Raw genomic sequence first — 207,622 nt, forward strand, 5'->3', positions numbered from 1 at the left:
CTTTTTTTAATACTTTTCAGATAACTAAGGTTCCCCCTCCTATATCAAGCTCCCCCGCCTCCTTGCTGCCTTGTAAAATTACGTCGTTACCATCCAATCAACACAGCAACTATGTATCTGCCTGCTTACCAGGTTTGAGTCGGAGTACTATATCGGTTCCCAACATCACGTTTCCAGCATTTGCACTGAACGGCGATTTTACAGCCATCTTTGCCCTTGAAAATTACTTTACGTATAGCGAAGTGCCTAAAAATAAACGTAATGATGAAATCGGTAAATATCACAAAATGACAACAGATGTTATATTATACTTTGGTTGAAGTTAAACAAAGGAGATGCTTATGATGAATCAAGAACCAAATCAGCAATTAGGTGAGATTATTGAGGAGTTCATACATTCATACATGGCAGAAAACAATAACATTCGATCTCAAAAAGTAATCAACATTGCAGATGAGGATACAATAGCTCATTTAAGGGAAATTGGCTTTCCCAAAAAAGGAAGACCCGTAAAAGAGGTTGTCGATGAAATGAGGAAAAACGTCTATCCTCATCAAGCCTTCATGCAACACCCTCGTTTTTTCGCAATGGTTCCTAGCCCCGTGTCTGTTTACTCTTGGTTAGGAGATATCATGACCTGTGCTTATAATACCCACGCCGGAAGCTGGATGCAGAGTTCGAGCGCAAGCCTTTTAGAGGGAGAAGTGATCCGGTGGATGTGTGACCAAGCAGGATATCCAGATACTGCCGGGGGTTTATTTCTGTCGGGCGGATCGCTGTCAAATTTGACCGCGTTAGCGGCTGCCCGCAATGCAAGGCTATCCGAGCAGGAATATGCCATTGGAACTGCTTATGTTTCAGATCAAACTCATTCATCGGTCGCCAAAGGGCTACGCATCCTCGGATTCCGTAGTGATCAAATCAGGAAGGTTCCAAGTGATAAAAATTTTCGTATGGATGTTTCAGCCTTAGAGAAAAAAATAATGGATGATCAGGCGGCTGGCATGAAACCTTTTGCGGTCATTGCCACGGCAGGCACAACCAATACAGGAAGCATTGACCCGCTAAACAAAATTGCTGACCTATGTGAAAAACATAGTATTTGGTTACACGTGGATGGAGCTTACGGTGCGTCGATTTTGGCTTCTTCGAAATATAAGTCTCTTTTGAGCGGGATATCGCGTTCAGATAGTATCACCTGGGATGCACACAAATGGCTAATGCAGACCTATTCCTGTAGCGTGGTTTTAGCCAAAGATAAGCAGCAACTCAAAAACTGCTTCAGCACACGCCCAGAATATTTGAAGGATGCCGAGACTGATGAAGAACATATTAATTATTGGGATTTGGGTCCAGAGTTAACCCGGCCTGCTCGAAGTTTGAAACTATGGGTGACACTGCAAGCTTTGGGGACTGATGCTGTCGGTGAAGCCATAGAGCATGGAGTTCAACTCGCAGAATGGGCTGAAGATGAAATCAAAAAACATAATCATTGGGAAATTGTATGCCCCGCGCAATTAGCGATTGTTAATTTTCGATATGCACCACCTGGGCTATCCGACCAGGAATTAGATTCACTCAATAAAAGGATCTCCCAAGAAATGGTGACGAACGGGTACGCCACAGTGCTTACGACACAACTCAATGGAAAAACGGTTCTCAGAATCTGCGCAATTCACCCGGACACTAGGGAAGATGAGATAAGAAATACAGTTCAGCTTTTATCGAATATAGCAAGATCATTGAATGAGAAAAAAGTTTTTTTGTGATGTTCAATTGTGAAAATGAAGTGCTACACTTTCTGTAAATAGATAAAAATGCTCAGCATTACGAAAATAAGAGGGGCACGCCGCCCCTCTTTACTGTCTTCCCATACATCTTCCAAATTATTTGCCATTGTGCAATGCAGTAACAATGAACATCACTCAATTCTAAAACGTACGCACTCCACGACCTAATGTGATGATAATGATGCCATATTTTCCGCCAACTATTTGGCATCCGAATTTCTATTACATCATTTCAGCAGATAGTCACTTTTAATACATTTTACCAAAAAACTGATCGCATCTATTTTTCACTAAAGCTTTTGGCCCATTCAGCAACCCTACGACTGCTTTCTTCTTCTGACAAATCCTCGATCCTGGTCATAATAGACCATCTTACTCCACAGGGATCCAATATACTTGCGAATCGATCACCTGAAACAAAGTTTGTAACGGGTTCCCTTACTTTCGCTCCTCTTGCTACCGCATTTTCAATGACCTGATCCACATTCATTACGTAAATTCCGAAAGAATAACACGCATTTCCTTCATCTGGCGGCAAGACCAATTGATATGTCGGATTCGCTGCTCCCAGTTGCAAAAAACCATTTCCAAAATCTAATTCCGCATGAACAATGATTTTATTGCCATTCTCATCAGGAAATTCAGTAATATCCTTAACCCTCGCATTGAAAACCGCTTTATAAAACTCTATTGCTTCGGAAGGATTCTTCACGGTAATAAACGGGGTAATAGATGTAAAGCCGTTGGGTACTCCCTTCTTTGTATATTTACCTGACACTCCCACATATTCTCTGCTTTCAGTCATTTTAACTCCTCCTTTAAATGATCGTAACAGTTCAGTTTTATGCTTATACCTTCATTGGATGGAATCCATCAATTCATAGTAATGTTTGGAAGCACGTGTCTTATTAAGACTATACCAGGCTTCTAATGTTTTAGAAGAAAACACACCCAGAGCTTTCAACACGTGTACGGAGAATTCCAACGGAGCCATTCCAGATGCAGTGATTAGTTTTCCATCCGTTACAGCAGACTCCATTTTGTAATACTTTTCGCCCGTATAGGTGGGACAGATCATTTTAAGGTATCCCAGATCATTGCTTGTATGCGAACGTAAATTCAGCAGTCCTGCCTGGGCAAGTCCCATGGTAGCACCACAAATCGCTGCAACCCATATACCTTCTTCTAAACACCTCTCAGCGCTTTTTAAGATCGGTTGGTGAATGGTTTCTGTCCATGTATTTCCACCGGGTAAAATCAATAAATCCGTGCTTTCAATACTGCACTCATCCAGTTTGATGTCAGGCAGGATTTTCAATCCACCCATGGTAGTGACAGGAGTCTTCTCCATTCCCACGGTAACTATTTTGGATGGGACCAGCCCCTTTTTATAATATCTCCCCGAGTTCAGTTCGGCAGTTAAGTAACCGACCTCCCAGTCTGCCATAGTGTCAAATACATAAAGATATACCGTACTATTCATTCACAGGTTCTCCTTATTTTATAATTTATCAAGTGATACCAACCTCGGTAACCCGTGATTATCCCCATTATAAAAAAGCTTCACTGACATCTGCTGTCAGTGAAGCTTTTAGCGCTGATAATATTCTACTAACTCCGACGCAACAGCAACTAGTTTTTCCTTCAAGCTCTGTGGTTCGATGACTTGAATGGATTTCCCATAGGGTAGGAGTAAATAAGGGACATATGTATGAAGTGATTTTTCCTCAAGCAAAAAGATGGCTTGGTTAGCGGTTCGTTCTTTCAGATGATGCCCCAAAAACCAATGCAGACATAAGTCATCCAATGCCTCTGACTTGCCTTCGATCATTAAAGAAATTAAACCGTCCTTGCCCACTAAATTAGGTAACAGATTTTGCATAAAAAATTCACGAGCCGAAAAAGCCTCAGGACGCTTAAATAGGCTTGGAGTGCGTTTGATCTGTAAAATCCGTTCTGCCCGAAAGCTACGGATCTCATTTCTTAGGTGACAAAATGCAACAGTATACCATTTGTTGTTCCAGTAAACCATTCCATAGGGGTCTATCACTCTATTCTTGGGTTGTTCTTCATGGCTCGTGCGATAATCCATTTCGACAGAGAATTGGTTGGCTACAGCCTGCTCCAATTCTGCCAATATCGGCTGAAGAGAAGGATCTCCTATGCGATTTATCACTTCAAATCCGGCTAAATGACGGCTAAGTATACTTTCTTGCTCTTGATTCGAATACATTTTCAATTTTGAGGTCGCACTGCTTAATGCCTCACTTAAAGGAGATCCAGCTTCTTTTGCAAAAACAGCAGCATGAAGGAGTGCCTTTTTTTCCTCCATATCAAATAGTAAGGGTGCTCTAATAAAATTATTCAGCAAGCTATACCCGCCATGATGACCCGTGTCGGATATTATTGGTACTCCACTGGCACATAGAGCGTCAATATACCGATAAACTGTCCTTATATTTATTTCTAACTTTTCGGATATTTGTTTTGCCGTCATTTTTACACCCGAATTCAGCATCCATAGAATGGCCAGCATATTATCGTTTTTTGGCATAACCTAAACCCTCCTCTCTCATTAAAAGCTGATCTTTTATAGATAACTCTTTGTACTCTTCTTACCACCTATTATATGCTTTTTTCCATCTTATACTTCCCTCTCATATCTTCTAATTCCAGATTTACACATAGTAAATACCATAATGAATGGGTCATTCTGTAAACTAACTCTCTCTTTTAACCGATAAATACATATGCTGGATTTATAATTCCTCTTTTTAAACACAACTACAGAAGGAGACACCTATGGAAAATATCGTGACATACGGTCATATCGAAATCATGCCTTATGAGTTCGTCCGCCTTCATGAACTTAAAATCTTGAAAACAGTCAATGACCATGCCCGAATGATCTGTACAGGCATCATCTCAGAGAAAAAGCGAGAGCTGTATGTACGTGCTTCGGATGAAGAAACCCAGGTCAAAGCTTTTGTTACGGACAAAAATGGCAATCGGCAGCCTCTTTTTCGAGGCATTGCCTTGGATGTGGAGGAAAAAGTCGTTCACGGGGTCCATTACCTAACCGTCGAAGCCATCTCTCATACCTACGAGTTAGATATTAAACGCCATCAACGCTCTTTCCAAAATCCCAAGCTCACCTATACGGGTTTGATTGAAAGTATTGTATCGGACTACTCCAAAGCAGAAGCGATGGATGTTGTGTCCCATAAGAAGCCCATTGGTACCTTTATCATGCAATATGATGAAACCGATTGGCAATTTCTGAAACGGATGGCTTCCCACTTCTACTCTCCGCTCATTCCTGCAGTGGGCTATGGAGTGCCAAAGTTTTATTTTGGCCTACCTATGGGACTCAGTAAAGGAGAAATTAAATCTACGAATTATAAAGTCACCAAACGGGTCGCGGAGTTTCAAACCGCCTCAGAGAACCATATCCCTGGCGTGCGTGATGCGGATTTTATCCAATATGAGGTCGAGACGGAGAAATTGCTGGAGCCTGGCTACGAAGTGACCTTTCAAGGTCATAAGCTGATCGTAGCTGAAGTGCTAACAGAGATGAAGGACGGAGTACTGACCCATACCGCCAAGCTGTCACCACGAAGCGGCTTACGTCCGATTAAAGACTACAATCGCTCCATTATCGGCGCTTCTATTCAAGGCAAGGTACTGAGCGTTCGTCGGGACAAAGTACGTGCCCAGCTCGATATGGACGATCAGCAAGATCCAAACACGGATTACTGGTTTCCCTACTCTACCATTTATGCCTCTGCGGATAACACGGGCTGGTATTGTATGCCTGAGGAGGGGGACAGCATCCGCATCTATTTCCCCAGTTATAAGGAAGAAGAAGGGTACGCGATCAGCTCGGTTAAAAGAGAACCACAACCTTCCGGGGGAAAATCTACTGCTGCTTCTGGACATGGCCCAGCCTCTGTTTCGTCTGCTGGATCAAAGTCTTCTTCGGCACTGTCTGCGGCAGCTCCTGCGCCAGATCGAATGGCTGATCCTGCCATTAAGACGCTGCGAACCAAATACGGCAAAGAAATCATGCTCGCCCCAGATCAAATCGTTATTTCTGGCAATGGCATGTCCATTGTCATTAACGATAAAACAGGCATTGATATTGTAAGCGGAAAAAATGTGAGTATTAGCGCGGCTTCGGATATTGTTATGAGTTCCGGTAACATCCAGCTTTCCGCCGGAAAAATTGAGCTGTCTGGTAAAGGCAACACGATCACGTTGGATGACAAAACCACCTTCTCTGGCACGGAAATTAAGATGAACTAACGGAAGGTGAGAACTAGCAGATGAATAAACAAGCGGCATTACACCATTTTAAAGAGCATCATTTTACACCTTTGCTGGACATTCAGTTGGACAGGCTGGAAGCCATATTTCACCGCTACCAAGCTCAATTGATCTCCGACTTCAAAGAATCGTTCAGGGATTTGTGTATACACATTTTGAACATGCAGCAACAAGGTCAAAAAGAACCCATTGGATATATTCACTATTCGTTCTTACGCACTCAGATGCTGGAGCAATCCTACCTGTATATGGTCGAAGCTTATTCTGCTGAATGGTACGAAGATGATTCCGATTGCAAGTTAACCTATGACGCATCATGGGCTTATGGACCGATGAGTACCATGTTGGAAGCCTTGGAGCAGGAACGAAAAATATATATGGGGACAATCACTTCAGTGGACGTTGAACGATTGATGTTGGAATCCGCTCCTTTGTTTCACCAGTTTGTGAACTCCCTCCTGCGCTTAGGCATGGCAGAAGTGGTTCAAATGCCTGAGTATCTCGCTATTCATAAAGCTGATCGTGTAGTCATCCGAACGGGCGAATACAAGGATATCAGCGAGAATCTATACGTCGAAGATCAGGAAGCACTTCTTGCAGATCATGTGAGAGAGCAATTGATTCACTCCAGTGAAGAAGAACCCTTTGTTTACGAAAATCTAAAGCGGCTCTCTCTTCCCCATCTTCAGCTGATGCAAAAAGATTTGCGTTATAACGATTTTAGCCTTAGTGACTTACGGGAAAGCCAGTTCCATACCTGTATATTAATCGGGAGCAGCTGGCAAGGAGCAAATATAGAAGGAGCTAGCTTTCAGGGATGCTTACTGACCGACGCGGATTTTAGATATAGCGATTTGAGAGATGCTAACTTCAGTAATGCCAGCGGACAACCTTATCGAGAACATGGAGTTCGGGTGCCAGGTCTATGTGGCCTTCATTTTGAACATGCCATCCTGGATGGGGCAGATTTTACGGATGTACATTCGTTTGAACATGCGTATTTTGAGGGGGCTTCGATGCAAGGAACCCTCGTCCCGCAAAAGTACTACCAGCATTGGAAACTAAGCGAAGCACAGCTTCAATCTATTGTGTGGACGGAGTAAGGAGGAATGTGTATGCGCCATTATTATGTGCTGGTCGATGATCATCGTATATCCCGAAACATTGAACCGATGAATTTAAATCTTTTTAAAACGCCATTTGTTGGCATGCCTCCGGCTCAGGTTTTAGATGTTCATGCGACAGAAGATGCGGAGTATACGGACTGGCTACCATTTTTAACCTCACAACCGCTATTTTCCGATCCTATGAAACGGATTCTAGAATTATACAATACACAAGCTCGTTTTAAGCAGGTGTATATCGTGAACCGGGAACCTAGCCGTCAGGAATTATATTGGATTTGTTCCGTCCCCTCTGTGGATGGCATTTCAGAGCAGACTGAATTTTATGCGCACGACCAAACTCTAAAACGACTTGTTCTAGATAGCCATAAGGTGAATGGACACCATTTTTTCCGATTGTCCAATGTGAGGGAACCTTATTTCATCGTTAGCTTAGAGGCTGCTGAAAGCTTGCTTCGGCGGAGTTTGAGTGGTTTTCGGCTACAGAAGCTAGAACTCTTATAAGGAGGTTCAATCTTGACGGAGCATTGGGATGAATTTTTTTTAAAACTGCATCATCAGCAAATATTGAAAGAGCAATTAAGTACAGCGGAAAACGATGAAAGCTGGATGATGATATCTATTGAAGAAGCGATAGAGGGAATTTTAAAAGGCTCACTAACGCTGACGAATGATCAGGAAATTCGGTTTCAAACCCTTCCTGTCTTTGAAAATCAAGTCACCATTTCCCTGCCTGACTCTCTTGCTCCAGAAGTTCGAACTGGACAGACAGTAGATCCATCGAGAAGCTTCGTCGTTCAGGACAAGCTGGGCGGAATCCTGTTCGGTCTGCACCAAAGCGGGCAAGAACTGGACCCTACGCAAATAGAAGTCTATCAACAACAGATGATTGAGCAAACCAGTCGCGCACAACCAAGTATGAAGCTTGTAGATGAAAAGATTCTTTCTATTCAAGATACCATCATTGGCTGCTATGAAGCTATTTTTCTAGTTTCCCCCTCTCCCTATTATCAGATTGTCTTTGTGCGTTCCTGGCGTGGCAAGGCTATGATCGGGAGTTGCCAATTTAAGCTGGAGGATGGTCCCCTCTGGGTTCCGTTAACCTATGCCATGCTGCATACTGCGACATGGTCGGAGCTTTCTTGAATCTATACCTTTTATCCAAGGAGGTACTTATATGTTTTTACCTATACTTATTAAAGCTTTGGCCCAAGGTGCACTCAGCGGAGAACATTCCTATGTGGTGAGAGGAGCCAAGCTACAGTGCAGTCAAGGTACAGACCCTGGTGTGCTTAATATGATGTACAGCCATGGTGTCTTCATTAAAGATAAACCCGTTCTGAACGTGGACGATGCCATTTGTGGAGCCAATATTAGCAAAATCAATGCTTTTGGTCTGTGTAAATTGAAGCATGGTCTTCCTTGCGAACCTGAGATTGCGTTTGGGTCCAAGTGGACCGGTGGGAAAGAAGACGTATTGATCGAGGGGGCACCCGCCCTACTCAACAATTCGACCTTAATGTGTAGCTGCCAAGATGTTCTGACTAATACGTTCAATTTCATGATAGACCCCAGTGATGATGGTACCCTCTCTTCTGCGATAGGACCTAGTGGTGGGGGCATCATCTCGATCATCGATGACGGGCAAGACAGTTGACTTTATCAAGCAAGGAGATTCAGGAATGAACATCGTAGCAAAAGACCGTTTTACCTATCAGCATCTACATGTTACCTGGCCCTATGGCAAGCTGCGTCTTCGTAATGTCCATATGAGTCACGAGCTCGGAGAACATGCCAGACTGAAGATCACGGGCGTCTTGGAAGGCAACCGGGCAGACACGATCATTGCCAAAGCGAGCAGCGACGACGCAGTTGAGCTATGGTATTCCGATGCCAAAGATCAGAAGCATCCATTATTCATAGGACAACTATACTGCGTAGATGTGGAGCACACGCACCAGGAAATCGTGGTAACTCTCGACGTCATTTCTCACAGCTTCAAATTGGATACGCAGCTCAAAAATCGTTCCTTTCAACATATCAATCAAAAATTTGTGGAGATTGTAGATGCAGTGCTGGCCGATTATAAAGGTTCAGATAAGATTGATGAAGCTTTTGAGAAAAAAGCGACAGGCCAGTTTATCATGCAGTATCAGGAGACGGATTGGACTTTTTTAAAACGGTTGGCTTCACATGTGGGAGCCCTGCTCGTCCCCAATATCGTTTCACACCATGCACAAATTTGGATCGGAATCCCGCAAGCCAGGCAGCATATTCATTTGAAAGAGGTTCCTTTTTCGTTACAACGCAAGATTGCTCCCTATCTGGATCAGGAGGCGAACGGCTGGAGATCTGCCAACATCGGAGATTACACCCGTTATACCTTTGAGTGGGATCAAATGCTGCAATTAGGAGATGAAGTTGAACGCAATCACGAAACTTACGTCATCACCAAACGTGAGGGTCAATTGATTCGTGGCTTGATGACTTGGTCGTATGAATGCGCCCTGACTGGGGGCTTGAAGGTCCCCAAAATCTATAATCGAACAATCATTGGCGCGGCTATTGAAGGAAAAATACTGGAGGTCAGCCGGAATCAGGTTCGATTGCATTTGGATATGGACGATCAGCAGAATCCTAAGGATGCCCAGTGGTTTCCCTATTCTGCAGAAGGGAATCAGGTGTGGTATCTGATTCCGGAAAAGGGTGCGCAGGTGAAGTTGTATTTTCCAAGCGCTGACGAGGACGATGCGATGGTTATACAATCGGTCCGAACGAAACCATCTAGTGTTGCTGTCCCTTCATCTCACGCAGCTCAAGGTACCGTGATCGAATCACCAGCAGAACGCCACCAGCGTAAAACTTCTGATCCCGGAATCAAATCCTTTGCAAATCCCCAAGGAAAAGAAATTTCCTTAGGGAACTCCGAGCTGGTGATGAGTGCACAGGAAGGATCACTATACATCTCCATGAATACCCATAACGGTGTCAGCCTGAACAGCACCCAACGTGTACAAATTCAAGCCGCAGGTAGTCTTAGTCTTTCGGCAGGTAGCATTCTTCTGCAAGGAACCAACGGCTTACATTTGAATACAACAACGGATACGCTTGATTTGGAGCAGGAAGTTAACAGCGTGAGTTCGGAAATCCAGCTTAAAGCTTCCCTCCATCAATATTACCCAGAACCGATCTTGTCTGACTTTGAGAAGCAAGTCGCTGAAAAGGGAATTCAGGGCGTAATGGGAGCACGCGCCAAGGAAAACGTAGGCGCCACCCTCAAGGGAGAATGGGATGCGGGTTTGGAGTTTGCAAAAGGCATGTGGAATTCGTTTGTCGACATAGCGGATCTTGTAACAGTTCCTCTTGCTTTTCGTTTTATCTTGCCAGAAGGAATCTTGAGACGTAATGAAACTTTCGAAGGTATTCAGCATGGCTTAGAACTGGGCGCTGAGAAAGGTATCAAGTATGTGGAAGTTGTTAAAAATTCGTCCAGTGTAGGACAGGGATTTAAAGACGTTGGGAAAGAAGTAAAAAAAGATGCTAACTTTATATGGGACGGCATCACAGAACCTTTCGTAAAAAAATTAGATAACTTCTTCCCCAACCCCTATACCGATACCAAACAGGAAAGTTATGATGCAGGATATGATAGTATAAAAGCCGCGGAACGTGCAGCAGACATTTATACAGTTCTTAAAGGCGGCGCAAAGTTATTTAAAAATCTTGGAAAGCTGGGTAAAGAAGAAGTCTCCTTATCTAAAGGGGCCAAGGAAACTGGAGAAAAGAATACTGGAAAAGGTGGCGCGCCGGGATTATTCGGAGATACAGCAAAAGCTGAATCTGCCCTTGCCAAGGCTGGAGATGGAAAATTCAAAACGAATGCCATTCGTTTCCCTAATAATTTTGAATCCTTAGGTAGTTACTTGCAAAGTGTAGCTAGAAAGATGAATATTCGTATTACTAAAAGGTCACCCATCTTCGCAACTGTTGGAGATCATTATCGGTTTCATGATTCTGGTCATGATATCCCACATTCTAAAGGTTCTGGTGCAAAAATTTCGCCTGAGAGACAAAAACAGATTGATGCGTTAGAATCAGGAGAGTACACGGGTAAGAGTTCTAAAAGGTTAGGCGAAAAGAGATTACCTAATGAGGTAATCAATAGGTTATATGAAAAAACTCAAAATATAAGAAATGATCTTAACGAAGAAATAGAAATAATAAGAAATTCGAACGAATACAAAAGTCTCTCAAAAACCCAGAGAGATAAACTTGATAGGAAACTGAGAAAATTAAGTAGCGGAAATGTAGCAGTAGCAGATACGAGCATTCCCGGTATTAAAAAAGATTTTCAAGCACACAGTCAGATTCATTCCTCTGAAAGTGTGGGGAGTAATATTGGAGATTTTAGTTATACCAAAGCAGAGAAAACATTCGAGACCTATGTTGATGATGAGTTTCCACGACTCAATGACACAGAGGCTAAGATTCTTGAAGATATTGCTTCCCAGATAAAAGACCCTAATGTCAAGGGTCAAGTAGATTTATTTACAGAACTAGATGCCTGCCAAAGTTGTACAAACTTAATTATGGAATTCAGACGGAAGTTTCCAAATATTCAGTTAAATGTTTATTCTAAAAATATGAAATGAGGACTGATAATATGAACTTGACAAGTTATGAATCAATAAAGAATTCTGTAGTGCTAGACTTCGAAGAATATATTGAAGAAGGTTTAAGTGTAGCACAGGTTTCGGCGAAAACTCTGGAAGAAGATTGGACATTTGTAAACAGTAGTCTGTTCACTAAAACATTATATTTTGTTTCTATTGCGATAGAAAGCCTGAAACACAACGAAATTGCTGATTTTATATATTTAAAACTGGATTATTTTCTGAAAAATACCAAATTTGAGGAGAATGTAGATAACAATGACGTTGAACAACTGTTACAAGATATTCAAATTTGTAAAAAGCTGATTGATAAAAAAGAGTATAAAGTCAGGGAAACAAGTGATTCTACTAAAGCAAGAGTAAAATACATCTTAGACTTAAAAGTTGATTAACATTAGGTTGGTACTCTTATTTTGGGAACCTACTGCCGAAATATCATTAAACCAATAGCTCTTATAACCCATGTAAAAACTCTATAAAGATTTCTTCAATTGATTGTATGCACATTAAATGTTTGAATTTCATCATCCAAATAAACATCGAACAGGTTAATTATGGTCAGACACTACCATTATTGACCTGTTCTAAACTATAACCTATTTCCTAATAATTAAATTTATGATGTAACCCTAAAGTTTTCTTAGTAAAGAATATATTTTAAAAGATAGGTCAACTTCTCACTACATAAAGCAACGAATCACCTTTCTCTCCATAAGAGTTACCATATAACAAACTCAACTCATGAAGGGGAAAATTCATATAATCCTTATGTTACAGAAGCTTTCGAAGTAACTGGAAATGACTTATTAAAAAGGGGACACATTGATCAATTTCATTTGATACCCAGTAATACTTAATAAATTCTTAAAGGCTTATTCCACTTAATATTATTAGGAGGAATAAGCCTTTATTTTGTTCAAGATCAGCAACTAATAACTAGCCCTCCAACCGCCACAAACTAAACTCACAAAAAAATGCCCCCTAGCATTCACCGGACAAACCAAGAGGCTTGTTCCAATGTCTACACTAGGGGGCGCTCTTCTAATCAGGGGAATTTGCTTTACCCTTTAACCGACCCGGCTGCGATTCCTTCCACAATCCGGTCACTCATAATGAGGAACACGAGCAAAATGGGCAAAATGCTGATCATCAACGTGGCTCCGATCGCTCCCCAATCGGTCGTATATTGTCCGATAAAGTTCTGAACGCCGACGGTCAGTGTTTTATTTTCGTCGGAGCTGATGAACGTATTCACGAAAATAAACTCATTCCAGTTGTAGATCATATTAATAATAGACGTCGTTGCCATGACGGGGGTGGTCATGGGCAGCACAATCCGGAAGAACATCCGGTTGACGGAGCAGCCGTCCATAACGGCCGCTTCTTCCACTTCACGGGGCAGGGCGTAATAAAATCCCAGCAAGATCATCATCGTTGTTGGCAGATTAAAAGCGACATACGACAGGATGATGGATACTGAAGTATCTGTTAGATGCAGTTTGAGAAACATACTGAACAACGGGATCAAGGTGGAATGGACCGGAATCATGAGTCCGACCATAAAGAGCCCGAGGACCAGTTGGCTTCCTTTCCAACGCATCCGTGTAATGGCAAACGTTACAAAACTGGCGAGCAGCACGGTCAGCGCCACGGATATAACCGTAATCCATACACTATTGAAGAAATACCGCCCGATATTGCCACTGGTCCACACATTCATATAGTTTTCCCAATGCGGCTGAGACGGGAACGCGAACGGTGGAAGGTTAAACACTTCCTGATTATTTTTAAGCGAGAAAAGCATCAGCCATACCAATGGTAAAAGCTGCGTCACCGCCAAGATGATCAACAGTATATACAAAGCGGCATAACCGACCCGAGTTAACAGTTTGCCGCGGGTAGCGACTCCAAGCGGATAGTTGGCGGCTGCCTGGGTTTTCATATCCGTTCCTCCCTCTTCCTGTCCTTTGTTACCCATGATCTAATTTCATGAATGTCCTATGAATACTGGATGGTATCACTAGTAGCGGTCACCTTACGAATCACCCACGTAGCAATCAGGCAGATGAGCAGCAGGGCAAAGGCTGTAGCGCTGCCATATCCGAAATCGAAGCTGCGGAACGCCTGGTGGTACATGTACGAAGCCATCACTTCACTGGCTCCGTTTGGCCCACCGTCCGTCATGACGTAGATCAGGTCAAAATATTTGAGCGAGCCGACAATGGACAATATGATCGTCACGTTAATTACCTCGCGCAGCAGAGGCAATTTGATACGAGTCGCAATCTGCCAGGCACTGGCTCCGTCGATCCGTGCAGCTTCCATCAGCGTTTCGGGAATGTTTTTCAGCCCGGCATAATAGATCAGGATATAAAAGCCTGCATATTGCCAAATAATCGGAATGAATAAGGCAAGCAGCACCAGAGACGGATTAGCCAACCACTCGGGCGGATTGTGAACTCCGACCGATGCCAGCAGAGAATTCAGCACTCCGTTGGTCGGGTGATACATTTTGAGCCACAATTGAGCGATTGCTACAGAGGACAGCAGCATGGGAATTAAATAAATTTTCCGCAGCAGATTCGCTCCCTTGATTTTTCCTGACAGAATCATCGCAACGACCAGATAACCGATCAGACTGATGCCTGAAAACAAGGCCAGCAGCAGCGAATGCCAAGCACTTTGCCAGAATGCCGCGTCTGTGAACAAATGTTGATAGTTATCCAGCCCTACGAAAGTCATAGGGCCGATTCCATTCCACTGATTCAGGCCGTAATAGCCGGTCAGTACGATGGGCACATAAATCACGGCAAATAACAGCAGCAGGGAAGGCAACACATAGAGAGCAATGACGAGCTTATTGGACATGACCTTTTCCACGGTCAGACCTCCTTAGGTGGTCAATTTCAATTTCCTTTCTCGATGGCAGCCTTATGCTGGTCGGCAAATTGTTGCGGTGTCACCGCTTTACCAAACAACGCCTGAATCATATTCAAATGTACCTGCGCTGCATTCGGCTTCATTTGTACATCAGCGAACAATGTAATGTTGCTGGCTTGGTTCAGCCCATTCAGGAGATCGACATACAGCTTGGGCAATTTTTCTTTGGAGGTGTCCACTTTCGTCGCTGGAATAACGCCCGCCTGTGTGACCGATTGCTCTCCCCATTTTTCTACGAAGTATTCCACGAACGCTTTGGCTTCTTCTTTTACTTTGGAATTTTCCGAAACGAACAAACCTACTCCCGGACCTCCTACCCAACTGTTCTCGTTGCCCTTGCCGCCTGCAACCATCGGGAATTTAAAGAAGCCGACTTGATCTTTAAACGCTTGCGGGATTTCGGGATTAGTCGTAAAATTCGGCAACTCCCAAGTAGCCATCAAATACATCGCCGCTTTGTCGTTCATAAACTCGGATTTTCCTTCATCATTGGACAAGCCGTTAAATCCTTTGTTAAAGGCGTTCATATCCACCAGCGTCTGAATTTCGGAGGCCGCCTGAATTAAACCAGGGTCATCGAATGATCCTGAGCCGTCAATTGCTTTTTTCAGCGTTTCGCTACCTGCTATACGGTCTGCCAGATACATGTACCAAAGCGAACCCGTCCAGCGGTCTTTATTGCCCAATGCAATCGGTGCAACTCCATGATCTACAAGTGTTTTCACCACCTGCTTAAATTCATCAAATGTCGCAGGTACCTTCAAGTTGTATTTTTGGAATATGGCTTTATTGTAATAAATGGGTGTTATGTTCAATTCGATCGGAAGCGCATACGTTTTACCATCCAGCGCATAGGCATCGGTCGTTCCCGGTACGAATTTGTCCTTCAGCTTGGAACCTTGCAGCAGGTCATCCATCGGCGTAAATAATCCACCTTTAACGTAAGGCTCCATGAAACCGGCGGCCCAAGTGATGCCGATATCTGGCAATTCGTTGGAAGCTGACAGCACTTTGAGTTTGTTTTTGTATTGTTCATTTTCCAGCACTTCCTGCTGAATGACGACATTCGGATGATCCTTTTGGTATTGATCTATAATCTGAGTTACAAGCTTGCTTTGCTGTGCCGAGCTTCCCTCTGGCCATAAGTGCATCATTTTGAGAGTAACCTTGCCCCCAGCTCCACTGGAACCGCCTTGCCCATCCTTACCAACACCACAACCGGACAGCACTAGCATGAATGACAGCAGCAGGGTCAACCCAGCAACCCATTTTCGATGTGAGCGCTTACGAACTGAATACTCGTTGGACATCGTTAGACCTCCGTTATTGTAATTATATTTTTTGTAACCGTTATCATTTGTAAGTTTAGCACTCTATTTCTGCTTCCAACAGGGTACGCTCATTGGGTATAATTCCACTTTTATTGGGTTGTGAGCAGCCTATATGTCAGTCGATATTCTCTGGTCCTTTACGCATCTGCTGTCTATAGCGGCTGGGACTTACCCCCTCGGTCGCTTTGAATACTTTAATAAAATATTTATCTGTCCGGTAGCCTGAGCGCTCACCGATTTGGGCAATCGTCAACTGGGTATGCAGCAGCAGCTCCTTAGCCCGTTGTATCCGTATCCTGTGCAGATATTCGCTGAAGGACAAACCACTTTGCTCCTTAAATAAAACACTAAAATAGCTGGCATTCAGGTGTGAATGCGCTGCAGTCTGCGCCATCGTAATGGGTTCGTGAAGATGCTCTGCCATAAAGGTGAAGGCTCGCCGTACCGGATCGCTAAGCGTAGTCGCTTGGAGGTCAAGCTCTAGCAGAACAGGGTCAGCCAGCTTGTCCAGCTTCTTATACCGCTGCCGTTCCTCTTCCAGTTGAAGTGCTTCATTTACCGCATTCAGCAGCTCCTGCTTATCAATCGGCTTGAGCAAATAATTAACGGCTCCGAGACGAAGCGCCTGCTGGACATAATCAAACTCCGCATATCCCGAGATCACAATGATCGCCGGGCGATGTGAATCCCGTTCCAGAGAACGGATTAAGTCCAGCCCGCTGAATTCCGGCAACCGGACATCTGTAATCAGCAGATGCACCTTCTCCGCTTGCAGCATATGTAATGCCTCCAGGCCATTCCCCGATGTCATAATCCGGTATTTCCCGGCGGTCCACTGCTCCAGTGTCTGATGTATCCCCTGACGTGTTCTTTGTTCATCGTCCACAATAACAATGGTCTTGGATGAAAAACTCATTCCTACCGCCCCCCGTATTCATCAGGAATTTCAAAAGCGACCACCGTTCCTTCCTGCACAGCACTGTAGATCAGCACGCCGTCCGTTGGATAAGATGCACTGTCATAATAGAGAGCAAGCCTGCGCTGCACATTAACCAGTCCCATACCGGTTCCCTTGCTCTGACAGGCAGATCCCTCGATCAACGCTGTACGCACAGCTGCAAGTTCCTCCTGTGTCATTCCAGGTCCGTTATCTACAACCTCGATCCTAGTCCAACCCAACCTCGCCGAAGGAGTGATTCGAATTTCAACACGGCCATTGCCGATGCGATTTTCGACACCGTGTAAAATTGCATTTTCTAGAATGGGCTGGATCAGCAGCTTAGGAAGTGGAATTCTTGCTGCCCCTGGTGGCATATGAATTTGCCAGCTCAGACGTTCGCCCAGACGCATCTCCATCAGTTCCAGATAACGACGGGCTTGTGCTATTTCTTCCCCAAGTGTCACCCAAGAGTCATGGTGAGCCGGTTCGATCACATAACGAAACAGCCGCGACATGGACACCATCAGCCCGGCAAGCTCCTCCTCTCCTTTTTCTTGCAGCGACCAATTGAATGCATCTAGCGTATTAAAAAGAAAATGCGGGTTGATCTGCGCTTGCAGTGCTTTAAGCTCGGTCTGACTTTGTAAAGCCTCCTTCTCGCAAATGACATGGATCAATTCATTGATATCGACAATCATCGTGTTGTACTCTGCATTTAATTCCCGTAGTTCAACCGCTGCTGCCGGTTCTGGATTCAGGGCCAATGCCCCTTCCCGTGAACGACGCATGGCCTGAATCAATTGACCTATCGGTCTGGTAATCAATGTTGACAGCATAAAAGACATGAACAGGAACAATACGGCACCAAGAGACGCCGAAATAATAAGTGTCGTCCGTAAAACCGTAATTCCGTCTGTGACGACGCTAACCGGAATCAGAATCAGCAGTGACCAGCCGGTCCGTTCCGATTGCTGAACTGCCTTCACATACTCGCGCTCTCCAATATGAACCGTCTGTGTCTTGCTGTGCAATACATCTAACAAATTAGTCTGATTCATAGGCTCACCCGATAGCAGCTCGCCTCCACGATCTACAAGCAGCATGGTTTCATTTGCTTCTTCATTGGTCGCTGACGTACCATTTAGCCCAAAATAACTTCGGTCCATGCGGGTAATCAGATATCCTCCGCGTGAAAACCAGCGATCCACCAGGCTCACCTGCCGAATCGCCAGCAGCGACTGGGGGTTTTCAGGATCTATGCCGATCCAGACCAGCCTGCCTTTCATCTCATTTGCTTCCCGAATGTCCGCCTGTCCGATACGGTCCTCCAGACTGCCTTCTCTAATTGGAAACAACATCTTCCCTTCGGCGGTATACAGCTCCAGCGAGCCGACGCTCGGCATATAAGCCTGATAGCTATGCATCACTTGCAGTAGCGATTGACGCTGTCCGAAAGTCACCTTGCCTCCATTGCGCTCTTCCAGCAAAATATGCTGAACAGATGGATGATTCGCCACTTGTTCTGTCAGGCTGTCCATCTGGCCGATTAATGCATCCAGTCTGCCACTTGCTTGTACTGCGGTCTGACCAATATGCCGCTCGGCGCTGTCTTTTAACAGGTCAGAGACATTGAGGTAAATGAACGCCCCCGCCACACTCATCATAATGAGCATCACCAATATAAAGCCGATAAAAATCTGATTACGCAATGTGTTTAATGGTTGGAACCTTGAACGCATAAGCCTTCTCCCCCTGAATCATTGCAGAAAAGTTGATAATGATAGCGCTTTCTATTTTCTATTCTAGCGCATCGTTCCCCTTTGTTGGCATCTTTTTAGCAGAGATTAATGAAAACGACCAGCACTCTTTGGAATCACTACGTTTGATAATAACACGTAATAACGATGTATATTAAAAAAGCCTTAACAAAGATAACACCTTATCCTTGTTAAGACTTCGTTTGCATAACCAATAATAATTCTCAGCATTACATTCAATGACAGGGTTCAGACATTATCTTGTGGATAACGAAGCCCATTTTTGCTCCAGCCACTGATCAAATTCAGCACCCTTGTCGCCTTCATATGCGTCATAAATATCAACTCTCATCTTATGCAGCTTCTCGCGAAAATCGTTATAGGTATGGTCGGCTGGCAGGCTTTTTTTAATCCGCACCAGAATCTTCGTCAACCCCTTAACAAGCTCACCCTCTTTGCGCACAGGCGGCTGTACGTTTTCTCCCCATTCCTGAAGCTTGTGGTAAGCGGCTTCCTGAACAGCATATACCATATCATTATTCATTCGGTGCGTCAGCAAGTCAATCGTCTGCTGGTTCTTCCATGCACCCAGATCATTCACCGCAGCTAGACGCGCTTTCCAATCGGAGGTTCGGTTTGCAGCCACCTTAAGCTGCTCATATACTTCTGCAAATTCCTGCTGAGTTTCGTTGTTTTCCAAAATAATCTCATCCTTTTCTAAAAATCACTACACTGCTGTTTATCACGATTGCCGTTTGTTAAATATAACATACTTGCAGGTCTTCTACTAAAAAAGATCATTATGAAGTGTATTGGAGCTGCAGCCAATAATACGAACAAAAAAGAACCCAAGGCTCCGCCTCAGGCTCACTGGTGCAGATTAACAACTGAAAACCTGCGTTGGTACAGTTTTTTTATATTCGGCATGCTCGATAATATCTATTTTAGTAAGAAAATTTATAGAAAATCGGCACGTGCTGGTGTAAATGCATCTAGCAAAATTCCGTCATCCTCCAGCGGGATACAGCCATGAAGAGTGTCGGATGGAAAATGGATGCTGTCTCCTTCTTTAACAGTCTGCACTTCCTTGGTTTGCCCATTATCGATCATGAACTTAAAGCTTCCCTTCAAAACATAAGTGACTTGTTCATGGGCATGCTTATGCAACAGGATCTCCCCAGTTTGGGCTTTAGCAAACATCACTTTGACATACATAAGCTGGTCACTGTGGGCCAGCACTTTCCGGGTCGTATTACTGTCTACTGTATCCATTTGAATATCTTGGTCATTAAAAAACATGAATCATTCCTCCTTATTTAGAACCCAATTTATTTAGATGAGTTATTTTAAAGATTCATAAATCGATTTAGTTTAAAACCAGCGGAAAATAAGCCAAAGTAATCCGGATAGGGTTGTAAAGTCGGGATCGGCGAATGTCACTCCGTCGGCACCCAAAAAAGAAAAGAACGGCAAGGTGAGAGCCGGCAGCAGACAGAGCAAGAATCCATTAAGACAACTGGAAATGACTGCCCCTCTAAAACCACCGCTGGAATTGCCAAATATCGCGGCTGCACCGCCAGCGAGAAAACAGGCCATGATCCCCGGTACAATAACAGGCAGTCCGATAAGCGGGAAAACAAAAACGCAGGCCACACCTGTGAAAAAGCTGACCAAGAAGCCTACCAACGCGGAATTGGGTGATTTGTCGAACAGTACCAGAACATCCACCCCAGGAACTGCTCCAGGTGCGAACACTTGGGAGAACCCCTTGAAAGCGGGTACAATTTCAGTCGTGAACAGCTTAACACCTGCTTTTGCGATATACAAGCCAGCAGCAAAAGTGGCTGATTGTTCGAGGATAAAGACGAGGTATTCTTTGCCGTTAGATAATTTGCTGACATATTCAGAACCAGCAACCAGTCCAGATACCAACAAAAGCACCAGCATCGTCAAGGTTGTTGCCACATTGGGATCACGCAAAAAACTGATGCGGTCATTTATTTTTACATTTTCGGTGTCATGTTCACGATTGCCCAAAACTTTTCCTAGATAGGTACCGAGAATGTAAGAAGTCATGGAAGCATGAGCAATTGTATATTCATCCGATTTAATAATATTTTTGCTGGCATTCCGGAGCAGGTAAGGAAACACCGCCATGTAGCTCCCAATGACCAAAGAACCAACGATGATTGTAGTCAGCGAACTGAGACCCAGACCTTTCATAACGGCTGTAGCGGCAAAGCTCATGAACAGAATCAAGTGAAGAGACAAATAAATGTACTTGAACTTGGTCAGGCGCGCAAGCACGATGTTAAGGATCATGGAAAAGAGTAAAATGAGTGCAGCATCCGCCCCGATCTGATCAATGGTCAGTGCCATGATAGCTTCATTACTTGGTACGACACCTTTAAGGTTGAACGCAAAAGAAAATATTTGGCTGAAGTTTGTGAGCACGCCTCCTAAAATTCCGCCGCCGACCTTGATCATGGTGAAGCCCATGAAAGAAAGGGTGGTTCCCGTTATGATCTCGGATACTTTCTTCCTCTGGAATACGAGACCGAGTAATGTCACAATCGCAATAATGATGGATGGCTCCCTGATAATGCTCATAAACATTTCCATAGTGATCTCCGACCTTCTTTTATCATATTTTTCATTCTTACTAAATCGATTTAGTAATGCTTGAAAAAAATTTCCCTTCCGGGAATGTAAAAAGAAGTAGAACTGCCTTTTGTGAATTTTAGTACAAGTTAAATCATAAATTTCCGTTTAGGGTTCACTCCTCCCCTCTTTTAAGTTACAGTCATCACTACACTCAGCAACATACATACATGAAAGGGTATTCATGACTCGAATCATAAGATCATTATAGCTCTTTATTTTCTTTTTACAATAGAATCCATAAAAACGTTTTCAAAAAGAAAAAATACTTATTCCAACTATTCAGTTTAACTTTTGGACAGATTCTCTGTGGTTAATGACCGGATTCAAACGGATGATTTCTGAAGGCTGCTCCTGCTCTTTTTGATCGATTTTATCGAGCAGTAGCCTCGCACTTCTTTTCCCCATTTCAAAACTCGGCTGGGAAACGGTAGTGATCGGCGGATTATAAAAAGATGCAAAGGATACATCATCTATCCCAATCAAGGAAAAATCGTTGGGTATGGTCAGATGATTATTTTTGGCATAGATCAGCACCTGCTCCAAAATCATGTCATTCGTAGCAAGGATTGCGGTAGGCGGGTTCTCCATATGAAATAGTTGTCTAATAAGATCAGGCATTTCATCCAGCCTGCCGCTTTTGATATAGTTTTCATGCACGGATATATCATATTTGCCGAGTGTATTCCTATAGCCGGACAGCCGCTCACTTCGTGTAGTAATCGCTTTTTTGCCTAGAGGGAACGTGATGATGCCAATGTTTTTGTGACCATGCTCAATCAGCGCTTCAATCGCAAGCTCGCTAGCTTTTTCATTATTCAACAGCACCGTGTCTACGCTGATTTCATCGATTTTTCGGTCCACAAACACGAACGGATAGCCACTTTTGACAAGGGAAACATATAATTTTTTGTTCTCTTCTGTAGGAAAAATAATAAGTCCATCCACTTGCCGAGCAATCATCGACTGGACGTACTTTTTCTCTTTGAGGGAATTATCATCGGTATTGCAGACAATGACCTGGACATTTTCCAGTTGGCATTCATCTTCAATCGCGCGCACAATCTCTGTTGTAAATCTCGACAAAATAGTTGAAGAAATAACCCCCACAATAAAAGTCTTCTTTTGCTTGAGACTGCGCGCCACCTCATTGGGAATATAACTGAGCTCCTCAATCGCTTGCTCAATCTTCTTCTTGGTGCTTTCACTCATATAGTTGTATCTTTTATTCAGAAACTGCGAAACTGTGCTCTTCGACACCCCTGCACGTTCTGCGACTTCTTTCATCGTTGTTACCATGATTCCCCCCCTTTCTATATTTGCGTATTAGGCATGTGCTCATTTTCACTATATCTGTACTCTGCAACCTGTATGTAATGTGAATTTCCTTTATTATATACCTTCTTTTACAGGAGGAAAATATAATAAATATGAGTTGAAACGTGCCTTCACCCCATACCCCTACCCCATAAATGCTGGACTCCTAACCTAAATATACCTTGTTGCAAATCTAATAATTTCGAACAAAATCTTAAAAATATACAAATTTTATGAACTTGTCTGATGGAAGATTTGAACATAAAATGAAAATGTAATCGGTTACAATATCATTTATATAAAGGAGGAAGCAAGAATCATGAAGAAAAAAGGGTTCAAAAAAACATTTTTCGTCATTGCCTCCCTCGTCATGGGCCTCACACTGTATGGGTACACTCCACCTTCGGCAGATGCAGCCAGCGTGAAAGGATATTATCACACCCAAGGAAACAAGATTGTAGATGAATCCGGGAAAGAGGCCGCATTTAACGGTCTGAACTGGTTCGGTCTGGAAACCCCTAATTACACCTTGCATGGACTGTGGAGCCGCTCAATGGACGACATGCTGGATCAGGTGAAAAAGGAAGGCTATAATCTCATCCGTCTGCCTTACAGCAATCAGTTATTTGATTCCAGCTCCCGTGCTGACAGTATTGATTACTACAAAAATCCTGATCTGGTCGGATTGACTCCGATTCAAATTATGGACAAGCTGATCGAAAAAGCTGGACAACGCGGTATTCAGATTATCCTTGACCGTCACCGCCCAGGCTCAGGTGGACAATCCGAGCTATGGTATACCTCTCAGTATCCTGAGTCCCGCTGGATCAGCGACTGGAAGATGTTAGCTGAACGTTATAAAAACAATCCTACCGTCATCGGTGCAGATTTACACAACGAGCCACACGGTCAGGCAAGCTGGGGAACAGGCGATGTCTCCACAGACTGGCGTCTCGCGGCGCAGCGTGCAGGGAATGCCATTCTGTCCGTGAATCCAAATTGGCTGATTCTCGTAGAAGGTGTGGACCATAATGTACAAGGCAACAACAGCCAATATTGGTGGGGCGGCAACCTGACAGGTGTGGCTAATTATCGTACTGGACGTGCCGAACCGTGTCGTATATTCACCACATGACTATGGTCCTGGTGTGTCTTCGCAGCCATGGTTCAACGACTCGACCTTCCCGTCCAACCTGCCAGCAATCTGGGATCAAACCTGGGGCTACATCAGTAAGCAAAACATAGCTCCAGTGCTGGTTGGTGAATTCGGCGGTCGCAATGTCGATTCGTCTTCCCCTGAGGGTAAATGGCAAAATGCACTCGTAGACTATATTGGTGCCAACAACCTGTACTTTACGTATTGGTCCCTGAATCCGAATAGCGGCGACACAGGCGGTCTGCTGCTGGATGACTGGGTTACCTGGAATCGTCCAAAGCAGGATATGCTGAGCCGGATTATGAAGCCTGTTGTTTTCGTAGCGGAGCAAGCGAAAGCAGCAGCCGAATAGGCACAGGACTTCAATCCGATTATTAAAAAAGCCGATTTTTCCTCCTTCAGTCCAGCTTGTGCTGGGACTACGAAAAGGTGGAGAAACGGCTTTTTTTATTTTCCAGTTTTACACCTTGTAAATTCCCCATTGAATGGGTCATATTGTAAACTAAATCTCTCTTTTAACCGATAAATACATATGTTGGACGTGAAAATTTGTTATTGTCGGCAGTTTAGTATCCGCTCTTGGGCTTGACTCCATAGATTCCCGGCTGCCGATGGCTTTTGTGTTCATTGTGTCGGAGTTATTATCCCTATGCATTCTTGGGGCCCTGCCGGTCTAGCGATCGGATTTATTTTAATCGTTGCATCGATATTTATATAACGTTGATTGCAAAACATGAGCTATTCCAAACACCACAATGCGAGCTAGTTGCTCCACTGTGGTGTTTTTCCTTATGTAGAGCGATTATGATCAGATACTCCCCTGGTTTATTTGTGATAAAGCTTTTCTCACAAGCTGATCAGCTTGTCGAGTGGTCTCAGGTAAGCGATATTGTGGACAAAGCTTTAATATCCAGTTGCAGGCCGTTTCTAATGAAATACGATGCCCTACAGATACAAACAAAGGTTTAATGTTGTCCTGGGTTCTTAACGCCCCGCCGATAATCTCCTCATGATCCATTAATAACGAACATGCCCCTCGTTCTCGAGATGGCTCTTCGAATTCACCCCATAGCCTCGTTTTACCACATCCAATTGTAGGAATATCAAATATAACACCTAAATGACTGGCTAATCCGAATCGTCTAGGATGGGCAATTCCTTGTCCATCGCAGACCACCAGCTGGGGAGAGGTCTTGATTTGCTTCAATGCTTTTACTATAGGCGGCAGCTCCCTGAATGAAAACAATCCGGGGATGTAGGGAAAATGGACAGCATCTTCAACCACTATGGATTCCACTACTTGTAATGAGCTAGCATCTAAAATCACGATGGCCGCAACTAAGAGATCACTTTGTTCACTGTATGCCACGTCTACCCCAGCAACATATTGAATTTCAGGGAATCGATCTTCTTTTGTAACTTTTAAAGATAACTCCTGCTGTAATTTCACCGCTTCTTTTTCATCTAGATCCCATTCATGATTTATGATTGGTTCCATTTTTCTGTGCCTCATTTCTATCCTCTTAGAATGTAATTTTCCGAATGTCCTCTATATGTTAATGGATCAGCGTGTTTGCTATTGAGATGGCGAAAACCTAGCTCATGCTTCGTCCTAGCTGCTCAACCTTGCTCAGCCATTCGTTACGCTGTTGCTCTGTCCTCTTATTCATAAGATCAATGGTCGTAGAACGCACTGGCTTGACACCGCATAAATGTAGTGTGGAATCCTTCATCATCCGATGCCCAGGCTGTCCCTGGAAAAATCGATAGTACCAGTGCGGACCGTCCATCGTTGTAATGAGGCGGGCTGTTCTTCCTTTTAGAAGCTTGTCAGGCAGGGGTTTTCCTTTTTGATACTTAAACGCAAACCCCGGCATAAAGGTACGGTCAATGAATCCTTTCATTAATGCAGGCAAGCTGCCCCACCAGATTGGAAAGACAAAAACGAGATGTTCTGCCCATTTAATCGACTCCTGTGCTTGGATCAAATCAGGTTCCAACGGCAATTTATTACGATATCCACCTAATAGATTTGGATTAAAGTCCAACGCGGATAGCTGCAACAAACGAACCTCTGCTCCTGCAGCCTTCGCTCCTTTTACATAGGATTGAGCCAGCGCTTCACCATAACTGCCAGCGACCGGATTCCCTTGAATCACCAATATTTTTTTAGACATATAAGCCACTTCCTACCTTCATATTATGACTTTAGTTAGAAAACACTAACTTTATATTTAAAAAGAAAAGGTCATTACTGACCTTTACTTAATAAAGCAGTTAAACGTTGTTTGACCTCTGCTGCCAATGGAGCCAGTTGCTGTGGAAGTTCCCCTTCCAGGCTGGACACGGACAAGCGTGTAATGGCTCCAATGATGAGCACACCGGATAGCTGAACATCCTGCTTCGGCAGTTCACCTTGTTGAATCCCCTGTTCGATGAATTCAGTCAACGCCTCCAGCGGCTGACGCACATTCTGGCTATGGCTTGCTTCAACATACAGCTCATGATGCTGTGATAGTAAAAGCAATCCATACTGGTCCTCATCATGCATATTCAGCACTTCATCCACCAGTTGATGGAAACGACTGACGAAGCTACCATTCTGCTTGCGATAAAAGTCAATTAAGGTGGTATAGCTATTGCAATACTGCCCGAATACCTCCAAGGCCATCGCGTCTTTACTCTTAAAATGCTTATAAATCGCGGCATCTGTCACACCGGCAGCCTCTGCAATTTCTTTGACCGAAATCCCATCAATTCCTTTGGTTGCAAATAAGCACATCGCTGCCTGCAGAATATCCTTCTTTTTACTGTCTACATGTGTTTTCTTATTCATAGGATTATAGTAAGTGATTGCTAACCAAATTGCAAATCATATTTATACAGTTTCAACCTGTCTGTATGCTTGAATTTAAAATCCATCGTAATAAACCTAAAATACCATGTTTTTATAAGTGAATGGTCATGAATACGTTAAATGATACGTGTATCGCCTCATTTTATTCCTATAAAATACATATGTAACCGAATAAAAACGGGCGTTCTGAACCGTAAATAAAGAGGACGGAAAAGCAACCGATTGGCATACGCTGCATTACGGCGCTCGGGCGCTAGGACAAGTGGGGCTAATCATGCTTGAAGTGCATGCAGTCACCCAGCAGGGAAAAGATTCAGGCAGCCTTGGCATATGGAGCGACGAGCACATTTCCCCGCTGCAAAAAGTGGTGCAAGCCATTCATGACCAAGGCTCTAAAGTCGGTCTCCAGCTTTGGCATGTCGGACGCAAGGGCTCGTTGCCTCAAGAAACAGCTGTATCCGCCTCTGGTTTGCCTCACCGCGAACGGGCGACCTCCGCACTGTCTTTAGAAGAAATCCATAATCTTGTGCTTGCCTTCAGAGATGCCGCTGTACAGGCTTCGCAAGCTGGAATAGATGTCATTGAATTTCGTCAGACTGCTGGTATAGCTACCGCAGCCGTAGGCTTGATTACTCACGGTACTCAAGCCAAGGAAATTTTGCGTAATGGTCGGGCGGATCTGGTTGCGGTAGGCCGGGAACTGCTGCGTAATCCATTCTGGCCCAGACAGGCAGCCGAACAACTCGGTGTTCGTATTGAAGGACCTGCACCCTATAACCATTTTTGGTTTTAAAATAATGCCCATCACTTGAAGTATTTATCGCGAGCGATGTCATGCACTGTATCGCACACTAAATTGAACAATTTCCACAATAATAGGTGTGCCGGAGGAAATTGTCTCCCCTTCGCCGAGGTGAATCGTCAGCGATGAAGGTGTCAAGCTGAACAACGTTCTTTCTTGTAACATTCCGTTAATATACAGATTAGCATAACTATTGCTTCCGACATGAAACCTCTGAGAAGCTCCTTGCACACCATCTACAGAAAATTGATCCGCCATAATCGTGACTGAAGATTCAATCGGATCAGGAGTAAAATAAAAATACCGCTCAGCCATAGGGACAATTTCAATATTGGAGATGTCAGGTGCCGGACCGGTTGGACCCGTTATACCTTGGGCTCCAGTAGGACCGGTTACGCCCTGTGCTCCGGTAGGACCGGGTGCACCTGTTGCGCCTGCACTACCTTGAGCTCCAGTTGGACCGGGCACTCCCGGTGCTCCCTGTGTTCCTGCAGGGCCCTGTATTCCTGGTACTCCTGGCACTCCCGGCACTCCTGGCACTCCTGGCGTTCCTGGCACCCCGGCTTCACCTGGAAGACCTGCTGAACAGGGCATACCTTGCTTTCCTGTATGCTCCATCCTCTTCCGTTTAGCAGGAGTATTTCTGAAGCGACGTTGTATAATAATTAGCTTTGGATGCTTTTGGGCATGCAACCCCGTTTTTGTTTTACCTTTGAATGGATACCTAGGCTTACACTTTTTTCGTTTGTTGATCTTGCAATGTACTGTTCTCTTTCCTTGCCTTCTTAGTGATGCATCACGTCTCCTCATACCAGCCGTACACACCTCCTCCTCTCATGCTTATGTATTGTATGCACATCTCCCATTAGGGTCTTAGGCATTTGTAATATGCAGATTCCAAGTATTCGCTTTCATTTTTTGTGCAGTAAAATAGGGCCTTCTCCATTTACCCTATTATTAATAGAAAGGTTCATATGCCGTTTCCGAATAGGTTGAAAAATCATTTATTGATTAAGAGCCAGCGAATGGCTCATACCACATACCAGTAAAGAAAGGAGATGAGAACTATGCCAATCATAAAACCTGTATTTACAGCAGTAGCCACGGCTCCAGTGTCAACGGGGGGTGCTATAACCACGACCATAACCCCAGCAACTACCCGTTTTTTTGCAACCATTACAGCCGGGATGATCGGAGCAACAGAAACAACTGTTCCTGCTGCCAGCTTCGTAGATGACGCCGATGCTCCCGTGGTTGCTTTACCGGCATTAACAGCCACAGATTCTTCTAATTATTATATTAACGGAGTCATTCAGCAGAGCTCCTTATTCACCCTCTCCACAGCAAGTCTGGTCATTGCCTCCGTAGATATTACACCAGGTGTCCCGGTTGTTATAGAAATAGCAGATTTTAGCGGTACAACCTCTACTATCACCACTCAACCTACCATCTCAGCCCCTACTGTAACGATTATCACATAAGGCGTTTCAATGATTTTGAACCAAGCCGGACTGAATGGTCATTCACGCTGTACACTACCCCGTATATGCTAGAAAAAGACCGATTCAGATGTCGATATCTGAGTCGGTCTTTTAAGCTCAAGATTAAGGCAAAATAGCAAAGGAGCGCACCGGAAAACCGGGTGAATCCTGAATGCTCGGAACGATATTATAAATGATTGCGCCCGTCGGAGGCAGCTTGTCCAAATTTGTCAGCACCTCAACTTGATATCGATCCTGCTCCAATATGTAATATTCCCCTACCAGTTTGCCCGCTTTTCGATAAGCTACAGAGGAGTCCGTATCCAGTGTTTCATGTCCGATAGCAGCAACATTCCGTTCTTCTACCAAAAAGCGCAGCGCATCCAGCGACCAGCCTGGGCAGTGTGCATCTCCGGCATTGTCCTTGTTCGAGAAGGCATCTGGATTAGGCCAGCGCTTGCTCCAATCACTGCGAAAGGCGGCAAAGGACTGTTCGGCAATACGTCCGTGCTCTTTTTCAAAATCCAGAATATCCGCGACCGTAAGCTCATAGTCGGAATTGGCTGCAACGGCTGCTGAACGGTCAATGACAACCAGCGGTAAAACCAGTTCCTTCAACGAAAGCTCATGTAAATAACGTTTCCCCTTCACAAAATGAACGGGAGCGTCAATATGAGTTCCATACTGCCCTGGAAAGCAGTATTGTTTTACAAAAAAGCCATCGTCGTGGGTAAACAAGGTATCCACCTGAACGTTATCGAAAACCGGAAAATGGGGAATTTCAGGATAAAAGGCATGGGACAAGTCCACCCACTCTTTTTGCTTCAACAACTTCAATACATTTGCTAAATCCTCTGCCATGATGCCGATTCCTCCTCAGCTTTATTACAAGCATTGTACCTGAGGATACTACAAAAATCCATAATTCTCCTGTCATTTTTCATCACTTTTTGACTTGGAATCGTTAACATTATCAGAAAAACTATTTTATCTTTATTCACTGAAATAACTCCATATAATCATATATACAATTCCCATTTCCTATGATTGTTAACGTTTTCATTTATATGTATGCATTTTGATTGGAAAAAGAAGGTCTCTATTGAATTATTTAAAAATTCGACAAAAATTTTAGTATGTAACTTTTATTATATTAACAAATACTGGTACACAAAGTATGATAGAACATGTAGAAACTACAGGAGCACCCGGGACTCCCTCGTTCGTCTACTCCATTTATCCAATATACGGAGGTATTTTATGAAAAAGAGATGTTCACTCGGAATCGCAGCCGTGTTATTGTTCGCTACTCTGGCTCCTATGGGTGCACCTGCTCATGCAGCAAGCGATATTGGCAAGGAGACACTTGGCAGCAAAGACGGTTGGGCCGCCTTTTCTACAGGCACGACAGGTGGAGCTACTGCTACTTCCTCCAATACTTTCACCGTAACGAACCGCAAACAACTTGTCGATGCGTTAGGCAAAAGCAGCAACACTACACCTAAAATTATTTATGTCAAAGGTACAATCAATGCCAATGTCGATGACAATAATAAAGCGCTAGGATTGAACGATTACAAAGACCCTAAGTATGATTTCAATGCGTATCTCAAGGCGTATGATCCGTCTACATGGGGTAAAAAGGTTCCTTCTGGTACATTGGAAGACGCACGTAAGGCATCACAGAAGAATCAAGCTAGTCGTATCGTTATTGAAATCCCATCCAATACAACGATTGTCGGTCTGGGCAACAATGCTATCATTAATGGTGCAAACTTCCAACTGAAAAAGGGTACAGACAACGTCATTATCCGTAATATTGAGTTTCAGGATGCCTACGATTATTTCCCGCAGTGGGACCCAACTGACGGCAGTACAGGCAACTGGAATTCAGAATATGACAGCATTACCATTAACGGAGCTACGCATGTATGGGTGGATCACAATACGTTCAATGACGGGGCTCACCCCGATAGCGGAAACGGCACCTTCTACGGTCAAGAATACCAACATCATGATGGACTGCTCGATGTGATTAACCAGGGTGATCTGGTTACCGTTTCATACAATCACTTTTACGATCATGACAAAACATCCATTATCGGCAACAGCGACAGCAAAACAGCAGATGAAGGGGCTTTACGTGTAACCCTGCATCACAATTATTATGAGAATACAGTACAACGCACACCGCGCGTACGTTATGGACAAGTCCATCTCTATAACAATTACTATACAGGTGATGTAAAACGCTCTGAATACCCTACGCTGTATATATGGGGCGCAGGCAAATCCTCCAAAATCTTTGCTGAAAACAATGTCATTGACGTTGCGGGACTATCCGCAGCCAAAATTGTGACTGTTTTTGGTGGGACTGCCTTGTCAGATACTGGCACACTTCTGAATGGACAGGCCGTAAACGCAGGCTCCAGCGCGGGTTTTAGCTCCTCTGTAGGCTGGAAGCCATCCTTGAACGATAAAATTTCCCCATCCGCCAGCGTGAAGGCAGAGGTCACTTCCCAAGCCGGTTCCGGCAAGCTGTAAGCGCTACCGTATAATACAAATCACCACAAACTCATGCAACCTGTGGTGTTACACCAAAAAGGCTGTTCCTCCGTAATATTATTCCATACGGAGGAACAGCCTTTTTTTTATTTATCATCTGTTTATTTATAAATTATATATTGCTTTAACTGCCGTATTGTTCAACTAAAACCGGCTTTTCAAATGCGTTATCCAGCTTGCGAAGTTTAGCCTTCACCGCTTCTGGTGGCTCAACTGCAGGTGCATCTGGATGAAGCAACCATGATTTCACAAAGTGTGTATCAGACAATTGATAGAGCGGAGGCTCTTTCTCAAAGTCAATTTTCATGGCATAAGAACTGCGGGCTGCAAATGCATCCCCTACAGGTGGGTGAAGCAGATCCGGTGGTGTTCCCGGGATGGCAGCCAGCTTCTGACCATGGCTGTCCAAACTAGGCATGGAAGCAAGGAGTCCCCATGTATATGGATGTTTTGGGTTATAGAAAATTTCATTAACCGTACCTGTTTCCACGATTTGCCCTGCATACATAACAGCAACGCGATCGGCCATTTTCGCCACAACACCGAGGTCATGAGTAATAAAGATGATAGAAGTATCAATCTTTTTCTGAAGATCCTTCATCAGTTCCAAAATTTGAGCTTGAATCGTTACGTCCAGCGCAGTCGTCGGCTCATCGGCAATCAGAAGTTTCGGATTAGCAGCCAATGCCATCGCAATGACGACACGTTGACGCATACCGCCACTAAATTCATGCGGATATTGGTTAAAACGCTGTTCAGGATGCGGAATACCTACCAGATTCAGCAACTCAATACCCCGCTTGCGAGCAGCGTCCTTGGATATCTTTTCATGCTTGAAAAGCACTTCCGTGATCTGCTTACCGACTTTCATCGTCGGGTTAAGTGAAGTCATTGGGTCCTGAGAAATCAGGCCAATTTCCTTACCACGAATTTTTTGCATCTGCTTTTCCGTTTTATTAATCAGCTCTTGTCCGTCAAACATAATTTGACCCTTTTGATAAATACCTGGAGGGGTCGGGATCAGCTTCATAACAGCTTGTGAGGTTACGCTTTTGCCTGAGCCGGATTCACCGACAATCGCCAGCGTCTCTCCTTTATTGACATGAAAGTTTACGCCACGAATGGCCTGCACTAGTCCCTGACGGGTCTTGAAAGATATCGTTAAGTCCTTCACTTCCAAAAGGCGGTTCATCTCATCACTCTTTCATTTATTATTCATCACTATTATTGACCACTATCTAAAAAAACGACGTTCATGAGTCAAGGTATATACGAATAATTTTACTCATTTTAGTACCTGCCAGTCAAGCAATATCTAAAATATCACCAAAAACCTTTCATGGTATGTCATGTTAGTGGTATATATAAGCGAAAAAATGATTATTTTTAACCATTTTTGCCTCATTTATAACATGTGTTGAATGTAACTGAAGCGTGCACCACCTAATGGCGATCGTGTACAAAGTAGTTCTCCATTCAGTCGGGAGGCTATTTGACGGCAGATGGCCAATCCTAGTCCCGTGACGCCATTTGATCCTGTATAGAATCTTCCAAACACCTCGGCTGCTTCAGACTCGGTTAGTCCTCTCCCATCATCATCTACATGCATAACCCACACAACCTCCGCCGTTGTCCCCGTCTCCAAATGAATGACAACCTCCGTTGAGGTGTGTCGAACTGCATTTTGCAGCAAATTCAATATCATGCGAAATAATTGCTCAGCCGGAACGGCCACATGCAGACCCTCTCCCTCCACTCGAAGCGAGATAGAGCGTTCACTGGCCATCGGCATCAATAGATGAACAGCGTCCTCCGCCATACTTCTCAGATCAATCAGAGAGACAGGCCATTCCTCATTCAGCGCCTCCAGCCTCGATAGCTGAAGCAACTTTTCCACCATATCAATTAATCGCTGGGATTGCACTTTAATAATGCTCAGTCCCTCGTCCTGGGATACCACTTGATCCTGAATAGCATATACATAACCTTGAATGGACATTAACGGAGTCCTTAGCTCGTGTGATACATTTTGCAGAAATTCAATCTGGCTGTGGTGGTGGTGCTGAATGCGGGCCGACATGGAATGAAAGGTGCCTATCAGTTCGCCAATTTCGCTTTTGTCCGCCTGCGGAAAATCACTATCCTGTGGCTGATTCGGCTCATAGTTGCCTACCGCCTCTTTCAATCGTTTGAGTGGACGCACCAGACGTGAAACAATCATCAGACCAATAACGAGAATCACCAGAAAACTCGCTACGATCGATAGTAACGTAGTTCTCATTAACGGTACATAGAGGGCTCTCAAAGAAGATAAGGGTGAGTATACAAAGATGCGGAAAGGTTGTCCGGGCAGTTCTTCATTCGTAAACAACACCTTTTTACCTTGAAGCACCGCAACGCCTTCATGTGTAGTAACCAGATCGTGGGCAGACGGATGAACCGATGCAAAAAATCCTTGGCGGGTCAAAAGCAAATGCTCGATCTTTTTGCCTTCCATCCCAGAGACGCTGGAGTCGATGATGCGGTTATCCGTGCTTAAAATAAAGTAATCGGCAGATAAAAGCACACCCTTGATAACATAGTTAAATTCGGCATTATCCAGTCGATCAAAGCCTCCGTCACTCATAATGTGGACGGCTTTGCGTGCCTGCTCATGAAGCTTGGATTTGGCCTGATTCACCAGAATGTCATCGATGAGCCTAATAAATAAGACCACCGTAATACAGACAGTAATCAGCATGGCAATGGACAGGGACAGCAGAATTTTGGCTCTCATCGTACGCATGGCTACATCTCCTGAACCGTTGCTTTATATCCAAATCCCCATACCGTGTTAATGACAAGCGTAGAGTGGTACTCTGCCAACTTTTTGCGAATACGTTTGACCAGATCATCTACGACTCTCACATCACCTATAAAGTCATAGCTCCACACCTGCTGAATCAAATGCTCTCTACCAAAAGGCCGTTCCAGATGATTCGCAAGAAACAGCAACAGGTCGAATTCACGTGAGGTCAAATTTAACGTTTGTCCGTCTACTGTAACTTTACGAAAGTCAGCAAAAATGCACAGATTGCCTGCATGGCAAAGATTTGTGCTCTCTGCTGCTTGCTTGTCATCGGATGCAGACGTGCCCGCCTTGCTCAGTCTCAGCATCGCTTTGACCCTTCCCACCAGCTCTCTTGGATTAAAGGGCTTGGTCAAAAAATCACTGCATCCCAATTCCAGCCCGTGGATACGGTCACTTTCCTCTCCGCGCGCGGAGATCATAATGATCGGCATTTCTGTAAACTCACGAAGCTGAGTCAATAGAGAAAGCCCGTCAATGCCCGGCATCATAATATCAAGCACGAGGCAATCTGGACGGTTTGTTCGGATATGCTCTACCAATGTTTTCCCACTGGAAAAGGAAGTTACCTCGTAGGACTCTTTTTTCAAATATTCAGATATTAATTGCAAAATGAACACATCGTCATCCACTACTACTATTTTTGTCATGGCCTTAACCCCTTGCCGTTGTTCTGGATGCTAGCATCCTTTCTTTAAGCTTAACAGAAGCCCAGCAGAATAGACAAAAGACGGGTATACCGTTCCCGGTCCCGTCTTTTCTTATCATGAATCGCTGCTGTATATGCCAGGTGAACTGAAAGCTAACTACACTTCTACCTTATTTTCTACCTTATTTTCTACCTTATTTCTTAGTTGTTACTACTTTAGCTGCTGCCTTTGGAGCAGTTTTGGCTGGGACTGCTTTTTTTACTGGAACTTTATGGGTTACTTTTTTAGCTACGACATGTTGTGCACGAGTTTTATGTGCTGCTACCTTGTGTTGAACAACGTTATGTTTTTTCACATGATGTTTAACTGTGCGGTGTTTTGCTTTCACTGCTTTTGCTTTGTGGCTTGCCACTTTTTTCGCAATGGCTTTTTTGGCAGGAGCTTTTTTTGCTTTGGTTGTTGCTTTATGAGCTGTTGCAGCTTTTTTAACAGGTGCTTTCACCACAGGTGTTTTCGTTGCAGGCGCTTTTGACGGTGCTTTGCTAGCAGGAGTCGTAACCGCAGGAGTTTTGATGGCTGGTGCAGGGGTGGCTGGAGTTGTGGTTGCTGTAGCGGCGAATGCGCTGCTTGCTCCTCCCAGTACGCTTACTACGGTCAATACGGCTGCTGCATTTTTAGTCCATTTTTTCATGATTGAATCACCTCTCCTTTAAAGTATCTTTAGCTTATCAGGAGAATTCGGGATAATTGTGGAGCAAATATGTGAAAAGTATATGAAAAAGCGTGCAGCTCTGTATCTGGAAAATACATGAGTCTGCACGCTATAAGTGTTGCAACCATCATCTCCACTAACCGATGGCAATCCAGGAAATAATACCGTAGTTATGCGCGGTTTCACTCCACTTGGTTACAACGATCACCGCTCCATTAGTCGTTTGGGATTTCAGTGTTGCATGAAAGAGAGGATGGTTCGTCATCGCTACCAACGTGTAGTCCGGGTTCACAAATGGCTCCCCAAATACAATGGTTACTTCCGTCTCTCCTTCGCTTCCTTTTAAAAGAAACGGCGCTCTGCCAAACTGCTGTAATGCAGGCTGGTTCGCACAAGTACGAACCGGGGTGATGCTCAAATGCTCCGGTGTCACTGCATTCAGTTCCAGCTCACGTGAGCCAACGGAACCTTCTGCCAGATGATGACCTTCGATGCTCTGCTCTGCCACATGATGACTTTGTACCGCAGCAGCCTGTAGATGCTCTGGACCTACAGCTTCTGGGCTTAGCACCTCACTGTTGACGACCTGATCCTGCAGATGGCCGCGGGATATACTGTTTGCCTGAAGTTTGTCGCCACTGATCCCTTCCTCCGGTAAAATCCCCGAGAGATGAATATCTGTGGATAATTGATCCAGTGTCACCGAGCCGGGCTTTATGTGGTGCGAATCAATGACTTCCTTTGCAATATGCTGACCTTCAATTGCCTCCTCAGCCACATGGCGGGACTCCACCGTTCCATCTGCGAGTTTGCCGGACGTCACTGCTCCATCCTGTATAGCTTGCTCTGACACCGCCTGCCAGCCGATATGCTGTGACTGAATAGCTCCTGCTTGCAAATGCTCAGATTGAACAGAATCCGGTGAAATGTGACGGGACTGCACAGCCCCCTCTGCCAGTGCTGACTCTTGAATCGCCCCATCGGACAAATGCTGGGAGTGCACGGCATGCTCTGTCAAATGTACGGAGCTTACGCTAGCTTCCGCCAGATTCGAAGCACGCACCGCGCGAAGCGCAAGCTTCTCAGCGTTCACGCTACCTGCCTGGAGCGCGTGAACAGATACACTCCCTGGCGCAATATGCTGGATCGTCACTGCCGAAGGCTGCAAGTGGGCTGAGGTGATAGATTCCGGCGCCAGATGGCTCGACTGGATGGTCTCTTCTGCCAAATGATGGGCTTGCACGGCTTCGTCCGTAATGTGCCATGGCTGGACGGAATGTGGAGATATTTTGGCAGCTGTCACAACCTCATCTGCCAGTTTGTCGGATGTAACGGACTCATCCTGTAAGGCATCGGTCGATATCGACTGGGATGCCAGATGCTCGCCCTGAATGGTTCCAGTGTGCAGATGGTGTGACTGGATCGATTCCGGGGCAATATGCACGGACTTCACTGCACCTTTTGCCAGCGCTGTATCCTGGACTGCGCCAGTTGCCAAATGCAGGGTGTGTACCGACTGTGCGGACAAATGCGAAGGACCCACGCTGCCTTCCGCAAGATTCGCCCCTTGTACCGAGTGGACCGCCAACTTCTCCGAGGTGACGCTTTCCGCTTGTAGCGCACGACTAGACACACTATCCGAGGCCAGATGGCTCGCAAGCACAGTCGAAGACTGCAAGTGGGCTGAGGTGACGGACTCTGGCGCCAGATGGCTCGACTGAACGATCTCTTCTGCCAAATGATTAGCTTGCACGGCTTCATCCGTAATGTGCCATGGCTGGACGGAATGTGGAGATATTTTGGCAGCTGTCACGACCTCATCTGCCAATTTATCAGACGTAACGGACTCATCCTGTAAGGCATCGGTTGATATCGACTGAGATGCCAGATGCTCTCCCCGAATGGTTCCAGTAAGCAGATGGTGCGACTGGACCGTTTCCGGGGCGATGTGTACCGACTTCACTGCCCCCTCGGCTAGCGCTGTATCCTGTACTGCACCGTCTGCCAGATGCAGGGTGTGTACCGAATGTGCAGACAGATGTGACGGGCCGACGCTGCCTTCCGCAAGATTCGTTCCTTGCACCGAGTAGGCTGCCAGCTTCTCTGAGGTGACGCTTTCCGCTTGTAGCGCACGACTAGACACACTATCCGGAGCCAGATGGCTCGCAAGCACCGCCGAAGACTGCAAGTGGGCTGAGGTAACAGATTCCGGTGACAGATGGCTCGACTGGATGGTCTCTTGTGCCAAATGATTGGCTTGCACGGCTTCGTCCGCAATGTGCCACGGCTGTACCGAGTGAGCCGACAGCTTGGCGGCAGTCACACCCTCATCCGCCAATTTATCAGACGTAACGGCTTGATCCTGTAAGGCATCGGTCGATATCGACTGGGATGCCAGATGCTCGCTCTGAATGGTTCCAGTTTGCAGATGATGCGGCTGGATCGATTCCGGGACAATGTGTACCGACTTCACTGCCCCCTCGGCTAGCGCTGTATCCTGGACTGCGCCGACTGCCAAATGCTGAGTTTGTACCGACTGTGCGGACAAATGCGAAGGACCGACGCTATCTTCCGCAAGATTCGTCCCTTGCACCGAGCGTGCTGCCAGCTTTTCCGAAGTGACGCTTTCCGCTTGTAGCGCAAGGCCAGATACACTTTCTGGTGCCAAATGGCTCGCAAGTATCACCGAAGACTGTAAGTGAGCTGAGGTGACAGATTCCGACGCCAGATGGCTCGACTGAACAGCCTCTTCTGCCAAATGATTAGCTTGCACCGCTTCATCTGTAATGTGCCACGGCTGTATGGAGTGAGCCGACAGCTTGGCGGCAGTCACACCCTCATCCGCCAATTTATCAGACGTAACGGACTCATCCTGTAAAATATCAGTCGATATCGACTGGGATGCCAGATGCTCGCCCTGAATGCTTCCAGTGTGCAAATGGTGCGACTGGATCGATTCTGGAGCGATATGCACAGATTTCACTGCTCCCTCTGCCAACGCTCTATCCTGTACCGCTCCGGCTACCAGATGCCGGCTGTGTACGGACTGTGCCGACAAATGTGACGGGCCGATGCTGCCTTCCGCAAGATTCGTCCCTTGTACCGAGCGCGCTGCCAGCTTTTCCGAGGTGACGCTTTCCGCCTGTAGTGCACGACCGGATACACTATCTGGCGCCAAATGGCTCGTAAGCACTGAGGAAGCCTGCAAATGGCGAGAGGTAACGGATTCCGAGGCCAGATGGCTTGACTGGATGGCTTCTGTCGCCAAATGATTTCCTTGCACCGCTTCATCTGTAATGTGCCACGGCTGTACCGAGTTGACCGACAACTTGGCGGCAGTCACACCCTCATCCGCCAATTTATCAGACGTAACGGACTCATCCTGCAAAGCATCGGTCGATATGGCCTGGGATGCGATATGCTCGCCCTGAATGCTTCCAGTGTGCAGGTGATGCGGCTGGATGGACCCCGCGGTAATGTGTACCGACTTCACTGCTCCCTTTGCCAGCGTTGTATCCTGTACTGCACCTGTTGCCAGGTGCCGGGCGTGTACCGACTGTGCAGACAAATGTGACGGGCCGACGCTGTCTTCCGCAAGATTCGTTCCTTGCACTGAGTGGGCTGCCAACTTATCCGAGGTGACGCTTTCCGCTTGTAGCGCACGACCGGACACACTATCCGGGGCCAGATGGCTCGTGAGCACTGACGAAGACTGCAAGTGGGCTGAGGTTACACTTTCCGGCGCTAGATGGTTCGACTGGATGGACTCTTCTGCCAAATGATTTCCTTGCACCGCTTCGTCTGTAATGTGCCACGACTGTACCGAGTGGGCCGACAGTTTGGCGGCAGTCACACTCTCATCCGCCAATTTATCAGATGTCACAGACTCATCTTGTAAAGCATCGGTCGATATGGCCTGGGATGCAATATGCTCGCCCTGAATGATTTCAGTATGCAGATGGTGTGGTTGGATCGATTCCGGGGCAATGTGCACGGACTTCACCGCTCCCTCTGCCAGCACTCTATCCTGTACCGCTCCAGCTGCCAAATGCCGCGTGTGTACGGACTGCACAGATAGATGTGAAGGGCCGATACTGCCTTCTGCAAGGTTCATTCCTTGTACCGAGCGGGCTGCCAGTTTTTCCGAGGTTACACTTTCCGCTTGTAGTGCACGACCGGACACACTATCCGGAGCCAAATGTCTCGTTAGCACCGAGGAGGCCTGTAGGTGCACCGAGGTGACCGCTCCAGATGCCAGATGGGTCGAGTCCACAACCGCCACGGCCAAGTGGTTGCTTTGTACAGCTTCATCCATAATATGCCCGGACTGCACTGCATGGGCTGACAACTTGGTAGAGGTTACACTTTCCTCTGATAGTTTGGCAGAGGTAACCGCTTCATCCTGTATGGCTTGAGTCGCTATAGCTTGCAATGCAATATGTTCTCCCTGAATGATCCCGCTTTGCAAGTGCTCGGATTGGATGGATTCTGCTGCAAGATGCTCAGACTTCACAGCATTCTGGGCTAATATCGTGTCCTCTACTGCTCCTGCGGCCAAATGTCTGGTGTGTACGGCCTGTGCAGCCAAATGTCCGGGTCCCACGCTGTTTTCCGCCAGGTTGGAAGCCTGCACAGCCCGAGCCGCTAACTTCTCGGAAGTGACGCTTTCCGACTGAAGGGCATGGCCGGACACACTATCCGGGGCGAGATGTTTGGTTTGGATCGAAGCAGACTGCAAATGGTTGGAGGTGACGGATTCCGGAGCAAGATGATTCGCCTCCACTGCCTCAACAGCCAGATGGTTGCTTAGCACCGCTTTATCTGTAATATGCCATGGCTGCACAGAACGAGCAGACAGCTTGGAGGAAGTGACACTGCCCTCAGCTAACTTAGGTGCAGTAATTGCCAAATCATTAATTTTATCCGTAGCCACACTTTCCGGCGATAGTTTCAACGAAGTAACGGCATGATCCTGCAAATGGTGGGAGTATACCGCACCGCTGGCCAAATGCGCGGTTTGAACAGCGCCTTCGCCTAGTATGTCTGCGGTAACGGACTGTTCTTGCAACGCCGCGGTTCCGACACTATCTTCCCCAAGATGCTTGCTCTGTACAGAGCTCTGGGCCAAATGAGTTGAGTCCACCGCTTGAGCCTGTAACGCCTTTCCGCCCACACTATTGTCGGCAAGGTGGTTTTCACGGATGACTCCCGTTGCAATGTGTACGTGGGTAACGGCTTGAGACGCAATTTTATTTCCGGTTACCGCCCCTGTGCTAATTTTAGTTTCTATAACCGCCTCGTCAGCGATTTTGTCAGACTTAATAGCGCTCGAAGCAATGTGATTTTCCTTGATAGCCTGATTCGCCACATGGTGATCCAGAACTGCACCCTTCCCTATTTTCTCGCTTGTCACAGCCCCGGAATGCAAATGTTGCTCCGTAACCGCCTCTGATGCGATATGATCCTTCCGAATAATTTCGGATTGAAGATGCACGGAAGAAACTGCCTCTGGAGAAATTTGGGGTCCTTGTATGGCTGCTGTTGCAATATGTCTGGTAAGTACCGCCTCATCGGCAATTTTGTGTGGGAGAATGCTCTGATCCGATATTTTGGATGAAGTGACGGATTGATCGACAATTTGCAATGAGCCTACAGACTGATCTGCCAGTTTATTGGACTGAATACTCCGATCCGCGATATGCCGTGCTGTCACTTGGCCCGTTCCAAGCTGCTCTTCCCCGATGGAGCCGGGACTGAGATGCTTTCTTTCAATCGCTCCTGCCTGAATGTGCGTACTGGTGACTGCCTCAGACTCCAGATGACGTCCGCTGACAACGCCTTCCTCCAATTGTTCTCGGCCTACAATACCGTTGGATAGCTGCTTGCGATTAATCGAACCCGGAGCTAGATGCCGGGCAAGAACGGCATGCTCGGTCAGGTGTGCGCTCTCAATGCTGCCTGCCTGGATTTTAGCTCCATCCACAGCCCCATCCCGCAGTTTGGAGGTGGTCACAGACTGATCACCCAGCTTGGAGCTATCAACAGCTTCATTCGCCAAATTGTTCGATTGAATCGTACCGCTGCGAATTTTATCTGAGGTGACCGACTGATCTTGAAGCATATCTGAAGACACGATCCATTGCTTGAAGTGACGACTCTCAATCGAGCCATTGGCAATATGATCGCCGCTAATAATTTTATCCGCCAGCTTTTCTGGAGTGATGCTGCCATCCCGAAGTTTTTCACCACTAATAGAGCGATCCTGCAATTTACTGCCTGCCACTGATGCGTCCGACAGATGCTCGACCGTAATGGAGTCGGGAGCAATCTTCGAAGCAGTCACAGCACCGTCAGCTATTTTAATGGTATGAACAGCATAATCTGCTAAAGATTCCGTTTGAATACTCTCTTGTTTCAGCTTGCTGGAATCTATGGAAGCAGGAGCGATCTTCTCACCCGTCACAGCGAGATCACTCAAATCGTCTGTATAGATGAAAGCATTGTTTACATGTGGAGCCTTCTTATTGTTCAAAATTTCTTCCACATCAATTGGATCTGGTTCTGGTTCTGGTTCTGGCTCTGGTTCAGGTTCCGGTTCTGGATCTAGTTCTAGCTCTGGTTCTAGCTCTGGCAGTGGAGGTTCTTCCATCAAAGCTGGAGTCTCCTCTACATCTGCAACCTCAATCTCTTTCTCTTGCAGAGCCTCGACTTCAGGCTCGACAACTGTCTGTATCTCCGACTCCTCTGTAGTTGGGGGAGGCGGAGAAGCAACTTGATGAAGTCTTGCTTCTGTCTCCCTCTCCGCAGGCAGTGGCTTTGAGCGTTGTATCATACTTAACTCATTCATATCCGGGTCAATTACACGATAGAGCGGCTTTTTGTTTCTGTTGGTTTTGCGGCTCTTGTTCTTCAAGCAGCTCTCTCCCTTCTCATGTTTATCGTTACAGCATCATATGCAGACTCTTAGGCACTTGCCACCCTGTACAGGGATACACTTTTGGGTAAAAAGGATACTTACTGAAATCCACGTTTGAAAAAAAATTGTTAAAAGTTAAAATAGTAAGGGTGAAGATTGCTACAAGAAGAGAGGAATTACAATAACATGATTATCAAACCAAGAACACGTGGCTTTATCTGCACCACTGCTCATCCGGTGGGCTGTGCCCAACATGTTCAGGAGCAAATTGACTATGTACTAGCCCGTCCTGCTATCCACGGACCTCGTAATGTGCTTGTGATCGGGGCATCTGCCGGATATGGGTTGGCTTCTCGAATTACGGCCGCTTTCGGTGCGCGTGCCAATACAATTGGTGTATATCGTCCTAGCAATGCTACGGCTACACGCACAGCATCAGCAGGCTGGTACAATTCTGCTGCATTTGAAAAAGCCGCTCAGGAAGCTGGGCTTAAATCTTTAAGCGTGACAGGAGACGCCTTCTCGGATGAAGTCAAAGCCAAAACGGTGGAAGCCATTCGTGAAGAACTGGGACAAGTCGATCTGGTGGTTTACAGTGTTGCTTCAGGTCGCCGTACCCATCCCCGCACAGGCGAAACGTCTAATTCCGTGCTCAAACCTATTGGTGAGCCCTATACGAATAAGACCGTTAACTTTCACACCGGTGAAGTCAGCAGCGTGACGCTCGAACCGGCTACAGAAGAAGAAGTACAGGGGACTGTAGAGGTTATGGGTGGTGAGGATTGGAAATTGTGGATTGACGCTTTGCGTACAGGCGATGTACTCGCTGATAACGCCACTACCTTCTCTTTTTCGTATATCGGTTCAGATATTACCCAAGCCATCTACAGAGAAGGCAGTATCGGAAGCGCAAAAGATCATCTGGAGGCGACAGCACGCCAACTGAACGACCAGCTGAAAACCACAGGTGGACGCGCCTTCGTCGCAGTCACCAAAGGACTCGTTACCCAATCCAGCTCAGCCATCCCTGTCGTTCCTCTGTATATTTCCGCTTTGTATAAGGTGATGAAGGAGAAAGGGCTGCATGAGGGGTGCATAGAGCAGAGCTACCGCCTATTTGCCGAGCGTCTGTACGCCCCAGAAACTGCTGTAGATGAAGAGGGTCGTATTCGCATTGATGATTGGGAATTGCGCGAGGATGTGCAGGCAGAAGTTGCGAACATATGGGAGGAACTGACGACCCAAAATATCTATGAATTATCCGATCTTGAAGGATATCGTCGCGAATTTTTCCAGCTGTTCGGCTTTGTATTCGAAGGTGTAGACTATGATGCTGATATTGATCCCATTGTAAATATTCCTAACGTGCGCTAAGCCTTTTAGTGCCGCCATTCTGTTAGAAAAATATAAAAAAAGCTGTCTCTGGCAGAAGAACATTTCATTCTGCATAGGGACAGCTTTTGTTTTTTAATTAAAAGGAACACTTGTGTCTGTTTTGATCTACAACATGGCGCAAACATTGCAATTTTAAAATTGTTTTGATATTGTACAAGTAGGCATAGCAAAATCCCTCTTCTTACCAAGAGGGTACACACAGCTGGACAAGTCCTACCTTGACTGACTGTGATTGTATTTGCTCAGCCCATCACATTCCTATAAGGAGGTGAACAATATGGCAAAAGACGTTCTGTGCGAAGTCAACTCATGCACGTACTGGGCTCAGGATAATAAATGTAGCGCAAGCTCCATTTATATCGTAAGCAACAAGCCTGCGAACACTCACACGTCCGAAGAAACAGACTGCAAAACCTTTGAAGCAAAGTAGACCTTAGTTTTCAAGCCAAACCATAGCTTTATCATGAAGGAGCCCCTGCCAGGGTTCCTTCTTTCTTATGATTCTAACAAGAATGATAATTATTATCAAGTTCTTTTTGAGCTATATTATAGAAAATACTACCCGCTCCTATACATTCACTTCCTTGAAGTTTTTCGACTTCGCTTAAGACAAAAAAAGAAGCGTCACCCTGAACGAGTCGCTTCTTGTGCTTGACCTTTTGTAATTGTTCCTGCTTGGTCGGCTTCATTCGCGTGTGCTGTGAAATCTCGCCATAATGATCATTCGTTTTGCGGCTCTGTGCCGCGCAATAGATCCCGGCGCGTTTCGCCTTGCTTAACTCTTTTTGTGTTTGAGTACGTGCCATACAGCTTCACTCTCCTTGATTGGACTCCCTCTATCATAACATCCAATAGGCAAATCGTGAATGGTTAGTCTGACTCAAGCATTCTTTAATTCATTAAATGTCTGAAAAAATATCCGAGTCGCCACTGGAAGCCGCCACAACAAAAACAATAACCAAGAAAATGATAATCAATGCATAAATTAGTGTGCCGATAATACTACATACCAGTCCAGCAATAGCCATGCCTCTGCCTTGCTCACCATGACGATTAATTTCCTTCAGGGAAAGACTGGACAAAATAATACCTACAATTCCGATGATCAACCCAAGATAGGGAATGACAACAGATAAAATCCCGAGCACCATCGACGCAACAGCTTTACTATTTGTAGGTGGAACTACTGGGGGCTGGTTAAATGGGGCGTTATAATCGTTCGGCTCCTGAAAGGGATCGGAAGATCGAGGCTCCTTGTACAAGTCACTCATCTGTTTAATTCAACTCCAATAATTATAATAACAATATATAAGTTCTAGGGTACCACAATCTTACAAATCAGGACAGTACTTATTTCAATTTTTTAAATTAGAACGTTGAAAAGTAGCAGCATAGCATCTTAGCACTTTTTGAGATAACCGGGCATACAGTATTGTACCTATTACAGATAAATTGCGCTCCATGAGAGCATCCTGCCAAGGAGGACGGAGCTATGTTATATCGTGGAACATCCCGCAGAAAGGGCTCGCCTCACCAACGTTTACATGCAGAGACACTTCGGAAAATATCCGCCGCCATGCTGCCATTTTACAAAGCTATTGCAACCCGACGTGCTTTTGCCGTCCAATGGTCACGAGCTGTCGTTCAGGGTAATTTGGATCGGATGAAATCCCTTCTCTGCTCAGTAGCGCCATTTGCCGCCAAGCAAGGCTTAGGCACGAATGGGATCGGCTACTTTGTTTCCTTTTTAGCTCAGCCACCAATGCTTTATTATACGAACGGTACGACGATTCCACCCGGGATGGTGCAGTTTACATTTGAACCGAAGGTTCATCGCGCCATTGCCAAAGCCGTTTTTCCGCTGTATCGCGAATTGGCACGCAATGAATGCTTTGCTTCTGCCTTAGCCAAAGCGATCAACAGGCAAGACCAGCGTGCAGTTCAAGTAATGATCCGTAGTTTAATTCCATCCTCTGCGCTAAAATCTGTAGACATTGAGGATAATGGATTTGCATTGCTCTTTAAGTATCCCTTTAGTAAATATCCCTATCGCAATCTACTCTTTCAGGAGTTCACTTAAAAAGGTCCCTACAAGCGTACTTGCTTAAGTTCTTCAATGAGCTCTTTTCCCATTTGTATAGCCATGTCTGTCAACATTCGGATTTCGTCCTTGGTTGCATGATCCAAATGCGTCCCGCAGCAAATGGCGAAGTTACCCGCAAACTCTTTACGCAAGCGAACTGCAATTTCTTCAGTAATATAAAATTCCTTGTGGTTTTGCAATTGCACGGTTTGAATCGGCTCAAGCCTAGCCCCTGCTGTAATCGTCCCCAAGTGAGGCTGATCACCGCCTGATATGAGCACAACGATATCTTCTCCCATAAAATAGGCATCGAGTACAAGACGGATACGTCCGCTTTCTTTTTCCAAATGAATCATATGATCCTCTCCTGCTAAAAAATATTATTGTGAAACGATTCACTTTATAGAGTACTATTCATTGTATCGCTTCCTAAACTGTTAGACAAATTAAAAAAGGCCCACAGCAGCCTCTATTAACAGTGGCTTGCTGTGGGCCTGCATTGCATTCTAAAAAATCTTCTATCCCCTGCTCTTACTTGCTGTTAACGGATCGTGATGGTGTGCACTGCCTTACCGTTTGCGCCGTCATTATCCGTCACTGTTAGCTCCACAGTATACGTTCCGGCTGTGGTGAATTTATGCTTCACCTTTGAACCAACCGCCGTATCGCCATCACCAAAATTCCAACTGTAGCTGACGATCTCACCATCTGCATCACGGGAGGCTTTGGCGTTAAATTGTACATTTTTGTTCTTCTTGGCTGAGTCATTCGCCTGGATAATAGCTACCGGCTTTTCATTCGATGTAGGTGGATTCGGACCAGGGCCCTCTCCTCCACTATGGGTTACATACAATCTTCCCGGCGCCTCCGTTTCCACTTCATTCCCCGCTGCATCCCTTACCCGGATCACGATGACTCCGCCTTCCAGGTTCAGAGAAGATGAAGTGAGATAAATACCTTCATAGTGACCTGATGAAGTTTCATTTAATGGAATTTCATTACGGGCCAAAGTGGACAGGTTAAAGGGCAACTCCACATGGAAGGATGCCTCCAAACCGGATGCACTGTCAAAAGATACCCGTACCGGCTGTCCTGGAGTGATACGTACATCCTCAGCAGGACTAATATTTTCAAGTTTCGGCAGCGCTGTATCGACATACACCGAGCGTGTAACACTCGTTTCGTTTTCGGCAAGATCTTTGGCCGTTACCGTAATTTGGGTTTCACCTTCGTTGATAAGCAAACGTTTGTTAAAGCTGCCGTCGCTTCCGAATTCAGCAGGCTCGCCGTTAATCGTCAATTCACTGAGGAACTCGTCATACACCGTACCGGTTACACTGACCACACCTGCGTTCGTACGTGCTCCCTCACCAGGCGAAGTCAGGATCAGACCCGGTTTAGTCTGATCGAGCGTTACAACCATCGGCTCGGAACGATCCGTTACTTTGCCGTATACCGCCGCTTGAACACTTAGCGGATTAGCACCTGGCTGAAGATCGACCGCCAAACTGAACTGACGATCCTTCACTTTCGTTGTGCCAGCCAATTCTTTGCCGTTAAAGAGCTGAATATCAGCCCCTTCTGCCGGAGAAGTTCCTGTTACGGTAATCGTATCCTCCTGCGTATACGTTGCCTTCGTAGGAGTTGTAATCGTTGGAGCGTTGACCGGATATCTGACGATCGCCCGGATCATGTAGTTCCCTTCCTCTTCAGGGGATTGGCTCCATGTGCCGCTTACACCTTGCCAGCTACGAAGCGCATTGGGGCTGTTTTCATCTGTAGCAAGGCCCGGCGACTGTGTGCCTACCGCAGACTGTGTATATACAATATAGAAATCGCCTTGAACCGTCACCGGCTCTGGAAGCTGTACCGTCGTCCATTGTGTCTCATCCCGTACAGCTGTTCCGTCGAATGGACCAGCCAATAGACGTCCAGGTGCTCCTGCTGCACCGGAGGCGTCATAGACAGAATATTGGAATGCTGTTCCTCCCGGATTCGGGAAAGCAGAGTTCCAGAACAACAGTGATGCTCCTGTCACCTGTGCCACTTCCGACTCAGGTGTCATTCTCACTGCCCATGAATTGCCTGCCGCGTTAAAGGCTCTGGCATTTTCTCCTGTACCGTCATCATAGGCGATGCCTCCTTGAAAACCGATGAAAGGCTTCAACGTGATATTCGCTTCTACACTGCCGTTTGGAGGAGCCGTAACAGAAATACTGTCACTATAGTAATTTTCGGCTGCGATGGACAATGTGTATGTTCCTTCCAGCACGTCCAGCGTAAATTCTCCAGCCTCATTCGTCTCTACAGGAGCAATACGTGCATCCTCCAGCACCAATACTTTCGCTTTTTGGATCGGTTCACCAGATTGCTTGTCGGTGATGACCCCGTGAATCGTACCGTGTGGGACAGCCTGGAGACTAAAGTTTGCTCTGATGACTTTGTTATTTTCAATCGTAACTGCTTTCGTCTGAGGCACGTAACCGTAGGCTTCGGCCTTCAGCGTATAGTCACCCGCTACATGAGTGAAGCTGTATTTGCCCGTGGTTGGGTCTGTTTTCACCGAACGTCCGGTTTCCAGTACCGTAACCGTAGCACTAGCTGGAAGACTGTCGAGACCGACACGTCCACGATCCACTGATGCTTCTGCCGGCTTCACTTTTTCCTGAAATTCACTCTTTTCAGTGCTTGTAATTTTGTACAGTGGGAATTGTTCTTCTGCTTTTTCCAGCTTGATATTGGACTCAGGTACGATATCCTTGGTCACTGTCGAAGCTGGAACACCTAGCACACGGAAATCGTCAATATACCAGCCATTCTTGTTCACACTGTTATCCGATTTCAAGCGGAAGCGAACTTGAATCTCATTGCCGGTATAGCTGTCCAGATTGTAATAAACAGGTGCCCATTTTTTACCACTTGTATTATGCGAGAACTTACCCAGCTCACTCCACGTGTCGCCATTGTTTTTGGACACTTCTACATATCCGTAATCATAGCCGCCTTCAATTTCAAACCAGTGGTTGAAGGTCAGTGTTGCGTTGCGTATACCACTCAAATTAATTTTTGGAGAAACCAGTGAAAAATCAGCACCGTTCTCATAGTTGCTATCGAGATCGGTGGCCCACACATTCGGTTTGGACACTGCGCTTTCCGGTCCTACTTCCTTAGGAATGCCGCGTTCCCACTCATCCTTGGTCCCGGAATGAGTCCAACCATTGTCTGAACTGCCATCAAAATGATCGCTATACAGCGTATCCGGCACGTCCACTCTTAGTGAAGCCTCGTTCGACTTGACACCTTCGTTACCGCTATAATCCTCGGCCGCCACTGCATAATGATAGGTCGCACCACCGACAGTGATCGTATCCGTGTAGGTCAGCCCAGAGGTTGTACCGATGGAAGTATAATTTTTACCGGACTGGGTTGAACGATACACCTTGTACTGCTTCACATCTTCATCAGAGGAAGCACCCCAGGCGAGTGTAACGTTGCCCACAGTATCTGCTTCAGCAGTCAAATGACCAGGGGCAGCAGGTGCAACGCTGTCTGGTTCCTGAATGGAGAGATCGTCAATATACCAGCCATCTTTCACGATTGTATTGTCACTAGTAAAGTTGAACAGGAGGTATACCTTTTGACCCGCAAACGCTCGCAAATCAAGATATTGTGTTTTCCAGCCATTGCTGGTTCCAGTAAACGATAATACCTGCTCAAACGCATTCTGATTGTTTGTGGTCGCTACATACACTTTGCCGAAATCAGAATTGTTTTCAAGATCGTACCAATGCTTGAAGCTGACCAGTGCCCCTTTGGAACTCTCAGTCAGATCAATTGGAGGGGCCACAAAATAACTGTTGGAGTTGGTCTGGTATTGGCCTTCGAGATTGGTCGCGATGACCTTTGTACCCGAATGTGCGCCTTTAGGGCCGCTTGTCGGGGTTCCCCATTTCCAAACACTACCCTGACCCCCGATATTAATACCGGCAATGTCTTTTTCAAAGTCTTGTGTGTAGCCTGGTTTAACACCTTTGGAGACATTCACCTTATATACTTCCGTTTCAAAACCATTATTACCGAAATCATTTACACGGATATAGTATTCCAAACCTTTGCTATCCACCAAAAAGGTCGGAATGGACGCTTGATATGTACCATCTTTGCTGTCTCCAGAGGTCCGCTCCATCGGAATGTATACATAGTTTGACGAACCCGCTGTTTTGGCAAAGGCCTCAACGGCTGTTACGCCGACATCGTCCGTTACATGAGCAGTCAAAGGGATATCAATACCCTCAAATGCAGCTGCAGGCGGTGTATGCTCAAGAACAGGCGCTTCCAGATCGTCGCCACCCGTTACGACTTTACCGGATACAGAGCCCAGACCCTGCATGACAGACCCGACTGCATCAAGCGCATTAATGACGCCATGTCCATATCCATTGTTTGGCGAAGTAGGATATGTACTATCTGTCCGAGGGGTAGCTGTGTTTTCCAGAATTTCCTCCAGCTGATCCACGGTAAGAGAATGATTCGCTTGCAGCAATAAAGCAGCAAGACCCGCAACATGAGGACCCGCCATGGAAGTACCGTTATATCCACCTTTATAACCGCCACCGGCTACAGATGATCGGATATTTACTCCCGGTGCGGAGACTTCGGGCTTGATCTCACCGTAAGGTGAGGGTCCCAGCAATGAAAAGCTTCCCAGTTTATCATTGATATCGGTTGCCCCCGTGGCAAAGGATTCTGGGTAGTTGGCCGGATTGGCTACCGATCCAGGTCCGCCCGGATTGGAGAGGGAGGTATTCCCTGCGGAGAATTCGGGGAAGATTTGAGCATCCCGCCAGGCCTGAACTACAGGCCGGAACCATTCATCAAGACCCGGTCCGCCTCCCCACGAGTTGTTCACTACGTCTGGAGCAAGCTCGGGATGAAGATTACCTTGGGCATCTTTTGGCGCAAGCAGCCATTGACCACCGTCCAGTATAATCGCATCCGTCGTTTCCGGATTAAAAATCCGCACCGCAATCCACTTCGCACCAGGGGCAACGCCCACTCGGTTCGTTCCATTTTCCTCGGAGCCAACCATCGTGCCCATCGTATGCGTACCATGGGAATCGTCTTCCTGATCGACCGGAAGCGCCGCATGACTATGCGGATCATACCAGCTCAATTCTGGATTCACGACATTGCCTGCCGCATCCAGACCACGCCATTTGCGATGCAGGGCCGGATGCGTGTAGTCAACGCCTGTATCGAGGTTGGCGACCACGATTCCGGTTCCGTCGATTCCTTTTTCCCACACTTGTGGTGCGTTAATATGGGATATGTTCCATTCCACTGTGGACGGGTCCACAGCGTTCTTGCCTGTATTACCGGGCAATGCCGATGTTTTGCCATCGCCCTTTTCCGGTTCTACAGCTTTCTGGGCTGTGTCAGACTTTGCCGTTCCTGCTGTTGCTGCCGTTGCGGTTCCAGCCGCTTTGGTGCCTGTGTCCTCTGGCTGCTTATCAACCGTTACCTTTTGCAGATAACGTGTTTCATTCGGTACAATTTTATCGACCTCAGGCAGCTTCGAGATATGATCCAGCACCTCCTTGGTGCTCGTGACAGCCAAAGCATTGACTATAAAATAGCTTTTATATTCCTTTACTCCGCCGCTCTCCGATTCCTTATCCAAATAACTTTCAAGCCCGTATTGGGTTCTGGAAGCCGTTTCACGTAGAGAGCTGATCACATGGCTGCGCACAGCCATTTTGGCAGCGGAAGGTGTTATTTTCTCAAGTGAAGCCTTTTGAAGAGCATTTTTGGAAACCTTGTTCGTATCTACCTGTTCTTTTAATTTGACCAAATAGGTAACATAGTTGTTCTCCTCAAACTGTTTGGTCAGCTTCGCGGATACCTTCGCGGTCGTGACCTTGTGCGAGGCTGATTTCAGCTCCAGCTTGGAGCCATCCGGGGTGTTTTTCGCCAAAGCGGGTTGAACAAATGAAAAAGCCATAAGCAAAGAGAGTCCAATAGATAACGGTTTCTTGAAACGTCTAGGTTTAATCAATTACTTCTCCACTCCTTTTACTAGGTTTAATGATTCTGGAATAACCTGTACAAGAGTCAGACCTCATGCCTTGCACATCAAACACGCGGGTTGCGCAATACGATGTGTTAGCCACCACCTCCTTCATAGATTATAGAGAGGCTCAAAAAGATATTTGGCTGTTCATAGATGGCAGTACTTCATAGGTGAGTTTACAATCCCAATAGAGAAGCGATGAAATTCAGTAGATACCTAGGAGAAAAAGCAGAAGCATTTCGAAGGAAAAAAACATGTTATATCATTACATTTTATATTAAAAATTGATATAAAATCATATATTATGGATAGTATAAAGTTATCAAAACAGATATACAAGTCATTTTTTTGCAATTTTCTTGAAATTCTATGACTTTTATATTCATTTATGTAGGAAAACCCCTTTTTAGCAGCTACGCCTTAGTGCAACACACGGTTAGCAGGTGCATGCATCCTTGTACGAGCCGCCCAAAGGGATTTTCGGGGATCTTTCTTAAACCTGTATGATTATGATTATTTTTAGTTAAGTACGGAGTTCACCGCAGCAAGCGCATCGATCAGACCATTTCCATAGCCGTTGTTGGGTGAAGTCGGATACTGACTGTCTGTCAGCGGTGTTGCGGTTTTCGAAATAACATCCTCCAATTGATCCACAGTTAATGATGGTTTAGCCTGAAGCAGCAATGCCGCTAATCCAGCCGTATGCGGACCTGCCATAGAGGTACCGTTCCAGCCTCCCTCATAAACTCCTCCCGGTACAGAGGAACGAATGTTTACACCAGGAGCCGAAATTTCTGGCTTCACTTCGCCATAAGGAGAAGGACCACGCAACGAGAAGCTTGCCAGCTTGTTATTGATATCCGTGGCTCCTGTGGCATAGGCTTCTGGCAAGTTAGCCGGATTGGCCACAGACCCAGGTCCGCCGGGATTCGATAGTGTTGTATTGCCTGCGGAGAACTCAGGGAAAATTTGTGCTGCTCTCCACGCCTTGGTCACTGGGCGATACCATTCGTCCAGGCCAGGTCCACCGCCCCAAGAATTATTCACCACATCCGGTGCAAGCTCAGGGTGCTTTTTGCCGTTTTTATCTACAGGTGCAAGAATCCACTGCCCACCATCTAGCAAGATGGAATCTGTGGTATCTGGATTGAATACTCGTACGGCAATCCACTTGGCCCCTGGAGCAACACCGATTTGATTCGTACCGTTGCTGTCTGAGCCAACGCTTGTCCCCATCGTATGTGTACCATGTCCATGGGAATCTGTTGGCAGCGATGCTCCATTAACCGCATCATACCAGCTCAGCTCTGGATTGACGACTTGACCGGAAGCATTCAACCCGCGCCATTTTCTTTTCAATGCCGGGTGAGTATATTCAACACCTGTATCCAAATTAGCAACGACAATGCCTTTGCCATCAATACCTTTGGCCCACACCTGTGGAGCTTTAATCTTAGAAATATTCCACTCCACACGACTTGGCGTTACTGCATCTTTATACACGGATTCTTGCACCTATTTTTGTGCATTTTCTTCCGTCACAGCCGGGTCAACAGCAGTTTGATCTGCCACTGCTTGGCCTGCTGTTGATTGCTCCCCTATCGGCTGGGTATCCTTATCGATTTCTACCTTTTGCAGTTCGCGCTTTTCATCTGGTAAAATTTTGTCGATCTCAGGTAGGGTGGCGAGATTATCCATGACCTCTTTGGTACTGGTTACCGCAAATGCGTTTACGATAAATTAACTCTTGTATTTTTTTACGTTTCCGTTATTGACTTCCTTCTTTAAGTATTCTTCCACGGATTGTTGAGTTTTTTCTGCGGTATCCATGAGAGAGTTTACAACCGTTGTACGTACAGATAGCTTAGCAGCAGCGGGGGAAATCTGCTCGGCAGAAGCCTTCTGAAAAGCGTGCTTGGCAACAGACTCCGTGTCTACTTGATCTTTTAATTTAACCAGATAGGTGACATACTCGCTGGCGCTGAATTGCTGGTTCAGCTTGGCTGAAACCTTGGCGGAAATCGACGATGCTCCTGCTGAGGAGGTTGTGCTGGAATCTGCATACACCGGAGAAATCAGAGAAAAAGCAAGAATAGCGGTAAAACCGACCGACAGTGTCTTTTTGATATTTTTCGACTTAATCAATACTTTTCATCTCCCTTTACTTGGTTTTTTTGATTCTCAAAGACAACCTTCCGATAGCAGCGTCAAAAGCTCACAAATAGCCTCTGGTACTCACCTCCTTTAAAAATATAGATTCTGGGGTGAAATCCATAGGTCATATTCTAGGGTGAATAACCTTTGGTGCAGACCGCAAGGAACGACATTCAATTCAGAACTGTGGACAAGTCTGGAAGAAAGTAAGTGAAAAAAATGAAGAAAAGGGTAGGGTAAGATACTAGAAGTGATCGAGGAGGTTGATAAGCATATTATTAAAATACAATTTAAAACAAAAGAATAAATCATTTGGTATCTTTTGAATCTAGTATAGTGTCATAAAAACAGATATTCAAGCATTTTTTTGAATTTTATTCCTTTTTTTCTTGAATAAGTGAAAAACCTCTTCTATAATTCGCAACCAAATGCACCGAGAAAACTCGCATTTGTTTCGAAAATAAAAGAGGTTTTTCGGCATTCAGCAGCATAAGTAGAAGAGCGCTATCTGCCGCTATTTACAGGTATGGGAACCGAAACGGCTCCTTCTGGAAAGGAAGATTTGGTTTCCTGGGTTCTGCGACACAGGCTCGTACATTCTCTAAAAGCCATTTGCCTGCACCCCTTGCACCGATCCTGATCCACCATTGAAAGAGCTGCCGTAAGGGCCTCTCCTGTATGTTCGAAAAAATGATTTTGTCCGATCATGTCGTAGCATCCGGTTTTCCGCAGTAACTCCAGCGGTTGGGGCTGGAGTCCGGACACAAGCACTGTCCCACCAGACTTCCGGTACTTGTGAATTAATGCGGTAAAGTTAGCTTCTCCCGTCATATCCATAAAAGGGACCTTTCCCATTCGCAATAACAAAATCCCTTGCAGGTGGCCAGTCTGTCCCCCTACACCTGAGTTCTCCAACGTCGAAGCTGCACCAAAAAATAAGGGGCCTTCCACATTGTAAATAGCCACCTGCGGACAATCGTGCTGCTCTGTAACCATATGTGCGCCTACTTTTTCATGCTTCACAGAAGGGTCAGGTAGCACCTTATCGACTGAAAGTGTACTGCTCATACGTTTGACGAACAATACAACTGCCAGAATCAGACCTACCTCCACAGCCGTTGTCAACGTCGTAAAGACCGTCAGCAAAAAGGTGACGACCAGCACAATAGAATCCGCTGTCCGTGTTTTGAGAATGTGCGCAAAATGCTTGCGCTCACTCATATTCCAGGCGACTACCATCAATACCGGTGCCATACTAGCCAACGGAATATTAGATGCATAAGGTGCAAAAAGCACCAGAATGAGGAGCACCACGATCCCATGCACAATACCTGACATAGGAGAAACCGCGTTGTTGCGGATATTGGTGGCCGTACGGGCAATGGCACCTGTCGCAGGAATGCCGCCAAACAGTGGTGTCAGCAAATTAGCAATCCCTTGTCCAACCAATTCGCGATTGCTGTTATGCCGGGTTCCCGTCATCCCGTCAGCTACTACCGCTGAAAGCAGCGATTCAATAGCCCCCAACATTGCTATAACAAGTGCTGGCGGCAACAGCTTCACGATCAATTCCCACGTCATCACAGGAATATGCAGCTCAGGCAATGATGCCGGAATTGCGCCATAAGCAGAGCCAATCGTAGCCACCTGCCCTGGAAAAAGCAAAGCTGCCACCAACGTTGACAAGAGCAGGCCGACCAGTGATCCAGGTATCTTGGGCCATTTTTTAGGCACTAGAATAAGCGCAGCAAGACAGATACAAGCTGTCAGGATACTATACACATTGAGTGAAGGAAGTCGATGGACGAGCTCTGCCATCGAAGGCAGAAAAGTTTCATGTCGCTCTACCCCACGCAAACCGAGAAAGTTAGCAATCTGACCACTGAAGATCGTCACGGCAATCCCGGCTGTAAAGCCAATGGTTACGGGCTTGGGAATGAACTTGATCAATGCCCCCAGCCTTAAAACACCCATTAAAATGAGTATGATGCCTGCCATAAACCCTGCTATAAGCAAATTCTCATAGCCGTATTGCATGACAATAGCCAGCAAAATTGGAATAAACGCACCTGTAGGTCCTCCGATCTGAAATTTGGACCCACCCAGCAGTGAAATCAAAATCCCCGCTACAATGGTTGTGTACAGACCATATTCCGGCTTTACCCCCGATGCAATGGCGAACGCCATACCGAGCGGGATGGCCACAATCGCTACAATGCTTCCAGAAATTAGATCCTTTCGTAAAGCCCCTGCGTTATAGCCTTCGAACCTTCCTATCCACTTCATTCCTGTAACCCTTCTTTTCTGTAGTAGCATTACTTCTCGTTACGTATTCCTTCCAGCAACGAGATAGCTTCGACTAAATGATTGTCAAAAATCTGCCGCGCCACCGCTAGCAGCTCCGTTAAGAGCGGATCACGTAGTGAATACACGACCGTTGTGCCTTCCTTGAAGCTGTTCACCAAATTTTTAGCCCGTAAGACAGCCAGTTGCTGCGATACGGCAGAACCTTCGGAACCGAGCGCAGTCTGCAGCTCGTTCACATTCCGTTCCCCTTCACTCAGCACCTCCAAAATGCGGATGCGCAGAGGGTGAGCCAATGCTTTGAAAAAGTCAGCCTTAAACTTCTGGAGATCTCCTTCCATGCCTGCGCCGTCCTCCTCACAGATTGTTTTCATAACAATCAACAATATCTGAATATTTGAATATTCAGTACAATAACAGTTTTGGGTCAATTGAACTATGATGTTACTCACACTTCACCATGCGTATAGTCACATTTTTCCACACTTTTATCTTTCAGGGTTGACAGCTTCCACAGGTTTCCATTAACATAACAATTAACTTTAAGAAAAGGGGGCCGACAGACATGACCAAGCTTTACACGATAATGACAATCAGTCAGCATGATACAATCACATATTCGAAATTTCGTCTCATCGGCCCCGTTCGGGCGACATGATGGGTATGTCACGCTGTCTGACGGCGTGATGAACCAGGCTTTTTTATTTTTATATGCTATTGAAAGAACGTTATTTATGTTTTTATGATGTACTGTATGATGTACTGATCATAAAATGTAATGACACTTTCGGTGCACGAAGCCGTAGACGACAAGTCTGCGGCTTTTTTGTTTTTTTCGAATCTTTTTATAGGATGTTATAAATTTACATGAAGAAGGGAACCACCCATTTATTATGAATATACAACCTACGACCAACTCATCTTTTCATGAAGGACCATACAGCCACCTGATGAAGCTTCCGGCAGGGGATCTGACCGTGTACGCTTCGCAGCAACTCTTCTCCTCACTGGATTACAAAGTGTTCGAGATGGCTAATAACAATTTACAGATTCCAGGTATCCGCTATATGGGATATACACCAGATGTACATGTAGGCGTCGGAACCTGCATCGGTACAACTGCGGTATGGGGAATGGAAGACGGCTATGTATCTCCCTCCATCGTTGGCAGCGATATTGGCTGCGGCATGCGCGTACACCTGACCAATCTGCACAAGGATGCTTTGAAGGAAATCAAGCTGCGCCGCAAGCTGGTTAAGACAATCGACAAATACTTGCCGATGGAAGCCCACCAACGTGGACATTATTCGGATATACGACTGGAGCATATTGTACGTAAGGGTTTGCATGGCTTACCTAATAAATATATCCCAGATAGCTACACTCCTAAGAAATCTACCTCACTGACTCATGTAGAGCACAGTAAGTTCTCCTTTGACGAGGAAGTGCTGAATCTCGTCGAAGACCGTACTTGGCACCGGGCTCATCGACAGCTCGGCACGTTGGGTGGAGGCAATCATTTTGTCGAAATTCAGGCGATTGAAATTGCTGAAGAAAATAGAGAAATCGCTGAAGCTTGGGGGATGTTCGACGGTCAGGTGGCTGTGATGATTCATTCCGGATCACGTGCTTGGGGTGGAGCAGTCAGCCAGTCTAGTTCATCTGCCATCGCCAAAGCGATGAGCCGTCTCGGTCTCGGCACCTCCGACCCGAGACTCGTATTCGCACCGCTGGATCATCCCGAGGCAGCACATTATGTGGATATGATGTATTCAGCGCTGAATTATGCTGTGGTGAACCGACATCTGATTGCATACTCCGTGCGAGAAGCCTTACGTGATGTCTTTGGTACAAAGTGCGAGTTGCGTACGCTGTACGATCTGATGCACAATTATGCTTGGAGTGAGTCCCATCCAGATCACGGCAGCGTGTTTGTGCATCGTAAGGGTGCGACGCGCGCGCTTCCAGCAGGACACCCTGACAATCCGCGGCCTTATCAGGCGACAGGGCATCCGGCCCTGATCCCCGGCTCAATGGGGACTGCCTCTTATATTATGGTAGGTTTACCGGGCGGTCAGGATAACTTTCACTCCATTTGTCATGGAGCGGGCCGTATTCGCTCGCGTTCTGCGACCAAGCGGCTTGTAAGTGTAGACGATTTTGCAGGTGCCCTGGGTGTAGGGACAGACGACGAAATTGTGGTCAACCAGGCATCTCTGGAAAGTATTATCGACGAATCTCCACAAGCCTACAAAAATGTAGATGATATTATTGAAAGTGTTACCGGGGCAGGACTCGCAGCCGTTGTAGCCAAATGTAGACCGCTGGCCGCCCTGAAAGGAGCAAAATAATGTTGAGTATAGACATCCCAGCTATTTATGAATTTGACGAACGAACAGATGGACGCATTACCGGTTATGCCGCTTATGCCCGTCTGATCGACGGTATTAGTGAAGCACTCTATAACCGCTATGGCGTAAAATACGAGCTGTATGCCAGTGATGATCCCAATATTGAATATTGGGATCTGCTGGAGGAGGATATTCGTTCAGGCAGCCCTGATTTGGAGCATGTGGCACGGGTCTTCGATCGTTTGGAGGAACGCACCATTCAATATGACGATGACGGGCCAACGCCTGAATATGGTGTGCATCTGTCGATGCGTAATAATGTATTTGCCTATCCCAAGTGGGGGATCGCACTGGCACGAGTTCCCTTTTTCCGTGAAAATGGCGTATACAATGAAGATTACGTATTTGCCATAGGCGATCAGGAGCTGCAAAGCTTCCTCGCAGGCGTACGCGGTCGTGAACGCAAGCAAAATATGAAGCGTGTCACTGTCTTTACCGATACAAGCCGTGGACTCTCTCGGCAAGCAGAACCGATAACCCGCGCCATTACACGGGATGACGTGATTTTGAAGGCGGAAATCAAGCGGGATATCTTCCGATCACTTGATCAGTTTTTTGAAGCAGATCGTACCTTCTATCAGACTTATAACATTCCTTACAAGCGTGGGATTCTGCTATACGGCCATCCGGGCAACGGTAAAACAACTCTTGTGAAATCAATTGCCAGCAGTGTACCGGGTCCGGCTGCTTACTGGCAAATTACAGAATATACAACCAGCGAATCGGTCAAAGAGGTGTTCGAGGCAGCTACTCGCCTGGCTCCGATGGTGCTGGTCATTGAGGACATTGATTCTATGCCTCAGGAGGTTCGTTCCTTTTTCCTGAATACGCTCGACGGCGCTACATCCAAGGAGGGCATCTTCCTGATCGGAACGACCAATTATCCCGAGAAAATCGATCCGGGTCTGATGAACCGGGCGGGCCGCTTCGATCGAGCTTATGAAATCAGTTTGCCTGATGAAGCGCTGCGACTGGCGTATCTTAAACTGCGTAACTTCCTTGTTTTTGCAGGTGAGACAGGTACACAGAAGGCGGCAGCGATGACGGACGGCTTCTCCCTGGCTCAGCTCGGAGAACTATATGTCAGTACGGCTCTGGAATGGCATGAGCAAGGAAAAGCCGATATTGAGCTGATTATTAAAGGCATGCGAGGCGAGCTTGATAAAAGCCGCAAGCAGGACTGGCTAAAAAATGTCTCCGAGGGAAGAGTTGGGTTTTTCTAATCCATCCTTTTATTGCCTCATTATGAAATTTATGTTACGATGATAAACAATAAAGTACCGAAAGGGTGACCTTAAGCCAATGATCTACTAATCCTATTTTCAAAGAAAAAACGTAATCTTACGAATTTTCTGGATAGGATTAGTGTAGGCTTTTGGGTATTAACGATAAGAGCATTGCTTCTTTGACGGGAGCAGTGTATCTTCTTGTTCGTATGTCTGCCTCCTATCCAGAACTAATGGATAAGGAGGTTTTTTTGTATGAAAAGAATACTCGTAATTCTCATGATTAATATATTCATTGTGATGGTCGGCGTTGGTTTGATTACCCCTATTCTTCCGGAATTGATCATTGAATTTGGTGCCAGTGGGCGAACCATCGGTTTATTGGTAGCAGCCTATGGCATAACGCAATTCTTGCTCTCTCCCATAACTGGACAGCTGTCTGATCGATATGGGAGAAAAGTTTTTATCGTCGTAGGTGTTATTATTTTTGCTGTAGCTAAATTTATGTTTGCTATTGGGGATGAGCTGTGGATGCTGTACACCTCAAGACTTCTGGAAGGAGTTGCAGCAGCCCTGATTATTCCACCCATGCTGGCATATGTAGCTGATATTACAACAACCGAAGAACGTGCCAAAGGAAATAGCTTGCTAGCGGCAGCGATGTCATTTGGATTTGTCATTGGTCCAGGACTTGGCGGCCTTCTTGCAGGATATGGAACGAGAGTGCCGCTGTATACAGCAACAGGTACAGCTATGATTGCAGTTATTTTTTCAATCGTTTATTTACCTGAAAGCTTATCGAAAGAACAAATGAAGGCAGCACGGGCAACCATTCATCATCAAAGAGAGTCTATTTTCAAACAGTATGCAAGATCATTAAATTCAAAATATGCGATGTTCTTTGTCATTGTCCTGGTGATGACTTTTGGACTCGCTAACTTTGAATCCGTTCTTGGCTTATATGTAACGGATCGCTTCCAATTCTCACCGCAACATATTTCAATCCTTCTAACGGCAGGTGCTGTGATCGGTGTCGGTATGCAGGCATTAGTTGTTGCTAAAATGATCAAGCAGTTTGGTGAAAAAAGGTTGATCAAAGGCTCGCTTCTCTCCACCTCTGCTGCTTATATTTTATTTCTCTTCGCCAAAGACTTTTGGAGTATCTTTCTTGTGACTTCCCTTATTTTCTTTGCCACAGCTATGCTTCGTCCAGCTCTTAATACACAATTGTCGAAGATGGCAGGCAATGAGCAAGGATATGTAGCTGGTATGAACAATGCCTATATGAGTGTGGGGAATATTTTGGGTCCTACTCTAGCGGGATTTTTATTTGATGCGAATATGTTCGCTCCATTCCTAACAGGCTGTTGTATTCTTTTGATTACCTTTCTGATTACATTAAAAATTAAAGTGAAATAAAAGAGGACTGCTGATGGATAAAAGGCAGCTACTGGCCTTGGCGTTATTTTTAACCCCCGGCTGTAGCTGCCTTTCTGTTCAGTTTATTCCGTTTCCCCACTCAGTCGATTCAAAAACTGGATGGCCCGTGGACTGGTCGGCTGCTCCAGCACCTGATGTGGCGTACCCTGTTCAATGATTACGCCCTGATCCATCAGGATTACATGATCCGCAACCTCTGCCGCAAATTTCATTTCATGGGTGACAATAACCATCGTCATTCCTTCGGCAGCCAATTGCTTTATAACCTTGAGCACCTCACCTACCAACTCGGGATCAAGAGCAGAGGTGGGCTCGTCGAACAAAAGCACCTCAGGTTCGACCGCCATTGCCCGGGCAATACCGACCCGTTGTTGCTGTCCTCCCGACAATTGATGCGGATAGGATTCCGCTTTATCAGCCAATCCCACCTTCTTCAGCAGCTCCAATGCACGTTTGCGCGCTTCGTCCTTGCTTTTTTTCTGAACCGTGACTTGCCCCTCCATCACATTTTGTATCGCAGTCATATGCGGGAAGAGGTTGTAGGATTGAAATACCATCCCTGTCCGCTTACGCAGCGCCAAAATGTTTTCTTGTCGAGGCTTCGTTCCTTTCGCAAAATTCAGGGCAATATCACCTACCTGAATTTCTCCCTGATCGGGAACTTCCAGCAAATTCAAGCAGCGTAAAAGCGTTGTTTTACCAGAACCGGAAGGACCGATAATCACAAGCACTTTCCCCTTATCGAGCGTCACGTCAATCCCCTTAAGCACTTCCAGCGAGCCGAACGACTTGTGTATATTCCGAATTTGGATCACCGGTACAATCTCCTTTATCTAATGGAAAAACGGCTGAGACGCTTTTCCAAATCATTTTGCAGCACAGTCAATATCGTGCTAAATAGCAGGTAAATAACTCCAGCCTCGGTATATACTAATAGCGGTTCGTAGGTGGTAGCTACAATCTGATTAGCCGTTCTGAACATTTCCACATAGGTGATGGTGGCAGCCAGTGAGGTATCCTTTACCAAGCTGATGAATGAGTTGGCAAGCGGGGGTACGGATACACGGGAAGCTTGAGGAAGCACGATCCGCCGCAGCACTTGCCAGCGTGTCATCCCCAAGGAATATCCCGCCTCCCATTGACCCTCTTGAATGGAAATAATAGCGGCACGCATAATTTCAGAGCTATAGGCCCCCACGCTAAGCGTAAAGCCGATCACTGAAGCAATAAACGGGTCCAGTGTAATACCAACAGAAGGTAAACCGTAGAAAATAATATACAATTGCACCAGCAATGGAGTTCCTCGAATCACCCATACATAGAAGCCGAAGATCAGCTTGAGTATTCTCCATTTGGACAACCGGGCGAGTGCAGTGATTAGCGCCAGCACAAGTCCCAGAGCAAATGAGATCAGTGTGAGCGGAATCGTAAAAGAAACCCCTGCTTTTAGCAGAGGCAATAATGAATCCATAATAATTTGTATTTGGCGATCATCCATTGTACAGACATCCTTTATTATTTGGACACATCGGCTCCAAAATATTTTTCAGAAATTTTCAGATACGTACCGTCAGCCTTCATATCAGCCAACGCTTTGTTGACTTCCTTGATCAAATCTTCGCTACCTTTATTAAATACTGCTGCGCTGTGTGAAGCATCCGAAGATTCGTCCACCTTTTTGATTGGAGCATCAGGCTTTTGCTTTTTCAGATCCAGATAGGATAATCCGTCGTTGACGGTCGCATCTACCCGTTTGGAAGTGAGGAGGTCAATAGCTTGGTTGAATCCTTCGGTTGCTACAATTTCCGCCCCGTTGCTTTTTGCGATTTGAGTCAGGTTGCTAGTCAGGGATTGCCCTGCCTTTTTACCTTTTAAATCAGCAAATTTTTGGATGTCCGTATTATCATCACTCACGATCAGAACCGCCTTGGAGACAATATATGGATCGGAGAAATCATATTTTTGCTTACGCTCATCTGTAATGGACACTTCATTGAATACTGCGTCAAACCGCTTGGAGTTCAAGCCTGCAAATATTCCGTCCCATTGTGTCTCGATAAATTCCGGTTGCACACCCAGCCGCTTACTTACTTCGGTTGCAATATCGACGTCAAAGCCTGTTAATTTGCCAGCAGCATCATGGTACGTAAACGGAGCATAGGTACCTTCCGTACCAATTTTCAGCTTGCCACTCGCTTTTACAGATTCAAGGGTAGCTGCAGCCGTTGTATCTGCTTTTCCATTATTAGAACCGTTCCCTCCGGTAGATGCATCATTCGTGCTAGCGCCTTTATCATTGTTGCCGCAAGCCGAAACCAGCAATGCCATCACGATGAGTACAATCGGTAAAAAACTAAATTTTTTCATGTTATCCACACTCTTTCCCTTTTTCTTGATAACCTAGCACAGGCTGGTCATTGAATAGTACATCATTCATTTTCGCACGTCAATGCTTTTATCCAATAATCCCTATCCAAAAGGTAAGTTATATTTTTTTATCATCTAATGCTATTCTAGGTTGACTCCATCATAGGCTGGCTATTCATCTTCACTCCCCTCGCAGCAACTTTTTGTGTACCATTACATAAGAGATTTCGTATAATAGGTTTTAATATACAGATTAGAAATATTTACCGGAGTGTGATCATGGATACCCAAAATACAACTTTATCCCCTGAAGGAAGGCACTCGGCCTGGGCTACCTTTACTTCACCTTTAAAACAATCCAAAGCGTTCACCCTCTTATGGCTTGGACATTGGATCGCGATGTTAGGAAGCTCCGTCACGACAGTCATTTTGCCACTGGTTATCTATTCTCTGACAGGCTCGACCACCATCATGGGATTGGCGATGACGGTTTATATGCTGCCAAATGTACTTATTCTTCCTTTTGCAGGAATGATCGTGGACAGAATTGACCGAATTCGCCTCCTTCTGTTCACGAATGTCGCCCGCTTTGGTCTGATGTTCGTTGCTTCGGTGCTGATGTTTACGGACGGGATGAAGTTGCCGTTCCTATTCGTTGGCCTTGCGTTGTACGGATTGATGGATGGTATCTTTAATCCGGCTTATTCAGCCTTACGTGCACAAGTGTTTACACCGGACATCCGCAATGCTGCCAATGCGCTAAGTCAAATCAGCATACAAGCTGTTCGTCTACTCGGTCCTCCGCTAGGAGGCTTTATTGTATCCTTTTCCTCTCCCGGTGTCGGCTTTGGACTGGATTCTATCGCTTACCTGGTATCATTTGCCTGTTTTTGGATGCTAAGTGCTCATTTGGCCTCCATCATCGGCAAACGTCAGACCGGTTCAGAACAGGAAGATCAGGGTGGACAACATTTTCTCAAGGATTTTATAGCAGGTTTTGCTATTCTTAAAAGCCATCCTTGGCTATGGATTACGATACTCGCCTTTTCTTTCATTAATATCTGTTATTCAGGTATTATCGCTGTGCTCATCCCATGGCTGTTCAAGGTGCATCATGGCTATAATCCAGTCGTATACGGCATCGCAATGGCAAGTAGTGGCATTGGTGCCATGTTGGGAGCCTTTGTGTATGGATCACGCAAGCATTGGAAACACCGCGGTCTGCTCGCTTACTTAGGAGCTTTTGTCAGCGGTCTTGCCTTACTGCTGTTGTCCATAGTCACCTGGATGCCAGGATTGATTATGAGCATGATGCTCGAAGGATTTGGTATTATGATTTTTGCGATCATCTGGGAGACAAGCCTGCAGGAATTAGTTCCCGCTGAATCCTTTGGACGTGTAGCCAGTCTGGATTTGATGTTTTCCTTCGCACTGCTTCCTGTCGGCTATCTGGCCGTAGGTGCCGTGGCGGACAAGCTTGGCGGTATCCTCACCATTGGTATGTTTGCAACCATCGGCATGTGTATCGTGCTGGGCGTGCTAATTGTTCCTCATATCAGACGATTTCAATAGAAACTATGTAACTTTATCTCAAAAAAAAGCTGCTCCCACAGGTTCATTTGTGATCCTTGCGGAAGCAGCTTTTTTCCATTTTTAACTCGCGCCCCATCGGGACGGGTCTATTCAATAATTCGTAAAGTTAGCCTCTGCTCCGTCCAACGGAACGGAAGATCAAGCTCACAATCACGACTAGCACAATCGCACCAATTAATGCAGGAACGATGTAGAACGATCCGATTTCAGGACCCCAGTCTCCCAGAATCAAGCTACCCAACCATCCACCGATAAAACCAGCGATGATGTTACCAATCACACCACCCGGAACATCACGACCTGCGATAATTCCTGCCAACCAACCAATAATACCACCAACAATCAATGCCCATAACCAACTCATTTTGCGTCACCTCGTTTTAGTTTTTATCGTTGTGTTCTATTATTAACCACTCGAACTCCTTTTGAACACACAGAGACCAAATGGTTAATATTACCACTCAATGGTACGCTGATTTGGGGGCTTGATACCATCCTACGTGCCTCCCAGATTATTTATGCTCTTTGTGTGAAAAGTGTGTCTCCTATCCGTTTATCCTTGTATTCCTGCTTTTTTTGTGCCATCCTCACATTATGGCTTCACTGAAGTCACTTCATGCATAGGTTACAAAAATAACAGATTATTAAGGAGTGACCCCCTCTGGAGTGTCGAGTAGGATGTGCTGCATGTTGCATTGCCATTACGATTTCTTCCCCTATTCCCGGCATGCCAGACGGAAAACCCGCTGGTGTTCCTTGCCCTCAACTCACGCCTGATTACCGCTGCCAATTATTTGGAAAACCTGAGCGTCCTGCTGTATGCAGTGGCTTTCATGCGGATAAGGATACATGCGGAGACACTAATGAAAGAGCATTTGAACTGCTGAGCGAGCTGGAGAAATCCACTTTACCGAGTAATGCCTAAGAGAACTCATTCTATATGAAGGAGAATTTTTGATTATGAATGTTATTGAAAAAAGAATTGCCGAATTGAAGCAGTACGTTCCCGATCTTACCACCCCTAAAGATATGAATTTATTTTGGGACAAAACACTGAAAGAAGTTCACGCCAAACCTGTACGTGCATTCAAAACGCCCGTAGAAACACCGTATCCTCATATGATGGCCTATCGGGTCACTTTTGAGGGGATCGATGATACGCCTCTGCATGCCTGGTATGTACGTCCCCGATTTGCAGGAGATCAGAAGCTGCCATGCATCGTTCTGTTTCATGGCTACACAGGCGGAAAGGGCTATCCTGAAGATTATTCATCTTGGCTAATGCTTGGTTTTGCTGTATTGGCGGTAGATGTTCGTGGTCAGGGAGGAGAAACGGGGGACCGTCGGAATGACCCTCACGGAACCGTTAAAGGCTGGGTCACGAAAGGAATATTGGACAAGGATACCTGCTACTACAAAACGATAACAACCGATGCCCTTAGAGCCGTAGACTGGGCGGCGGAGCAAGCCGACGTCGATTCGGCTAAAATCGCAATCAGTGGCGCCAGCCAGGGCGGTGGACTTGCATTAATGGTGGCTGCGCTCAGCGATAAAGTTGCTACGACGGTAGCGGATATTCCCAATATGTGTCATATGGATTTTGGCATGATGAATTCTACCAGTTCACTGACAGAAGCTGCCGAATTCGCAAACCGCTTCCCCGAGCATTTGGAGCAGGTACTACATACATTGAGTTATTTTGACGTGATGAATCTAGCTCATCGCATTGGTATCCCTGTCATGGTATCTGTAGGGTTGAAGGATACAGTGTGTATGCCAGAGACGATTTTCGCTGCTTACAACCGCATTGAATCACCAAAGACGATTGAAATTTATCCATTCACGGGACATTGGGTTGAAGGTTTCCACAGACGCAAGACGGCTGAATTTTTAGTTCAAACCTTAGCATTACATTGAGTTAACGGTTTCCTCCGGTGCATAAAAAAAGAACACCACGCATCCATCTGCGTAATGTTCTTTCTACTGCATCGGAGCCAATCTCGCTTCCATAGACAAGCTCCTCGACAGTTCACAGCGAAGCACCTCTCCTGTAAAGTTTACGATGCAGTTCTCTGTTCTGCTGTCGAATCCCCTGTCCATTTTCGCACCCAAACAAAATCCATAATCATTAGACCAAACGGAATGAAGGATGCAAACATAATGAAAAGAGGCCGCCGTAAAGGCCAATGCAGTGCGGTTTTTCCATAGATTAAAGCGACGAGGAGCAACAGAAAGCTCACCCGGTATATGTTACCAATCACCATAACCGCCTGGGTCATGCCCGCAGCTTGCAGCGGCTGGTGGGTGAATAGTATCGCCAAATACGCTATGGCTTGAATCCAGAGCATGAGCCGGACACGCCCTAAAGGTGTTCTTAACACAAATGTAATCCCCTCTCCATGAGCAGAGATGTTCTCTCATCCCTTATGCATCCTTTATTATAACGAAAAGATGCCCAAACTCCAACCTATCCAGTTTTGAATTTTGACCAAATGGGTTGTGTTTGATACAGTTGTGTAAGAGGTGATTGTAAAATGCTTAAACTGGGTATACTGGACCAGTCTCATATTCCTGAAGGCGGTTCTGCTCAAGATGCATTGTCTAATACAACAGATTTAGCGCGTGAAGCTGATCAACTGGGGTACAGCCGTTATTGGGTATCCGAGCATCATGCGTCCAAAACACTAGCACACTCCAGTCCCGAGGTATTGATTGCCCATTTGGCTGCTCACACATCGCGGATTCGTGTGGGTTCAGGCGGCATTATGCTGCCACACTATAGCGCCTATAAAGTAGCTGAAAACTTCCGGTTACTGGAGGCGCTCCACCCTGGACGCATTGACTTGGGAATAGGACGTGCTCCAGGCGGCTTGCCGCTGGCTACTCGCGCATTGCAGGAAGGGAAATACCAAGCTGTCGAACAATATCCACAGCAGATTCTAGATTTAATCGACTATTTCCATGATTCGGTGCCTGACAATCATCGGTTTGCTGGCCTTCATGCCTCCCCGATGATATCAACCGTTCCTGAATTATGGTTGCTTGGCTCCAGCGGGGAGAGCGCCAGATTGGCCGCGATGATGGGTGCCTCCTACGCCTTTGCCCAATTTTTCGGTACTCCGGGCGGCGTAGAAGCTACCGCGCGTTACCACGAGCAATTCATGCCTTCGATTTTAGGAGATAAGCCTCACTCCATGGCGGCAGTTACGGTAGCCTGCGCTGAAACTGAAGAGGAAGCTGAGCAGCTGGCATCCAGTGCTAGTTTGTATTTCCTTTTACTCATGCAGGGTAAAGAAATGAATTCTCTTCCATCGGTGAAAACAGCCATGTCCTATCCCTATACAGAATTTGATCGTGAACGGCTGCGCCAATCTGCAGCATGGCGAGTTGTTGGTACTCCTGAGCAGTGCAAGGAACAGCTGCTAAGACTGGCTGAGCAGTATCGTACCGATGAATTACTGGTCGTTTCTTCCATTCATGACTTCAATAAACGTGTTCAGTCCTACCGTCTGCTGGCCAAAGCTTTTAATTTGGTATAAACACAGATGAACAGAGGCTCATTTTCATTAACATTAAAACCCCCGCCTGCCTATAAAGGCAACAGCGGGGGTTTGTTGTAATATAGATACCACAAAAGTCGAATGTCATATGGTACTTTAGTAGTATATCCATCGGAACTGAAGTATAAGTTGTTTACTTCTAAAGTTCCATCATCCATATACCAAAGGCGCATAAGCTATACTTCATTTCTTCAAAAGAGTGCAACCAAAAGTCCCATCTCTTTACTCACTCCAGCCAAGTTTGTCATGGCTGAATTTCTAGGGTTCTATACCCCATACCAGCTTACCTTGCTGATATACGGTGCCATGGTCCCAGTCTGCGAATGCTGTTTGGGTAGCACCATAGGAGTAATCGTTGGTCTCATCAAAGTTGCTCCAATTTGCAGCATGAATACGGGATTGAATTTCCCCGGTTTCGCCGCCGGGCTGAATCGTTCCTGCTCCATCTGTGAAAGAAATTTCTACATATTTATCTGCCTTGACCTTCGGCTTTGGCAATGTTACAAAAGTTGCTTTTACCTTTTCGTTGCCAATCTTGGCCCAGTCTACAAAAAACTGCTGAGCTTGTTTGCTCTCATCTGTATAATAGTAGCGAATTTTCAGATCACTCAGCTTCACAGCTGTTTTACCCGTATTTTTGATATTAAATTGAGGTCGGATCGCATTATCCTTGGCATTCGTATCATCGGTGCGATATTGAAGCATGATCCCTTCATTATTACCGCCTGGTGTACTTCCACTGTGATCGTTACCATTGTTTCCACCGCTATTTCCACCATCGTTACTACCGCCATTGTTGCCGTTTCCGCCGGTATTTCCGCCGTTGCTTCCTCCTCCACCATAACTGCTGGAGCCTTCCAGAATTGCCTGTTTTACGAATTTGCCGGAAGCTGTTAATTGTGAATCAGGCCATCCACCCTTGCGATCGGCACCAGGCAACAGCGCAGCCGAGGTCTCATTTTTGTCAGCAAGCGACCAATTGGCCCAACTGATTTTACGGCTAGCCAGAAAGTCAGTCCATACTTTGGATTCATTCAGGAAAGGGCCACCGTTACCCGAAGCGTCGCTTGTCCCCCACTCGGTAGCAAAAATGCCTACACCCTTGCTCAGTGCATAATCAACCCGATCGCGCAAATATTGTCCATGTGTTCCCGCATAGAAATGCACGGTATACATTGTATTTTTGTCTGGAAGTGGATGGTCTGCTGCATCATGTACATCCTGACTCCAGGTACCTGTTCCTACAATAATAATATTATCCGGGTCCTTAGCTCGAATAACCTGAGATACCTCGGATGCATAAGGTCGAATTTGATTGTTCCAGTTCACATTCCCATTCGGCTCATTAGCAAGTTCATAGATTACGTTAGGCAAATGACCATACTTAGTGGAAAATTCATTAAAGAAAGCTTTGGCTTCATTTTTATGAATGTTCGGATCGCCATCTGAGAGAATGTGCCAGTCAATAATGACGTACAGACCCAATTTCTGTGCTGCCTCAATGGCTTCCTTCACTTTATTTTTCAATGAAGGATTGGCAATATAACCGTTTTCTTCAGTGTATAACGCAACTCGAAACACGGAAATGCCCCAATCGTCCCGCAACCATTTCATAGTGTCCTGATTCACCAGATCTCCAAACCATTGGACGCCATGAGAACTAATGCCCTTGAGCTGTACAGGCTGTCCATTTTTATCCACCAGTTTACCGCTCTTTACTGAAAGTTGTCCGTAACGTTCCACAGGGGTCGTCCCGGCCGCCTCTGCTGTTGACGCATTCCAGTTAAACCCATTCGTTAACGTTAATAGCAACACTGCTGTTAGCAGTACTGCTACTCTTTTTGCGATCCTTGGCAGGATCCATTGCCTGTTCATCATTTACACATTCCTTCCTTTTAATAAAGTAGATGAGACTTATCAGTACGTTGTTCTCCGCTTTTTCGCCCCTTCCTTCATACAATAAAAGGATCAGGTCCAACATTCGATGTCACTTACCTGTATATGGATGTTACTACTATTATAGTTAGTTACATGTTACATTTCGACTTTATGCTAGAAAATGAATAAGAAGTCACGGTTTTGGGATATGTACCCCTTAGTTGGCTACTGTAGAGTACTGAAGGGACAAAAGTCTCATTTAGCTATTGAAAAATTTGGCCAATTTTGGCTGGTTAACAGGTTAAAAAGAGTCTCAATTGCAACTCTTTAACTTAAAAAAAGACTGCTTCCCGATGCCTAGGCTCGGTACAGCAGTCTTATCATGATCTTGTATATGATCGGATAATGTTAACAATATCGTCTTAACGTATGATGTCCTTATTACTCCTTAGCGGCAGCTTGAGGTTCTTGGGTTGCCTGATCTTCGTTCATATCGCCGCCATCCGTCGCTTGATCTGTCAGTACAGTCTCAGATGAGTTACCCATTACCTTGTCTATAAGTTGTAGCCAAGGTTCTTCACTGCCTCCACAACTCTCAATATCACCGAGCAGGGACTCTAGCGTGGTTCCTTCTTCTGGCAAATCAATAACTAAACTGTCTTCGTCAACTTGGATGGTGCAGCAGGTTTTCATTGTAAATCCCTCGCTTAATTCTTATTTGAGCATGCAAGTATGCTTGCTCAGATGGGATGAACTCCCACGGATCCAGGGATAAGCCTTTTGAATCCGTCTGAAATTATAAACCTAATGCATCCCAAATGCAATGAACAAACCTTGAATTTTTAAGAATTAGCGAATTAGTTCAAACATTCAGCAAGCTCCGTAAAAATCACTCCAAGCGCATAAGCCCCCGCGTCTGGATAACCAAGGCTTCTCTCTCCGACCGCTCCGGCACGTCCCATACGCGCCACGATGTTTTCTGTCTTTTTGGCCCCTAGGACAGCGGCTTGAGCACCTCGCACAAAGGCTTCCTTCACGTCAACATTTGATTTCGCGCTCTCTACCCAGCTATCCGCACATGGCACTAATGCATCAATAAGCGTTTTATCACCCACGACGGCTCCTCTACCGAAAGAACGTTCACCTGTCGATTGTATGCCTTGCACCGCAGCCTGCATCATATCTGCGAATTCGGCAATGGTCAGTTCGCTTCGTTCACCCGCAGATCGTGCTGCCGCGCGAAATGCTGAGCCCCAGATCGGACCCGAAGCCCCACCGCAGTATTCCATGATGACGAGCGAGCATGAATGGAGAAAGCTTCCCATCGTCAAGGAATCTTGGTTTAGGATGTCGCTCCATTCCCGTTTCAGCTGACGGAACCCCTTGGCAACACTCATGCCAAAGTCGCCATCGCCTGCATGAGAATCAAGATCGCAAAAAGGCACCTCATTCTTGATGATAACCTCACTCATTTTGTCAACCAGGTATATCAGATTGTTCAACGTAATCTTGTTATCCTCAATAACTGCAAAAGCAGGGGCAGTTTCCACCTCGAAAGATACTTGCCGATTTTCGTCTGCTACAGTTGATAGGTCTGTGAACACGACTTGATCAGCAGGTCCAGACACCTTGAACGCAGGCGTGTTGCTTTCATGGGAAAGTAAGGTTTGCAGTTCGTCGTCCAGCTTCATGATTGAAACTGAGATGCCCGCCATATCGATACTTGTCATATAATTGTTGACGAAAGATCGATTGATCTTGATTCCCTTCGCTGCTAGTTCGCGAGTGACCGCATAATTGAAAAGATACAGTTCTTGCAGAGGCGTACCGCCAAAACCATTGATCAGCAGTGCAATTTCTCCGCTGAATCCGTTTTCGATCTGCATGTCTCGAAGGAGGTCGGTTACCATTCTGCGTGCCAACGTATCCGCATCTGTCAGCTTCTCGCGTCTGATTCCAGGCTCGCCGTGAATGCCAACGCCGTATTCGATTTCATCAGGCCCGAGCTCAAACGTTGGCGAGCCCTTCGCCGGCACGGTGCACGACGTCAATGCAAATCCGATACTGCGTACATTCGCAGCGGCTTTCTCAGCCACTGCTTTGACTTCTGCCAAACTACGCCCCTCTTCTGCCGCTGCACCCGCGATCTTATGCACAAGTACCGTGCCCGCTACACCGCGCCGTCCGACTGTATATAGACTGTCTTCTACAGCGATGTCGTCTTCGACCTTTACGTAGTCCACTTCCAAACCATCTTCAGCAGCCAGATGAGCGCCGTTTCTAAAGTTCATGATATCGCCGCTGTAGTTTTTGATAATCAGCAGTGTGCCTTTTTTCCCAGCTGTTGCTCGGATGGCCTGATACACTTGAATTTGCGAAGGAGAGGCAAAAACATCACCGCAGACCGCCGCATCGAGCATCCCCTTACCGACAAAGCCGGCGTGAGCGGGCTCGTGTCCGCTGCCACCACCGCTGATGAGCGTTACTTTCTCCGTGTTCAGTTCCTTTTTCTTGAGCACTTTATATTTTGGTAGAAATTCCAACTCGGGATGCGCGAGCGCGATACCACTGCACATCTCAAGAACCAAATTTTCCGTACGGTTGATGACCTTTTTCATGCTATTTTACCTCCGCTTTGTACTGGCTGCCGATCCGGTCGGCCGCAGCAATTGCCGCTGCAACCTGCTCTACCGTGATCGGAAACGGCATGGCATGAATCGATTCCTCCTCAATGCAGGCTTTAGCAGCTACTTCCATGAGTTCTTCCTGGCTGATATGATCGACACCGATATCGGCCAAGCAGACCGGCAAACCGATGGTTAAACAGAAATCCAGTACCTGATGTAATTCTTCCGTCGGTGCGTTTTCGAGCACCAGCTGTGCGATCGTACCGAACGCGACTTTTTCTCCATGGTAATAGTGATGCGTGCCTTCCAGAATGGTGAGTCCATCATGAATCGCATGGGCCGCAGCAAGTCCGCCGCTTTCGAAGCCAAGACCTGAGAGTAAAATATTAGTTTCAATGATATTTTCGAGTGCTTGTGTAACATGATTTTCATCGCATGCCGCTTTTGCTTTGGCACCGTCTTTTAAGAGCATTTCATAGCATAACGTTGCAAGTGCCAACGCCGCATTCGTACCTACGGCTGGCGCACACTGTCCCTCGCGTACTCCATTAGGCAGTCCAGCGTTGACCCTGGAGTAAGAGCGAGAGGTCGCACGGGCTTCAAAGTATGTCGACAGTGCATCACCCATACCTGATACGAGGAATCGGGTTGGTGCATTGGCAATTACAGTGGTGTCGACTAATACGACACTCGGGCTTTGTTTAAAATAGGCGTAATCGTCGAATGCGCCTTCTGGAGTATAAAGAACGGCCGAGTGACTTGTCGGCGCATCCGTCGCAGCAATCGTAGGACAGATGATAAGCGCTTCCCCTTGTGCCACACATTTCGCCGCGTCAATCGCTTTGCCGCCGCCGAGACCAACGATGCAATCACATCCATTCGCAGTGGCGATTTCTTGGAGTCTAGACACTTCTTGTCTGGAGCACTCACCCATAAAACCGCTTTCAATAAAGGTTACGTTATACTTTTCCGTAGTGGAATCAAGCTTATCTTTCACCCGCTCCACATCGGCTGGATGCGCGATCAGTAAAGCAGATTTGCCAAAGGTACTCACATAGTAACCCAAATTCAACAATTCGTTTTCACCTTGTACATATTTGCTTGGGCTGATAAAAGCTTTTCTCATCTATAATTCCTCCCTTTAATGGTGTTGGTTTCGTTCTGATTAAAACTATAAACGAACCATGTGAACTTTACATTGGAGGAATCAAGGAATATATTATAATTTGCAATCGTATTTTTTTGCACTGAAGCATGTAAATTGTACTTTTTTGTTGTTGCTTACAGGATAATTTACCATTAAGGGATGAGAATCTTGATACGTGAACATTTGAGCATCCAGAAAATCTTTGATTTGGAAAAGTGGGAGCAGTTGCAGGATTCATTAGCATCCGTTACCAAATTAGCCATTCTCACCGTCGATTATAGAGGGAATCCCGTAACTAGTCACAGCCAATGTCAATCGTTCTGCAAGAAGGTTCGCCAAGATGAGAATCTCCTTCCCTACTGCCAGAAATGTGACTCTCGTGGTGGACTTGAAGCGGTGCGTTCCAACAAACCTTATATTTATCTCTGTCATTATGACATCGTTGACATCGCGGTACCAATCATTATCGACGATAAGTACATTGGCGCCGTCATGGCAGGTCAGGTTCGCCTAGCCGATCCTTCGAACGCTTTACAGCTGGAACAAATCCTCACATCAAAAAATGAAAAACTGTACAGCTCCAAATGGGAGGAACTTAAAGACTACTATGCCGATCTGCCGACGATGACCTATCAGGAAATTCAGATGATCTCCAACATGTTATCCTTATTGTGTAATTATATTGTTGAAGAAGCAATGAACAAAAATCTTCTCGCGGAAATGTTCGAAAAGGCTTCGGCCATACAGTCCAGTCCGCAATTGTCTGATATCCTTCCTGGCTACTCGCTGAAGCATATCGAAAGCCTTAAGAAAGAAATGAATAATTTCTTAGCAGATGCCTATCTGAACTCCTCAGGGGATGAGGATATTCCGTGCGGAAATCCTGTACTCAAACCCGCCTTTGAATATATTTATGAGCACAAAGGTGAAACTTTCTCTCTAAAAGCCATGGCTGACTTGTGTCACATTAGTCCGAGTTATTTTAGTCGGCTGTTTGCGAAGGAAACGGGTGAGAACTTTTCCAGCTATCTTGCCCGCTTAAAGATGAAATGGGCGAAGCAGCTGCTCGAAGCTACAGATATCCCTGTATCCCAGATCAGTAGTGAGCTCGGCTTTAATGAGCCAGGGTATTTTATTAAAATATTCAAAAAATATGAAGGCACAACACCCGCGGTATACCGAAAGTATTACAAGGGATAAATATAAAAAACAGATGATTCATGGGTCTATCATTACCATGATCATCTGTTCATAATGTTCTTGCCCATGCTACCTCTTCAGTGTGTACTGATCAGGCTGCCTGACCTTTTTGTTAGTAATTATATTATGGCGTGTTTCTTTAGAGCTACTGTAATGTTTCTGACTGATCCTGAGCATTCGTTTCATTGTGCATAGATTCTGACTTTTTCTTGCGAAATAATTTGGCAAAAAACTTGCCTATCACACCAAACACACCTACACAAGCAGCACCAATGAGGACAAGCACCTTAACTCCCGCGCCCTTAATAAAAGCAAGGATTAATGCCAACAAACCTACCTTTTTAGCTACTGCCAAGCCGGCCCCTCCCAAAATCAGTCCGGTCAGGCCATATTCAGAAATTTTGTCCGTTGAAGCATTAAAATCTTCGTATCGCTCACCTGATTTGACTGTCAGCTTGGGTAATATTTTCTCATTCAAGAACTTCTTATCCGCGTCCAAATGTGCAGGATCGGACACTAATATGGCAGAGATATAACCCTGACGAGTGAGCACACGAACATTATAATTAATCAGCTTTTCCTTGTTCCCATCCTCCGCCAGCATAGACCAGGTTAAATTATGGGTCGTTTCATTATAAAAAGGCTCCACATCCCAGCCTGTAACATACAGGCGATCACTTTCCGCTTTTTCCTTGTTACTCTCTTCCGTACCCTCTTTATAACTATCTAGAATGGCATCTGCATCGATGTCTTCTTTTTCATCATCCTTGATATGTCCAAGTTCATAGTATTCAAAAACAACTTCCCAATTTTGATTTTCATCCTTCGGAAATATACTCCCAATTTCCTTGCCAGATGGCTTTTCGTGATTCATCTCGCTTACCTTCGCAGTGTTAGCCGCATCCAAAAAAAGAAGAGATGAGTCTAAATCAACCGCAGCTACATTTCCCAGGTCTACCTTTCGGCCACCCTCAATCCATTTTAACTGTTCACTGGATGAAGCCCATGCATTTCCTCCACTGAGTAGCACCAGACTAAGCGCCAACAGCGCTCCCAAAATCGTTTGGCCCCATCTCATTTTGTGGTTACATCTGTTATCTAGTCTCTTATTCAAAACTCATTACCCCTTTATAAATTCCAATATCTCCCGTGTTCCCAACCATATTAGCCACTGCTTTATATTTTGTCAATTCACCGTAGCAAAGGGTGTTTCCACGACTTAATACTCATTTTTATACATATGTATGCAAATTTTCTACTCTAATCGGACTGGTTTTACAAGGTATGGAGGAGCGATATAAAAAGACTCATCATGGACAAGCACAATTGCGCAATCGCTGCAACTTATCCGTTCAAGTCTCTCTCACTTATAATTTCTTAAAAGACGTATTCCTTGATATGACAACTTTGTTGACCTCAAGCTTAGTCTCAAGCACATCCATCTAGTCTATAAAATGTCGAATTTCAGCAGATTAAGGAATGCATACTTCACCAAACAAGCGACTATAGTCTTAGTGACTTTATGCCTGTTTTTTATACATATGTCATCTTTTTTATTTTAAAAAATGTATAGGCTTACACCGGATTGATTTAACAAATGCTGGAGCACAGAAGTAAAGATAGAGGGGATGAACACTCCACTCCTCTATCTGATGTTCTAATCCACAATCATCCGTCCAGCACCACCACCCTGCCAGCGGCCTGTTGTGCGCTTCCCCCGTCCGGCTCCTTCCAAAATCAGCACTAGCTGCCTATGGAGCTGAGCATGTGAATATTCCTTATATTCCACACCACTTCGGTTTGCAATATAATGCTGGATAGATTCTCTGTCTACAGCCTCCAGGTTCAGGCACATCATAGCAAACATACAATCCATCGGATCGGTTGTACCGCTTTTGAGCAGCTCGGATGCAAAATAGCGCAGCGTTTCTGGGCGCAACGTACTTTGATACAACCCCGCAAACGGGACATGAATATCACTCCATGTATTGAACTCAGTAGCCATATCGGCAAAATCCTGATAATTGGAGCGAAGCACGGCTCCATCTTTGAGTTTGAATCGGCCCAACTCCAGTTCATCCAATCCGATCTCAGCCTCGGCCTCTAGCACAATATCTGCATGATGCACGGTGAAATCCGGGCGATCGGTTTGTTCCAAAAAGAGCAGCTTCAACACCGATAGCCGCCCCGTAGCCACATATGAAACTTCCTGCTCTTGCTCCAGCAGGTATAATCTATTTTTATGCTTTACAATGCCTCTGCCTACGGTCAGCGCATGTTCCCCGACGGTCACATTCATTCCGGTAATAATACCATCCGAATAATCCTGATACCGGATATCCAGAAAGCTACGGGGGTAATCCCGCAGATTTTCCAGCATCTCGGTTTTGAGAATGCGACCTTTTTCAAACTTTGGAACGATATGCGTTAACATGGGGTTTCCTCCTTTCTCTATTCTTCTTTATTTAAGGGAACAGATAGCCGATTCACACCAGGCGCAGGAGGCGGAACAATAACTCCATCATCGGTGGTGGGTGGAGCTTTACTTACTCCAAGTAATCCAATAAATAGGCGAAAATTCTTTTCTATACATCTGCGTATATCCATCGTGCTCCCCCCGATTGAAGACTGAGGTTTAATCTCAGAGTTTATTGATCTACCTTTACATCCCGGCTCCGCGCCCAGCCTGCTCGCGCAGTATATAATTCAGCTCGCGCTTGTCCACAACATAGGTACGTGCAATCAGATCGTGAAGAGCCTGTTTTCTAGCTGTAAAGCCTGCCATGATAAAACCGATCCACAAAATGATACTCGATACAATTTTACTCCAGTAGCGGGCAGTCGCACGTCCAAAGCTCAGCTTTTGGTTAAATTCATCTACTACAACGATACCAAGAGCCAGCTTGCCCACCGTAGCTCTGCATTTGGACGATTCCATGATCGCAAAATACAACCATGAAGCCCCCAAATTCATCAAAGTTTGTCCTAATAATTGCATAGTAAAAATAGCAGTCGGCCCGTCTGTCAGCATAGAGGTTTCTGCCGGAGATGGCACCCAATCTCCAATGGCCTGAATGATGATCCAGACCAGTCCGATGATCATAAATACAAATCCTAAAATAAGGCTGTCAATGATATAGGCCAAAGTTCGTTTCCAAAAACCTGCATACAGCATGTTATTCCCTCCATGTGTTGTGTGCTTTTCTGATTTCTGCATTTTGCAAAATCCTTAATTTATTATTTCGTGCCGTCAAAGAAATCCAGCTCGGAGAGATCATTTTCGAAGGCATAAAAGCGCTTCGGACCCAGATACAGCAATTCATCACGGCGAGTAATCGGTACGACGTAAAAGCCCCAACGACTATCCCCGACAAAAACAAAATATTTCGTCTCCTCATTGCGAATGGAGTCCGTATCATCCTGTGGAATATCCTGCCCGTACAGCACAGCAATTTCCTCATACGGCATGGGTTCAAAGGCATCTGGCCGACTGCGGTACACATGACGCTGACGCACCTTGCCCCCGTTGGCCGTCAGGAAGAATTCCACTTCAACCGCTTGAGACGGCCGGGAAATAGAACCGCGTACCCGGTTGCTTTCCAAACTCGCAATCAGCTCCTTCTCACGCCCCGTATGCGTCCATGCGCTGACCGTATACGGAATCGCTGGAATATGATTGGTAATGACAGGCTCAATGGTTCCCATTTTTTTAGCGTTCAGGTAACGAATAGCCCCGCGCAGACAGGCCATTTTCAACTCAGGTACTCGGCTCAGGTCTTCTGCCTTTTGTCGAAACTCAATACTGCGCCCTGGTACAAATTCCTTGAGTGCTTCGCGGAACACGTCAATCCGGCAGGACTGCCCGGTTAGCTTGATAATCGAATAATCCTGCAAGCGTCCCTCCAAATAAAAATCATCCAGAAACTTGCGCACAATATTGTAGATATCTGCCTTAAGTAGCTGCTGTACTTCACGAATATTAAACACTACATCAGGTAGACCATATTCATCACGGAACCGTCCATTCTCAATGACCGAAACCAGCCAACGATCCATTACGGCAATGTTCAGGTCGCTTTCAGCAGATAATACCTGCTCGGATTCAAAGCGGCTGCGCAATATCCCCGTACGTAGAAAAAATTCCTTTTTCATATTTTCTGCCGCACTCCACAGCAGATGAAAATTACTCAGTACCCGTTGATATTCATCCCGTGTAGCATGCTCATACCGTTTGAACGCGGTAGGCAAGATCGCCTCTGCCTCACGATACCGTTCCTCCAGCCCTGCGTATACAGCATCTACCCCAAACTCATCCACATGACGGTACAAATCTCCCGAAGGAATGCCGATCAGAGCATCAATATCAGTGTCAGGCAAACGCGTCTCAGCAGCATAATAACCTGCAAATACAATTTTCATAAACTGCATAATCCGATACGTCAGATTATTTCCACCAAAATTGGTATCCCCATTCTCATACGTTGTGTGAATATCCAGCTTGTAAGCAATACGTCCATCTTCAATCCGGAAGCGGCAGGAAGACAAATCTGTCGTGCCCCCACCACAATCAATGACAAGTGCCTGATACTCCTCACCGTCTGCAAAAGTTCCTCGTTCCATCTGGTCTGCCAACGTGTTGTACAGCACTGCCAGCCCTTCATCCAGCGCATCCTCCGCTTCAATCCGATAATCAGGCAAAATATCGCTAAACATCTCAATAAATTGGGGCTGCAGCTTGACAGGAGCAGAAAAGTGTAAATTGCGAAACCGACACTTAAATTGCTGCTCGGCTGTAGCAATCACATAACGGATAAACGCCGCTAAAATATCGCTGCGGGAAGCGGTTGCTGTATTCCCCTCAGAATCCATTAATTCTTCGATTCGCTTATAGTCATTGACCCAACGTTTAATCCCCCGCAATACCGTAGCACGGCTGCCTGCCACATCACTTCCACGTAGTGCCTCCTCCCCAAATACATAAACGATATGCTCGGGATTGGAGCAGTCCGCGACGCGAATGGCGGTCGGCAGCACTTCGATCCAGTCGCCTTCCGTACCTTCTGGACCAGGGAATGACACATAATTGATAGCGTCCAGCCTTACTGTGCTGCTCATCCCTGTATCAGGGGCCGTAACGTAGGAACTATCCAAATAAGCACCTGCCGTGGTGTTCGAGGTGCCAAAATCAATCGCCAGTACCGCATCGGTTGTTTCCGTGCCCCGAATGATCAGCTCTGCCACCGGGATTCGATGACCCTGAAGTTTCAGCGGTAGCATCGGCTTATCTCCATAGTAGAGGTTATAAAAATATTCTGACTCCTGACTTCGCAGAAACAGCAAGCTATAGCTATGATTAGATGTCTCTCGCAGTTCAGCATCGCGGTGACGAGAAAGATAATATACGCCTGTTCGTCCCTCATCCTTCACCAAATTTAAAACACCACATAATTCCCCTGTCGCATTCACCAGCAGCACATTAGATGAGCTAAGCCAAGGCAAATCGGATTCGATCCGATAGTTGTCCATGCGACCTGTGCGCACCCCCTGATACAGCGTGATTTTGGCGGGAGCCCGAATACCGCCACTCTCCTGCGGACGGTCATTCCAGTTGCGCTGTAGTGCCGATTGCATACGTTCAAAACCGTCAGGATTGGGTCTGGTAATGAGTAGATGCTCCTCCGCGCTTCGAAATCGCAAGATTACGCGAATCAATTCTTCACGTGCCAGACGATTCGCAAAGCCCTCGACCAGTCGCTCTTTATCACATATCCCGCGCAACTGAAAGGTCGTCATTTGCTCCAATTCCGCCTGCGTGTATTTAGTCGTGAAACGAGCGCTTTTTCGATCGGTGAGCGGGTCTAGCAACCTGTATGTATAGGGTCCGTTCATCGTTCACATGTCCTTTCTTAGCCATTTAGCCTTAATAGAGGGCGATAGCGTCAATTTTCATCGTAGGGTCTTCCTCCAAAATGCCGAAATGACTGGTCCAATACAATTCCGTCGTAAACCGTGCTGGAAGAAACAAATCGAGAATCAAATCCACTTTGATTCGTGAGAGCATCGTCTCCTCCTGGCCAATATATATGAGTAGTTCGTCTTTTTCCTCACAGTTGGTGTAAATGATCGAGCGATGGAAGACGCGACGCATCGTTTGTTTTAGCAGATGTACGGCTTCCCCCGTCTCATACAGGCGCAGCAGGCCTTCAGCAATCGCGTCCTGTTCCTCACGGTTTAATTGTCCAATGGCTTCCTTTACCTTCGGGCCAAAGATGCCATCCGCAATATCACGCTGAACAAACCTTATATGATACTCTCGCCGATTCATGCCTTGATACAAATCGATCTCCGCCAGAAAATGCATCATAATATCAAATAGCGATTCTCTCAGCTCCAGATCCTCTGCTACATCCGGTGGAAACAGATCCCGAAAAATAGAATAAAAGCGGTAGTACGGATTAATCTCCACTACCTGCTCCAAATGGGACGTATTCAGCTCAGCCAAGCTAAGCTCCATATACGGAGAATAGCTGACAGCGGGTACTAAGCGGAATTTATCTACATCCAGCCCCTGTTTCCTTGCGCGCATGAGCAAATCCCAAACGTAATTCACACCCATTCTCCTTCACACTTGTACTCTGGAAAATACATCTGCACTTCCGACACCAAAAAGCTCATTAAATCGGACAAAATGTAAGCAGGTGCGGTTGGCAAAACATCCTCAGAACCACGTCTGAACCCCAATCGCATGATCTGCTTGCCATCCTCTGTCCGTACATTATCGCTGACAAACGGATTTAACGGATACGTCTGAGTTTTGGTTACAAGGTTGCTTATATCATTTCTCCCTGCACCTCCCCAGATGTCCACACGCTCTAGCTCTAGCCCCTGTGCCGCTTCAAACGAATTGACGATGCGCGTGATCTCTGCTTTAGCCCGGACAATCACGGCCTGTTTTCCTGCATAGCGACCCAAAAAGCTGTCCTGCCGCCGATTAGACAATACCGGAAAAGTCTGACGACTAAGCTTGGTTGTAACTGGTTTCGTAACCTTCATCACATTCCATTCGCCAGATTTATCACGTGGTGTGACAATCGTCAGTTCCTCTTCTGTCCGCTTGATATAGCGGATATCACTTTCAGTCCCGTCAATCAGGTAACCATGCTCTGATCCTGTTTTACGCAAAGGCAGCACATGCTCGTAGTTCACACGATCTATAGCTGGTATAGGAAAACCGCTGTTCTTTAGAGCCAGTCTTTCAATGTTCCACAGCGGAAAAACATCGGCTTTCTTATAAACGTCGAATTCCTCCAACGAAATCGAGATTTCATGGATTTCTTCATGAGCGGCCGGCTCGCCGTCCCCACCAATCAATACACAGTCCACAAATTTATAAGCGTATGGATGATTAATCGTTTTCCACGGCATACCATTTTGCATAAATGTATGATACAACTGCTCAATCTCCAACATATAAGATCGGTTATGCTCCAGACGAAAACGAATCGGGTAATTTGCAGTTTCCGTGACCAGCATTCCTAAGAAAATTCGTTTGCTGCGTACCAGTGCCGAGATTTGTTCGGTCTCCATTTCGAGAAAAAGCGTAAATAGCGGCATCTCCCCGCCTTCGCGCACCACCTCTGCCACACGACTGATGTCTACCTGTTTTTCTACTGCATCGGAGGGCAACACAGGATATAAAAATTCATGAATCGGGTCATAGTCCTCACGCGATGTCAATGACACATACACATCAAACTTTTCTTCTGTATTCTCAATTTCCTCAAATACCCGCCGTTCTAGCTGGCGGGTCATTTCTTCCTGATATTCGACGAGGTTCATAAATACCCCCGCCATCATATTTTTCAGTAAACGTCTCTGCTCTAAATCGTCCATCTTGCTCAAACGATCTTGTACCAGCTCTTTCACGACGTCTCACTCCTTTCCGGCTCCAGCATTCAATGAACATAAAAACTTATTTCCCGTTCGCAGCAGCCTGATCTTGACTCTCTGAATTCGACGCCCCGGCTGCTTTAGAAGCAGAATCAGCAGTTCCTTGCTCTTTGCTGGTGTCCGCCTTGGTCGAAGCGGCATTGCCATCCCCCGTACCACCGCTTTTTGCAGTCGGAGAGGCTTCCCTCTTCGCGGGCGTAGCACCCGCTGAAGCCGTCGGCGCAGCCTTCGCTTGCGATGCTGTGGCAGAGGTTGCCGCAGCGGAAGATGAAGCTTCACTCGCTGCGTCTCCAGCATCTGTGTCGTTCAACACTCCGTCAGACAATCCCAATCCAGCAGGAAGCTGTCCATTTTGCTGCTGCTCCGCGCTCTGCTTTTCCTCCGCCTTGGCTATGCTCCGCTCCAGAGCCAGAACACTTTCGAGCTTATCAATCTCCTGATAGATCTCCTGTGCTCCGCTATAAGCATCAATGGCCCCTTCATAATCGAGATCTTTCATCAGCCGATCCCCTTTGGCCTGAAGCTTGCCAGCTTGAATCTCCTTGAGCTGCTGCTGAATAGCTGTCAATTTATCATTGGTCTCTGTAATCTTCTTCTCCAGCTCTTTTTGCGCGGACGTATAGCCGGATTCCATCGCAGCCTTATTTGCTTTTTTGTACAGCTTGAGTGCATTTGTGTAATCGCCACCCTGGAATTTTAAATCTCCGTCCTTCATCCAGCTCGCCGTCTCGGCATAGCTGTCCAGTTGGTCGATTTTATGCTCAATGTCCTTCACATTAAATGGTGGATATAGCCCGGCGCTTTTCCGTGCTTTATCGTAGCTGGCTTCAGCTTTGGTAAAATCGGCCTTTTCCACATAGCCGTCTCCGTCGACCATCAATTGAGATACTTTCTGCTCTGCCGTGTACAACCGCTTGTGAATTTTATCATTAATCTTAACTGCCGCGTTTTTCGCTTCGCTGTAGGATTTGAGCGCTTTTGCATAATCGCCAGCTCTTGCATAATCATCCGCGGCCTGAGCCGATTCGATCATCGTTTCCAGCGCAGCCGCTTTGTTCGCAGCCATACGCGCCAGTGTAATCCATGCTCCCCCGCCCACGATTACAAAGGCGAGCAACGCAATCAAGATCCGTTTGATCAGCTTACGACGGTTTTTAGGCTTTTCCTGGAAAACTTTGTTTACATAAATGGCGGCAGCCGTGTAATTATTCACCGTCCGGCGCTGTTTGCTCAGCAGGACCTCTTCCAACGTATCCGTCAGCATATCCGGGTCCTTCGCTTCCTCCAGCGCACCCAGCATTTCTGCCAGTTCAACGTCCTCCCACATCCCAGATGTAGCGAGCAGCATGACATCTCCATCTGCAAGCTGTGTCTTTTTGGCGTAATGGGCATGAACCCCATTCGGATTCCCCAAGTATTCCAGCAGATTCCCCCGTTCCTCGTGTGTACTGGTCGCTTCGTCTGGAATACGACCATCATCTGCCAGTGACTGAGCCAGGCTATGATCCTTACTGCGAAAATTAAGCCTTCCATTGCGAAAATGATATAGCCGCACATTACCGCACGAAACGTACACCATTTTGTTGTAGTTGGTCACTACCATCAGTAGACTGGCCTTAAGCCGGACACGACGGCTTTCAAATTGCAGCCATTCCTGCGCTTCACGCAGATCTCTCATCAAACGCCGCTTGGACATGGAAGGCTTCTCCATAAAGTTTTCAAGCACCGTTTTGACTACCATTTCTGCGCTGCGCAGCTCCTGATCCGAATCCAGACCATCTGCGAGGACATAACAGGCCATGTCGTCCGTCTCCATGAATGCAAAATAGTCCCGGTTATCTATATAAGAGCCCGCTTCCGACACAAAGGCGGTACTAAAATCGCTGTTGTCCTTGCGCATCGCTACCCCCGTCTTTCTTGTTTCATCCTATCGCCAAAATAAGCACTGTCGCATTATCCTGACTTTTAAACCCTTTATCGTTAATGATGTCGATCATGGCATCCGCCATTTCCTGCGGTGTTCCGCCCTTGCGCATGATCTCTTCCTGCTCAATCTCCGTCAGCGCCTCCTGAATGCCATCACTGCACAGCAGCACATAATCACCCGAATACAGGCGAATCGGTGCATTCCCCAGTTCCATGCTCTCAAAGCCTTCATAACCCAAGTAGTTGACCAGTTGATTGCGTACAGGACTCGTTTTAGCTTCCTCCGAGGTCATTTGTCCAGCAAGCACTCGTTCTTCCAGCAGTGTTTCCGCTGTATGCTTAGAATTGACTGTCTGAAAGTGACCATTGCGGTAAATTGTAATCAAGCTGTCGCCCACCGCTCCGTAATACAGCTGATAGCCGCACACAATGACCGCCGCGAGCGTCGTTCCCCCGCCCTGCCCATTCAAATTTTGCAAAATACCGCGATTGCTTTGGGTTGCCGCCTCTGCAAAATATCCGTTCAAATTCGTTGCATCTTCTAACTTGGCAAATGCCTTCGTAAAAGTCGTCACAGCCAAGGTACTGGACATACGTCCATTAGCCAGCCCACTGATCCCGTCTGCAACAACAGCCAGCGTACCCACAGGGGTGGTCATACTGGAGAAATAATCATCCTGCTCGCTCCGGCTCCCGATCGTTTGACCATTTCCAATCTCAATTCCACTCACGGTACGGCTGCCGGAACTTCGCGTCAGTCGTATACGGATGATGAGAAGAACAGCGAACAGCACCGCAGCTCCACATACAACAAAATAAGGCTGCATCTCGTTACCTCCCTGCACCATTGCCCACTTCCGTTCTAATTTTCGTTATCCCACTCGAAATGAGCGCCGCACAGCGGAATAAAGATAAATTTGCTGCGTCCGAGCTGAATCACGTCATAAGCAGCCAGCTCCACTGGTGAATATACCGCCTCGTTATTGTGATACGCCAAGCCTGACGAATCGCCTGGCAGCAAGTAAAAGTTGCGTTTCTTCGGATCATACACAATGACCGCATGATTTCTGCGGGAAATCGTGTTGTCTCCGATAATACGGACATGCATTTCCTCTGCGCGCCCGATAAAGTTTTTTTCTGCCATAATGCGATAGTCCTGACCCACCTGTGCTCCTTCAATACATACCAGCCATCCGGTTACCGGGTGAATCCCTACCGTCTCGCCTAAATACGGCATGGTTTTGTCATCGTCTCCCGCAACGTTTGTTTTCACTGCTGGTTCGGCGTTTTTGGGTGCGGCTATATTTACTACCGAATTACAATAAGGACACGTATTTCCGTGCTTTCGTGTACTGAACATGTGTCCGTTCGGGCATCTTGTCAAACTCATAGTCGGTTCCTTCCCCCATTGTCTTGATTGTCTTTACAGCGATCTACGTGTTATGCAATTTCTTCTATTTAACGAGCAGCCTAGTATTGGCAATATATAACAAATCTCCTGAGTAAATTCGGTAAGGCTCGCCACTTTCCAGCTTTTTGGTGACACTTTCGTTCGCAGACCGTAGCCCGGTACCGTTGCCGGAATCCACATCCTCCACAAACCAGTCGCTGTTTACCCGGTTGAGTACCGCATGCTCCACACTTACCAAGGAAGCATAATCTGTACCTGCTAAATCAATATCCGCTTCAGAGCGTGATGTTGTTTTGCCGATTAACAATGAGGTTTCGCCTTCAATATACCATTCTTTAACAGACTCACCCTCTTCATCAATCAACACCAGCTTGGCAATCCGTTTACGCTCTGCCTTTGGCTTGGGCACAGGTACCACGGACACCAGATTGCGCAGTATGTATACAAGCACGCTAATCCCAATACCTATCGCGACTACAGTCTTCAAACCGCTGTAGCCTGTACGATTAAACACATAAAAGGCGATCGCCAGCATCAGCCCGAACATGGCAACATCTATGATGAAAACCCATCTGCTCTGCGCCGTTTTCACTGCTTGCTTCCCCCATTTCTATCCTGAAATCATCACTTTTTGCGAATACCAAAAAATTGGTTGAACATGGCTGAGGTATCCGTCGGATCACCGGATTTTTTCGTTTTTTTCCCTGGTGAGCCCTCCTTCGTTTTCGGATGAAAGCCGAAAAATTGCTCAAAATCAGTGCCTATGTCAGCCGGATTGAATCCTTTAGCTGTCCTACGCGTACCGCCTGAAGGTGCTGCCCCTCTCGCTTTATCTTGCTGTTCTCCGCTAGTTCCCGTAGCTTTTCGGATGAGCTCAGCATCGTATGCCTGCCGCAATGCTTCGTCACGCAAGGTATTGTAAGCCTCGTGAATCAGCTTGAACTTGCGCGTTGCTTCCTCGCTTCCCTGGTTGGTATCAGGATGATACTTTTTGGCCAGTTTACGGTAAGCTTGCTTAATCTCTGCCTCCGAAGCATCCCGGCCGACACCGAGCAGCTCATAGTAGTTGGTCATTGTCTGATGTTCCCCTCTCCGAAAAAAATAAATATTAAGAGACCCGTAGGCCTCTTAATATTTATCCACCCTTCACGTATGCGCCGGGTGAGTGTGTGTTTAAGCTACGCTTAACGTTAAGACGTTAAGCTTAAACCGGATATCCGCCGTCGATGGTAGCCAGCTCGGTTTTGTCTTTCTTTTGTTTGATGTAGAGTGTAAACGCACCTACACCTTCTGTGTCGCCGAAGTGCTCGTTGTAGTCTACAACGAAAGCATTCGGGAAGTAGATTTTACGCACCACTTGATCGGCTGCGATAACTTCCAGTGTTACTTTACGGTAGCTGTCTGCTTTTTCAGCAGGAACCAGAGACCACAAAGCCAGTTTCAGCGTGTCATCCGCGCTGTCACCATCTACTGCTGTGATGATTTTACCGCTGATGCGCAGCGTGGAGCCTACGTCAGTGGAGCGTGCATTGGAATCGTCCGGTGTATCGGTGTCATAAATAACCGTTTGGATGTTATCCAAGCCCAGCTCGATTGTTTCTTGTCCTTCTACTTTCAATCTGAATCCCATGTGTGTTGCCTCCTTGATATTAGGTAAAATGCTGGCGGAAGAAGCAGGGCTTCTCCGCGATTTATGTATAAAGGCGGTTCTGGATAGAAACGCCTCTACCATCTTTCGTAGTGCTCGGATCATGATTTGACCGAGCTGGTTCCCTTAGTGATCATGACTTCCAGGTTCTTCACATTACCATTGAAGACCAGATCGATATGACACATATTGCTTTTCTCGTCAATAATGAAGCTCATATCATCTCCGTCCTGAATGATCGAGTTCACAGATCCTCTGCTGCTCAGCCACTTGCTCTTCTGGCTGCTCGGATTGTTACTAAAGAAACGGACGATATTTTCGTGCTTGAAGTCACCTGTTTGGTAGCGCAAAATACGTTCAATGTACGTGCTGACCAGCGTTTTGTAGATGGAGTCAAAGCCGTCCTCGGACATCGCCATGCTTCTTGCCTTGTAGACAGTAATCCGGCGGATATCCTTATCCTGAATCTGAGCATTCTCGGACGAAAATACAAAGCCAAAGTTTTTACGGTTGATGGCATCCTTGATCGTGTTGGTGAACCCAGTGATTTCCTTGGCCATCGTCGTCACCGTGCGCAGACTGTTGTCTCCAGCTTCAATGTCGAAGCGTACACCCGGGAAGTTTTTATTGACCGTTTTGAACGTCTCACGCAGGTATTCAGGACATTGATAGGAAGCGACCAAGCCAGCGGCCACATAGGCAGCGCCCACATATACGCCCTCGATCCACAGCTTGAGAATATCTTCTTTTTCCTTGGAGAGCTGCACACCGTCTTCGGTCTGTAGCATTTTGCTATCAATAATGACACCCGATTTATCCTTCGGAATAATGGTAAAGTTCGGTACACAAGGAATCGCAAATTCGCTATATTCTCTGCGTACAAGACTGGCGCATTTATCGACATATTTATCGATGCCTGCTGTCGCCATACTGTTGAAGGTCGTCTCTTCACCGGATTCAAAGTTAAAGAACATTTGAATTTTGTAATCCTTCACGACTTGCAGCAGCATCGAAAGCGATTCCATCGAATTTCCGCCCTGCTTTACGACCTTCTCGTTGCCCTTAAAGCGTTCACGAGAAACTTTTACCTTACCGGCTGCTTCAAGCTCGATAGATGGAACGATCCCAAACCAGATGGTGTCGCTGAATTCATTTTTGGCATTTACGGTGTTCAGGTACGTTTCCAGACGCGGGATATTGCTACTTTTCACCAGCATGTCCAGCTTGTTATTCGCTACCAGCATTGTCGGCAGCATCCCTTTGCTCTTCGTCGCATATTGATCGAAGAACATTTTGACACCGAGGATTTTTTCTACCAGCGGCTTAACCGCCTTTACAAAATCATCCTTGGCATTTTTATAGAACTCCAGATACGTGTTGTAGTTCTGAACTTCAACCGCTGTGTCAACCTTGGTCTGAACAGCTGGCAGTGGCACAAACGTGCGAACCACCAAGTCCTTCACATAGTCAGAAGGCGTATCTGTGATAGAGTTGTAATCTTCTTCGAATACTTGGGAGAGATCGCCAGTGCTGTTCTCATCCAACAGCATCAGTTCAGTACTTTCGCTCTTCGGCGCTTCAATAATTTTCAGTTCGCCGCTTTCCCCAATGGAGAGCATACCCACCTGGATCAACTCACCGGCGTTTTCCTCTTGGGCCCCACCAAGCAGAAGTCGGGTTTTGATGTCCTCAATGGCCAGTGGCAGCATAGCCATAACGTTGTTATAGTTCTGGCTCGCTTCCTCGAACATGGCATTGAGCTTGTCACCCATATCAAGTTTCTTCGGATCTCCATCATCCAGCTTGTCGTATTCACCGTACATATAGTGAATTTCTTTGCGGACTTGACGAATATCATCCATAACCTTTTTCGGTGAAATCATATCCAGCAGATTTTCAAACTTGAAATCTACATTGGTGATACCTTGACTGCGCTTAGTATCAATGAGCGTAAACAACATTTTCAGAAAATCATTGCTTTGATTGATACGAATTTCAGAAATGCTATCCTCATCAATTCCCTCAGGCTTTTTAAGGGTGTAGACGACCTTTTGATTGGCCGCGTTAAAAAATGAATACACGGTCGGTGAAAACTTATCCAAAAATTCGTCAAAGCTGCGCACCAGAAGGTGCTGATTAATTTCCTTGATCTTCTCATCGCTCAAGCTGTCGATACCCTTCACATCACCTACAATGGTGATCAGGTCCAGCTTTTCCGGGTTAATCTCTTCAAAAAGCATTGTCCGGTTGGTTTGATAAATGATTTCCATCGCTGTCGACAAATGAATAAAGTTTGAGTATAGGTCCATTGCTCCATATTCGGACATGGGATGTCCAATTTGAAACGGACGAATATTCATTTTTAGTTCATTTGCCTCCTCCCCCCTACTTAACATTTAAATTCGTCAAAGGATTGAGCTTATACCACATTTACGGTACAGGCATATAACCTCGAAAATCGGTCCGAAGCGCTATTCGGCTTTTAACGGCAAGGCATTCAAATGAGATAAAATTCAAAATCAAAAGTCATATAACACAGAAACTTCAAATTTATGATTTCGTATTCCTAACTTCAATCCCAATTTTTGCCGTTGATACGAGAGCTATCATACAAAGCACCCTTTAGTTTTGTCAATTTCTGTAGTCTCAGATTGAAATAGGGCATTTTGGCTCATTTTATGCGTGATTACGTAATTTTTATGATATGTTAGACCTGTTTCTTCAGGGAAATATTCACAAATGGAATCCAATTGCCGATAGAAGTTCATTGGATATTTCTGATAAGCGTAAAAGTATCAAATTCATGGCTAATGTGAGGGTTTTCAGCTGTTTTGATCCTTTATCCCTTATATCCCAAGGATTAGGAGAGTTGGCACGCCCACATTGGTCTCGCCGATGGAGGAGCTTATGTTCAGAATAAGGAAACTAGGAATTATCATTTTCATGACTTTTGTACTATTTTTCCAAATGGGCTTAAACGGGGTCATTTGCACTGTAAATCAGGCTAATGCAGCATCTTCGGGGACTGCTCCGATTGAGGGTTACGATGCTGTTTTTGTACTGGATACCAGCTATTCCATGAGAGACACGGATCCCGAGGGTATTGCCGCCGAAGTCATTAGTATGTTTATGGACTTAAGTGATGCAGACCGTACACGCGTGGGTTTCGTCGCCTACAACCATCATGTTGTCGCCTCAAAACCACTTACCTCGATTGGCGTGGCAGCGCAAAAATCGCAAATCCAGCAGGAAATCAGAATGTTGAACCGTTCTGGCTATACAGATTTGGGACTGGGGCTGCGTAAAGGCTCAGAACTGTTAGCTGCCGGAGCATCCCAAGGGCGTCAGCCTTTTATGATTTTATTGTCAGATGGAGAGACTGATTTTGGTGCCTCTTCTGGTTCTCGGTCTAAGGGTGACTCGAATAACGATGTATCCTCTGTCATCAAATCTGCACAGACCAAGGGATACCCGGTGTATACGATTGGCCTGAACCATGATGGCACGGTAAACCGGCAAGAACTCGAACGGATCGCTTCTCAAACGGGAGGAGCTTCTTTTATTACGAGTAGTGCTGAGGATCTGCCGGAAATTCTGAATCGTATTTTTGCCAGTCAAATTCGCTCCAAGCTCGTTCCAGTTGCTGCAATTACGACCACTGGCGAGATGCAAGAATTAACGGTGACTCTACCGGACTCTAGTATGGAGGAAGCCAATCTGGTGCTTTTGTCGGAGCATCCCCTGCTGGAAACCCAGCTATACTCCAATTCAGAAAATGTCCGTAGGTACAAGTCGAGCCGATATGCAATTTTGAAAATTGAGCATCCACAAGCAGGTAAAGTGAAGTTGAAATTACGGGGCATACGCGGAGATTTGGTTAAAATCAATTTACTTGGCAGCTACCGACTGGAAGCTGAAGCTACTATAGGAGGAACGCAAACAACAGCAACTCATGGCGACAAGCCTATGCAATTGCTGAAGGGACAAGCGACACCATTTCAAGCTCAGCTCCTGTTACCGGATGGCCAAAATCTTACAGATGAGGCCGTATATACATCTCTTCAAGCCCATATTATAGTTACCCCTGTAAAAGGCGGTACAGCTAAAAAGGTGCCTATGACCTATAAGTCAGGAGCCTTTCATACCGAATATGCGTTCCCACAAACGGGTGATTATACATGGCAGCTATCTCTGGATAGTCCGCAGTGGTACCGTAAGGGAATTGTACATAAAGTTCACGCCACCAATGCAGCACCACAAGCTTTAAAAGACCTGACGATACATCTGGTAAAAGAAGACGGTGACTCCCGTCGAAGTTTATCGGATTTTATTGTTGATCCCAATCATGACAAGCTGAATTATAAGCTGGATTCAGGAGCCTCTGAGGATACAATTAATGCCGAGATTAACGGTAATGATCTGCTGCTATCCAAGCTTCACACAGGTGACACGAAGCTAAAGATTACCGCTACCGATCCAGAAGGTGCATCCAGTAGCGCTACACTGACCGTTTCAGTCCAATCCCGGTATACAGCCATTAAATGGACGGTAGCCATCAGCATTGTGATAGCTGCTCTTCTGTATTGGTTCTTGCGACCGAAGCCGCAGTTTGCTGGAAGAATCGAAGGATATTTTCTCGCTACAGCGAGTGGACAGGAGATTCCGGTTAAATCTTGGCCGCTTACCTCCTTTCCGGGCCATAAGGTCAGCTTGCAGGAGTTATTCCGTACGCTTGACGTTCACGAACCGTTGCCAGAAGCGGAACGAATCCTATTTTCCGCAGGTAAAAAAGGGACTCTGATCGTGAAACATGATACACGTTGCGCCCTGCAGCATGGAAAAATCAGATTGAGCCGTAACAAAAAAGCGGTCATGGCGTATGGTGACAAACTGTACATCACGTTTGAGGACGGCGTCACTGAAATTGAGCTGCGGTACAAGGCGATTAAGCCGAACACTTCAGTGTACACCGACCATATTCAAGCTCCGACAGGATAACGCCCGTCGGAATAAAAAAGAGAAGCACCTACTCTTACGATTAACGAACCGTAAGAGTAGGGCGCTTCCCTTTTTTTATCCAATATTCCGCACGTAGTGCGGCTTTAAACCATCGAAGTGAGCGGCAACGCTTGTTAGCCTGTACCTCCAGGCCACGCCGAATCACGTACGGCAGTAGTGAAATCCCTGCATTTTCGATCCGAATCCGTTCGGTCCGATCTGCAAATAATCTGCCTGGCACGTCCGGTGGAGGTGATCCTTTTTGGCAATAATACAGCGTGGCGGCCAAGCTATAAATATCCGACACAGGTCCCTGCCGCGAACGGTTAGAGTAAAATTCCAGCGGAGAATAGCCTGCCGTCGTGAAGATCGGATGCTCCTTGCCTTCGAAATGCACAGCAGAGCCAAAATCAATTAGCTTGATGTTGCCATGTTCCCCAACCATAATATTGCCTGGCTTAATGTCCCGATGAATAATTCCTTTGTTGTGTATATACTCCAAGGCATCAATTAATGGCAGCAGCGTTTGGTACAAAAAAGTAGGATCAGACGTTGGCACAGCTTCTTCTTTCATCATTCGATCCAGCGTCTTGCCTGCACAGTATTCCATGACCAGATAAGCAGTTCCATTTTCCTCAAAGTGATCTATATAACCGACAACCCCCGGATGATTTAATTCCTTCAACATTTGCCCTTCACGCAAGAAATAATGCATAAACTCTACATATTTGGATTGCATAGAAGCGCTACAAGTGACCGTTTTTCGATCCATCCCCCGCAAAGCCAGCGCATTCGGAAAAAATTCCTTTACAATCACCTTTTCTCGGTTATCCAACAGCCTTGCCGTATACACGATGGCCAGCTCACTGCGGGACAAGGCGCTTCGAATTTGATATGTATTTCGCAGCTTCGTATTGCGGGCAAGCAGATTCCCGCTTGTATCCACGATCATGACTCGTCCTCCTGTCAGGTTCTTAGCTTATGTCTTTTGTATATATCGGCTTATTACACGTCTTTTTATTATACCGTAAATCAGGTTATTGCAAAAACAAATAACCTGCCATAATCTCCCTTAGAGGAATGATGACAGGTCTTTTGGCATTCATCTGGTCCTATTTTCTCAAATCGTTTAACCTAATTTTGTACCTGGCTTCATGCTGCGCACACCGTTGGTATTTTTCTTCCGTTCGCTGCGCAGTTTGCCTTTACCTTGTTCTGGAGTGCGAATGGTGAGGGCAATCAGGAATGAAACAACACACAGCACAGCAATTGTGGTAAAGGTCGGGATAAATCCGCCGAGCAAGGCAGCGATAAATGACCCCGCCAGCGCACCAAGGCCAAAGCCCTGATACACAATACCATAGTTTTTGCTTTGGTTCTTCAGACCGAAGAAATCAGCTACGATGGCAGGAAAGACGGTAATATTGCCACCGAAGCAAAAAGCAATTCCTGCTACACAGGCAAAGAACAAACCAAAATTCAGGGGTACCAGACTCAGTACTGTAACTGCAACTGCTGTTGTTAAAAGTGCACCTGCTACCACTTTCAGACGACCTACCTTGTCCGATAGCGCACCTAATATAATCCGACCCGCCGTGTTGAAAATAGCGACCATAGCGACCGCATTGGCAGCTGTTGCTACATCCAAGCCAGCCATCCGTACGCCGATATCTTTGACCACTCCGATCAGGTAGAGACCACTCATACAAGCGGTAAAGAACATGACGAACAGCAGGTATGCCTGCTTGGTGCGCAGCATTTCTTTAACGGTATAGTCCCGCTGTACAGCCCCATTTTGTTCCGAAGGTTTGTTCACAACTACTGCTTCTTTCACCAGGAAAGAACCACCGACGATCATGATCAGCACGATGATACCCCAATACAAAAATGCCTGCGATACGCCAACAGACTGAATCAGCGAACCGTTAATATACTTGAATATCAGACTGCCTGTTCCGTAGGCCCCAACTGAAATACCGGAGATAAGTCCTTTTTTCTCGGGAAACCATTTAATCAGATTTGACAATGATGTAATATATGCCGTTCCATCCGCAAAACCTACGACAATACCTGCCAAAATGTACAGCAGGGATAACGAAGTTACCTGTGAACTAAGCATGAGCCCTGCCCCTAGTACGACACCTGCACACAAAATCAGACGACGAAGTCCCCATTTATCCTGTAGCTTGCCTGCGAATAACGTAGCAAACGCCAGTGCAAAACTGGTAATTGAAAAGGTAATAGCGACCGAACTGAGGTTCCAGCCAAAGCGGTCCACCAACGGTTGATTAAATAAGCTCCATGTGTAAATGGTACCTAAGCCCATCTGGACAATAATCGTCCCCAGTACGACCAGCAGGCGATTTCCGCTGTTTGATTTCATATTGATCTCCTCTTTTCATCCCGGCTCTACAGCATCCATTTGTTAATGATGATAACCGTGAATCCAGTACGCTTTGCGCCTGTGAAAGAGCAATTCTGTAAGGATTCTGTTTACACGGTTATTATAACCCTGCATGTCAGCTAGAAATCGTTTGAGGAATGAAATGCACATATAGCGGAATGAAATGCCTTTAAAGTCGCATAATTTGCCGAAACTCCTTGGCCTTACTGCGACTCACCGGAATTTCTGCTTCTAGTCCACGCAAGCGCAAGAGATACGTATGATTGAACCAAGGTACAATTTCACGGATTTGCGACAGATTAACCGTATACGATCGGTGACAGCGAAAGAAGTCCTGCTGCGGCAGGCGGGCATGAAATTCCGAAATGCTCATCGGCATCGTATATTCTTCATGCCTTGTAAAGACACGAGTTACCTTTTCCTGCGCACACGCATAGTAAATATCGTTTGCATCCGTTACGATAATTTTGTCATTTTTCAGCAGATTAATACGCCCCGGAGCAGCAACGGTACTGGTTTCAGCAGCTCGGGGTTGCCCAGCCTGGACAGGTTCCTGTATCTGAGCGTTTCGCTGCTCATAAGCATTTTCGAGCTTATGCAGCATGGATGCGATCCGTTTTTCATCATATGGCTTAAGAATGTAGTCGAACGCCTCTAGTTCAAAAGCCTGCGCCGCATGTTCTTTATAGGCGGTCGTAAAAATAATATAGGGCTTTTTAGCAAATTTGCTAATGTTCTGTGCCAATAGCATCCCGTCCAATGAAGGAATGTTAATGTCCAGAAAGATCGCATCCGTCTCCTGATCTTGCAGAAACCGGAACACATCCAGCCCATCCTCGAAACTATCGGTCACCTCAATGCTGCTATGAGTCTGAATAAGATACTCCAGCTCTTCACGTGCTGGAAGTTCGTCTTCTACAATTATGGCCTTCATGACTTCTCCTTTGGTATGTCAAAATATACTTCGGTGCCCGGATCATGTTTAAGAATAATGACTCCTTCACCGTACATAAGCTTGAGTCTTCTGTGCACATTGTACAAGCCGATCTGTTTAGCCGGAACTTGATCATGATATAGGTTATCCACTACATCGTCCCTTATACCCACCCCGGTATCAGCTACAGAAATACGCACCTTTTCGCCACGGTCTTTTACAGAAATGGTTACTGTACCTGGCCCTTTTTTCTTGAGGATTCCATGATTAATCGCATTCTCAACTAGGGGCTGAATAATTAGGCTCGGAATACGCACGGACACCTCATCCATTACATACTCCACCTGAAGCCGATTGCCGAAGCGAGCTTTTTCAATTTCTACGTAATCCGACACCTGTTGAAGCTCCTTGTGAATTTCGATCAAATCATCATTCAGCTCCAAATTATAACGCAGATAGCCTGACAAATTAATAATCAGCTCTCGCGCCTTATCCGGTTTGGTGCGCGTCGTCGAGGCAATGGCATTCAACGCGTTGAACAGAAAATGAGGGTTGATCTTCGTCTGGAGTGCCTTTAACTCGGCCTTATTCGCCGCTTCCTTAATTTGCTCCACACGCGACACTTCCATTAACGTAGAAATGATCTGAGACAAGCCAATCGCCATCGTCTGCAACGGATACGTGATTTTATAAGCTTTTCGGTAGTAAATCTTTAGGGTTCCGGTTACTTCTCCCCGCTCCTCTAACGGGATAATGAGCAGAGACTGGATTTGGGGCGTTTTGTCGTCAGCAATATGGTTGCGGATCGTGATTTTACCACTGCGGATCGTCGATTTAGTCACATCGCTAATAATTTCATCCCCGATATGATAGCGTTCTTCGCCAAATCCGACGTAAGCCAGTACATCTCGGGTATCCGTAATCGCCACCGCGTCTGCCTTGATGTCTTCTTTTATAATCGAGCAAATCGTATGCAAGGATTCCGCATTAATCGAACGAAAATAAGGCAACGTCTTGTTGGCAATATCCAATGCCAGCTTGGCCTGTCTTGCTGCGATATTTTCCTTTTCCCCCTCTACACTTTGGATCAATAGAACGATTAAACCGATACTGACCTCTCCGATAATCATCGGTAGACCGATCTTGGAAACGATGTCCACACCAAGGCCGTGAGGTTCTGCCATCACCAGAATGAGCAGCATCGTCAACGCTTCACAGACCATACCTGCAGCGATGCCGACCAGCCATCTCTTGGAACGATTGACCCGGCGGCCGATATATCCTGACACCACACCTGCCAGAATACTTGTAATCAAACACGGAATCGAGGTCACTCCCCCGATATCAATTAGATAACGATGGATCCCCGATACAATACCTGTAATGATCCCAACCCAGGGTCCGAACAAAATACCGCCCGCCATAATTGCAATGATTCGAACGTTAACCAGCGAGCCTTCAACTTCAATCCCGGTGTAGGTACCAAACAGGGCAAACATACAGAAAATCAATGTTAGTAAAGTCAGCTCTGCCGGAGAATGACTGTTCTTCTGCAAGGTTTCCTTAAATCGGGGGATACGTGTAATAAAAAACAAACAAATCAGCAACAATGCTGCGCGCTCAAAGAGCTGCATCAGCATTTCCAGCAAGGCGTTCACATGCGTTCCTCCCAAATAAAAACGGATATGCCTACATAGGTTGTATTAATAAAAAACCACTACTCACATATTTCAATTCCTACCCTGCCATTACGGGCACGAATAAGCACCTTCCCGCCAATCGGATATGTAAACTGCGGCGTGGTATGACCAAAATCGACATCTGCAATCACAGGAATAGATGCCAATTCTCTTTTCGAACGAATGATTTGCCGCAGCAATTCTTCTGTCATATGCGAAGCCTTCTGAAATCGACCTATGATGATTCCTTTAACCTGATCAAATTCAGGCTGGTGCAACAATGATTGCAAATCCCGGTCAAATGTAGCGGGAGAGCTTTCGTAATCATCCTCAACAAACACTATGGTTCCTTTTAGACTTGGCATGTATGGGGTTCCCTGTAACAAATTCAGAGTACACAAGTTTCCGCCCACAATCGTACCCTCTGCTTCGCCTTCATGAATCGCATATGGACCCGCATTGCGGTGAAAGCTTCTTTGATCCTGATCCTGATACCAAGCATCGTCACTCCACTCTGGCGACGATTGGATTTGAATGCTACCCTCTTCCAACATTAACCTTTGGAAATAAGTCGTCGTATATTCATTTCCTCGCAACATGGCGAACGTCAAAAAGTGAGGTCCTGCATACGTGATAAGCCCTGTTCTGGCATAAATCGCATGGCTTAACGCCGTTATATCCGAATAGCCACATAATCGTTTAGGATGAGCGCCGATCAGATCATAATCCAGATGGGCTAGAAGCTGATTGGCATTATAGCCCCCAATTGAGGTCAGAATGCCCTTTACCTTTGGATCGACAAAAGCTTCGTGCAAGTCAGCTACTCTAGACTCTATCGAAGAAGATGCAAAGTCATCGTTTTCCAGCACATGCTGTGAAAAGCTCACTTTAAACCCAAGCGCCTCCAGTCTACTCTGAGCAATCAGTCGATTTTCTTCAGAAACAATAGACAAGCTTCGGGATGGCGAAAGAATGCGTATCTCGTCTCCTGCTTTTAATTTAGGTGCTTGCTTTCCCATCATCATGGTCATTCCCCCTTGTTCCAAAGCATTTAAACTGCCACAAATTATACCATCAACTTCCATCTAATTATAGCTTCTAAAACTTCCCACTTCATTCCCTTCTTCCCAATAAGAAGTAAAAAACCGGGGATACCGCTTGTTAGCGATAAGCCCCGGATCTCTAGTCCGATGATGATGCTTTTCGGTTATTTACTTTTGCCGATTTCACTAGAGCTGTTGTTCTCATTCTGATCATGGACCAGCTCTTTCAACTGAATAATCAATGCCTCCAGCTCACTAAATCCCGCCACCATATTGGAGGTTATATTTTGCTGCTCTTCTACTCCAGCCAAAATTTGTTCAGACGCTGCACTTGCTTGTTCTGTCACACTGGAAAATTCCATCATCTCTTGAACGACCTGAGACGAAAATTGTTGCATACTATTCGTACTGGACTCTACCTCCACAGCCTGCACCAATACTTTATTGGCATTTTGCAGGATATCTTCCAGTACAATTTCGGTCGAATGTGCCGACTCCATGCTTTGCTGCAATCTTTCCTGTCCTATGTCAAATTGGCTTACGACGGAATCCATCTGAGTTCTCAGCTGTTCTAAAATACCCTCCATCGCCACTGAGGTGTTCCCAACCATTTCAGCCAAATTACGCACTTCTCCAGCCACGATCGCAAATCCTTTTCCATGCTCTCCCGCTCTGGCGGCCTCAATGGATGCATTCAAGGACAGCAAATTGGTTTGCTTTGAGATTTGAGTAATATCTTTAAGCATGGCAGACATATTGTCACTCTGCAATTTAAACTCATCCAATTCTTCTTTGGTGCGACTCATCACCTGACCCAAATCTTTAATTTGAGATGTTAATGCAAGCAGTTGACTGCTACCTCTACCCCCGGCATTTTTCGTATCTTCGGAGAGCTGCTTCAGCTCCCGGGAATGATCGGCAACCTCGCGCACATGCCGGTCAGACTGAGCCAAGTTATCGGTTACCTCAGTGATATTCGAAGCCTGCATCTCTACCCCTTCGGCAACCTCCTGAAACCCGATGGCGACTTCATTCGTCACAATGCCTGTAGCATCCACTTGATTCCTGAATCGTTCTGTAAAGCTATGTAATCCCGCTACAGCTTGCCTCACTTGCTCAAACAGAAATTCAATACGTTGCCTTGTGGCATCCATATTTTTATTTTGTTCCTCCGTTATCTTAAACTGCTTTTGGTTTAACACCGATACCACTAGCAATAGTAACCCAATCAGCCCTACAATAATAAATTCATGTACATAACGCAAAGAACCGGTAGCTGGCAGAGTTGCAGGCGTACCGATCGTAATTTGTATAAAAATATTACATAGATTTAAAGTCATAGCTACCAGAAAATATGGATAAGATGGGTAGAGTAACAACAATGAACAAATAAAGATCGTAGTCACTACCTCCACGCTAGATAAGTTCACAAATATACATATTAATGCACTATAAAATGTAATAATCCAAGGAATAAGCCGGATTCCTATCTTTTGTATATTCAGAATCGTCAAAACCGCCGCGACTACTAATCCTACACCGCTAGATATCCACATCGAGGGATTAGATATTGCCGGGACGATGCTGCTCAAAGTCATAATCCAAAAAATAATGATCACCAATTTGTTTCTTTGCCACAACAATTCATTCGTTCTGTCCATGATTGTGTACGCGCTCCTTAGAGATATATTAGGTATTTATAAAATAAAAATGTAAATGCCATACTATATATATCGTCATATCAGAACGCGTATTGAATGATGGTCGTACTTTAAAGAGAAAAACCGCCCCCTAACAGGGAACGGTTTTAATTCACGGTTTGATCATCTTCTTTAATTGGCAGACGTTCAATGTGCCTGCTGAATCCATTAAGATTCCTTGTTTTCGGAAGCCTCTTCAGCACCTTCAGTTGCCGCTGCATCACCTTCCACAGCAGCATTCTCTACTTCGACTGCACGCGGAACGATCACGGATGCCAGCAACTCCTCTTCAGAGACATGCAGCGTCACGCCTTTAGGAAGCTTCAAGTCGCTTGCGCTCAGCTTGTCGCCAATATCCAGTGCGGATACATCCACTTCAATGGTGGACGGCAAGTCAGAAGGCAAACCTTCAACCTCGACTTCTGTTTCTTGAACTTGCAGAATACCGCCTGATTTTGTACCTACAGGTGTACCCTGATAATCAATCGAAACACGCACGCGAAGCGGTTTGTTTTTGGAAATTTTCAAAAAGTCGGCATGCAACCATTGGTTGTCACGCTGTTGATAATCTTTAATAATGACTGGAATCGTTTCTCCGCCTTCTACTGTGAGATTAAAAACCTCTGAACGTCCGGTTCTGATTACTTTATTAAATTCCTTGGCATCGACATGTACAGGGGTTCCCTCGATTTCAGAGCCGTAAACCACAGCTGGAATCCGTCCTTTTAACCTCAATCCACGAATGGCCGAACCCTTCTTCTCTGTTCTCGGCTGGGCGGTTAGTTGAATACTTCCTCCATTAGAACTCATGATATACAACCTCCTTCAGGTTACCTTACAAATGATTTTCCTCCAAGAATCTTGCTTGTTTACCAGTCGTACTACAGAATATAAGCCAGCAAGCTGGCAAAACTAAACAAGTCCATAATTCTATTTTACCCCTTTTTTCTGAAACTGACGCACATTTGCATAAAAAAATAGCATTTCTCGAAATGATCGAAAAATGCTATTTCTCGTGTATATATGGCAACCAGGCATACAAGTCTATCCCGCCCGGTTATCGTTAACCAGTAATAAATATTCCTCTCTGCCACTATGAATCAATACCTGCATCACAGACTGGGTCGGATCTACATCAATATATCGATCTGCCTCCACATCCTTGGCATCCCAGTGATTCAGTCGGACAATGTAGCCAATTCGCTGTACATCAGGAGCCACCCGAATGCGGGCTACTGCCCGACCATCATCCCAATCGTGAAATTCAACATGTCCGTCCTGGTGTCCGGTGCCCCATACCCACACATTCCAGCCAGAGTATTGCCGGTCTGCACGCTCGTAGATCAGTTCAATCGTACGAAACGGAATAACCGCTCTATCGTTTCCTCGCTGGGCATCTGTCATTGCTGTACCTGCAATCTCTTGATTCGTCCCCTCATCTAAGCCCTTCGTTTCGTTATCCACTTGCTCGTTAGCTTGATCTTGCTCAGTCAAAAAGGAGGCTTGGGGAGGTCCAGCCTGATCATACAACACCATCATCGACCAGCGCGATACAGTCACACGATGGCCTACCACTTCATAGCGTGTCTCATTCCCGGCCCCGTGTGCATCCACGACCACATGCCAACGATCCGATTCCGCAGGCAATGATATTGTCTGCTCTGTATCCGAACCGTTATAAATCACCACAATATGATTCCAGGCATCGCCGTTAGCATGATGCCTCAATGCAAAAGCCACCACATGCCCACTGCTTTGTAAGACTTCCATATGCTGCTCCACCAGCTCACGCTGATCCATACGGAATGCCGGGTGACTGCGCCGCAAAGCAATTAAGCCCTGGTAGTAATCAAACACGGATCGAAACCTCGCCTTGTTATTCCACAGGATAGCGTTTACCACATCAGAGCTTCGGTAGCTGTTATGGTCTCCATATTTGGAACGCAGCAGTTCATCCCCTGCATGGATAAAAGGAATACCTTGCGATGTCAGAATCATGCCGTTAGCCAACAGAGACTTACGTACAGTCTCGTTTTCAAGTAGGTTACTTTCATCCAGTTCCTGATACGGGTCTGCTTCAGCTACGGCTTGTTCGGCTGTCCTTCCATCTTTGGGGTTCCCCTGCTCCCATTGCGGAAAACGACAGTTCTCCCGAACATGTCTCACCGTCAAAATTTTATCCCACAAATTGAGATTATCGTGGGCCGTTACATAATTGACGGTCTCTGATGGATGAGCTGTAAAATCATAGATAGCTCCAAAAGCACCTTGAAGTACCCGTTCCTCCTGATTTTCCGCCCCCGTGGCAAACCCATTCCCGGTACCGTCGCTATCTCCCTTAATGGCAGAGCGGTAATTGTCGTTAAAAACGGCAAAGCCCTTTTCCCGCTGCGTTCCTTTTAATGTAAGCAAAGGCTGCGGGGACTCCCCACCCGTCCAAGGCTCACCATAGATCAGCAGATCGGGACGTATTTCAGCGCGAAGCTCTCGGGTAAGCTGCTCTACAGTCGGTGTATCAATTAACGCCATCAAATCAAACCGGAAGCCATCTATGTGATATTCCTCTGCCCAATAGCGTAGTGAATCCTTGATATACTTGCGCACCATCGGACGTTCGGTTGCCAGTTCATTACCTACACCTGATCCATTGGTGAGCTTCCCTTGCTCATCCGTACGGTAATAATATCCTGGTACAACCGGCTCAAACGGACCCTTTTCCACCGAATACGTATGATTGTACACAACATCCATAATGACACCAATGCCAGCAGTATGCAGAGACTGTACCAGCAGTTTCAGCTCTCGTATACGCATCTCCGGGTCAGCCGGATTGGAAGAGTAAGATCCCTCCGGCACATTATAGTGCTGCGGATCATAGCCCCAGTTATATTCAGTTCCTAATTCCGAAAAGTCATTCACCGTATGAAAGTCAGCCACTGGAAGCAAATGAACATGTGTAATGCCCAGCTCCAGCAAATGATCCAGTCCGACACTGTTACCCTCGGCATCCATTAATCCTGTATACGTAAAGGCTGCAAACCGCCCCTGAGCAGTAGATAAATCTTTTATACCCGTATTAAAATCGGGGTCCATCGAAAAATCACGCACATGAAGCTCATAGATAATAGCATCTGTCGTACGCTCAAGTACGGGTCCCTCATCCTGTTCCCATCCATCCGGGTTCGTTCGATCCAAATCAATGATAGCCGTACGTTGCCCGTTGGCTGATACCGCTCTGGCATATGGATCGGTAGCATAATGAATGCTGTGGTCCGCCCACTCCAGCCTGTACATGTAATAATATCTGTTCCAGTCGCCTTCCAGCTCTATAGACCATACTCCGTGACCATCACGATTCATGAGAAATTCCTGACCACCGCCGTGCTCCTGAACGATTCCTTCCTGATCGTACACCCCTGCATCGGTATACAACGCGATATGAACCTGCTGTGCAGTCGGTGCCCATACCTTAAATTTGCTGCCCGCAGGCGTATAAGTAAGACCCAAATCATAGCCTTCATATATGGGATATGCTGTGTGCTCAAGTCCCTTGAGCTGATTGAAATCAGACATTCCTGTTCACCACCCATTTCTATACATCGGCTTATAGCCTCTGTTCATCCATCATTTATGATGTTTATGACTTGTCAATATACCTCAGGATTTGCAAAATCCTCACCTCATAGGCTATCAAATTAAGACAAGCTTGAAAAGCTGGATGATTTAAATAAGGATGACGCTCCCATTTCAACACGCACACTCCATTTTATGACAAAACGATGAACAGGCTACAGCTTTCGCCTTCAAAGCATCACATTTATTTCCCAGCTTTCATCACGTTCAGGAGAGTCGGCGGTTATCCATTTGAAAAATTTCGTCAGCCATTCGCATAGTGGAGCTTCGATGCGAAACAAGGATAATCGTTTTGTCTTGCTGCTGTTCTTTTAACGATTTTAAAATAATCGCTTCGTTCAAACTGTCCAAATTGCTAGTTGGTTCGTCCAGCAGTAAGAGGGGCGCATCATGAACAAAGGCTCTGGCCAGCCCCAAGCGCTGGCGTTCTCCCCCAGACAGCCTGTCCCCCAACTCTCCGACTCGGCTGTCATATCCTTGAGGCAATGTCATAATAAAATCGTGTACTGATGCCTTACGGGCTGCTTCCACAACCTGTTGATGTGTAGCATTCGGCTTTCCAATTTTGATATTAGCTGCAATGGAATCGTCAAACAGGAATGTATGCTGATCGACGTAGCTTTGCAAGCTTCTCAAATGTCGGGTCTCAATGTCCTTCAAATCGTGGTCAGATAGTAAAATCCCACCCTTCTGCGGGTCCCTGAATCGCATCAGCAACTTCAGCAACGTTGACTTACCGGACCCACTTTTACCCTGAATACCTATAATTCGCTTGTGTGGTATCGTGAGACTTACATCATTCAGCACCGTTTGACCATCGTACGCAAAAGTCACCTTGTCTATCTGCGCTCCAGTAAAGCCAACGGTTATTCCATTCATATTTTCTTCTACCTCCGGGCTCTCCTCCAGCAGACTTAGCACTCGCTCCCCGCTTGCCAGCGTTTGAAGCAAATTGTTGGACAAATTGCTCAGTGCGACCACCGGACCAAATGAACTAAACAGAGCAATGACTGAAATCAGCATACTTGTAAAATCCATCTGTCCTTTAGACATGCCATACAATCCAGCTAGCAGCATCAAGAATGAAAATCCGACTACAGCTGCATCTGTGACTGCTCTTGTGATGCCTTCATGATGCTTCAAATCCTTCTGCTTGGTATCTAACTGATCCGTACGACGGTTAATTTCATTTAATCGTTGTTCCCCTTGCCCATATTGCACAATTTCCTTCATCCCACGTAAGCTGTCCAAAAAATAACTGCTCAGCTGGCCGAAGCTGCTCCGGTATTCCATCCCTTGGCGCTTGCCCATACGTGTCGTAAGTAGGGGAATAAACAAACCGACGGTTATGTAAGCAAGCGCAGCGATCCAGCCTAGTAAAGGCTCATAAGAGCCTATAAAAAATACCATGAGCAGTGAAGTGATGATGCCAATCATAACAGGCGCTATCGTATGCGCATAAAATACTTCCAGCAGCTCAATATCACTTGTAATCAGCGATATCAGATTCCCTTTGTCCTTGCCTTCAAGCTTGGCTGGAGCCAATCTGCGCAAAGCTTGAAGCACCTTGTCTCGCAGCACAGCCAGCAGCTTGAAAGCGAGATAATGGCCACTCATTTGCTCGCCATAACGAAATACACCGCGCAATACAGCACATAGCACGATGACAGTCAGCAAAAATGTCATGCTGTAGCCTGTCGTGATGCCCGTTGCTGTCAGTAGGGCAAGGGCCCCATATACAATAATGCCAATAGCACACACAAAGCCGAGCACCCCTGTAACAATCGTGATGAGCAGCACAGGTAAAAGAGGTCCTGCCAAGACCAACAATTGACCCATGATTCGTAAACCGGGTCTACGCATATACAGCACCCCCTTTCACAAACTGTTCCATCCGATGCTGACTGAGATACATCTCCGCATAATGTCCCTGCTGGCTCAACAGCTCCTGATGCGTTCCGGATTCTGCCACCAAACCATTTTGCAGCACATAAATACAGTCAGATTGGATCACGTTTTCCAGTCTGTGAGAGATGAGAATCACTGTTTTTTGACCTGCCAGTGCATGTATGACCTCCATGATTCCTTCCTCACTCTCAACGTCAATGTTAGAAGTAGCCTCATCAAAAATATATACATGACTGTCGTGCAGCAACGCTCTGGCCAGTGCTAGACGTTGACGCTGTCCTCCTGACAGATTCGCTCCCTGCTCCTCTATCTCTGCCTCCAATCCTCCCTCGGAGAGAATGAAATCATACAGTTTCACTTGCCGCAACGCCTCCAGCATTTGTTGCTCATCCGCGTGCTCATTGCCCATTCTCAAATTTGCTTCGACGGTGCCTTTAAAAATATAGCTGTTAAAACCGATCCAGGTCATATGACGCATGCGGCTTTCTTCCGAAATGAAGGTCAGTTCGGTTCCTCCGATCGTCAGGCTTCCTTGATAACCCTCATGATGTCCAACGATCAATCCGGCTACCGTACTTTTACCTGAGCCTGATTCTCCAACAATGGAAACGAAGCTGCCTTGAGGAATGTCCATGGTTATATTACGCAAGGTATCTCTTTCGTCGTAAGCAAAATTTACCCGTTCCAATCGAATGTCTGTAGCTTCTATGCTTTGTTGTCCTTGTACAAGATCCTCTGTACTCAACATTTCGAATATTTTGTCACTTGCTGCCATTCCGTTCATGGCAATATGAAAGTAGGAACCGAGCAGACGAAGCGGGATGAAAAACTCTGCCGACAGCAACACAATGATGAGCGCTCCCGCCAAGCCAATGTGACCCGAAGAATATTCGCTAACCGCGACCAGCACACCTGCGGCGGCACCACCAAATGCGATAAGATCCATGACAGCTACGGAGTTTAACTGCATGGTCAGGACTTTCATTGTCATTTTGCGAAAATCCTCAGCCGCTGTGTTCATTTCCTGATGTTTATTCTGGTCTGTCCCATAAATTTTGAGCGTAGTCAGACCTTGTACATTTTCCAAAAAGCTGTGGCCCAAATTGACGTAGCTGCCCCAATATTTCCGAAACAGCTTTTTAGCCATCCGCATAATAACAATAATGGACACTGGAATTAAGGGAACGCAGATCAATAGAATGATAGCCGCTTTGAAGCTGACAAAAGAGAGGGTGATGAACAACGTTACAGGTGCAAGCAGACTATAAAATAGCTGAGGCATGTATCTACCAAAATAGGTTTCAAGCTGCTCCACCCCTTCTACAGCAACCTGAATAACCCCTGAGGTGGAGGTATGATCCGTATAAGAGGGTCCCATCTTTAACAGCTTGCTGTAAATCTGCGAGCGCAGCGTTTTTTTAGCATTGATTGAAGCCCGATAGGACAGCATACTGGCTGCATAATTACTCAGGAAGCGAACAGCAATGGCAGCAATAACAATGACTGTCATGGATAGAATTAGCTGGCGAGTTACTTGTCCTTCCCATGCTTGCTGCATCACAAAGGCCATAGACAAAACGGCGGCTATACTCCCTAAAAGACCGATCCACTGTACGAGCACACCCAAGATGATATATTTTCGGGAATGCTCCACCAGGCCTAGTAGACGACTGTCGACCATTTTAGACCTTTTTTTCGGAGTAGGGACGGCTTCAGATGAAGACGGAGTTTCCGCCTTACCTTCCCTCACAGTTCCGACTCGAAATATAAAATAATAGTATTTAAAAAGGATGACCAAGACGATGAGCGCTTTGCCCCACACAATGGGGGTAAAGATAAAGCCTGTAATGAGCATAGCTGACGCTAAGCCCAATGACGTAATTTTTGTAGACAGCTTCAACGACCTGGTTTGTACAAAACTTTCCAGATACTTATGGTACAAAGATGTATTCGAAAACCACTGATGAATCCTTTCAGACCCCCGCATAAAGAAAAAGGTTGCCAGCAGCAGAAACGGTGTAGTCGGCAGCAACGGCACCACTACGCCAATCACTCCAAGCGCCAAAAATAAAAAACCTAAGGTAATATAAATCGGTTTCACTGTAATCCCCCTAATATATATACTGTTAATGATATTTATAGATAATGATAATCATTATCAATATATATAATTTAGTCAGGTTGTTATGTGATGTAAATCACGCATATAAAAATCCTCTTGAAGTTCAACTCTACAGAACACTTTTGTGCTCATATAGATGTTTTGTCTTCAAGAGGATAATCAAAATAAGTGCGTGTTATTACGTTGTTTTATGAACTTATAATATCATATTGTTCCACTACCTGTCGATGTAACGGGTCATCTGCAGGTATGGACGTATAACGTGTCAGCGCTACACTCACCCCTTGGCTGCGAATCACCTGCTGAAGCTCAACCGCTTCGGGGTCTTCTGTAATATCAAATTTACAGGCGGCAGCCATTCCCAACGCCAGATGATCGGTCGGGATACCATACTCCTGCGCTTGCAGCGCGGGACGTACAAGACGGTCGTTGGGAGACAGCTTACGCAGTGGTGAACGTCCGACCCGAGTAACCTCGTCTGTCAGATTAGGATTGCGGAAGCGATCCAAAATCTTAGAGATGTACTTCTTATGCTCCCCTTGATTCAAACCGAAGCGCTTCACAAGCACCGCTCCTGTTTCCTCCAGCGCCCCTTGTATGGAGTCTACCACCTTGGTATCCTTCATGGCCTCCTGGATCGTGGCATAACCTGCGACATAACCAATATAGGCTGCCACGCAATGGCCCGTATTCACCGTGAACAGCTTGCGTTCAATGTAAGGCTCCAGATCCTGCACGTAAAGAATGCCTTCAATCTCTTGATGATCAGGAGCCATTTGCGAGCGATCTACAACCCACTCGTAAAAAGGCTCTACCTGCACATGCAACGGGTCCTCATGATGCTGAATCGGCACAATCCGGTCTACAGCAGCATTGGGAAAATAAACCGAAACCTCTGCCTTGGCACGAGTCGCCTCATCCAGTAGCGCAAAAACATGCTCTTTCAGTTGGGCGCTGCCTCCAATTGCATTTTCGCAAGCAATCACATGCAGCGGGCCTGCCCCTCGCTCTACCCGCCGCGCTATGCCCTCGGCAATACCTGCTGCAATATGCCTGAGGATGCTAACCCCTACCGCAGTCGTGATCAGATCAGCATGGTCTACCGCGTCCGCTACAGCCGATGCATCTCTACCGTCAATCGCGGTTACATTCGTAACTGTCTCCGTATCCTTCGTATCATTCGCCAACTCTACCGTATACTGCTTGCGGCGGCGTAACTCAGATACAAGGGTCTCGTTGACATCTGAAAAGACAACCTCATAGCCTGCACGCGACAAAATCAGCCCAATAAAGCCACGACCGATATTTCCTGCTCCAAAGTGAACGGCTCTCATAACTCCAGCTCACTTTCGAACAGATCTATAATTTCCTGTGCGGTCACCGCGTTGCGAAGTTTGTCCATATTCTCTTCCTCCGCACATACCACAGCGATACTCGTCAAAATCTCCATATGATCGCCGCCTTGGGCTGCAATACCGATCACCATGTATGCTTTTTCTTCCCCGAAATCTACGCCTTGCGGGAACTGAACGATGGAGATGCCAGTGGATTGAACAAGCGTCTTGGATTCCTTGGTACCATGTGGAATAGCCAGCCCGTTCCCAATATAGGTGGATACGATCTCCTCGCGTTCAAGCATCTTGTCAATATACTCACTTGTAATATGTCCTGCATCCAGCAGAATTTGTCCTGCCATACGAATCGCCTCATATTTGTCTTTGGCGGTTGCGTTCATTTTTATTTTGTCTATCGTCATAATACTCACGTTAGATTCCTCCCTGTCCCTAATTTACTGTGGAAAAATTCAGCCAGCTCACTCGATATATAATTGGCAATCTGATCCCTGCTACCGTGTTCCAGTAGCGTAATCATGTCTTCCTGCAACAGTAATGCACTAATCTCGCTCAATACCTCCAAGCTTTCTTTCGGCAACTCACGAGGTCCCAACATCAGCAGAACGCATTCTACCTGCTCATCTACATCCGCCAGCAGCGGCTCGGCCAGCCTATACAAGGTCAGCGAAGGCTGGCGAACATAGGGACTGCGCGTATGAATCAAAGCAACGGAGGTATCAGAAATCACCTGACTCCCTTGACGCTCTCTTTCTACAAGTTGTTCAGCAACAACAGAAGGCTCTGTGACATTTCCCCGCACTGCCTCCAACATGCAGATAGCCTCTATAGTGGCTGACATATCCATCCCTTGATTTTCCAGCGGGTATACTTGAAATTGCTGTACAATGTGTACAATCTCCTCAAGGCTTTTCCGTAGACCGGTAAGCCACTCCATGCCCTGGCCGGGCTGAACAGCCTGTTCCTGAGGATGGTTATTGAGTTGATTGAGTGTAATATGCTGGATAAAATGACGCAGACGGTCACTCTCCTCTTGCGTCAGCAGCGGACTGATTTTGAGATATCGATCCGGTTCAAGCGGCAGCTCCACTGTCGAAATGATCAGATCATAATCCTCCTTGGGAATTCGCGTCGCCTCGTACCATGAGGCCCTATCCACGATTTTGATCTGTGGCAGCTCCTTGGCCAGTCTGGTTGCCAGAAGTCTGGAAGATCCAATCCCGCTCGTGCAGACTACGATCGCCCGCACCTCCCGTTGCAACTGTCTCAGCCGCTCCAGCGAAGCGCCAAAATGCATGACCAGAAATCCGATCTCTTCATCTGGTACTTCCATTTCTGTCATATCCGCCGCAGCCTTTTTGACCAAATCGAATAAACTGCCGTAATCCTTGCGGATTTGCTGAAGGAGGGGGTTGCGGATGGACCTCCCTTCCCTCAAACGTTTGAATACTGGAGTCATATGGGCAATCAGCCCTTCACGCAGAACGCGGTCCTCTGCCAATGGTGTGCCAGTCTCTGCCTCCACACGACGAATCAACTCATGAACCGACTCCAGCAGTACAAGATCATCCAGTGGCAGCAAGCGGGTGGAATGATCCTCAGCATCACGGAACAGCAACCTGAAATAACTTCGTTCCTGGTCTGGAAAGTCAATAGCCAGCGCCGCCGACAACTCTGCGCATATGCGTTCTACCATAGCTGTGCGCAGCATGATATTCTCCTCCGAATCTGTCTTCGAATACGGGAGGGAGGCACGATGATCTACAACGTACCCGAGTCGTAGACGTGCCAGTGACACGCAAATTTGAATCAGCAACTCCATATATTTGCTTTCCACCATGTTTTTCAGCCATTGATCATGAGGCTGCCAGAGGGCGTTCTCCACGGTTAGCAAGTTCTCCCTGCCAATCATCTCCAGCAACTTTTCAGTGACACGTGTCACCGGACGAAGCTCCTCACGACCGGAAAACAGAGCCGATTCATCCAAATATTCGAGAGCCAGCTCAGAAATCGCCCGTCTTTTGTCTATCTCCCGTCCTGTAATCTCGACACCGTATCCCCGTCTGCGCACTAGCACGAGCCCTCGATCTGCAATCCAGCCTCGTAATTCGTCCAGATCATGACTGACCGTAGTTACTGTGACTTTCAAATCCGATGCCAGCGCCAGTAACTTGATTGGCTCCTGTGTATCCAGCAGCATGCACAGCACTACAATCTTTCTCTCCTCAGCCGAGTAATCGTCTGACTTCGTATACAGCAACTGCTCCCGCAGACTTGCAAGCTGAGTCGGGTCGGCATCCACATAGATACCGATTCCTGATTTTTTCTCCAGCTTTACCTCATGAGCCGCCAACCAACACTCGACTGCGCCAAGTTCCCGATGGACCGTCCTTGTGCTGACATTGATCTTCTCGGCAATTTCCCCGGCTGTAACCTCATGGGGCTGCTCCAAAAGATACTCCACGATGTCAGATTGTCGTTTCGTAATATTCATAAGCGCATACCGTTCCTTCCCAAGCTCTATTCCCTTTCAACAGGAAATACAAACTGTACACAGACGGCTGACTTTATAGGGATTAAGAGTCGGATTTCAGACGGTCAACCAGCGCTTCGTATTCAGGGCTTTTCAGAAAATTGTCAATGGAAATGTGCTCAGCATTCGGGGCTACCGTTTTAGCCCGGTCTGTCAACGTTTTTTGCGTAATGACAATGTCCGCATCCTGTGGAATTTCACTGATTGCCGTATTTGTTACCGTAACGTCCACGCCCGCCTGTTTCATTTTCTTGCGTAAAATCGAGGCTCCCATGGCGCTTGAGCCCATACCTGCATCACAGGAAAAGACAATTTTGTTTACTTCGGATTTATCCTTGAACAGCCGATCTGTTGCACCCTCGACAGTACGAGCAGATGCGTGGTTACTTTCCGCTACATTGGCGTTAGCACTTGCACCTTTGCTTTGATTTTTCATATCTTTCAGGCGGGATGCAGCTTCCTCCAGCCCCTCTTCCTTCTGCTTACCTGTCTTGAGCAATACTGCGGCCACAGCAAAGGATACGACCGCAGCAGCGACCACACCGCTCAGCATCGGCAAATATCCACCTTTTGGTGTCATCAGGAAATAAGCGATGATACTGCCTGGTGAAGGAGCAGCAACCAGTCCGGCACCTGTCAACATAAAACAGAAGGTTCCCACAACGCCCCCTGCTATAGCAGCAAGAATTAGAATCGGCTTCATCAAAATGTAAGGGAAATAAATTTCATGAATCCCGCCGAAAAAATGAATGATAACTGCACCAGGAGCAGACGACTTCGCAGAGCCTTTACCGAACAGGCAATAGGCCAGCAAAATGCCGAGCCCCGGCCCAGGATTGGATTCAAGCATGAACAAAACGGATTTTCCTGTTCTTGCAGCTTCCTCTAGCGCAATCGGACTCAATACTCCGTGATTCAGTGCGTTGTTGAGAAATAATACTTTTCCGGGCTCAATAATGAGATTGACAAGCGGCAAGAGCCCTGCATTTACGAGAAACTGTACCCCTGCCGACAATACTTGGCTGATGGTTTGAACGACCGGGCCAATCCCCACATGAGCGAGCAGTGCTAGAATGGCACCGATAATCCCGGCCGAGAAATTATTGACCAGCATTTCAAAACCTGATTTGACTTTGCCTTCAATGGCCTTATCGAACTTCTTCAAGATCCATGCAGCCAGCGGGCCAGCTACCATTGCGCCCAGGAACATCGGGATATCGGCCCCCACAATGACACCCATCGTCATAATGGCACCGATCACACCTCCACGCTGTCCGTGAATCATCGTGCCTCCTGTGTAACCGATCAGCAGCGGCAGCAAATAATTTTTCATCGGATCAACCAGTTGTGCAAAACCCTCGTTCGGGAACCACCCGGTCGGAATAAAGAGTGCTGTAATTAATCCCCACGCAATAAAGGCTCCCATATTCGGCATCACCATACCGCTGAGAAAACGGCCAAAACGTTGTACGGCGACACGAGCGCCACCGTTTGGACTGGACTTTGTGTCCACTGTGCTCATATTCATATCCTCCTTGTGAGTAAATAGCATCACTACCTTTTCTTAAAATTCATACTAAATGACAGCGCTATCTTCATCAACGAAATGAAAACGTACTTTCGTCATGAACGTTGATGACAACATTTAAATTTAAAATAACGGACAACGTATTATACCTGCATAATTCTTCTTAATATGACCGATAACAATAGAAATTAGTCGAAAAAACAGTGCTGTAAATCTGCACCTTATATAGAGGAGCTCACCTCTAAATCTAATAAATCGACGTAATAACGTCTTCTAAAAGACAACAAAAAAATAGCCGCCATGTCAGATCATAGCGACTATTTTATACACAAAACGAGCGGACTAACGATGCTTTTATTCAATTCAATATCCATATAAAAATTTAGAATAAAGCGCTAATATTCCATCTTATATTGCTCATTATTGTTCATCCGAAATCAACTGCTCGTACTGATCCGCAGACAGCAGCTTGCTCAGAGCCTCCTCGACATCATTGCCCATCTCTACTTCAATCATCCAACCCTTTTCATAGGGAGATTCATTCACCAGCTCAGGTGTGCTTTCCAGAGCTTCATTTACTTTCAATACGGTTCCCGCCACCGGAGCAAAAAGGTCGGATACGGTCTTCACCGATTCAATTGTACCAATCTCTGCCCCCTGTTCAATCGTTGCTCCCGCCCCAGGTAATTCCACAAAAACAATATCACCCAGTTGATGCTGTGCAAAGTCTGTAATGCCGATCCGCAACGTCCCGTCTGCTGTGCGCTGAACCCACTCATGTTCGTCTGTATACCAAAGTTCCCGTTTCACTTCACTCATCCTGCTTTCGCCTCACTTCCACATGAATAAAATGCTTTTAATCACCTGTATTAGACAGGTTAAGATTATGACAACATGAACACTCATGTCAATAATACTAACAAAAATACTTCATGTTATCTCATATAGCATAGAATATTAAAAAATGATAACTTGTAACAAACGCTTACATATCCTTATTTATACATTAAATGTTTTTTGGATTGTTTTATATGACATTTTTATTGACATTTTGAATGAATTTGCGTATTAATGGGTTATAGCAAATGCTTTTGGAAATACCCCGACAACTGCAAACGCGGATGAACGCGGAGGGAGAGACTACCCAAAAGATTCGCATAGCTGTTGTCGTTTCTGAGACAGTTGTGCACGCGAACTCGGATCAAGTTGTTACCTGCAAAACCGGGTAACCTACCGTTGATCCAAAAGGTAGCGCCGAAGGAGTAAACTTGCATTGCAGGTGAATCTCTCAGGCAAAAGGACCTCTGCCGGACGCATCTCTGGAGAGCATTCGCGATTAGAGCGGATCACCCAAGGGGAAACCTGGTTCACACCGGGGTAACTTTCTGGTATCAAGGACAGAGCTGAAAGAAGAGTATGGACTGCCGTCTATACGTTTCTTTCAGCCTGTCTTTTTTGTTTAGCCGATTACACTGGATAGGAGTGAAAAAATGTCTAATTTGCGAAGAACACCATTATTTCCGTCCTACGGGACGCAGCCCGGGGTTCGTTGTATTGACTTTGGCGGGTGGGAGCTTCCCGTTCAGTTTAGCGGCATCCAAAAAGAGCATGAGGCCGTCCGGCAACGCGCGGGTTTATTCGATGTCTCGCACATGGGCGAGTTTTTGGTTGAGGGCAAAGAAGCCGAGGCTTTTTTGCAATGGGTAACCACGAATGATGTCAGCCAGTTGGAACCGGGCCAGGCACAATATTCACTCCTGTGTTACCCCGATGGAGGCGTAGTGGATGACTTGCTTGTATACTGCAAAGGACCAGAGCGCTACATGCTCGTTGTGAATGCCTCCAACATCGACAAAGATTGGGATTGGCTCATGCGCCACGTACCTGCATCGGTTCATCTGGAGAATGTGTCTGATGCGATCGCATTGCTGGCATTACAAGGACCGGAAGCAGCACATATTGCCGCAGCCGTGACAGATGCAGATATTACGAATCTGGCATCTTTCCGATTCCATGAGAATGTGCAATTGTTCGGAGCAAAAGCACTCGTCTCCCGAACCGGATATACCGGGGAAGACGGTTTTGAATTTTATATACCTGCTGAGGAAGCACCCGCCGTGTGGAATGGTTTGCTTCGTTGCGGTGAATCGTATGGGCTAATTCCCGCTGGGCTTGGTGCTCGCGATACACTGCGGTTTGAGGCACGGCTGCCGCTGTACGGACAAGAGTTATCTGCCACCATTTCACCGCTTGAGGCTGGTTTAGGTTTCTTCGTCAAGTTGAATAAAGGAGATTTTATCGGCAGAGAAGCACTGCAACACCAGAAAGAACAAGGAATTCCTCGCAAGTTGATCGGGCTGGAAATGATTGACCGCGGTATCCCGCGCGCTCATTATCCAGTCTTCGCGGAAGGCCAACACATTGGTGAGGTCACAACGGGGACTCAATCGCCCACCTTGAAGCGTAATTTGGGGCTAGCCCTGGTGGACAGTCGTTTTAGCACCCTATCTACACCGTTAGAGGTCGAAATTCGAGGTAAACGCCTGCGTGCGGAAGTGGTCCCAGCCCCCTTTTATAAACGGTCACGCTGATCTTAATCCTCTTCACTCTAAAAAAGCGATCATGTCAGATACGAAATTCTGGATTTTCCAACTACGATTATGTATTAGCTAATTTACTATCTAAATTTTGCTTTTCGAAAGGAGCCAGGACTTATGAAGCAGCATCGCTATCTCCCCATGACCGAACAAGATCAAACCGAAATGCTGCGTGTGGTGGGCGTATCATCCATTGATGATTTATTCAGTGACATTCCAGAGGCAATTCGATACCAAGGGGAACTCCCTCTTTCCTCTCGGCTCGACGAAAGAGCCCTAACTCGCCACATGGCCGAGCTGGCCGGGCACAATGCCAATACAGATACACATGCCAGCTTTCTTGGTGCAGGTATTTATGATCATCATATTCCGTCCGTCATTCAGCACATCACCTCACGTTCCGAATTTTACACAGCCTACACCCCCTATCAGCCGGAAGTAAGCCAGGGCGAGCTGCAAGCCATTTTTGAATTCCAGTCGTATATTTGCGAATTGACAGGCATGGCAGTAGCTAATGCCAGTATGTACGATGGAGCGACAGCTCTGGCGGAAGCTGGCTCACTGGCCGCCGCAGCCACGCGCCGTAAACAGCTTATCGTATCAAGGTCTGTCCATCCAGAGGCACGCCAGGTATTGGCAGCCTATGCGCGCGGATTGGACTTGGACATTGTGGAGATCGGCTGTTCGGACGGCGTAACGGATGTCGATGCGCTTGCCGCGGCCGTATCGGAACAGACGGCGGCTGTCTTGATCCAAAGCCCCAACTTTTTTGGAGCCGTGGAAAATCTGAAGCCGATGGCTGACCTCATCCATGCACACAAGGGGCTAATGGTCGTCAGTGCCAACCCGCTGGCACTTGGCTTGCTGGAGGCGCCCGGTAAGCAGGGCGCGGATATTGTTGTAGGAGACGCGCAGCCGCTTGGGATCTCGTCCTCCCTCGGCGGTCCGACCTGCGGTTACTTCGCCGTTTCCCAGGCGCATATGCGCCGTATCCCTGGGCGTATCGTAGGCCAAACCACAGACCGTAACGGCAAACGCGGCTTCGTGCTGACCTTACAAGCGAGGGAACAGCATATCCGCCGTGAAAAGGCCACGTCTAACATTTGCTCCAATCAAGCGTTGCTTGCAGTATCTGCATCTGTGTACTTGTCCGTCATGGGGAGACAGGGCATCCAGGAAGTAGCCGAGCTGAATTTGCATAAAAGCCGCTATGCGTTAGAACAATTGCTGAGCTTGAAAGGCGTAACTGCCTCATTTCACGCACCGACCTTTAACGAGTTTGCCCTTAGGCTGCCTGAAGGTACGGAGGTGAGCAAACTTCAGGACAATCTGCTAGCTGCTGGATTTATCGCAGGCTATTATTTGGGCCGGGACTATCCGGAACTTGCGGGTCACATGCTGATTGCAGTGACGGAGCAAAGAACCAAAGAAGAGATCGACCAATTTGTACACACCTTGGAGGGATTGCTATGACACACACCGGACCGGACCAGAAACAAGAGCTGTTGAAGGAACACGATCAAGCGCTCATTTTTGAATTGAGCCGTCCGGGTCGCATCGCTTATTCCCTTCCCGAGTGCGACGTTCCTCGTCGCCCGGTGGCAGAGCTTTTGCCGCATTATGCGCTGCGCAGCGAACCTGCGGCATTACCCGAGGTATACGAAGTAGATGTTATTCGCCATTATACCGCCCTGTCCCAGCGCAACTTCGGCGTCGACAACGGGTTTTATCCGCTTGGCTCGTGTACGATGAAATACAATCCAAAAGTGAATGAGGATGTCGCCCGTTACGCAGGCTTCGCTAAAATTCATCCATATCAGCCGGAGAATAGCATCCAGGGGGCTATGGAGCTGCTGCATACGCTCCAAAACGATCTGGCTGCGTTGACCGGCATGGATGCCGTCACGCTCCAGCCCGCTGCTGGCGCCCATGGCGAATGGACCGGGCTGATGATGATTCGCTCGTACCACGAGGCACGTGGTGAGCGACGTACCAAGGTGCTCGTGCCGGATTCCTCGCACGGTACGAACCCCGCCAGTGCAACCGTCGCGGGCTTCGAAACAATTACCCTCCCCTCCACCCCTGAGGGGCTGGTGGATCTGGACGCGCTCCGCCAAGCCGTAGGCAACGACACCGCTGCGCTCATGCTGACCAATCCGAACACGCTGGGCTTGTTCGAGAAGCAAATTACTGACATTGCCGCGATTGTGCATGACGCAGGTGGTCTCCTCTACTATGACGGGGCAAACTCCAACGCCATCATGGGGATTACCCGCCCCGGGGACATGGGCTTCGATGTGGTGCATCTCAATTTGCACAAAACGATGAGTACCCCGCACGGTGGAGGCGGCCCCGGCGCTGGACCCGTGGGCGTAAAGCAGCGGCTGATTCCCTATTTGCCCAAGCCGATTGTCGTACGTGATCCGCAGGGTGTGTACCGCTGGGATCGGGAGCAGGGAGATTCTATTGGACGGGTCAAAGCCTTTTACGGTAACTTCGGCATTCTCGTCCGTGCCTATGCCTATATTCGCAGCTACGGTCCTGATGGCTTGAAGCGAGTGTCCGAATGTGCTGTACTTAATGCCAACTACATGATGCATCGGCTAGCCCCGCATTTTGACCTGCCTTATCCAGGGCATTGCAAACACGAATTTGTCATGTCAGGGCGAGGTTTGAAGAAATTTGGAGTACGCACGCTGGATGTAGCCAAACGATTGCTTGATTTCGGTTACCATCCGCCTACCATTTATTTTCCGCTAAATGTAGAGGAATGCATCATGATCGAACCGACGGAAACAGAAAGCAAAGAGACGCTGGATGCTTTTGTCGACACTATGATTCATATTGCGCGCGAAGCCGAGGAGAACCCTGAGCTGGTGCTCAATGCACCCTATACCACTCCAGTCACACGCCTGGATGAAACCACTGCAGCCCGTAAGCCTGTGCTGAATTGCGCATGTAGTTAAGGTTAAATTCAAACACAACAATCCAAAGCATACAAAAAAGCCGGTATCTGTTGAGATACCGGCTGCTGTATGTATACAGCAATTTTTGTTGGAAAAAGATATAACCTTTGAAAATGTGATACCCTTCCTTATGCTTCGATGCTTTGAACCAATTCAACAACCTGCTCGGCTGTTTGCATATCCAGAGCTTTTGCAGCCAATTTCTCCATGTCCGCACGGGACAACTTGGAGATTTGACTACGTGCTGGCAGAATGGAAGTTGCGCTCATGCTGAACTCATCCAGTCCCAGACCCAGCAGCAACGGAATTGCTGTTGTGTCTCCTGCCATTTCACCACACATACCAACCCAACGTCCTTCACGGTGAGCGGCATCAATAACCATTTTCACCAGACGCAAAATGGATGGATTATATGGTTGATACAGGTAAGAAACCCGCTCGTTCATACGATCCGCTGCCATGGTGTATTGAATCAGATCGTTAGTACCAATACTGAAGAAATCCACTTCTTTAGCGAATTGGTCAGCCAATACCGCTGTAGAAGGAATTTCTACCATGATGCCCAGCTGAATTTCTTCAGATACGGATACACCCTCGGCTACCAACTTTTCTTTTTCCTCCAACAAAACAGCTTTAGCTTCACGGAATTCGTTCAGCGTAGCAATCATTGGGAACATAATGCGCAGGTTACCGTGCACGCTTGCACGCAACAAAGCACGCAATTGAGTGCGGAAAATATCCTGGCGATCCAGACACAGACGAATAGCACGGAATCCGAGGAACGGATTCATTTCTTTCGGCAGATCCAGATAAGGAAGTTCTTTATCTCCACCGATGTCCAAAGTACGGACTACAACCGGTTTGCCTTCCATTCTTTCCAGAACCGTTTTGTAAGCTGTATATTGTACTTCTTCGGATGGGAGCTTGTCGCGTCCCATGTACAAGAACTCCGTACGATACAAGCCAACGCCTTCACCACCGTTGTCTAGAACACCAGCTACATCGTTAGGCGTACCAATATTGGCTGCCAGTTCGACATGGACACCATCGACGGAAACCGTAGCTTCGCCGCGCAGCTTACGCCACTCTTCGCGTTGCTTGTCATATGCCACTTGTTTAGCGCGGTATTCTGCAACGATTTCTTCGGTAGGATTCACGAACACGTGACCATCCAGACCATCGACGATAATCAAATCGCCGCTTTTAGCTTGAGACAATATATTTTTTGTTCCTACAACAGCAGGAATTTCTAATGAACGAGCCATAATAGCCGAGTGTGAAGTGCGTCCGCCGATATTCGTTGCAAAACCCTTAACAAATTCACGGTTCAGCTGAGCTGTGTCGGAAGGTGTCAAATCTTCTGCAAGTACAATCGTTTCTTCGGCAATTTCTGCAGGGCTGACAAAATGAACACCAAGCAGATGATTGAGCACCCGTTTGGTTACATCACGCATGTCCGATGCGCGTTCTTGCAAATATGCACTTTTCATGTTCTCAAACATGGAAATAAACTGTGTAGCTACTTCATTCAAAGCATAGTCAGCATTAAGCTGCTCGTCTCTGATTTTAGCTTTAACCGGATCGATCAATTCAGGATCATTCAGAATGAGGAGGTGAGATGCAAAAATTTCTGCTTTTTTCTCACCCAGCTCACGAAGCGTTTTCTCCTTAATCGATTCCAATTCGGTTTGAGATTGTGCCAAAGCCGCATCCAATCTTGCGATTTCAGCTTCAACATCACCAACCGCGCGTCTCTCTACAGCGTAATTCGGATGCTCCAAGATAAACGCCCGGGCAATGGCTATGCCTGCCGAAGCGGCAATCCCGGAAATTTTAAGCATGAATTTCGCCCAGCCCTTCGTTAACGATTACATTTTCAAGAGCTTTCAATGCTTCAGCAGCTTCAGCGCCTTCGCAGATAATGTTAATAGTATCCCCTTGTTCCAGACCAAGAGACAATACACCCAGAATGGATTTCAAAGTTACTTTTTTACCGTTAGCTTCGGCGAAAGATTCAGCACCGCTGAATTTGTTAGCTGTATTTACCAGCGCAGTTGCAGGACGTGCATGGATACCGTCTTCATCCGTAATTCTAAAAGTTGTTTGCATAATTTGTTCCTCCCACTTTCCTAAAAATAATATTTGTTTACACGCAGCATACCGGATAATTGATCAGACGGCCTAAGCCGCCTAATCAACTAATCCGAAACACATAGAGTTTATTTTATCGTAATTATACCATCTTCGCCAGCCTTCAATACTCCAGTTTTGTTTAAAGTTACCGAAGATCCTTCTGGAAGGTTGGTAAAAATGACAGGTGAGATGATGGATTTAGCGTTTGCCTTCACGTATTCCAGGTCTACTTTCATAATAGGCTGGCCGGCTGACACAAGATCGCCTTCGTTCACCAAAACGTCAAATCCTTGACCTTTAAGCTTCACTGTATTCACCCCGATATGAACAAGCACTTCTTTACCACCATCGGATTGAATACCAACCGCATGCTTGCTTGGGAATACATTAAATACTTTACCATAAACAGGAGAAACAATGGTTCCATCATTTGGCACAACTGCAAATCCATCACCTGTCATGCGTTCTGCAAAGACCGGATCGGGAACGGTCGAGATGTCAACCAATTCACCGTTTACTGGCATCACGATATCTTCTACAACGATTGTTTGCTTTTGTTCTCCGGCTTCCTTTTCCTCTTGTGGAGCTGGTTCTGAAGGAGCAGGTGCAGGTGTACGTCCTGCCATGATATCAGCCATTTGGGTTTTAATCGTATCGGAACGGGTACCGAAGATCGCCTGTACATTGTTACCAACTTCAAGGACACCTGAAGCGCCAAGTTGTTTCAGACGAGCTTTATCCACGTTTGATTTTTCATTAACTTCGATCCGAAGACGTGTAATACATGCATCCAGATGCTTGATATTCGATGAACCACCGAAAGCAGCCAAAATGTTATGTGGAAGCTCGTCACTGCTACCGCTTGCTGCACCCTCCACATTATCTGTAGCTTCTTCACGTCCTGGTGTCTTCAAGTTGAATTTCCGTATGATGAATCGGAATCCGAAGTAGTAAATAACCGCCAAAATCAGACCGACGATAATTACATACCACCATGGCGTACGGGTTGGAATAATCCCGAATATCAGGAAGTCAATAAATCCACCTGAGAACGTCATACCGATTTTAACATTCAAAATTTGCATCGTCATAAATGACAAACCTGCAAATACACAGTGTACTGCAAACAGCAATGGAGCTACGAACAGGAAGGAAAATTCCAGTGGCTCCGTAATACCTGTCAGGAACGAAGTCAAGGCAGCTGAACCCATGATACCTGCTACATATTTTTTGTGTTCCGGTCTTGCTTCATGATACATCGCAAGTGCTGCTGCCGGTAATCCGAACATCATGAATGGGAACTTACCTACTTGGAACGTACTTGCTGTCAGTGCCACGCCGTCGCGAAGCTGATTGAAGAAGATCTGCTGGTCACCGTGAATGGTTTGACCTGCTTTGTTCACATATTCACCAAACTCAAACCAGAACGGTGAGTACCAGATGTGATGCAAACCAAACGGAATGAGCGCACGTTCGATAACCCCGAACAGGAACGCCGACAAAGTCGGGTTGGAATACACCATAAAGTGAGATACTGCGTTAAGCCCTTGTTGAACTGGGGGCCAGATCAAAACCAGTGCCAGTCCGACAATCAGTGAAGATACTGCCGTTGCAATTGGAACGAAGCGCTTACCCGCAAAAAAGCCCAGGTACGAAGGAAGCTCGATTTTGAAAAATCGATTGTACATAGCAGCGGCCAGTATACCGATGATAATCCCGCCGAACACCCCGGTTTGAAGTGTAGGAATACCCAACACATTCGCATAACCCGGTACTTTTTGAGCAATCAGACCAGGTGTAACACCTACAGCTGTACCCAGCGTAATGTTCATTACGAGGTAACCGATGATCGCAGCCAAACCTGCTACACCTTCGCCGCCCGCCAGACCGACGGCTACGCCGACTGCAAACAACAGCGCCAGATTATCAAAAACAATTTGTCCGGCGTTCATCATGATTGTCGCTACCGATTGAACCCAGCCCGCATTTAACGCAGGGATGTACTGGAGAAAATCAGGATTGACCAGCATGTTGCCGATACCCAATAAAAGCCCCGCAGCTGGCAAAATGGCTACTGGAAGCATTAACGCTTTACCGACACGCTGTAAAACGCCGAAAAGCTTTTTGAACATACCTTCCACATCCTTCTCTGAAATTTAGAACAGAGGCAAAACAACAAAAAAGGCATGAGCCGATTTAAGTATGTTTGAACACAACCTTGGGATATAGCATACCCCAGTAGGCTGTAAACAATCATAACTTAAAACAACTCATGCCTGATCGAATCAGTAACACGTTAAAATGTTTAGTTGTTGTCTTCCTCATTGCAAAATTGATTATAGCACCACGCTAAATGCGAGGCAATACTTTTTTATTCGGGCTTTATCACAGTTTGTTGCTCTCCCTGCTCCTTGCGTTGGGACAAACGCTGCAGATGCATCGTCAAATAGCTAACTTCAGCTGGATACACCGGTTTACGTAGCCTTTTCTCCATAATCTTCGTAAGTTTCCAGGCCAGCATATACATTTCTGGATATTCTTCATTCAAAAGCTTGTCCAATCGGTAAATCTCCTGCACAATTTCTCCTCGTCGTACACGTTCAATCGCAAATCTCAGATGAGTCAGCAGACGAGAATAATCAAGGGATTGGAGAGGAATTCGGTAATCCAGTGTCGTCTCGACGACCTGAACCATGTCAGCAATCAGACGAGAATCCTTCCTAACCTCGGAGATATGTTGGTTTGTCATAGCACTATAAATATGCAGAGCTACGAATCCGATTTCATCTTCTCCCAGATCTACATTCATCTTATCCCTGATTAAAGCAACAGCCTGCTCAGCCATCTTGTATTCCTGAGGATATATTTCCCTAGTCTCATACAAAAACGGATTATGAATCGTAATTCCCTGTTTATGACGGTTGATGGAAAAAGCGATATGGTCAGTTAAAGCAATCAAAATATGCTCATTTAGAGGCTTCTTTGCTTGAAGTTGAACAAGATGAAGTACCTCACCGATGACCTCGATGAGCTTTTCATCCAGCTCAGGAAGCAACCGTTTGTATTGCTCCTGCTCTTCATGGCTTTTTAATATAAATAATTTTTCAACTGAATCCAACGGCATAAGATCGCCGGGTCTGCGATTGAAACCGATTCCTTTTCCAATCACGACAACCTCATCATGCTCGGGATGCATCCCTATAATCACATTGTTATTCAGCGCTTTGGCCACTTTTAGGCTGCTCACATCCGCACCTCTTTTATCAGAACCTTGATCCTAAGAATTATAGCATGAAGCTCAGAGGAATCCACGTTAAAGTACCAAATATTCCGCTAAAGGTCAATAAAAAGAAAACGCTTTTCATCACAATTTCCAGGAAATGCTGTGATGAAAAGCGTTCTTTTGAAGGCTGAGAATCTACTCCCCAAAGGCTTAGCGTTATTCTTTATCCGTTAGTGCCACCTCAACCGAGGCTGGATTGTGCAGCTTGTTCGCATCAACGGAGGACGGTACGGAATGAAGACCATTTTTTCCAGTGGTTAGTCCCTTGATCAACTGCTCTACATCAATACCGGATACACTCTTAAGCATCTCAGGAGCCGTCGCCATCAGTTCGGTGACATAATTGCTGACACGCGTTGCTCCTTCCCCTTTACCCGTATCCACAACAGTCAGTTTATCAATGGATGCAATCGGTTCGGCAATGCGTCCGGCCAGATCCGGCAACATTTTCACGATAATATCGAGCACGGCGGCCTCTCCAAACTTCTGGAACGCCTCCGCCAGTTTTTCCTTGGCCTCAGCTTCCGCGAGACCACGCAAACGGATGACATCTGCATCGGCTGTACCTTTGGCCCGTTCTGCATCCGCTTCTGCTTGCCCGTTTAGACGTTTTTGTTCAGCTGACGCTTTAGCCTGTGTTTCAATCGAGTATTGCAGCGATTCCGCCTCACGCATTTTACGCGATTTGTCAGCTTCCGCCGCTTGTTCTACTGCGTACCGATCGGCTTCCGCCTTCTTTTTCACTTCCGCATCATATTGCTTTTCACGTACCTGTATTTCCTTGGCTTGAATATCAATCTCCCGTTCCTTACGTACCAACTCGACTTTCATCTGTTCTTCGACGGCAGTCTGCTTGGCACGGGCCTCCTGAATGTGATAAGCCTGATCGGCTTCTGCTCTGGCAGTATCCTGTTCTTTCTTAAACGAAGCCACCTTCAGTTCCTTCTCCTTGGCTGCCTCGGCAATATTCGTATCCCGCAACAGCTCGGCCTTCTGTCCTTCCTGTTCTGCTTGCGCCTTCTGAATTCGGGCATCCCGCACTGCCTCGGCTTCTGCAATCTCTGCATCCCTTTTCACAGCAGCAATTCTCGGCTTACCAAGCGCATCCAGATACCCATGTTTATCGCGCACATCTTTGATGGTGAATGAAACGATCTGCAAGCCCATCTTTTTCAGATCGCGCGCAGCCACGCCCTGTACTTCCTGCGCAAACCGATCCCGATTACGATATACTTCCTCTACCGTCATGGAGCCGAGGATTGCCCGCAAATGTCCCTCCAGCACTTCTTGAGCCTCTCCTCTAAGCGCTTCCAGCGGCTTTCCGATGAACTGCTCGGCTGCTGTGGCTACATCCTCAATGGAACTGCCAACCTTGATGATCGCCACACCATCCGCAATCACGGGTACTCCTTGCTCTGTATATACTTCCGGTGTAGTTACGTCCAATTTGTGAGACAACAGAGAGATAAATTCGGACTGCTGGAAAATAGGCCAAATGAAAGCGCCCCCACCACGTACAATTTTAATCTTGCGACCAGAATCATCCTCGGAAATATTTTTATTTCCCAGAAAAGAACCTGTCACAATCATTCCTTCATCCGGTCCTACCGTTTTGTAACGGGCCCAAAAAGCAATCCCTAATATGACGATAACAATGACAACAATTCCAGGGATCAACACAATATCTTGCAAACTTGACACTCCCGATCACGCTCCCTTCAAGTTAAGCGAATGCGCCGTCTATGTGTCCAGGTACGCTACGCGGACGACGCCCTCTGCGACCTCAACCACGACAATACGGGTTCCCGCAGCTAGCGGTTTGTGATCAAAGCTAGATGCTGTATGTATGGTGTTGCCTGCACCCAAGCGGATCATAACTTCCCCGTAACCAACCTCAGGTACAGGAATGGTGACCTCACCGATTCTGCCAGTTAGTTCACGCATTGAGAAGCCACTGGATACTTCTGAATTCGCCATAGGCTTGATAAACGCAAAAAACACTAGCACTCCAATAACAAGTGCAATCCCTAAAGCAAGCACAACGACCCAGCCCATGGTCAGCCCAGTATACTTTGTCAGTAGTACTCCAGCCCCGCCAAAAGCAGTCATAGCCCCAAGTAGAACGACAGGTCTGAACCAATCAAGGCCCGGCAGTTCTAACGCCCCATCCAGCCAGCTACCGAGTACATCCCCGATCAACACGCTAACCACGGTAAAGATTGCCCCTCCTGCCAATAACCACCAAAATAAAGTTTCCATGCGACTCCTCCTTCCATGCACCTTTTCAGTCTGGTTTCCAGTCTATAACTATGTTTACGTATTCAACCTTAAAAAGTTTCAAAATTTACCTCCTATATTCCAAATTAAACCCAAAAAAGCACGTTCGTACGTCTAATGACGCACAAACGTGCCTATTATGCTCCAACCGCTGTTTACAGGGATGCTTTGTAAATTTCGACTACATCTTCGCGATTGAGCTTGTTAAAGCCACCGAAAGGTCCGAATTTCACAGCTTTATCAGCCATTACATCAATTTGGGACGCATCAATATCGTAATCAGTCAGACGGCTTGGTGCACCAATCGAGCTCCAGAAATCACGCAACGCTTGAATACCTTCCAACGCTACTTCTTCATCACTCTTACCTTCTGGGTTCACATGGAACACATTCACAGCCAGCTGTTTGAAGCGTTCAGGCTTCACATGCAAGTTATGTTTCATCCAGTTCGGGAACAGAATAGCCAGTCCTCCACCATGCGGAATATCATAAACAGCAGACACAGCATGCTCAATATTGTGAGTAGCCCAGTCACCTGTCAGCCCCATGTTCAGAAAGCCGTTCAGTGCCATCGTACCACAATACATAATGGTTTCACGCAGCTCGTAGTTTTCCAGATCGTTAACCAGTCCCGGCGCCGCATCTATGACCGTACGCAAAATCGTTTCACACCAGCCCAATTGAACCGGAGTATTGGATTCCAAATGGAAATAATGCTCGAGCGTATGTGACATCATATCCACAATTCCGTAAACCGTTTGATTTTGTGGCAGAGAGTATGTGTTCACCGGATCAAGAATGGAAAACGCAGGAAACGCATGTACGCTACCCCAGCCCAATTTTTCCTGAGTTTTTTCGTTTGTAATAACAGAACCTGCGTTCATTTCAGAGCCGGTTGCAGCCATGGTCAGAACCGTACCTAATGGCAAGGCTGCTTTGGGAGCCGCTTTACGCTCTGCAAAATCCCACATGTCCCCATCATATTTTGCACCGACAGCAATAGCTTTGGAGCAATCCAGTACACTACCACCGCCCACAGCCAGTACAAGGTCGATTTGATTTGTTTTACACAATTCAACACCCTTATGTACCGTAGACAAGCGAGGATTTGGTTCTACACCCGCCAGTTCTGTTACCTCTGCACCAATTTCACCAAGCAATTTTATTACATTATCGTACAAACCGCTGCGCTTAATGCTGCCGCCGCCATATACAAGTAGTACACGTTTTCCATATTTAGGAACTTCACGCTTGAGAGCCTCCAATTGTCCTTTACCGAAGATCAATTGTGTAGGATTATAAAATTCGAATGCTTTCATCGCAAACGTTCGCCTCCAATAATTCTAAAGTTTAATGTTAAGAAACTACTCTATTATAACCTTTATGGTTACAGGAAACAAATTGCTTTATTTTCAGAAAAAAAACCATACCCCTTAAGGAGTATGGTTACATTTCACATCTTGGGAGGGTTCTCGTATTGTATTATGTGGCAACATAAGCAACTTTATTCTCCCAAGGTATAGCCCAATTGTTTCATAAAACGGCCAAACGCTTGCTGACCGGATGGATTCCGTTTATACACTCCTGCGTGCTCTAAAATTTCACTGAATTTCAGTCCAACCTCATTTTGTACGGTACGAACAGCCGTCTCCTTATCAGACAGGCGACCGAACCGGGTATTCAACTGGTAAATCCAGTCTGCATGCTTAAACAGTGGATGTCCTTCCTGCTGCATAGCCACGGCCAATTCGTCGTCCCCACACAAGATATCAGCAATTCCATCCAGCTCATCCTTGAGTCGACCTGGTAAGATGGCAAGCCCCATCACCTCGATCAGACCGATATTTTCCTTTTTGATATGATGCATCTCGCGATGGGGATGGAAAATACCTTCCGGATATTCTTCACTCGTTCGATTGTTCCGCAGTACGAGATCCATCTGATATCTTCCTTCAGAATCCCGGCGCACAATCGGCGTTACTGTATTATGCGGAATCGTTTCCCCCTCCAGCTCGGTATGAGAGAGAACGTCTACCGATGGATCACTATAACCCTTCCAGGCTTCAAAAGCAGCATTCCCCGCCTCCAACAGTGCGTCGGGATCTGTTGACGTAAAACGAATGACCGACATCGGCCAGTTTACAATACCTGCCGTAACCTGCGGAAACTCTTCATTATGGTATACGCCGTCCACACCCGCTTTTTCAATTGGGAATGTATGACGACCACCCTGAAAATGATCATGAGTTAGGATAGACCCTCCGACAATAGGCAGATCCGCATTAGAGCCAATGAAATAATGCGGAAACGCTTTCGTAAAGGCCAGCAACCGCCGCAGCGTATCCTTTGTAAGCTTCATGGGTACATGATCATGATGGAACACAATGCAATGCTCGTTGTAATACACATAAGGTGAATATTGAAAAAACCACGGTTCCCCATTCAATTCGACCGGAATAATACGCAAATTTTGGCGGGACGGATGGTTTACCCTCCCGGCATATCCAACGTTTTCACAGCACAATTGACATTTGGGGTAAACAGGCGGCGGTAAAAGCTTCGCCATTGCAATTTCCTTGGGACTTTTTTCTGGCTTGGACAAATTAATCGTAATTTCCATATCTCCGTAAGGCGTTGACTGATTCCAGTACACATTGCTGGCTACCCGATCCATTCGAATGTAGTTCGAATCGATGGATAATTGATAAAAAGCATCTGTAGCCGCTTCTATACCATGTTCAGCCTCCGTTTGATGAAAGTCACGGATGACTTCAGACGGTCTCGCCATTAGCTGACCCATGATTTTGGAATCCAGCAAATCACGATACGTATCCGTGTTTTCAGGGATAAGCCCTATGGCAAAACCATAATCTATCAATACATTAAGCACAGGCTGGAGAGCTTCGGGGGCAATAATGCCCCCTGCTTCCCCACCGGAATAAGGCTCCGAAAACCCGAACTGCTCCAATAGCAGATTACGACTGTAATCCGTATCTTGCAGACCAATCAAGCCCTTCTTATGTGCGAATGCAACCAGTTGCTCCACCGCATATAGAGCCGATTGCTGTACAGTTTCGTCGATGTCATGGGCCAAGTGCCGGGAAAGTTCCCGGTCTTGGCCTTTATCTACAGATTGGCGCTCGCTCATATGTCATCGTCTCCCGTCTATTCGTCGCCGTAGCCTTGAGGGTGCGACTGATGCCATCCCCATGCTCCGCTAATAATATCCTCCAGTTGGGTACGTTTTGGACTCCAGCCCAGCACCGAACGGGCCTTGTCAGAAGATGCAACCAATATTGCTGGATCGCCTACACGGCGGGGTTCTGTCACAACTGGAATGTCGAGTCCAGTAACCTTGCGTGCCGTTTCAATAACTTCCTTCACAGAGAAGCCCTGCCCGTTGCCCAGATTGAATATGTTGCTGTCATTACCTTCACGCAAGTAATTCACTGCGCGCACATGAGCATCCGCCAAATCACTTACATGAATGTAATCACGGACACACGTACCATCAGGTGTCGCATAATCCTCACCAAACACAGCGATATGTGGACGCTGTTTTAATGCTGTCTGGAGCACCAATGGGATCAGATGGCTTTCTGGTCGGTGATCTTCACCGATTTTGCCGCTCTCATGGGCACCAGCCGCATTAAAATACCGTAAAGACACGTATTTGATGCCTAATACTTTATCAAACCAGGACATCATGCGCTCCATCATCAGCTTTGTTTCACCATACACGTTAGTTGGCTCAGTACGGTCACCTTCTTCAATCGGCACCTTTTCCGGTTCGCCATAAGTAGCGGCAGTCGAGGAAAATACGATCTTGCTTACGCCGGCATCTTTCATCGCCTCCAGCAAGCTCAACGTACCAAATACATTGTTGTCATAATACTTCCCAGGATTTTGCATGCTTTCCCCAACCAGCGAGTTGGCTGCAAAATGAATAACAGCGTCGATTTTATTTTCAGAGAACAGTTTGGACAGAAGTTCTTTATCTCTCAAATCACCTTCATACAACTTGCCTCCAAGTAATGCTCCTTTGTGTCCGGTTTGCAAGTTATCCAGCACAACAACTTCTTCTCCCAGATCCAACAGTTCTGCTACGGTATGTGAACCGATATATCCAGCTCCACCTGTGACTAAAATGGCCATGTTATTCGTCCTCCTTCAGTTCTTTAACTCCGTCTCCTGCCTTGCATACATAAAAGCTGGCTTCCAGCCCTGTACGGGTCTGATAAGCTTCGCCGACTTCCTTCACAAAACGTTCCACATCGTCCTCATGAACCAATGAAACCGTACAACCTCCAAACCCAGCCCCTGTCATGCGAGCACCCAGCGTGCCAGGAATGCGTCGTGCTTCTTCCACCATAACATCCAGCTCGGTGCAGCTGACCTCATACAGGTCACGTAATGAATCGTGAGAAGCGTTCATTAGCTGACCGAAAGCTGCAAGTTCATTCGCCGCGAGAGCTTCGACAGAGGCCAGCACACGAGCGTTTTCCTCCACCACATGCTGTGCCCGGCGGCGAACTGTTTCATCTGCAATATGATGCTGAAGCTCTCCAAAGCGAGCCTCATCCAGCTGTGCAAGGTATTCCAATGACGACTCCTGCTGCTGCAAAATGGACAGTGCTTCCGCACATTGACTGCGACGCTCGTTATAGGCTGAATCCACCAAACCGCGGCGCTTATTTGTATTGCCGATCACAAGCTTATAAGCTCCCGTGCGGAATGGCACTTTACGGTACTCCAGCGTATCGCACATCAGCAGAATTGCATGATCAGCCGCTCCGTTCGCTACAGCGAACTGGTCCATAATGCCGCAATTGACACCCACGTAATTGTTTTCTGCGCGCTGGGATAACAAAGCAATTTCGACTGTGTCGGTTTTCTGCTTTTCTGTAGTCAGGAATGCATATCCTGTCACGACCTCAATCGAGGCTGAGGAGGATAACCCAGCTCCGTTCGGTATTTCTCCATGATAGAGCAGATCGTATCCGTTAGAAGGATACACTCCCTTTTGAGCCAACTCCACCAGCACACCCACCGGATAATCCACCCACTCATCTGTTTTGCTTTTACCTATCTCTCCACGGGGGATAGACACTTCGTACGACAGGTTTGTCGAAGCAAAATGAATTTGGTCATCATTGCGCGCACGAAGGATCAGCGTCGTACCAAATTCCAGCGCAGCCGGGAGTACATAACCACCATTATAGTCGATATGCTCTCCAATCAGATTGACGCGCCCAGGTGCATGAAATATCAGCAGTTCATTGCTGCTTTCACCATATTTTTCAATAAAATGTTTCTTTAATTCAGTAGAGTTCATATCCGCATCCACCTCATTCACCGTTAGTAAAAGTCTCCCTGATTTCCCTGTAATATCTTAATCAGGTTGACATCTCTTATGATTTCAGTATAAATGAAAGCGTCACACAATGTAATGCATCCATGTGTTTAAGCTATGGATAAATGTGACTTGGACATGTACAATGTAAGTATACCGCATCCGCTAAACTATTCACAAATGCAGGAAGGATGACTCTATTTTGCAAGCGCATTCATATAGTTATGCTGTCGCCTCTAATCCGGTGTTTTACGAAAATAGCCCGCTGCATGTGCTTTTTGCAGGAGAGAGCCAGACCAAATCCGGTCATGCCGTTGGGCCGAAAATCTATGATTACTATCTGCTCCACTTTGTAGAGTCGGGCAAAGGCATCTTTCGAACAGAACAGCACACATATCAGCTTAAAAAAAACGATTTTTTCCTTATTCATCCCGGTCAGCTGGTGAGCTATACCTCTGATGATGAGGAGCCGTGGCGCTATCGTTGGTCTGCCTTTACCGGACACCATACGGAGCAGGTGGTGCAAGAGGCAGGACTGCGTGTTCATCAGCCTGTTTTCCATGCTGTTGATCAAAGTCCTATTCCCGGTTATCTGGAACAAATGCAATTGGCCTTTTACAGCAGAAAATCTAGCTCTCATCTCTCAGCCTTGGGCTACTTGTACCTAATTATGGGGGAAGCAAGTAATTACCTGAGTGACTGGACTGATCCGTCTGGGGCGGATTCGCAAATTCGACGAACAGTCAAACAAATGGTTCAATATATGTCCACTCAGTACGCACATCCCGTATCCATTGAGCAAATGTCTGAAGGGCTTGGTTATAACCGTGCATACTTATCACGAATATTCAAAAAGGAAACGGGCGCCTCCCCCGTCACCTATCTGCTTAAGCTACGGATCGACAAATCACGTCAACTGCTGCGTGAACGTCCTGAGCTGTCGGTCGAGCAAGTGGCTGCATCTGTAGGTTTAACCGATGCTTTATACTTCTCACGTCAATTCAAACGTTTCTGTGGTCAGTCTCCAACCGAGTACCGGAGCAAGGTTAAGCAGTATCCTCAGTTGTAAAGTAAGCTTTGGCAGGTTTCCCTAGCTCCCTGCCAATAACAAACAGCCCGCATCCTTCAAGCGAATGCGGGCTGTTAAGTATATATCGTATAAGAGAATGTGAAATTAGGTCAATGACTCCGAAATGCCTTTTGTCATTAGGCTGTGCCGCCGTCTTGTCCGTTCCCGGCATTTAGAATCGAATCAATCCGATCCAACTCCTCCTGTGAAAACTCCAGATTGGATAAAGCTTCAACATTTTCTTCGATTTGGCTTACACGGCTAGCCCCAATCAGGACAGAGGTCAGACGTTCACCGCGTAGAGCCCATGCCAGTGAGAATTGAGCCAAACTTTGTCCACGTGCAGCAGCCATCTGATTCAAGGCGCGCACCTTGCGCAGAGTTTCGGGCGTCACATGGTTCTCATTCAGGAATACCGATGTGCTTGCCGCACGTGAATCCTCGGGAATTCCGTTTAAATATTTATTGGTCAGCAGTCCCTGAGCCAGTGGACAAAAGGCAATGCTACCTATCCCGTTTTCGTCCAGTACATCTTGTAATCCATTTTCAATCCAGCGGTCAAGCAGAGAGTATCTCGGCTGATGGATTAACATCGGTGTTCCGAGCTCCTTCAAAATGCGAGCTGCTTCTGCCGTTTGCTCTGCACTATAATTAGACACGCCCACATACAGCGCTTTGCCGGAACGTACGATATGATCCAGTGCCCCCATCGTTTCTTCCAGCGGCGTATTCGGATCGAAGCGGTGAGAGTAGAATATATCGACATAGTCCAGTCCCAATCGCTTCAGACTCTGATCTAGACTGGATATCATATACTTGCGAGATCCCCAGTCACCATAAGGACCTGCCCACATATGGTAGCCTGCTTTGGTAGAGATGACCAATTCATCCCGGTACGGTTTCATATCACTGGCTAACACTTGTCCGAAAAATTCCTCAGCTGAACCTGCAGGAGGACCATAGTTATTAGCTAAATCAAAATGCGTAATGCCCAGATCAAAGGAGCGAGTAATCATGCTGCGACCATTCTCCGCGTTGTTAATCCCGCCAAAATTGTGCCACAAGCCTAGCGAAATAGCGGGCAATTTAAGACCCGATCTCCCTGTACGGTTATATTTCATACTTTCATAACGATCTTCGCCAGCTAAATAAACCATGCTATCACAGCCTCTCTCGAAACATTGTTATGTCCATTACAACCATCATCATAGCGCTTTTATCCGGGCGTTGACAAGAAAACGATTACAAGCCCAATTGATGAGCAAGTTTTTCCATAACTTTACCGATCGGTTCAGTGATCAAAAGATCCGCCTTGTGATCATACGAGGTGGGGTCTGTATTCAGCAGCACTGTATGTTTACCATGAAAATAAGTAATCAAGCCCGCCGCAGGATGAACTGTCAGTGACGTTCCTCCAATTAACAGCAGATCTGCTTGAGAAATGGCCTGAATGGATTGAATAAGGGTATCCTGATTCAACTCTTCCTCATATAAAACGACATCCGGTTTGATAATCCCTCCATCTACCGGACATTTAGGTACAACCTCGGAACTGTTCATCACTTCATTTAGCCCGTAAAAGCGGCCGCATTCCATACAGTAGTTGCGATGTACCGAGCCGTGAAGCTCCAGTACATTTCTACTGCCTGCAGCCTGGTGTAATCCGTCAATATTTTGCGTCACAACCGCTTTAAGACGGCCTTGCTTTTCCAAAGACGCGAGAAAATGATGACAGCCGTTCGGCTTCGCATCGGGATGCAGCATTTTGCTGCGATAGAAACCGAAGAATACTTCAGGATGCTTCACAAAAAAAGAGCGGCTAAGCATAACCTCAGGAGAGTAGGGCAATTTTTCCTCACTCTGATACAAGCCTGCTGCCGAACGAAAATCAGGAATACCACTTTCCGTCGATGTCCCTGCTCCGCCGAAAAAAACAATATTCTGTGATTGCTGTATCCATTCCGCCAATGTATTATCTTTCATGCTCTACGCACCTCCAGCTCTTCATATCCACGAACCACCTTATCCGCATCCAGCAAATGACTGGAACGTTCCGATTCTGGCGCAAATCCAATGGCTAGCCGTACTCCGGCACGCTTGCCCATCTGCATATCCCCATTACTGTCTCCGATCACTACCACGTCCGCCGGCGACAGTCCTAGTAACGCGCAAGCTGTTTCAGCCATTTCCGGATCAGGCTTGCCGTATGTAACCCTATCATGTCCGATGATCTCGTCAAAATAGGATGTCAGCCCCATCCACTCCAAATGCTCTTGTGCAGCCTCTGTACTGTCAGAGGTCACAACCGCCAACTTCATTCCGGCATGGCGACTTTGCTCCAATAAGGTCCGTAACCCCGGAAACACCTTCGCTGCCCGATGTCGGCGGACGTCAGCCATCGCTGTTTTATTAAATTCGCGGACAAGCCGCACAGCTTCATTCCACGGAACACCAGCAGTATAAAGCTGCCAAGCCAGTACACCCGTACTTTCGTCCACCGTTCCCATTGCCAGCGGGCCAGAAGGATCGTAACCGATCACATGACCCTCCCGATCGTGAACAGTACCTAGAACGTCGCCTTTTTCCATTGTAAAACCGGCTCCCGCCACGGCAAGATGCTGCTCCATCATATCCAGTATAGAACGAGCCCAGGGGCCCCACAACTGAATAAAATCCAGCAGCGTGCCATCTTTATCGAATAAGATGCCACGGCATGGGTATCGCTTCCCCTGCACGATCAGCTCAGACATGCATTACACCTCCTTTACGGGTTCTTAGAAGCTGAATCCACACTCTCTTTCATCCAATCCTGTAAAGCCGTTACCGTCTGGTTCCATTGCTCAACGGCGCTAATTTTCGCAGGATTATCCCCTTTCTGGGCACCGTAACTGCCAAATTGGGCATGGTTCCCCCCTTCGACTGTAAAATACAGCGTGTTGGCAGGTAAATAAGTTCTCCCACTTTGGACATTTTTCATCTGGATGACACCATCATCACTTCCTAACAGAGAAATAACTGGCAGATTTTTATCCTTTAAATTACCCTTGTTATCCGGGTAGGAAGCAAGGAAAAATACACCTTTGATCTGATCAGAATGTGCAGCTGCATATCGGGCCGCCATCACACCACCTAACGAATGACCGCCAATAACAAAGGCTTCCTCCGGATACGCCTTCAGCACTTCATTCGCCAAATCCGGTGAGATCAATGCAAGGTTTAGTGGCATTTTTGCAATAATCACATGATGTCCCTTTTCTGCCAAACGGCGTGCCAAGGGCGCATAACTTTCGGGTTTAACCAACGCCCCTGGGTACAAAATGACTCCTGATCCACTTCTTTTGGCAGGCTCAAAACTTAACCAATGCTCTTGCTCATTTACTTTCACAGTATCCGCTATTTCGGCTAATGCAGCAGCAGCCGTCTCGTCAGGCTGATAAGGCGTAAATACCTTCCATGCTCCCCAACCCGCGATTAGCACGATGACAATTAGGATGCCTAAAAGAATTTTCCATATTTTCCGAGAACCGCGTGTCCCATAAGAATTGTATGATCTTCTTGTTCTTCTTCTCATTATAAAAGTTCCTTTCGTCTTTCGTACCTCGTAATTCTTAGCTTGAATATAAAAGGTTTCGCTGTATTCGATAGCATAGCTATAACCCTGTTAGGGTAACATCGTTGCACATACAGGGTCAAATGAGCACACGTTTCCAGACATGAGCCCATCTTTATTCCGTGTTCAAGCTTTCGCCACATAAAAAGGACATGACAGCGCTTACTGTTGTGAATAAAATCACAATGTTGAGGTCCAGAGTATCGTACCTTGTTCCTTGTAAAGAATTATTTTTTAAATAGTTTAATCGGCAGAAGCCGTTCGGAGGGAAACACATGACGACAAGCCATGATGTACAAGGGGAAAGCTTCTTTCTCAATTTGCGATTTCTGTTGATTATATGCGTATTTGCAGGAAACGCCCTGGAGCCATTAGTCGGTTCACTTCATCTTGCCCAACAATGGTTCAGCTGGATATTCATGTTTCATATGCCGTTGTTTGTACTCGTTACAGGCTACTTTGCCAAAACCACTTTGACAGGTCTCGCAGGACAAAAAGTTCTGCTTCAAATCGGTATGCAATATCTGATTTTCCAATCCCTTTATTCAATCTTGGATGTCGTAATCTTTCACGTTCCCCATATCCATCATTCTTTTTTTGCTCCTTATCTGCTGCTTTGGTTCCTTGCCAGCCACATCTGCTGGAGACTGTTAATGCTGTCTTTTCAGAAAATACCACCAGTCTTCCAACTGGGTATATCCGTGCTACTGGGTATTCTTGTCGGATATCTCCCCGTAGACGGTATATGGCTAAGCGTATGCAGAACCTTTGTTTATTTGCCTTACTTTGTAGCAGGTTATCATTTGAATTATGCGGACGTTCGACGCTTCTTCACAACACCTGTCCGTATAATCGCCGGCATTGTATCTCTTTTGCTTATGGTACTGGCGGGAACGTCGTATTTTGGCATCCCGGCTGGCTGGCTATATGGCAACATGACTTATGGTGAACTGGGCCATACCGAATGGTACGCAGGGATTTACCGTATCGGCATTTATGGAGTTCAATGGATAGCATCTATGGCGTTTCTAAGCTTTGTTCCAGCCGTCACAGGACGTATAACCGAGATGGGACGGCGTACATTATATGTCTTTTTGCTCCATGGCTTAATCGTCCGTTCCGTTGTTGCAAAAGGAGTCTACGAGTATATAGATACTCCTGTGGAAGTCATGTTGATTCTAGTGTGCGCCACAGGTCTGTGCTGTCTGTTGACCATGCCTTGGGTTCGAACTGCAACACGACCTCTGATTGAGCCACAAGTAGAGTGGATGTTGAAGCCAGCTCCTTATCTTTTTAGACGGTCTGCGTAATTTTTTATCCATTTATATTTCACAATCAGCACGCGACAACCCGCTTACAGACGAAAATGGAAGTGGGTCTCCCCCTCTTTACTTCACGCATAGTACCTGTTTCATACAGGCAAGATGTGGTAAGTAAAAGATACGCGCAACAAAAAACAACTTTTTCATAAGGAGTGATTTGTCATGGCACGTAATCAAAATCAGGGTAAAATGAGTCGCGAAGAAGCAGGCCGTATGGGTGGAGAAGCTACTTCCAAGAAGCACAACAAGGAATTTTATCAGGAGATTGGAAAAAAAGGCGGACAAGCAACCGCAAACTCACATGATAAGGAATTTTATCAGGAAATCGGCAAAAAGGGCGGCGATGCTACAGCTGAGTCGCATGACAAAAATTTCTACAGAGACATCGGTCGTAAAGGTGGCAGAAATTAAAATATAGTTCATATATCCCCTCCTTTAACATAAAAACAAGCCTGAGCCCATCCGCTTTATTGCGGCATGGGCTTTTCCTATTTATCCGATAAGCTAACATATCAGAATATCAGAGTTTCGAAGCATCCAATTCAAATCCTCGGAGATGCAATATATAGATAAATAAAACTGTTCATATCTATATATTGTTGCTTACAGAACACTTCAATACTTTTTCAAAATCCTCATATATGTAGAAAAATGCGCACAACTATGATAGACTCTTTAGAAAACATCTGCGCTATTACGGCGTTCATTGAACGCCATACCATTTTTATACTTTGGGGGGAAACCAGCATCATGACAGCTAAGACGAAAATGCGTTCCGATATGATTAAAAAAGGCTTTGACCGCGCTCCTCACCGCAGCTTGCTGCGCGCAGCGGGTGTCAAGGAAGAAGATTTCGACAAACCGTTTATTGCGGTATGCAACTCGTATATTGACATCGTACCGGGCCACGTCCATTTGCAGGAATTTGGCAAAATTGTCAAGCAGGCCATTCGTGAAGCAGGCGGTGTACCTTTCGAATTTAACACTATTGGTGTAGATGACGGCATTGCTATGGGACACATCGGTATGCGTTATTCTCTGCCAAGTCGTGAAATTATTGCAGACTCTTTGGAAACTGTCGTTTCCGCTCACTGGTTTGACGGCATGGTATGTATTCCTAACTGCGATAAAATTACCCCTGGTATGATGATGGGGGCATTGCGTGTTAACATTCCGACTATTTTCGTCAGCGGCGGTCCTATGAAAGCTGGTAAAGATAAGAACGGACGCTCTATTTCCCTGACTTCCGTCTTCGAAGGTGTAGGTGCATTCCAGGCTGGCAAAATCGATGATCAAAGTTTGCTTGAGCTAGAACAATACGGCTGTCCAACTTGCGGCTCCTGTTCAGGAATGTTCACAGCGAATTCTATGAACTGTCTCGCAGAAGCGATGGGACTGGCTATGCCAGGTAATGGCACCATCCTCGCCGTAGCAGAAGAACGCAAAGAATTCGTCAAACAATCTGCGCGCCAATTGATGGAATTGATTAAGCTCGATCTCAAACCACGTGATATCGTGACTAAAGAAGCCATTGATAATGCATTTGCACTGGATATGGCAATGGGTGGTTCTACGAATACCGTATTGCATACATTGGCACTTGCCCATGAAGCTGAGGTTGACTACCCTATCGAACGCATCAATGAAGTCGCGAACCGTGTACCTCATTTGTCCAAATTGGCACCTGCTTCCGACTATCACATTGAGGATGTTCATAATGCAGGTGGGGTAAGCGCAGTGCTGAATGAGCTATTGAAGAAACCGGGCGCATTGCATGGTGACTGTATTACTGTAACTGGGAAAACCCTTCGTGAAAACGTAGAGGGTCAGGAAATTTTGGACACTAACGTCATCCACAAATTGGACAACCCTTATTCCGAGCGCGGCGGTCTAGCTGTATTATTCGGCAATTTGGCACCACAAGGCTCCATTATTAAAGTCGGTGCGGTTGATCCTTCTGTTGGCGGTTATCACAAAGGCCCTGCCATCTGCTTTGATTCACAGGAAGATGCACTGGCTGGCATCGCTAACGGTAAAATTGCCGAAGGACATGTTGTTGTTATTCGTTATGAAGGTCCTAAGGGCGGACCTGGTATGCCTGAAATGCTCGCTCCGACTTCACAAATCGTGGGCATGGGGCTTGGTGCCAAGGTTGGTCTGATTACAGACGGACGATTCTCAGGTGCTTCCCGTGGTATCTCCATCGGTCATATTTCCCCCGAAGCAGCAGAAGGCGGACCTATCGCTTTTGTTGAGGACGGCGATATCATTGAGCTGGACCTGAACAATCGTAAGATTGAGCTTCACATTACGGACGAAGAATTCGACCGTCGTCGTGCCAACTGGAAAGGCTTCGAGCCGAAAGTGAAGACAGGCTACCTGGCGCGTTATTCCAAGCTGGTGACGAACGCAAGTAACGGCGGAATTATGAAAATCTAAGTGCTTTGCCAATATAGATTATTATATGAACTACTAAAAAGCCACTCGACTCCTACAAAGGATCGAGAGGCTTTTTTTATTAGGTCAACTGCTTGATCCTGTATCCGCTGTTTGTGAAGCCCTGATCGAAGTATGCATAGGCTCCCCTTCTTCGGTCATTTCACTGTTGAGTGTATGAACCACATCCCTTTGATCAGTTGGATCAAAAGCCTGGTCTGCCCGGTGCGAATCCCCCGGTTGAAAACGTTCAAACAAGGTATCAATGGGCATCACGATTAGTTTCGGTACCATGACCTCTTTTTTTTCACTCAATTGTTCTGAACCCGAAGGATGGATGACACGAAATAACAGCTTTAAATATACAGTAGATGCATGCTTAAACAGTCCTTGGGGAAGCTCCTGAATTTGAAAGCCTAATTTTTCAGGCCCTCGATGAATCATACTTACTGCATAGATCGCCTTTACACCCTTCATACCAGAATCATGTACAACCCGTTGGGTAAGATCAGGCAGTTGTCTTTTCACAACCCGAATCAATTGAATCGCTAGATGTACCAAGGACTTTGCCGTCGCTCCCAATTGAAACAACATTTTATTGTCAAAATGAAGCTCAATTATGGGGTCCCCCTTTTCCAGCCACCTACCGTTCTCCATGTTGATATTGGGTCCATGATAGATACGGCGACGATAATAAAAGATCGTGTTATTCTTGCTAACAGGACGAAGGCGGAACAAGGCGTGAAAAAGGCGCTCGTATTGTAGCCATCCGAATACCATCGTTTTTTTCATCCAATCTGTACTGGACAAGCAGGAGACAGTGGAATGATAGCCAGATTGACGGCAAAACAATGTATCCACGCGGACACTGCGTAATTGCCGTTCCTGGGCGACCCTCAATAGCTTCTCTAGCGCAATGAGCATATTCTGTGGCGCTTCTGCGTCTGCCCCCAATGTCGTACCACAGTCATGGAGCAGCATCACCTCGCCACCCCTCAGCTTTTTGAGCATTCTTTCTGCTAATTGTTTCGCTCCAATGCTGGCCTTCCAGTCACCAAACATAGAGGACCATAATACGATTCGACGACCATTGTTTTTGGAAATATCAAAAAAGTTCACAATCCCCCAAGGTGGACGATAAAAGGTCGTTCCTTCGCCAGTTACTCGACGAATGACTGACTCTGTCTGGGCAATTTGTCTTCTAACAGTAACAGGCCGCATAAGCCAATTCGATTTGTGCACATAATTGTGAATACCGATTAGATGACCTTCATCATGCATGCGCTTCAGAAGCTCAGGGTGTTTTTCGGCATTCAACCCTACAACAAAAAAAGTAGCCTTGGCATCAAAACGCTTGAGTAAATCGAGCAACTGTGGTGTATAGACTGGATCAGGACCATCATCAAAGGTTAGTGCATATTCTTGGTCACTTTTTCCACGCCTAAACACCCGGAAACCAAATATACGACTCACCAGCGCCGGAATAAAAGCATAAAAAGTTGAAATGTAAAACATCCATAACAGCAAAGTCTGCACGTTTTATCCCCACTTTTCTATTCTGAACTTCCAAGCAGGCCTCCTGAGGAAAACTCACTTACTTATATGTTATCACAATGATGTAAGCATGCCGAGATTTTGCCATTGCTACTGGTCAGCATTGAGATTCAATTTAGTGTACAATAAATAAAAATCTTAAAGGAGTCGTTGTATACATATGCTTCCATTGTACAAAAAATATTGGCGTACTGTTTTTGATATCGGTCTGATCGTATTAACCGTGTATTTAATTATGTTCGTATCCAGCAAACTGTATCAGCTAGCCGCACCTGTGTTCCTTTCATTCGTCGTGTTTTGGTGCATTGAACCTGCTGCCCGTTATTTTCATCGCAAAGGCATGAAAAAGCCTTTTGCCTCCGCACTCTCCGTATTGCTGTTTATCATCTTATTAATGGCTATTTTTTTCGGATTGGGCCTGATCCTGGTTACTCAATTTACAAAAGTTGCGCAAAACCTCCCACATTATACCCAGATTATCCAAACCGAATTCACGCGGATTCTTCATCTTTCTCAAGATAAAATTGCTGCCTTGCCTCCGGGTGTTACCGAACGTGTGAATGATTATTTTGCGACTGCTACCACCATTGCTACGAAATGGGCACAGCTAGGGTTATCTTTTTTCATTCAATTTCTCAGCTCTTTCACTGTTTTTATGGGCAACTTTGCGGTTGCCATCATTTTAGCGTTCTTTTTGAGTATGGAAATTAATCTCTGGAAAGGAATTGCCCGCAGTAAAACACCGAAGACACTAAAAACGGCGTACCTTTTTCTAAAAAATCATGTACTTAAAGCCATTTCCGCCTTTCTCAAGGCTCAAGCCTTACTGGTAGGAATTACCTTTGTGCTCGTATTTATAGGTTTACTCATTTTGCAAGTAGATAATGCCCTATCGTTGGCGCTCGTAGCAGCTTTGTTTGATATTCTGCCGTTGTTGGGTGTGCCTGTTATCTTTATTCCGTGGGCAGTGTATTTGTTCATCACGGGGAATACCGGCTTGGCCGTAGGCTTGCTTATTGTCATGGCTGTCACCGTGATTGTGCGCCAGTTGGCGGAGCCCAAAATTACTGGTAATTCCATCGGCGTCTCATCTGCCTATCTAATGCTTTCCTTTGCCATTATATCGTTATCCATCTTCGGATTGGCCGGATTAATCCTATCCCCCATTCTGATCATTTTGCTCAAGGAATTGTGGCAGCAAGGTTATTTGCAGCAATGGATTCGGTTTCCGACTGAGGAATTTGACGAGCCTCCTTTTATCGTCAAAATTCAGGAGGAAGAGCGTGAAGCTACTCGCAGGACTCAAGAGGATTGAGCTAGCAGATCCATGACTTGGCCGAACAGTGCTGTGGCCTGATTTGCAGCATGCGTTGAAGCATTTTGCACAAGAACGGCAACCGCATAACGTGGCCGCTCTATCGGACCGTAACCAATAAACCACTGGTGATTTATGGGGCGACCGTTTTTTAAAGCTTGGGCCGTACCCGATTTACCGGCCAGCTTCCAGGTTTTGTTACGCAAGGAGGCACCTGTACCGTGTGTCACAACTTGTTCCATTGCTTCACGAAGCGTATGAGCCGTGGATGTGCGAATCGAGCGGCTGCCTTGGGGTAAAGGAGCAGCGTGAGCAGGTAGCTCCAGCAAGGTGCTTCCGTCTGCGTAGCTGACGCGTTTTACGATGCGCGGTGCATGTACTTGACCATCGTGCAGCAAGGTGACGATGAGGTTAGCTGCTTGGAGAGGCGTCACCAGCACATCACGCTGGCCGATAGCTGTCTGCACACGTACGCCTGGATCAGATGCATTCGTATGGGAGCCGAATACGGCTCCCTTTTCTTCGTGATCCATCGGTCTGAATTGAGGTAGTCCTGCCAGATCACGGTCCTGCCAGCCCACGGTTCGACTCAATCCTAGTGCAGAGGCTGCGGCCTGAATTTGCTCGGCGTTAAGCCGTTCGCCGAGATGGGCGAACACACTATTACAGGATACGGCAAGCCCTTCCTCCAGGTTCAGGGTTCCGTGTCCTTCTTTTTTCCAGCATGACAAGCCGTACTTGCCATAGGCTCCATGACAATGAAATTGCTCCTGCGGTTGAACCACACCTGATTCAAGTGCAGCCGCAGCCGTAACCAACTTAAAAATTGAACCAGGAGTTACTGCTTTGAGAGCACGATTAGACCAGTCTGTTTTCTGCTGCGGATCAACATGAGCGGGATTATAGAAAGGACGAGACACCATCGCCATCACATCCGCGTTGCCTGCATCAAGCACAACGACTGCTCCTTCTGCCAAGTGGTTAGATTCTGTCAGCTTCTCAATCTGTTCCTGCAACGGGAGATCAATTGTAGTCTGCACCTGTAATGGATAGTGACTATTGGATGGAGCACTGACACGAAGCGGGACATGAGTCAATGGACGACGTTGCGCATCTACAGACCGAGAGACGAACGTCTCACCAACGCCGCTTAGCAGTGGCTCGAGCGTTCTTTCCAGGCCAGCTGCCCCCATCGGCAGTTCACTTGCTCGTTCACCACGTTCATACAGAAAACCAAGCCATTGTCTGCCATTGGGCATATCCCTATAACGCTGCGCATACGGTACAAGCTCTATGAGTGAAGGGGCTAACTTCAGCAGTCTCCCCGCTTCATTCGGATGGATTTGTACAGGCTCTCCGCGTCCATCCCGCCATATGAGTGGAGATTGCAGTTCCTTCCATCGCGTCAACAGTTGCCCTTTACTCGTATGCAGTAGCTTGGCCAGTTCTTGTCCATGCAAAGCAGCTTGGCCATCTACATCGGGAAAAAGCACTGGCGTCCATACGACTCCTCCAGTCAAGGGCTGCCCGTGTCGGTCTGTAAACTGTCCCCGCCCAGTATCAATAGCGATTCCTTCCTGTCGCTGACGTACTGACATTTCTTTAAGCGAATGCCCCCCATAAAGTGACAAATGAATACCCGCTGTCCCCTGAATCCAAGCCAGTCGGAAACATAAAATCAGTAGTAATACCATGATCCCCAGGGCTATATATGCAATTCGACGTTGACGAATGAAACTGCTATGACGCCTAGACACATTCATCCTCCTTTCATCATTTTTCCAGTAGTATGTCCGGTGATGGAAAAAGAAAACCCACTCAACATGTAATGTCGAATGGGTTACCGAATTTATGGGATATCTAGTGAGGAATATGGGCTCCAACCTAAAATTTCGTCTAACGAATAATAGACCGTTATAAAAATAGTAATGGCTAGAACCGCCCAAGCCAACTTTGTGTTTGTATTCATAATTTGCGCTCCTGATACCCCTGATTTAGAACACCTACACTGTAAACCTCGAAAGCTGTTCTTTCAAATTCATCGATACTCCTTCCAGCTTATCAGACAAGCCTACCAGCTGATTACCGATATTGGCCTGCTCATTACTGAGAGAAGCGACTTCCTGCGAAGTAGCCGAGGATTGCTCGGCTACCGCACTTACATTGGTCATTGCCTCGGACAAAGTAGTCTGCGATTCACTCAGATGATGAATGGATGCGGTGACTGTTCCCAACCGAAGCGCGAACTCTCCCATTTGCTGCTGCACCGATTGGAAAATGTCCGTCGTTTCTTGTACAGCTCCCATCTGCTCCCGGAACAGCGGGTACACTTCAGATAACGCCTGTACCGTTTCATTCATCTCATTGACGATATTATTGGTAATACCTGTAGCCGTACGAATGGCTTGACGTGATTGCTCTGCCAACTGACGAACCTCATTGGCAACCACCATAAAACCACGCCCGGCTGTCCCAGCTCGTGCCGCTTCAATCGTCGCATTCAGTGATAGAATGTTCGTTTGTTTAGCAATATCCTGTAATACGTCCAGCACCTTAAAGACATCGGAAGTTGTCTGCTTCAGTTCATCTACTTTGCCTACCAAAGCATGCGTAGTTTCTTCCGTAACCTTAGTTTTGCTCAATAAATTTCTCAGCTGAACTGTCCCTTTTTCACTGGACTGTTCAACTTCTTGTGCGACCAGACTCATTTCATGATTAGAAGTCATAACCGTATCCATTTGCTGGGATATATTCCCGGTTAACCCGCTGCCACGTTCCGCCTCTGTTGCCAAACTGGTGGCACCATGAGCAATCTCTTCCGTTGCGGCTGCAATTTCTTTGGCTGAAACGGCTGTCTTCTTCGAGGCATCACTCAGTTCCGTCGCTGTATTCAGTACCTCCTGTGCTGATGCATTCGTCTGTTCTACCAGCAGTGTAATTTGTTCCATCATCGTATCAAAACTTTCAGACAACTGTCCAATCTCATCCTGTGCCTTATACTTCGTTCGGATTTGCAAGTTGCCTTTGGCGCCTTCAATCATTAAATCCTTCAGGTGTGTCAATGGACGAGCCACAAGACGTACCATCCACAAACCAATGAACAATGCAATGAGTGCCGCTACCGCAGCAAATACCCAGGTTGTGGTAAGTATTCCCCTGGCGTCTCTCACCAGTTCAGATACAGGCACTACACCCACGAGAATCCATTTGGAAGTTCCCAGTGTATTATGAACCGCAAGCACACTTTGCTCTTTTCCATCTGCTACCTGCTCCATAATTTGATTCCCTTCGATCCCTTCAAGCTTGGAAACGTAATCCAGCTTTGTCTTTCCTCCTGCCAAACTCTCATTGTTAGAGCCTACAAACTCACCCTTATCTGTCACAAGGCTAATCATACTGCCTGAGCCCAAATTAACACCTTTCAACTCGTCCTCCACCGCACTGGCCTTTAAATCCATAACCAGAACATAAGTCCCTCCCAACCCGGACATGCTGTTCATGGAGCGTGCCAGACGAAAGGTCTTGCTGCCATTGTCATTCACCTGCGTAGGTAGCCAAACCATTCCCTTGTTTTTCAAAATATCCTTAAACCATGCTTCCTGCCGTACATCCTTTTGTGTTCCGGTACCCATTGCAGCTAAACTGGTTTCTTCCGGGTACAGGTACAATGAATCAATCGCTTTATTTGTAAAAGCAATATTCGTTAATTTCTTGTTTACTTCGCCCATAGCAACAAAAGATGCAAAGGGATTTTTATCTTGCTTTACAGCCTTTTGCAACTGATCACTTAATTCAGTATCGAAAAATACCTGTGTCGATGTGTCTTGAAAGCGCTCTAAAATAATATCAAGCTTTTCCGAAGTTTGCTGAACTGTTTGTTGATACGCTGTAGCTGCATTTTGTTCAATCGTACTTTTAGCTTTGTAGTACGAGAGCATCCCCAGGCTGACCACGAATAACATAATGGCTGCAAAAAAGATCAGAAACAACTTCATTCCAACCGAACGGATCGGATTATAGTTTTTGACCAAATGCATAAAATCCTTACTGTATCTTTCAGGCTTAAGTAAACGCTTTAAATTGTATGTGCATTTACGTAAGGCCTTAGCTACCCAGGGAGTATCTTTCGAAGACATCACAACCGTCTCCTCCCCTTTATCCGTTGTTACTTTACTTCCTTTCAAGCCTTTCATTGGATCCGTTTTCTTAGGTTGCCTTTTTGCTGCATTTCTCTCTTTTTTCCGAAAACCCATTCCTCTCACCTACCACCATATAATTAGTTTCTTATTCCACGTCATCCTTTATGTATCTATTATCTATATAATCTCTATCGGAACTATTCGACAAGGAATGTAGCTTTCCTTTGAGTATCAACTAAATTTTGTGAAACTTTTTTCCTAGAAAACTATTCAAAAAAAAGCCTCTCCAACCGATAGGAGAGGCTTTTGAATCTTTTCACCTGTGACTTAAGGCTTATTTACTTCTTTTTACGCATCATATCAAAATACGATACAGGCTGATCTACCTTCATTTTGATTCGTTGAAGCGGATGACGTGCAGCATCTAATTCGTTGCCTTCCTCATCCCAGATCGTTCCGACCGTTTGCTTGAAAAACGTTCCGTTCGGCCCGAAAAATTCAATTTCATGCCCTGGTTTAAAATGGTTACGTTGTTGAATCGTTGCGATGCCACTTGCGGCATCGTAATCCATGACCAGTCCGGCAAAATCATAAGGGACTGCTTTTTCTTCCGGCTCATAAATATGATCCTCATGATCCGGTGTATCATAGAAGAATCCTGTATTTAACGGACGATTGGCTGCCTTGTTAATTTCTTCAATCCATTCTGGTTTGAGTACATAATTTTCCGGATCAGCCATATAGGAATCAATCGCTTGACGGTAGACATTCACGACCGTAGCCACATAGTGGATGGACTTCATACGTCCCTCCACTTTAAAGCTGTCTACACCCACATCAATCAGATCAGGAATATTTTCAATCATACACAGATCCTTGGAACCCATAGAAAAAGCATTATCGCTCTCTTCAAACAATGGAAGCTGGTTAACGCCAAGCTGGAACTGTTTTAGTACATTGTTGTCCTGTGCCTCTTCCTCAGATATCCAAACCTCATCTGGACGGGCATCCTCAAACAAATCATATTTCCAGCGGCAAGACTGACAACATCCTCCACGATTAGAATCTCGGTCTGTAAAGTGATTAGATAACACACAGCGACCGGAAAATGAAGAGCACATTGCACCGTGGACAAAAGCTTCGATTTCGATGTCCACATGCTTTTTAATTTCTTCGATTTCCTCCAAGCTGGTTTCACGTCCAAGTACCACACGCGGCAGTCCCTCTTCTTTCCAGAACTTTACCGCTTGCCAATTCAGCGTGGACTGCTGTGTGCTCAAATGCACTTCCAATCCGGGAACTGCCCGCAATGCCACGGATACAATAGCCGGATCAGCGACGATAACAGCATGAATTCCTACTTCATACAGATTGCGCAAGTATTCCTCAATTCCGGCAATATCTTCATTGTGAGCATAGATATTAGTCGCCACAAGCACCTTAGCGCCGTACTTGTTGGCGAATTCCACACCTTCACGCATTTCTTCAAAACTGAAATTATCGGCGTTAGAACGCAGACCGTATTTTTGCCCACCTATATATACAGCATCCGCGCCATAGTGAACGGCAAACTTCAGCTTTTCTAGATTTCCGGCAGGAGCCAACAGCTCTGGCTTATCCAGACGATTCCGTTTACCTGTATATTTTCTCGTTTTGGTGATCGTTCCCATGACGTTCCCCCCTCTGTAAATTCATTTTGTAATTAATAAACCTGCTCTTTGTAGAAAAATCCGAAAGAGAGTTCCCGTTCAGGGTCTTGAAGACGGCGAACCTCATCCAGCCAGCTTTCATCATAAACATAAGCATCCGGGTCGGCTGTATAACTATCTATTGCTTTACGATAAGCACGGACAACTGCCTCATTGTATGCGGTAGGTTTCAACAAGCCCTCGATTTTAAAGCTATGCACACCCGCCTCCATCAAAATATGCAGGTCCTCCATAATACAAAAATCATCCGAACTCATAATATGTGTCCCGTTGATATCTTCATAAATCGGGAACTTCTCTTCCTGCCGCTCCGCTTCAATCAGAAACAAACCACGTCCTCTGCCAAGATCACCTTCTACCGTGCGACCCTGGTGCAGCATATAGCTTTGAACAAGCTTACGCTTGGAGTGATAAATATTAGTCATTCCATGTACCTGAACCTGTGCTTCTATATTCAACTTTGGAATCATTTCCGTAATTTCATCCATACTGAGCTCACGAGCCAAGATGACACGTGATGCCCCTTTTTCGCCCCAATAGTTGGCGGTTGCGAAGTTGGTAGAAATCATCTCTCCGTTCCAGAAAAGTTTCAGATGAGGAGCATGTTCCTTCACCGCCATGAGCACTGCTGGATCGTTAAACTCAATGGCGTCTATGCCGCATTCAGCTATGGTTTGCACATACTTCGGAAGAAGTGGCAATAGCTCGTTCGTCATCAAATTCGTCATAGATACATATACCTGTGCGGCATGCTTCCGTGCTTCTTCCACAACCTCACGGATTTGGTCCGGTGTAAAATTTCCTGGCAACCGCATGCCAAAGCGGTCATCTCCAATCAGCAATGCATTAGCTCCAGCCTCCAGCATATGGCGGGCATCCTCCGGAGAGCTGGCAGTTGCCAGCAGTTCGGGTTTGTAAGCCATAGGCTCACCTCCTAATTTGTCTTACGGTTACTTACCTGAATGTTATGCAAATGATCTTTATACGTTTTGGCAAACAAATGTTTATGTGTTCCATCTTTTTTGGTCACATAAAATAAATAATCTGTAGATTTCGGCTGTAGAGCCGCCACTACTGATTTCAGACTGGGACTTGCAATCGGTCCTGGTGGAAGTCCTTGATGTATATACGTATTATAAGGACTTTCTACAGCCAAATCCTTGTAATACAGTCGTTCCTTTTGCTTGTCCAGCATATATTGAACTGTAGCATCAATTTCCAGCTTTTTATCCTGTTGAAGACGGTTATAAATAACGCCAGCTACGATAGGCCGCTCATCGTCTACAACCACCTCACGCTCTACCAGAGAGGCAACTGTCAGCAGCTGATGCAGTGTTTCACTGCGTTGCTGCAGCCCGGCATCCAGGTCAGAAATGGTATCCAGACGTTTTTGCGTCTGCTCCAGCATCGTCTGAATGATATCCTTGGTTGTGCTTCCCTTTTTCAGTTCATAAGTTTCCGGGAAAAGATAGCCTTCCAGCGCATAGCGAAGCCCCGCCTGCTTTGGTATGTCCCGTACCAGCGGGACGTCAAAAGCGGACGGATCGTTGGCTAGCTGCAAAAATTGCTGCCGGTCTGCCAGTCCTTCCTTTTGCAGCTTCTCAGCCATCTGTCTAATCGTAAAACCCTCCGGGATTGTAAAACGGATCATTTCCTCTTTGACTACGTCCCCAGCCGATAGCTTGGCAATCAGCTGATCAAAGGTTGCGCCAGGCTGCGCTTCATATTTTCCAGCCTGAAATGCGTTTCCTTGCTGTTTGAATTTTACATAAGCCTTAAACACGAGCGCATTACGTATAAGTCCCTTTTGCTCCAGCGTATCTGCAATAGCCGATGTTCCCGTACCCCTTACCACCGTAAAAGCAACGGGTTGTGTTTTCGGCTGAACAGGCTGCATGGCATTCCATATATAGAGGATTGCACCTCCCGCTATACAAACAAGCACGAGAAGCAACGTAAGCATCCTTGTCCTTCGCTTCACATCCACCCAACTCCTTCACAGCCAAAAAGGGCGGACTGGTCCGCCCTTTCAGGTTTGATCTGCTCGTTATCCAGACTTACAGCTCTTCCGGCAACGTACATTCGTCGTACAGCTCAGAAATATCTTCCCACTCATCATCATCTTCAATGGTGGTGATGGAGATTTCGCCGTCTGTGGATGAGCTTACATGATATAATTCATGTTCGCCAGCAGCAGCACCAGGTCTACGCAATACGGCGTACCGTTGCTCGCCTACCTTGAACTCTGCTTCCAACTCCATGCGTATTGCATGACCCTGTTCATCCTGCAACTCTACATCGCCGTCAAATGCTTCCTTCAAATCAGAGGTCCAGCTCAGGTCTTCACGTGAATAGCTCGTCATTTCCCGTCTTCCTCTTCTTCTTCCTCTACAAATGTATTAAAGGTCTCTTCGACGATTTCCCATTCGGCATCGTCTTGGATCACAAACAATTTAATATCATCGCCTTCTTCTTCGTAGCGGAAGGCGTACACATCGGACTCATCAGCTTCAGGGTCCACTGGCGCAACCATCATGTACTTTGCTTCGGAACCATCTACCTCAAACTTCATAATGACCTCGAACTCTTCCTCGTTGCCCTCGTCATCGGCAATATAAATAATTTCCGGCTCTTCTTCCATACCCAATTGATTTTCAGCCATTACGAAATCCCCCTCACCTTGTACTGTGTGCGTCCAAATAATTTTGCAAGATCAGGCTTGCGGCCAGTTTATCTACCACCTGCTTGCGTTTTTTGCGGCTGACGTCGGCCTCCAGAAGCGCACGCTCTGCCGAACGCGTCGTCAGCCGTTCATCCCAAAGGTGAACGGGTAAACCCAGTAACTCTTTGAGCCGGTTCGCAAACTCAATGCAAATCTCACCGCGTGGACCCACGGTTCCGTTCATATTTTTCGGCAAGCCTACAACAACCTCACCAATTTCATGTTCACGAACCAAATTTGCAATTTTACCGAACTCGCTGTCGTCACCGCGTCGTTCTATGACTTCCAATCCTTGGGCGGTCCAGCCGAAGGCATCACTTACGGCGACCCCAATTCGGCGATCCCCGTAATCCAATCCCATTACTTTCATGCCTGTCTCCTAACGATGCTTAGCGAGATAGAAACGAACCAGCTCTTCAATCAATTCATCGCGTTCTTTTTTACGCACCAGGCTTCTAGCATTATTATGCCGCGGCACATAAGCCGGATCACCGGATAGCAAATACCCGACGATTTGATTGATCGGATTGTATTCTTTTTCTACCAACGCATCATATACGGTCAACAAAATCTCCTGAGCAGAAGCTTCCTTCTCATCCGCCTTGACATTAAATTTGACCGTTTTGTCCATGGAATCCATTGTTGACACCTCGCTTCCACAAAACATGTGTACATGTTTATGCCAGCTTATTCTTTTATATCATACCATAAGCAAAGCCCTTCAAGGAAATGTCTAAGTCCGTTTTTTTCCAAAAATCCGCAAAAATTATCGAACTTTATCCTTGTGAGGCTGCTGACACCAATTCATGCGCACGTTGAAGTGCTTCGTCCAGCTTGCTGGCATCCTTACCCCCGGCTTGCGCCATGTCAGGTCGTCCGCCGCCACCGCCGCCGCATACGGCCGCAATTTCTTTCACGAGCTTACCTGCATGAAGTCCCGTCTTGGTATGCTCAGCTGGGACAACAACGACAAAATTAACTTTGTCGTCCATTGCAGCGCCTAGCGCCAGCACAGCTGCAGGGAGCTTACTTTTCAGCTCATCAGCAATCGCACGCAGTGCATCCATGCTGGAGGCCTGCACGCGTGCAGCCAACAACTGCACTCCGCCAGCTTGCACGACTTGATCAGTCAGCTGACCCGCCTCAATAGCGCTCAGCTTGCTTTGCAGTGATTCATTTTCACGACTGAGGTCTTTAATTTGTTGCTGCAAAGATTCGATGCGTTTTGGCACCTCGGACAGCTTGGATTTAACAAGCCCAGCCGACACCTTCAACAACTCTAATTGACCTTCCATATACTCAAAACCAAAACGTCCGGTCACTGCTTCAATACGACGTACACCTGACCCGATGCCGCTCTCGCTGACAAGCTTGAACAAACCAATTTGCGAAGTATTGCTGACATGACATCCTCCGCACAGTTCGATGCTGTAATCGCCAACCTTAACGACCCGTACGATATCACCATATTTCTCACCAAACAGTGCCATCGCTCCAAGAGCTTTGGCTTCGTCAATCGGTTTCAGTTCAATCGTCACATTCAGTTGGCTCCAGATGGCACGGTTAACCCGCAGTTCAATATCCGCCAGCTCTTCTGGGGTAATGCTACCAAAATGGGAGAAGTCAAAACGCAGACGCCCAGGTTCTACCAAGGAACCCGCCTGATTGACATGGTCACCCAGCACTTCTTTAAGCGCTTTGTGAAGCAAATGCGTAGCTGTATGGTTTTTCTCAATTTCTCCACGTGAAGCTTGATCTACTTCAGCTTTTACCGTATCGCCTACGTTCAGCTCACCAGCCTCTACAACGACTTGATGCACATGCTGACCTTGCGGCGCCTTGAACAGCCCTTCAACCTTCGCGGTTACTGTTCCGCCACGCAGTAAGCCATGGTCACTGACTTGCCCGCCGCTTTCGGCATAGAAAGGAGTCACATCCAGCACGACCTGACAGGACTGTCCTTCACCAACACTCTCCACCAGCATATCATCATATACAATTGCCACAATTTTGGACTCAGTTACGAGGTCATTATATCCAACAAAATCACTTTTAACCGCCAGATCAGACAAAGCTCCGCCCTGAATCTTCATGCTGGCATTATCTTGATGAGCATCGCGCGCACGTTGACGCTGTTCCTGCATCGCTTCATCAAAGCCTTCACGGTCTACTTTCAAGCCCTGCTCGTCCGCATAATCCTCTGTGAGGTCGAATGGGAACCCGTACGTATCATACAGCTTGAAAGCATCTGCTCCGCTAATAACGTTGCGGCCTTCGGCCTTTGCCTGAGCACTGATATCAGCCAAGATAGCTAATCCGTCAGTCAATGTTTCATGGAAACGCTCTTCTTCTGTTTTAATCACCTTGATGATGAAATCACGCTTGTCTACGACCTCAGGGTAGTATACGCCCATGATATCCCCAACGGTTTCCACCAGTTCAAACATAAATGGACGGTTCATGCCCAGCATTTTTCCATAACGAACAGCCCGGCGCAGCAAACGGCGAATGACGTAACCCCGTCCTTCATTGGAAGGAAGTACACCGTCACCAATCGCGAAAGCAACAGTACGAACATGGTCAGCAATGACCTTGAGAGCCACATCACTGTCCACATTCTCGTTATATTTAACGCCTGCCATCGCAGCCGTTTTCTGGATTAGTGGCTGGAAGATATCCGTATCAAAGTTGGAATCCACATTTTGTAAAATGGATGCAAAACGTTCCAAGCCAGCCCCTGTATCAATATTTTTATTAGGAAGCGGCGTGTAGCTACCATCTTTGTTATGGTTGAATTGCGAGAATACCAGGTTCCACACTTCCAGATAACGCTCATTTTCTCCGCCCGGATACATTTCAGGGTCCGTCATGTCGCTGCCGTAGGCTTCGCCACGATCATAAAAAATTTCCGTACAAGGTCCGCAAGGTCCTTCACCGATATCCCAGAAGTTATCTTCCAGTTTGATGATACGTTCAGCCGGAAGTCCAACTTTTTCGTTCCACAGCTTGTACGCTTCCTCATCCTCAGGATATACCGTTACAGCCAGACGTTCTGGATCAAAGCCGATCCATTTCGGGTCTGTCAGAAACTCCCATGCCCATGTGATGACTTCTTCCTTAAAATAGTCGCCAATGGAAAAGTTGCCGAGCATTTCGAAAAACGTGTGATGACGGCGGGTTTTACCGACATTTTCAATGTCGTTCGTCCGAATACATTTTTGCGAATTGGCGATACGTGGATTTTCTGGTTTTACACGTCCGTCAAAATAAGGCTTAAGCGGCGCCATACCCGCATTAATCCACAGCAGGGAAGGATCTTTATGCGGAACAAGCGGTGCGCTTGGTTCAATCACATGCCCTTTGCTTTCAAAAAACTCCAGCCATTTGGAGCGGATTTCACTAGCTTTCATATAAGTAGCCTCCTAATTATGGTGTCACTGGTTTCTGGCACAGGCCATAAAAAATAGAAAAACGCCCCTGAACGGATCAGGGACGATTGTATCGCGGTACCACCCTGGTTATCGCCGTCCCTTCTGTACGAAATGCTACATGTGCAAGCGCACACCAACATCTGCTAACGGACGATCGATCGCCTTGTTTTCACTGGTAACGGGAGCATCCCGGCGGGTTCAGCCCGCACTCCGAAATGAGCTTTCCCTACTGGATAAACACATTTAAACATACTCAATTCAGTATATCCGTGTCATTTAGCCGTGTCAACGCGATTTCAGACAGCATGCATCCGGGATATAGACGAAATCAGATCGTTTTTCGCTTCACGTAATATGCAAAAAAATGCTGAAGCCCTACCTTCAAAACCGCCATCACAGGAACTGCCAAGATCAAGCCAGCAATTCCCGCAATTTCCCCACCGACTAGCAGAGCGAAAATAATGGCTAGCGGATGCAGATGCAACGTTCGTCCCACCACCTGAGGAGAGATTACATTACTTTCCAACACTTGAATACAGGCATTAACGACTACGACTAAAAGTACCATTTTTAAGGAAACCGTAGAAGCCATAATTACCGCTGGTGCAGCGCCCAAAAAGGGACCCAAATATGGGACAATATTAAAAAGAGCCACTACTCCGGCCAGCAACAGCGCATAAGGCATGCCAATCAGCATATATCCAATATACGCCATCACGCCAATAATGACGCACACCAGCAATTGGCCCCTGACATAGTTGCCAAGCGCCTGATCGATTTCCTTAAGTACTGATACAATCGCCTTACGACGAGAACGCGGGAGATAAGATACAATCGTCCGTTCAAACACGTCAAAATCCTTTAAAATATAAAAAATAAGAAAAGGGACAATAAACACATTGAACAGCATGTTGATCATCCCACCAATGTTGTCCATAAAGGTAGAAATCCCAGTAGCCATCCGATTCTCCAGTTGGAAAAACCATTGATTCATCCCCGTTCGCACCCCTTGGGGTAAAATACCGCTGTCCATATTCGTCATTAGTCCCTGTGCATGCATGGTCAGCTCAGGCAGATGCTCATTCAGCTCATCCAGTTGTTCAATGAACATTGGAATCAGATTCATCAGGATCACAATAAGACTGGCCAAAAACACAGCATAAATGAGCAGTACAGCTACACTACGAGGCACCTTTCGACCGCCCAGCATACTGACTATAGGATTAAGTACATAGGAGATGATCATCGCTACCGCAAACGGAGCAATGATTGTTTTCAGAAATTCATACAAATGCAAAAACAAAGGTCTCAGCAGCCAGATAAAATATAGAATGACAAGTCCCAGCAGCGTCCATATGCCGTACCGGAACAGTCTACTTTTCGTTAATTGGTCCATTTTGTGCCCCCTTACCGGACTAGCCTCCTTTAAGTATATGCCTGTACCTCTAGTTTAATCCTTCCCGCCAGTCTAAGGTGTTCCATAAATAACCACTGTGAAAAATTGATGAAAATGGATGAAAACAATAAACAAAGCCATTCGATCTGACGATATAAGTACAAAGCACTATCCTAAGCTTTCACATTTCTGAAACATCGGGGGTCGTTACATGAACTTAAAAATGAAGCTTATTCTTCTTTTCACTTGCATTGTAATCGTTGCAGCCGGGCCTTTATCCGTCATTAGCATGACAAGCGTTAAAAATCAGGCCAATCATGATATCCAAGAGCTTATGAACAGCAAAGCTTCCGAAACCGTGAATCAGCTCGACGGATGGACAGGCGGCAAAGCTGAAATTATCGAAACATTAGCTGCGAGTCTGGAATCCAGTGATATTTCATCAGATGCCAAAATAGCATCTCTGAAAGCAGCTTTCCAAAACTATAAGGATCAAAATATTTCCAACATTTATGCAGGCTATGAAGATGGTTCTTACTGGGATGGATCTGGCTGGTTTGAAGCAAATTATGATCCTCGCGCTCGCCCGTGGTACAAGGATGCCAAAACCAAGGGAGAAATGTATTATTCATCACCTTACACTGACGCAGGCAGTAATGACTTCACCATTTCCATCGCTAAACCGCTCAAGGATGCCAACGGCTCTATCACCGGGGTAGTCAGCGAAGATATTATGCTCAACGATATGACAAAAATGATTCAAAGCATAAATCTGAACGGATTGGGCTACGCATTTCTGATTGACCAAAAGGGAGTCGTAATCGCGCATCCAGATAACAAGCTGGCTGGCAAAAACCTCAAGGAAACCCCCGAGTTAGGATCATCGACCGCGACCCTGCTCAGCGCAGCTTCGGGAAAAACAGAATATAGCTACAATGGCAGTGACCGTCAGCTTTATTTTAAAAAGATGCCTAGCACAGGCTGGATTGTAGGCCTATCTATTTCTAAAGATATTGCTTTTCAGGAATATTACTCCACTCGTAATCAGTTAATTATTACTGTTGCTATCATTTTAGTTGCTGCTATGCTGCTGGCGATCTGGGCGGCAAACAACTTTATCAAGCCGATTCGCAGACTCCAAGCAAATGTCAAACGGATAGCTGAAGGCGATATGACCGCTCGTGTGGATATTAAGGGTAAAGATGAAATTGCCAGTCTGGGGACAGATTTTAACCTCATGTCAGACAATCTCTCTCACCTGTTGCGCAAGGTATCAGATACAGCTAGCGATGTCAGTTCCGCTTCCCATGATATGCATCAACACGCCAAAGATACAGGAACCATTGCCTCACAAATCTCCAGTGCAGTACAGGAGCTGGCTCAAGGAGCGAGCGACCAAGCTGAGGCCGTATATTCCGGTTCTGAGAAGCTGACACATATGACAGGATCCATCAACCAGATTGGCGAAAGTGTCAAACGGACCCAAACTGCTGTATTCGAAACAGATTCTGCCGTGCTGGCTGGGTATGAAACAGCAGAGCGTCAAGCGAAACTGGCAGCCGAGTCCAGACAAACGACCACTGCGGCAGGAGAAGCAGTAGATTCACTTACGCTGAAAACCCAGGATATTGGACGGCTGGCTGGGGCCATCCACGATATCGCCGCACAAACAAACCTACTAGCCCTCAATGCATCCATCGAAGCGGCACGGGCCGGGGAACACGGACGAGGTTTTGCCGTCGTCGCGGGAGAAGTCAGAAAGCTGGCCGAACAAGCGGGCAACTCCAGTGACAGTATCATGAGTAAGCTGGAGGAAATTAAAATTGCGGGAGTACAAAGCGCAGAGGAAATGAAGAAGGCTCTTGCTGTAACTGTAGAACAGGAGCATGCTGCCATTGCAACGAGACAGGCGTTTGAATCCATACGTGGCGCTTCTCAGCACATGCTTGCCCAAATTGAGGACGTTTCTGCTGCAGCAGATCATCTCCGTGTGAATGCCGGACATATTTCCGATGTCATCTCTAGCGTTGTCGCTGTTTCTGAGCAAAGTGCAGCATCTACCGAGGAAGTAGCTTCCTCAGTACAAGAACAAGGTCATGCTATGAACAATATTGCCGACCTTTCTGCCAAACTTGATTCTCATGCAGATCTTCTATTGGAAGAGGTCAAACGCTTTAAATTGTAGAACTAGCCATCTTCGCAAAATAGGATATAAAAAAGAGGGTGCCCCCAGGCCAAAAGGCCTTTCGGGACACCCTCTCCATTTTTTATTAAGCATGATCCAACCCACTAAGCTGTATTTTAAGCAATAGGTGGGAGATCACACCTCTTCGTAAACAGCCTGTCCACTTTCCGAATCAAGCTTAGGAAGAAGCGTGAATTTGCGGCAAGTCCTGTTGTGCCATCTCATCTCCAAAGAATAAGTCGTCGAGCGAACTGAGCGTTCCATCCTCTTCCACTTGGTAGACAGACATTTTTTCACCATTCACTTGAAGTTCGATAAAGCATCCCCAGCAATAAAATTGATGGGAGCCAATTTTTCCGATATCTTTGGAATTACAATTCGGACATCTCAATAAACTCACCCTATCCATTAACAGAATATATGGCTTTTTCCAGACGCTGCTCGCTTAACGGGGGAACCATAACAGCATTTTCCCCGATGGACATATCTTCGGTGCAGGGCAGCCATTTCCGCCCTTCTATAATATCCGATACAAAACCATCGCTGATTTCCAAGCCTATTATGTTATTGCCCATTTCCTGGTCAAAATAAACATCCGAGATGTGCCCGAGCATAAGCCCTTCCTCTGTTAGCACGGATAAATCCTTCAGTTTACCAGGTCCAAGCAAGTACGTATGTTGTATATCATGGGCCTCTGTTTTACGGACGGCCTGCTGATTGCGAATCATGATCGCATCCTCACCATAGGCAACGATGTCATCCCAAGCCACCATTTTGACATGAGATGAAAAAAGACCTTTACCTTCTAGCTCAATCCCTGTAATTCGCCAATCAGCTGTCAACATAAAGTCATGTATTTTACCAATCTGCTTCCCGTCCTCGACATCGAAAACAGCAAGTCCGATCATGTCTTGAAGCTTCATATATCGGGTCCCTCCTCATTCTGCAATCCGAACGAAGGTGCGGTCCTTTTCCTACATGCCTGTCAGACCTTGCTTTTCGTTCATGCAATGAAATGGAAAACCGCCCCTCCCTTCTTACTAAAATGCGGAGAAATCCCTAGTTCCTAGTACGCAGCCGCTTCCATATGGTTTCAATTTTCTTGGCCGTGTATTCCATTTCTTCCGTAGTATTACCCAAACCGAAGCTAAACCGAATCGCTGAATTCAAAACATCCTCAGGAAGATCCATCGCCTGCAATACATGCGATAGCTCTAGAGACCCCGAAGTGCAGGCTGACCCGCTGGCCGCTGCGATTCCTTCCATATCGAGATTCATCAGCATGGTCTCTGTACCAATGGCCGGAAAGCTAATATTTAGCACATTAGGCACAAAATATTCAGGATCACCGTTAATTATAAACTCATGGCTACCCAGAGAGCCTTCCAACGCTTTTAGCAACGTTTGGCGAAGAGCCATATCGTGTGCTCCTCGCTCCTCAATGGAAGCATTGGCAAGAGTTACGGCTTTAGCCAGCCCAGCAATGCCGGCGATATTTTCTGTTCCGGCACGCCGTTTCTTCTCTTGAAGCCCCCCATGCATTAGCGGCTGAATGCGTGTACCCTGACGGATATACAATGCACCCACCCCTTGCGGTCCGTTAATCTTATGGCCAGATACACTAAGTAAGTCAATCGGGAGGTTCCCGCAGTCGATGGATATATGCCCGAAGGCTTGAACTGCGTCTACATGAAATATAATTCCATTCTCTCTCGCAATCTGTCCTACTTCTTGAACTGGCTGAATGACGCCCACCTCATTGTTGGCATACATCATGCTGATCAAAAAAGTATCCGGGCGAATAGCTGCCTCAATATGCGCAGGATTCACACGCCCAAAACCATTGACCGGGATATAGGTTACCTGGTATCCCGCTTTTTCCAGCTCATCGCAAGCATGAAGCACGGCGTGATGTTCAATCGCGGTTGTAATAATATGGCCGGAAGTACGACCATCTGCCGTAGCCGTCCCAAACAGGGCCAGATTATCACTCTCTGTCCCTCCGCTCGTAAATATAATTTCTTCAGGCTTGCAGCCCAAAGAGGCCGCAACGGCATCCCGCGCTGCGCTGACGGTGCGCTTGGCATCACGGCCAAAGGCATGAACGCTCGAAGCGTTGCCGAATTGGCCGGTCATGATATCCATCATAGTCTGCGCAACCTCAGGATGCATAGGAGTCGATGCGGCATGATCCAGATAAATTCTGTTCATGTTATCCACCTCAAATATAGAACATCTTGTTTTTAGTATTGCCGAAGTTCCATTATATACTTCTTTATTGATATAATGCACTTTAAAAGTTTTTGTAAGAGCATTTCAACTGCAAGTATTCACGGAGACCCCCTTGATCCGATTATCGGTGTAAGAAGACAGATACCTCGCAGAGGTCGTACTATAAAAAGCTTTGGCCAAAGCTCAAGCTGCTTATGACGAAATCAAAAAAGGGATTGGTCCGTAAAAAATAACTCTCAGACATGCTCAAGCTTGGTAATTTACAGGATAGACAATTTTAATGTATTTTATATAGAATTAAAGCCCCATATAATGGGGCTAAAACGTTTGATAAACCAAGATCTTTCTCGTTATATACATAATTGGAAATCAAATATAAAACATGTAGTTATCCAATTCATCATGTTCTTGGTATGTGATCAAGTCCTTGAGTGTAGTTGAATCCAGCACTTCAGCAATGCTGTCACGAATTCGCAGCCAGAGCTGGCGTTTTGCCGGATCGTCTTCTTCCGTAAAATCAACTGGAGAAATCGGGCCTTCCAGCACACGAATGATGTCTCCTGCTGTTACGCCTGACGGTTCATTCGCCAAAATATAACCGCCATAAGCACCACGGATACTTTTTACCAAACCTGCATTACGCAAAGGCGCAATGAGCTGCTCAAGATAATGCTCTGATAGCTGATTTTTTTCGGCAATACTTTTTAAAGAAGTTGGACCTTCGCCAAACCTGGCCGCAAGCTCCATCATAATGGTCAGGCCGTAACGGCCTTTCGTTGATATTTTCAATTGTGGCACCTCGCTTATATTAACAATTCCGTTAAACACGCGGAATAATTGGAGTTGTAAACCTCTCTATTCCGATCCTAACCCTCAGCTTATGTTAACATATTAGGGCAGGTAAAGGGAAACATTACGGTAACAATCTTAAAAAAAGTTGCTTTCGAGCGATTAGCAACAGATTTAGCCCGTTTTATGTAGCTTTCTTGCATCGTTCGCCGTGTCGTTTGTTCATCCAAACATCGTAACTTATTATCGTTTATGTTACAATAGGTGGGTTCTACAACAATATTGAAAGAATTGGGTGATGACCATGGCTAAAGCCAATCATGAAACCCGTGTCGTCGTCGGCATGTCCGGTGGCGTCGACTCATCCGTTACCGCGCTGCTGCTAAAGGAGCAGGGCTATGACGTAATCGGCATCTTCATGAAAAATTGGGATGACACGGATGAATTTGGCCGTTGTACGGCTGAAGAGGATGCGGAGGATGTGCGCCGCGTCTGTGAACAGATCGACATTCCTTACTATACAGTCAATTTTGAAAAAGAATACTTCGATAAAGTATTCTCCTATTTTCTTGATGAATATAAAGCTGGACGCACACCCAATCCAGATGTCATGTGCAACCGTGAAATTAAGTTCGGCGAGTTTCTGAACAAAGCGCTGGATTTGGGAGCGGATTATGTTGCTACTGGACATTATGCACGGGTTGTAGAGGAAGACGGCCGCTTTACTTTGCTGCGAGGTGTGGACAGCAACAAGGATCAGACTTATTTCCTGAATGCATTAAGCCAAACACAGTTGTCGCGAGCCATGTTCCCGATCGGTCATCTGCCGAAACCAGAAGTGCGTAAAATCGCAGAAGCTGCGGGACTTTATACAGCCAAGAAAAAAGATAGCACGGGCGTATGCTTTATCGGCGAACGCAATTTTAAGGAGTTTCTGAGTGGATATCTGCCTGCAAAAGGTGGAGATATGGTGGATATTGCTACGGGTGAAGTCAAAGGACGCCACGATGGTCTGATGTACTATACACTGGGTCAACGACAAGGCTTGGGCATTGGCGGCTCAGGTTCAGGCGAACCATGGTTCGTAGCAGATAAGGATCTGGAGAAGAACATCCTGTATGTGGTACAAGGTGATCGTCACCACAGCCTGTATTCTACCAGCCTGATTGCCACGGATGTAAACTGGATTGAAGGCGCAGATGCACGTCCATCTGGCGAATTCCGCTGCACAGCCAAGTTCCGTTACCGTCAGCCTGACCAGCAAGTCACTTTACAATGGCTTGCGGATGGAACTGTGCATGTCGTATTTGATGTACATCAAAAGGCCATTACTCCTGGACAAGCTGTTGTATTTTATGACGGGGAACGTTGTCTGGGTGGGGGAACTATTGATAAGGTTGAAAAACTTCAGCCTGAAACGGTTTGAATGAATGACAATTAACATTGAATAGCCCTAATAAAAAAGTCGTCTCTCCTGATTTGGGAGGAGCGACTTTTTTCTGTTACATGTTTTTAGCCATAAGTCGAAGGGAATTGGTGATCTGCTCTTTATTATGTCTATCATGCTGAACAAACATTTCCTGTAAAAAGGTTTCCAAAGTATACAGGCTATTAGGAATTGGACGCACAAAAGCCGATTCTGGAACCGTTTAGAGTTTCGCAATCATTCGCTTACGCTGAGCAATAGCTTCATTTAGCATCATGTGGTTTCATATTTCTACCGAACGCTACAGATGAGTCGTTGAATGCCTGTACAACGGGATGTTCTTTGAGCGTGACTTGTCCCTTATCAATTATCTGTATAAGCGTCTTAGTGAAGCTTTTGTCCCAGCCCATAATATGACTGACCATATCTTGAATCGACCATGTACCTGCTATGGGTTCACAAAGTAACTCATCTGAGTACGGAGATAAAGCATTAGCATGGATAAGGACTTCTAAAAAAACACTAACTTATTCCCTCTGTAATTCTTTCAACTATTTCTTTATCAAAATCGTCGAGTTCAGACATTAACTGCTCGTACTGTTTTATAGATTCAGAAGTGTTCAATACTCGAAGCACGGCAATACTATAGTGTCCAAGCGTATCAATACCAAAAAGCTTATTTACCTTAGGGTCTCTGAACTGGCTAATATGTCTCAATTTTTCGATTATTTTCTCATTGCATAGTTTCTTTTTAGCGATCTGACTCATTGCATTCAACTGTACCTGATTATGCTGGATATCCAAACATTCCACCAATTGATCGTCGCCTATTTTTCCCTCTCGTATTTCTTTCGATAAAGTAAGTAGCTTCATTTTGTTATCTCCCATCAATCTAGTTTAACTGGCCCATAATTCTCTAAAAGATACTGCCGTTCATCCCTGTAATTGTTCCAAAGGTGTTCTGCAAGGTCCTTATTTCCAATCCTCTCTGCTTCTTTTATCTCGACCATGTAGGCTCTAAGTTCCATAATAATCCTATTTTTGAATTCATATGTTACATCCAGACTAGGAAAACCTTTAGCTTTATCATCAAGAAAATGTTGGTACTCATGCCGCAGTGCACTAATTGAAGCATCCTCATATATATTTAATTGCCCAGGCTTCCCTGATCCCTTGGGGGCATACGCCATAATGTCTCTATCTAGAATCCTAACTTCAACTCCGGCTCCTTGCGTATTCTTAATAATGGTACTCCACTCTTCTGGATGAGAAAGTCGTCCGGGACCATATATATCCCTAAATGGATCAGCATCATTCTTACCTAACATCGTATCAGATAAACGATTCGAAGTCCCTTTAACTTCAATAGTAGCCCCAGATTTCACCTCATATTTTAATGACGAGCCCAATCCAATCTTAGGTTTAATTACCGAACTGACTCCCCCAAATATTCCCGCTGTACCGATCATGTTAGCCCAATGTTCCTTTGACCATGCATTTGTAGGAAACATTGCTTCTCTGATTGTTCCATGTACACCAAAAGTCCAGAAGTTAAAAAAATCATTCCCTGAATCAAACTGCTTGGATGCACGCTCTGCATATCCTTGATACAAACCTTTCGGAATTCCAAACGTCCAATAGTCTAAAAATCCACCTACAGAGTCATAGCGTTTTTCGTACCTGTCCTCCGCAGCAGCCATAAAATCCTCACCAAGCTCTACCAAACTATCTGCTGATTTTTCCAAAGCATTTCTAGTATCTGGAGTAGGGATAGCACATGAATTAGGTGGTGGTGGTAAGCAGCTTGAATCAATATTACCTGCTTCCAGCAAATCAGCTAACCTGAATTTATCCGCATGACGACGCAATTCTTTTGCAATAGAATCTGTCAGTGTAACAAAGTCATTCATATTCTTCTGAGATGTTTGGAAACTATAATAGAACTGCTCTTTGGTCACTCCATCCCAGAATCGTTCCATAGATGAAATTTGTTTTATTAAATTGATATTCATTTGGGTCACTTTTTGCTGTGCAAGTTCGAATTGCTTGGAGATAGTCATAAGCTGCTCAGGTGTTACTTTAATAGTTGTCATATTATACCTCTGTTGAGAGTTCGTCATGACATAATAACACTCTTCAAATTTATGGAGAACCATCTTAATTCCTAATTGTTATAAGAAAGATTAACCTTATTGCCTATGTCTAAAGACTTAAACTTAACTTTTTAATTGTTAAACCTGAAGAAAATTTCGTGACCAGAGGCATCATCAGTAGAAAAATCGCTAATAAAGACCATACATAAGGAATTTTGATAACGCCCCCATTTGGGTATATGATGTAGACAAGATCATTACTTCAATTGAAAAGGAGCGTGCCTTTATGTCTGATTCATTAGGAATGCTGACACCGGGTAAGAAAGTTTCTTTGAAAGAATGGGACCCCAAGGATACGAAGAATATTAAAAATAAAGAAGAAATCCGACAGGAAACAGATCAATTGAAGGAACGCTTCGCAGAATTACAAAGCAAATTATTTACAGAGAAAAAACAAGCCGTTTTGTTTGTATTCCAGGGTATGGATTGCAGCGGAAAAGATGGCGTGATCAAGCAGGTATTTTCTAATCTTAACCCTGCCGGGGTGACTGTACACAGCTTCAAATCACCTACGACTGAGGAATTAAGCCATGATTTCTTGTGGCGCGCCCATAGCGTAACTCCAGGACGCGGATATATTGCGGCGTTCAACCGTTCTTACTACGAGGATGTGCTGATTACGCGTGTTCACGGACAGGTATCCGATAAGCAGGCCAAGCAGAATATGAAGCATATCAAGCATTTTGAACAGTTGTTGCTGGATAGTGGTGTAAAGGTGGTTAAAATCTTTTTACATATTTCAAAGCAATTTCAGTTGGAAAAGCTGATTGACCGGATTGAGAAGCCTCGCAAAAACTGGAAGCTTGATCCGAGTGATTTGCAGGAACGGAAATTTTGGAAGCAATATACCCAATACTATGAGGAGGTACTAGAGCTAAGTGCAACCAAGCAAGCACCTTGGTATGTTGTTCCTTCAGACAATCGTTGGTACAGAGATTATACTGTACTGCGTATTGCCGTCCAAACGCTAGAGGAAATGAAGCTGTCTGACCCTGATCCACGACCTGAACTCAAAGCCCTTTTACCTGAATTATACAAAGAACGAGATAAAAAATAGTTAAATAAGCACAGCACTAAGCTTCCGCCCTCCTATTCACGGCTGATAACGCCTTGAATGAGGGTTTGGAAGCTTTTATGGTGTGCTCACATGTCATTTTGAAAATTTATAAGGTATAACTGACCCTGTACCCGATTGCTGCAGCTATAACTCCTACTATTACAGAAGATAATACATACATAGCCATACGTCGGTATTTATTGTGTTCCATCAGTTGAAGAGATTCATAGCCGAATGTAGAAAAGGTGGTGTAGCCGCCACAAAAACCGGTTCCCAGTAGCATCCAGAGTGCAGGAGACAAATTGTGTTGCGCAAACTCGCCATACAGCCAGCCTAGCAGCAATGAACCGCTAATATTAATGATCCACGTCCCCCACGGGAATACAGTACCCAACCTTTTTCCGGCCCACATGCCAAGCCCGTATCTCGCTAGTGTACCCACCATTCCACCTGCTGCCGCCCACCAAATCATAAATGTTCCTCCTTGGGGGCAACCTGTGTCATTTTTGTGCCTAAACGGATACCTGCCCACGTCAAAAACAAACCCCCGCCTACGCTAAGCAGCAAGTACAATATAGCCGTCAGCATACGATCGTGAACCGTGAGGCGTACAGCATCCACTGTAAAGGTGGAAAAGGTGGTAAATCCCCCTGTAAAGCCTGTTCCGATGGCAAGTCGCCAGCGGGGGTTGATCCGCCACGATCGCAAGGTCACCGTAAAAAACCAGCCGAGAAACAGGCAGCCAAGCCAATTCATTAACAGGACGCCAAATGGAAAGTCTGCCCCAGCCGCAGGCAATAATAATTGTATACTGTAGCGAGCAGAGGTTCCGAGCGCTCCACCTGCTGCGACGAATAGTACGTCTTTCATTTCTTTTATTCCCTTCTTCGCTCTTGCAAGATCATCGTGTAACCTGACAATATCGTACACACTTCGTATATTAAAGTCACATATATCAAGACTGCGACTCCCGCCAACGCTGGTTTTGCCTAATTTTAGACTCATTTCCTTGCTCAGTGGCCTGGTAAAAGGTCTGGCCTGCTATCGAATCGGGTAAATATTGCTGCCTTACATAGTGATTCGGATAATTATGCGGATATTGATAGCCAACATGGCCGAGTTTTTCCGAGCCTTTGTAATGTGCGTCGCGCAGATGTAGCGGCACCTCGGCCGATTTTATATCGTCCATGGCCGACATGGCCCGTGAAATCGCCGTGTATACGGCATTCGACTTGGGACTTTCCACGGCGAACAAAATGGCCTGTGCAATGTTCAGTTTGGCCTCAGGCCAGCCGTTATTGCGGTAGGCCTCAAGCGCACTCACCGCTTGCACCATCGCCTGCGGGTTCGCCAGACCAATGTCCTCGCTGCTCGCTGCAATGAGGCGGCGAATAAAAGTCATCGGGTCCATGCCGAGCTTCTCTACGGCATACAGGAACCAGAACAGCGCCGCGTCGCTGGAACCGCGAATGCTTTTGTGAAAGGCAGACAGCACGTCATATTGTGTGGACTCGTCTGCCTTGACAATCGGGCGGCGGATGGATTCCTCTGCCACTTCCAGCGTCACATGAATCGTGCCGTCTGCCAGCGGAGGGGTCGTGAGCGCCGCTAGCTCCAGTGCGTTCAATGCACGGCGGATATCGCCGTTCGCCATGGACGCGATGTGGTCCAGTGCAGCTTCATCTACCTGAAGCTGCATATAGCCGAGCCCCTTGTCCGCATCGCTCAAGGCACGGCGCATAGCAGCCAGCGAATGCTCCCGGGTTAGCGCTTCAAGCTGAAATAACGTAGAACGGCTCATTAAAGCGCCGTTGACGTAGTGAAAGGGGTTTTCCGTCGTGGCGCCGATAAACACGATCGTTCCCTTTTCCACCGCAGGCAGCAATGCATCCTGACGCGAACTGTTAAAACGATGGACCTCGTCAAGAAACAGAATAGTCTTTTTGCCATACATCGATTTATTCGTCTGTGCACGGTCAATGACTTCTCTTACATCCTTTACAGATGCTTCTACTGCATTTAGACGGACGAAATCACCTTGCGTGTGTTGAGAAATGATATGTGCCAGTGTCGTTTTGCCGCATCCCGGTGGCCCGTACAGCAATATAGAAGAAATCTGATCGGCCTCTATAGCTCTCCGCAGTAGCTTGCCTGGACCCACAACATGCTCCTGTCCAATATATTCATCCAGCGATGTCGGACGCAGGCGGTCTGCAAGCAACCGATTGTTTGGCGTTGACTCCTGGGAATATGAAAATAAGTCCATTTCATTCACTTCCTTATCATTTATGAACGAACACTTTCTTTTTTTATTGAAAACAAGTTCGCCCATACAGCTAAAAGACATGAAAATTCAATTGATCTACTGTATTAAAACGATTATAAACCGCCTCTTATTCTACCATATCGGTTAACAAGTTGCAGATAGCCTGGTCACGGTATAACTGTAGCCTTACATGTGATTCGACTAAAAAGAAAGAACAGCCTAGGACGAAAAATGAATTTCGTGGCTGTTCTTTGGTTGGCATGACCTTCACGCCTGTACGTAACTTGGAAGTGGACCGTCATGCAATAGCCACAGCTCATGCAGCGCACGGGTACATCCCACATACAACAGCTTGGCATCCCAAGTCCGTTCTCCATAATGATCCTGGTCGGCATCGGCCACAATAACTGCATCAAACTCCAGACCTTTGGACAGATATACAGGCAGTACAGACAAGCCGCCTTCATATTGCTTTTTACCACCATCAATCAAATGGACATCCAACCCCGCACTGGTGAAAACCTCATGCAGCTCTACAGCTTCTTTTAAGGTACGTGTCAGTACGGAAACAGTACGATACTCCTTGGAGGAAAGCTCTTTTAGAGCGGTAAGTAAACTCTGTTCACGCATGGACGAGTCGTAAGACACAGTACGCACCGGATCACCGCTACGAAATACCGGAACCGCTGTAATGCCGCCACGTACTCCCTGCTCCAAAATTGTATTTGCAAATTCTATAATTTCCAAAGTTGATCTATAACTCCGTGTAAGTGCAAAATACCCTGTTTGTTCAGGCACAAATAGTGAACTCATTTCCTCCCATGCATGTACACCACGATATTCATGAATTCCCTGCGATAAATCGCCCAGTATTGTAAAGGAATGCCCTTTTACGAACAAATCCAGGAGGGCGATATGAAAAGGTGAAAAATCCTGCGCTTCATCAATGACCACATGGTCAAAACGTTGAGATGATTCTACCTCATGAATCAGCACGTGAAGATACACCAACGCAGTCAGATCCTCTTCACGGATGATCTGATTTCGCAGGTCTGACTGTGTGGCCTTAAAGATGGGAGCCGGCAAAGAAGCCTTCATTTCCGCAGCGGTCTCTGCAGGTAATCCTTTAGTTGCCTGAAAAAGCTGCTTATAAAGCGTCAGTGCGTCATATTGTGGCCATTTTTTAGCATACGCCTTTTCCCGAGATCCGGCTTTTTTCTTTCGTTCCTTGAGCGCAGCCGCCGAAGGTGACTTTTTCAGTTCCATTTCAATCCAGCGATGGACTCTTGCCAGCACACGCTCCTTCCGCTTCGCGAGCGGATAGGGCTTATATTCCTCATTGAACCAATTCAAAATCTCAGTTCGCGGCAGCACCGCCCCATCCCAAGGTGAAAAGTCGCCCTCAGGCACCGAGATAGGCTCCAGTCGTTCCACAAAATCCTGAAGCAGCTTCATAAAATGAACCGATCCCTTAAATCTACCCGGCGCCTCATCCATAGATTCCGTTCTCAAGCTGCCACTTTCAAACCAATAAGATAACGTTTCGGTAGGATCTGCCAGAGGTAAATCCAGCCCCAGCAAGCCTAACGCCCAGTCTGCAAATGTACTTTGCTGAATATTTCCAACCCCCAGCTCTGGAAGTACATCTGAAATATAATCGAGAAACATGTGGTTTGGTGCGAAAATAACCATTTTGTCCGCCGACACCTGATCCTTGTATTGATACAGCAAAAATGCGAGTCGATGGAGCGCTACGGTCGTCTTGCCACTACCGGCTACCCCTTGAATAACGAGGGCTGCATTTTTAGCCGCGCGGATGATCTGATCCTGCTCCGCTTGAATGGTAGATACGATATCCCGTAAACGGTTATCCTTGTTCTCTCCCAAACGATAAACGAGAAACTCATCAGAAACGGCAGGCTCATCACTTTCACGATTGTACGTATCAGCTACCCGTTCCAGGATTCTTTTCCGAATGACAACGTTGCGTTTCAGATACACCAAGCCCTCGACAGTTCCCTCAGGAGCTTCGTAGGACGCCGTTTCTTCACCACCTGTAAACGAATAAAACAAACTGGCAATCGGTGCACGCCAATCAATCACCAGCGGATATGCTGACGTTTCTTCACGCTCCACCCCGATCTTACCGATATAAAGTGGCTTGCGCTGACCTCTACCGCGCTCGTCAAAATCCATACGCCCAAAATAAGGCTCCTGCGAGCTTTTGGCTAAAGCCTGACGTTTTTCCTCCCGTGCAGATTCCAGTACTTGCTCCGTAAAGTCATGCCCGGTGTACACTGGCGTATTGCGAAGCCGTTCCAATCTCCGATCAATTTCCTCCATAGCAAGCGACAGCCTATGCTGTTCTTCTTGATAGGCACTTTGAAACTTATTCTCCATTTCAGTTACCTCCTAAGAATATCAAGTCTCGATTTCTGCATCTCATCCACTTGCTCCGATACAAAAAAAGGAAAGTAAGCGTAACACATTTGACCACAAAAATCCAACCTTATTTCCTAATACGCCCAATTCCCTACTCTTTCACAAAAGTATGAAGCTTTTCTCCCATCTCCACAAACTGCTTTTGAGCCAACTCGCGGTACACCTGATGGGTTTCTAATAACTCGGCATGGGTTCCTGCACCAGTCACATTGCCTTTGTCCAACACGATAATTTGATCGGAGTGGACCACCGTAGACAATCGGTGTGCAATGACAATCGTCGTGCGTCCTTCCATCAAGTTCGCTAAGGCCTTCTGCACCTCATGCTCGGATGAGCTGTCCAGGCTAGAGGTAGCCTCATCCAGCATGAGGATGTCAGGACTGCGAAGAAGCGCACGCGCAATGGCGATCCGTTGTCGCTGCCCGCCGGACAGCTTCATTCCCCGTTCCCCTACCTCCGTATCGTAGCCTTGAGGTAGATCCATAATAAATGTATCCGCATACGCCATCATGGCAGCTCGTCTGACTTCTTCCAAATCAGCTTCGCGCCCCAAGCCATACGTAATATTATCTCTAACCGTTCCGGTCATCATCGAGCTCTCCTGTGATACATAACCAATCTTCGAGCGCCAGGAGGACAGTGTATATGACGATATCGATTCGTCTCCATAACGAATTTCCCCTGTATCTGGCACATAGAAGCGCTCCAACAATGAAAACAAGGTGGACTTCCCACTCCCGCTCGGTCCCACGAATGCTGTCGTTCGGTTAGCCGGAATGACCAGGTTTGCACGATGAAGAACCTCTTCACCTTCAGTATAGGAAAAAGCGACATCACGAAATACAATATCTCTGCTCTCTTTTGCCGCTTCCTGCTTCAATTCAAGTGGTTCCTCTTCATGGTCTAAAATAGTCTGAATCCGTTCAGTGGCCCCAACCACCTTTTGCAGACGTGAATACAAGGTCGTGAATTGGGCCATCGGTGTAATTACCTGAAACAGTAGCAAAATAAAAGCCACCAAATCACCCGCGGTCAGTACACCCGATGCAACGCGAACACCACCAACACCCAGTATAATAACGAGCACCGCAGTCAGCAAAAAGGTAGAAATGGGACCTACAAGGGCCAATATACGCGACTCCTGCAACCCGAAGCGGAACATACGGTAAATGCGATCCTCCCCGGCCTGTGCCTCTCTGCTTTCCGTTCCGTAGGCCTTCACCAGCCTGATTTCGCCGATAACCTGACTCAGCACAGAGGTCAGATCTGCCATCTCATCCTGTTGTTTTTTGGAGATACGATACATTTTTCTGCCTACCGGAAATAAAATCAGGGCTGTTAGCGGAACAATGGTCAGAATAATGAGCGTCATCACCCAATCCAGATAAAATAACAATGCAATACCACCAATAATGGCAATCACATTAGAGATCAGATTCACGAGATACTCGGTAATTAAGTTCATAATCAGGCTTGTATCATTAGTGACACGACTCATCGTATCTCCTGACCGATTCCGGTCAAAGTATGGAATGGGTAGAGATAAAATTTTATGCCATAAGCGTTTGCGCAAATTAGCCACTATTTTGTGCCCGGCGTAGTTCAACATATAGATCGAAACTGCCGAAGCTACCGCTTGAAGCACAAAAGCGCCAAGCAAACCAATAATGACCATACGGTTCAGTGAAGAAAAGGTTAAGCCATCGATCAACCCTTTAGTCATCATTGGTACGATTAAACCAGCAATCGTCTGAACCAGGGTCAGTATCAGGGCGATGATCAGAATGGCCTTGGGCGGATGCGCACTCGCAATCAGTTTGATAAACCGACCCATACCAGCCTTGTCCGGCCTTTTACCCGGCTTTTCCTTCATCCGATCTTCCTGCTCATCTTGTCGCCCATGTTGTTCTTTTTCCATAAACCATCAACCTCGCTTCCTGTCTGACCATTCTTGTTCAAACAACAACACCCGCGCTCTGCGCGGGTATGAACAGTACAACCTATCTTCGAGTTTACTACACCAGAGAATGAAGCACAAAGTTAGCCACAAACAGTACAGAAATGATATATAATGCGACAGGCACTTCCTTGCCCCGTCCTGCTGCCAGCTTGGCTACGGGATATGCAATAAAACCAAATGCCATCCCGTCTACAATACTGTAAGTAAAGGGCATCATCACCATGATCAGAAATGCAGGAAAGGATTCAGTAAAATCACTGAAATCCATCTCTCGCACATTTTGTACCATTAGGCCTCCGATAATGATTAATACAGGTGCAATGGCACTGTCAGGAATATAAGCCAATAGTGGAATAAAGAAAAATGTCGCTCCGAATAAAATTGCAGTTACCAGCGGGGTCATTCCTGAACGTCCGCCTGCCGCAATACCAGCCGTCGACTCCGCAGCGGCTACCGCGGGACTGCTGCCCAGAATACCAGCAAAAATATTGGTCACAGCCAATACACGCAAGCTATTCTTAAAAGAATCCGGTCTTCCAATCATGTTGGTCTGTGCAGTAATCATTCCAACATTCTCAAACAACACAATCAGTAACAGCAAAAAAACAGCGATCCAGAAGGCTACCGAAGCGATACCTGAAAAGGAAAGCTCCCCAAACAATTGCCCATACTGTCGCACCGTTTCAGAGGTTCGTACCGTGCTTGTTGGTTCTACAGCTCCCAGTACGTATGCAAGCCCAGTTCCTGCCAAAATGCTGATAAGCAAACCGCCCTGAACGTTACGTACAAATAATACAATCGCGAGTAGCAACGTTACACAGGCCGTAATCACCTTGGGATCATTGAAATGACCAATAGCCACAAAAGTCGTTTGATGTGCAATTACGATCCCACTTTTTTGCAGACCGATAAAGGTCAAAAACAGACCAATCCCCACCGTAATTCCATGCTGCAAATTATAGGGAATCGCCTGACTGATCAGCTTGTACAATGATGTAAACGCCACAACGGCAAATATCACTCCTGTGACGGCAACCACCATCAACGCTTCCTGCCAGCTCAGCTTCATGGAATGTACGAGTGTGTAAGTGAAAAAGGCATTAATTCCCATACCTGGTACAACGACCATGGGAGACTTTCCGCCAAAAGCCATCAGCAGACAGCCGATCATCGAGGTCAGCAGCGTCCCGAGCATTGCCCCTTGAAGAGGGATCCCGGCATCTGCCAAAATGGTTGCATTAACCATAATAATATATACAACGGAAAAATAAGAAATGGCACCCGCGGCTAATTCCTTTTTCCAATGATGCTCGGGCTTGAAACCGAGACTTCTGGACCATAGCCCATCCTTCATACCAAAACCCTCCAGCAAGTTGTTCAATCTGTTTGCAGTAAGCTGCTTTTTTCAAAACAAAAAGAGCTGTAGCCTACTGTGACACCAAGAAGTGATGCACAGAACTACAGGTCTTAGGTTGAAACATACTACTGTAAATCTAACGAATGTACTGTCATGCTACATTTCAAGCTTATACACCAGCGTGCTCTAACAGGTCCTTGACAGCTACGCTGACCATAATCAATCCTGCTACCGGAGGTACAAAAGCATTGCTTGCAGGTGGTTGCTTCGCTTTCCGGATTTCAGGTGCGTTGGCAGGTACAATTTTTTTGGTAATTTCTTCACGCGGCTTCATTGGCTCCTCATCAGAGAATACAACCTTGACGCCTTTGGTAATACCTTCTTTGCGCAGCTTGGTGCGGATGACACGGGCAATCGGGTCCATTCTTGTCTTGGAAATATCGGAAACTTGAAAACGGCTTGGGTCCATTTTATTCGCAGCACCCATACTGGAGATCATCGGAATTCCCCGTTTCAAGCATTCTTTAATCAAATGAACTTTGTAAATAATCGTATCCGAAGCATCCAGCACATAATCCAGATCGTACTTGAATAGCTCCTCATATGTTTCTTCCGTATAAAACATGTTCAGTGCAATTGCTTCACATTCAGGATTAATCAGCTTCACACGCTCTACCATCAGATCAGCCTTTTTTTGACCTACTGTTGTCGTCAGCGCATGAATTTGGCGATTAATATTGGTAATATCTACGACATCCTTATCAATCAAAATAATGCGTCCAACACCCGTCCGCGCCAGCGCTTCCACTGCAATCGAACCGACACCGCCGATACCCAATACAGCTACCGTGCTATTTTTCATAACCTCCAGACCTTCCGTCCCGATGGCCAGTTCCGTGCGTGAAAATTGATGCAGCATATGGTAATCCTCCCTCACTGGTTTAAACTCTATGCTTGAACTCCAGCATACAAACCACGAACCCATTATCCATAAAAGGGTAACGGGTTCAAGGCATTTTATAATCTATTTACATGCCAACAGATGGCAACTTGCACTTGCAAAATCCAACGCTTGTTTTAAGCTTTAGGTGCAACAGGCTTCGGAGCAAGACGAATATGAAGCTGATCCAATTGAGCTTGATCCACTTCGGCTGGTGCATCCATAAGCAGGTCTGTCGCGCTGGCCGTTTTCGGGAATGCAATGGTTTCACGCAGATTTGTACGACCTGCAAGCAACATAACAAGACGGTCAAAACCGAAGGCAATACCACCATGTGGAGGCGTACCGTATTCAAATGCATCCAGCAGGTAACCGAATTTATCCTTCACTTCTTCAGGCGGCAGATTGAGCGCTTTGAACATTTTCTCCTGAACTTCACGTTTGAAAATACGCATCGAGCCGCCACCCACTTCGTAGCCATTCAGCACGATGTCGTAGGCCTGAGCACGAACTTGACCTGGATCTGTGTCCAAGAGGGCCAGATCTTCTTCCTTCGGACGAGTGAACGGATGGTGCTCCGCTACATAACGTTTTTGTTCTTCGTCATAGCCCAGAAGCGGGAAGTCTACGACCCAGGCAAATTTGAATTTGTTATCGTCGATGAGCCCCAAATGACGGCCAATTTTCAGACGAAGCGCGCCCAAAACATCAGCAACTACTTTTTTATTATCCGCAGAGAACAGCAACAGGTCGCCTTCTTCGGCTCCCGTACGCTCTTTCAAGGCTTCGATTTCTTCCGGTGTGAAGAATTTAACGATAGGCCCCTTGAATTCGCCTTCTTTCACTTGGATCCAAGCCAAGCCCTTTGCTCCATAACGTGCTGCAAAAGGACCCAGGTCATCAATGTCCTTACGGCTCCACGTGCCACATCCTTTGGCATTAAGGACTTTAACTTCGCCACCCTTTTCAATTACGGAAGCAAATACTTTTACCCCACTGGTTGCCACGATATCATTGACATTTATCAACTCAAGACCAAAACGCAGGTCAGGCTTGTCAGAACCATACTTGTCCATTGCCTCTGCATGTGTAATCCGTTGGAATGGGGTTTCCAGTTCTACCCCAACTGTTTCTTTGAACAATTTCACCATCAGACGCTCCATCATAGGCAGCAAGTCATCCTGTTGCATGAAGGAAGTCTCAATGTCGATCTGCGTAAATTCAGGCTGGCGGTCAGCACGCAAATCTTCATCACGGAAACAACGTGCCACTTGGTAGTAGCGCTCCAGGCCGCCTACCATCAGCAATTGCTTGTACAATTGTGGCGATTGCGGCAAGGCAAAAAATTCGCCTTCATGCACTCGGCTAGGCACCAGATAGTCACGTGCACCCTCTGGGGAGCTTTTCGTTAAAATTGGTGTTTCTACCTCAATGAAATCTTCACCGTCCAGGAAGTCGCGGAATACTTTTGCTGCTTTGGAACGCAGTTTCAACGTCTGATGCATTTCCGGACGACGCAGGTCCAGATAACGGTATTTCAAACGCAGCGACTCGTCTACTTCTACGCCGTCTTCAATGAAGAACGGTGGTGTTTTGGATGCATTCAATACTTCGATTTCAGTGACACGCACTTCAATCTCACCTGTAGGCAGGTTCGTATTGATCGTTTCTGCATCACGTTTGACAACAGTACCAGTAACCTCAAGCACATATTCACTGCGAACACGATCCGCAATTTGCAGTGCTTCACCGGAATAGGCCGGATTAAACACGATTTGTACAATTCCGCTACGGTCACGCAAATCTATAAAAAGTACGCCCCCTAAGTCACGACGGGTCTGTACCCAACCGTTCAATGTAACTGTTTCTCCGATATGCGCATGAGTCAATGCGCCGCATTGATGACTCCTTTTCATAATACACACTCCTGTTAGGTTTAGTAGTTAATGCTATATGACAGCCAGAGGGAAGCTCCCCCTGACTGATGTTACATCATGTTGTTTAGCCTAATTCTTCCACCAGCTGATCCAGCTTAACGGTACGTTGCTCACCGGTTTCCATGTTTTTCAGTGCAATTTCACCTTTAACCAGCTCATCATCACCCAGAATCGCCGTATATCTTGCTTTAAAGCGATCTGCCGATTTCATCTGAGCCTTCATTTTACGCCCCAGATAATCTCGCTCTGCGGAAAATCCAGCTTGACGCAGCTTGAACAGTTGTTTGGTCACTTCCGTTTCTGCCGCCTCACCCAAAGCCACCATATAGATATCCAGCGGCTTGGCTTCGTTCAATTTGACACCCTGATGCTCCAAAATCAGCTGAATTCGCTCAAGCCCAATGCCAAAACCAATCCCTGGCTGATCCGGTCCGCCCAGATCTCCAACCAATCCGTTGTAGCGACCGCCTCCACCAATCGTATCAATAGCACCAATGCCTTCGGCTTTGAATTCGAATGCTGTCAGCGTATAATAATCCAGTCCTCGTACCAGGCGTGGGTTCACTGTATATTCCACACCCATCGCATCCAAATTTTGCTTCACTTTCTCAAAGTGAGTGCTGGATTCCTCATCCAAACTATCCAAAATCGAAGGTGCCCCGCCAAATTTGTCCTGATCATCTTTGCTATCCAGCACACGCAGCGGATTACGCTCGATGCGCGCTTGGCTCTCCTTGGTCAACGTATCCTTAATGGGCATCAGGAAGTCCACCAAATGCTGCCGATAAGCAGCACGGCTGGCAGCATTACCAACGGAGTTGATTTCTACCTGTACTCCTTTCAAGCCTAGCTCTCGGCAGAATTGATACCCGAAAGCAATAACTTCTGCATCCAGCGCCGGGTCCATCGCCCCGAATGCTTCAATGCCAAATTGGTGAAACTGGCGCTGACGCCCAGCTTGTGGACGCTCATACCGGAACATTGGGCCGATATAGTACAGCTTAGTTACATCCGGTTCACCATACAGTTTGTTCTCCACATAAGAGCGGACAACCCCTGCCGTTCCTTCCGGACGCAGCGTCATGCTCCGTTTGCCTTTATCCTCAAAAGTGTACATTTCCTTTTCCACCACATCGGTCGTTTCACCCACGCCCCGAACGAACAAATTCGTTTGTTCGAACATAGGTGTACGAATCTCTCGGTAATTAAAGCGGCGGCTAATCTCACGAGCTTTTTCCTCGACCACTTGCCATTTTTCTACACTGCCTGGCAGCAAGTCCTGTGTTCCCGTCGGTTTTTGAAAGGCCATTTACGTATCCCCCCGTCATTGTATTTCTTATAAAAACAAAAAATCCCTCGCCCTGTTATCATTAACAGGGACGAGGGATTGTCGTTTACAAATCACCCGTGGTACCACCCACATTCCGGAGTTTACCAGACCACTAGCATACAAATGACTCAGTGTCCGTCAGCATTACACTGACTCCGCTCATACGTATAACGCCCGTAACGCGCAGTACGGCTATTATGCAGGATGGTCCGCTGTTTGGCATATGCCATGCGTTACTCAGCAGAGATTCCTCATTGTTCGCCGCCTGTTCTCGGGGAGGTCATTCGTCCGCTCATCAAGGGAATTTTTACAGCCTGGAAATTCCTCTCTGCGCTTGTGGGTTCGGAGTACTTGGTCCCGTCATCAAATCATTTTTCATTATTTTATGATTTTAATGAACTGCTTCGACAAAGTCAAGACATTCCCCCTAGAATCAGACAAATAAGTCTTATAAAAAGAAAATAACCTGCGGAAACGGTCCGCAGGTCTAAAAGATATATCAAAAGGGGGTCATGCTGTTATTATAAACAACGAATATTAAGGAATGATGTTTCGAATATTACAATTGTATTACAGCCACTCTAGTGTGACTAATTTCCTCGTATATCGACATTTTTGTGACATTCGCTCCCTTTTTAATCCAGCTGCGCCACATATGCACGATTGGAACGAAGCTTATAAATGATCTCATCATAATCGGCATCATTCACCTTGGCGGACAATACATACCGTAATTCATCATGATCACCGTTAATATACACATCTGTCGCACGGAGCAAACCTCCGTCATGATTCGTTGTTCCGCTCCGATCCTCATTCAGATCCCTTTGGGCTGCGCTAGAATTAATCTCGTCATTCTTCGCATCGGGTAGAATATTCTCGCCATAAGCCCCTGCGGCTGGAATCGCCGCACCCGCAGAACCTCCTGTACTCACAGAGCCAGTATTGTTATAAGGGACCAACGGAATTAAAACCCTCGTCTCCCGACCGAGCGTCTCATCCAGAGCACCTACTTCCAAATGTTCAGTTCTATAAGCCTGAAGCGAAGCTCTAGCGCCCTCAGCTTCATCTTCTGTGCGAAAATAAGCCTGAATCTGTTTAGCCATATCAAATCCTCCTCGTTTGGGAATTGTACTGGCATAAATCTAGGAAGCATTCACGGTTAAATTACAATGCCTTTAACAACTCACGCACAAAAGCGGGCTCATCCTTAGGAGTCCGAGACGTAATAAAGTTACCGTCCACCACCACCTCTTGATCCTCAAAATGAGCACCCGCATTAATCAAGTCATCTTTCAATGGAGGGTAAGCTGTAATCGTCCGGCCTTGTAACAAATCGGCACTCGCCAAAATTTGCGGCCCGTGACAGATAGCTCCGATCGTTTTTTTGGACTCATTTATTTCAGTTACAAACTTCAGAACATTTGCATCCAAACGCAGATTTTCCGGTGATGATCCACCAGGAATAACAACTGCATCATAGTCACTTGATTTCACATCTGCAATGGCTTTTTCAATAGTGTAGCTTGCTTTGCCTTGCTTACCGTTCACTTTTTCACCTTGTTTTAATCCAATAATATCTGCCTCATGTCCAGCCTTTTTCAGTTCATCATAAGGGACCTTCATTTCGGAATCCTCAAATTGGTCAGCCAACAAAAATGCAATTTTACTCATTATCGTTCAGATCTCCTTTCCGGTTATCCTTAAAGCGAGCTTAAAGTTAGGTTTGTTTGTTTACCACGCTTTGTTATTACCCGCTTGATCTGTGTTTATAACAATTCCAAGCAGTGAAAAAGAAAAAGGAGCCCGTTGGCTCCTCCCTGATGTACTGCTACATAATTATTTTCGATCTCTTTATAACCGCTTGAGACAATACGTCGTTAATGCTGCATTTACAAATGGCTTACCTACGCGGTAGGGCACCGCGTCCTGGCTTGTCCACAGCTGTAGCAACATGCTGTAATAACGCATCAGCATTACGAGTAAGGTTGATTGCCTCCCGCATACTACCAGGATAAAGTAGCACCGCGCTTTGATATCCGTCCATTTTTGGGGTCTGACGCATAGCTTCGTCTCTCCTATCACCCTTAAGGCTTTCCAGATGGCTGCTTACCAACCGGGATGACATTATGGTCCCTCTAAACGGCTATTTTATTCTCTTCTACTCAAGTTCTCAGATCATACCAAGAATGGATACCTACGAACGTTCGCTGTCCAAAATCAACGTCACTGGACCCCAGTTGGTCAAGGAAACATCCATCATAGCTCCAAAAATCCCCGTCTCGACCTCCAGGCCCTTGGCTCGAAGCTGGCTGTTAAAGAAATCATACAGCTTCTCCGCTTCCTCAGGTTTGGCCGCTCCCATAAAGTTGGGCCTTCTCCCTTTACGGCAGTCACCATACAACGTAAATTGGGAGACAGACAAAATGGCCCCACCGACATCCAGAACACTATCGTTCATTTTTCCTTCAGCATCTTCAAATATACGCAATCCCGCTGTTTTATCCGCCAAATAAACGGCATCGGCTGCCGTATCTCCCTGACCAATACCAACCAGCAGCATTAATCCAGTTCCGATTTTACCGACCACCTTTTGATTCACCGTTACCTGAGCGTCTTTACAGCGCTGAATAATGATCTTCATTGCCTATCCGCTGCTCCTTTACTCTTCCCCTTACAAGGTGCTTACAGTCGTACCCCGGCTCTTTCAGCCACCTATGAGTCTTTGTACCCAAGATGTATTACAAAGGCTATATAAACCTGCGTGTATGCTTAACAAGTTTATTGCATAATCCGATGCACGGTGTATACATCCTTCACCCGTTTGATCCGTTCGACAACAGAATGCAAATGATCCGTGTTACGAATAAGAATTGTAATGTGAATCATTACCATTTTATTTTTATCTGTACGTCCTGTCACGGCCGAGAAGCTAGTTTTGTTCTCAGAAATGGCCTGGAGTACCTCGTTCAGCAAACCATTGCGGTCATGCCCTGTAATCTCAATATCGACGCTATAATTGACCTCGGCTGCTTCTTCCCACTCAACTTCAATCACGCGCGCCTGATCTTCGCCCACACCCGAAGGAATATTCGGACAATCGGTACGGTGCACAGATACGCCGCGCCCGCGTGTTACGTAGCCGATGATGTCATCACCCGGTACGGGATTACAACATCGTGCAAAGCGAACGAGTAAATTGTCGACACCTCTGACGCTGACACCGTTGGTCGGTGTTTTTTTCCGTTCACCCTGCGGTTTGTATTCCTTGACCTCGGTCGTCAGTTCAATTAGACGTGCCTCTTCTTGTTCCTTGCGCAACTTCTCTGTCAGACGTGTACAAACCTGCGCTGCGGTTATACCACCAAAGCCAATCGCAGACAGCATATCTTCAGAATCATTAAAAGAGAACTTTTGTGCCACATCTTGAAGTTTGTCCTCGCTCATCCACACGGATGGCTCAATATCACGCTTTCTTAGCTCACGTTCCAGACTGTCGCGGCCTTTTTCTACATTTTCCTCACGCTTTTCTTTCTTGAACCACTGCTTAATTTTACTGCGCGCGTGAGAGGACTGAGCAATTTTAAGCCAGTCCTGACTAGGTCCATAGGAGTGCTTGGACGTCATAATTTCCACGATATCGCCAGTTTTCAGACGATAGTCCAAGGGAACAATTCTTCCATTTACCTTAGAGCCAATCGTTCGATTGCCAACTTCGGTATGGATACGGAAAGCAAAGTCCAGCGGAACCGACCCAGCCGGCAACTCAATGACCTCTCCCTTAGGAGTAAAGACAAACACAAGGTCTGAGAAAAAGTCCATTTTGAGTGATTCCACAAATTCCGATGCATCCTTTGCCTCGTTTTGCAACTCCAAAATTTCTCGGAAAAAGGTGATTTTGTCCTCAAAGTTTGTGTTATTTGCCCCGTTGTTTTCTTTATAGGCCCAATGGGCGGCAATCCCGAATTCAGCGGTGCGATGCATATCCACTGTGCGAATTTGCACTTCTGTAGGCTCTCCGTTGGGACCTACTACGGTCGTATGGAGGGACTGATACATATTAGCCTTAGGCATGGCGATATAATCCTTAAACCGCCCTGGCATCGGTTTCCACAACGTATGGATAATCCCCAATGTGGCATAACAATCTTTAATGTTATCCACAATAATTCGAATCGCCAGCAAATCGTATATTTCGTTGAATTGCTTGTTTTTCGTCGTCATCTTTTTAAACACACTGTAAATATGTTTAGGGCGTCCAGACAAATCAGCCTGAATACCCATCTCTTCCAGCTTCTCTCTGATACGCTGTATGACATTATCAATAAATTGCTCGCGCTCTGCCCGCTTCTTATGCATCAAATTAGCAATGCGATAATACTGCTGAGGATTCAGATAGCGCAAAGCAATGTCTTCCATTTCCCATTTAATCGCTGAAATACCCAATCGGTTTGCAACCGGACAGAAAATTTCCAACGTTTCATAAGCGATTCGACGCTGGCTTTCTTCCGATTGATATTTCAGGGTACGCATGTTGTGCAGACGATCTGCCAGCTTAATGACGATGACACGAATGTCCTGTGCCATGGCAATAAACATTTTTCGATAATTTTCGTTCTGCTGTTCTTCCTTGGAACGGAACTGGATACGCTCCAGCTTCGTCAGACCATCGACAAGCATCGCACATGTATCGCCAAAATGCTCGCGAATCTGCGCCAAAGACACCGTCGTATCCTCCACAACGTCATGTAAAAGAGCGGCGATAATGGAGATGGTATCCATCTGCATATTAACGACGATATCAGCAACCGCAAGCGGATGCAGAATATAAGGTTCACCGGACTTACGAGTCTGGCCGGAATGGGCCTGCTCGGCAAAATCATAGGCGTCCCTGATGCGGATAAGATCTGCTTCTCTGGTATAGGCCCCGGCCTTTTTAAGTAATTGCTCTATCCCCATTCTGCTCTATTCCGTGTCCTTTCTATGCAAAATGGAACCCGCCGATCAATGTCGCGCAAAGGTTCCCTTTTAAAAGTGATTTCCTACAATTATGACGCTTAGCACGCCACACGTCAACTATTACAGGTTTGGCACTGTCGCATTTATTTTGTCACACATGGTTAAGTAAAATCAGGATTGTTGACGAAATGAAACGAATTATATTGAAAAAATTACGAAAAGTAATTAATGTATATAAGAATAATTGAAAGAACTAAGGAGTGAACTGCGTTGCAACGCGAAATTCAAGTTAATGAAAAGCTTCCAGCAGGACCTGGGATCCTGCTCAGCGTACAGCATTTGTTTGCCATGTTTGGCAGCACCGTGCTGGTGCCCAATATTTTTGGCGTCGATCCCGGCATGATTTTGCTCATGAACGGTATCGGAACATTGTTGTACATATGGATCTGCCGTGGCAAAATCCCTGCCTATCTCGGCTCCAGCTTCGCTTTTATCGCTCCTGTCAGTCTTGTGCTTAAAAGTAACCCTGGCAGCAATGGCTATGCAATGGCCCTGGGTGCTTTCATCGTTACAGGTATTATTTTCTGTCTCGTTGCACTGGTAATCAAATACGCCGGGACACGTTGGCTAGACATCGTTTTTCCACCGGCTGTCATGGGATCAATCGTAGCCTTGATTGGTCTGGAACTGGTTCCGGTTGCTGCAGGCATGGCAGGCATTATTAATGCCGATCCTACTAAAGCCTGGACGCCAGATCCCAAAACGATCACCCTTTCCCTCGTTACGCTCGGTGTTACTGTTCTGGGTGCGGTGTTGTTTCGCGGATTTGCCAAAATCATTCATATTCTAATCGGTATCGTGGTGGGCTATGTGCTTGCTTATTTCATGGGTATGGTCAATACGCAGGCTATTGCGGACGCTCCTTTGTTCGCTCATCCCGCAATTACCACTCCAACCTTTAATGCTTCGGCTATGCTGACGATTCTTCCGGTTGCTCTGGTCGTCATCGTAGAGCATATTGGTCACTTGCTAGTGACGAGCAACATCGTCGGACGTGAGTTGTCCAAAGATCCTGGTCTCCACCGCTCTTTGCTGGGTAACGGGATTTCTACCATCATTTCCGGTTTTGTTGGTTCTACACCTAATACGACTTATGGTGAAAATATCGGTGTTATGGCATTAACTAAGGTATACTCTGTATGGGTTATTGGCGGAGCGGCTATTATTGCCATTCTGTTATCCTTCTCGGGTACGTTCTCAGCGATTGTTTCTAATATTCCATCTCCAGTTATGGGTGGCGTATCCTTGCTCTTATTCGGTGTGATCGCTGCCTCTGGTCTTAGAATCTTCGTCGAGCAAAAAGTTGATTTCGCCAAGCCAACCAACATGCTGCTCGCTACCATCGTGCTTGTGGTCGGAATCAGCGGTACTACGCTCACTTGGGGTGCTGTCACCTTGAAAGGTATGGCCCTGGCGACAATCATCGGTATTATTCTGAGTTTGTTCTTCAAGCTGGTTGATGTGCTCGGCTGGTCGAATGATAAAACGCAGGAACCTTTAACTGAAAAAACACCAGATTAATATCTACTTTTCAATTTTAAAACGCCGCTCCATGTTAGTTATGGATGAACACGCTCAGGCTGTATAGACAAGCGTGTAAGTATCCTTCTTACATGGAGCGGCGTCTTTTTATGCACGGCTTTTTTATTTATTGTTAAAATAAGATATCACACACGAAAACGGGATACGACCTGATTAAGCGTATCAGAAACACCTGTAAGTGACTTGGCAGAACTGTCCACATCTTCCAGATCCTTCAACTGCCGTTCGGATCGTTCCGAGGCTTGGCCTGCACGTTCAGCTGAAGCTTTCGCAATATCTGCAAGATAACCAATAGATGCAGCAACTTCTTCTGAGCCTGCCGACATTTCTTCAGAGGCAGATGAGACCTCCTGCACTTCTATCGCCACCTGCTGAATATCTTGATTCATCGCCATAAAACGTTCTTCCACCTCACGTAAAATAGATACGCCTTCATCCATCTCCAGAGCCCCCTGCTGCATTCCTTCCAAAGCGAATTTGGTTTCTTCCTGCATGGATAGGATTCGACTTGTAATTTGCTCCGCAGACTCGCTTACGTTTACGGCCAGCTTTCCAATTTCTGAAGCCACTACAGCGAACCCTCGGCCATGCTCCCCAGCACGAGCGGCTTCAATGGAAGCATTCAGCGACAGCAACTTGGTCTGCCCACTAATATCCTGAATCATTCCAATAATGCTGCCAATTTGAGCGGACCGCTCATTTAACGAGCTTACTACCCTGCCTGCCTCATCCATAGACATTTTCGCTTTATGCATTCCTTGGCTGACCACGTTCAACCGTTCATTTCCTTGTTGTGCCTTATGTTCAATCTCAGTGGTAGCCTCGGATACATGCTGTATAGATTCAGCAATACGCTGTATGCCAACAGCCATTTCTTCCATCGCAGTCGCACTTTCTGCTGCTGCGGTCAACTGAAGCTCTGCCCCTTCCTTTACCTGCGCCAGTTCTCCTGCATTATGGTGCGCATCTTTAGTCGCTCCGGAAATCTCCTGAGATATTTTTAAAGATACACCTGAGATTACACCTGACTCTTCGCTCAAGCGTGATGCCATTCCTCTGGTTGCAACAATCACCTTATTGATCCCATCAGCCATTTGGCCAAATTCATCTTTACGATGATGTGGTAATTCAACGGTATAATCACCAAGTGCCATACGATTGGTCATCTGCCTAATTTTTTTAATCTCTTTGATCATGCCTGAATTGTTAATCAATACCGCTCCTATAATTAGTAAAATACCTATAACACTAACAATCAGCAGAAGTTTAAGCATTTCATTCGCAGAGCGATTCAAATCCGATTCTGGCAGTAATACACCGATTTTCCATCCGGTTTGTGGGAGTGTTTCGTACATTATCCGGTAATCCTCATTATCAATGGGTACGGATAGTTGTCCAGACATACCACTTTGAATAGATTGTGCTGCTTCCGCATTCATCGTGTTTTTTAACGGCTCGCCTGCTTTTAAGGACTGAAGACCGGATGACAGAATGGCTCCATTCTTATCCACTAAGATCGCACTACCTTGAGTACCAAACTTCATTTTTTCAATATACGTCTGGATACTCGTCATGTTTAGGTCGGCTGTAATGACACCTAATAGTTTCCCCTCCCTGTCGTAAAATGCTTTCCCTGCCGTAATCATATTGATGTTCAGCTTGCTATCGTAAAAAGGCTCTGTGAAATTTATATCTTTACCACGTTCCACGGCTTCTGTATACCAAGGCTGCGTTAAATAGTCATATTGCGGATCGTCATATTCAGTCGATTGCTTGACTAGCTCGCCGTCTCTATGCACATATATTGAACGGTAGGTCACTCCTGGGTCATACGCATCTTTAGCAAAATAAATCCCTAACCCGTAAGTCATATCATTTAATGTCAGCTCTTGTTCAAAGAGTCGTCCATAGCCCTCAATGTTCATTTCTGTTCCCAGTTGTTCCGCACTCTTAGTCAGCATCGAAACAAGCAAAGCATGACGATCTACGTTAGCTGCAATATCTGCTTGAACCCTCGACAAGGAATGAGCAGCATTTTGGCTTATTTCCGTATCCAGCTTCTGTTTGGCAAAAAAATAAGACAAAAAGTTGATTAAAATCAGCGTTATAAGTACTAACGGAACCAAGGTAGAAAGTGTCCGTGCTTGTAAACTCTTAAATTGAAATATACCCAATGTATATCCACCTCTGTTTCTTTTTACACTTTTATCGACATTTATTTTATTTTTTTATAACTAATTTCCAATAAAAGCCGTGGTAATTTGTTACAATAAGAAAATCCAATTTAATTACAATCAAAAAATAGTCCGATGGAGCAACTCTTTAGATAAAGAGATGTTCCATCGGACTATTAAGGCAATCCATGTATAAATATTTCCCGGGAAACCCCGGTTTCTAAACACTTAGTACTTAATTAGGGTAAATACATCTACGTCAGGCAGCTTCGCCCGTCCGTTGAGATCAGACAGCTCGATAAGGAAAGCAGCCCCTGCCACATTGCCACCAAGTTGGCGTACCAGGTTCACGGATGTAGCAATGGTTCCGCCTGTAGCAAGCAGATCATCAGCAATCAGAACATTTTGCCCCGGCTCAATCGCATCCTTATGCATAGCCAGAGTATCCTTACCATATTCCAAACCGTATGCTTCCTCAATGGTTTCTCCAGGCAACTTCCCACTTTTACGGATGGGAATAAAACCAACACCCAGCGCATAAGCCAGAGGTGCACCAACAACGAATCCACGTGCTTCCGGACCTGCAATCAAATCAATTTTTAAATCAGATACCAGTTCCTTCATATCGTTGATCGCCTTGCGATACAGTTCACCATTTTTCATTAGGGTCGTAATGTCCTTAAAACTAATCCCTGGTTGTGGAAAATCGGAAATTACCCGAATATATTCTTTGTAGTCCAACTTAGTTCCTCCTACTGTAAACTTCTAATTAGTATATACATTTTACAAAACTACAAGGTAATATCTCAAGACGCACCTTTCATAAGCGACATGATCCAGCTCGTCATCTGGTTGGTGTCCGCATCCAGTAAATACTGCTCCATCTCAGCCATATTGTACAATTCCTGATAGCGCGGAGAAGCAGTTAAATCCCGCTTGGGCGGATTGGATACAAAACGAAATTGACCATCTGTACGAGTCAAAAATTCAAGATCTTCGAAGATGTCCAATACTTTGGATAACATGCGCACTGAACACGAGCACTGCCTGCTAAGAGCAGGTAGCATTGCTTTTTCATCAATTAGCTGTGTTCCCATTCGAGAAAGCACAATGTAAATACGCTTAAACAGCTCCCTATCGGGGCTCACGAGCCGGCCGCCACGCTCACTGATCGAATGAAGAAGAAATACGTTCTCTACATTCTCAAAGGTAGACCATAATGCATGAAACTGCTCGGGCGTATCTGGCGGCTCCAGTACGAACAGCGACTTCACAGAGTGCTGTGTATCTTTTTGACCATCACTAGGAGTAACGCTGCCATCTTTATCGTATAACCATAAGGATTCAGCGCCCACGGAGCTTGATGTCCGAAGCCGGGATGACGGATGGATCAACACCGCAACATCATTCTTTCTTTCCTCTAAGCTTGGATGGAAGATCCTCAGCCCTCGCTCCAGTTCGGCAAGTGGGTCCGATACTCCACGATAATCAAAAATTTGCGGAGCCTGCACACGAATATCCTGCATCATCAGCTGAAGTGAACGTTTACCGTTCCACTCGTTAATTGATAACTCGCCCAACAGATCTATGTCCGTTTGCTGCTGTAAAAAATCAGCCAAATCGCCACGTCGGAAGGCAATCGCATCCAACGATAAACCATTCTGCTCCAATAGTAGCTTCACATGGTTTTTCTCACGTCCCATTTTACGAGCCTCGCGCAATTGAAGCCCCTGTAATATGAATCGTGGAGAAGGATTTCCCATCCCAAAAGGCTGAAGTAATTCCAGTTCTTCAACCACTTGTAAAGACACCTCATCCAGACGACAGACCATATCAGCCTCAGCTATAGGGATAAAATCCTCCGGTGTCAAAATGGAACCTGCATAGCAGTTTAGCCGTTCTTCGAATAATTCCAGATTGTCACGGGACAGCGTCATCCCCGCTGCCGAAGGATGTCCACCAAAATGCTCCATGAGCTCATGGCAATCTGTAAGAGCACTGTATATATCCAATGCAGGAATAGAACGAGCAGAGCCTTTGCACATGCCTGTCTCCGCATCTATGCCCAGAATAATGGTCGGACGATAATACCGATCCAATAGCTTGGATGCCACAATTCCGACGACACCAACATTCCAGCCCTCACCAGCCAAAACAATCACAGATGGAAGCTTGCCTTCATTTAGTTTGGATGCTAATTGCTGCTCGGCTTGCTCCACTATGTGTTCGACCACTTGTTGGCGCTCACGATTGAGCAGATCCAGCGCATGCGCAAGCTGGTCTGCTTCCTCCTCTTTTTCTGTCGTCAGCAGGGAAACTGCTCGTCCCGCATGATCCAGACGCCCGCTCGCATTAATCCGCGGTGCCAATGCAAATGCGATGTTGACCGAAGTCACTGTGGATATCTCCACACCCGCTACATGAAGCAACGCCCGAATCCCTGGGAATGCAGTGTTTCTCATCGATTGAATTCCTCTACGTACTATCGTCCGATTCTCACCATGTAGTGGCATCAAATCAGCTACCGTACCAATAGCGGCGATTTCAAACCATTCCTCGGGTACTTCACTCAACAGCGCCTGAGCCAGCTTCAGGGCAACACCAACGCCTGCAAGGCCTTTAAACGGGTAGGGACAATCCGGTAGCTTCGGATTGATCAAAGTATAAGCCTCGGGAAGCACAGCAGGCGGCTCATGATGGTCAGTCACAATCACATCGATTCCTAAGGAAGTCGCATAAGCAATTTGCTCTACTGCACTAATTCCCGTATCCACTGTAATGACCAGCGTCACTCCCTGCTGATGTGCCCAATCCAGAGCATGGTTATGCAGACCATATCCCTCATTAGAACGATGGGGAATGTAAATATCATAAGATGCCTTCAGAAAACGCATAAGCTGAATCATCAATGATGTACTGGATACACCGTCCGCATCATAATCGCCATAGATTAATATATGCTCGCCGCGCTCCAGAGCCTGGCGAATTCTCGGCACGGCCTCTTTCATGCCAAGAAGCAGAAATGGATCGTGTACATCGTCCACACTTCCGTACAAAAAGCGGTTTGCTTCCCCGGCCGTAGTGACGCCCCGGTTCACTAAAAGCCGGGACAACAATGGTGAAATCCCCAGCTCTTCTGTTAACGGCTGAGCCGCTTCCAGGTTAACCTCCGGGGTCTTCCATCTGTACTGCGAATGAAGCAATCCTATTCACCTTTCTTTCATAGTCGGCCTGCCTTATTGAAGCAAGGACGACGCATCATTATCTGGCAGTTCATAGTTGGATTTATAAGGATACCCGGCTTGGTAAGAAATGAACTGCATTTGTACATGAGTCACCTGTGGAAAACGGGCTAACAGTAAATTTTTGGCTCGATCAGCAATTTCCTGCGCCTCCTGCACCGTAATCCGCGGGTTAACACTTATCGTTACATCCACTGTTATGAAATGACCCGTTTCCTGAGCATGTAAGTGTTCAACCGTTACAATACCATATACCCGTTGAATCGTCTCCATAAAGCGCTGGGAGTCTTCCTCCTGCAAGGGCTGTGCAGGCACCTGGTATGCGGTATTCATTACCATGAGATATCCTTTACGCAACACCAGACAGGCTACCAGCAAAGCTGCAGTTGGATCAAGATATAACAATGCAGGCCACTCCATTGCCTCGCCAGTCATTGCACCGATCATGCCGATCAATGCAATCAGCGATGCATATAGCGAGTACCGTTCATGGTTAGCGTACCGATCCGCTTCCGCTTTATGGCCGTGTTTAATCGAGTAGCGATATTGAAACTGAAACAACGCTTCTCTCAACACCAAAGCAATAAACACGGTAATTAATGCGTACAAACCGGGAGCTTGCGGTTCCGAACTGCTTAATGAACGAATAGCAGAAATAGCTAGTTGAAGTCCGCTCATCAGCACTAAAATAGCCAGCACCACAGATATAACCGTCCGAACTTTTTCACCGTTCCGCAACCGCGCCAGCATTCCGTGATCTGTACCACCCTTGGAAAACAGCATCTCCTGCAAACGGGAAGCACTATCCGCAGCCGTGTGCAGTGCATCCCCCATCAACGCCTTGCTGTTTGCTGCATAACCGACGGTTCCCTTTAGAACAGCCAGCGCGAGATTGCCTACAATTCCGCTCAACGCCGCAGTTTCTAATGATCGGCTGCGTTCGCTATTCACAACGTTTCCCCCTCAATCCTGAACTAACCATTTCCCGATAAAGCTCCAATCCAATATAACCGAATTCTTAAAACCTTAGAAAACCGCGCCCAAGCAGACGCGGCTTTCTCTTTAATTTATACTACTGGTATTTGCGTAACTTAAGACTTTGCAGTTTTGGCCGCTCCACCAGTTGTTGACGTCTTTTGTTTTCCCTTCAAAGCTACCCACAGCGGGCTGGCAATGAAGATGGAAGAGTAAGCACCGAACAGCAAACCGATAACCATCGCAAGCGAGAACATCCGAATGGACTCGCCGCCAAAAATGAATAGGCAGACGGAGGCAATAAACACTGTAAACACAGTTGCGAGTGAACGCGTCATTGTCTGTGCAATACTGTGATCGACGACTTGCTCCAAGTCGGTTCTGGACTTTTTCTTTGCAAATCGCAGATTTTCCCGAATACGGTCAAAAATAACGACGGTGTCATTAATGGAGAAACCGACAATTGTCAGAATAGCCGTAATAAAGGTCAAATCCACCTCAAGCCGGAAAATCGAGAATATACTAATGACGAGAAACGCATCATGCAGCAGCGAAACAATTGCAGCAACCGCAAAACGCCATTCAAACCGGATCGAAATGTAGATAGCAATAGCCACAGAGGCCAGCAAAATCGCCCAGATTGCATTTTGCTCCAGCTCTTGCGCCATTTCCGTATCCACCGTATTGACCTCAAATGATGCCTTCGGATCAAGCTCTTTGTTAAAAGAGGTTTTGAATTCATTCACTTGCTGATCCGTTAATACCTGTGAAAAACGAATGCCGAAACGCTCTTTACCTGGTGTATAATCCACCTCTTTGCCGATCCCGTTCTTGTTCAGCAAAGCTTGAATCTGTTCTTGTGTAACTGTCTTAGTCAAATTAACATCCACGTTGGAACCGGAACGGAAATCAACCCCGTAATTCAAACCAAATATCGATAAGCTCAAAATACCAAGCAATGTGATAATAATCGAGAACGTGTAAAACCACTTGCTCATCTTGACATATTTATAGTCCCAATTAAAGCGCACTGATATCACTCTCCTTCACACCAAAATACTTGGCCTTCTTCACAGCATCTGCTTTAACCAGCAGATTGAGCAAGAAGCGCGAGAAGAAGATATTTGTCAAAATACTCACGACAATATCAACGATGAGCACGAGAGCGAATCCTCGAACGGAGCCTGTACCCAGACCAAACATGACGGCTGCCGCTATAATTGTCGTAATATTGGCATCCATAACAGTACGGAACGATGCCTTACTGCCTGCAATGACAGAAGAACGAATCGTTTTGCCTGACTTGATTTCTTCTTTAATCCGTTCATACGTAATGATATTGGCATCCACCGCCATCCCGATCCCGAGCACGAAGGCTGCGATACCCGGAAGTGTGAGCACGAAACCGCCCAAATAAAAAATCGCAAGCACCAGCCAGGTATGAACGATGAGACAGAAGCTAGCTATCAGTCCCGGTACACGGAACATTGCAATCATAAAGATCAGAATGATGACCGAACCGATCAAACCGGCACGGATCGTCTGATCCAGTGACAACTGACCCAGTGTAGCTCCTACACTCTGAGAATATTTTTCCGTCAGTTTAAGCGGAAGAGCACCCAGGTTGATCGTATCTGCTAGCTTGTTCGCCTCATCACGTGTGTAGCTACCTGTAATCGAAGCACTGCCATCCGTCAATTCACTACGGACTGTAGGTGCAGACAGTAATTCATCATCCAGGAAAATAGCCAACTCTTTATTCATAAGTCGCTTTGTGATTTCTGCAAATTTAGCTTTGTCTTTTACTTTGATACTAATCTCAGGCTTGTTCAGCTGATCATAGCCTACCACTGCACCATTCTCCACAAAATCATTACCGCGGAGCTCAATTTTGCTGTATTGACCCGGCTTTTTAGCATCTGCTGCCGTTGCACTACGGAAGGTTAACTCTGCGGGTTTTTTCAGCATGGAGCGGACTTCCGCCTCATTAGAGACACCAGCAAGCCGCACGCGAATCCGATTGCTCCCCTCAGTTGTTACTTCCGGCTCAGTCGTACCAAGCGCATTAATACGTCTCTCCAAGCTTTGTGCTGTTTGTATCAGAGACTGGCTGGTTACACGCTGCCCGGCTTCCAAAGGCTGGGCTTCATATAAAATTTCAAAGCCTCCCTTTAAATCGAGGCCTAATTTTAAACTTTTTAGTAGGCCCGGGCTTGTCCCGACCATAACACCAGTAGTTATGAGCACGACCACGATGAAACTTAGAATTCTTTTCATTCCGTCCCATGTTCCCCTTTCATTCTCAATATTCCTATTATAGCTACCCCTCAAAAAGCAGTCAATTTGAACGCAAAAAAAGACCCCCTTCTATTCGAAAGTGGAGCCCCGTAATGCGGACATCGTCAAATAGTTCATAAAGCTCGTCGCTTTAAGGGAAAGTATATCGTTAACGAGCTTGTGCAGCGGAGGAATACCCTCCTTTTCATATTTATGGCTGACGCAATTCCACACGTCCTTACTGGTGACATGTTCATAGCCTACGAGAATCAGCTCGTCTGCCTTACTTTGACAGAGTATCTCAATTGCGTCATCCCAATCCTGCTCATCCAGCTCTTCCATACCCACGATGGTCGTTCCTCCTCCCAGCGACTATCGGTTCCGCAGATCAGCAATTAGCGGGGTTATTGACTGCTTTATAGAACATTTCTGTCCTGATCTTGGAAAACCCTTCTTTTCGTCGAAAAATAGCCGTAAATCAACAATATATGCATTCATTTCGCTCGTCAATAGCAGAATTCACCACTCTCCCTCTTGTAGTCTGGATCACCTTCTTTCTAAGCTGAAAAGCTTGTCATGAACATGGACAGGTCCAGCATATCTTCTAAGGAAACACATAGACGCAGAATTTCATTTTGGGGAAGAGGGAGTTGCGATTGAAAAAGCAGACATTCATTCATGGAGCAATTATTTTATTGGCAGCGGGAATCATCAATCGGCTACTGGGTTTTATTCCCCGAATCGCACTCCCGCGTATCATCGGCCCCGAAGGAGTCGGCTTGTACCAGCAGGGGTATCCCTTTTTTATTGTACTAGTGACTCTTATTACTGGGGGCATCCCTCTTGCGGTAGCCAAGCTTGTAGCTGAAGCTGAAACGGCGGGGCAACCCGAGATGTCACGGCGTATTTTGCACACTAGCTTGCGCTTCACCATTACACTCAGCCTGATCGCCATGGCAATCTGTCTTGTGTTTGCACCTTGGATCACAAGCCATCTCCTGACCGACAGCCGTGTGTATTATACATTCGTAAGTATGAGCCCAATGATTGTCATTGTTGCTGTTTCCTCAGCTTATAGGGGCTATTTTCAAGGAAAACAAAATATGATTCCTTCCGCAAGTTCCTCCATTGCGGAAACCGTCATGCGCATTTTTTGCGTCATTTGGTTTGCTTACTTGTTACTTCCTTATGGTGTAGCCTACGCTGCTGCAGGTGCCATGCTCGGTGCTTTGGCGGGTGAATTCATTGGCATGGTTGTGCTGCTGTGGCAATATGCCTGGAACCAGCGAAAAGATCACATTCTTCAACCAAAGGCCCCTTTAACCCCAAAGGTTCATACCGAGCAATTATCCGTTTTGTCACGTCTTATGTCGATATCCGTTCCCGTTACTGCTGGAAGGCTTGTCGGTTCCTTATCTTATTTGCTCGAATCTATCTTATGCATGCGTAGCCTCGCCGTAGCAGGCATTGCAACTGGCGTGGCAACCGCACAATATGGAGCCATGCAAGGCATGGTTATTCCTGTGTTATTACTACCTGGGGCCCTTACCAGTTCGCTGGCTGTTTCACTCGTGCCTTCGTTATCCGAAGCAGCAGCGAAAGGGCATATTACTGCCATTCACAAACGTTTGCATCAATCGCTTCGACTTGCTTTAGTCGCAGGAGCTCCATTTGCCGTAATTATGTATGTATTAGCAGAGCCGCTGTGTCTGCTGCTCTACAATAACGGCGATATTGCAGGCATGCTTAAACTCATGGCCCCCTTTGCACTTTTTATGTACATTCAGGCCCCGCTTCAGGCAGCACTTCAGGCGTTAGATCGCCCTGGAAGTGCCTTATTGAACACCTTTATCGGAGCCATTATCAAAATTGTGCTGATTGTATGGCTTGCTTCTCAGCCTCAGTACGGTATCTACGGAGCTGTCATCGCCATCTGTATTAACAGTGCTATCGTTACCCTCCTACATGGCTTCAGTGTCAGCAGACTGCTTCGCTTTCGTGTACGTTTACTTGACTTCTGGAAAACCGGGATAGGCATGATCATTATGGCGGCAGCGGTATTATATACCTACAGACATTTAACGATTTTCGATCAAATGTGGCTCCAGTTTATTTTTGCCGCAGGCTTGGGAATTATTCTGTACCTTTTCCTGATGACCTTGATCAAAATGATCGACTGGGACAACCTCACACGCATTCCAATCCTGAGAAGATGGTTTAAAGCATAAAAAAGCTTAATCTGAAGATTCTCCATAGACTGGCGGTGTAATATATACATCCCCTCTATGGTTGACCGAGCATAAGAAAACATCCTTAAAATCTTTGTGTCCCTTCGCTTGAATCTGATTTTTAAGCCAAAAACGGTTCATATCCATCCGTTCCAAATTTCGATCCAGCACCTTGCCATCCATAATTAATGGAATCGGCAGTCCCTCATATCTAAACTTTCCACCGATTTGTGGAGAAGGGTGGACTCTATTTTCCTGGTGCTCTTTGCTTATCAAATTATTCTCGCTTTGTTCCTGCTTTATTTTTTCGCGTTTAGCGCCATCGTAAATATCCTTGCTAATCACCGTGAGTTTACCTGTTGTTTCCAGAATGACATATTCAACCTCGTCCAAACTTTCTATATTTTGTTCACGAAGTTGTAACAGCAAGTCATCTAAGTTATAACGCTGCTTCGCCATTTCGTCCTTGTTTAGTTGTCCATTGGAGAACAATACACTGGGCCTACCATCAAATAGTAAGCGCAGACGCCGACTTTTCAGACTGAAATAGGAAATCCCGATTTGCAAAATTAACAGCACTCCTAAAGGAATCAACCCTTCATAAAGTGGACGTTTTATATCCTCCAGGCTGAACACAGCAATTTCCGCAATCATAATGGATATGACGAGATCGAAAACAGACAGTTTTCCGATCTCCCTTTTACCCATCAAGCGCATCACCAGATATACAATAAAATACATGAGCAGCGTCCGAAAAATATGAGCAAATATATCGTGACTCAATAGGTTCGCCTCCTCTCCTGTACTTGCGACAAGACATTAGTCGTTCATTGTACACGTATTCTGACCGTTCCTCACTTGGCTCATACAAAAAACAAAAGGCTAAATTATTGAAATAAAGAGAAAGACTGCTTACGACTTGGTACTAACCCGGGAAGCTTGGCCATAGAATGATAATAGTTCAAACCTTGGTACAGGAGGAATTATCCATGGAGCTCATTCGCCGCTGGTGTTCGTTTCGTCTGGCCCATCCCATTTTATCCGGCTTATTTTATGCCTTTGCATGGATGCTGTTTGGCGCATTGATTCTTTCAATACTTTTGTGGATGACACAGATGCAAGAACAGGATTTATCATTGTATACGTACATCGTCCACGCATTCGCCATGCTATCTGGCGGCTTCGTCGCTGGTAAAAGATCCACGAACAAAGGCTGGTATCAAGGCGGTATTACTGGCATTCTGTATGGACTAATCGTTCTTCTGGTCGGTTTTTTGGCATTGGATGCAGGCATGAACGGTAAAGACCTAATGCACTTAGGAATCGCGTTTGTCATAGGAGCAGGTGGCGGGATGTTTGGCATTAACTTCAGCAAGTAAGTCGACATGTATGCAACACAAAAAAACCGAGCCTCCTCAAAGGCTCGGTTTTTGCATTACAATCGCATATTACGATTTAGAAACAACTTCCTCAGTTGCAGTGTCTTTTGCAATCGCATTACTAATTGCACTGCGGTCAAAGGTCAGCTTTGTCACATCATTCACACGCAAAACAACCACATCGTCCGTAATCTCCACAATTGTACCGTGAAGACCTCCAATTGTAATTACTTTATCTCCCTTTTTCAAAGCTTGAAGCATCGATTGACGCTGCTTTTGTTTTTTCTGATTCGGACGAATCAGCAAGAAATAGAAGATTACAAACATCAGAGCCAGTGGCCAGATCATTTGAAAAAGTCCGCCAGCTCCACCAGGTGCAGTCGCAGCTGTAGCAAAATGAAACACATTAAATCCCCCTTTCGTATACTCTCCCCTAAAACTTAAAAGCCTTTATCATTATCATGAAGACCGTACTGCTCAAAAAATTCATCGCGGAAATCAAGCAGCCTGTCATCCATAATCGCTTGTCTGACATTACGCATCAATTGTATTAAGAAATGCAAGTTATGATACGTTGTCAGTCGGAGCCCGAAGGTTTCATCTGCTTTAATTAAATGTCGCAAGTAAGCACGTGAATAATTGCGACAAGTGTAGCAATCACAAGCCGGATCAAGCGGACCAAAATCGCTTGCATAATTCGCATTCCGAACGACAAGACGTCCTTGACTTGTCATCGTTGTCCCATTGCGAGCAATTCGGGTTGGAAGTACACAGTCGAACATATCCACACCACGAATGGAGCCTTCAATCAAAGCATCCGGCGAACCTACGCCCATCAGATAACGTGGTTTGTTGGTAGGAAGCAGAGGAACCGTATAATCGAGCACTTCATACATCAAATGCTTAGGTTCACCTACACTCAGTCCACCAATAGCATACCCCGGGAAATCCATGGAAGTCAAATCTGCAGCACTTTGCTTACGCAGATCTTCATGCATGCCTCCTTGTACAATGGCGAACAGACCTTGATCGTGAGGACGTGCATGTGCCTCCAAACAACGCTCAGCCCAACGGCTGGTACGTTCCAGTGACTTTTTCACGTATTCATACTCAGCCGGAAACGGTGGACATTCATCGAAGGCCATCATAATATCCGAGCCAAGTGAGTTTTGGACTTCCATCGCCACTTCCGGAGAAAGAAACTTCTTATCTCCATTTAAATGAGAGCGAAAATGAACACCTTCCTCTGAAATTTTACGCATTTCACTTAAGGAAAACACTTGGAATCCGCCGCTGTCTGTTAAAATAGGACGATCCCAATTCATAAACTTGTGCAGTCCGCCCGCTTCACGGACAATATCATGACCAGGACGAAGAAACAGATGGTACGTATTACTCAAAATAATTTGAGCATCCATCGCTTTCAGTTCCTCAGGGCTCATCGTTTTAACAGTTGCTTGAGTTCCCACAGGCATAAAGGTTGGAGTCTCAATAACTCCGTGGGGGGTGTGTACACGCCCCAGACGTGCTCCTGATTGCTTGCAGGTCTTAATATGTTCGTATCTTATTGCTGGTGCCATATTTTCTCTACCATCCTTAATTAATAAATGAACATAGCGTCCCCGAAGCTAAAGAACCGATATTTTTGGTCAATCGCCTCCTGGTAAGCATGCATAATATTCTCTCTGCCAGCTAGTGCGCTGACCAGCATAACCAAGGTGGACTTAGGCAAATGGAAATTCGTAATCATTGCATCCACCACACGGAATTCATAGCCTGGATAAATAAAAATCTGTGTCCAGCCACTGCTGGCCTGTAGCACACCATCTACGAAGTTATTGCCCACCGTCTCCAGCGTTCGGCAACTGGTTGTTCCCACTGCCACGACTCTCCCACCGCGTGCCTTGGTTGCATTGAGTATATCTGCCGTTTCCTGTGACAATGAATAGTATTCTTCATGCATAACATGTTCTTCAATCGTATCCACCGACATCGGTCTGAACGTCCCTAAACCGACATGAAGTGTGATAAAGGCAACCGTAACGCCCTTCTCTTTAATTTGGTCCAGTAATTCTTCTGTAAAATGTAACCCTGCCGTTGGTGCCGCAGCAGAACCTTCGTGCCGAGCATAAACGGTTTGATACCGCTCACGATCATCCAGCTGTTCCTTGATATACGGAGGAAGCGGCATCTGCCCCAAGCGATCCAGAATCTCCTGAAAAATACCATCATATGAAAATGAAAGTACCCTTCCGCCCATATCTCCTTCTTCCTCAATAACCGCCTTCAGCTCATCACCGAAAACAATAACAGCTCCCTTTTTCAGCTTTTTGCCGGGTTTCACCAATGCTTCCCATCGGTCTCCCTCCAGTTGTTTAAGCAGCAGAACCTCGGCCTTAGCCCCAGTGTCTTGCTTGATGCCAAACAAACGTGCAGGAATTACTCTGGTATCATTCAGAACCAGCGTATCCCCTGGCTGAAGATACTGCACAATATCCGAAAATGTATGATGTCCCACTTCGCCGTTGTTTTTGTTTAACGTCAGTAATCTAGAAGCGGTCCGCTCAAGCAAAGGCGTCTGTGCAATTAATGTTTCAGGTAGTTCAAAATCGTAGTCGTTTACGTTCATATATTGGTCAGTCCTTAACTATATCCACATTTTTGTAATAGTGTTGCAAAATTTTCTTGTAATCATACCCCTGCTCTGCCAAACCATTGGCCCCCCATTGTGATAAGCCCAAGCCATGACCATTCCCTTTACCTGTAAAAATAAAGCTTTGCGTTTTGTCGATGACTCGTGCATGGCGATCTTCATTCATGACGACCACCCCGTTACCACTTGAAGTGCTGGTGCCAGATGCAGACAGAATTTGGGTGCCTTGTGTGCCGCTTATATGAGTAGTAGCTCCATCAGCGCCTAATACAGTATAACTGCCGGTACTCGCAATATCAAACAGTGTGCTCGGCAGTCCCCCCATCGCTGAGCGATACATGTCCGGATATTTCACTTTTAAAGGGGTGCCATCTGCTTCAACCTCCAATACTCGCCCTGACGGACCTCGTTTGGTGACATCAAGGTGATTAATAGAGGATGGTACCGTGCCAGTTATTTTTCCTTGCAAGGACTTAGCAATTTGAGCTACTGTAAAGGGGCCTCTAACCCATGCATAGTCTCCGGATTGAGGCACCTTTTCCAAAACAATCATCTCTTCGCCCGGCTGCGCCTTTGCTACGGGTGTAACCGTTGATTGGATTTGGGGAATAGGACGCACATTTGTATTTTCCGCAGTGACGGTGATTTTGTCTAACCCTGCTTCTGTAACTCCCTCCAGCTCCTTAGCATTATCCTCGCGAATATAGCCTGTCTTGCCACTGGAGAGAAGTACGTGATACCACTCTTGTGCTCCTTTTTGTGCCGAAGTATCTCCCGAGCTGTCCACGCTCGCAAACGCTTCACCACCACTATTCCACACCTCGGAAGCATCTGCTGTCACACCGCCCGCATTAGAAGAGAATACAGCTTCGACCACTTTGCCGCCACTCTTAATAACTTCACCAGCTGTTGCATCTACAGCCTCGTTGACATTCGCATGTTCTGAGCTCTTACCGTTGTAAGCTTGGCTTAGGGTGCCATCTACCACATTGCCGATCTGAAACCGATTGCCTTGGGCAAGCGCATAACTGCGAGCAGCTACCGCTTGAGCCTTGAGCGCTTCATCTGGCCATGAAGAATAGACCTCTGCTCCTACTACGGAATACAAATACTGCTCCAAAGGGACTTCATTTACAAGCGCCAGCTGTCCTGACGTCATGCCAATCTCCATGTCGCCGCGATATGTACGCTGTGATCTTTCGACCACTTGGATTCCATTATTACCGCCGTTGACAATTACCTTGCTGTTATTAGAGCCACTTAGCATGTAATGAGACATCGCCTGTGAGCCTGTCGTTACTCCTGCTTCCTGTCTTAGAATCAGACCAGTTTGAGTAGTATTCACTTTGGAAAGGGTGAGTCTGGGCTGCTTGCTCTCCAGTTCTGTTTTCAAGGCCGACAGCTTGCTGTCATTACTTTCTTCTCCAACCCATACAGCGTACTGGCCTCTTGATTGAATTACTGTAAAAGCATCAAAGCCTGCGGCAGCAATAGTCGTGCGAACAAGATTAGCCTCCTGCTCGGTTCCGTAGCTTCCCGTCGACCAATGTTTGTTTCCCTTAACTTCGGCCTGTGCTCCGGTTGCTGAGGAAATCCGCTGCACAGCAGCCTGTGCCGACTGTTCACTAGCATATAATCCTGCATACACTTGATAGACAGAGCTACCGTTTTTTGAACCGATAAAAACAGTAGGTTTATCATTAGTCTTTTGCAGAGCTTGAGCCGCTTTTATCGCAGTCGCTTCATTTCCTTCAAATACCTTCACTCGATAGCTGTCTACACTAAAACGAGCCGTACTGTCCGGCAGTCCCATCCAAGCCTGAAAGCTTCCCCCACTGTTCTGGCCGACACTCAGGCTTCCTGATGATTTCAAAGTTACAGCGGGGACTGTCGCTTTATATTTACTACCTAGATCCGCAAAGATCACTACACGAATATCTTCTTGGGCGGCAGCAGCGTGAACGCCCGAAGACCAAGGTATGCAAGCTGTAGCTAATACCATAATAACTGCTGCTCGTTTGAAGCCGCCTGTCCACGCTCCGAAAGTTTTTTTTCGGTTCAATGTTTCTCCACTCATTTCTAGCTCCCCCAATTCTAGCTGACTAGCACTTTTATTACATGATTTATCGGATCTCGACCTGCGTATTTTCCTTTAAATACATCGGCGGAATAAACCAAATTTTGAACCCGCTCGAATCGGACTTACACACTTCTTACCTCAATTTATCTGTCTATCCATTTCATATCGCCATACTTACGAATAGCATTCAATGATTTTTAAAAGTGCACCATGGTTTTCTAGTCACCGTGGGTCTGTTGGCATTGGAATTCCAAGGTGAGCATATGCCGCCGGAGTCACCGTTCGTCCCCGAGGTGTTCTTTGTAAAAGACCAATTTGTAACAAATAAGGCTCATACACATCCTCAATCGTCTGGCTCTCTTCGCCAATGGTCGCAGCAATGGTGTCCAATCCTACAGGTCCGCCCCGGAATGAATGAATCATAGCCTTAAGCATTTTATGATCAATTTCATCCAGCCCGAGTGGATCTATTTGAAGTCTCCTTAGTGCCTCAGCAGCCAACTCTGAATGAATAATACCGTCTCCGGCCACTTGGGCAAAATCACGTACCCTTTTTAACAGTCGGTTGGCAATCCGCGGTGTTCCCCGTGAACGCAATGCAATTTCCTCCGCCGCGTCCCCGACAATCTCAATTTCCATAATATCCGCATTCCTAGACACGATGTAAGCCAGCTCGTCTGTCGTATAAAACTCTAACCGACTAATAACGCCAAACCGGTCACGTAATGGCGCAGAGAGCAACCCAGCGCGTGTAGTAGCACCTATAAGAGTAAAGGGAGGCAAATCCAAACGCACCGAACGTGCACTCGGACCTTTGCCAATCATAATGTCCAACGCAAAATCTTCCATCGCCGGATACATCACTTCTTCCACTGTACGATGAAGGCGATGAATTTCATCAATGAACAAAACATCCCCCTCTTGCAGGTTGGTCAGCAATGCTGCCAAATCTCCTGGTCTTTCAATTGCAGGGCCTGAAGTCGTACGTAAATTAACCCCCAACTCATTGGCGATAATGTTAGCCAGCGTGGTTTTACCCAATCCAGGCGGTCCGTACAATAATACATGGTCCAATGCTTCTTTACGCATCTTGGCTGCTTCAATATATACTTTCAGATTTTCCTTAACCTGATTTTGCCCGATATATTCATTTAGATAACGGGGGCGAAGGCTTAACTCCGCCGTCTGGTCTTCCATCATCAAATTGGCGGAAATAATCCGGTCATCCATATTCCATCGCTCCTCTTTTTACCAGAATCCTATCCACGGACATCAGCGTCCTATCCGGCAAACAACAGTTGCAAAGCCCGTTTCATCAAAATGTCGGCAGAATCATCAGGTTTCGCATCTTTCTTCATTTTGCTCCATACCTTATCTAACTCAGCATCCGTGTAACCGAGCGCCTTAAGCGCCTCACGCGCCTCACTCCAATACGAACCTTCGCCTTCTTCTACAACAGGCTCCGCAAACAATCCGGTAGCCATTCCCAACGCCCCAATACCGTCCAGCTTGTCTTTCAAATCTAGAATCATGCGTTGTGCCGTCTTTTTACCGATTCCCGGTAATTTGGTGAGAAATGTGATATTCTCCTGGTAAATCGCCGTCACCACATGAGCAGGCGTACCGCCTCCCAAAATCCCAAGTGCCACACGCGGTCCAATACCAGATACATCGATCAGTTTACGGAATAATTGCTGCTCCTCACGGGTTGCAAACCCAAACAGTAAAATAGCATCTTCCCTTACATGATGATGAGTGTAAATAACCACCGGTCCTTCCGTTTTGGCGAACGCGTAAGGATTGGGACAAAATACCCGATACCCTACACCATGCACATCCAAAACGACATATTCATTTTCCAAGTGAGCTACAGAACCACGCAAGAAATCTATCATTTTCGTAATACCTCATTTAATTTTGAATTTAGTCCATAGGAATGCGCATGACAAATAGCCACTGCCAAAGCATCCGCTACATCATCCGGTTTGGGCACAGCCTGGAGCTTTAGAAACATTCTAACCATCTCCTGTACCTGCTTCTTCTCCGCCTTGCCATACCCTACAATAGCCTGCTTTACCTGCATCGGCGTGTATTCCCCTATAGGCAAATTACGTTGTTTGGCAGCTAATACCAGCACTCCACGTGCCTGACTTACGGACATAGCCGTTGTAACGTTGCGATTAAAAAAGAGCTTCTCCAATGCTACCGCATCCGGCTTATACTTATCAATTAATTGCAACATGCCTTCATATACATGAAGCAGCCTGTCTTCTTCGGGGGTGTGTGCCTCCGTCTGGATGCAGCCATACTGCACAGGAACCACCTTACTACCAACCTTGTCTACAAATCCGAAGCCCACAATGGCAATACCCGGATCAATTCCTAGAAAACGCAAAAAAATCTCTCCCCTATCGCTCAAACATGACGTAACTAACCAACAGCCAGCACTATCGTCAATATACATGACCAAATCCCATATAAAGCGAACATATGTGTCGTTCTTTTTATTATAACAAAACTTTGTATCTAATAGAGGAAAAAGTTTAACCATGAGTGAAAACATAAAAAGAGACGCTACAAACCTCACCTCGTGGGCAAAGCCTAACGTCTCCGTACTTGGTGTAATCAATAATGCTGCTTTAATACCCTCTGTGTTCGCTCCACTGCAAAATCACTAAAAGTGGAGATTACACTGTTATACTCATTTATATCCTGTACACGGATTCCCTGCTGAAGTTGTTTATATACCCCTTCCGGCAAGGCCGTCTCCATGGACCCTATATCCAATTGAAAAAAGGTACGAATTACTTTTTCCTTTTTAGGTAGCCCTTCAAACAGTGTAAGCTGCCCATCAGTGCTTAAGCCCATATATGCGCGCTCTTTGCATGACTCTGACAAATCTTCCACTCTGCGCTCCAGCCACACTTCTCCTTTAGTATTAAGCCTTCCCTTCCAATCGGGATGTTGCTTCAGCAAATTTTCCAGCTGCTTTGAACTTAACGTTCCCAAGGAAGTGGTCTCCGTGCCACATACGTAGGTAGTTAACAAACGGGTCTTCCTGCTTATACCGGAAGCACGAATACTTTGCAATAGCTGCATCTGTGGGGAGCGGTCTTCGGTCGGGCTATATGATAACTCCTCCATTTCCACCTCTGCCATAACGGGAGTAGCCAGTGGTTGCGACAGCATAGCCTGCATATGATTCGAAAACAGAACGCCCAAACCTGCCAGTAAACAAGCCGCACTAAAAATAGTACATGCCCACACTGCTCTTCTCCACTGTTTCCAGCGCCGTTTCATCTGTTTTTTCCAACTTAATCGCTTCACAGTAATCCCTTCCGTCCCACTTTTTGTGTTAGTGTGACCTGAAGATTACTTAATTATACAAAAGATAATAACATAAACAAAAAAGCCGCTGCTTCCAGCGACTTTCTTTTGAATCGGGATGACACGATTTGAACATGCGACCCCCTGGTCCCAAACCAGGTGCTCTACCAAGCTGAGCTACATCCCGAAATAGATGCCGGTGAGAGGACTCGAACCTCCACGGTTTCCCTCACGATTTTGAGTCGCGCGCGTCTGCCAATTCCGCCACAC

At 46.2% G+C, this 207,622-nt stretch carries 165 protein-coding genes, 1 tRNA gene, 2 pseudogenes and 2 riboswitches; of the genes and pseudogenes, 38 read left to right on the forward strand and 130 right to left on the reverse strand.

What is annotated here, in order from left to right:
• Window positions 1-341 precede the first annotated feature (341 nt).
• On the forward strand, window positions 342-1,769 hold the full coding sequence (locus G9G57_RS05105) for a pyridoxal phosphate-dependent decarboxylase family protein (protein WP_164964594.1): 1,428 nt from the start codon (window positions 342-344) through the stop codon (window positions 1,767-1,769).
• Between the two features lie 301 nt (window positions 1,770-2,070).
• Here G9G57_RS05105 and G9G57_RS05110 read toward each other — a convergent pair whose 3' ends face one another.
• The 3 genes from G9G57_RS05110 to G9G57_RS05120 all read right to left on the reverse strand — a co-directional run bounded on the left by G9G57_RS05110 (window position 2,071) and on the right by G9G57_RS05120 (window position 4,344).
• A complete protein-coding gene (locus G9G57_RS05110; protein ID WP_040103148.1) occupies window positions 2,071-2,595 on the reverse strand; it encodes a VOC family protein in 525 nt (174 codons plus the stop codon).
• Between the two features lie 51 nt (window positions 2,596-2,646).
• Window positions 2,647-3,273, reverse strand: coding sequence for a type 1 glutamine amidotransferase family protein (locus G9G57_RS05115; RefSeq protein WP_164964595.1), 627 nt, complete (start codon window positions 3,271-3,273; stop codon window positions 2,647-2,649).
• A gap of 108 nt (window positions 3,274-3,381) precedes the next feature.
• Entirely contained in the window at window positions 3,382-4,344 is a 963-nt protein-coding gene (locus G9G57_RS05120; RefSeq protein ID WP_164964596.1) for a helix-turn-helix transcriptional regulator, read from the reverse strand.
• 248 nt (window positions 4,345-4,592) lie between these two features.
• On the opposite strand from G9G57_RS05120, the gene G9G57_RS05125 reads away from it, so the two are divergent.
• From G9G57_RS05125 to G9G57_RS05155, 7 genes are read left to right on the forward strand one after another with little or no spacing between them, the layout of a single operon-like run.
• On the forward strand, window positions 4,593-6,095 hold the full coding sequence (locus tag G9G57_RS05125) for a hypothetical protein (RefSeq protein ID WP_164964597.1): 1,503 nt from the start codon (window positions 4,593-4,595) through the stop codon (window positions 6,093-6,095).
• Window positions 6,096-6,115: 20 nt separating this feature from the next.
• Entirely contained in the window at window positions 6,116-7,219 is a 1,104-nt protein-coding gene (locus G9G57_RS05130; protein WP_164964598.1) for a pentapeptide repeat-containing protein, read from the forward strand.
• Between the two features lie 12 nt (window positions 7,220-7,231).
• Window positions 7,232-7,744: an imm11 family protein gene (locus tag G9G57_RS05135; RefSeq protein ID WP_025676071.1), complete on the forward strand. Its 513-nt coding sequence runs from the start codon at window positions 7,232-7,234 to the stop codon at window positions 7,742-7,744.
• Between the two features lie 12 nt (window positions 7,745-7,756).
• Window positions 7,757-8,386 (forward strand): hypothetical protein, encoded by a 630-nt coding sequence (locus G9G57_RS05140; RefSeq protein ID WP_164964599.1) that lies wholly within the window; start codon window positions 7,757-7,759, stop codon window positions 8,384-8,386.
• A 31-nt stretch (window positions 8,387-8,417) separates the two neighbouring features.
• A complete protein-coding gene (locus G9G57_RS05145; protein ID WP_013372465.1) occupies window positions 8,418-8,897 on the forward strand; it encodes a DUF4280 domain-containing protein in 480 nt (159 codons plus the stop codon).
• 25 nt (window positions 8,898-8,922) lie between these two features.
• Window positions 8,923-11,892, forward strand: a complete 2,970-nt coding sequence (locus G9G57_RS05150) for a deaminase domain-containing protein (RefSeq protein WP_164964600.1) — start codon at window positions 8,923-8,925, stop codon at window positions 11,890-11,892.
• A gap of 11 nt (window positions 11,893-11,903) precedes the next feature.
• Window positions 11,904-12,305 carry a hypothetical protein gene (locus G9G57_RS05155; RefSeq protein ID WP_164964601.1) on the forward strand — a complete coding sequence of 134 codons (402 nt, stop codon included), beginning with the start codon at window positions 11,904-11,906 and terminating at the stop codon, window positions 12,303-12,305.
• Between the two features lie 668 nt (window positions 12,306-12,973).
• On the opposite strand, the gene G9G57_RS05160 is transcribed toward G9G57_RS05155, so the two are convergent.
• The 9 genes from G9G57_RS05160 to G9G57_RS05200 all read right to left on the reverse strand — a co-directional run bounded on the left by G9G57_RS05160 (window position 12,974) and on the right by G9G57_RS05200 (window position 22,841).
• Window positions 12,974-13,855, reverse strand: a complete 882-nt coding sequence (locus tag G9G57_RS05160) for a carbohydrate ABC transporter permease (RefSeq protein WP_103042547.1) — start codon at window positions 13,853-13,855, stop codon at window positions 12,974-12,976.
• Between the two features lie 56 nt (window positions 13,856-13,911).
• Complete coding sequence (locus tag G9G57_RS05165) at window positions 13,912-14,793, reverse strand: carbohydrate ABC transporter permease (protein WP_164964602.1); 882 nt, start codon at window positions 14,791-14,793, stop codon at window positions 13,912-13,914.
• A 26-nt stretch (window positions 14,794-14,819) separates the two neighbouring features.
• The gene (locus G9G57_RS05170) at window positions 14,820-16,163 is read right to left on the reverse strand and encodes an extracellular solute-binding protein (RefSeq protein ID WP_013372489.1); all 1,344 of its coding nucleotides are present in this window, start codon (window positions 16,161-16,163) and stop codon (window positions 14,820-14,822) included.
• 136 nt (window positions 16,164-16,299) lie between these two features.
• Window positions 16,300-17,100 (reverse strand): response regulator, encoded by an 801-nt coding sequence (locus G9G57_RS05175; protein WP_064961950.1) that lies wholly within the window; start codon window positions 17,098-17,100, stop codon window positions 16,300-16,302.
• A 2-nt stretch (window positions 17,101-17,102) separates the two neighbouring features.
• Window positions 17,103-18,863 carry a cache domain-containing sensor histidine kinase gene (locus G9G57_RS05180; RefSeq protein WP_164964603.1) on the reverse strand — a complete coding sequence of 587 codons (1,761 nt, stop codon included), beginning with the start codon at window positions 18,861-18,863 and terminating at the stop codon, window positions 17,103-17,105.
• A gap of 274 nt (window positions 18,864-19,137) precedes the next feature.
• A complete protein-coding gene (locus G9G57_RS05185) occupies window positions 19,138-19,581 on the reverse strand; it encodes a HEAT repeat domain-containing protein (RefSeq protein WP_016821892.1) in 444 nt (147 codons plus the stop codon).
• Window positions 19,582-19,838: 257 nt separating this feature from the next.
• Entirely contained in the window at window positions 19,839-20,180 is a 342-nt protein-coding gene (locus G9G57_RS05190) for a cupin domain-containing protein (protein ID WP_040103134.1), read from the reverse strand.
• A 72-nt stretch (window positions 20,181-20,252) separates the two neighbouring features.
• The gene (locus G9G57_RS05195) at window positions 20,253-21,497 is read right to left on the reverse strand and encodes a PTS ascorbate transporter subunit IIC (protein ID WP_238799258.1); all 1,245 of its coding nucleotides are present in this window, start codon (window positions 21,495-21,497) and stop codon (window positions 20,253-20,255) included.
• Window positions 21,498-21,824: 327 nt separating this feature from the next.
• Complete coding sequence (locus G9G57_RS05200; protein WP_031462008.1) at window positions 21,825-22,841, reverse strand: substrate-binding domain-containing protein; 1,017 nt, start codon at window positions 22,839-22,841, stop codon at window positions 21,825-21,827.
• A gap of 337 nt (window positions 22,842-23,178) precedes the next feature.
• Between G9G57_RS05200 and G9G57_RS26170 the strand changes: the two are divergent.
• A pseudogene (locus G9G57_RS26170) lies at window positions 23,179-24,367 on the forward strand (glycoside hydrolase family 5 protein).
• A gap of 456 nt (window positions 24,368-24,823) precedes the next feature.
• Here G9G57_RS26170 and nfi read toward each other — a convergent pair.
• The 3 genes from nfi to G9G57_RS05220 all read right to left on the reverse strand — a co-directional run bounded on the left by nfi (window position 24,824) and on the right by G9G57_RS05220 (window position 26,851).
• On the reverse strand, window positions 24,824-25,528 hold the full coding sequence (gene nfi / locus G9G57_RS05210) for a deoxyribonuclease V (protein WP_164964604.1): 705 nt from the start codon (window positions 25,526-25,528) through the stop codon (window positions 24,824-24,826).
• Between the two features lie 82 nt (window positions 25,529-25,610).
• Window positions 25,611-26,192, reverse strand: coding sequence for an NAD(P)H-dependent oxidoreductase (locus G9G57_RS05215; RefSeq protein WP_164964605.1), 582 nt, complete (start codon window positions 26,190-26,192; stop codon window positions 25,611-25,613).
• 74 nt (window positions 26,193-26,266) lie between these two features.
• A complete protein-coding gene (locus G9G57_RS05220; RefSeq protein ID WP_107734633.1) occupies window positions 26,267-26,851 on the reverse strand; it encodes a TetR/AcrR family transcriptional regulator in 585 nt (194 codons plus the stop codon).
• Window positions 26,852-27,104: 253 nt separating this feature from the next.
• On the opposite strand from G9G57_RS05220, the gene G9G57_RS05225 reads away from it, so the two are divergent.
• Window positions 27,105-27,665 (forward strand): oxidoreductase, encoded by a 561-nt coding sequence (locus G9G57_RS05225; protein ID WP_107734630.1) that lies wholly within the window; start codon window positions 27,105-27,107, stop codon window positions 27,663-27,665.
• A 39-nt stretch (window positions 27,666-27,704) separates the two neighbouring features.
• Here the strand turns inward: G9G57_RS05225 and G9G57_RS26180 are convergent, their stop codons facing one another.
• Window positions 27,705-28,292 (reverse strand): DUF4183 domain-containing protein, encoded by a 588-nt coding sequence (locus tag G9G57_RS26180; protein WP_107734628.1) that lies wholly within the window; start codon window positions 28,290-28,292, stop codon window positions 27,705-27,707.
• A 449-nt stretch (window positions 28,293-28,741) separates the two neighbouring features.
• Here G9G57_RS26180 and G9G57_RS05235 point away from each other — a divergent pair, with 449 nt between their 5' ends.
• Complete coding sequence (locus G9G57_RS05235) at window positions 28,742-29,155, forward strand: DUF4183 domain-containing protein (RefSeq protein WP_017426787.1); 414 nt, start codon at window positions 28,742-28,744, stop codon at window positions 29,153-29,155.
• Between the two features lie 123 nt (window positions 29,156-29,278).
• On the opposite strand, the gene G9G57_RS05240 is transcribed toward G9G57_RS05235, so the two are convergent.
• Window positions 29,279-30,016 carry a cyclase family protein gene (locus tag G9G57_RS05240; RefSeq protein ID WP_017426786.1) on the reverse strand — a complete coding sequence of 246 codons (738 nt, stop codon included), beginning with the start codon at window positions 30,014-30,016 and terminating at the stop codon, window positions 29,279-29,281.
• A gap of 399 nt (window positions 30,017-30,415) precedes the next feature.
• Here G9G57_RS05240 and G9G57_RS05245 point away from each other — a divergent pair, with 399 nt between their 5' ends.
• Window positions 30,416-31,699 carry a pectate lyase family protein gene (locus G9G57_RS05245; RefSeq protein WP_107734626.1) on the forward strand — a complete coding sequence of 428 codons (1,284 nt, stop codon included), beginning with the start codon at window positions 30,416-30,418 and terminating at the stop codon, window positions 31,697-31,699.
• 145 nt (window positions 31,700-31,844) lie between these two features.
• Here the strand turns inward: G9G57_RS05245 and G9G57_RS05250 are convergent, their stop codons facing one another.
• From G9G57_RS05250 to G9G57_RS05270, 5 genes are all read right to left on the reverse strand, one after another.
• Window positions 31,845-32,912 carry an ABC transporter ATP-binding protein gene (locus G9G57_RS05250; RefSeq protein WP_016821906.1) on the reverse strand — a complete coding sequence of 356 codons (1,068 nt, stop codon included), beginning with the start codon at window positions 32,910-32,912 and terminating at the stop codon, window positions 31,845-31,847.
• A gap of 213 nt (window positions 32,913-33,125) precedes the next feature.
• On the reverse strand, window positions 33,126-34,505 hold the full coding sequence (locus G9G57_RS05255; RefSeq protein ID WP_044787592.1) for a sensor histidine kinase: 1,380 nt from the start codon (window positions 34,503-34,505) through the stop codon (window positions 33,126-33,128).
• A 2-nt stretch (window positions 34,506-34,507) separates the two neighbouring features.
• A complete protein-coding gene (locus G9G57_RS05260) occupies window positions 34,508-35,218 on the reverse strand; it encodes a response regulator transcription factor (protein ID WP_016821908.1) in 711 nt (236 codons plus the stop codon).
• Between the two features lie 193 nt (window positions 35,219-35,411).
• Complete coding sequence (locus tag G9G57_RS05265; protein WP_164964606.1) at window positions 35,412-35,909, reverse strand: hypothetical protein; 498 nt, start codon at window positions 35,907-35,909, stop codon at window positions 35,412-35,414.
• Window positions 35,910-36,066: 157 nt separating this feature from the next.
• The gene (locus G9G57_RS05270) at window positions 36,067-42,843 is read right to left on the reverse strand and encodes a WIAG-tail domain (protein WP_164964607.1); all 6,777 of its coding nucleotides are present in this window, start codon (window positions 42,841-42,843) and stop codon (window positions 36,067-36,069) included.
• Window positions 42,844-43,032: 189 nt separating this feature from the next.
• Between G9G57_RS05270 and fabV the strand changes: the two genes are divergently transcribed.
• Both fabV and G9G57_RS05280 read left to right on the forward strand, forming a co-directional pair.
• Window positions 43,033-44,220, forward strand: coding sequence for an enoyl-ACP reductase FabV (gene fabV / locus G9G57_RS05275; RefSeq protein WP_164964608.1), 1,188 nt, complete (start codon window positions 43,033-43,035; stop codon window positions 44,218-44,220).
• A 298-nt stretch (window positions 44,221-44,518) separates the two neighbouring features.
• Window positions 44,519-44,671: a DUF1540 domain-containing protein gene (locus tag G9G57_RS05280; RefSeq protein WP_017426780.1), complete on the forward strand. Its 153-nt coding sequence runs from the start codon at window positions 44,519-44,521 to the stop codon at window positions 44,669-44,671.
• Window positions 44,672-44,744: 73 nt separating this feature from the next.
• On the opposite strand, the gene G9G57_RS05285 is transcribed toward G9G57_RS05280, so the two are convergent.
• Together G9G57_RS05285 and G9G57_RS05290 are read right to left on the reverse strand one after the other, a co-directional pair.
• The gene (locus tag G9G57_RS05285; RefSeq protein WP_164964609.1) at window positions 44,745-45,047 is read right to left on the reverse strand and encodes a hypothetical protein; all 303 of its coding nucleotides are present in this window, start codon (window positions 45,045-45,047) and stop codon (window positions 44,745-44,747) included.
• A 93-nt stretch (window positions 45,048-45,140) separates the two neighbouring features.
• Entirely contained in the window at window positions 45,141-45,512 is a 372-nt protein-coding gene (locus G9G57_RS05290) for a DUF4190 domain-containing protein (protein WP_016818700.1), read from the reverse strand.
• Between the two features lie 221 nt (window positions 45,513-45,733).
• Between G9G57_RS05290 and G9G57_RS05295 the strand changes: the two genes are divergently transcribed.
• Complete coding sequence (locus G9G57_RS05295) at window positions 45,734-46,321, forward strand: hypothetical protein (RefSeq protein WP_016818699.1); 588 nt, start codon at window positions 45,734-45,736, stop codon at window positions 46,319-46,321.
• A gap of 8 nt (window positions 46,322-46,329) precedes the next feature.
• On the opposite strand, the gene lpdD is transcribed toward G9G57_RS05295, so the two are convergent.
• From lpdD to G9G57_RS05320, 5 genes and pseudogenes are all read right to left on the reverse strand, one after another.
• Window positions 46,330-46,680 (reverse strand): prenylated flavin chaperone LpdD, encoded by a 351-nt coding sequence (gene lpdD, locus G9G57_RS05300; protein WP_102998994.1) that lies wholly within the window; start codon window positions 46,678-46,680, stop codon window positions 46,330-46,332.
• A 185-nt stretch (window positions 46,681-46,865) separates the two neighbouring features.
• Window positions 46,866-52,379, reverse strand: a complete 5,514-nt coding sequence (locus G9G57_RS05305; protein ID WP_164964610.1) for a S8 family serine peptidase — start codon at window positions 52,377-52,379, stop codon at window positions 46,866-46,868.
• Between the two features lie 534 nt (window positions 52,380-52,913).
• Window positions 52,914-54,539, reverse strand: a pseudogene (locus tag G9G57_RS26185) (S8 family serine peptidase).
• A 513-nt stretch (window positions 54,540-55,052) separates the two neighbouring features.
• The gene (locus G9G57_RS05315) at window positions 55,053-56,834 is read right to left on the reverse strand and encodes a SulP family inorganic anion transporter (protein ID WP_164964611.1); all 1,782 of its coding nucleotides are present in this window, start codon (window positions 56,832-56,834) and stop codon (window positions 55,053-55,055) included.
• 29 nt (window positions 56,835-56,863) lie between these two features.
• A complete protein-coding gene (locus tag G9G57_RS05320; protein ID WP_016818694.1) occupies window positions 56,864-57,193 on the reverse strand; it encodes an ArsR/SmtB family transcription factor in 330 nt (109 codons plus the stop codon).
• 552 nt (window positions 57,194-57,745) lie between these two features.
• Between G9G57_RS05320 and G9G57_RS05325 the strand changes: the two genes are divergently transcribed.
• The 3 genes from G9G57_RS05325 to G9G57_RS05335 all read left to right on the forward strand — a co-directional run bounded on the left by G9G57_RS05325 (window position 57,746) and on the right by G9G57_RS05335 (window position 61,908).
• Window positions 57,746-59,203 (forward strand): RtcB family protein, encoded by a 1,458-nt coding sequence (locus tag G9G57_RS05325; protein WP_164964612.1) that lies wholly within the window; start codon window positions 57,746-57,748, stop codon window positions 59,201-59,203.
• On the forward strand, window positions 59,203-60,486 hold the full coding sequence (locus G9G57_RS05330; RefSeq protein ID WP_017426772.1) for an AAA family ATPase: 1,284 nt from the start codon (window positions 59,203-59,205) through the stop codon (window positions 60,484-60,486). The genes G9G57_RS05325 and G9G57_RS05330 overlap by 1 nt, the downstream gene beginning before the upstream one ends.
• A 258-nt stretch (window positions 60,487-60,744) precedes the next feature.
• Window positions 60,745-61,908: an MFS transporter gene (locus G9G57_RS05335; protein WP_164964613.1), complete on the forward strand. Its 1,164-nt coding sequence runs from the start codon at window positions 60,745-60,747 to the stop codon at window positions 61,906-61,908.
• Between the two features lie 83 nt (window positions 61,909-61,991).
• Here the strand turns inward: G9G57_RS05335 and G9G57_RS05340 are convergent, their stop codons facing one another.
• From G9G57_RS05340 to G9G57_RS05350, 3 genes are read right to left on the reverse strand one after another with little or no spacing between them, the layout of a single operon-like run.
• Window positions 61,992-62,744, reverse strand: coding sequence for an amino acid ABC transporter ATP-binding protein (locus tag G9G57_RS05340; RefSeq protein WP_025365567.1), 753 nt, complete (start codon window positions 62,742-62,744; stop codon window positions 61,992-61,994).
• Window positions 62,745-62,758: 14 nt separating this feature from the next.
• On the reverse strand, window positions 62,759-63,427 hold the full coding sequence (locus tag G9G57_RS05345) for an amino acid ABC transporter permease (protein ID WP_016818689.1): 669 nt from the start codon (window positions 63,425-63,427) through the stop codon (window positions 62,759-62,761).
• A gap of 17 nt (window positions 63,428-63,444) precedes the next feature.
• The gene (locus G9G57_RS05350) at window positions 63,445-64,296 is read right to left on the reverse strand and encodes an amino acid ABC transporter substrate-binding protein (RefSeq protein ID WP_164964614.1); all 852 of its coding nucleotides are present in this window, start codon (window positions 64,294-64,296) and stop codon (window positions 63,445-63,447) included.
• Between the two features lie 279 nt (window positions 64,297-64,575).
• Between G9G57_RS05350 and G9G57_RS05355 the strand changes: the two genes are divergently transcribed.
• On the forward strand, window positions 64,576-65,868 hold the full coding sequence (locus tag G9G57_RS05355; protein WP_025365568.1) for an MFS transporter: 1,293 nt from the start codon (window positions 64,576-64,578) through the stop codon (window positions 65,866-65,868).
• A gap of 127 nt (window positions 65,869-65,995) precedes the next feature.
• Here the strand turns inward: G9G57_RS05355 and G9G57_RS05360 are convergent, their stop codons facing one another.
• Window positions 65,996-66,253, reverse strand: a complete 258-nt coding sequence (locus G9G57_RS05360) for a GlsB/YeaQ/YmgE family stress response membrane protein (protein WP_013372531.1) — start codon at window positions 66,251-66,253, stop codon at window positions 65,996-65,998.
• A gap of 297 nt (window positions 66,254-66,550) precedes the next feature.
• On the opposite strand from G9G57_RS05360, the gene G9G57_RS25795 reads away from it, so the two are divergent.
• Entirely contained in the window at window positions 66,551-66,814 is a 264-nt protein-coding gene (locus tag G9G57_RS25795; RefSeq protein WP_174822001.1) for a YkgJ family cysteine cluster protein, read from the forward strand.
• Between the two features lie 35 nt (window positions 66,815-66,849).
• Window positions 66,850-67,806: an acetylxylan esterase gene (locus G9G57_RS05370; protein WP_016818686.1), complete on the forward strand. Its 957-nt coding sequence runs from the start codon at window positions 66,850-66,852 to the stop codon at window positions 67,804-67,806.
• Between the two features lie 140 nt (window positions 67,807-67,946).
• Here the strand turns inward: G9G57_RS05370 and G9G57_RS05375 are convergent, their stop codons facing one another.
• Entirely contained in the window at window positions 67,947-68,270 is a 324-nt protein-coding gene (locus tag G9G57_RS05375; protein WP_016818685.1) for a DUF3817 domain-containing protein, read from the reverse strand.
• Between the two features lie 153 nt (window positions 68,271-68,423).
• Here G9G57_RS05375 and G9G57_RS05380 point away from each other — a divergent pair, with 153 nt between their 5' ends.
• Window positions 68,424-69,428, forward strand: coding sequence for an LLM class flavin-dependent oxidoreductase (locus G9G57_RS05380; protein WP_016818684.1), 1,005 nt, complete (start codon window positions 68,424-68,426; stop codon window positions 69,426-69,428).
• 279 nt (window positions 69,429-69,707) lie between these two features.
• Here the strand turns inward: G9G57_RS05380 and G9G57_RS05385 are convergent, their stop codons facing one another.
• From G9G57_RS05385 to G9G57_RS05400, 4 genes are all read right to left on the reverse strand, one after another.
• Window positions 69,708-71,327 carry a cellulase family glycosylhydrolase gene (locus G9G57_RS05385; protein ID WP_164964615.1) on the reverse strand — a complete coding sequence of 540 codons (1,620 nt, stop codon included), beginning with the start codon at window positions 71,325-71,327 and terminating at the stop codon, window positions 69,708-69,710.
• A gap of 441 nt (window positions 71,328-71,768) precedes the next feature.
• On the reverse strand, window positions 71,769-72,020 hold the full coding sequence (locus G9G57_RS05390; protein WP_164964616.1) for a hypothetical protein: 252 nt from the start codon (window positions 72,018-72,020) through the stop codon (window positions 71,769-71,771).
• Between the two features lie 164 nt (window positions 72,021-72,184).
• The gene (gene dhaK, locus G9G57_RS05395; RefSeq protein WP_164964617.1) at window positions 72,185-73,945 is read right to left on the reverse strand and encodes a dihydroxyacetone kinase subunit DhaK; all 1,761 of its coding nucleotides are present in this window, start codon (window positions 73,943-73,945) and stop codon (window positions 72,185-72,187) included.
• A 1-nt stretch (window position 73,946) separates the two neighbouring features.
• Window positions 73,947-75,080, reverse strand: coding sequence for a glycerol dehydrogenase (locus G9G57_RS05400; RefSeq protein ID WP_016818681.1), 1,134 nt, complete (start codon window positions 75,078-75,080; stop codon window positions 73,947-73,949).
• A 189-nt stretch (window positions 75,081-75,269) separates the two neighbouring features.
• Between G9G57_RS05400 and G9G57_RS05405 the strand changes: the two genes are divergently transcribed.
• Entirely contained in the window at window positions 75,270-76,301 is a 1,032-nt protein-coding gene (locus G9G57_RS05405; RefSeq protein ID WP_019688274.1) for a PocR ligand-binding domain-containing protein, read from the forward strand.
• 145 nt (window positions 76,302-76,446) lie between these two features.
• Here the strand turns inward: G9G57_RS05405 and G9G57_RS05410 are convergent, their stop codons facing one another.
• From G9G57_RS05410 to G9G57_RS05475, 14 genes are all read right to left on the reverse strand, one after another.
• The gene (locus G9G57_RS05410; RefSeq protein ID WP_019688275.1) at window positions 76,447-77,379 is read right to left on the reverse strand and encodes a DUF2167 domain-containing protein; all 933 of its coding nucleotides are present in this window, start codon (window positions 77,377-77,379) and stop codon (window positions 76,447-76,449) included.
• Between the two features lie 579 nt (window positions 77,380-77,958).
• A complete protein-coding gene (locus tag G9G57_RS05415) occupies window positions 77,959-78,735 on the reverse strand; it encodes a hypothetical protein (RefSeq protein ID WP_016818678.1) in 777 nt (258 codons plus the stop codon).
• Between the two features lie 17 nt (window positions 78,736-78,752).
• On the reverse strand, window positions 78,753-78,908 hold the full coding sequence (locus G9G57_RS05420) for a hypothetical protein (protein WP_162835280.1): 156 nt from the start codon (window positions 78,906-78,908) through the stop codon (window positions 78,753-78,755).
• Between the two features lie 55 nt (window positions 78,909-78,963).
• Window positions 78,964-79,476: an RDD family protein gene (locus G9G57_RS05425; RefSeq protein WP_164964618.1), complete on the reverse strand. Its 513-nt coding sequence runs from the start codon at window positions 79,474-79,476 to the stop codon at window positions 78,964-78,966.
• A 62-nt stretch (window positions 79,477-79,538) separates the two neighbouring features.
• Window positions 79,539-82,190 carry a molecular chaperone gene (locus tag G9G57_RS05430; RefSeq protein WP_164964619.1) on the reverse strand — a complete coding sequence of 884 codons (2,652 nt, stop codon included), beginning with the start codon at window positions 82,188-82,190 and terminating at the stop codon, window positions 79,539-79,541.
• Window positions 82,191-82,221: 31 nt separating this feature from the next.
• Window positions 82,222-82,911 carry an iron-dependent peroxidase gene (locus tag G9G57_RS05435; RefSeq protein WP_164964620.1) on the reverse strand — a complete coding sequence of 230 codons (690 nt, stop codon included), beginning with the start codon at window positions 82,909-82,911 and terminating at the stop codon, window positions 82,222-82,224.
• On the reverse strand, window positions 82,908-84,227 hold the full coding sequence (locus G9G57_RS05440; protein ID WP_151255632.1) for a normocyte-binding protein: 1,320 nt from the start codon (window positions 84,225-84,227) through the stop codon (window positions 82,908-82,910). The genes G9G57_RS05435 and G9G57_RS05440 overlap by 4 nt, the downstream gene beginning before the upstream one ends.
• A gap of 46 nt (window positions 84,228-84,273) precedes the next feature.
• Window positions 84,274-86,151: a serine/threonine protein phosphatase gene (locus G9G57_RS05445; protein ID WP_164964621.1), complete on the reverse strand. Its 1,878-nt coding sequence runs from the start codon at window positions 86,149-86,151 to the stop codon at window positions 84,274-84,276.
• A gap of 22 nt (window positions 86,152-86,173) precedes the next feature.
• Window positions 86,174-87,004: a PP2C family protein-serine/threonine phosphatase gene (locus tag G9G57_RS05450; RefSeq protein ID WP_164964622.1), complete on the reverse strand. Its 831-nt coding sequence runs from the start codon at window positions 87,002-87,004 to the stop codon at window positions 86,174-86,176.
• 35 nt (window positions 87,005-87,039) lie between these two features.
• Window positions 87,040-87,567, reverse strand: a complete 528-nt coding sequence (locus G9G57_RS05455; protein WP_164964623.1) for an FHA domain-containing protein — start codon at window positions 87,565-87,567, stop codon at window positions 87,040-87,042.
• A gap of 64 nt (window positions 87,568-87,631) precedes the next feature.
• The gene (locus G9G57_RS05460; RefSeq protein WP_164964624.1) at window positions 87,632-88,180 is read right to left on the reverse strand and encodes an FHA domain-containing protein; all 549 of its coding nucleotides are present in this window, start codon (window positions 88,178-88,180) and stop codon (window positions 87,632-87,634) included.
• Window positions 88,181-88,212: 32 nt separating this feature from the next.
• A complete protein-coding gene (locus tag G9G57_RS05465) occupies window positions 88,213-88,662 on the reverse strand; it encodes a J domain-containing protein (RefSeq protein WP_016818669.1) in 450 nt (149 codons plus the stop codon).
• A 130-nt stretch (window positions 88,663-88,792) separates the two neighbouring features.
• On the reverse strand, window positions 88,793-89,218 hold the full coding sequence (locus G9G57_RS05470) for a hypothetical protein (protein WP_007431573.1): 426 nt from the start codon (window positions 89,216-89,218) through the stop codon (window positions 88,793-88,795).
• 119 nt (window positions 89,219-89,337) lie between these two features.
• Window positions 89,338-91,506: a hypothetical protein gene (locus G9G57_RS05475; protein WP_025365581.1), complete on the reverse strand. Its 2,169-nt coding sequence runs from the start codon at window positions 91,504-91,506 to the stop codon at window positions 89,338-89,340.
• A 637-nt stretch (window positions 91,507-92,143) separates the two neighbouring features.
• Here G9G57_RS05475 and G9G57_RS05480 point away from each other — a divergent pair.
• The gene (locus G9G57_RS05480; protein ID WP_235332634.1) at window positions 92,144-94,234 is read left to right on the forward strand and encodes a vWA domain-containing protein; all 2,091 of its coding nucleotides are present in this window, start codon (window positions 92,144-92,146) and stop codon (window positions 94,232-94,234) included.
• A 40-nt stretch (window positions 94,235-94,274) separates the two neighbouring features.
• Here G9G57_RS05480 and G9G57_RS05485 read toward each other — a convergent pair whose 3' ends face one another.
• The 15 genes from G9G57_RS05485 to gcvH all read right to left on the reverse strand — a co-directional run bounded on the left by G9G57_RS05485 (window position 94,275) and on the right by gcvH (window position 115,889).
• Window positions 94,275-95,186, reverse strand: coding sequence for a serine/threonine protein kinase (locus G9G57_RS05485; protein WP_016818667.1), 912 nt, complete (start codon window positions 95,184-95,186; stop codon window positions 94,275-94,277).
• A gap of 177 nt (window positions 95,187-95,363) precedes the next feature.
• Entirely contained in the window at window positions 95,364-96,617 is a 1,254-nt protein-coding gene (locus G9G57_RS05490) for an L-lactate MFS transporter (protein ID WP_017426752.1), read from the reverse strand.
• Window positions 96,618-96,807: 190 nt separating this feature from the next.
• Complete coding sequence (locus G9G57_RS05495) at window positions 96,808-97,572, reverse strand: LytR/AlgR family response regulator transcription factor (RefSeq protein ID WP_013372559.1); 765 nt, start codon at window positions 97,570-97,572, stop codon at window positions 96,808-96,810.
• Complete coding sequence (locus G9G57_RS05500; protein WP_016818665.1) at window positions 97,569-99,230, reverse strand: sensor histidine kinase; 1,662 nt, start codon at window positions 99,228-99,230, stop codon at window positions 97,569-97,571. Before G9G57_RS05500 ends, G9G57_RS05495 begins: the two co-directional genes overlap by 4 nt.
• Before the next feature lie 59 nt (window positions 99,231-99,289).
• Window positions 99,290-100,276, reverse strand: coding sequence for a S66 family peptidase (locus tag G9G57_RS05505; RefSeq protein ID WP_019688285.1), 987 nt, complete (start codon window positions 100,274-100,276; stop codon window positions 99,290-99,292).
• Window positions 100,277-100,458: 182 nt separating this feature from the next.
• The gene (locus tag G9G57_RS05510; protein WP_151255637.1) at window positions 100,459-101,955 is read right to left on the reverse strand and encodes a methyl-accepting chemotaxis protein; all 1,497 of its coding nucleotides are present in this window, start codon (window positions 101,953-101,955) and stop codon (window positions 100,459-100,461) included.
• Window positions 101,956-102,162: 207 nt separating this feature from the next.
• Window positions 102,163-102,804: a 50S ribosomal protein L25 gene (locus G9G57_RS05515; protein ID WP_019688287.1), complete on the reverse strand. Its 642-nt coding sequence runs from the start codon at window positions 102,802-102,804 to the stop codon at window positions 102,163-102,165.
• Between the two features lie 234 nt (window positions 102,805-103,038).
• Window positions 103,039-105,567 carry a type I pullulanase gene (gene pulA / locus G9G57_RS05520; RefSeq protein WP_164964625.1) on the reverse strand — a complete coding sequence of 843 codons (2,529 nt, stop codon included), beginning with the start codon at window positions 105,565-105,567 and terminating at the stop codon, window positions 103,039-103,041.
• A 267-nt stretch (window positions 105,568-105,834) separates the two neighbouring features.
• Entirely contained in the window at window positions 105,835-107,490 is a 1,656-nt protein-coding gene (locus G9G57_RS05525) for an amino acid ABC transporter ATP-binding/permease protein (RefSeq protein WP_164964626.1), read from the reverse strand.
• Window positions 107,483-109,636, reverse strand: coding sequence for a DUF454 family protein (locus tag G9G57_RS05530; RefSeq protein WP_164964627.1), 2,154 nt, complete (start codon window positions 109,634-109,636; stop codon window positions 107,483-107,485). The genes G9G57_RS05525 and G9G57_RS05530 overlap by 8 nt, the downstream gene beginning before the upstream one ends.
• 209 nt (window positions 109,637-109,845) lie before the next feature.
• A complete protein-coding gene (locus G9G57_RS05535) occupies window positions 109,846-110,991 on the reverse strand; it encodes a mannitol-1-phosphate 5-dehydrogenase (RefSeq protein ID WP_153795045.1) in 1,146 nt (381 codons plus the stop codon).
• Window positions 110,988-111,422 (reverse strand): PTS sugar transporter subunit IIA, encoded by a 435-nt coding sequence (locus tag G9G57_RS05540; RefSeq protein WP_025365592.1) that lies wholly within the window; start codon window positions 111,420-111,422, stop codon window positions 110,988-110,990. Before G9G57_RS05540 ends, G9G57_RS05535 begins: the two co-directional genes overlap by 4 nt.
• Window positions 111,419-113,503: a BglG family transcription antiterminator gene (locus G9G57_RS05545; RefSeq protein ID WP_164964628.1), complete on the reverse strand. Its 2,085-nt coding sequence runs from the start codon at window positions 113,501-113,503 to the stop codon at window positions 111,419-111,421. Before G9G57_RS05545 ends, G9G57_RS05540 begins: the two co-directional genes overlap by 4 nt.
• A gap of 82 nt (window positions 113,504-113,585) precedes the next feature.
• Window positions 113,586-115,064, reverse strand: coding sequence for a PTS mannitol transporter subunit IICB (locus G9G57_RS05550; protein ID WP_164964629.1), 1,479 nt, complete (start codon window positions 115,062-115,064; stop codon window positions 113,586-113,588).
• Between the two features lie 426 nt (window positions 115,065-115,490).
• Entirely contained in the window at window positions 115,491-115,889 is a 399-nt protein-coding gene (gcvH, locus tag G9G57_RS05555; protein WP_016819056.1) for a glycine cleavage system protein GcvH, read from the reverse strand.
• Between the two features lie 408 nt (window positions 115,890-116,297).
• A riboswitch (glycine riboswitch) is annotated at window positions 116,298-116,371 on the forward strand.
• Window positions 116,372-116,384: 13 nt separating this feature from the next.
• Window positions 116,385-116,481, forward strand: a riboswitch (glycine riboswitch).
• A gap of 79 nt (window positions 116,482-116,560) precedes the next feature.
• Between gcvH and gcvT the strand changes: the two genes are divergently transcribed.
• From gcvT to gcvPB, 3 genes are all read left to right on the forward strand, one after another.
• A complete protein-coding gene (gene gcvT / locus G9G57_RS05560) occupies window positions 116,561-117,661 on the forward strand; it encodes a glycine cleavage system aminomethyltransferase GcvT (protein ID WP_164964630.1) in 1,101 nt (366 codons plus the stop codon).
• A gap of 123 nt (window positions 117,662-117,784) precedes the next feature.
• The gene (gcvPA, locus tag G9G57_RS05565) at window positions 117,785-119,140 is read left to right on the forward strand and encodes an aminomethyl-transferring glycine dehydrogenase subunit GcvPA (RefSeq protein ID WP_126665974.1); all 1,356 of its coding nucleotides are present in this window, start codon (window positions 117,785-117,787) and stop codon (window positions 119,138-119,140) included.
• A complete protein-coding gene (gene gcvPB / locus G9G57_RS05570) occupies window positions 119,137-120,633 on the forward strand; it encodes an aminomethyl-transferring glycine dehydrogenase subunit GcvPB (RefSeq protein WP_126665975.1) in 1,497 nt (498 codons plus the stop codon). The genes gcvPA and gcvPB overlap by 4 nt, the downstream gene beginning before the upstream one ends.
• A gap of 128 nt (window positions 120,634-120,761) precedes the next feature.
• Here gcvPB and ptsP read toward each other — a convergent pair whose 3' ends face one another.
• The 10 genes from ptsP to G9G57_RS05620 all read right to left on the reverse strand — a co-directional run bounded on the left by ptsP (window position 120,762) and on the right by G9G57_RS05620 (window position 133,661).
• Complete coding sequence (gene ptsP, locus G9G57_RS05575) at window positions 120,762-122,474, reverse strand: phosphoenolpyruvate--protein phosphotransferase (protein WP_016819060.1); 1,713 nt, start codon at window positions 122,472-122,474, stop codon at window positions 120,762-120,764.
• On the reverse strand, window positions 122,467-122,742 hold the full coding sequence (locus tag G9G57_RS05580) for an HPr family phosphocarrier protein (RefSeq protein ID WP_007431597.1): 276 nt from the start codon (window positions 122,740-122,742) through the stop codon (window positions 122,467-122,469). Before G9G57_RS05580 ends, ptsP begins: the two co-directional genes overlap by 8 nt.
• 110 nt (window positions 122,743-122,852) lie before the next feature.
• Complete coding sequence (gene ptsG, locus G9G57_RS05585; RefSeq protein ID WP_016819061.1) at window positions 122,853-124,898, reverse strand: glucose-specific PTS transporter subunit IIBC; 2,046 nt, start codon at window positions 124,896-124,898, stop codon at window positions 122,853-122,855.
• A gap of 239 nt (window positions 124,899-125,137) precedes the next feature.
• A complete protein-coding gene (gene glcT / locus G9G57_RS05590; protein ID WP_090889850.1) occupies window positions 125,138-126,013 on the reverse strand; it encodes a glucose PTS transporter transcription antiterminator GlcT in 876 nt (291 codons plus the stop codon).
• 192 nt (window positions 126,014-126,205) lie between these two features.
• Window positions 126,206-127,741: a flotillin family protein gene (locus tag G9G57_RS05595; RefSeq protein WP_126666013.1), complete on the reverse strand. Its 1,536-nt coding sequence runs from the start codon at window positions 127,739-127,741 to the stop codon at window positions 126,206-126,208.
• Between the two features lie 48 nt (window positions 127,742-127,789).
• Window positions 127,790-128,308 (reverse strand): hypothetical protein, encoded by a 519-nt coding sequence (locus tag G9G57_RS05600; RefSeq protein WP_013372583.1) that lies wholly within the window; start codon window positions 128,306-128,308, stop codon window positions 127,790-127,792.
• 173 nt (window positions 128,309-128,481) lie between these two features.
• A complete protein-coding gene (locus tag G9G57_RS05605; protein ID WP_126665976.1) occupies window positions 128,482-129,645 on the reverse strand; it encodes an iron-containing alcohol dehydrogenase in 1,164 nt (387 codons plus the stop codon).
• A gap of 185 nt (window positions 129,646-129,830) precedes the next feature.
• Window positions 129,831-131,474, reverse strand: a complete 1,644-nt coding sequence (locus G9G57_RS05610; RefSeq protein WP_126665977.1) for a UDP-glucose--hexose-1-phosphate uridylyltransferase — start codon at window positions 131,472-131,474, stop codon at window positions 129,831-129,833.
• 17 nt (window positions 131,475-131,491) lie between these two features.
• A complete protein-coding gene (galE, locus tag G9G57_RS05615; protein WP_126665978.1) occupies window positions 131,492-132,481 on the reverse strand; it encodes a UDP-glucose 4-epimerase GalE in 990 nt (329 codons plus the stop codon).
• Window position 132,482: 1 nt separating this feature from the next.
• Window positions 132,483-133,661, reverse strand: a complete 1,179-nt coding sequence (locus tag G9G57_RS05620) for a galactokinase (protein WP_031462053.1) — start codon at window positions 133,659-133,661, stop codon at window positions 132,483-132,485.
• Between the two features lie 220 nt (window positions 133,662-133,881).
• On the opposite strand from G9G57_RS05620, the gene G9G57_RS05625 reads away from it, so the two are divergent.
• A complete protein-coding gene (locus G9G57_RS05625; protein WP_164964631.1) occupies window positions 133,882-134,748 on the forward strand; it encodes an AraC family transcriptional regulator in 867 nt (288 codons plus the stop codon).
• A 137-nt stretch (window positions 134,749-134,885) separates the two neighbouring features.
• Here G9G57_RS05625 and mgrA read toward each other — a convergent pair whose 3' ends face one another.
• The 4 genes from mgrA to G9G57_RS05645 all read right to left on the reverse strand — a co-directional run bounded on the left by mgrA (window position 134,886) and on the right by G9G57_RS05645 (window position 138,319).
• Entirely contained in the window at window positions 134,886-135,905 is a 1,020-nt protein-coding gene (gene mgrA, locus G9G57_RS05630) for an L-glyceraldehyde 3-phosphate reductase (protein ID WP_025676133.1), read from the reverse strand.
• An 85-nt stretch (window positions 135,906-135,990) separates the two neighbouring features.
• Window positions 135,991-136,731 carry an NAD-dependent protein deacylase gene (locus tag G9G57_RS05635; protein WP_025676134.1) on the reverse strand — a complete coding sequence of 247 codons (741 nt, stop codon included), beginning with the start codon at window positions 136,729-136,731 and terminating at the stop codon, window positions 135,991-135,993.
• A complete protein-coding gene (locus G9G57_RS05640; RefSeq protein ID WP_025676135.1) occupies window positions 136,728-137,498 on the reverse strand; it encodes an HAD family hydrolase in 771 nt (256 codons plus the stop codon). Before G9G57_RS05640 ends, G9G57_RS05635 begins: the two co-directional genes overlap by 4 nt.
• 14 nt (window positions 137,499-137,512) lie before the next feature.
• Window positions 137,513-138,319 carry an alpha/beta fold hydrolase gene (locus tag G9G57_RS05645; RefSeq protein WP_058710428.1) on the reverse strand — a complete coding sequence of 269 codons (807 nt, stop codon included), beginning with the start codon at window positions 138,317-138,319 and terminating at the stop codon, window positions 137,513-137,515.
• 314 nt (window positions 138,320-138,633) lie between these two features.
• On the opposite strand from G9G57_RS05645, the gene G9G57_RS05650 reads away from it, so the two are divergent.
• From G9G57_RS05650 to ilvD, 3 genes are all read left to right on the forward strand, one after another.
• Window positions 138,634-139,668, forward strand: coding sequence for an acyltransferase family protein (locus G9G57_RS05650; protein WP_016819074.1), 1,035 nt, complete (start codon window positions 138,634-138,636; stop codon window positions 139,666-139,668).
• A gap of 174 nt (window positions 139,669-139,842) precedes the next feature.
• On the forward strand, window positions 139,843-140,091 hold the full coding sequence (locus tag G9G57_RS05655) for a KGG domain-containing protein (protein ID WP_013372595.1): 249 nt from the start codon (window positions 139,843-139,845) through the stop codon (window positions 140,089-140,091).
• A gap of 339 nt (window positions 140,092-140,430) precedes the next feature.
• A complete protein-coding gene (gene ilvD, locus G9G57_RS05660) occupies window positions 140,431-142,119 on the forward strand; it encodes a dihydroxy-acid dehydratase (RefSeq protein WP_016819075.1) in 1,689 nt (562 codons plus the stop codon).
• A gap of 84 nt (window positions 142,120-142,203) precedes the next feature.
• Here ilvD and G9G57_RS05665 read toward each other — a convergent pair whose 3' ends face one another.
• Window positions 142,204-143,652: a polysaccharide deacetylase family protein gene (locus G9G57_RS05665; protein ID WP_017426730.1), complete on the reverse strand. Its 1,449-nt coding sequence runs from the start codon at window positions 143,650-143,652 to the stop codon at window positions 142,204-142,206.
• A gap of 178 nt (window positions 143,653-143,830) precedes the next feature.
• On the opposite strand from G9G57_RS05665, the gene G9G57_RS05670 reads away from it, so the two are divergent.
• A complete protein-coding gene (locus G9G57_RS05670; RefSeq protein WP_016819077.1) occupies window positions 143,831-144,985 on the forward strand; it encodes an AI-2E family transporter in 1,155 nt (384 codons plus the stop codon).
• On the opposite strand, the gene G9G57_RS05675 is transcribed toward G9G57_RS05670, so the two are convergent.
• The 11 genes from G9G57_RS05675 to G9G57_RS05725 form a co-directional block, all read right to left on the reverse strand.
• Window positions 144,973-146,748: a peptidoglycan D,D-transpeptidase FtsI family protein gene (locus tag G9G57_RS05675; protein ID WP_238799263.1), complete on the reverse strand. Its 1,776-nt coding sequence runs from the start codon at window positions 146,746-146,748 to the stop codon at window positions 144,973-144,975. The two genes, G9G57_RS05670 and G9G57_RS05675, sit on opposite strands and share 13 nt — an antisense overlap.
• A gap of 240 nt (window positions 146,749-146,988) precedes the next feature.
• Window positions 146,989-149,238, reverse strand: a complete 2,250-nt coding sequence (locus G9G57_RS05680; RefSeq protein ID WP_164964633.1) for a methyl-accepting chemotaxis protein — start codon at window positions 149,236-149,238, stop codon at window positions 146,989-146,991.
• 224 nt (window positions 149,239-149,462) lie between these two features.
• Window positions 149,463-150,794 carry a peptidase U32 family protein gene (locus G9G57_RS05685; RefSeq protein ID WP_164964634.1) on the reverse strand — a complete coding sequence of 444 codons (1,332 nt, stop codon included), beginning with the start codon at window positions 150,792-150,794 and terminating at the stop codon, window positions 149,463-149,465.
• A gap of 32 nt (window positions 150,795-150,826) precedes the next feature.
• Window positions 150,827-151,756 carry a peptidase U32 family protein gene (locus G9G57_RS05690; RefSeq protein ID WP_090738510.1) on the reverse strand — a complete coding sequence of 310 codons (930 nt, stop codon included), beginning with the start codon at window positions 151,754-151,756 and terminating at the stop codon, window positions 150,827-150,829.
• Between the two features lie 11 nt (window positions 151,757-151,767).
• The gene (gene mltG, locus G9G57_RS05695) at window positions 151,768-152,796 is read right to left on the reverse strand and encodes an endolytic transglycosylase MltG (RefSeq protein WP_013372604.1); all 1,029 of its coding nucleotides are present in this window, start codon (window positions 152,794-152,796) and stop codon (window positions 151,768-151,770) included.
• Window positions 152,797-152,890: 94 nt separating this feature from the next.
• Complete coding sequence (locus G9G57_RS05700; RefSeq protein ID WP_013372605.1) at window positions 152,891-153,196, reverse strand: DUF1292 domain-containing protein; 306 nt, start codon at window positions 153,194-153,196, stop codon at window positions 152,891-152,893.
• Window positions 153,193-153,495: a DUF1292 domain-containing protein gene (locus G9G57_RS05705; RefSeq protein WP_013372606.1), complete on the reverse strand. Its 303-nt coding sequence runs from the start codon at window positions 153,493-153,495 to the stop codon at window positions 153,193-153,195. Before G9G57_RS05705 ends, G9G57_RS05700 begins: the two co-directional genes overlap by 4 nt.
• 13 nt (window positions 153,496-153,508) lie before the next feature.
• The gene (gene ruvX, locus G9G57_RS05710; protein ID WP_016819084.1) at window positions 153,509-153,925 is read right to left on the reverse strand and encodes a Holliday junction resolvase RuvX; all 417 of its coding nucleotides are present in this window, start codon (window positions 153,923-153,925) and stop codon (window positions 153,509-153,511) included.
• 9 nt (window positions 153,926-153,934) lie between these two features.
• Window positions 153,935-154,195: an IreB family regulatory phosphoprotein gene (locus G9G57_RS05715; protein WP_007431624.1), complete on the reverse strand. Its 261-nt coding sequence runs from the start codon at window positions 154,193-154,195 to the stop codon at window positions 153,935-153,937.
• A 136-nt stretch (window positions 154,196-154,331) separates the two neighbouring features.
• Window positions 154,332-156,965, reverse strand: a complete 2,634-nt coding sequence (gene alaS, locus G9G57_RS05720) for an alanine--tRNA ligase (RefSeq protein ID WP_164964635.1) — start codon at window positions 156,963-156,965, stop codon at window positions 154,332-154,334.
• 349 nt (window positions 156,966-157,314) lie between these two features.
• Window positions 157,315-158,382 carry an AI-2E family transporter gene (locus G9G57_RS05725; RefSeq protein ID WP_164964636.1) on the reverse strand — a complete coding sequence of 356 codons (1,068 nt, stop codon included), beginning with the start codon at window positions 158,380-158,382 and terminating at the stop codon, window positions 157,315-157,317.
• A gap of 211 nt (window positions 158,383-158,593) precedes the next feature.
• On the opposite strand from G9G57_RS05725, the gene G9G57_RS05730 reads away from it, so the two are divergent.
• A complete protein-coding gene (locus G9G57_RS05730) occupies window positions 158,594-160,567 on the forward strand; it encodes a methyl-accepting chemotaxis protein (RefSeq protein WP_164964637.1) in 1,974 nt (657 codons plus the stop codon).
• 178 nt (window positions 160,568-160,745) lie between these two features.
• Here G9G57_RS05730 and G9G57_RS05735 read toward each other — a convergent pair whose 3' ends face one another.
• The 4 genes from G9G57_RS05735 to cymR form a co-directional block, all read right to left on the reverse strand.
• On the reverse strand, window positions 160,746-160,958 hold the full coding sequence (locus G9G57_RS05735; RefSeq protein WP_013311529.1) for a hypothetical protein: 213 nt from the start codon (window positions 160,956-160,958) through the stop codon (window positions 160,746-160,748).
• Between the two features lie 10 nt (window positions 160,959-160,968).
• Complete coding sequence (locus G9G57_RS05740; RefSeq protein WP_013372611.1) at window positions 160,969-161,490, reverse strand: PRC-barrel domain-containing protein; 522 nt, start codon at window positions 161,488-161,490, stop codon at window positions 160,969-160,971.
• A 136-nt stretch (window positions 161,491-161,626) separates the two neighbouring features.
• Window positions 161,627-162,778 carry a cysteine desulfurase family protein gene (locus G9G57_RS05745; RefSeq protein ID WP_164964638.1) on the reverse strand — a complete coding sequence of 384 codons (1,152 nt, stop codon included), beginning with the start codon at window positions 162,776-162,778 and terminating at the stop codon, window positions 161,627-161,629.
• A 390-nt stretch (window positions 162,779-163,168) separates the two neighbouring features.
• A complete protein-coding gene (cymR, locus tag G9G57_RS05750; RefSeq protein WP_013372613.1) occupies window positions 163,169-163,588 on the reverse strand; it encodes a cysteine metabolism transcriptional regulator CymR in 420 nt (139 codons plus the stop codon).
• Window positions 163,589-163,892: 304 nt separating this feature from the next.
• Between cymR and mnmA the strand changes: the two genes are divergently transcribed.
• Window positions 163,893-165,014, forward strand: coding sequence for a tRNA 2-thiouridine(34) synthase MnmA (gene mnmA / locus G9G57_RS05755; protein ID WP_025365607.1), 1,122 nt, complete (start codon window positions 163,893-163,895; stop codon window positions 165,012-165,014).
• Between the two features lie 522 nt (window positions 165,015-165,536).
• On the opposite strand, the gene G9G57_RS05760 is transcribed toward mnmA, so the two are convergent.
• Entirely contained in the window at window positions 165,537-165,887 is a 351-nt protein-coding gene (locus G9G57_RS05760; RefSeq protein ID WP_016819093.1) for a hypothetical protein, read from the reverse strand.
• A 14-nt stretch (window positions 165,888-165,901) separates the two neighbouring features.
• Window positions 165,902-167,107 (reverse strand): WXG100 family type VII secretion target, encoded by a 1,206-nt coding sequence (locus tag G9G57_RS05765; RefSeq protein WP_045244584.1) that lies wholly within the window; start codon window positions 167,105-167,107, stop codon window positions 165,902-165,904.
• Between the two features lie 286 nt (window positions 167,108-167,393).
• Between G9G57_RS05765 and G9G57_RS05770 the strand changes: the two genes are divergently transcribed.
• On the forward strand, window positions 167,394-168,224 hold the full coding sequence (locus G9G57_RS05770) for a PPK2 family polyphosphate kinase (RefSeq protein WP_016819116.1): 831 nt from the start codon (window positions 167,394-167,396) through the stop codon (window positions 168,222-168,224).
• A 106-nt stretch (window positions 168,225-168,330) separates the two neighbouring features.
• On the opposite strand, the gene crcB (G9G57_RS05775) is transcribed toward G9G57_RS05770, so the two are convergent.
• The 14 genes from crcB (G9G57_RS05775) to G9G57_RS05840 form a co-directional block, all read right to left on the reverse strand.
• Complete coding sequence (gene crcB / locus G9G57_RS05775; protein WP_019688317.1) at window positions 168,331-168,696, reverse strand: fluoride efflux transporter CrcB; 366 nt, start codon at window positions 168,694-168,696, stop codon at window positions 168,331-168,333.
• Window positions 168,693-169,094: a fluoride efflux transporter CrcB gene (crcB, locus tag G9G57_RS05780; protein WP_016819118.1), complete on the reverse strand. Its 402-nt coding sequence runs from the start codon at window positions 169,092-169,094 to the stop codon at window positions 168,693-168,695. Before crcB (G9G57_RS05780) ends, crcB (G9G57_RS05775) begins: the two co-directional genes overlap by 4 nt.
• Before the next feature lie 85 nt (window positions 169,095-169,179).
• On the reverse strand, window positions 169,180-170,490 hold the full coding sequence (locus tag G9G57_RS05785; RefSeq protein ID WP_107734571.1) for a replication-associated recombination protein A: 1,311 nt from the start codon (window positions 170,488-170,490) through the stop codon (window positions 169,180-169,182).
• Window positions 170,491-170,757: 267 nt separating this feature from the next.
• A complete protein-coding gene (locus G9G57_RS05790) occupies window positions 170,758-172,890 on the reverse strand; it encodes a HelD family protein (RefSeq protein ID WP_107734570.1) in 2,133 nt (710 codons plus the stop codon).
• 133 nt (window positions 172,891-173,023) lie between these two features.
• On the reverse strand, window positions 173,024-174,850 hold the full coding sequence (locus G9G57_RS05795) for an ABC transporter ATP-binding protein (protein WP_019688320.1): 1,827 nt from the start codon (window positions 174,848-174,850) through the stop codon (window positions 173,024-173,026).
• A 97-nt stretch (window positions 174,851-174,947) separates the two neighbouring features.
• Window positions 174,948-176,246: an NCS2 family permease gene (locus G9G57_RS05800; RefSeq protein WP_019688321.1), complete on the reverse strand. Its 1,299-nt coding sequence runs from the start codon at window positions 176,244-176,246 to the stop codon at window positions 174,948-174,950.
• A gap of 172 nt (window positions 176,247-176,418) precedes the next feature.
• Window positions 176,419-177,168, reverse strand: coding sequence for a tRNA threonylcarbamoyladenosine dehydratase (locus G9G57_RS05805; protein WP_019688322.1), 750 nt, complete (start codon window positions 177,166-177,168; stop codon window positions 176,419-176,421).
• A 158-nt stretch (window positions 177,169-177,326) separates the two neighbouring features.
• On the reverse strand, window positions 177,327-179,105 hold the full coding sequence (gene aspS / locus G9G57_RS05810; RefSeq protein WP_019688323.1) for an aspartate--tRNA ligase: 1,779 nt from the start codon (window positions 179,103-179,105) through the stop codon (window positions 177,327-177,329).
• 85 nt (window positions 179,106-179,190) lie between these two features.
• A complete protein-coding gene (gene hisS, locus G9G57_RS05815) occupies window positions 179,191-180,435 on the reverse strand; it encodes a histidine--tRNA ligase (protein WP_013372628.1) in 1,245 nt (414 codons plus the stop codon).
• A gap of 656 nt (window positions 180,436-181,091) precedes the next feature.
• Window positions 181,092-181,562 (reverse strand): hypothetical protein, encoded by a 471-nt coding sequence (locus tag G9G57_RS05820; RefSeq protein ID WP_016819125.1) that lies wholly within the window; start codon window positions 181,560-181,562, stop codon window positions 181,092-181,094.
• Window positions 181,563-181,623: 61 nt separating this feature from the next.
• Entirely contained in the window at window positions 181,624-182,130 is a 507-nt protein-coding gene (locus tag G9G57_RS05825) for a type 1 glutamine amidotransferase domain-containing protein (protein ID WP_019688324.1), read from the reverse strand.
• A gap of 229 nt (window positions 182,131-182,359) precedes the next feature.
• Window positions 182,360-182,584: a hypothetical protein gene (locus G9G57_RS05830; protein ID WP_123797531.1), complete on the reverse strand. Its 225-nt coding sequence runs from the start codon at window positions 182,582-182,584 to the stop codon at window positions 182,360-182,362.
• 69 nt (window positions 182,585-182,653) lie between these two features.
• Window positions 182,654-183,100, reverse strand: coding sequence for a D-aminoacyl-tRNA deacylase (gene dtd, locus G9G57_RS05835; protein WP_013372633.1), 447 nt, complete (start codon window positions 183,098-183,100; stop codon window positions 182,654-182,656).
• A gap of 137 nt (window positions 183,101-183,237) precedes the next feature.
• Entirely contained in the window at window positions 183,238-185,415 is a 2,178-nt protein-coding gene (locus tag G9G57_RS05840; protein ID WP_044787279.1) for a RelA/SpoT family protein, read from the reverse strand.
• A gap of 270 nt (window positions 185,416-185,685) precedes the next feature.
• Between G9G57_RS05840 and uraA the strand changes: the two genes are divergently transcribed.
• Window positions 185,686-186,996 carry a uracil permease gene (gene uraA, locus G9G57_RS05845; RefSeq protein ID WP_017427785.1) on the forward strand — a complete coding sequence of 437 codons (1,311 nt, stop codon included), beginning with the start codon at window positions 185,686-185,688 and terminating at the stop codon, window positions 186,994-186,996.
• A 146-nt stretch (window positions 186,997-187,142) separates the two neighbouring features.
• On the opposite strand, the gene G9G57_RS05850 is transcribed toward uraA, so the two are convergent.
• The 7 genes from G9G57_RS05850 to G9G57_RS05880 form a co-directional block, all read right to left on the reverse strand.
• Entirely contained in the window at window positions 187,143-189,191 is a 2,049-nt protein-coding gene (locus G9G57_RS05850; RefSeq protein WP_117289410.1) for a methyl-accepting chemotaxis protein, read from the reverse strand.
• 228 nt (window positions 189,192-189,419) lie between these two features.
• Window positions 189,420-189,932, reverse strand: a complete 513-nt coding sequence (locus G9G57_RS05855; RefSeq protein WP_013372637.1) for an adenine phosphoribosyltransferase — start codon at window positions 189,930-189,932, stop codon at window positions 189,420-189,422.
• A gap of 65 nt (window positions 189,933-189,997) precedes the next feature.
• Window positions 189,998-192,394, reverse strand: a complete 2,397-nt coding sequence (gene recJ / locus G9G57_RS05860) for a single-stranded-DNA-specific exonuclease RecJ (RefSeq protein WP_117289413.1) — start codon at window positions 192,392-192,394, stop codon at window positions 189,998-190,000.
• Window positions 192,395-192,427: 33 nt separating this feature from the next.
• Window positions 192,428-193,384 carry a cation diffusion facilitator family transporter gene (locus tag G9G57_RS05865; protein WP_019688327.1) on the reverse strand — a complete coding sequence of 319 codons (957 nt, stop codon included), beginning with the start codon at window positions 193,382-193,384 and terminating at the stop codon, window positions 192,428-192,430.
• Between the two features lie 140 nt (window positions 193,385-193,524).
• Complete coding sequence (gene secF / locus G9G57_RS05870; RefSeq protein ID WP_019688328.1) at window positions 193,525-194,439, reverse strand: protein translocase subunit SecF; 915 nt, start codon at window positions 194,437-194,439, stop codon at window positions 193,525-193,527.
• Window positions 194,429-195,685: a protein translocase subunit SecD gene (gene secD / locus G9G57_RS05875; protein ID WP_016819134.1), complete on the reverse strand. Its 1,257-nt coding sequence runs from the start codon at window positions 195,683-195,685 to the stop codon at window positions 194,429-194,431. The genes secF and secD overlap by 11 nt, the downstream gene beginning before the upstream one ends.
• A 90-nt stretch (window positions 195,686-195,775) precedes the next feature.
• The gene (locus G9G57_RS05880; RefSeq protein ID WP_013372642.1) at window positions 195,776-196,033 is read right to left on the reverse strand and encodes a post-transcriptional regulator; all 258 of its coding nucleotides are present in this window, start codon (window positions 196,031-196,033) and stop codon (window positions 195,776-195,778) included.
• Between the two features lie 308 nt (window positions 196,034-196,341).
• On the opposite strand from G9G57_RS05880, the gene spoVB reads away from it, so the two are divergent.
• Window positions 196,342-197,913, forward strand: coding sequence for a stage V sporulation protein B (spoVB, locus tag G9G57_RS05885; protein ID WP_044787285.1), 1,572 nt, complete (start codon window positions 196,342-196,344; stop codon window positions 197,911-197,913).
• Between the two features lie 6 nt (window positions 197,914-197,919).
• Here the strand turns inward: spoVB and G9G57_RS05890 are convergent, their stop codons facing one another.
• On the reverse strand, window positions 197,920-198,696 hold the full coding sequence (locus tag G9G57_RS05890; RefSeq protein ID WP_164964639.1) for a YetF domain-containing protein: 777 nt from the start codon (window positions 198,694-198,696) through the stop codon (window positions 197,920-197,922).
• A 206-nt stretch (window positions 198,697-198,902) separates the two neighbouring features.
• On the opposite strand from G9G57_RS05890, the gene G9G57_RS05895 reads away from it, so the two are divergent.
• Complete coding sequence (locus G9G57_RS05895) at window positions 198,903-199,292, forward strand: TIGR04086 family membrane protein (protein WP_016819137.1); 390 nt, start codon at window positions 198,903-198,905, stop codon at window positions 199,290-199,292.
• A 69-nt stretch (window positions 199,293-199,361) separates the two neighbouring features.
• Here the strand turns inward: G9G57_RS05895 and yajC are convergent, their stop codons facing one another.
• The 9 genes from yajC to G9G57_RS05940 form a co-directional block, all read right to left on the reverse strand.
• Window positions 199,362-199,697, reverse strand: a complete 336-nt coding sequence (gene yajC, locus G9G57_RS05900; protein WP_102999039.1) for a preprotein translocase subunit YajC — start codon at window positions 199,695-199,697, stop codon at window positions 199,362-199,364.
• Window positions 199,698-199,732: 35 nt separating this feature from the next.
• Window positions 199,733-200,872 (reverse strand): tRNA guanosine(34) transglycosylase Tgt, encoded by a 1,140-nt coding sequence (gene tgt, locus G9G57_RS05905; RefSeq protein WP_019688330.1) that lies wholly within the window; start codon window positions 200,870-200,872, stop codon window positions 199,733-199,735.
• Between the two features lie 20 nt (window positions 200,873-200,892).
• The gene (gene queA, locus G9G57_RS05910) at window positions 200,893-201,921 is read right to left on the reverse strand and encodes a tRNA preQ1(34) S-adenosylmethionine ribosyltransferase-isomerase QueA (RefSeq protein ID WP_102999040.1); all 1,029 of its coding nucleotides are present in this window, start codon (window positions 201,919-201,921) and stop codon (window positions 200,893-200,895) included.
• A 7-nt stretch (window positions 201,922-201,928) separates the two neighbouring features.
• Entirely contained in the window at window positions 201,929-204,022 is a 2,094-nt protein-coding gene (locus G9G57_RS05915) for a SpoIID/LytB domain-containing protein (RefSeq protein ID WP_164964640.1), read from the reverse strand.
• 225 nt (window positions 204,023-204,247) lie between these two features.
• Window positions 204,248-205,255 carry a Holliday junction branch migration DNA helicase RuvB gene (gene ruvB, locus G9G57_RS05920; protein WP_016819142.1) on the reverse strand — a complete coding sequence of 336 codons (1,008 nt, stop codon included), beginning with the start codon at window positions 205,253-205,255 and terminating at the stop codon, window positions 204,248-204,250.
• 50 nt (window positions 205,256-205,305) lie between these two features.
• Complete coding sequence (ruvA, locus tag G9G57_RS05925) at window positions 205,306-205,920, reverse strand: Holliday junction branch migration protein RuvA (RefSeq protein ID WP_164964641.1); 615 nt, start codon at window positions 205,918-205,920, stop codon at window positions 205,306-205,308.
• Window positions 205,917-206,420, reverse strand: a complete 504-nt coding sequence (gene ruvC / locus G9G57_RS05930) for a crossover junction endodeoxyribonuclease RuvC (protein WP_016819144.1) — start codon at window positions 206,418-206,420, stop codon at window positions 205,917-205,919. The genes ruvA and ruvC overlap by 4 nt, the downstream gene beginning before the upstream one ends.
• A gap of 230 nt (window positions 206,421-206,650) precedes the next feature.
• Window positions 206,651-207,352 carry a BofC C-terminal domain-containing protein gene (locus G9G57_RS05935; RefSeq protein ID WP_044787292.1) on the reverse strand — a complete coding sequence of 234 codons (702 nt, stop codon included), beginning with the start codon at window positions 207,350-207,352 and terminating at the stop codon, window positions 206,651-206,653.
• A gap of 113 nt (window positions 207,353-207,465) precedes the next feature.
• Window positions 207,466-207,539, reverse strand: a tRNA-Pro gene (locus tag G9G57_RS05940).
• Between the last annotated feature and the right edge of the window lie 83 nt (window positions 207,540-207,622).

The sequence above is a fragment of the Paenibacillus sp. EKM211P genome (genome assembly GCF_011066175.1).
Taxonomy (GTDB): domain Bacteria; phylum Bacillota; class Bacilli; order Paenibacillales; family Paenibacillaceae; genus Paenibacillus; species Paenibacillus polymyxa.

What these genes read in the sequence shown, in the direction of transcription:
- G9G57_RS05655 (WP_013372595.1), top strand. Translation starts at nt 139,843, where the DNA reads ATGGCACGTAATCAAAATCAGGGTAAAATGAGTCGCGAAGAAGCAGGC.
- G9G57_RS05535 (WP_153795045.1), bottom strand. Translation starts at nt 110,991, where the DNA reads ATGAGAGCCGTTCACTTTGGAGCAGGAAATATCGGTCGTGGCTTTATT.
- dhaK (WP_164964617.1), bottom strand. Translation starts at nt 73,945, where the DNA reads ATGAAAAAGGTCATCAACCGTACGGAAAATTTGGTTCTTGAGATGTGC.
- G9G57_RS05420 (WP_162835280.1), bottom strand. Translation starts at nt 78,908, where the DNA reads ATGGATATACGCAGATGTATAGAAAAGAATTTTCGCCTATTTATTGGA.
- G9G57_RS05350 (WP_164964614.1), bottom strand. Translation starts at nt 64,296, where the DNA reads ATGAAAAAATTTAGTTTTTTACCGATTGTACTCATCGTGATGGCATTG.
- crcB (WP_019688317.1), bottom strand. Translation starts at nt 168,696, where the DNA reads ATGATTTGGTGGGCGGCAGCAGGTGGAATGGTGGGTACACTAGCGAGA.
- dtd (WP_013372633.1), bottom strand. Translation starts at nt 183,100, where the DNA reads ATGAAGATCATTATTCAGCGCTGTAAAGACGCTCAGGTAACGGTGAAT.
- G9G57_RS05690 (WP_090738510.1), bottom strand. Translation starts at nt 151,756, where the DNA reads ATGGCTTACAAACCCGAACTGCTGGCAACTGCCAGCTCTCCGGAGGAT.
- G9G57_RS05215 (WP_164964605.1), bottom strand. Translation starts at nt 26,192, where the DNA reads ATGTCTAAAAAAATATTGGTGATTCAAGGGAATCCGGTCGCTGGCAGT.
- G9G57_RS05125 (WP_164964597.1), top strand. Translation starts at nt 4,593, where the DNA reads ATGGAAAATATCGTGACATACGGTCATATCGAAATCATGCCTTATGAG.
- G9G57_RS05485 (WP_016818667.1), bottom strand. Translation starts at nt 95,186, where the DNA reads ATGATCGTGGATACAAGCGGGAATCTGCTTGCCCGCAATACGAAGCTG.
- secD (WP_016819134.1), bottom strand. Translation starts at nt 195,685, where the DNA reads ATGAAAAGAATTCTAAGTTTCATCGTGGTCGTGCTCATAACTACTGGT.
- G9G57_RS05450 (WP_164964622.1), bottom strand. Translation starts at nt 87,004, where the DNA reads ATGCAGCCTTATTTTGTTGTATGTGGAGCTGCGGTGCTGTTCGCTGTT.
- gcvPA (WP_126665974.1), top strand. Translation starts at nt 117,785, where the DNA reads ATGAAGCAGCATCGCTATCTCCCCATGACCGAACAAGATCAAACCGAA.
- G9G57_RS05385 (WP_164964615.1), bottom strand. Translation starts at nt 71,327, where the DNA reads ATGATGAACAGGCAATGGATCCTGCCAAGGATCGCAAAAAGAGTAGCA.
- G9G57_RS05770 (WP_016819116.1), top strand. Translation starts at nt 167,394, where the DNA reads ATGTCTGATTCATTAGGAATGCTGACACCGGGTAAGAAAGTTTCTTTG.
- gcvPB (WP_126665975.1), top strand. Translation starts at nt 119,137, where the DNA reads ATGACACACACCGGACCGGACCAGAAACAAGAGCTGTTGAAGGAACAC.
- G9G57_RS26180 (WP_107734628.1), bottom strand. Translation starts at nt 28,292, where the DNA reads ATGGAGCATACAGGAAAGCAAGGTATGCCCTGTTCAGCAGGTCTTCCA.
- G9G57_RS05105 (WP_164964594.1), top strand. Translation starts at nt 342, where the DNA reads ATGATGAATCAAGAACCAAATCAGCAATTAGGTGAGATTATTGAGGAG.
- G9G57_RS05830 (WP_123797531.1), bottom strand. Translation starts at nt 182,584, where the DNA reads ATGTCATCCCGGTTGGTAAGCAGCCATCTGGAAAGCCTTAAGGGTGAT.
- ruvX (WP_016819084.1), bottom strand. Translation starts at nt 153,925, where the DNA reads ATGAAAGTAATGGGATTGGATTACGGGGATCGCCGAATTGGGGTCGCC.
- G9G57_RS05130 (WP_164964598.1), top strand. Translation starts at nt 6,116, where the DNA reads ATGAATAAACAAGCGGCATTACACCATTTTAAAGAGCATCATTTTACA.
- G9G57_RS05490 (WP_017426752.1), bottom strand. Translation starts at nt 96,617, where the DNA reads ATGAAATCAAACAGCGGAAATCGCCTGCTGGTCGTACTGGGGACGATT.
- G9G57_RS05515 (WP_019688287.1), bottom strand. Translation starts at nt 102,804, where the DNA reads ATGAGTTCTAATGGAGGAAGTATTCAACTAACCGCCCAGCCGAGAACA.
- alaS (WP_164964635.1), bottom strand. Translation starts at nt 156,965, where the DNA reads ATGAAAGCTAGTGAAATCCGCTCCAAATGGCTGGAGTTTTTTGAAAGC.
- ptsG (WP_016819061.1), bottom strand. Translation starts at nt 124,898, where the DNA reads ATGTTCAAAAAGCTTTTCGGCGTTTTACAGCGTGTCGGTAAAGCGTTA.
- G9G57_RS05415 (WP_016818678.1), bottom strand. Translation starts at nt 78,735, where the DNA reads ATGTTAACGCATATCGTTCCAAAGTTTGAAAAAGGTCGCATTCTCAAA.
- G9G57_RS05785 (WP_107734571.1), bottom strand. Translation starts at nt 170,490, where the DNA reads ATGGACTTATTTTCATATTCCCAGGAGTCAACGCCAAACAATCGGTTG.
- G9G57_RS05635 (WP_025676134.1), bottom strand. Translation starts at nt 136,731, where the DNA reads ATGAAAGATAATACATTGGCGGAATGGATACAGCAATCACAGAATATT.
- G9G57_RS05795 (WP_019688320.1), bottom strand. Translation starts at nt 174,850, where the DNA reads ATGGAAAAAGAACAACATGGGCGACAAGATGAGCAGGAAGATCGGATG.
- G9G57_RS05150 (WP_164964600.1), top strand. Translation starts at nt 8,923, where the DNA reads ATGAACATCGTAGCAAAAGACCGTTTTACCTATCAGCATCTACATGTT.
- G9G57_RS05510 (WP_151255637.1), bottom strand. Translation starts at nt 101,955, where the DNA reads ATGGACAGAACGAATGAATTGTTGTGGCAAAGAAACAAATTGGTGATC.
- G9G57_RS05295 (WP_016818699.1), top strand. Translation starts at nt 45,734, where the DNA reads ATGTTATATCGTGGAACATCCCGCAGAAAGGGCTCGCCTCACCAACGT.
- G9G57_RS05155 (WP_164964601.1), top strand. Translation starts at nt 11,904, where the DNA reads ATGAACTTGACAAGTTATGAATCAATAAAGAATTCTGTAGTGCTAGAC.
- G9G57_RS05610 (WP_126665977.1), bottom strand. Translation starts at nt 131,474, where the DNA reads ATGAGCGAGCGCCAATCTGTAGATAAAGGCCAAGACCGGGAACTTTCC.
- fabV (WP_164964608.1), top strand. Translation starts at nt 43,033, where the DNA reads ATGATTATCAAACCAAGAACACGTGGCTTTATCTGCACCACTGCTCAT.
- G9G57_RS05495 (WP_013372559.1), bottom strand. Translation starts at nt 97,572, where the DNA reads ATGAAGGCCATAATTGTAGAAGACGAACTTCCAGCACGTGAAGAGCTG.
- G9G57_RS05895 (WP_016819137.1), top strand. Translation starts at nt 198,903, where the DNA reads ATGGAGCTCATTCGCCGCTGGTGTTCGTTTCGTCTGGCCCATCCCATT.
- G9G57_RS05325 (WP_164964612.1), top strand. Translation starts at nt 57,746, where the DNA reads ATGAATATACAACCTACGACCAACTCATCTTTTCATGAAGGACCATAC.
- G9G57_RS05805 (WP_019688322.1), bottom strand. Translation starts at nt 177,168, where the DNA reads ATGCTGCATCAATTTTCACGCACGGAACTGGCCATCGGGACGGAAGGT.
- G9G57_RS05240 (WP_017426786.1), bottom strand. Translation starts at nt 30,016, where the DNA reads ATGGCAGAGGATTTAGCAAATGTATTGAAGTTGTTGAAGCAAAAAGAG.
- G9G57_RS05790 (WP_107734570.1), bottom strand. Translation starts at nt 172,890, where the DNA reads ATGGAGAATAAGTTTCAAAGTGCCTATCAAGAAGAACAGCATAGGCTG.
- G9G57_RS05745 (WP_164964638.1), bottom strand. Translation starts at nt 162,778, where the DNA reads ATGAACAGAATTTATCTGGATCATGCCGCATCGACTCCTATGCATCCT.
- G9G57_RS05320 (WP_016818694.1), bottom strand. Translation starts at nt 57,193, where the DNA reads ATGGAAGGAGATCTCCAGAAGTTTAAGGCTGACTTTTTCAAAGCATTG.
- crcB (WP_016819118.1), bottom strand. Translation starts at nt 169,094, where the DNA reads ATGAAAGACGTACTATTCGTCGCAGCAGGTGGAGCGCTCGGAACCTCT.
- G9G57_RS05145 (WP_013372465.1), top strand. Translation starts at nt 8,418, where the DNA reads ATGTTTTTACCTATACTTATTAAAGCTTTGGCCCAAGGTGCACTCAGC.
- G9G57_RS05120 (WP_164964596.1), bottom strand. Translation starts at nt 4,344, where the DNA reads ATGCCAAAAAACGATAATATGCTGGCCATTCTATGGATGCTGAATTCG.
- G9G57_RS05280 (WP_017426780.1), top strand. Translation starts at nt 44,519, where the DNA reads ATGGCAAAAGACGTTCTGTGCGAAGTCAACTCATGCACGTACTGGGCT.
- G9G57_RS05525 (WP_164964626.1), bottom strand. Translation starts at nt 107,490, where the DNA reads ATGCGTAGACCCGGTTTACGAATCATGGGTCAATTGTTGGTCTTGGCA.
- G9G57_RS05180 (WP_164964603.1), bottom strand. Translation starts at nt 18,863, where the DNA reads ATGCGTTCAAGGTTCCAACCATTAAACACATTGCGTAATCAGATTTTT.
- G9G57_RS05370 (WP_016818686.1), top strand. Translation starts at nt 66,850, where the DNA reads ATGAATGTTATTGAAAAAAGAATTGCCGAATTGAAGCAGTACGTTCCC.
- G9G57_RS05505 (WP_019688285.1), bottom strand. Translation starts at nt 100,276, where the DNA reads ATGATGATGGGAAAGCAAGCACCTAAATTAAAAGCAGGAGACGAGATA.
- G9G57_RS05250 (WP_016821906.1), bottom strand. Translation starts at nt 32,912, where the DNA reads ATGAACCGCCTTTTGGAAGTGAAGGACTTAACGATATCTTTCAAGACC.
- hisS (WP_013372628.1), bottom strand. Translation starts at nt 180,435, where the DNA reads ATGGCCTTTCAAAAACCGACGGGAACACAGGACTTGCTGCCAGGCAGT.
- lpdD (WP_102998994.1), bottom strand. Translation starts at nt 46,680, where the DNA reads ATGATTCATTTGGAAAAAGAAAGCGGACGTATCCGTCTTGTACTCGAT.
- G9G57_RS05475 (WP_025365581.1), bottom strand. Translation starts at nt 91,506, where the DNA reads ATGGAAATCATTTATCAAACCAACCGGACAATGCTTTTTGAAGAGATT.
- G9G57_RS05545 (WP_164964628.1), bottom strand. Translation starts at nt 113,503, where the DNA reads ATGAATATTACGAAACGACAATCTGACATCGTGGAGTATCTTTTGGAG.
- G9G57_RS05455 (WP_164964623.1), bottom strand. Translation starts at nt 87,567, where the DNA reads ATGAGTTTGACAAGATGCCCGAACGGACACATGTTCAGTACACGAAAG.
- G9G57_RS05190 (WP_040103134.1), bottom strand. Translation starts at nt 20,180, where the DNA reads ATGTTTTTTAATGACCAAGATATTCAAATGGATACAGTAGACAGTAAT.
- G9G57_RS05620 (WP_031462053.1), bottom strand. Translation starts at nt 133,661, where the DNA reads ATGAACTCTACTGAATTAAAGAAACATTTTATTGAAAAATATGGTGAA.
- G9G57_RS05705 (WP_013372606.1), bottom strand. Translation starts at nt 153,495, where the DNA reads ATGGCTGAAAATCAATTGGGTATGGAAGAAGAGCCGGAAATTATTTAT.
- G9G57_RS05345 (WP_016818689.1), bottom strand. Translation starts at nt 63,427, where the DNA reads ATGGATGATCGCCAAATACAAATTATTATGGATTCATTATTGCCTCTG.
- G9G57_RS05115 (WP_164964595.1), bottom strand. Translation starts at nt 3,273, where the DNA reads ATGAATAGTACGGTATATCTTTATGTATTTGACACTATGGCAGACTGG.
- G9G57_RS05135 (WP_025676071.1), top strand. Translation starts at nt 7,232, where the DNA reads ATGCGCCATTATTATGTGCTGGTCGATGATCATCGTATATCCCGAAAC.
- G9G57_RS05730 (WP_164964637.1), top strand. Translation starts at nt 158,594, where the DNA reads ATGAACTTAAAAATGAAGCTTATTCTTCTTTTCACTTGCATTGTAATC.
- G9G57_RS05680 (WP_164964633.1), bottom strand. Translation starts at nt 149,238, where the DNA reads ATGGGTTTTCGGAAAAAAGAGAGAAATGCAGCAAAAAGGCAACCTAAG.
- G9G57_RS05245 (WP_107734626.1), top strand. Translation starts at nt 30,416, where the DNA reads ATGAAAAAGAGATGTTCACTCGGAATCGCAGCCGTGTTATTGTTCGCT.
- G9G57_RS05825 (WP_019688324.1), bottom strand. Translation starts at nt 182,130, where the DNA reads ATGAGTAAAATTGCATTTTTGTTGGCTGACCAATTTGAGGATTCCGAA.
- G9G57_RS05160 (WP_103042547.1), bottom strand. Translation starts at nt 13,855, where the DNA reads ATGAAAACCCAGGCAGCCGCCAACTATCCGCTTGGAGTCGCTACCCGC.
- G9G57_RS05800 (WP_019688321.1), bottom strand. Translation starts at nt 176,246, where the DNA reads ATGAAGGATGGGCTATGGTCCAGAAGTCTCGGTTTCAAGCCCGAGCAT.
- G9G57_RS05220 (WP_107734633.1), bottom strand. Translation starts at nt 26,851, where the DNA reads ATGAATAAGAAAACACATGTAGACAGTAAAAAGAAGGATATTCTGCAG.
- pulA (WP_164964625.1), bottom strand. Translation starts at nt 105,567, where the DNA reads ATGTCTGATTTCAATCAGCTCAAGGGACTTGAGCACACAGCATATCCC.
- G9G57_RS05290 (WP_016818700.1), bottom strand. Translation starts at nt 45,512, where the DNA reads ATGAGTGACTTGTACAAGGAGCCTCGATCTTCCGATCCCTTTCAGGAG.
- G9G57_RS05580 (WP_007431597.1), bottom strand. Translation starts at nt 122,742, where the DNA reads ATGCAAACAACTTTTAGAATTACGGATGAAGACGGTATCCATGCACGT.
- G9G57_RS05760 (WP_016819093.1), bottom strand. Translation starts at nt 165,887, where the DNA reads ATGAAGCTACTTACTTTATCGAAAGAAATACGAGAGGGAAAAATAGGC.
- G9G57_RS05390 (WP_164964616.1), bottom strand. Translation starts at nt 72,020, where the DNA reads ATGAAAACCTGCTGCACCATCCAAGTTGACGAAGACAGTTTAGTTATT.
- G9G57_RS05715 (WP_007431624.1), bottom strand. Translation starts at nt 154,195, where the DNA reads ATGGATTCCATGGACAAAACGGTCAAATTTAATGTCAAGGCGGATGAG.
- mltG (WP_013372604.1), bottom strand. Translation starts at nt 152,796, where the DNA reads ATGCTTACGTTGCTTCTCGTGCTTGTTTGTATAGCGGGAGGTGCAATC.
- G9G57_RS05820 (WP_016819125.1), bottom strand. Translation starts at nt 181,562, where the DNA reads ATGGCTAAACAGATTCAGGCTTATTTTCGCACAGAAGATGAAGCTGAG.
- G9G57_RS05605 (WP_126665976.1), bottom strand. Translation starts at nt 129,645, where the DNA reads ATGAAAGCATTCGAATTTTATAATCCTACACAATTGATCTTCGGTAAA.
- G9G57_RS05255 (WP_044787592.1), bottom strand. Translation starts at nt 34,505, where the DNA reads ATGCGTACGATGAGAGCCAAAATTCTGCTGTCCCTGTCCATTGCCATG.
- G9G57_RS05410 (WP_019688275.1), bottom strand. Translation starts at nt 77,379, where the DNA reads ATGAGATGGGGCCAAACGATTTTGGGAGCGCTGTTGGCGCTTAGTCTG.
- ruvA (WP_164964641.1), bottom strand. Translation starts at nt 205,920, where the DNA reads ATGATAGATTTCTTGCGTGGTTCTGTAGCTCACTTGGAAAATGAATAT.
- G9G57_RS05425 (WP_164964618.1), bottom strand. Translation starts at nt 79,476, where the DNA reads ATGCTGTATGCAGGTTTTTGGAAACGAACTTTGGCCTATATCATTGAC.
- G9G57_RS05330 (WP_017426772.1), top strand. Translation starts at nt 59,203, where the DNA reads ATGTTGAGTATAGACATCCCAGCTATTTATGAATTTGACGAACGAACA.
- G9G57_RS05645 (WP_058710428.1), bottom strand. Translation starts at nt 138,319, where the DNA reads ATGAGAAGAAGAACAAGAAGATCATACAATTCTTATGGGACACGCGGT.
- G9G57_RS05650 (WP_016819074.1), top strand. Translation starts at nt 138,634, where the DNA reads ATGACGACAAGCCATGATGTACAAGGGGAAAGCTTCTTTCTCAATTTG.
- queA (WP_102999040.1), bottom strand. Translation starts at nt 201,921, where the DNA reads ATGAACGTAAACGACTACGATTTTGAACTACCTGAAACATTAATTGCA.
- ruvB (WP_016819142.1), bottom strand. Translation starts at nt 205,255, where the DNA reads ATGGATGACCGGATTATTTCCGCCAATTTGATGATGGAAGACCAGACG.
- G9G57_RS05685 (WP_164964634.1), bottom strand. Translation starts at nt 150,794, where the DNA reads ATGGGAACGATCACCAAAACGAGAAAATATACAGGTAAACGGAATCGT.
- G9G57_RS05285 (WP_164964609.1), bottom strand. Translation starts at nt 45,047, where the DNA reads ATGGCACGTACTCAAACACAAAAAGAGTTAAGCAAGGCGAAACGCGCC.
- mgrA (WP_025676133.1), bottom strand. Translation starts at nt 135,905, where the DNA reads ATGGTTTATTTAGCTGGCGAAGATCGTTATGAAAGTATGAAATATAAC.
- G9G57_RS05840 (WP_044787279.1), bottom strand. Translation starts at nt 185,415, where the DNA reads ATGGGGATAGAGCAATTACTTAAAAAGGCCGGGGCCTATACCAGAGAA.
- G9G57_RS05430 (WP_164964619.1), bottom strand. Translation starts at nt 82,190, where the DNA reads ATGAACGGACCCTATACATACAGGTTGCTAGACCCGCTCACCGATCGA.
- G9G57_RS05380 (WP_016818684.1), top strand. Translation starts at nt 68,424, where the DNA reads ATGCTTAAACTGGGTATACTGGACCAGTCTCATATTCCTGAAGGCGGT.
- aspS (WP_019688323.1), bottom strand. Translation starts at nt 179,105, where the DNA reads ATGAAAAGGAGTCATCAATGCGGCGCATTGACTCATGCGCATATCGGA.
- G9G57_RS05335 (WP_164964613.1), top strand. Translation starts at nt 60,745, where the DNA reads ATGAAAAGAATACTCGTAATTCTCATGATTAATATATTCATTGTGATG.
- G9G57_RS05260 (WP_016821908.1), bottom strand. Translation starts at nt 35,218, where the DNA reads ATGACAAAAATAGTAGTAGTGGATGACGATGTGTTCATTTTGCAATTA.
- G9G57_RS05600 (WP_013372583.1), bottom strand. Translation starts at nt 128,308, where the DNA reads ATGGAAACTTTATTTTGGTGGTTATTGGCAGGAGGGGCAATCTTTACC.
- ptsP (WP_016819060.1), bottom strand. Translation starts at nt 122,474, where the DNA reads ATGCTTAAAATTTCCGGGATTGCCGCTTCGGCAGGCATAGCCATTGCC.
- G9G57_RS05740 (WP_013372611.1), bottom strand. Translation starts at nt 161,490, where the DNA reads ATGAAGCTTCAAGACATGATCGGACTTGCTGTTTTCGATGTCGAGGAC.
- mnmA (WP_025365607.1), top strand. Translation starts at nt 163,893, where the DNA reads ATGGCTAAAGCCAATCATGAAACCCGTGTCGTCGTCGGCATGTCCGGT.
- G9G57_RS05725 (WP_164964636.1), bottom strand. Translation starts at nt 158,382, where the DNA reads ATGGACCAATTAACGAAAAGTAGACTGTTCCGGTACGGCATATGGACG.
- gcvH (WP_016819056.1), bottom strand. Translation starts at nt 115,889, where the DNA reads ATGAGTGAAGTGAAACGGGAACTTTGGTATACAGACGAACATGAGTGG.
- ilvD (WP_016819075.1), top strand. Translation starts at nt 140,431, where the DNA reads ATGACAGCTAAGACGAAAATGCGTTCCGATATGATTAAAAAAGGCTTT.
- G9G57_RS05175 (WP_064961950.1), bottom strand. Translation starts at nt 17,100, where the DNA reads ATGAGTTTTTCATCCAAGACCATTGTTATTGTGGACGATGAACAAAGA.
- G9G57_RS05445 (WP_164964621.1), bottom strand. Translation starts at nt 86,151, where the DNA reads ATGCGCAAGGACAACAGCGATTTTAGTACCGCCTTTGTGTCGGAAGCG.
- G9G57_RS05265 (WP_164964606.1), bottom strand. Translation starts at nt 35,909, where the DNA reads ATGAAAAAATGGACTAAAAATGCAGCAGCCGTATTGACCGTAGTAAGC.
- G9G57_RS05315 (WP_164964611.1), bottom strand. Translation starts at nt 56,834, where the DNA reads ATGAAGTGGATAGGAAGGTTCGAAGGCTATAACGCAGGGGCTTTACGA.
- G9G57_RS05195 (WP_238799258.1), bottom strand. Translation starts at nt 21,497, where the DNA reads ATGTTTATGAGCATTATCAGGGAGCCATCCATCATTATTGCGATTGTG.
- tgt (WP_019688330.1), bottom strand. Translation starts at nt 200,872, where the DNA reads ATGGCACCAGCAATAAGATACGAACATATTAAGACCTGCAAGCAATCA.
- G9G57_RS05465 (WP_016818669.1), bottom strand. Translation starts at nt 88,662, where the DNA reads ATGACCAACTACTATGAGCTGCTCGGTGTCGGCCGGGATGCTTCGGAG.
- G9G57_RS05235 (WP_017426787.1), top strand. Translation starts at nt 28,742, where the DNA reads ATGCCAATCATAAAACCTGTATTTACAGCAGTAGCCACGGCTCCAGTG.
- G9G57_RS05360 (WP_013372531.1), bottom strand. Translation starts at nt 66,253, where the DNA reads ATGAGTTGGTTATGGGCATTGATTGTTGGTGGTATTATTGGTTGGTTG.
- G9G57_RS05480 (WP_235332634.1), top strand. Translation starts at nt 92,144, where the DNA reads ATGTTCAGAATAAGGAAACTAGGAATTATCATTTTCATGACTTTTGTA.
- G9G57_RS05400 (WP_016818681.1), bottom strand. Translation starts at nt 75,080, where the DNA reads ATGAGAAAAGCTTTTATCAGCCCAAGCAAATATGTACAAGGTGAAAAC.
- G9G57_RS05200 (WP_031462008.1), bottom strand. Translation starts at nt 22,841, where the DNA reads ATGGTAACAACGATGAAAGAAGTCGCAGAACGTGCAGGGGTGTCGAAG.
- G9G57_RS05675 (WP_238799263.1), bottom strand. Translation starts at nt 146,748, where the DNA reads ATGAATGTGTCTAGGCGTCATAGCAGTTTCATTCGTCAACGTCGAATT.
- G9G57_RS05550 (WP_164964629.1), bottom strand. Translation starts at nt 115,064, where the DNA reads ATGAGCACAGTGGACACAAAGTCCAGTCCAAACGGTGGCGCTCGTGTC.
- G9G57_RS05355 (WP_025365568.1), top strand. Translation starts at nt 64,576, where the DNA reads ATGGATACCCAAAATACAACTTTATCCCCTGAAGGAAGGCACTCGGCC.
- G9G57_RS05700 (WP_013372605.1), bottom strand. Translation starts at nt 153,196, where the DNA reads ATGACGAGCTATTCACGTGAAGACCTGAGCTGGACCTCTGATTTGAAG.
- G9G57_RS05170 (WP_013372489.1), bottom strand. Translation starts at nt 16,163, where the DNA reads ATGTCCAACGAGTATTCAGTTCGTAAGCGCTCACATCGAAAATGGGTT.
- galE (WP_126665978.1), bottom strand. Translation starts at nt 132,481, where the DNA reads ATGGCCATTTTAGTCACAGGTGGAGCTGGATATATCGGTTCACATACC.
- nfi (WP_164964604.1), bottom strand. Translation starts at nt 25,528, where the DNA reads ATGAGGCACAGAAAAATGGAACCAATCATAAATCATGAATGGGATCTA.
- G9G57_RS05915 (WP_164964640.1), bottom strand. Translation starts at nt 204,022, where the DNA reads ATGAGTGGAGAAACATTGAACCGAAAAAAAACTTTCGGAGCGTGGACA.
- G9G57_RS05110 (WP_040103148.1), bottom strand. Translation starts at nt 2,595, where the DNA reads ATGACTGAAAGCAGAGAATATGTGGGAGTGTCAGGTAAATATACAAAG.
- gcvT (WP_164964630.1), top strand. Translation starts at nt 116,561, where the DNA reads ATGTCTAATTTGCGAAGAACACCATTATTTCCGTCCTACGGGACGCAG.
- G9G57_RS05470 (WP_007431573.1), bottom strand. Translation starts at nt 89,218, where the DNA reads ATGGGATTCAGATTGAAAGTAGAAGGACAAGAAACAATCGAGCTGGGC.
- G9G57_RS05640 (WP_025676135.1), bottom strand. Translation starts at nt 137,498, where the DNA reads ATGTCTGAGCTGATCGTGCAGGGGAAGCGATACCCATGCCGTGGCATC.
- G9G57_RS05670 (WP_016819077.1), top strand. Translation starts at nt 143,831, where the DNA reads ATGCTTCCATTGTACAAAAAATATTGGCGTACTGTTTTTGATATCGGT.
- G9G57_RS05765 (WP_045244584.1), bottom strand. Translation starts at nt 167,107, where the DNA reads ATGACAACTATTAAAGTAACACCTGAGCAGCTTATGACTATCTCCAAG.